General features: G+C 71.6%; 192 protein-coding genes, 10 pseudogenes and 1 riboswitch. Of the genes and pseudogenes, 99 read left to right on the top strand and 103 right to left on the bottom strand.

Features of this window, described 5'->3' with window-relative positions:
- Window positions 1-148: 148 nt before the first annotated feature.
- The 6 genes from ACZ7LT_RS29050 to ACZ7LT_RS29075 all read right to left on the bottom strand — a co-directional run bounded on the left by ACZ7LT_RS29050 (window position 149) and on the right by ACZ7LT_RS29075 (window position 3455).
- Complete coding sequence (locus tag ACZ7LT_RS29050) at window positions 149-502, bottom strand: outer membrane protein assembly factor BamB family protein (protein WP_471239080.1); 354 nt, start codon at window positions 500-502, stop codon at window positions 149-151.
- Between the two features lie 994 nt (window positions 503-1496).
- Window positions 1497-1679: a hypothetical protein gene (locus ACZ7LT_RS29055; RefSeq protein WP_471239081.1), complete on the bottom strand. Its 183-nt coding sequence runs from the start codon at window positions 1677-1679 to the stop codon at window positions 1497-1499.
- A gap of 97 nt (window positions 1680-1776) precedes the next feature.
- On the bottom strand, window positions 1777-1902 hold the full coding sequence (locus tag ACZ7LT_RS29060; RefSeq protein WP_471239082.1) for a hypothetical protein: 126 nt from the start codon (window positions 1900-1902) through the stop codon (window positions 1777-1779).
- 36 nt (window positions 1903-1938) lie between these two features.
- Window positions 1939-2637 carry a hypothetical protein gene (locus tag ACZ7LT_RS29065; protein ID WP_471239083.1) on the bottom strand — a complete coding sequence of 233 codons (699 nt, stop codon included), beginning with the start codon at window positions 2635-2637 and terminating at the stop codon, window positions 1939-1941.
- A 93-nt stretch (window positions 2638-2730) separates the two neighbouring features.
- Window positions 2731-3180, bottom strand: a complete 450-nt coding sequence (locus ACZ7LT_RS29070; protein WP_471239084.1) for a GNAT family N-acetyltransferase — start codon at window positions 3178-3180, stop codon at window positions 2731-2733.
- A gap of 80 nt (window positions 3181-3260) precedes the next feature.
- Window positions 3261-3455, bottom strand: a complete 195-nt coding sequence (locus ACZ7LT_RS29075) for a hypothetical protein (RefSeq protein WP_471239085.1) — start codon at window positions 3453-3455, stop codon at window positions 3261-3263.
- Between the two features lie 115 nt (window positions 3456-3570).
- Between ACZ7LT_RS29075 and ACZ7LT_RS29080 the strand changes: the two genes are divergently transcribed.
- Complete coding sequence (locus ACZ7LT_RS29080; protein WP_471239086.1) at window positions 3571-4719, top strand: sulfite oxidase; 1149 nt, start codon at window positions 3571-3573, stop codon at window positions 4717-4719.
- On the opposite strand, the gene ACZ7LT_RS29085 is transcribed toward ACZ7LT_RS29080, so the two are convergent.
- Window positions 4713-5315, bottom strand: coding sequence for a M20/M25/M40 family metallo-hydrolase (locus ACZ7LT_RS29085; RefSeq protein ID WP_471239087.1), 603 nt, complete (start codon window positions 5313-5315; stop codon window positions 4713-4715). The two genes, ACZ7LT_RS29080 and ACZ7LT_RS29085, sit on opposite strands and share 7 nt — an antisense overlap.
- Before the next feature lie 386 nt (window positions 5316-5701).
- Between ACZ7LT_RS29085 and ACZ7LT_RS29090 the strand changes: the two genes are divergently transcribed.
- Entirely contained in the window at window positions 5702-6631 is a 930-nt protein-coding gene (locus tag ACZ7LT_RS29090) for an ATP-grasp domain-containing protein (RefSeq protein ID WP_471239088.1), read from the top strand.
- Window positions 6628-6834, top strand: a complete 207-nt coding sequence (locus ACZ7LT_RS29095; protein ID WP_471239089.1) for a hypothetical protein — start codon at window positions 6628-6630, stop codon at window positions 6832-6834. Before ACZ7LT_RS29090 ends, ACZ7LT_RS29095 begins: the two co-directional genes overlap by 4 nt.
- Window positions 6835-6939: 105 nt before the next feature.
- On the opposite strand, the gene ACZ7LT_RS29100 is transcribed toward ACZ7LT_RS29095, so the two are convergent.
- A complete protein-coding gene (locus ACZ7LT_RS29100) occupies window positions 6940-7824 on the bottom strand; it encodes an MOSC domain-containing protein (protein ID WP_471239090.1) in 885 nt (294 codons plus the stop codon).
- Between the two features lie 193 nt (window positions 7825-8017).
- Between ACZ7LT_RS29100 and ACZ7LT_RS29105 the strand changes: the two genes are divergently transcribed.
- The 3 genes from ACZ7LT_RS29105 to ACZ7LT_RS29115 are packed head-to-tail and all read left to right on the top strand — an operon-like array spanning window position 8018 to window position 9159.
- Window positions 8018-8431, top strand: coding sequence for a hypothetical protein (locus ACZ7LT_RS29105; RefSeq protein WP_471239091.1), 414 nt, complete (start codon window positions 8018-8020; stop codon window positions 8429-8431).
- A 51-nt stretch (window positions 8432-8482) separates the two neighbouring features.
- Window positions 8483-8776 carry an ArsR/SmtB family transcription factor gene (locus ACZ7LT_RS29110; RefSeq protein ID WP_471239092.1) on the top strand — a complete coding sequence of 98 codons (294 nt, stop codon included), beginning with the start codon at window positions 8483-8485 and terminating at the stop codon, window positions 8774-8776.
- A complete protein-coding gene (locus ACZ7LT_RS29115) occupies window positions 8773-9159 on the top strand; it encodes a VOC family protein (RefSeq protein WP_471239093.1) in 387 nt (128 codons plus the stop codon). The genes ACZ7LT_RS29110 and ACZ7LT_RS29115 overlap by 4 nt, the downstream gene beginning before the upstream one ends.
- A gap of 32 nt (window positions 9160-9191) precedes the next feature.
- Here ACZ7LT_RS29115 and ACZ7LT_RS29120 read toward each other — a convergent pair whose 3' ends face one another.
- On the bottom strand, window positions 9192-10763 hold the full coding sequence (locus ACZ7LT_RS29120; protein ID WP_471239094.1) for an SDR family oxidoreductase: 1572 nt from the start codon (window positions 10761-10763) through the stop codon (window positions 9192-9194).
- A gap of 280 nt (window positions 10764-11043) precedes the next feature.
- On the opposite strand from ACZ7LT_RS29120, the gene ACZ7LT_RS29125 reads away from it, so the two are divergent.
- The 5 genes from ACZ7LT_RS29125 to ACZ7LT_RS29145 are packed head-to-tail and all read left to right on the top strand — an operon-like array spanning window position 11044 to window position 26195.
- Window positions 11044-13392 carry a hypothetical protein gene (locus tag ACZ7LT_RS29125; RefSeq protein ID WP_471239095.1) on the top strand — a complete coding sequence of 783 codons (2349 nt, stop codon included), beginning with the start codon at window positions 11044-11046 and terminating at the stop codon, window positions 13390-13392.
- Window positions 13389-16835 carry a DUF6603 domain-containing protein gene (locus ACZ7LT_RS29130; RefSeq protein WP_471239096.1) on the top strand — a complete coding sequence of 1149 codons (3447 nt, stop codon included), beginning with the start codon at window positions 13389-13391 and terminating at the stop codon, window positions 16833-16835. The genes ACZ7LT_RS29125 and ACZ7LT_RS29130 overlap by 4 nt, the downstream gene beginning before the upstream one ends.
- The gene (locus ACZ7LT_RS29135) at window positions 16832-19930 is read left to right on the top strand and encodes a hypothetical protein (protein WP_471239097.1); all 3099 of its coding nucleotides are present in this window, start codon (window positions 16832-16834) and stop codon (window positions 19928-19930) included. Before ACZ7LT_RS29130 ends, ACZ7LT_RS29135 begins: the two co-directional genes overlap by 4 nt.
- Window positions 19927-24483 carry a hypothetical protein gene (locus ACZ7LT_RS29140; RefSeq protein WP_471239098.1) on the top strand — a complete coding sequence of 1519 codons (4557 nt, stop codon included), beginning with the start codon at window positions 19927-19929 and terminating at the stop codon, window positions 24481-24483. Before ACZ7LT_RS29135 ends, ACZ7LT_RS29140 begins: the two co-directional genes overlap by 4 nt.
- Window positions 24483-26195: a hypothetical protein gene (locus tag ACZ7LT_RS29145; RefSeq protein ID WP_471239099.1), complete on the top strand. Its 1713-nt coding sequence runs from the start codon at window positions 24483-24485 to the stop codon at window positions 26193-26195. Before ACZ7LT_RS29140 ends, ACZ7LT_RS29145 begins: the two co-directional genes overlap by 1 nt.
- A gap of 37 nt (window positions 26196-26232) precedes the next feature.
- On the opposite strand, the gene ACZ7LT_RS29150 is transcribed toward ACZ7LT_RS29145, so the two are convergent.
- The gene (locus tag ACZ7LT_RS29150) at window positions 26233-26622 is read right to left on the bottom strand and encodes a VOC family protein (RefSeq protein WP_471239100.1); all 390 of its coding nucleotides are present in this window, start codon (window positions 26620-26622) and stop codon (window positions 26233-26235) included.
- 198 nt (window positions 26623-26820) lie between these two features.
- Between ACZ7LT_RS29150 and ACZ7LT_RS29155 the strand changes: the two genes are divergently transcribed.
- Together ACZ7LT_RS29155 and ACZ7LT_RS29160 are read left to right on the top strand one after the other, a co-directional pair.
- Window positions 26821-27543 carry a hypothetical protein gene (locus ACZ7LT_RS29155; RefSeq protein ID WP_471239101.1) on the top strand — a complete coding sequence of 241 codons (723 nt, stop codon included), beginning with the start codon at window positions 26821-26823 and terminating at the stop codon, window positions 27541-27543.
- Entirely contained in the window at window positions 27530-28204 is a 675-nt protein-coding gene (locus ACZ7LT_RS29160) for a Fic family protein (protein ID WP_471239102.1), read from the top strand. Before ACZ7LT_RS29155 ends, ACZ7LT_RS29160 begins: the two co-directional genes overlap by 14 nt.
- Window positions 28205-28214: 10 nt before the next feature.
- Here the strand turns inward: ACZ7LT_RS29160 and ACZ7LT_RS29165 are convergent, their stop codons facing one another.
- The 4 genes from ACZ7LT_RS29165 to ACZ7LT_RS29180 all read right to left on the bottom strand — a co-directional run bounded on the left by ACZ7LT_RS29165 (window position 28215) and on the right by ACZ7LT_RS29180 (window position 30734).
- Window positions 28215-28718 carry a hypothetical protein gene (locus ACZ7LT_RS29165; RefSeq protein WP_471239103.1) on the bottom strand — a complete coding sequence of 168 codons (504 nt, stop codon included), beginning with the start codon at window positions 28716-28718 and terminating at the stop codon, window positions 28215-28217.
- Between the two features lie 293 nt (window positions 28719-29011).
- Complete coding sequence (locus ACZ7LT_RS29170) at window positions 29012-29266, bottom strand: NucA/NucB deoxyribonuclease domain-containing protein (RefSeq protein ID WP_471239104.1); 255 nt, start codon at window positions 29264-29266, stop codon at window positions 29012-29014.
- A gap of 87 nt (window positions 29267-29353) precedes the next feature.
- Window positions 29354-29923, bottom strand: a complete 570-nt coding sequence (locus ACZ7LT_RS29175) for a hypothetical protein (protein WP_471239105.1) — start codon at window positions 29921-29923, stop codon at window positions 29354-29356.
- 244 nt (window positions 29924-30167) lie between these two features.
- Window positions 30168-30734, bottom strand: coding sequence for a TetR/AcrR family transcriptional regulator (locus tag ACZ7LT_RS29180; protein WP_471239106.1), 567 nt, complete (start codon window positions 30732-30734; stop codon window positions 30168-30170).
- A 111-nt stretch (window positions 30735-30845) separates the two neighbouring features.
- Here ACZ7LT_RS29180 and ACZ7LT_RS29185 point away from each other — a divergent pair, with 111 nt between their 5' ends.
- Window positions 30846-31298, top strand: coding sequence for a DUF6463 family protein (locus ACZ7LT_RS29185; RefSeq protein WP_471239107.1), 453 nt, complete (start codon window positions 30846-30848; stop codon window positions 31296-31298).
- A 74-nt stretch (window positions 31299-31372) separates the two neighbouring features.
- Here the strand turns inward: ACZ7LT_RS29185 and ACZ7LT_RS29190 are convergent, their stop codons facing one another.
- The 5 genes from ACZ7LT_RS29190 to ACZ7LT_RS29210 form a co-directional block, all read right to left on the bottom strand.
- The gene (locus ACZ7LT_RS29190) at window positions 31373-32170 is read right to left on the bottom strand and encodes a transglycosylase SLT domain-containing protein (protein ID WP_471239108.1); all 798 of its coding nucleotides are present in this window, start codon (window positions 32168-32170) and stop codon (window positions 31373-31375) included.
- Window positions 32171-32174: 4 nt separating this feature from the next.
- Window positions 32175-32329, bottom strand: a riboswitch (cyclic di-AMP (ydaO/yuaA leader).
- A 349-nt stretch (window positions 32330-32678) separates the two neighbouring features.
- Entirely contained in the window at window positions 32679-35642 is a 2964-nt protein-coding gene (locus ACZ7LT_RS29195) for an NHLP bacteriocin export ABC transporter permease/ATPase subunit (protein WP_471239109.1), read from the bottom strand.
- A 1-nt stretch (window position 35643) separates the two neighbouring features.
- Entirely contained in the window at window positions 35644-37758 is a 2115-nt protein-coding gene (locus ACZ7LT_RS29200) for an NHLP family bacteriocin export ABC transporter peptidase/permease/ATPase subunit (RefSeq protein ID WP_471239261.1), read from the bottom strand.
- 140 nt (window positions 37759-37898) lie between these two features.
- Window positions 37899-38702, bottom strand: a complete 804-nt coding sequence (locus ACZ7LT_RS29205) for a biotin/lipoyl-containing protein (protein WP_471239110.1) — start codon at window positions 38700-38702, stop codon at window positions 37899-37901.
- Window positions 38703-38808: 106 nt separating this feature from the next.
- Entirely contained in the window at window positions 38809-39060 is a 252-nt protein-coding gene (locus tag ACZ7LT_RS29210; RefSeq protein WP_471239111.1) for a hypothetical protein, read from the bottom strand.
- Between the two features lie 446 nt (window positions 39061-39506).
- On the opposite strand from ACZ7LT_RS29210, the gene ACZ7LT_RS29215 reads away from it, so the two are divergent.
- The gene (locus ACZ7LT_RS29215) at window positions 39507-39935 is read left to right on the top strand and encodes a nuclear transport factor 2 family protein (protein WP_471239112.1); all 429 of its coding nucleotides are present in this window, start codon (window positions 39507-39509) and stop codon (window positions 39933-39935) included.
- Window positions 39936-39954: 19 nt separating this feature from the next.
- Here the strand turns inward: ACZ7LT_RS29215 and ACZ7LT_RS29220 are convergent, their stop codons facing one another.
- Genes ACZ7LT_RS29220 through ACZ7LT_RS29240 form a run of 5 tightly spaced genes read right to left on the bottom strand, consistent with a single transcriptional unit; the run spans window position 39955 to window position 44832 of the window.
- Window positions 39955-40638, bottom strand: a complete 684-nt coding sequence (locus ACZ7LT_RS29220) for a lysostaphin resistance A-like protein (protein WP_471239113.1) — start codon at window positions 40636-40638, stop codon at window positions 39955-39957.
- Between the two features lie 32 nt (window positions 40639-40670).
- Window positions 40671-41138, bottom strand: a complete 468-nt coding sequence (locus tag ACZ7LT_RS29225) for an SRPBCC family protein (protein ID WP_471239114.1) — start codon at window positions 41136-41138, stop codon at window positions 40671-40673.
- 51 nt (window positions 41139-41189) lie between these two features.
- A complete protein-coding gene (locus tag ACZ7LT_RS29230) occupies window positions 41190-43523 on the bottom strand; it encodes an FtsX-like permease family protein (RefSeq protein WP_471239115.1) in 2334 nt (777 codons plus the stop codon).
- A gap of 2 nt (window positions 43524-43525) precedes the next feature.
- The gene (locus ACZ7LT_RS29235) at window positions 43526-44320 is read right to left on the bottom strand and encodes an ABC transporter ATP-binding protein (protein WP_471239116.1); all 795 of its coding nucleotides are present in this window, start codon (window positions 44318-44320) and stop codon (window positions 43526-43528) included.
- Entirely contained in the window at window positions 44317-44832 is a 516-nt protein-coding gene (locus ACZ7LT_RS29240) for a PadR family transcriptional regulator (protein ID WP_471239117.1), read from the bottom strand. Before ACZ7LT_RS29240 ends, ACZ7LT_RS29235 begins: the two co-directional genes overlap by 4 nt.
- Before the next feature lie 124 nt (window positions 44833-44956).
- Between ACZ7LT_RS29240 and ACZ7LT_RS29245 the strand changes: the two genes are divergently transcribed.
- The 5 genes from ACZ7LT_RS29245 to ACZ7LT_RS29265 all read left to right on the top strand — a co-directional run bounded on the left by ACZ7LT_RS29245 (window position 44957) and on the right by ACZ7LT_RS29265 (window position 51698).
- Window positions 44957-46228: an ABC transporter substrate-binding protein gene (locus tag ACZ7LT_RS29245; RefSeq protein WP_471239118.1), complete on the top strand. Its 1272-nt coding sequence runs from the start codon at window positions 44957-44959 to the stop codon at window positions 46226-46228.
- A gap of 205 nt (window positions 46229-46433) precedes the next feature.
- A complete protein-coding gene (locus ACZ7LT_RS29250) occupies window positions 46434-48107 on the top strand; it encodes a glycoside hydrolase family 13 protein (protein ID WP_471239119.1) in 1674 nt (557 codons plus the stop codon).
- 18 nt (window positions 48108-48125) lie between these two features.
- Window positions 48126-49448, top strand: a complete 1323-nt coding sequence (locus ACZ7LT_RS29255) for an ABC transporter substrate-binding protein (protein WP_471239120.1) — start codon at window positions 48126-48128, stop codon at window positions 49446-49448.
- A 10-nt stretch (window positions 49449-49458) separates the two neighbouring features.
- Window positions 49459-50835, top strand: a complete 1377-nt coding sequence (locus ACZ7LT_RS29260; protein WP_471239121.1) for a carbohydrate ABC transporter permease — start codon at window positions 49459-49461, stop codon at window positions 50833-50835.
- A complete protein-coding gene (locus ACZ7LT_RS29265) occupies window positions 50832-51698 on the top strand; it encodes a carbohydrate ABC transporter permease (RefSeq protein ID WP_471239122.1) in 867 nt (288 codons plus the stop codon). The genes ACZ7LT_RS29260 and ACZ7LT_RS29265 overlap by 4 nt, the downstream gene beginning before the upstream one ends.
- Window positions 51699-51743: 45 nt before the next feature.
- Here ACZ7LT_RS29265 and ACZ7LT_RS29270 read toward each other — a convergent pair whose 3' ends face one another.
- Complete coding sequence (locus ACZ7LT_RS29270; RefSeq protein WP_471239123.1) at window positions 51744-52400, bottom strand: DUF5701 family protein; 657 nt, start codon at window positions 52398-52400, stop codon at window positions 51744-51746.
- A 124-nt stretch (window positions 52401-52524) separates the two neighbouring features.
- A complete protein-coding gene (locus ACZ7LT_RS29275; RefSeq protein WP_471239124.1) occupies window positions 52525-53541 on the bottom strand; it encodes a zinc-dependent alcohol dehydrogenase family protein in 1017 nt (338 codons plus the stop codon).
- A 101-nt stretch (window positions 53542-53642) separates the two neighbouring features.
- On the opposite strand from ACZ7LT_RS29275, the gene ACZ7LT_RS29280 reads away from it, so the two are divergent.
- The 4 genes from ACZ7LT_RS29280 to ACZ7LT_RS29295 all read left to right on the top strand — a co-directional run bounded on the left by ACZ7LT_RS29280 (window position 53643) and on the right by ACZ7LT_RS29295 (window position 56772).
- Entirely contained in the window at window positions 53643-54575 is a 933-nt protein-coding gene (locus tag ACZ7LT_RS29280) for an AraC family transcriptional regulator (RefSeq protein ID WP_471239125.1), read from the top strand.
- 10 nt (window positions 54576-54585) lie between these two features.
- Window positions 54586-55122: a P-loop nucleotide/nucleoside kinase family protein gene (locus tag ACZ7LT_RS29285; RefSeq protein WP_471239126.1), complete on the top strand. Its 537-nt coding sequence runs from the start codon at window positions 54586-54588 to the stop codon at window positions 55120-55122.
- A 125-nt stretch (window positions 55123-55247) separates the two neighbouring features.
- Window positions 55248-55721, top strand: coding sequence for a carboxymuconolactone decarboxylase family protein (locus tag ACZ7LT_RS29290; RefSeq protein WP_471239127.1), 474 nt, complete (start codon window positions 55248-55250; stop codon window positions 55719-55721).
- 127 nt (window positions 55722-55848) lie between these two features.
- The gene (locus ACZ7LT_RS29295; protein ID WP_471239128.1) at window positions 55849-56772 is read left to right on the top strand and encodes an RNA polymerase sigma-70 factor; all 924 of its coding nucleotides are present in this window, start codon (window positions 55849-55851) and stop codon (window positions 56770-56772) included.
- A gap of 78 nt (window positions 56773-56850) precedes the next feature.
- Here the strand turns inward: ACZ7LT_RS29295 and ACZ7LT_RS29300 are convergent, their stop codons facing one another.
- The 5 genes from ACZ7LT_RS29300 to ACZ7LT_RS29320 form a co-directional block, all read right to left on the bottom strand.
- Window positions 56851-57792: an NAD-dependent epimerase/dehydratase family protein gene (locus ACZ7LT_RS29300; protein ID WP_471239129.1), complete on the bottom strand. Its 942-nt coding sequence runs from the start codon at window positions 57790-57792 to the stop codon at window positions 56851-56853.
- A 61-nt stretch (window positions 57793-57853) separates the two neighbouring features.
- Window positions 57854-58459: an isochorismatase family protein gene (locus ACZ7LT_RS29305; protein ID WP_471239130.1), complete on the bottom strand. Its 606-nt coding sequence runs from the start codon at window positions 58457-58459 to the stop codon at window positions 57854-57856.
- Window positions 58460-58536: 77 nt separating this feature from the next.
- Window positions 58537-59532 (bottom strand): GlxA family transcriptional regulator, encoded by a 996-nt coding sequence (locus ACZ7LT_RS29310; RefSeq protein ID WP_471239131.1) that lies wholly within the window; start codon window positions 59530-59532, stop codon window positions 58537-58539.
- Window positions 59533-59697: 165 nt separating this feature from the next.
- A complete protein-coding gene (locus ACZ7LT_RS29315; protein WP_471239132.1) occupies window positions 59698-60201 on the bottom strand; it encodes a nucleoside deaminase in 504 nt (167 codons plus the stop codon).
- Between the two features lie 197 nt (window positions 60202-60398).
- Entirely contained in the window at window positions 60399-61310 is a 912-nt protein-coding gene (locus tag ACZ7LT_RS29320; protein WP_471239133.1) for a CE1 family esterase, read from the bottom strand.
- A gap of 206 nt (window positions 61311-61516) precedes the next feature.
- On the opposite strand from ACZ7LT_RS29320, the gene ACZ7LT_RS29325 reads away from it, so the two are divergent.
- Window positions 61517-61918, top strand: coding sequence for a RidA family protein (locus ACZ7LT_RS29325; protein WP_471239134.1), 402 nt, complete (start codon window positions 61517-61519; stop codon window positions 61916-61918).
- A 9-nt stretch (window positions 61919-61927) separates the two neighbouring features.
- On the top strand, window positions 61928-62521 hold the full coding sequence (locus ACZ7LT_RS29330) for a TetR/AcrR family transcriptional regulator (protein ID WP_471239135.1): 594 nt from the start codon (window positions 61928-61930) through the stop codon (window positions 62519-62521).
- 23 nt (window positions 62522-62544) lie between these two features.
- Here ACZ7LT_RS29330 and ACZ7LT_RS29335 read toward each other — a convergent pair whose 3' ends face one another.
- The 8 genes from ACZ7LT_RS29335 to ACZ7LT_RS29370 form a co-directional block, all read right to left on the bottom strand.
- Entirely contained in the window at window positions 62545-64683 is a 2139-nt protein-coding gene (locus ACZ7LT_RS29335) for a xanthine dehydrogenase family protein molybdopterin-binding subunit (protein ID WP_471239136.1), read from the bottom strand.
- A gap of 64 nt (window positions 64684-64747) precedes the next feature.
- On the bottom strand, window positions 64748-65740 hold the full coding sequence (locus tag ACZ7LT_RS29340) for an FAD binding domain-containing protein (RefSeq protein ID WP_471239137.1): 993 nt from the start codon (window positions 65738-65740) through the stop codon (window positions 64748-64750).
- Complete coding sequence (locus ACZ7LT_RS29345) at window positions 65737-66243, bottom strand: (2Fe-2S)-binding protein (RefSeq protein WP_471239138.1); 507 nt, start codon at window positions 66241-66243, stop codon at window positions 65737-65739. Before ACZ7LT_RS29345 ends, ACZ7LT_RS29340 begins: the two co-directional genes overlap by 4 nt.
- A 149-nt stretch (window positions 66244-66392) precedes the next feature.
- Window positions 66393-66650, bottom strand: coding sequence for a DUF6479 family protein (locus ACZ7LT_RS29350; protein ID WP_471239139.1), 258 nt, complete (start codon window positions 66648-66650; stop codon window positions 66393-66395).
- A 137-nt stretch (window positions 66651-66787) separates the two neighbouring features.
- Entirely contained in the window at window positions 66788-67336 is a 549-nt protein-coding gene (locus ACZ7LT_RS29355) for an SRPBCC family protein (RefSeq protein WP_471239140.1), read from the bottom strand.
- Between the two features lie 207 nt (window positions 67337-67543).
- Window positions 67544-68125 (bottom strand): hypothetical protein, encoded by a 582-nt coding sequence (locus ACZ7LT_RS29360; protein WP_471239141.1) that lies wholly within the window; start codon window positions 68123-68125, stop codon window positions 67544-67546.
- A 204-nt stretch (window positions 68126-68329) separates the two neighbouring features.
- Window positions 68330-71884, bottom strand: a complete 3555-nt coding sequence (locus ACZ7LT_RS29365) for a LamG-like jellyroll fold domain-containing protein (protein ID WP_471239142.1) — start codon at window positions 71882-71884, stop codon at window positions 68330-68332.
- Window positions 71885-72064: 180 nt separating this feature from the next.
- On the bottom strand, window positions 72065-72649 hold the full coding sequence (locus ACZ7LT_RS29370; protein ID WP_471239143.1) for a TetR/AcrR family transcriptional regulator: 585 nt from the start codon (window positions 72647-72649) through the stop codon (window positions 72065-72067).
- 83 nt (window positions 72650-72732) lie between these two features.
- Between ACZ7LT_RS29370 and ACZ7LT_RS29375 the strand changes: the two genes are divergently transcribed.
- Complete coding sequence (locus ACZ7LT_RS29375) at window positions 72733-73596, top strand: class I SAM-dependent methyltransferase (protein ID WP_471239144.1); 864 nt, start codon at window positions 72733-72735, stop codon at window positions 73594-73596.
- A 218-nt stretch (window positions 73597-73814) separates the two neighbouring features.
- Here the strand turns inward: ACZ7LT_RS29375 and ACZ7LT_RS29380 are convergent, their stop codons facing one another.
- A complete protein-coding gene (locus ACZ7LT_RS29380) occupies window positions 73815-74192 on the bottom strand; it encodes a hypothetical protein (RefSeq protein WP_471239145.1) in 378 nt (125 codons plus the stop codon).
- A gap of 157 nt (window positions 74193-74349) precedes the next feature.
- Between ACZ7LT_RS29380 and ACZ7LT_RS29385 the strand changes: the two genes are divergently transcribed.
- The 5 genes from ACZ7LT_RS29385 (at window position 74350) to ACZ7LT_RS29405 (ending at window position 79080) form a co-directional block, all read left to right on the top strand.
- Entirely contained in the window at window positions 74350-74910 is a 561-nt protein-coding gene (locus tag ACZ7LT_RS29385) for a DinB family protein (RefSeq protein ID WP_471239146.1), read from the top strand.
- A gap of 152 nt (window positions 74911-75062) precedes the next feature.
- Entirely contained in the window at window positions 75063-75524 is a 462-nt protein-coding gene (locus ACZ7LT_RS29390; protein ID WP_471239147.1) for a MarR family winged helix-turn-helix transcriptional regulator, read from the top strand.
- Between the two features lie 165 nt (window positions 75525-75689).
- Window positions 75690-76391 (top strand): DUF6882 domain-containing protein, encoded by a 702-nt coding sequence (locus ACZ7LT_RS29395; RefSeq protein ID WP_471239148.1) that lies wholly within the window; start codon window positions 75690-75692, stop codon window positions 76389-76391.
- A 73-nt stretch (window positions 76392-76464) separates the two neighbouring features.
- A complete protein-coding gene (locus ACZ7LT_RS29400; RefSeq protein ID WP_471239149.1) occupies window positions 76465-77628 on the top strand; it encodes a winged helix DNA-binding domain-containing protein in 1164 nt (387 codons plus the stop codon).
- A 150-nt stretch (window positions 77629-77778) separates the two neighbouring features.
- The gene (locus ACZ7LT_RS29405; RefSeq protein ID WP_471239150.1) at window positions 77779-79080 is read left to right on the top strand and encodes a S1 family peptidase; all 1302 of its coding nucleotides are present in this window, start codon (window positions 77779-77781) and stop codon (window positions 79078-79080) included.
- Between the two features lie 74 nt (window positions 79081-79154).
- On the opposite strand, the gene ACZ7LT_RS29410 is transcribed toward ACZ7LT_RS29405, so the two are convergent.
- Window positions 79155-79748 (bottom strand): TetR/AcrR family transcriptional regulator, encoded by a 594-nt coding sequence (locus ACZ7LT_RS29410; protein ID WP_471239151.1) that lies wholly within the window; start codon window positions 79746-79748, stop codon window positions 79155-79157.
- A 90-nt stretch (window positions 79749-79838) separates the two neighbouring features.
- Between ACZ7LT_RS29410 and ACZ7LT_RS29415 the strand changes: the two genes are divergently transcribed.
- Entirely contained in the window at window positions 79839-80255 is a 417-nt protein-coding gene (locus tag ACZ7LT_RS29415; protein WP_471239152.1) for a VOC family protein, read from the top strand.
- A gap of 6 nt (window positions 80256-80261) precedes the next feature.
- Here the strand turns inward: ACZ7LT_RS29415 and ACZ7LT_RS29420 are convergent, their stop codons facing one another.
- Together ACZ7LT_RS29420 and ACZ7LT_RS29425 are read right to left on the bottom strand one after the other, a co-directional pair.
- Window positions 80262-80873 (bottom strand): DUF2867 domain-containing protein, encoded by a 612-nt coding sequence (locus ACZ7LT_RS29420; protein WP_471239153.1) that lies wholly within the window; start codon window positions 80871-80873, stop codon window positions 80262-80264.
- A gap of 25 nt (window positions 80874-80898) precedes the next feature.
- Window positions 80899-81549, bottom strand: a complete 651-nt coding sequence (locus ACZ7LT_RS29425) for a TetR/AcrR family transcriptional regulator (protein WP_471239154.1) — start codon at window positions 81547-81549, stop codon at window positions 80899-80901.
- 94 nt (window positions 81550-81643) lie between these two features.
- Between ACZ7LT_RS29425 and ACZ7LT_RS29430 the strand changes: the two genes are divergently transcribed.
- On the top strand, window positions 81644-82168 hold the full coding sequence (locus ACZ7LT_RS29430; RefSeq protein ID WP_471239155.1) for a hypothetical protein: 525 nt from the start codon (window positions 81644-81646) through the stop codon (window positions 82166-82168).
- Between the two features lie 88 nt (window positions 82169-82256).
- Here the strand turns inward: ACZ7LT_RS29430 and ACZ7LT_RS29435 are convergent, their stop codons facing one another.
- From ACZ7LT_RS29435 to ACZ7LT_RS29445, 3 genes are all read right to left on the bottom strand, one after another.
- Window positions 82257-82514, bottom strand: a complete 258-nt coding sequence (locus ACZ7LT_RS29435; RefSeq protein WP_471239156.1) for a hypothetical protein — start codon at window positions 82512-82514, stop codon at window positions 82257-82259.
- A gap of 70 nt (window positions 82515-82584) precedes the next feature.
- Entirely contained in the window at window positions 82585-83070 is a 486-nt protein-coding gene (locus tag ACZ7LT_RS29440; protein WP_471239157.1) for a hypothetical protein, read from the bottom strand.
- Window positions 83071-83419: 349 nt separating this feature from the next.
- Window positions 83420-83944, bottom strand: a complete 525-nt coding sequence (locus ACZ7LT_RS29445; RefSeq protein ID WP_471239158.1) for a DUF3995 domain-containing protein — start codon at window positions 83942-83944, stop codon at window positions 83420-83422.
- Window positions 83945-84518: 574 nt separating this feature from the next.
- Here ACZ7LT_RS29445 and ACZ7LT_RS29450 point away from each other — a divergent pair.
- Complete coding sequence (locus ACZ7LT_RS29450) at window positions 84519-85673, top strand: oxygenase MpaB family protein (protein WP_471239159.1); 1155 nt, start codon at window positions 84519-84521, stop codon at window positions 85671-85673.
- A 278-nt stretch (window positions 85674-85951) separates the two neighbouring features.
- Here the strand turns inward: ACZ7LT_RS29450 and ACZ7LT_RS29455 are convergent, their stop codons facing one another.
- Entirely contained in the window at window positions 85952-86575 is a 624-nt protein-coding gene (locus ACZ7LT_RS29455) for a ScbR family autoregulator-binding transcription factor (RefSeq protein WP_471239262.1), read from the bottom strand.
- Between the two features lie 240 nt (window positions 86576-86815).
- On the opposite strand from ACZ7LT_RS29455, the gene ACZ7LT_RS29460 reads away from it, so the two are divergent.
- A complete protein-coding gene (locus ACZ7LT_RS29460) occupies window positions 86816-87883 on the top strand; it encodes a ScbA/BarX family gamma-butyrolactone biosynthesis protein (RefSeq protein WP_471239160.1) in 1068 nt (355 codons plus the stop codon).
- Window positions 87884-87969: 86 nt separating this feature from the next.
- Here the strand turns inward: ACZ7LT_RS29460 and ACZ7LT_RS29465 are convergent, their stop codons facing one another.
- Together ACZ7LT_RS29465 and ACZ7LT_RS29470 are read right to left on the bottom strand one after the other, a co-directional pair.
- On the bottom strand, window positions 87970-88995 hold the full coding sequence (locus ACZ7LT_RS29465; protein WP_471239161.1) for a peptidoglycan-binding domain-containing protein: 1026 nt from the start codon (window positions 88993-88995) through the stop codon (window positions 87970-87972).
- A 62-nt stretch (window positions 88996-89057) separates the two neighbouring features.
- The gene (locus ACZ7LT_RS29470; RefSeq protein ID WP_471239162.1) at window positions 89058-89864 is read right to left on the bottom strand and encodes a glycoside hydrolase family 25 protein; all 807 of its coding nucleotides are present in this window, start codon (window positions 89862-89864) and stop codon (window positions 89058-89060) included.
- 261 nt (window positions 89865-90125) lie between these two features.
- On the opposite strand from ACZ7LT_RS29470, the gene ACZ7LT_RS29475 reads away from it, so the two are divergent.
- Window positions 90126-91160 (top strand): peptidoglycan-binding domain-containing protein, encoded by a 1035-nt coding sequence (locus ACZ7LT_RS29475; RefSeq protein ID WP_471239163.1) that lies wholly within the window; start codon window positions 90126-90128, stop codon window positions 91158-91160.
- Window positions 91161-91294: 134 nt separating this feature from the next.
- The gene (locus tag ACZ7LT_RS29480; protein WP_471239164.1) at window positions 91295-92020 is read left to right on the top strand and encodes a hypothetical protein; all 726 of its coding nucleotides are present in this window, start codon (window positions 91295-91297) and stop codon (window positions 92018-92020) included.
- Here the strand turns inward: ACZ7LT_RS29480 and ACZ7LT_RS29485 are convergent.
- Complete coding sequence (locus ACZ7LT_RS29485; RefSeq protein WP_471239165.1) at window positions 92005-92958, bottom strand: LysR family transcriptional regulator; 954 nt, start codon at window positions 92956-92958, stop codon at window positions 92005-92007. The genes ACZ7LT_RS29480 and ACZ7LT_RS29485 overlap by 16 nt on opposite strands.
- 153 nt (window positions 92959-93111) lie before the next feature.
- Here ACZ7LT_RS29485 and ACZ7LT_RS29490 point away from each other — a divergent pair, with 153 nt between their 5' ends.
- The 14 genes from ACZ7LT_RS29490 to ACZ7LT_RS29555 all read left to right on the top strand — a co-directional run bounded on the left by ACZ7LT_RS29490 (window position 93112) and on the right by ACZ7LT_RS29555 (window position 109660).
- Entirely contained in the window at window positions 93112-94413 is a 1302-nt protein-coding gene (locus ACZ7LT_RS29490; RefSeq protein WP_471239166.1) for an MFS transporter, read from the top strand.
- A 69-nt stretch (window positions 94414-94482) separates the two neighbouring features.
- Window positions 94483-95421 (top strand): GntR family transcriptional regulator YhfZ, encoded by a 939-nt coding sequence (yhfZ, locus tag ACZ7LT_RS29495; protein ID WP_471239167.1) that lies wholly within the window; start codon window positions 94483-94485, stop codon window positions 95419-95421.
- 37 nt (window positions 95422-95458) lie between these two features.
- The gene (locus ACZ7LT_RS29500) at window positions 95459-95830 is read left to right on the top strand and encodes a transcriptional antiterminator (protein WP_471239168.1); all 372 of its coding nucleotides are present in this window, start codon (window positions 95459-95461) and stop codon (window positions 95828-95830) included.
- 58 nt (window positions 95831-95888) lie between these two features.
- Entirely contained in the window at window positions 95889-96245 is a 357-nt protein-coding gene (locus tag ACZ7LT_RS29505; protein WP_471239169.1) for a DUF2620 domain-containing protein, read from the top strand.
- Window positions 96246-96266: 21 nt separating this feature from the next.
- The gene (locus tag ACZ7LT_RS29510; RefSeq protein WP_471239170.1) at window positions 96267-97586 is read left to right on the top strand and encodes a YhfT family protein; all 1320 of its coding nucleotides are present in this window, start codon (window positions 96267-96269) and stop codon (window positions 97584-97586) included.
- A gap of 16 nt (window positions 97587-97602) precedes the next feature.
- A complete protein-coding gene (locus tag ACZ7LT_RS29515) occupies window positions 97603-98577 on the top strand; it encodes a phosphotriesterase family protein (protein ID WP_471239171.1) in 975 nt (324 codons plus the stop codon).
- Between the two features lie 65 nt (window positions 98578-98642).
- Window positions 98643-99764 (top strand): aminotransferase class V-fold PLP-dependent enzyme, encoded by a 1122-nt coding sequence (locus ACZ7LT_RS29520; protein ID WP_471239172.1) that lies wholly within the window; start codon window positions 98643-98645, stop codon window positions 99762-99764.
- Between the two features lie 2 nt (window positions 99765-99766).
- The gene (locus ACZ7LT_RS29525) at window positions 99767-100984 is read left to right on the top strand and encodes an alanine racemase (RefSeq protein ID WP_471239173.1); all 1218 of its coding nucleotides are present in this window, start codon (window positions 99767-99769) and stop codon (window positions 100982-100984) included.
- An 82-nt stretch (window positions 100985-101066) separates the two neighbouring features.
- The gene (locus ACZ7LT_RS29530) at window positions 101067-101750 is read left to right on the top strand and encodes a lysophospholipid acyltransferase family protein (protein ID WP_471239174.1); all 684 of its coding nucleotides are present in this window, start codon (window positions 101067-101069) and stop codon (window positions 101748-101750) included.
- A gap of 123 nt (window positions 101751-101873) precedes the next feature.
- The gene (locus ACZ7LT_RS29535) at window positions 101874-103163 is read left to right on the top strand and encodes a hypothetical protein (protein WP_471239175.1); all 1290 of its coding nucleotides are present in this window, start codon (window positions 101874-101876) and stop codon (window positions 103161-103163) included.
- Window positions 103156-107028, top strand: a complete 3873-nt coding sequence (locus ACZ7LT_RS29540; RefSeq protein ID WP_471239176.1) for a CHAT domain-containing protein — start codon at window positions 103156-103158, stop codon at window positions 107026-107028. Before ACZ7LT_RS29535 ends, ACZ7LT_RS29540 begins: the two co-directional genes overlap by 8 nt.
- 160 nt (window positions 107029-107188) lie before the next feature.
- The gene (locus ACZ7LT_RS29545) at window positions 107189-107464 is read left to right on the top strand and encodes a hypothetical protein (RefSeq protein WP_471239177.1); all 276 of its coding nucleotides are present in this window, start codon (window positions 107189-107191) and stop codon (window positions 107462-107464) included.
- Window positions 107458-108072 carry an RNA polymerase sigma factor gene (locus ACZ7LT_RS29550; protein WP_471239178.1) on the top strand — a complete coding sequence of 205 codons (615 nt, stop codon included), beginning with the start codon at window positions 107458-107460 and terminating at the stop codon, window positions 108070-108072. Before ACZ7LT_RS29545 ends, ACZ7LT_RS29550 begins: the two co-directional genes overlap by 7 nt.
- Before the next feature lies 1 nt (window position 108073).
- On the top strand, window positions 108074-109660 hold the full coding sequence (locus ACZ7LT_RS29555; protein WP_471239179.1) for an IclR family transcriptional regulator domain-containing protein: 1587 nt from the start codon (window positions 108074-108076) through the stop codon (window positions 109658-109660).
- A gap of 309 nt (window positions 109661-109969) precedes the next feature.
- Here ACZ7LT_RS29555 and ACZ7LT_RS29560 read toward each other — a convergent pair.
- The 5 genes and pseudogenes from ACZ7LT_RS29560 to ACZ7LT_RS29580 form a co-directional block, all read right to left on the bottom strand.
- A pseudogene (locus ACZ7LT_RS29560) lies at window positions 109970-110820 on the bottom strand (APC family permease); the annotation flags it as partial.
- Entirely contained in the window at window positions 110813-111943 is a 1131-nt protein-coding gene (locus tag ACZ7LT_RS29565) for an aromatic ring-hydroxylating oxygenase subunit alpha (RefSeq protein ID WP_471239180.1), read from the bottom strand. The pseudogene ACZ7LT_RS29560 and the gene ACZ7LT_RS29565, both read right to left, overlap by 8 nt.
- A complete protein-coding gene (solA, locus tag ACZ7LT_RS29570) occupies window positions 111940-113109 on the bottom strand; it encodes an N-methyl-L-tryptophan oxidase (RefSeq protein ID WP_471239181.1) in 1170 nt (389 codons plus the stop codon). Before solA ends, ACZ7LT_RS29565 begins: the two co-directional genes overlap by 4 nt.
- 32 nt (window positions 113110-113141) lie before the next feature.
- Window positions 113142-115601: a GcvT family protein gene (locus ACZ7LT_RS29575; RefSeq protein ID WP_471239182.1), complete on the bottom strand. Its 2460-nt coding sequence runs from the start codon at window positions 115599-115601 to the stop codon at window positions 113142-113144.
- Between the two features lie 204 nt (window positions 115602-115805).
- Window positions 115806-116573, bottom strand: coding sequence for an IclR family transcriptional regulator (locus ACZ7LT_RS29580; RefSeq protein ID WP_471239183.1), 768 nt, complete (start codon window positions 116571-116573; stop codon window positions 115806-115808).
- Window positions 116574-116729: 156 nt separating this feature from the next.
- On the opposite strand from ACZ7LT_RS29580, the gene ACZ7LT_RS29585 reads away from it, so the two are divergent.
- Complete coding sequence (locus ACZ7LT_RS29585; protein WP_471239184.1) at window positions 116730-117050, top strand: bifunctional 3-phenylpropionate/cinnamic acid dioxygenase ferredoxin subunit; 321 nt, start codon at window positions 116730-116732, stop codon at window positions 117048-117050.
- Between the two features lies 1 nt (window position 117051).
- On the opposite strand, the gene ACZ7LT_RS29590 is transcribed toward ACZ7LT_RS29585, so the two are convergent.
- Window positions 117052-118335, bottom strand: a complete 1284-nt coding sequence (locus ACZ7LT_RS29590) for an MFS transporter (RefSeq protein ID WP_471239263.1) — start codon at window positions 118333-118335, stop codon at window positions 117052-117054.
- Window positions 118336-118642: 307 nt separating this feature from the next.
- Here ACZ7LT_RS29590 and ACZ7LT_RS29595 point away from each other — a divergent pair, with 307 nt between their 5' ends.
- Window positions 118643-119008: an SPW repeat protein gene (locus ACZ7LT_RS29595; RefSeq protein WP_471239185.1), complete on the top strand. Its 366-nt coding sequence runs from the start codon at window positions 118643-118645 to the stop codon at window positions 119006-119008.
- Between the two features lie 227 nt (window positions 119009-119235).
- Window positions 119236-119871 carry a LysE family transporter gene (locus ACZ7LT_RS29600; protein WP_471239186.1) on the top strand — a complete coding sequence of 212 codons (636 nt, stop codon included), beginning with the start codon at window positions 119236-119238 and terminating at the stop codon, window positions 119869-119871.
- Here ACZ7LT_RS29600 and ACZ7LT_RS29605 read toward each other — a convergent pair.
- Window positions 119828-120334, bottom strand: coding sequence for a GNAT family N-acetyltransferase (locus ACZ7LT_RS29605; protein ID WP_471239187.1), 507 nt, complete (start codon window positions 120332-120334; stop codon window positions 119828-119830). The two genes, ACZ7LT_RS29600 and ACZ7LT_RS29605, sit on opposite strands and share 44 nt — an antisense overlap.
- Before the next feature lie 54 nt (window positions 120335-120388).
- Between ACZ7LT_RS29605 and ACZ7LT_RS29610 the strand changes: the two genes are divergently transcribed.
- Entirely contained in the window at window positions 120389-120967 is a 579-nt protein-coding gene (locus ACZ7LT_RS29610) for a YdeI/OmpD-associated family protein (RefSeq protein WP_471239188.1), read from the top strand.
- Between the two features lie 117 nt (window positions 120968-121084).
- Here the strand turns inward: ACZ7LT_RS29610 and ACZ7LT_RS29615 are convergent, their stop codons facing one another.
- A complete protein-coding gene (locus ACZ7LT_RS29615) occupies window positions 121085-123466 on the bottom strand; it encodes an LAETG motif-containing sortase-dependent surface protein (RefSeq protein ID WP_471239189.1) in 2382 nt (793 codons plus the stop codon).
- 202 nt (window positions 123467-123668) lie between these two features.
- Between ACZ7LT_RS29615 and ACZ7LT_RS29620 the strand changes: the two genes are divergently transcribed.
- Window positions 123669-124217: a hypothetical protein gene (locus ACZ7LT_RS29620; protein WP_471239190.1), complete on the top strand. Its 549-nt coding sequence runs from the start codon at window positions 123669-123671 to the stop codon at window positions 124215-124217.
- A gap of 33 nt (window positions 124218-124250) precedes the next feature.
- Here ACZ7LT_RS29620 and ACZ7LT_RS29625 read toward each other — a convergent pair whose 3' ends face one another.
- Window positions 124251-125381 carry a hypothetical protein gene (locus ACZ7LT_RS29625; RefSeq protein WP_471239264.1) on the bottom strand — a complete coding sequence of 377 codons (1131 nt, stop codon included), beginning with the start codon at window positions 125379-125381 and terminating at the stop codon, window positions 124251-124253.
- Between the two features lie 269 nt (window positions 125382-125650).
- Here ACZ7LT_RS29625 and ACZ7LT_RS29630 point away from each other — a divergent pair, with 269 nt between their 5' ends.
- Window positions 125651-127105: a PP2C family protein-serine/threonine phosphatase gene (locus ACZ7LT_RS29630; RefSeq protein ID WP_471239191.1), complete on the top strand. Its 1455-nt coding sequence runs from the start codon at window positions 125651-125653 to the stop codon at window positions 127103-127105.
- 142 nt (window positions 127106-127247) lie between these two features.
- Here ACZ7LT_RS29630 and ACZ7LT_RS29635 read toward each other — a convergent pair whose 3' ends face one another.
- Entirely contained in the window at window positions 127248-128729 is a 1482-nt protein-coding gene (locus ACZ7LT_RS29635) for a DNA-binding protein NsdB (protein WP_471239192.1), read from the bottom strand.
- 235 nt (window positions 128730-128964) lie between these two features.
- On the opposite strand from ACZ7LT_RS29635, the gene ACZ7LT_RS29640 reads away from it, so the two are divergent.
- Together ACZ7LT_RS29640 and ACZ7LT_RS29645 are read left to right on the top strand one after the other, a co-directional pair.
- The gene (locus tag ACZ7LT_RS29640) at window positions 128965-130089 is read left to right on the top strand and encodes an aminoglycoside phosphotransferase family protein (protein WP_471239193.1); all 1125 of its coding nucleotides are present in this window, start codon (window positions 128965-128967) and stop codon (window positions 130087-130089) included.
- Window positions 130090-130433: 344 nt separating this feature from the next.
- The gene (locus tag ACZ7LT_RS29645) at window positions 130434-132350 is read left to right on the top strand and encodes an N-acetylmuramoyl-L-alanine amidase (RefSeq protein WP_471239265.1); all 1917 of its coding nucleotides are present in this window, start codon (window positions 130434-130436) and stop codon (window positions 132348-132350) included.
- 4 nt (window positions 132351-132354) lie between these two features.
- Here ACZ7LT_RS29645 and ACZ7LT_RS29650 read toward each other — a convergent pair whose 3' ends face one another.
- Complete coding sequence (locus ACZ7LT_RS29650; protein WP_471239194.1) at window positions 132355-133173, bottom strand: aminotransferase class IV family protein; 819 nt, start codon at window positions 133171-133173, stop codon at window positions 132355-132357.
- A gap of 180 nt (window positions 133174-133353) precedes the next feature.
- Between ACZ7LT_RS29650 and ACZ7LT_RS29655 the strand changes: the two genes are divergently transcribed.
- Entirely contained in the window at window positions 133354-135564 is a 2211-nt protein-coding gene (locus ACZ7LT_RS29655) for a terpene synthase family protein (protein WP_471239195.1), read from the top strand.
- A gap of 10 nt (window positions 135565-135574) precedes the next feature.
- Here the strand turns inward: ACZ7LT_RS29655 and ACZ7LT_RS29660 are convergent, their stop codons facing one another.
- From ACZ7LT_RS29660 to ACZ7LT_RS29670, 3 genes are read right to left on the bottom strand one after another with little or no spacing between them, the layout of a single operon-like run.
- Window positions 135575-135976, bottom strand: a complete 402-nt coding sequence (locus tag ACZ7LT_RS29660; protein ID WP_471239196.1) for an RNA-binding S4 domain-containing protein — start codon at window positions 135974-135976, stop codon at window positions 135575-135577.
- Between the two features lie 17 nt (window positions 135977-135993).
- Window positions 135994-136494: a hypothetical protein gene (locus ACZ7LT_RS29665; protein ID WP_471239197.1), complete on the bottom strand. Its 501-nt coding sequence runs from the start codon at window positions 136492-136494 to the stop codon at window positions 135994-135996.
- Between the two features lie 42 nt (window positions 136495-136536).
- A complete protein-coding gene (locus ACZ7LT_RS29670; protein WP_471239198.1) occupies window positions 136537-136938 on the bottom strand; it encodes an ACT domain-containing protein in 402 nt (133 codons plus the stop codon).
- A 115-nt stretch (window positions 136939-137053) separates the two neighbouring features.
- Here ACZ7LT_RS29670 and ACZ7LT_RS29675 point away from each other — a divergent pair, with 115 nt between their 5' ends.
- Complete coding sequence (locus ACZ7LT_RS29675) at window positions 137054-139276, top strand: alpha-N-acetylglucosaminidase (RefSeq protein WP_471239199.1); 2223 nt, start codon at window positions 137054-137056, stop codon at window positions 139274-139276.
- Window positions 139277-139297: 21 nt separating this feature from the next.
- On the opposite strand, the gene ACZ7LT_RS29680 is transcribed toward ACZ7LT_RS29675, so the two are convergent.
- The 5 genes from ACZ7LT_RS29680 to ACZ7LT_RS29700 form a co-directional block, all read right to left on the bottom strand.
- On the bottom strand, window positions 139298-139540 hold the full coding sequence (locus ACZ7LT_RS29680) for a DUF397 domain-containing protein (RefSeq protein ID WP_471239200.1): 243 nt from the start codon (window positions 139538-139540) through the stop codon (window positions 139298-139300).
- Window positions 139541-139637: 97 nt separating this feature from the next.
- Entirely contained in the window at window positions 139638-140807 is a 1170-nt protein-coding gene (locus ACZ7LT_RS29685) for a thiolase domain-containing protein (protein ID WP_471239201.1), read from the bottom strand.
- The gene (locus tag ACZ7LT_RS29690) at window positions 140797-141858 is read right to left on the bottom strand and encodes a thiolase domain-containing protein (protein ID WP_471239202.1); all 1062 of its coding nucleotides are present in this window, start codon (window positions 141856-141858) and stop codon (window positions 140797-140799) included. Before ACZ7LT_RS29690 ends, ACZ7LT_RS29685 begins: the two co-directional genes overlap by 11 nt.
- On the bottom strand, window positions 141858-142826 hold the full coding sequence (locus tag ACZ7LT_RS29695; RefSeq protein ID WP_471239203.1) for a Zn-ribbon domain-containing OB-fold protein: 969 nt from the start codon (window positions 142824-142826) through the stop codon (window positions 141858-141860). The genes ACZ7LT_RS29690 and ACZ7LT_RS29695 overlap by 1 nt, the downstream gene beginning before the upstream one ends.
- Before the next feature lie 76 nt (window positions 142827-142902).
- Window positions 142903-143703, bottom strand: coding sequence for a crotonase/enoyl-CoA hydratase family protein (locus ACZ7LT_RS29700; RefSeq protein ID WP_471239204.1), 801 nt, complete (start codon window positions 143701-143703; stop codon window positions 142903-142905).
- 163 nt (window positions 143704-143866) lie between these two features.
- Between ACZ7LT_RS29700 and ACZ7LT_RS29705 the strand changes: the two genes are divergently transcribed.
- Complete coding sequence (locus ACZ7LT_RS29705) at window positions 143867-145492, top strand: acyl-CoA synthetase (RefSeq protein ID WP_471239205.1); 1626 nt, start codon at window positions 143867-143869, stop codon at window positions 145490-145492.
- A gap of 36 nt (window positions 145493-145528) precedes the next feature.
- On the opposite strand, the gene ACZ7LT_RS29710 is transcribed toward ACZ7LT_RS29705, so the two are convergent.
- On the bottom strand, window positions 145529-147055 hold the full coding sequence (locus ACZ7LT_RS29710; protein ID WP_471239206.1) for an alpha/beta fold hydrolase: 1527 nt from the start codon (window positions 147053-147055) through the stop codon (window positions 145529-145531).
- 102 nt (window positions 147056-147157) lie between these two features.
- Between ACZ7LT_RS29710 and ACZ7LT_RS29715 the strand changes: the two genes are divergently transcribed.
- Together ACZ7LT_RS29715 and ACZ7LT_RS29720 are read left to right on the top strand one after the other, a co-directional pair.
- Window positions 147158-147985 carry a pentapeptide repeat-containing protein gene (locus ACZ7LT_RS29715; protein WP_471239207.1) on the top strand — a complete coding sequence of 276 codons (828 nt, stop codon included), beginning with the start codon at window positions 147158-147160 and terminating at the stop codon, window positions 147983-147985.
- Between the two features lie 73 nt (window positions 147986-148058).
- Window positions 148059-149062 (top strand): annotated as a pseudogene (locus ACZ7LT_RS29720) (IS5 family transposase).
- 67 nt (window positions 149063-149129) lie between these two features.
- Here ACZ7LT_RS29720 and ACZ7LT_RS29725 read toward each other — a convergent pair.
- A complete protein-coding gene (locus ACZ7LT_RS29725; RefSeq protein ID WP_471239208.1) occupies window positions 149130-151400 on the bottom strand; it encodes an MMPL family transporter in 2271 nt (756 codons plus the stop codon).
- A 175-nt stretch (window positions 151401-151575) separates the two neighbouring features.
- Between ACZ7LT_RS29725 and ACZ7LT_RS29730 the strand changes: the two genes are divergently transcribed.
- Together ACZ7LT_RS29730 and ACZ7LT_RS29735 are read left to right on the top strand one after the other, a co-directional pair.
- Window positions 151576-152748 carry a sensor histidine kinase gene (locus ACZ7LT_RS29730; RefSeq protein ID WP_214923664.1) on the top strand — a complete coding sequence of 391 codons (1173 nt, stop codon included), beginning with the start codon at window positions 151576-151578 and terminating at the stop codon, window positions 152746-152748.
- Window positions 152723-153385, top strand: a complete 663-nt coding sequence (locus ACZ7LT_RS29735; RefSeq protein WP_471239209.1) for a response regulator — start codon at window positions 152723-152725, stop codon at window positions 153383-153385. The genes ACZ7LT_RS29730 and ACZ7LT_RS29735 overlap by 26 nt, the downstream gene beginning before the upstream one ends.
- A gap of 236 nt (window positions 153386-153621) precedes the next feature.
- On the opposite strand, the gene ACZ7LT_RS29740 is transcribed toward ACZ7LT_RS29735, so the two are convergent.
- Entirely contained in the window at window positions 153622-154407 is a 786-nt protein-coding gene (locus tag ACZ7LT_RS29740; RefSeq protein WP_471239210.1) for a GNAT family N-acetyltransferase, read from the bottom strand.
- Between the two features lie 148 nt (window positions 154408-154555).
- On the opposite strand from ACZ7LT_RS29740, the gene paaK reads away from it, so the two are divergent.
- Window positions 154556-155899, top strand: coding sequence for a phenylacetate--CoA ligase PaaK (paaK, locus tag ACZ7LT_RS29745; RefSeq protein ID WP_471239211.1), 1344 nt, complete (start codon window positions 154556-154558; stop codon window positions 155897-155899).
- A 46-nt stretch (window positions 155900-155945) separates the two neighbouring features.
- Here the strand turns inward: paaK and ACZ7LT_RS29750 are convergent, their stop codons facing one another.
- Both ACZ7LT_RS29750 and ACZ7LT_RS29755 read right to left on the bottom strand, forming a co-directional pair.
- Window positions 155946-157460 (bottom strand): fatty acyl-CoA synthetase, encoded by a 1515-nt coding sequence (locus ACZ7LT_RS29750; protein ID WP_471239212.1) that lies wholly within the window; start codon window positions 157458-157460, stop codon window positions 155946-155948.
- Between the two features lie 225 nt (window positions 157461-157685).
- Window positions 157686-158594, bottom strand: a complete 909-nt coding sequence (locus tag ACZ7LT_RS29755) for an oxidoreductase (protein ID WP_471239213.1) — start codon at window positions 158592-158594, stop codon at window positions 157686-157688.
- A 79-nt stretch (window positions 158595-158673) separates the two neighbouring features.
- On the opposite strand from ACZ7LT_RS29755, the gene ACZ7LT_RS29760 reads away from it, so the two are divergent.
- The gene (locus tag ACZ7LT_RS29760) at window positions 158674-159669 is read left to right on the top strand and encodes a DUF5937 family protein (RefSeq protein ID WP_471239214.1); all 996 of its coding nucleotides are present in this window, start codon (window positions 158674-158676) and stop codon (window positions 159667-159669) included.
- Window positions 159670-159676: 7 nt separating this feature from the next.
- On the opposite strand, the gene ACZ7LT_RS29765 is transcribed toward ACZ7LT_RS29760, so the two are convergent.
- Genes ACZ7LT_RS29765 through ACZ7LT_RS29775 form a run of 3 tightly spaced genes read right to left on the bottom strand, consistent with a single transcriptional unit; the run spans window position 159677 to window position 163551 of the window.
- Complete coding sequence (locus ACZ7LT_RS29765; protein ID WP_471239215.1) at window positions 159677-160774, bottom strand: calcium:cation antiporter; 1098 nt, start codon at window positions 160772-160774, stop codon at window positions 159677-159679.
- A gap of 54 nt (window positions 160775-160828) precedes the next feature.
- Window positions 160829-162394 carry an acyl-CoA synthetase gene (locus tag ACZ7LT_RS29770; protein ID WP_471239266.1) on the bottom strand — a complete coding sequence of 522 codons (1566 nt, stop codon included), beginning with the start codon at window positions 162392-162394 and terminating at the stop codon, window positions 160829-160831.
- Between the two features lie 47 nt (window positions 162395-162441).
- Window positions 162442-163551, bottom strand: a complete 1110-nt coding sequence (locus tag ACZ7LT_RS29775; protein WP_471239216.1) for an NAD(P)H-dependent flavin oxidoreductase — start codon at window positions 163549-163551, stop codon at window positions 162442-162444.
- 205 nt (window positions 163552-163756) lie between these two features.
- Here ACZ7LT_RS29775 and ACZ7LT_RS29780 point away from each other — a divergent pair, with 205 nt between their 5' ends.
- A complete protein-coding gene (locus ACZ7LT_RS29780; protein WP_471239217.1) occupies window positions 163757-165565 on the top strand; it encodes a serine hydrolase domain-containing protein in 1809 nt (602 codons plus the stop codon).
- Between the two features lie 15 nt (window positions 165566-165580).
- Here the strand turns inward: ACZ7LT_RS29780 and ACZ7LT_RS29785 are convergent, their stop codons facing one another.
- From ACZ7LT_RS29785 to ACZ7LT_RS29820, 8 genes are all read right to left on the bottom strand, one after another.
- Window positions 165581-166489: a LysR family transcriptional regulator gene (locus tag ACZ7LT_RS29785; RefSeq protein WP_471239218.1), complete on the bottom strand. Its 909-nt coding sequence runs from the start codon at window positions 166487-166489 to the stop codon at window positions 165581-165583.
- 4 nt (window positions 166490-166493) lie between these two features.
- On the bottom strand, window positions 166494-167693 hold the full coding sequence (locus tag ACZ7LT_RS29790; RefSeq protein ID WP_471239219.1) for a glycine C-acetyltransferase: 1200 nt from the start codon (window positions 167691-167693) through the stop codon (window positions 166494-166496).
- Between the two features lie 23 nt (window positions 167694-167716).
- Complete coding sequence (tdh, locus tag ACZ7LT_RS29795) at window positions 167717-168745, bottom strand: L-threonine 3-dehydrogenase (protein WP_471239220.1); 1029 nt, start codon at window positions 168743-168745, stop codon at window positions 167717-167719.
- 167 nt (window positions 168746-168912) lie between these two features.
- Window positions 168913-170463, bottom strand: a complete 1551-nt coding sequence (locus ACZ7LT_RS29800; RefSeq protein WP_471239221.1) for a phytoene desaturase family protein — start codon at window positions 170461-170463, stop codon at window positions 168913-168915.
- A gap of 116 nt (window positions 170464-170579) precedes the next feature.
- Complete coding sequence (locus tag ACZ7LT_RS29805; RefSeq protein ID WP_471239222.1) at window positions 170580-172886, bottom strand: serine/threonine-protein kinase; 2307 nt, start codon at window positions 172884-172886, stop codon at window positions 170580-170582.
- Window positions 172868-173773, bottom strand: coding sequence for an oxygenase MpaB family protein (locus ACZ7LT_RS29810; RefSeq protein WP_471239223.1), 906 nt, complete (start codon window positions 173771-173773; stop codon window positions 172868-172870). Before ACZ7LT_RS29810 ends, ACZ7LT_RS29805 begins: the two co-directional genes overlap by 19 nt.
- 60 nt (window positions 173774-173833) lie before the next feature.
- Window positions 173834-175876 (bottom strand): GTP-binding protein, encoded by a 2043-nt coding sequence (locus tag ACZ7LT_RS29815; RefSeq protein ID WP_471239224.1) that lies wholly within the window; start codon window positions 175874-175876, stop codon window positions 173834-173836.
- A 142-nt stretch (window positions 175877-176018) separates the two neighbouring features.
- Window positions 176019-176939 (bottom strand): helix-turn-helix domain-containing protein, encoded by a 921-nt coding sequence (locus ACZ7LT_RS29820; protein WP_471239225.1) that lies wholly within the window; start codon window positions 176937-176939, stop codon window positions 176019-176021.
- Window positions 176940-177044: 105 nt separating this feature from the next.
- Between ACZ7LT_RS29820 and ACZ7LT_RS29825 the strand changes: the two genes are divergently transcribed.
- Entirely contained in the window at window positions 177045-178076 is a 1032-nt protein-coding gene (locus ACZ7LT_RS29825; protein ID WP_471239226.1) for a saccharopine dehydrogenase family protein, read from the top strand.
- A 198-nt stretch (window positions 178077-178274) separates the two neighbouring features.
- Here ACZ7LT_RS29825 and trxA read toward each other — a convergent pair whose 3' ends face one another.
- The 4 genes and pseudogenes from trxA to ACZ7LT_RS29845 all read right to left on the bottom strand — a co-directional run bounded on the left by trxA (window position 178275) and on the right by ACZ7LT_RS29845 (window position 179532).
- Window positions 178275-178601, bottom strand: a complete 327-nt coding sequence (gene trxA / locus ACZ7LT_RS29830; protein WP_471239227.1) for a thioredoxin — start codon at window positions 178599-178601, stop codon at window positions 178275-178277.
- 30 nt (window positions 178602-178631) lie between these two features.
- Window positions 178632-178766, bottom strand: a pseudogene (locus ACZ7LT_RS29835) (thioredoxin-disulfide reductase); the annotation flags it as partial.
- Between the two features lie 32 nt (window positions 178767-178798).
- Entirely contained in the window at window positions 178799-179218 is a 420-nt protein-coding gene (locus ACZ7LT_RS29840; RefSeq protein WP_471239228.1) for an arsenate reductase ArsC, read from the bottom strand.
- A 47-nt stretch (window positions 179219-179265) separates the two neighbouring features.
- Entirely contained in the window at window positions 179266-179532 is a 267-nt protein-coding gene (locus ACZ7LT_RS29845) for a hypothetical protein (protein ID WP_471239229.1), read from the bottom strand.
- A 76-nt stretch (window positions 179533-179608) separates the two neighbouring features.
- On the opposite strand from ACZ7LT_RS29845, the gene ACZ7LT_RS29850 reads away from it, so the two are divergent.
- From ACZ7LT_RS29850 to ACZ7LT_RS29870, 5 genes are all read left to right on the top strand, one after another.
- A complete protein-coding gene (locus ACZ7LT_RS29850; RefSeq protein WP_471239230.1) occupies window positions 179609-179923 on the top strand; it encodes an ArsR/SmtB family transcription factor in 315 nt (104 codons plus the stop codon).
- A 93-nt stretch (window positions 179924-180016) separates the two neighbouring features.
- A complete protein-coding gene (locus tag ACZ7LT_RS29855) occupies window positions 180017-180799 on the top strand; it encodes an aquaporin (protein WP_471239231.1) in 783 nt (260 codons plus the stop codon).
- Window positions 180796-181854 carry an ArsO family NAD(P)H-dependent flavin-containing monooxygenase gene (locus ACZ7LT_RS29860; RefSeq protein ID WP_471239232.1) on the top strand — a complete coding sequence of 353 codons (1059 nt, stop codon included), beginning with the start codon at window positions 180796-180798 and terminating at the stop codon, window positions 181852-181854. Before ACZ7LT_RS29855 ends, ACZ7LT_RS29860 begins: the two co-directional genes overlap by 4 nt.
- Before the next feature lie 34 nt (window positions 181855-181888).
- Window positions 181889-182674, top strand: coding sequence for a MerR family transcriptional regulator (locus tag ACZ7LT_RS29865; RefSeq protein ID WP_471239233.1), 786 nt, complete (start codon window positions 181889-181891; stop codon window positions 182672-182674).
- Between the two features lie 105 nt (window positions 182675-182779).
- Window positions 182780-183022, top strand: coding sequence for a hypothetical protein (locus ACZ7LT_RS29870; RefSeq protein ID WP_471239234.1), 243 nt, complete (start codon window positions 182780-182782; stop codon window positions 183020-183022).
- A gap of 105 nt (window positions 183023-183127) precedes the next feature.
- Here ACZ7LT_RS29870 and ACZ7LT_RS29875 read toward each other — a convergent pair whose 3' ends face one another.
- Window positions 183128-183496, bottom strand: a complete 369-nt coding sequence (locus ACZ7LT_RS29875) for an ArsR/SmtB family transcription factor (protein ID WP_471239235.1) — start codon at window positions 183494-183496, stop codon at window positions 183128-183130.
- A 213-nt stretch (window positions 183497-183709) separates the two neighbouring features.
- Here ACZ7LT_RS29875 and ACZ7LT_RS29880 point away from each other — a divergent pair, with 213 nt between their 5' ends.
- From ACZ7LT_RS29880 to ACZ7LT_RS29895, 4 genes are all read left to right on the top strand, one after another.
- Window positions 183710-185071, top strand: coding sequence for an NAD(P)-binding domain-containing protein (locus ACZ7LT_RS29880; RefSeq protein ID WP_471239236.1), 1362 nt, complete (start codon window positions 183710-183712; stop codon window positions 185069-185071).
- Between the two features lie 8 nt (window positions 185072-185079).
- Window positions 185080-186339 carry an MFS transporter gene (locus ACZ7LT_RS29885; protein ID WP_471239237.1) on the top strand — a complete coding sequence of 420 codons (1260 nt, stop codon included), beginning with the start codon at window positions 185080-185082 and terminating at the stop codon, window positions 186337-186339.
- Window positions 186340-186698: 359 nt separating this feature from the next.
- Window positions 186699-187235, top strand: a complete 537-nt coding sequence (locus ACZ7LT_RS29890) for an ArsR/SmtB family transcription factor (protein ID WP_471239238.1) — start codon at window positions 186699-186701, stop codon at window positions 187233-187235.
- A gap of 17 nt (window positions 187236-187252) precedes the next feature.
- On the top strand, window positions 187253-188527 hold the full coding sequence (locus ACZ7LT_RS29895; protein ID WP_471239239.1) for an MFS transporter: 1275 nt from the start codon (window positions 187253-187255) through the stop codon (window positions 188525-188527).
- A 173-nt stretch (window positions 188528-188700) separates the two neighbouring features.
- Here the strand turns inward: ACZ7LT_RS29895 and ACZ7LT_RS29900 are convergent.
- Window positions 188701-188955, bottom strand: a pseudogene (locus ACZ7LT_RS29900) (DUF4158 domain-containing protein); the annotation flags it as partial.
- 337 nt (window positions 188956-189292) lie between these two features.
- Here ACZ7LT_RS29900 and ACZ7LT_RS29905 point away from each other — a divergent pair.
- Window positions 189293-190855 (top strand): MFS transporter, encoded by a 1563-nt coding sequence (locus ACZ7LT_RS29905; RefSeq protein ID WP_471239240.1) that lies wholly within the window; start codon window positions 189293-189295, stop codon window positions 190853-190855.
- Between the two features lie 100 nt (window positions 190856-190955).
- On the opposite strand, the gene ACZ7LT_RS29910 is transcribed toward ACZ7LT_RS29905, so the two are convergent.
- Window positions 190956-192134, bottom strand: coding sequence for an acyl-CoA dehydrogenase family protein (locus tag ACZ7LT_RS29910; protein ID WP_471239241.1), 1179 nt, complete (start codon window positions 192132-192134; stop codon window positions 190956-190958).
- A 139-nt stretch (window positions 192135-192273) separates the two neighbouring features.
- Between ACZ7LT_RS29910 and ACZ7LT_RS29915 the strand changes: the two genes are divergently transcribed.
- A complete protein-coding gene (locus tag ACZ7LT_RS29915; RefSeq protein ID WP_471239242.1) occupies window positions 192274-193767 on the top strand; it encodes a HEAT repeat domain-containing protein in 1494 nt (497 codons plus the stop codon).
- A 93-nt stretch (window positions 193768-193860) separates the two neighbouring features.
- On the opposite strand, the gene ACZ7LT_RS29920 is transcribed toward ACZ7LT_RS29915, so the two are convergent.
- Window positions 193861-194061 (bottom strand): hypothetical protein, encoded by a 201-nt coding sequence (locus ACZ7LT_RS29920; RefSeq protein WP_019884044.1) that lies wholly within the window; start codon window positions 194059-194061, stop codon window positions 193861-193863.
- Window positions 194062-194162: 101 nt separating this feature from the next.
- Here ACZ7LT_RS29920 and ACZ7LT_RS29925 point away from each other — a divergent pair, with 101 nt between their 5' ends.
- Window positions 194163-194885 carry a nitroreductase family protein gene (locus ACZ7LT_RS29925; protein WP_471239243.1) on the top strand — a complete coding sequence of 241 codons (723 nt, stop codon included), beginning with the start codon at window positions 194163-194165 and terminating at the stop codon, window positions 194883-194885.
- 596 nt (window positions 194886-195481) lie between these two features.
- Here ACZ7LT_RS29925 and ACZ7LT_RS29930 read toward each other — a convergent pair.
- On the bottom strand, window positions 195482-198727 hold the full coding sequence (locus ACZ7LT_RS29930) for an ATP-binding protein (RefSeq protein WP_471239244.1): 3246 nt from the start codon (window positions 198725-198727) through the stop codon (window positions 195482-195484).
- 50 nt (window positions 198728-198777) lie between these two features.
- Entirely contained in the window at window positions 198778-198984 is a 207-nt protein-coding gene (locus ACZ7LT_RS29935) for a hypothetical protein (RefSeq protein ID WP_471239245.1), read from the bottom strand.
- A gap of 705 nt (window positions 198985-199689) precedes the next feature.
- Between ACZ7LT_RS29935 and ACZ7LT_RS29940 the strand changes: the two genes are divergently transcribed.
- The 4 genes and pseudogenes from ACZ7LT_RS29940 to ACZ7LT_RS29955 all read left to right on the top strand — a co-directional run bounded on the left by ACZ7LT_RS29940 (window position 199690) and on the right by ACZ7LT_RS29955 (window position 203986).
- On the top strand, window positions 199690-201825 hold the full coding sequence (locus tag ACZ7LT_RS29940; protein ID WP_471239246.1) for a SpoIIE family protein phosphatase: 2136 nt from the start codon (window positions 199690-199692) through the stop codon (window positions 201823-201825).
- Window positions 201826-201892: 67 nt separating this feature from the next.
- A complete protein-coding gene (locus tag ACZ7LT_RS29945) occupies window positions 201893-202897 on the top strand; it encodes a PHP domain-containing protein (protein ID WP_471239247.1) in 1005 nt (334 codons plus the stop codon).
- Between the two features lie 58 nt (window positions 202898-202955).
- Window positions 202956-203265, top strand: a pseudogene (locus ACZ7LT_RS29950) (hypothetical protein); the annotation flags it as partial.
- Window positions 203266-203341: 76 nt separating this feature from the next.
- Window positions 203342-203986, top strand: a complete 645-nt coding sequence (locus ACZ7LT_RS29955) for a dihydrofolate reductase family protein (protein WP_471239248.1) — start codon at window positions 203342-203344, stop codon at window positions 203984-203986.
- On the opposite strand, the gene ACZ7LT_RS29960 is transcribed toward ACZ7LT_RS29955, so the two are convergent.
- Complete coding sequence (locus ACZ7LT_RS29960; protein ID WP_471239249.1) at window positions 203911-205098, bottom strand: YncE family protein; 1188 nt, start codon at window positions 205096-205098, stop codon at window positions 203911-203913. The two genes, ACZ7LT_RS29955 and ACZ7LT_RS29960, sit on opposite strands and share 76 nt — an antisense overlap.
- Window positions 205099-205240: 142 nt before the next feature.
- Between ACZ7LT_RS29960 and ACZ7LT_RS29965 the strand changes: the two genes are divergently transcribed.
- Window positions 205241-206164: a LysR family transcriptional regulator gene (locus tag ACZ7LT_RS29965; protein WP_471239250.1), complete on the top strand. Its 924-nt coding sequence runs from the start codon at window positions 205241-205243 to the stop codon at window positions 206162-206164.
- A gap of 654 nt (window positions 206165-206818) precedes the next feature.
- On the opposite strand, the gene ACZ7LT_RS29970 is transcribed toward ACZ7LT_RS29965, so the two are convergent.
- From ACZ7LT_RS29970 to ACZ7LT_RS29980, 3 genes are all read right to left on the bottom strand, one after another.
- Complete coding sequence (locus tag ACZ7LT_RS29970; protein WP_471239251.1) at window positions 206819-208213, bottom strand: NADP-dependent succinic semialdehyde dehydrogenase; 1395 nt, start codon at window positions 208211-208213, stop codon at window positions 206819-206821.
- Window positions 208214-208302: 89 nt separating this feature from the next.
- Window positions 208303-208998 carry a ThuA domain-containing protein gene (locus tag ACZ7LT_RS29975; RefSeq protein WP_471239252.1) on the bottom strand — a complete coding sequence of 232 codons (696 nt, stop codon included), beginning with the start codon at window positions 208996-208998 and terminating at the stop codon, window positions 208303-208305.
- Window positions 208999-209132: 134 nt separating this feature from the next.
- On the bottom strand, window positions 209133-210320 hold the full coding sequence (locus tag ACZ7LT_RS29980) for an amidinotransferase (protein WP_471239253.1): 1188 nt from the start codon (window positions 210318-210320) through the stop codon (window positions 209133-209135).
- 157 nt (window positions 210321-210477) lie between these two features.
- Between ACZ7LT_RS29980 and ACZ7LT_RS29985 the strand changes: the two genes are divergently transcribed.
- The 4 genes and pseudogenes from ACZ7LT_RS29985 to ACZ7LT_RS30000 all read left to right on the top strand — a co-directional run bounded on the left by ACZ7LT_RS29985 (window position 210478) and on the right by ACZ7LT_RS30000 (window position 215644).
- Window positions 210478-212961 (top strand): FHA domain-containing protein, encoded by a 2484-nt coding sequence (locus tag ACZ7LT_RS29985; RefSeq protein WP_471239254.1) that lies wholly within the window; start codon window positions 210478-210480, stop codon window positions 212959-212961.
- A gap of 27 nt (window positions 212962-212988) precedes the next feature.
- Window positions 212989-213726, top strand: a complete 738-nt coding sequence (locus ACZ7LT_RS29990; RefSeq protein ID WP_471239255.1) for a hypothetical protein — start codon at window positions 212989-212991, stop codon at window positions 213724-213726.
- Window positions 213726-214745, top strand: a complete 1020-nt coding sequence (locus tag ACZ7LT_RS29995; RefSeq protein ID WP_471239256.1) for a serine/threonine-protein kinase — start codon at window positions 213726-213728, stop codon at window positions 214743-214745. The genes ACZ7LT_RS29990 and ACZ7LT_RS29995 overlap by 1 nt, the downstream gene beginning before the upstream one ends.
- Window positions 214746-214910: 165 nt before the next feature.
- Window positions 214911-215644 (top strand): annotated as a pseudogene (locus tag ACZ7LT_RS30000) (transposase).
- Between the two features lie 80 nt (window positions 215645-215724).
- Here the strand turns inward: ACZ7LT_RS30000 and ACZ7LT_RS30005 are convergent.
- Window positions 215725-215832, bottom strand: a pseudogene (locus ACZ7LT_RS30005) (IS5/IS1182 family transposase); the annotation flags it as partial.
- Between the two features lie 102 nt (window positions 215833-215934).
- Here ACZ7LT_RS30005 and ACZ7LT_RS30010 point away from each other — a divergent pair.
- A pseudogene (locus tag ACZ7LT_RS30010) lies at window positions 215935-217138 on the top strand (IS110 family RNA-guided transposase).
- A gap of 1 nt (window position 217139) precedes the next feature.
- Here the strand turns inward: ACZ7LT_RS30010 and ACZ7LT_RS30015 are convergent.
- Window positions 217140-217331 (bottom strand): annotated as a pseudogene (locus tag ACZ7LT_RS30015) (transposase); the annotation flags it as partial.
- Between the two features lie 156 nt (window positions 217332-217487).
- On the opposite strand from ACZ7LT_RS30015, the gene ACZ7LT_RS30020 reads away from it, so the two are divergent.
- Window positions 217488-218567, top strand: coding sequence for a hypothetical protein (locus tag ACZ7LT_RS30020; RefSeq protein WP_471239267.1), 1080 nt, complete (start codon window positions 217488-217490; stop codon window positions 218565-218567).
- A gap of 340 nt (window positions 218568-218907) precedes the next feature.
- Here the strand turns inward: ACZ7LT_RS30020 and ACZ7LT_RS30025 are convergent, their stop codons facing one another.
- Window positions 218908-220638 (bottom strand): hypothetical protein, encoded by a 1731-nt coding sequence (locus ACZ7LT_RS30025; RefSeq protein ID WP_471239257.1) that lies wholly within the window; start codon window positions 220636-220638, stop codon window positions 218908-218910.
- Window positions 220639-221108: 470 nt separating this feature from the next.
- Between ACZ7LT_RS30025 and ACZ7LT_RS30030 the strand changes: the two genes are divergently transcribed.
- From ACZ7LT_RS30030 to ACZ7LT_RS30040, 3 genes and pseudogenes are all read left to right on the top strand, one after another.
- Window positions 221109-222248 carry a helix-turn-helix domain-containing protein gene (locus tag ACZ7LT_RS30030; protein WP_471239258.1) on the top strand — a complete coding sequence of 380 codons (1140 nt, stop codon included), beginning with the start codon at window positions 221109-221111 and terminating at the stop codon, window positions 222246-222248.
- 122 nt (window positions 222249-222370) lie between these two features.
- Complete coding sequence (locus tag ACZ7LT_RS30035) at window positions 222371-222592, top strand: hypothetical protein (protein ID WP_471239259.1); 222 nt, start codon at window positions 222371-222373, stop codon at window positions 222590-222592.
- 129 nt (window positions 222593-222721) lie between these two features.
- Window positions 222722-223436, top strand: a pseudogene (locus ACZ7LT_RS30040) (Tn3 family transposase); the annotation flags it as partial.
- Window positions 223437-223452: 16 nt separating this feature from the next.
- On the opposite strand, the gene ACZ7LT_RS30045 reads toward ACZ7LT_RS30040, so the two are convergent.
- Window positions 223453-224196: an AraC family transcriptional regulator gene (locus ACZ7LT_RS30045; RefSeq protein ID WP_362806264.1), complete on the bottom strand. Its 744-nt coding sequence runs from the start codon at window positions 224194-224196 to the stop codon at window positions 223453-223455.
- 54 nt (window positions 224197-224250) lie between these two features.
- Between ACZ7LT_RS30045 and ACZ7LT_RS30050 the strand changes: the two genes are divergently transcribed.
- Together ACZ7LT_RS30050 and ACZ7LT_RS30055 are read left to right on the top strand one after the other, a co-directional pair.
- Complete coding sequence (locus ACZ7LT_RS30050) at window positions 224251-225438, top strand: MFS transporter (protein ID WP_362806266.1); 1188 nt, start codon at window positions 224251-224253, stop codon at window positions 225436-225438.
- 330 nt (window positions 225439-225768) lie between these two features.
- On the top strand, window positions 225769-226740 hold the full coding sequence (locus ACZ7LT_RS30055; RefSeq protein WP_471239260.1) for a quinone oxidoreductase family protein: 972 nt from the start codon (window positions 225769-225771) through the stop codon (window positions 226738-226740).
- Window positions 226741-226835: the final 95 nt, after the last annotated feature.

Here is a 226835-nt window from a genome sequence, read left to right on the forward strand (position 1 = left end):
ACGAGTAGAGATCATGGCTTGAGGCTAGGAACAGCATGCGCCACCAGCCATCAGGGAAGCGCCCCTTCGCGTACGGGTGCCAGCCGGATGGACAGCGGCGGGTGGCGGCGCCGCGTGCAGAGTTCCATCACGTGCGTGCAGAGTTCCATCACGTGGTGGCGGAGCAGAGGGGGATTCGGCCCTCGCGGGTCCCGATGAGTAGGCGACCTGTCCGGGTGACGGTGAGCGCCGTGGGTATCACGGACACGTTTCCGAGCGTGAGGCGGTGTCGCCAGAGCACGGTGCCGTCGTCGAGGCTGAGAGCGACGATCTCGCCGTCGTCGTAGGCGATGAAGACGGTGGTCGCGTCGGCGTCCAGCGCGGTGGCGGAGCAGTCGGTGCGAAAGACCCACCGCGGTGTCCCGTCCGAAGCCTCGCGCCGTACGACGAACGAGTCACCGGGCTGACGTCTCTGCCTGAAGACCGTGCCCGCGTGGATCAGACTCCCGTCGGCAGCTTCCACGCCGGGCCCACCGAGGTGTTCTTCACCGGGGAGCCAGGAGTAGGGGAACAGGCGCCGTACGTCCACTTCCGCCGGCTCGGACGGTCGGCCGGGCCCTCGTCCGGGCTTCAGGTCGGCGGTGGCCACCCACGGAACTCCAGGATTCGAACGCCGAGCCCCCTCCTTTTTCACGTAGGACAAGAACCAGGTGTGGCTGACGTGCCGTATGTGAAAGGGGTATCTGCTGGCGACGGGCACATCCCGGATCCAGTACCCGGAGGGGGCGAGGGCCGGATCGCCGTCCGCCGCACTCGACAGCGACACGTAGCCGGATGGTCGAACTGGTCCACTTGCGCACCGTCCGCCAGGGACAGCCGGACCACAGACCGCGGGCGCCGGTTGTGTCTTTCGGGGCGTACGAGCGAGACCCAGGCTGAACTCTCGTCCCGGGACACGGCGATCTCGCAGCCCCCTTCTTCGCCCGGGACGGCCCATTCCCGTTCCCCCGACGGGAGCCAGCACTCCAACTGCATTCCGCCGAGCGTGGCGAGGATCCGGCCGTCCGAAAGCTCCTCAACTGCCTGAACAGTGAGACGGGGATCCCAGTCCGGGCCCAGGTCGGTCAACAGCTGATACACGGCCGCCCTGCCGTCGGGGCGGGGCGCCGGCACCCTGGGGCCGGCCAGGTCGTAGGGCGTGATGGACCTGGGCGCCACCGAGGTCCAGTCGGGTCGCAGTACCACGGCGGTCTGACCGTGCGTGTGCGCTTCCTTGTCCTGCCAGTCGTCGGGCGGGGCCATGAGCACGCGAAGTCGCTGCTCGTCGAGCCACTCCAGCTCCAGGACCTGACGCCCGTCCCCATGCTCGAAGGCCGAGATGTGCGTTCCCGTCTCCAGGTTGAGCAGGAGCAGGTCACCGGAGAAGACGTACCCGCCGTCGTAGGAGCCGGTTCCGACGGCGAGCAGCGGCAGTGTGGGGTGGAAGGCCATCGCCTGGGCCACGAGGCGAGAGCGGATCAGTGCGCGGCAGGCCAGGGTGGCGGTGTCGTAGACGCCGACCGTCGGGTGATCGGAGAAGCCTGCGTGCCCGCCACAGCGAGCAGGCCCCGCCGTTCGTCAGCCACAGCGTGGGTGGGGTGGCCGATCTCGGCGAAGGAGCGGTCGCCCAGGATCCGGTCGACGGAGAACGAGAAGGTCATGGGAACGATCTTCGCAACGCCCTGTGGAGGAGGAAAGCCACGTCGAGCAGGAAGGGGCCTGCGGAGCGCTTGCCTCTCCCCGGCCGCACCTCGTCCCCTACCGATATTGGTCTCCGTACTCTTCGCCCATGGGGCCGAGGTCCAGCAACGGTGTGGCGCAGAACGCGGCGAGGGTGATCAGGCCGAGGACACCCATGATCAGGGGGTGATCATCGGTCCCCATCGCCCCGTGCCGTCGGCGCGGACCGCCTTGGCGGGATCACGCGGGTCGTAGCTGACCTCGATGCTGAGGCAGCCGCTCGTGTCGAAGTACTTCAGCGTGTTCCCGTCCACGTCCGAGTACAGGTAGAGGCTCGGCTGAGCCGCGTCGTGGGCGTAGTCCGCCGTCACTGTGATGCCGTGCCGGGGCAGCCTCCAGGGTCTGACGACCGCCCGGGGCCGACATCGCGGCCGCGATCGTGATCGGGAAGCCGAGGCCGCCGAAGAGGACGACGAAAATGATGTTGGCTGGGTGCGCGACGAAGGAGACGAGCACGCTCATCGCGACGATCGCGAGTACGGAGCCCGCCGCAAGCCACTTGACCCGTCGGCGGAGCGCCTCAGTCGGGGTCTCGGCCTCTGACTCGCGCTCGGCGGTGCGGGTGGTGACGAGGGTGGAGCCGTCGACCGCGGCGGAACTCTCGGCGGAGGCCGGCGGAAGCACGGCGTTCACTGCCCGGGCGAAGGCGGTGGCGGCGGCCTCGCTGACGTCCTCGATCCGGTAGACGGTCGGCGCGGTCGCGGCGGGTGCCGTGAGCCTGACCTCGACGGCCCGCTGTTCCGCGTGGACGCGCGCGATCGCCGAGAACGGAATGCGGTGCTCCTGGTGCGCTCGGCGCAGGACCAACTCCTCGTCCACGGCGCGGAGATCGGTGTCCTTCCTGCCGCGAAGGATAGGTATTGAAGCATTGATCGACATCGCCGGATCTTATGCATCCACGGCTCGCCCGCAAAGCCCTCACAGTGCCTTCACCCGGAACGAGGATGCCGCTCGCGGCCAGTTCTTCCAGCTCTAGAGCAGCCGCTCGAAGCACAGGGAACTCTCAACACCGGCGTAGGCGCCGAAGTTCGGGATCCGCCGATAGCCGGAGCGCGTGTAGAAGCGCACGGCATCGGGCTGGCCGTCTCCTGTCTCCAGCCGGAGGCTCGACCAACCCTGCGCACTCGCCCAGTCCTCCAGCGTGCGAAGGACGCTCGTGGCGACACCTGAGCCACGCCAGGCTGGGGTTACGTACATGCGCTTGACCTCGCCGACGCCTCCGCCGAGGTGGCGGAGTCCCCCGCACCCCACGGCGGTGCCGTCGTCCTCGCGAGCCACGAAGAATGCGGCGATGTCCACGGCCGAGGGCGCCGTTCCAGGTTCGCTGTCCGGGGTCCCGTATCTGGCGGCTATCTCGGCTCGCTGCTGTTCGCGCAGCGTAATGGCGTCCGGGTCCGTCCAGAGGACCTGTTCGATCTTCATGCCGCGGAGTCTGCCGACAACCTGTTTCGGACAGGTAAACCGTGCCACACAGCCCGTCCGTGACCGGCTCCCCGCGTGGATCAGCCGATGTTCTCCTCGGGGTCGGCCTGGGCCTTCAGGGGCCAGTACTCGCCCAGGCAGAGCGGCGGCAGTGGCGGGAAGCGGTGTCCCTTCACGTCGGTGCTCCAGTGGTGCTCACCGCCGCAGTCGCACTCGTAGATCCCGCTGGACGGGACGATCTCCCCCGGGTGCCATGACGACCTCTCCTCGCTCATGATCCAGCTGTACGTCGCCGTCAGCCAGGCCGCGACCGGGGCGGCCCGGCCGGTCCCGCCGGCAGTGCCCCAGGGCGGGTGGTCGTCCGGGGTGGCGTGGGAGCAGACTGGGTGTATGGGGCAGCGTCTCGGTGATGTCAGTGCGCCCGCGCGGCTGGCCGGCCCGGAGGAAGGGATCAGCCGGGAGGAGCTGGCGCTGGCGGCACGTAATCACGGTCTGCCGCTGGAGGCTCTGCGGTACGACGTCACGCCACCGGGGCTGCACTACGTCCTGACCCACTACGACATCCCCTGGGCGGACGGCGAAGCCTGGGAGCTGGCGGTCGGCGGCCGGGTGCGTCGTCCGCTCACGCTCGGTGTCGCGGAGCTACGGGCGCGTCCCGCCGTCACCCGGCGCGTGACCATGGAGTGTGCGGGTAACGGCCGCGCCCTGCTGTCGCCCCGGCCTGTCAGCCAGCCATGGCTGACGGAAGCCGTCGGGACGGCCGACTGGACGGGGGTGCCTTTGCGCGACCTGCTTGCCGAGGCGGGGGTGGCGTCCGACGCCGTGGAGGTGGTCTTCACCGGCGCGGACCACGGGGTCGAGCGCGGGGTGGAGCAGGACTACGAGCGCGCTCTTCCTTTGGACGTGGCCATGGGCGAAGAGGACGACGACGTGCTCGTCGCCTACGCCATGAACGGTGTACCGCTGCCGCCGCAGCACGGATTCCCGCTGCGGCTCGTCGTGCCGGGCTGGTACGGCATGGCACACGTGAAGTGGCTGCGCGCCATCACCGTCGTCGACACGCCTTTCACCGGCTTCCAGCAGGCGCTCGCCTACCGACTGCGGCAGAGCAAGGACGAGGAGGGCGAGCCGGTCACGCGGATCGCGCCGCGCGCCCTGCTGCTGCCTCCCGGGTTTCCGGACTTCATGTCGCGGGCGCGGATCGTGCGGCCGGGCCCTGTCGAGCTCGAGGGTCGTGCCTGGTCCGGTCGCGGCACGGTCACCGGCGTCGAGGTGAGCACGGACGACGGCGCCACCTGGAACCCCGCGGAGTTGGAGCCCCTGCCCGCCGACGGCACGGGCCGCTGGGCCTGGCGCCGGTGGCGGTTCCGCTGGTCCGCAGAACCGGGCCGGTACCTCCTCTGCGCACGCGCGACGGACTCGCGGGGCAACCGGCAGCCGGTCCGACCGCCATGGAATCGCGGCGGCTTCGCCAACAACCAGCTTCAGCCACAGCCGGTCCTCTGCACGGACGACGGAGACAGGCAGGACGCTCACTGACCCGACGGCCGCCGGTGGGCGGTGGGACGTGGCCACTCACCGGCGTGTATGGGCCCCAGGGCCATGGCGCCGGGGGCGCGTTCGAGGACGTACGAGAAGTCCTCGGCGCCCATCACCGGTTCGGGCAGTTCGCGTACGAACTCGGGGTCCAGCAGCATGGTCGCGGTGGTCAGGACGGCGGCGGTGATGTCCCGGTCGTTGTGCAGGGGCGGGTAGCTCTCGGTCAACGACACGTCCACGTCCGCGCCGTGCGCGGCGCCGACGTGCCGGGACTGCATCAGTACCCGGTTGTTGCTGGAACCGGGCGTCAGGAGGTAGACGTCGGCGCCGGCGTCTTCGTCAGTCGGCTTCAGCGCCCACGTTGCCTGCGGCGCGCGTTGGTGGTGCGCCCACACCTGCTCGTACGAGTTGGACACGAGGGTGGCCGGCCGGTGCCCGGGCGGTACCACCACCGGCAGGTTCGTCTTGTTGCCGAGCATCAGGATGCCGGTGACGTCGTTGACGAACGGCACCCTCAGGTTCAGCTGCCACAGCAGCTGCCATGCCTCCGTCTGGACCGACGGCTGCGGGTAGTTCAGCACCCAGACCGCCTCCATGTCCTCGAGCGACAGCGGGCCCGGGCACGGCCTGTAACCGCTCCCCCGCGGTCAACGGGCCATCGACCCGACCGGCCACCGTGCTGGCCTCCTCCCCCGCGGCGGACAACTGGTTGACCGAGCCGACCCGCACCTCGTGGCCCAGCCGCGCCAGCGTTGTCGCGTACAACGCATGACAGGTGTCCAGTTCCGCCGGAGTCCCGATCAGCAAGGCCACACGCACACGCCACCTCCCGCACCGAGCAACTCGTCCCGCCAGGGCATACCAGCCTGGGACGGTCCGTGAAACGGCGCCGCGCCCGGTCGGCACCCGCCTGCCGGACGGATATGGTGCCCGCGCTCACGTTTGACTGCTCGCCGCCACAGAAAGGGAGACGCGAAGTCTGATGGGACAGATGACGGTGCAACGAGCTGACGTGTGGATGCTGGTCCGGGAACACCCGACCATGCCTCTGGCATCGACGCGCAGGCTGGCTCAGGCCCTGGAGGACGCGTACGGTTCCCGGTTCGCCCTCTGGCGCACCGATGAGCTGGTCCTCGGCGTACGGGACGGACGGCTGGTCCTGTATACCCTGGGTGGTGCGCCCGTGCCGGCACCGACGGTGGTGTGCGTGCGCCAGATGCCCAGCAGCATGCATGACGCTCGTGAAGTCACCCTCCTGCGGCATCTGGAGCGGATGGGGACGGCCCTGCTGAATCCGGCGGACGCGCACCTGGCGTGCCGCAACAAGTTCCAGCAGTTGCAGGAGCTGGCCTTGGCGGGACTGCCGGTGCCCGACACGCTCTCCTACGCGAACGCCCCGTTGGAGGGCGTCCTGCACAGCCCGCAGTTCCGGGCGCCCTGTGTGGTCAAGTCCGTGTGCGGCAGCAAGGGCCGGGAGGTCTTCCTCGCCCCCGACAAACGGATGCTGCACGACGTTCACGGCAACCTCGCGCAGCAGGTGCCTCTGCTCTTCCAGGATTACGTGGACCACTCCCACGGCCGCGACCTGCGCGTGGTCGTGGTCGACGGCAAGCCGGTGGCCGCCGAGGTCCGTACCTCCCGCGACGGCGCTCTGAAGTCCAACCTGGCCAAGGGCGGACAGGCCACGCTCTGCGCGGGCCTCTACCCGCGGGCCGAGGAACTGGCCGTACGCGCCGCACAGGCCCTGGGCCTCACGGTCGCGGGCGTGGACCTGCTCTTCGGACCCGATGACACCTTCGTGATCTGCGAGGTCAACGCCGTTCCCGGATGGCGGCCGGAGATGACGGACGTCATCCCGGCCATCACGGCCCAGATCGCCCGCTCGCTCCGGCCGAGCCGTGACGAGCCGTGACGAGCCGTGAGGAGCCCCGCACCCACCGGGTCCGCACCGGGACGGCATCGACCGCCCGGGGCGGCATCGTCTACGACCAGTGCACCCGCAAGAACCACCGCACCCTGGGCGCGTTCTTGCGGATCCCCGCGGGTGGGGCGCTCCCGCGGCCGTCGGAGTTCAGCGTGTCCCACCGCGACGACGGCGACGGCATGACGTCCTGAGCGCGGGGCCGCTGGTCGTGTGCCCGGCCGACGGGGCGGGCACCGGCCGACGGTGGGGGCGGCGGGGGGCGAACCGTCCGCCGGGGGCGGTCGGCCGCGGCCGTCCTACAGTTCGGCGTCGCCCCACTCGTGGACGGTCACCTCGTCGCCGACCGACAGCTTCCCCGGCCGTGGCACGGAGAACTTCGTGCCGAACACGACGCCCCCGCTCGCCGCCCGCCGGTAGCTTGCGAGCGTACGCAGTGGCTCGGGCCCCTGCCGCGCCCCGAGTTCCTGGTCGACCAGAGTGACCGCGCAGCGCACCGCGAGCTTGGCGTAGCCCAACTCGGCGCCGCCGACGGTGATACGGCGTGCGCGGTCCTCGGCGTGGGGTACGGCTGCCCAGTCGCCGTCTTCGCCGTCATGGTCGATGCCGGGGCCGGGGTGGCTGTCGACGACGATGTTCGGGCGGAAGCGGTCCATCGACAGGGCCGGGGCTCCGCGCTCGGCCATCTGCCGGTTGAGGAGGGTGAGGGAGGAGCGGGACAGCAGGTGCACGGCGCTGCTGTCGGCGTAGCCGGAGGTACCGGGGGTGTGGCCCTCGGTGACCCGGTCGTGCTCCGGCGGCACGCGGACCAGGCGGCTGGGGGTGCCGAGGACCTCCGAGAGCCAGGTGGCGGCGTCGTCGCCCTGGTCGATCCCCTTGAAGGCGGCGCCGAACAGATCGACGTCGCGGCGCGGTGCGGACGTGGTCACGTCGATGCGTAGCGTGCCGTAACGGCCCGTCGTGTCGGCCGAGTCGAGCGTGAGCCGAGTGCCGTCGGGGCTGATGTCGGGTCGGATCAGGGCGAGGCGGGGGTCGCGGCGCTGGGTGCGGTAGACCCCGTCCTCGCTGATGACCATGAAGCTGCGGTCGTGCGCGAGACCTGCCGGCGTGAGGAGCGCGTCGCTCATCGACGTGCCCGCGCAGCCCTTGATGGGGTAGCAGATCAGATCCCTGACATCGGCCATGTGCCGCCTCCTTCGGTCGACGGCCACATTAGAACGTTTGAGCTGATGAGGTGATGTGATCAGTCCCGGAGTGATCGATTCGAGCGCGAGGCGGAGCTTTTCCCTGCCATCGCCGGCATGGGGGCGAGGCAGCTCCGCTACCGCAGACTGGCCACGCGACATGACCGCACCCGGGACCTGGGGGAACCGAGACGTGACTGGCTGGATGCGCCACGCCCCGCGGTGGGCGGTGGCACTGACCCTGGCCACCGCCGCCGGCCTGCTGTTCGTCGGAGCCGTCTCCCACATCGTCGACCTGTTCCACCACGGCTTGCACCCCTACGCATGGGCACCGAGCTGGCTCAACCTCTACTGGTCCTCGCTCGCGCTCTTCGACCCGCTCGCGGCCGTACTCCTGCTCCGCGGCAGGCGCCGAGGCATGGACCTCGCCTGCGTCATCGTGGCGACGGACATCGCCGCCAACTGGTACGCGATCTACGGCATCCAGCACAGCACCTTGCTCGCCCAGCCGGGACTTCAGCGACTCACCGGCTTCGCAGCACTGGTCCTCGGCTCCGCGCCGTTCGTCCGACGGCACCTCACCAAGGGAGACGATCTCTGGGACTGACACACCCGCCCAGCTTGATAGGCAAGCCATCACTTGCCTATCGTGTGAGACATGGCTGAGGATGTCTTCAAGGCACTGGCCGACCCCACCCGGCGGCGCATCCTGGATGAGCTGGTGGAACGGGACGGCCAGACCCTGTTCGAGATATGCACACGGCTGGTGACGAAGCACGGCCTGGGGCTGTCCCGCCAGGCGATCAGCCAGCACCTGGCCGTCCTGGAATCTGCGGGTCTGATCCTCACGCGGCGCCAGGGCCGCTACAAGTTCCACGATCTGAACACCGAACCCCTTGAGCGCATCGTGACCCGGTGGCTCAGGCCCGACACACCGGAGAGCACCCCATGAGGATCCACCTGACCAGCGTCTTCGTCGACGACCAGGACAAGGCCCTGCGCTTCTACACCGACGTGCTCGGCTTCCAGAAGAAGACCGAGGTCCCGCTCGGCGAGGACCGGTGGCTGACCGTGGTCTCACCGGATGACCCCGACGGGACCGAACTGCTACTGGAGCCCTCCGGCCATCCGGCGGTGAAGCCGTACAAGGAGGCGCTGGTCGAGGATGGCATCCCGGCCGCGTCCTTCGCCGTGGACGACGTACATGCGGAGTTCAGCCGGCTGCGCGCGCTCGGGGTGCGCTTCACCCAGGAGCCGCTCGAGATGGGCCCGGTCACCACTGCGGTACTGGACGACACCTGCGGCAACCTGATCCAGATCGTGCACAGTGAGTAAATCGCGCACAGCAGGCGGGGAGGCCCTGGGCCTCAGTGCCGCGACCCCCGTCGGGCGCGGCGGCGCCGAATGTGGCCTGCGGGGGCGACACTCCCCCGAGCGCTCATGCCTTTGGCGGCGGCCTGGGTGATGTTGCGGGCCATACCGCCGAAGACGACGGCATGGAACGGGGAGACCGCCCACCAGTAGACGTGGCCCAGGAGGCCGCGGGGGTGGAACAGCGCGCGTTGCCGGTAGCGGGTACGGCCCTCGGCGTCCGACTCGACGTACATCTCCAGCCACGCCAGGCCCGGCAGCCGCATTTCCGCCCGCAGCCGCAGGAGGCGTACGGGCTCGATCTCCTCCACCCGCCAGAAGTCCAACGAGTCACCTACCCGCAGACGCTCCGCGTCGCGCCGTCCACGGCGCAGACCGACGCCGCCCACGAAGCGGTCCAGCCAGCCGCGGACCGCCCAGGCCAGCGGGAAGGAGTACCAGCCGTTGTCGCCGCCGATGCCCTCGACCACCTTCCACAGCGCTTCCTGCGACGCGTCGACCGGCAGCTCCCGCTCATCCTGGTAGAGGCTCCCGCCCGCCCAGTCCGGATCGGTGGGCAGCGGGTCGCTCGGTGCCCCCGGAACAGCGGCGGACGACCAGCGGGTGACGACCTGCGCCTCCCGCACCCTCCGCAAGGCCAAGGCCAACGTCTCGTCGAAGGGCATCGGCCGGCCCGGCAGGTCGGGCACATACCGGGCAATGTCATGCTCATGGCAGACGACCTCATGTCGCAGCGACTCCGTCAACGGCCGGGCGATGGAGGCGGGCACCGGCGTGACAAGTCCCACCCACAGGCTGGACAGCCCCGGAGTAAGCACCGGCACCGGCACGATCAGCCGCCGTCGCAGTCCACCGACCACGGCATAGCGGCGCATCATCTCCCGGTACGTCAGAACGTCCGGCCCCCCGATGTCGAACGTACGGTCCACGTCGTCCGGCATGCCTGCCGAACCGACCAGATAGCGCAGCACGTCACGCACGCCGATCGGCTGGGTGCGCGTACGCACCCAGCTGGGGGTCACCATCACCGGCAACCTCTCGGTCAGATAGCGCAGCATCTCGAACGACGCCGACCCCGAGCCGATGACAACGGCGGCCCGCAGCACCGTGGCGGGCACCGGCGCCTGGAGGAAGATACGCCCGACCTCGGACCGGGAACGCAAGTGCGGCGACAGCAGGTGCTCCGGAACGCCCCGCGGGGTGAGCCCGCCGAGATAGACGATCCGCCTCACACCGGCAGCCTCCGCCTGCTCGGCGAAGACGCGCGCGGCATCGCGGTCGGTGTCCTCGAAACCGGCGCCGGAGCCCAGAGCGTGCACCAGGTAGTACGCGACGTCGATGCCGTGCATGGCCGCGGCGACCGACTCCGCGTCCGTGACATCCCCCTGGACCGTCTCCACATCCCCGACCCACGGATGATCACGAAGCTTCCCCGGGGAACGGGCCAGGCACCGGACCTGGTGCCCCGCCTCCAGCAACTCCGGCACCAGACGCCCACCGACATACCCGGTCGCGCCAGTGACCAGACACCGCAGCCCCTCCCCAAGCTGCTCTCCGTCCGTATCCACGACCGACCTCCACTCGCCCAGCACGACGCCGACCCCAGCCAGCCAACACCCCGGGGTCCCGCCCCGCCCGGCAGGCTCGCCGTTCCGCTCGCTGAAGCGCCGACAGGACCGTCGGCAGCAGACGGTGCGCGCGGCCGGGAGTGGTGTTGCGGGCGGGAGAGTCGCGTCGCACGATGGAAGTGTCCGGCCCCGCGCGGACGCGCACAGGCGCCGGTGCGATCGGCACCAGGCCTCAGGCCCGGACCTTTTCAGCTGACCTCAACGAGCCCAGTGAGTGGCCATGACGGTCGTCGACCCTTTCTGGCCGGGCACCTCCGCCCAGGACATCCATCTGATCCCGGGTGTCACGGGCCCGAGACTCGACCATCTGCTCTGGATCGAGGACACGGCCGGGAACCGGCGGGCGGACAACCCGCACCCGGGCGTGACGGTCACCTTCACCCCGAATTTCACCCCCGGCCCCGAGACCGCAGGCGTGTCCGTGAGCGCCCAGGGGGAGGTGACGGTCACCGGACCGCTGCCTGGGCCGGACATGCTCCTCGACTTCCTCGTGCAGGCCACGGTGACCGAGGGCGCAACGACGAAAAGCCGATTCAAGCGTTTCCACATCCACACCTCGATCAGCCGGATGTGGCTCACGCCCACCTCACTCACCGTCCACCAGAACGTACGCAGGTGTCGGTTCACTCTGCTCGCCGAGTTCGACGACGGGAGGTACGGGGACCTGACGGCGTGGTGCCCTGAAGAGGCGCCCGCTGGAGGGGAGCTGACTTTCGTGCGGCAGGCCGGGACCGTCACGCCGGCGATCGCGTGGAGCGCAACACCCGCTGGGGGCCCGGTCAGCGTCGCCTCGGACACGGGCCTGCTGACCGGAGTGGCCAACAGCGGCAGCTCGTCGATCACCGCGTCGATCACCACATCGCCCGCCACGCCGGTGCCGGCCTCGCATCCCGGAACGGCCACGGCCACGGCGCCCTGGAACACGCCCATGACCGTGACGCTGATCGGCGACCCCGGTGTCGCCGCCATGCCCATGGCGGACTCCGCCAACATCCTGATCCTGCCGGACGGATTCCGGGCCGCGGACAAATCCGGCTTCGAACGGCTCGCACGGGAACTCGTGAACCGTCTGCGCAAGCGGCGCCGTACGCGACCGTTCGACCTGCTGAAGGAGAAGTTCAACTACTTCATGGTGTGGGTCGAGTCGCCCGAAGCCGGAGTCAGCGTGCTTGAGCTGACTCAGCGTTCGCACGTGTCGGGCGCGCGCGCAGATGCGGAAGAGCGCGACACAGCTGTGGTTCCGGGCAGCGAGCCCGCCGAATGGCATACCGGCCCTCCCCCCGCACCGGCCGCCAACGACCGGTTCCTGCTCAACGAACCCGACACGGCGTTCTCCCTCATCCTGGGCGAGCGCCCAGCGGCGGAGCGGTTCGACGCGATCCGCTCGTCCGGTTTCCACCCGTCGCGCTTCGACGAGCAGGACTTCGACGACTTCCTCGGCGCTCTGCGCGATCCTGGCGGGACCACGGTCGGCGGTGTCTGGGTCAGGGGTGGTACGGACGAGGACCGGATCGTCATGGTCGCCCACTCGCGGCGGAACGGCGGCAGCATGGTATTCCGCGACCCTTCTGGGCGGGTCGTCGCGATGACGACGGATGACGAGGACGAACACCGCATCGAGGACGCCCCCGGAGGGCGCGGCAAGAACCTCCTCCCCGACAGCATTCCGCCCATCCACATCGACTTCTGGACCATGGCGGCGCATGAGCTCGGGCACTCGATGAGCCTTGACGACGAGTACGGCGGCCGTGGACTCCTGCCCTCGACGAGGGAGGCGGCCCTCGCCTCCGTGGCGAACGTACAACCACGGACAGCGCTGCTGACCGGCGGCAACCTTGATGCGGACAAGGTCAAATGGCGCTGGCCGCGACTGCGGGCGGCTGGCGTCCTCGCTGCGGAGCCGCTTGATCTGGGCAGCCCTCTCGTCCGTGTGCTTCTGGAGGCTGGTCACGCCACACGGTTCCAGGCGGGCGACGTCGTCCGCTTCCGGAGACGTCCGCTGGTGGGCTCTCCCCCACCGAGCGACCGGTTCATCGTCACCTCGGTCGCCGATCCTGAGATCGAGCTGGAGGCGCTGACGGCGGCCGTCCTCACTCCCGCCGACTACCCTGCCGGTTCGGTGCTGATCTGTCCCGTACGCGGCAATGACCCGGATTCCGCCAGCCGGGTCTTCGCCGACGACCTCGAACTGATGCACGCGACGGTCCGTACCCAGATCAACGCCACCAGCAACCCGCTCAGCCCGCCCCTGGGGGCTGCCGCCAACCGGCCGTGCCCGGGCGAACTGGACGTCCCGACGCCGGCCGTCAACTTTCCCGGCCCTGCGCCAAAGCCGCCTGAGTACTCCTCCTGGATCGTCGGGCTGTACGAGAACGGCGACGAGCACGACTGCGGCGTGTACCGGCCGACCGGTATCTGCCTGATGCACACCCAGCACTTCCGCCCAAAGGGCCGACGGGCTCAGGCCTACCAGTTCTGTCCTGTCTGCCGCTACGCCATGGTCGATCTCATCGACCCGACCCAGCACGGCGCCATCGACGCCGACTACCACCACCGGTACCCAAAATGAGCGACACCGACCGATCCACCCTCAACGCCGTTGCGCGGCATCTGGCGGCGGCCGTGGAGCCGCTCGACCGGGGATTCCGTGATGCCGAGTCCTTCCGGCGGCTGATGTGGCAGCTGGGCTGGGACGTGCAGGGACTGCCGCCGAGCTATGTGGCCGTCGCCGACGCCGCCGTGCAGGCCGCCGCGGCGGCCGGGGACCTCGCCGACGATGCCGGAGCGGAGGAGGTCGTCGCGCTGATCGAGGCGGTCGGAGACGTGTACACGGCGGTGGACGGACTGGGTGAGGTGCCGCCTGGGGTCGATCCGGCGGCCATGTCCGAGCTGGCCCGGAATCTCTTCGAGTATCTGTTGGCGGAGTATCTGCTCTCCGAACTGCCCAATACCTTCTCGATCCTCGAACTGCTGGGCGTGGTGCGCTTCGAGCCGGTGGACCCCTCCGGGTCCCGTCCCGGCTTCGTCCGTACCCGTTTCGAGTGGGAGCGGCTGCCGGAGGTGGTGGGCGATCCGATGTCGGTCCCGGCGGTCGTCCTGGGCTGGGGAACGGCGGAGTTCGACTTCCGCAAGGCCGCCGAACTGCTGGGTGAGCTGACGCTCGCACTGCGGCTGCCGTCCTCGGTCGGCGCGGTCTCGTCGGCGTATGCGACGGCGATCCAGGACCTGGCGACCGGGACACCCGCGCGGCCGCTCAAGCACGGCCTGACGGTGCCCTTCTTCGACCTGCCGGTCGCCGGGGAGTACTCCGACGTCGGCCTGGAGGTCACCGAGCTGCCGGCGGAGGGTGCGGCGCTGCCGGGCATCGTGATCGGGCCGATGGTGCCGGACGGCATCGCGCAGGACGTCGCCCTCGGCGACCGCTGGACGTTCAGGCTGCGGGCGGGCACCGATCTGGCCGAGCAGCTCGGGATCGTGCTACGGCCCGGTGAGACCTCGGTCCGCTACCCGTTCGCGCCGGGGCACGCGCTACCGTCCGCGGGGCTGGGTTTCTCGCTGGTCTACGCGCCCGAGGGCCCGTCGGTGGTCTTCGGCGAGCCCGACGGCAACCGCATCGAGCTGGCCGGTGCCACGCTGTCGATCGGGGTCGACGTGCGCGGCGGCACTGTGGAGGTCGTGCTCGGCGCGGAGCCGCGCGGGGCGGCCCTGGTGCTGTCGGCCGGTTCGCTCGACGGTTTCCTCGGCTCAATGCTGGGCGGCAAGGACACCCGGGTCGAGATGCCGATGGGGCTGAGGTGGTCGAATCGTACGGGGCTCGACTTCCAGGCGGGGGCGGGCCTGGAGGTGTCGCTCTATCCTCACGCCGGTGTCCGTGCGTTGCGTTTCGACCGGGTCGATCTGGCCGTGCGGGGTACGGCCGGGGCCGGGGTCACCCCGGAGATCGACGTCCGTGCGTCGGCGGCGCTGTCCGGTGCGCTCGGTCCTGTGTCGTACGCGGCCGACCGGGTCGGCGTGCATCTGCCCGTCCGTTTCGAGCCGGGCAACGCGGGACCGTTCGACGTGGGCTTCGGTGTGCTGACGCCGTCCGGTCTCGGTCTGGTGGTCGACGCGGCCGGTGTGGTGACGGGTGGCGGCTTCATCCGGCTCGACCCGGAGGCGGGTCGGTACACGGGCGTCCTCGAACTGGACGTCTTCGACGTCGGCGTCACCGCCATCGGGGTCCTCGACACCAAGGACGCGCAGGGCGATCCGCTGCCGGCGCCGGGATTCTCCCTTCTGATCGCGGTCTCGGCCGAGTTCGCGCCGATCCAGCTGGGGTACGGGTTCACCCTCACCGGTGTCGGCGGGCTCGCGGCGGTCAACCGGCGCCTGGACACGGACGCGTTCCTGTCCGGGGTGCGTACGGGCGCGGTCGACGCGATCCTCTTCCCACAGGACCCTGTGGCCCAGGCGCACACCCTGGTCTCCCATCTCACCACGCTCTTCCCGGTGGCGATGGGCCGCTCGGTGTTCGGGCCGATGGCGATCCTCGGCTGGGGCACGCCGGCGCTGGTCCGTGCCGAGATCGGGGTGCTGCTCGACGTGCCCGACCCGGTGACGCTCGCCCTGGTCGGCCAGGCTTCCGTGGTGCTTCCGGAGGACGCGCCGGTCGTCTCGCTCAACGTCGACGTGGTCGCGGTGCTGGACTCCGCCAAACGGCTGCTGGCCGTGGACGCCTCGCTGCGCGACTCGTACGTGGCGGCCTTCCCGGTCTCCGGCGACATGGCCCTGCGGTTCTCCTGGGCCGACCCGCCGAATGTGGCGCTGGCGGTCGGCGGCATGAACCCGCAGGTCACTCCGCCGCCCGGCTTCCCCGACCTGCGCCGTGTCAGCATCGCGCTGGGTACGGGCGACAACCCGCGGGTGAGTCTGGAGGCGTATCTCGCCATCACATCCAACTCGCGCCAGTTCGGCGCCCGCGCCGAACTCTTCGCGGAGGCAGGCGGCTTCGCCGTCAAGGGCTGGCTGGGCTTCGACGCCCTCCTGGTCGTCGTCCCGCTGTCGTTCCGTGTCGACTTCGACGCCGGGATGGGCCTGTTCCGGGGCTCGGACCGGATCGCGGGAATCTCGGTCGACGGACATCTGACCGGTCCGGCACCGTTCCACGCCTGGGGCAAGGGCTGTCTGTCGCTGCTCTTCTTCGACATCTGTGTACCGTTCGACGCCGAGTTCGGCGAACGGCGCGAGAACACCCTGCCGCCGAGCGACCCCTGGCCCCTGCTGGAGGCGGCGATCCGCCGGGCCGACAACTGGTCGCCAGGTCTGGAGCCGGACCTCGCCGCGGCCGTCGCGCTGCGACCCCCGCCGGACGCCCCGAACACCCCGCTGCTGCACCCGATGGGCGCGGCGACGCTCCGCCAGACCGTGATTCCGTTCAATCGCCCGCTGGAGCGTTTCGGGCAGTACGAGATCCAGGGCCCCGACCGCTTCGATCTGCGCGAGGTGTCCGTCGGCGACTCCCCCGCCGCGCACTGGGACCTGGTGCGCGACCACTTCGCGCCCGGAGACTTCGAGGACCTGTCGGAGACGGAGCAGCTGTCGCGGCCGTCGTTCGAGGAGATGGACGCCGGTGTGACCGTGGGCGGGGACTTCGTGGACGGCCCGCTCACCGCGCTCAAGTCGGCCCGGCTGGAGTACGAGACCCGGATCGTCGACGCCCCGTCGGACGACCAGCCCGCGGCCCGGGCGCCGCTGGATCGTCCGCTGCAGCTCGCCACCGTTTCCCGCGGCAGCCGTGCGCGGTCGGTGTGGGAGGACTCCGGCGCCGGGAAGTTCACCGCCGCCGTCCCGGCCGAGCGGGCAGTCGTCCTGGCCGCGGAGGAGTACGGCGTCGCCTCGCTCGACTCCCTGACCGCGCGCCCGGACCTCGGCATCGCACTCACCAAGGGCGCGGCGTACGGGGCCCGCAAGCGTGCGGACGGCCGGGCGGGCCTCCAGGTGGTACCGGTGCACGAGCTGGCGGGTGCGCCGTGAGCACCCCGGCGTCGTACGCCTTCCTGCCGTGGCTGCGGCGGGGCGTGGCCCGTGAGATCGACCGGCCCGACGGTTCGCTGACGGGAGAGGCCCGGGCCGCGCTGCCGGTGACGCTCGGGATCGACGCGGCCGGCGAAAGTCGCCCGGTGACCGCCGGGTTCGAGCTGTACGGGCCGGGTGAGGTGGTCGCCGTCGATCCGCGCGTGGTGATCCGTATCGTCCCCCGCGCCGACGAGACCGACGCCGAACCCACGTTCTTCCCCGCGGTCGAGTTCGCGCAGCCCGACTTCCCCTGGCGGTTCACCCCCGCCCGGGCAGAGGCGGCACGCGGCCGGCTGCGGCCGTGGCTGGTGCTCGCCGTGCTGCCGGAGAACGCGGTCCTGGAGGAGAGCTCCGCCCTCGGCGACGGCACGCTCGCCGCGATCACCGTCGACGACGCGGGGAGCCTGCCGTTGCTGGCGCAGAGCTGGGCGTGGGCGCACGTGCAGATCGACGGATTCGACGCGGCGTCGGAGACGCTCGACGACGTGGTCCGCCGCCAGCCCCGGCGGGTCCGGTCACGGCTCCTCGCGGCCCGGCGGCTGGCGCCGGGCACCCGGTACCGCGCGTTCCTGGTCCCCGCGTTCGAGCGGGGCAGGCTGGCAGGGCTGCGGGCACCGCTGGACGGGGCGGTCGACGGCCTGGCGCCCGCCTGGGAGCCCGGCGCGACACGGGTGCGACTGCCGGTGTATTACTCGTGGCGCTTCCAGACCGGGGTCCTCGGGGACTTCGAGACGCTGGCGCGCCGGCTGCGGGCACGTCCCGTGGACGCCCGTACGGGGATGCGGGACCTGTTCGTCGGTGCGCCGGACCCGGCGCTGCCGTCGGCCGCCTCCGGGCCGCTCTCCATGGAAGGCGCCCTGATCGCCCCGGATGCGACGAGCCGCCCGTGGGCCGACGAGGAGCGCGCACCGTTCGTGACCGCTCTCGCCGGGCTCCTCAACCGGCCCGCCGACCTCCTGCAGGCCCCCGGTGCCCCGCTGACCGTCGCGCCGCCTCTGTGGGTGCGCTGGCAGGCGGCGACCGACCGGCTGGCGACGGCAGGCGGCCCGCCCCGCTGGTTCCACGAACTGAACGCCGATCCCTGCCTGCGCGCGGCGGCCGGGCTCGGCGCCGAAGTGGTGCGCACCCACGACCAGCAGCTGACTGCCGAGGCATGGAACCAGGTCGAGGGGATTCTCGCCGCCAACGCCGAACTACGCCGGGCGCAGGTGTCGCGTGCGGCATCCGAACGGATCCTGGAACGGCACCTGCTGTCGCTTCCCGTGGAGGACTTCCTCGCGGTCACGGCGCCTCTGCATCCGCGTTTCGTCGCCCCCGGCGCGGGGGGCCCGGCCGGCGCGGCGATCACCGTCCACGAGCGGCTGAGGCGCAGCCCCGTGCCCGAGGGAACCCTCGCCGGTGGTTTGCGGCGGGTGCTGCGCCCGGGTGGTCCGGTAGGCCGCAGGCTGCAACGGCTGCGGGTGGACGGCACGGCGCCGGTGCTGGCCCGGCTCAACACGGCCGAGGTGCGGGCCCGGCCGCCGGTGGCGACGCCCGCCGTGCTGGTGACCCGACTCCGGGTCGTGAAGGCCCTGGAGCGCGAGGGCGTGCTGCCCCCCGCCGGGCGGCGCGCGAGGCAGGGACTTCCCCTCGCACTGGGTCTTGCCGCCGCCGGCGCGGCACGGGGCCGGACCGGGAGAGCGGTCTCGCTGGCTGTGGCGGGGGCGGTGTTCGCTCGGGCGCGGGCACGGCGGAAGGGGGCCCTGGCCCAACGACGGCTCCTCGACCCGGACGCCGGGCCCGAGGACGTCCTGTCGCTGCGGCCGGCCCGTGGCTTCGTCCCCGCGGTCAGCCGGCCGGGGGCGTGGGACGTGGGACCGGTGCCTGTGGACCACGTACCGCCCGCGGAGGCCCTGGCGGCGGCGGTACGCCTCAGGGAGGCGTTCGCCGACGCGGTGAGCGACCTGAACGCCCCTCCGGCGCCCGGGCCCCGGCTGGCGGTCGCCGACCTGGACGCTCTCGCCGACTCGATGTCGGAGCGCATGCAGCCGCGGCTGACCGTCGCCGCCGGTCTGCGCCACCGGCTGACCCTCGCACCCTGGGTGCGCTGGGACTTCGACGACCCGCTGGAGGCTGTCATGGCGGCGCCGTCGATCGAGACGCCGATGTACGAGCCGCTGCGCGACCTGGGCCAGGAATGGCTGCTGCCGGGGGTGGGCCGGATCGCGCCCGACACGGCGACGCTCCTGAAGACCAACCAGCGGTTCATCGAGGCGTACATGGCCGGCCTGAGCCACGAGATGGGGCGCGAACTGCTCTACCACGAGTACCCGACCGACCAGCGCGGCACGTACTTCCGCCAGTTCTGGGACGTGCGCGGAGTCGTGGGGCCGGGCGGCGGACCGGCGGACCCGGCGACGCTGCGCGACATCGACGAGATCCACCGCTGGGGTCCGGCCACCGACCTCGGCGCGCACACCGGCCGCAGCCCGGCGCCGAGCCAGGGCCATGTGGTGTTGCTGATCAAAGGTGAGGTGCTGCGCCGCTATCCCGGCACCCTCGTCTACGCGGTCCGTACCGTCCTGGACGGAGGGCGGCGCGCGCTGGGTGACGAGCGGAAGTTTCCCGTGTTCGAAGGGCGGCTCGATCCCGACATCTCCTTCTACGGCTTCGATCTGCTGTCCGAGGACGTGCGGGGCGACGAGGACCCTCAGCAGGACCAGGGCTGGTACTTCATGCTCCAGGAACAGCCGACCGAGCCGGTGTTCGGTCTCGACCGGGACGACGGGCACTACGCGGCGCCTCCCACGAGCTGGAACGACCTCAACTGGGCGCAGCTCGTGGCCGACGCGGGGGCCATGGAGACGCTCGGGCACATCGATCTGGATGCGGAGCTGCCCGACACGACCCAGGTGATCCCGGCACCTAGCGACCCGCCGTTGGCCTGGCATGCCGAGCACGGGCTCGGGCCGAAGGGCGCCAACGGTTCGGATCTCGCCTTCGTGACGCTGCAACGGCCCTTCCGGGTCGCCATCCACGGCTCGGACCTGCTCCCGGAGGAGACCCCGTCATGAGCGAGAGGCTGGAGCGGCTGCGCGCGGCGCGGGCCAAGGCCCAGAACGATCGCGGCAGCGCGGCGGGGCGGCTCGCCGCCGCACGCACGGCGCTGGCCGCCGCGAGCGAGAAGGACCGGGAGCGGCTCGCCGAGGAGCACGCGCGGGCGGTGGCGGCGCTGCAGAAGGCGAGGGCGGCCGAGAGAAGGGCGCTCGACGGTCTGCGCGTCGAGCTGGAGCGGCTCGTGACGGATCCTGTGGAGCGGATCGGCGGCCTCGACGCCCGGTTCCCCATGGCGCTTTTGCCGGTACGGCTGGAGACCCGCTTCCGGCGGGACGCCGGCGGCAGGGGCGGCCGGCTGCTCGTGCGGATCTACCCGGACGGCCTGCTCGCGCACGGCTTCGAACCACTGCTCACCGAAGCCGAGGCCGTGGCGGGCGAGGCGTACTGGAGGCGGGTGCACGACGGCATGGCCGAGGAGGCGTCGTGGACGCTGCTGGTCGGTGAGGCGACGCCGGAGCGTGCGGCGTGGATCGTGGAGCGCACCGAGCCGACGACGAGCGGCGGCGAGATCGTCTTCCCGTCCCGGGAGTCCCGGCCGCCGGGCTGGCACCGGCCGCCGGAGGCGCCGCTGCTGCCCGACCGCTGGATCGTCACCTGCTTCAGGGGCGGTGCGGTGCTGCACCGGGCGATCGGGAAGCCGGTGCGCGAGGGCCTGGCGCTGACGCTGCGGATGAGCGCCGACGGCGAGGAGGAGGGGCTCGACGACGCTGTCGCGCTCACCCCCGACGGGCTCTCCGTCGAGCCGGGCCTGCGCTGGGCGTACGCCTTCGACGAGGCGGTCGAGGCGGGTATGGCGGTCACGGTCCCGCTCACCGCCGCCGACCTGGTCGCCGGTTTCGACACCGTCCTGGCCACGGGTGTCCGCACGACGGAGGATCCCCTGGGGCAGGCAGGAAAGCTGGCGGGGCTCTTCGACGGGCTGCGGTTCAGCCGCGGCCTGGCGTTCGTGCCGCAAGGCGCCCGGACGAACAACTCGGCCGACGCGCCGTCGGACCATCCGCCGGCCGACCCGGCGGGCGCCGCGAGCTTCGCCGTGGCGCGGGGCGCTCCGCCGGCCGCGCCCGGCACGGACGGGCACCGCTTCATGATCGCGCTGGGCGTCGAGCCGACGACCGCCGACCATGTGCCGGGCGCGGGGCGGGACGAGCAGACTCCCGCGCGGGCGATGTGCGCGGCGTTGTGGCCCACGACCGTAGGCCACTTCCTGGAGCAGATGCTCAGTCCCGACATCGGTGAGGCCACCGCGCGGGCGCTCCGCGACCATGCCGACGCCCACGTCCGGCCGCGCGGGCCGCTGCCCGCGTTTCGCGCCGGAGCGGTGCCGTACGGGCTGCTGCCCGTCAGTTCCCTGGCGCGCTGGGCAGCGGAGCCGAACGCGGCGCGGCCCCTGGGCGAGACGCTGCCGCTGTGGCTGCGCCGACTGCTGCGCGGCTGGCGTACGGCCTCCGGCACTGCCCCGCGTCTGGGGAGGTCCTCGGACCCTGACGCCGATCTGATCGAGGTGTTCGGTCAGGACGCGAGTGCGCAGGGGGCGCAGATCCGTAAGGTCCTGGGACCCGATCTGCACACGAACCTGTTCGGGTTCCTGGGGGTGGACATCGGGCCGTGGCGCGGCCTGGAGCAGACGACGACACGGATCCTCCTCGACGACCTGGGCGACGTCCCCCGCAAGGCTCGGGCTCCGCGGCTGACGTTCGCCGATCTCGCCCATGACTTCGCCGGGCCACTGGTCCAGCGCCAGCCGCTGTCCGAATCGGAGCCGCTGGTCGTCAACTATCTGGCCTGGCTGCGCACCGCTTCTCCCGAGGCGCTGCGCGACCAGACGGCCGCTCCGGCCTTGGACGCGCCGCTGCCGCTGCTCTATCTGATGCTCCGCCACTCACTCCTGCGCGCCTACGACACCGCGGCGCTGGATCTGCTCGTGGGGCGTGGGCTCGCCGCGGCCGACGACCGCTTCGAGGCGGAGCTCATCGACGTGGTCCCCGGCCGGCGGAGCCCGGACCGCACCGCGTGGACCCGGTTCGACGAGCGGGTGGCCGGGTTGACCGGTGACAGAACGCTCGGGGCCTTCCTGGCCGACCCGCGCGCGGTGCTCGGGGCGAACTCGCCCGCGGTGCGTCGTGCGCTGGAGCCTCTGGCCCGCCTGCGCACGGATCTGCGGGTCCTGGAACAGCTGCCCAGCGCCGAGCTGGAACGGCTCTTCACCGAGACCCTGGACACCTGCTCGCACCGGATCGACCCCTGGGTCACCTCGCTGTACACCCAGCGCCTTGAGCGAATGCGGCGGGCTCAGCCGCAGGGCGTCCATGTCGGGTGCTACGGCTGGGTCGAGGACCTGCGGCCCGATCCGGTGCCGGAGTTCGTGCCGGTACGGGTCGGCGCGGAGGGCGAGCTCGCGCAGGCACGGACCGATTCCGGCGGCCATGTCCTCGCCCCGTCGATGGCGCACGCCGCCACCGCGGCGGTGCTGCGCGGTGCCCGGCTCGCGCGCGGCGGCGTGGAGGCGTACGCCGTCGATCTCTCGTCCCGGCGGGTACGGGACGCGCTGACGCTGATCGATGGGGTGCGCGCGGAGCAGCCGCTGGGCGCCGGGCTCGGCTACCGCTTCGAACGCGGGCTGCACGAGGGGCATCCTGGGGTGGAGCTCGACCAGTTCGTCGAGGGCCTGCGCGCCCGCTATCCGCTGGTCGCGAACAAGAGTGAGGACAGCGGGGAGCCCGCGGAGTCGGTAGCGGCGCGGAATGTGGTGGACGGGCTGCGGCTGCGGTCCGCCTGGCGTGCCGGGACCATTCCGTGGGGCAGCCCGGGGCTCACTCCGACCGCCGTTCAACGGGCCGCGATCGAGGCCGAGCTGCGGCGGCTCGACGACGCCGTCGACGCGGTCTCCGATCTGCTGCTCGCCGAGTCGGTGCATCAGACTCTTCGGGGCAGCCCGGGGGCGTCCGGGGCCACGCTCGACAGCCTGGCCAAGGGCCACCGGCCTCCCGAGCCGGAGGTGGCCGGGACACCCCGCGGCGGCGGCGTGCTGCACCAGCGGGTGGCTCTGGTGATGTCCGGAACGGACCTGCCGGCGGAGTGGGGCGCGCTGGGTGCGACGCCCCGGGCGGAGGCCGCCCCCGAGCTCAACGCGTGGCTCGGCCGGCTGCTCGGGTCGCCCGAAGGGCTGGGCTGCGTCGCCACTGCCGAGGGCGGGGCGCCGCGCACGGTCACGGCGGCGGACCTCGGGCTCGCGCCGGCCGATCTGCTGCTGCACGCCGCCCTGCTTCAGGCGGGCGCTTCGTCGGCCGAGCTCGACCGGCGGATCGCCTGGGAGGTGATCGGACCGACCGGGCCGGACACCGCCGTCACCGTCGACCACACGGACGCGGGGAGCGCCCAGCTCTCCTTCGCTGCCGTCCTCGAGCTGCTGTCGGAGGTGGCGCGGGCACTGGGCTATGCGCGGCCGCTCGCACCCGCCCATCTCGTCGCCCCCGAGCAGGAGTCGGCCCTGACCGCGGCCGACGAGATGACCGGGGAGCTCGACGGGCGCGCCGACACGGCCGAGGCCGCGCTCGATGCCGCCGTCCAGGCGCTCACCGACGCCCTCGACGCTGTGCGCGCCACACCGCAGGGCACCGCCCCGGAGCTGTCGGCGCTGCGCGCGGCGCTCGCCGGGGCCACGGCGCTCGGCGTCCCTGACGTCTTTCCGCCCACCCGTCACGACGCTGCGCCCGCGGCGGTGGAGGCGCTGCTGACGCTCGGCGACGCGGCAGCGGCCGAACTCGGCCGCCGGATCGCCGCCCGCGCCGGTGCCTCTGACGCGACCGAGCGGCTGCGCGCGGTGTTCGGACGGGCGCTGCCGGTCCTGCCCCGGTTCCGCCCGGCCACGCCCGAGACGCTCACCACCGCGCTGTCCACCGAGCCGGGCCTCGGCACCGACCCGGCCGGGGCGGTGGAGGGCTGGCTCGCGGGGGTGCTGCGGGTCCGTGCACCCCTCGACGCCTGGCGGCAGGTGCTCGTGTACGCCCGGGCGACGGGCACGGACACGGACCGCCCGCGTATCGTGCAGCTCCCCCCGCAGGACGGCGCGCCCTGGGCAGCGCTGGACCACCCGGACGGGTCCGAGCACCCCTCCGGTCTTGTCTCGCTGGCCCTCTTCGGCGAGGTTCCGGCGGCGGACGAACCCTGGAGCGGACTGCTGCTCGACGTCTGGCCCGAGATCCTGCCGAACCGTGAGGAGGAGACCGGTGTGGCCTTCCACTACGACGCGCCGGTCGCCCAGGCACCGCACTGCGTGCTGCTGGCCGTGCCGCCCACGCACGCCGGGCTGTGGACCTACGACGACCTGGAGGCGACGCTCCTCGAAACCCTGGAGCTGACCCGGGTACGAGCCGTCGACCTCTCCGACCTCGGCCGCTACGGCCAGCTCTTCCCCGCGGCATACCTCGCCGCCAATGTGAAGAACGCGACCGTCACGACCTCGTTCAGGCGCCTGCTGACCGGCCGGCCCACCATCGTGCGGGAGGACTGATGCCGAGCGTCACCTACTGGAACCGGGTGGAGCCCACCCCTCGCTCCGACAGCCTCGTACGGGGCCTCGAAGCCCCGGTGCGCGACCCGCTGTGGTTCCTGGCCCGTCAATGGCAGCTGGGTGAGTTCCGCGGGGAGGACGCGGCCTCGCCCGCGTACGTCACCTACGCCGCGAGCGCCGCCCGGTTCGAAGCCTGGCGCGCCGGGCCCGGGTCCTTCGCCGAGTTGGACGGCAGCGCGCCGCTTGAGGCACTGGCCCAGAGCGAGGAAGCCACGCCCGACTGGCGTACCGCGGTGGAGCTGGGCCACGCCCTGACCCGCGAACTGTCCGCAAGGGACGCCGGCGACGCGGTGATCGCCGCCGTGCGGGCCGCGTTCCCCGTCCCTGGTCCCACGGAAGCGGCCACCGCCGATCCGGCGGACGCGGCACTCGATCGGTTCCTGCGTGTGTGTGGCGGCCGGGCGGTCGACGGGATCGCGGCGCGGGCCGCCGCCGATGCCGCCGCGCCCGACCTTCCGCCGGAGGTGGTCCTTCCGGCGGGCGAGGACCCCGGACCGGTCACGGAGGCGTTCGGCGCGTTTCTGGCCTGGGCGGACCAGGCGTACGGGCCGCTCGGCCGGGGCGACTCCCCCGCCTGGAGGCCCGACCGGCTCGACTACGACGTCGAGGTACGGGCCGCCACGCCCGGCGGCGGACGGCACCGGCTGTCCGCCCACGCGGGCCCGAACGGGGAGTACGACTGGTACAGCTTCGACGTGTCCGCGACCGAGACGCCGGAGCCGGAGCCGGCCGTGACCACGACGCACCACAGCCTCTTCCCGACCCGTCTCGCCTTCCCCGGTCTGCCGAACGGCCGGTGGTGGCGGTTCGAGGACGCACGGTTCAACTGGGCCGGCCTCGACACCGACCGGCGCGAACTGGCCAAGGCGCTGGTCCTGGACGTGATGCTGGCGCAGGGTGACGACTGGTTCGTCCTTCCGATGGGCCGCCCGGTCGGTTCGCTGCTCAGGGTCGACCAGCTTCTTGTCCGGGACGTGTTCGACGAGTGGACGCTGGTGGGCAGGGCCGACGCCGCCGACGACCGCTGGACGATGTTCTCCACCAGCGACACCGCCGCCGGTGTCACCGACTACTGCGCCCTGCCGCCGTCGGCGCTGCGAGCCACCGTCGACGGGCCGGTGATCGAGGAGGTCCGGTTCCTCCGCGACGAACAGGCCAACATGGTGTGGGCGGTGGAGAGCACCACGGAGAACGGGATCGGAAGGCCGTGGGACGGACGTGAGCGCGCCCTGTCGATGACGGACGGGCCGCCCCCGGAGCCGCCGACGGCGGCTCCGCTGCGCTACCGCCTGCAGACCACGGTGCCGGTCAACTGGATTCCCTTCCTGCCGGTCAGGACCGACACCACCCTGCGCTCGGTCGCCCTCCAGCGCGCCGCGATGCAGCGCTTCACGGACGGCGCGCTGGAGAACGTCCCGCCGGTGGGGCGGGTGCTGACACCGGACGGCCTGACGGATCCGGCTGTGTACCGGGTCCGCGAGGAGGAGGTGGAGCGCTCCGGCACACGGATCCAGCGTGCGGTCCGGCGGACCCGCTGGCTCGACGGCCGGACCTGCGTCTGGGTGTCACGGCGTCGCCGGGTCGGCTTCGGCGAGGGGGTGAGCGGGTTGGCCTTCGACCGCGCCGAGGAGACCGGCGGAGAACCGGAGTGACGGCCAGGCTCTACAGCGAGGCGCGTCGTTCTGCCGGTCAGGGCCGGTAGCGCAGGGGGTGTTGCTCGGGGACCTCGACCACCGCGATGCGTACGCCATCCGGGTCGGCGATCCACATCTCGACGAGGCCCCACGGCTCCTCCTTCGGGGGCCTCAGGACCTCCACGCCGCGGGCAAGGAGCTCCTCGTGGGCGGCGCGTACGTCGGCCACCTGGAGCCACAGTCTGATGCCGGGCACCGCGGGGGTGGTGGTGGAGCGGCCGGAGATCTCGAGGAAGCCGCCGCCGAGGAAATACACCGTCCCCCGGTCGGGTCCGGTGCCGAACTCCCGGTACACGGCGAGGCCCAGGACGCCGCCGTAGAAGTCGCGGGAGCGCTGCGGATCGGTGGGCGTCAGCAGGATCCGGCTGGACAGCACATGCACCATGCGCCCGACCCTACGCTCCCGGCGCCGCCGTCTCTCGTCCGGCACCCGACCGCGCCCGATCCGGCAGCGCCCCCGTCGCGAAAATCACTCGCTAACCCGGGCTGCACGAACCGAGACTGATAGCCCATCGTCGCAGACAGAATTGCGAGGCCGGCACTGACGTACAACCAAGACACCCTGCCCTTCCCTGACAACCTGGTGCCCGCCCGCTCCTACGAGACCAGGCTGAGCTGGGAGAATCTCGACCCGGCCCGGCACCCCTTCGCATGGGACGAGGACGAAGAGGCCCAGCTCCGCGCGCTGGTCCGCGAATGGGTGCCACCCGTGCTCTCCGGCATGGACGGTTGGTGGGCGGGCGAGCGCTGGTGCGAACGCCAGGTGGACGCGATCATCCGGGGTCGATACGGCAGTTGGGCCCATGGATGGAACTGGTGCTACCGGCACGGCGGTCCCATAGGAAGCTGGGTCACCGGAGAATCCTCGGTGACGACCCCCGACGAGACCGCGGCCCGTGTCGTAGCCGCGTTGTTGGAGTGGCGGGAGTGGTTGGAGAGGATGGCTCAGCGATTTGCTGAACTGGCTCCGCCGCCAGACGCGTCTCCCGAGGACCGCAGCTGGCATCTGGAACGGGCATCCGTCCGGCTCGTGACACTCGCGCTGGACTCGGGCGCGGAGGGCGGCTGGCACAGGCAGGCCGCGTTGGTCCTGCGCTGGTTCCTCACCACCACCGGCATGGACCGGGCCGACGCCGAGCAGGCGGTGGAGCGCGCGATCGGTGGCCGGTTCGAGAGCTGGGTCGTCCCAGGGCAGGCAGTGATCGATTCGGTCGGTGAGGACCTCGCCGTCGCTCTCACCTGCCGTGTCCCTTATCAGGACCACCGCGAGCGCGCCGCCCTGGAGGAGTTCCATGACCGCCGCTGACAGGCCCGCTGCTGTTGGCAGCCCCGCCGTCACTGACCGCCTCGCCGCTGCCGACAGCCTCGTGACCTGGCTGCGCGTGCGCCGGGAGGCCGACTGGCACCACATACCTGCCCTGCCGCCTCGGACCGGGACGCCGCCGCTGCCCGCGCGCGACGGGTTCCGGGACTGGTGCGCGGGGCCGGTCCGCCGGCGCGACCCCGTCCGTGCCGAGCGCCTGCTCTCCGCCTACGACATGGCCCGCGCCGATGCCGTCCGCCGTGCCCCGCTGGACTTCGCCCTGCTGGCCGGCTGGCAGCGGGCGGTCCTCGGCGTGGCGACGGCGCCGTTCCGTACGGGGGACGCCTTCGCGAAGGGCGGCCGCGAGCGCTACGGCCTGACTCCGCGCACCGAAGCCGACTTCGCCGCCTGCCTGCGCGAGGCGACCGACCCGGGGGTGCCTCTCGCGTCCCGCGCGGCCCGTGTCTACCTCGACGTGGCGTTCTTCCACCCGTTCGCCGACGGCAATGCCCGTGCGGCCCTGTTGGCGCTGGTCCACGTACTGGCCCGCGAGGACGTCGTCCTTCCGGAGGTCGGCCGCCTCCAAACCACCCGCTATGCGGACGACCCGGCGGGCGCGGACGACCTGGCCGTTCTCATCGGCGTACTCAACCGCCGCCGTTGAAGACCACCGTTCAGGTCCGCCAGTAAAGCCCCTTGCTGCTGGTGCCTTTGAGCAGGGCGGGCTTGTCGCGCGGGGCGGTCCACACCTGGATCAGGTACTCCTCCACCGGGTCCTCGTCGTGACGGGGGTCGCCGTCGTCCCGGTGCTTGCCGTGGACGCGGACACGGTAGTCACCGGCGCCCGGCAGCCGCAGTAGGCTACGGCCGGTGTCCTGGGCCCTCGTGGTGGCGAAGTCCATCACGTCCCCCGTCCAGGCGACGGACACTTCGGCGACGTCCTGCCAGTCGTCGGTGTCCAGCGGGGCGGGTCCGTCCCAGAGTTCCGCGGTGACGGTGACAGTGCCGATCTCCTGTCCGCAGAGGATCCTCGCCGCGTCGCCGTCGGGTGCGACGTCGACCAGGCCGTTGGACTCCCATTCCGGTTCGAACTCCGCCACCGTGCTCTCGTCGACCAGGTCGACCGTGGACGCGTCCACGAAGACCTGATCGGTCGTGCGGTGGATCAGCTGGGTCATGGGGTGGGTCCTTCCTCGCGCGGAGCGGGAGCGGGGGTGGAACACCATCATGGCGTTCCACCCCCGCCGGGTGCGACTGGTCGAGTTCCGGCCGGCCGTAGGCCGCGTCAGTCGCTGCCGCAGCCGACCGGCCCGAGGGCCTTGGGCGGTCCTGGGCGGTGCCTGTGGGTTTGATGACCCGCACGTAGAAGTGGTCACCTTCCAGCACCCGCTGTCCGTTCAAGGAAGCCTTGCGCAGGCTGCCCTCGCGGCTGTTGTCACCCTCGTCCAGGAAGTGACAGCTGTAGTCCGGGTTAACGGCTGGCGCCTTGCAGGGTCTGGGCGAAGGGGTACTCATCGCAGGACAGGCCGCTGCCCGGAGGCGGACGGGGTACGTCACGGCCGCACGCGACCTCGCGGTTGTCGCCGATGATCGTGTCGTCGAACGTCCGCTGCAAGGTGTACCGGGTGCCGGGCTTGCCCCACGGCTGCTTGAGGTTCCGCTGCGCCCAGTCGACATGCCAAGCCACCGCGTCGACACGAGGGTTGGCGGTGGACAGCTCCCACACGGCCGGGACGTCGGGATAGACACAGCCGCCGGCCCGTACGGGCGTGATGCGGGGGGTGTTGTCGCACCGGGGGCGGAACGTCTCCCCCTATGACGGCGGAGCCCTCGTCGTGGCGAGGAGCGTCGAGCGTCGCGTACGGTCGGATGCTGTCGCGGACCCGGTCGCGGCCGGCGACGACACGGTGAACTCGTACGTCACCGTGCGGTTGGGGAAGAGGTACTGCTCGCCGGACTCGTCGACGTCGCAGTGGTTGCAGTCGAACCCGACGCGGCCCATCGTGGACCATCCGGCCCAACTGGTGGGGTTGGTCAGCCGCACCTCGACCTTCTGGTTCCAGGCGTAGCGGTTGCGGGGTTGCAGCGTGGCGGTGGCTTTGGCGTGCAGGGTGGCCGTGCCGGTCGGCACCTCGTTGATCGTGTAGATGACGGGGATGCGCCAGTTCGAGCATGACTCCGTGCGGCTGTTGACCGCCTCGCCCTGCGCGCAGTCCAGCGCTTGGGCGCCTACGTCGGCCGCATCCGACGCGTCGGCCGCGCCGGGCGCCTTTGCGGGTGTCACCTTCTCGGGCTTGCCGAGCTGGATGCCCAGTCGGTCGGCCTTGCTCGGCTCGGGGGTGGCGGCGCCTGCCGGGGCGGCGACCGCGAGGGGTAACAGCAAGGCAGACCCGATGGCGGCGACCGCCATACGGAGCCTGCCGGGGTACTCCTCATGATGCTGGGTTCCTTCCGTCGGGACGGAATTGACCCGGCCATGCTCAAACCCCCGGCGGGTACGGGTCAACAGACCGTTGAGCCGCACCAGCCATCCCACACCTCAACCGCCCGAGACGTGCGCAATTCCGGCACCATGGGAATCGCGGCTTCCGGAGCCCGGGCTGCCCGATGGTGCCCGGACCACGCGTTCACGCTTGCGGACGCAGGAGGTACTCCCCTGCAAGGTGGACGGCTTCCCGGTCGGTGTACCCGGGGTGGTCCACGGCCATGAAGTAACGGCCGATCCCGAGCGCGAACGCCAAGGTGCTGCGGGCCTCGATCTCGTCGGGGTCGGTGAGGAAGGCGCCGAACATCCTCCGCAGGAACTCCATGCGCTCGTTGTCGATGCGCCGCAGGCGCGCCGCCACGGCCTCGTCGTGGCGGGCCCATGCCCGGACCGCGAGATCGATCCGGTGGAAGTCTTCCGTGAACGTCCGTTGACCGGCGCGCCGGATCGCATCGGCGGCGTCTCCGCCTTCGGCGTCGATCTGGGCGAGCACTTCCTTGGTACAGCGGCGTTCCCATTCGTCGAGCATCTCCGCGAGCAACGCGGGACGGCCGTCGAAGTAGCCGTAGAACCCGCCCTTGGTGACGCCGAGTTCGGCGGCGAGCGCCTCGATGCGGACCGCGTCGGGGCCTCCTTGGGCGAGGGCTTCGAGGCCCGCCTCAATCCAGCGGGCTCGTGGGGTGCGGGGCAGAGCGGGAATCGGGGCCACCTCCATTCGACGCGGTTCATTTGTACGGTACCGTACACAGCGTTCTGTACGGCCCCGTACAAATGGCGTGGCGGTCACATGGGGCCACGCACGAAGAAGAGGAGAGCCCCGATGAACTCCAGGAAGCGACTGCTCCGTTGGGCGAGCGGGATCATGCTCGTGCTGGGAGTGGGACACCTGTCCTTGCTGGCGCTCACCGCCTGGGACGAGGTCGCCGGCTGGGCCGATCGGGGGGTCTGGGCAGCTGTCCCCCTCAACCTCTCGGAGGGGGCGCCGGAGACTGTGGACTCCCTCAGGAATGTCGCCACCTTCTGGGGTGGTCCGGGGAGCTTCGCCGTGCCCTTGGTGCTGCTGGGGTGCCTGATATGGCACTTCGCCGGCCGCGGGGTGAGCGTGCCGGCCTGGACCGGGTGGGGCCTCGTGGTGTGGTGCGTGGTGGGCGGCGTGCTGCTCGTGCCGTCCCCGTTCTTCGTGGGGGCCGTCTCCGGAGCGCTCATCGTCCTGGCCGCACGGAAGGAAGACCGGTCGGCAGCCGCCCGAGATCGGGCGTTGAACGTGTCGTAAGGCGGGAATGCCGCGGCCGGCACTGCCAACTCGTGGGCAGTGCCGGCCACATGTCACCCGATGGGCACGTCGGCTCAGTAGGGGCCGTTGACGTTGTCGATGGAGCCGTAGCGGGCGGCCGCGTAGTTGCAGGCGGCGGTGATGTTGGCGACCGGGTCGTACTGGCTGTTCTTGGTGCCGGGGACGTGGTAGGCGTCGAAGGTCGGCTTGATGACCTGGAGCAGACCGATCGAGGGGACACCGTTCTGGGCGTTGATGTCCCAGTTGTTGATCGCGTTCGGGTTACCGCTGGACTCCCGCATGATGTTGCGGTGAATGCCCTCGTAGCTGCCGGGGATGCCGTGCTGGGCCATGATGTCGAGGGACTCGCGGATCCAGCCGTCGAGGTTGTTGGCGTACGCCTTCTTCGCCGGCGCCGCCTTGGCGGCGGGGGCGGCCGCGGTCAGGGTGGTGGGGCGCGCCGAGCGGTCCGCGCGCTCCGTGGCGGCGGCCGAGCGCGTGGCGGCCTTCTTGGCGATGGTGAGCTTCATGCCCGGCCGGATGACCGCCGGGTCGTCGCCCACGACGGCTCGGTTGTCCTTGTAGAGCTGCTTCCAGCCGCCCTTCACCGAGTGCTTGTCCGCGATCTTGGAGAGCGAGTCACCCGCGACGACGGAATACGTCACCGTGCCGGACTTCGCCGCCGCCTTGACCGCAGTCGTGACCGCCGCCTTTTCAACTGCGACCGAATGTGCGGCCTGCGGCGTCGCGGCTCCGGCAGCGGTCGCGCCGATCACCGGCAGGACGAGGGCGGCGCCGCCGGTGCCGACGGCGGCGAGACGGCGAGCGAGCGGGTTTTCCTTGGGACGGCGGTGCTTTCCGTGTCCACGCATGGCGAGTTCCTCTCCTTCGCCTGCGAGGTGAGCTGTCGGGTTCGGGCAGGAGATGCCCGGCCGCGGCGCACGCGGCTTCACCCCGAGCCGCTCCGGAGACCGGACCGGCGGCAAACCTGGGTCCCCCGCTCCTGCCGGACGTGTGGGTGGGTTCGATGCCCGGACGGTGGCAGGATTCGGCGGTCCATCCGGATGGAGGTGACCGTAAGCGAAGGAAAGCGACAAGAACAAGGCCGCGATTCATCAATGCAAATGAATCCGCAGAAAGGAAAGAAAAGGATCATCCTTTCGCCCGCCGCCCCTTGGCCCAACTATTCTTCTGGGCTTCATATTTGACTCCGCACCAGCACCACAGGGGGTGGAATTCGAGGTGACCCACATCACTGGCGGCGAGCATCGGTCACTATTTCCCAGAAAAGGGACTCAAGGCCCCCCATCGGGGCATCTCTTCCCTAAGTGCCAATAAAAGGAGATAAACGGACATTTCTTCCGTGTCGCCCTACGGTGATCACCGCCACAGCTGGCGGCGGACCAGTTCGTGGAAGAGGCCGTCCGTGTCCGCGAGCAGATCCGCCGGAGAGCCGAGCTGGACGATCCGGCCGTCCGACATGGCGATCACACGGTCGGCGTCCATGATCGTGGACAGTCTGTGGGCGATCACGATGCGGGTCGCGCGCAGGGCCCGGGTGGATTGGATGACCACGCGCTGGGCTTCGTTGTCCAGTGCGCTGGTGGCCTCGTCGAAGAAGAGGATCCGTGGCCGGCGGATGAGAGCCTGAGCGATCATGAGCCGCTGGCGCTGGCCGCCAGAGATGGTGCCGCCGCCGTCGGAGAGCATGGTGTGCATGCCCATCGGCATGGCCTTGATGTCCTCGGCAAGCCCGGCCATCGCGGCGGCCTCCCACGCCTCCTCCAGCGAGAACGCCTCCGCTCCCCGGATGCAGTCGAGGATCGAGCCGGTGAAGGGCTGGGCGTTCTGCAGGACGACGCCGCACTGTCGGCGTACGGCCGCCTGGTCGAGCGCCGCCAGGTCCTGGCCGTCGAAGAGCACGCTGCCGGTGGTGGGCTTGTCGAAGCCGATGAGCAGCCGCAGCAGGGTCGACTTCCCGCAGCCGCTCGCTCCGACGATCGCGACGAACTCGCCGGGGCGGACCTGGAAGTCCACGTTGTCGAGGACGAGCGGGCCGTCCTCGGTGTAGCGGTAGGACAGCTGCCGGGCTTCCACGGCTCCGCTGAGCACGCCCGGCTGGGTGGCGGCACCGCGTACCTCCGGCTCGGCCCGCAGGATCGGCGCGACCTCCTCGAAGAGAGGCTGCACGGCGGCGGCCGACAGGAGCGCTCCGGTCAGCTGGGTGACCGAGGAGAGCATCATCGTCACGGCGGTGCTGAAGGTGAGGAACTGGGCGGCGGACATCGTGCCGCGGGCCGGCCCGGCCAGCAGCATGAACATCACGAGCGTGCACAGCGGCAGGCAGACGGCGTTGAGGACCGTGACGAGGTTCTGGAGTCGGCCGACGCGCTGCTGCAGCACGCGCGTGCCCGCGAACTCCCGCGCCCAGGCCGCGTAGGCGAAGCTCTCGGCGGCGGCGACGCGCAGCTTGGGCAGACCGCGCAGCGTCTGGAAGGCGCGGTTGTCGAGCCGGTGGCTGATCTTGATCAGACGGCGCTGGTAGCGCAGCTGCCACAGCCCCAGTCCGGTGAAGACCGCCGCGATCACGAGCAGCATGCCGAGCGCGACCAGCGCGAGGGGCACGCTGTAGACCAGCAGCAGCACGAGGTTCATCGTGCCGACCGTGCTCGCCTGGACGCAGACCGTGCCGATGCCGGACAGCGTGCGGCGGATGGAGCTGATGCCCATGGCTGCGCCGGCCAGTTCACCCGTCGAGCGTCCCGCGAAGAAGTTCGTCGGCAGCCGCAGCAGCCGGTCCCACACCGCAGGCTGCAGCGTGGCCTCGATACGGCCCTCCAGGCGAAGGATGGACATGTTCTGGAGCAGCATGAAGGCGGCCGCAACCACGCCCGCCGCGATGAGTGCGACGGCGGTCTGCACGATCAGGCCGCCTTCGCCGGCCGGTACGTACTGGCCGAGCACCTTGCCGGTGGCCACGGGCACCAGCGCCCCCAGCACCACCGCGACCAGCCCGCCGAGGACGATGGCGCGCAGTTCCTGGCGGGTGTCCCGCACGCTGAAGCGGACCAGGGACAGCAGCCCCAGCTTTCCGTCGGGCAGAGGGCGGTAGAACATCACGGCCTGCCGTTCGAGGTCGGCCTCACCGGTCTTGGTGATCCGCTCGCGCGTTCCGTGCGCGGGGTCGACCGCCACGTACCCGCCGCGCCGCCACAGCAGGGCGACCGGCGTCCCGTCCTCCTCGCGCCTGCCCACCAGGGGCCCGCTGTTCTCCCGCCACCAGCGCCCTTCGAGCCGGACCGCGCGCGTACGGAGCCGGGAGGCGAGCGCGACGCGTTCGACGGGGTCCATCCGCTCGGATCCGGCCCCCGCGTCAGCCGGTTCGGACAGGGTGATGCGCGCCTCTTCGGCGACCAGACGGCAGGCGGCGAAGGTCGCGTCCACGCTCGCGGTGGGGCGGGCGCGCCTGCCCGATCGGCCGATGGAGGCCAGCAGCGCCTGGTCGGCCTCGGTACGTGCCGCCCGGCCGGCTTCGAGTCCTGCCGCCGTACGGTCCTCGTGGTCGCGCTCGCGCTGCTCGATCCAGCGGTCCAGCGCGTAGAGCAGCCGGTACTGCTGCTCGACCATGCCCTGCCACATGGCCGGGTCCACAAGGAGGACGCCGGCGGCCTCCGCGTCGTAGGCGGCGCCGTACTGCACGCTGCCGGGGGTGAGCTGCATCCACACGATGTCGTCGTCGGCCGCACCCGGCTCGCTGGCTGCCCGGCCGTCCAGCGGCGCCTGGTACAGCACGCGCAGGCCGCGGCCGACGCCGAGGGCGAAGGCGTTCTCCAGCGGGCTGAGACCGCCGGGGGTCGGGCCGTAACCGCCCTGGGCGGCGTACCCCTGCGCGCCGTACGTCTGGTCGGCGTACCCCTGCCCCGTACTCCACTGCGCGGTGTTCCACTGCCCGGTGTTCCACTGGGTCGCGTCCCACTGGTTCGTGTCCCACACGTCGCCGTGCTCCGGGCGGTACAGCTCCCGCAGCTCGATGCGGCGCAGTACGCAGTCCCGCGACGGCCGGCCGATGAGGGTGTGCTGGGGGCCCTCCGCGGGGCCCAGCAACAGCGCGCCCGCTTCGAGGCGGCCCAGGAAGTGCCAGTGCCCGAGCAGCGCGGCGTCGACGGCGAACAGGTCCAGCGCGCCGTGCACGACGAGCCAGAGTACGGACGGGCCCTCCAGTGCCAGGCTGCGCAGGTCCGTGCAGTCGACCGGTGTGCCCAGTCCGCCCAAGGCGGCCGCGACCGGGTCCGGCGCCCCGGCAGCCTGGGCGGCGGCGACCGTGGCGGGGTGCGGAGAGGTCACCTCAGTGCTCCTTGACCAGTTCGGCGTACGGGCCCCCCGTGGCCAGCAGGTACTCGTGCCGTCCTCGTTCGACGACGGTGCCGCGGTCGAGCACCAGGATCTCGTCGCTGTCGCGCACGGTGCTGAGCCGGTGGGCGATGACCACACAGGCGCAGCCACGGCGCCGCAGATTGTCAATGACGAGCCGTTCGGTCACCGCGTCCAGGGCGCTGGTCACTTCGTCGAGCACCATCACGCTGGGGTTGCGGACGAGCGCCCGGGCGATCTCCAGGCGCTGACGCTGCCCTCCGGAGAAGTTGCGGCCGTCCTGCTCGACACGGCTCCGTATCCCGCCGGGGCGGCGGGAGACCACGTCGAGGACGGCGGCGTCCTCGAGTGCGGCGATGACTGCCTCGTCCGGGATGGAGGGGTCCCACAGCGTCACGTTGTCGCGGACAGTGCCTTCGAAGAGGAAGACGTCCTGGTCGACGAAGGAGACGGAGGCGGACAGCGCGCCGCGCGGGATGTCTTCCAGCCGCATCCCGTCGATGCGGATGGCGCCTTCCCAGGGTGCGTAGAGTCCGGCGATCAGCCGGGAGACGGTGGATTTGCCGCTGCCGGAGCCGCCGACGAGCGCGACCTGCTGTCCCGGGCCGACGGACAGCGAGAAGTCCTTGAGCAGCGGGGCGTCCAGCGGGCTGTAGCCGAAGGTGACGCCCTCCAGCTCCACCCGGCCGGTGAGACGGCGGGCGGTGGCGGGTTCGCGCCGGGTGTGGATCGGGTCGACGGGGAAGTTCTCGACGTCCTTGAGCCGGGCAACGTCGGCGGCGAAGTCCTGGATACGTCCGGCGACGCCGTTGAGACGGGTGATGGGCGCGGTGAAACTGGTCACCAGGGCCTGGAAGGCGACGAGGAGTCCGACGGTGAGATGTCCCTCCACCGCCCGCAACCCGCCGATCATCAGGATCAGGGCGCTGTTGAGCGCGGCCAGGGTGGGCGCGACGATCGCCAGCCACGCACTGGGCACGCCGAGCCGCTGCTGCACGTCGAGGGTGACCGCGTGCTGGCCGGCCCAGCGGCGGAAGAAGCCGTTCTCGCCGCCGGTGGCCTTCATGGTCTCGATGAGCTGGAGGCCGCTGTAGGACGTGTTGGTGAGCCGGGCGCTCTCGGCGCGCAGTTTGCGGGTGCCGGTCGCCCGCACATGGATCACGATCCGCATGGCCACCACGTTGAGCAGCGCGATGCCGATGCCGACGACGGTGAGCTGTGGGTCGTACGTCCACAGCAGGACGGCGTAGAGCACGACGACGACGGCGTCCACGCCCGCGGCGGACAGGTCTCGGGCGAGCGTCTCGGCGACCGCGTCGTTGGACCGCAGCCGCTGGACCAGGTCGGCCGGGCTGCGCTGGGCGTAGAAGGTGACGGGCAGCCTGAGCAGGTGCCGCAGGAACCGGGCGCTTCCCAGGGTGGAGGAGATGATGCGCCCGCGGAGCAGATTGGCCTGCTGGAGCGCGGTGAGCACGGCGGCGAGCACCAATGCGGACGCCATCGCCGTGAAGAGCACACCGAGCAGGGACGTCTGCCCTCCGATGAGGAACATGTCGATGTACGTACGGCTCAGGGCGGGTACGGCGGCGCCGACGGCGACCAGCAGGAGGCTGGAGATCACGGCGGCGGCCATGGTGCCCGAAGTGCCGCGCAGGCGGGCCGGCATGGCGGCGATGACGCCGGGCCTGCGGCCGCTGCGGCGGAACCCTGGGCCGGGCTCGAAGGTCAGCACGATGCCGGTGAAACTGGTGTCGAACTCGTCCATGGGGACGAACCGGCGGCCCTTGCCGGGGTCGTTGACGTACACGCCCATGCGTCCGAAGCGGCGTGCCATTCCGTCGTAGACGACGTAGTGGTTGAACTCCCAGAACAGGATGGCCGGGGCGCTGACCTCGGCGAGTGCGGCCAGGTCCATCTGCATGCCCTTGGCCTGGAGTCCGTAACCGCGGGCCGCCTTGAGGAGGTTGCTGGCGCGTGAGCCGTCGCGGGAGACGCCGCAGGCGATGCGGAGCTCCTCCAGGGGGACGAACCGGCCGTAGTGGCCGAGCACCATGGCGAGGGCGGCGGCGCCGCACTCCACCGCCTCCATCTGCAGCACGGTGGGGGTGCGTACGGCGCGGGGGCGCCGGCCCTTGGGGGCGGGGCGGCGGCGCCTGCGGCCGGCGGGCGGGAGCCGGCGGGAACTCGGCCCCGACCGGGCCTGGGCCCGGTCGGCTTCGTGGGAGGAGGTCACGGGAGCAGCCAGTCGATGGGGCGTTGGGCGGAGAGGTGGACGGCGGCGGTGACCGGTGTCCCGGAGTCGACGGGGTGCGGGGGGCCGTCCGCGGAGGACCAGGTGTAGCCGGACGGGGCTGAGGAACGCTTCAGCTTCACGAGCACCGCGACCGGGTTGCCCTGCCGGGCGAACTGGGCGGCGAGCGCGCTGTCGCCGAGGAAGTTGCCGATCTGCGCCTGCGTCTGGGGCGCGCGGCCCACCGCCGCGACGCGACCGCGCAGCACGCCGAACCGCTCCCGGGGGACGGTCTGGACCGTCAGGTCGACCGAGGCACCCACCTGGATCGTCGAGGCGCTGCCGCCCGGTATGTACACCATGGCCACCAGCGGCTCGTCCGGATCCGTCACGCGTTCGACGGTCGCCACGTCCGCGCCGGTGGTGACGACCGAACCCGTCGTGGCGAAGAGCGTGGTCACGCGGCCGCCTGCTACCGCGCGCACGGGCCGGTCACCCTTGTCCGTCCGGACGACGAGGAGAGGCGTGCCGGAGGGCACCGTCCGGCCTTCTTCGACGAGGACGTCGGTGACTTGTCCGGCGACGGGGCTCTGCAGGAGGTAACTGCCCCCGGCGTGGGTGAGGATGCCGGGCGCGCTGAGCTTGGAGTACACCGTGCCGGCGAAGGCCCAGAAACACGCGGCTGCCATGACGACGACCGTGACCGCCAGGACGAGTCGTCCCTGCGGGCGCGCGAAGCGTACGGGCAGATCGAGTTCTTCGGGGGACTGCAGCTTGGAAAGCGCCTTTTGGCGGAACTGCACGGACTATTCCTTCGGCTGCATTCGTTCGGGTCGGGCGCAGTATCGGGCGCGGTGGTGCACCATGAACCCCGGAACAGGGAAGTTCCGGGGTTCATGGGAAAACCACTCAGAGGCCGGCGAGACCGGTGACGCCGGCGGCGTTGACCGAAACGCCGGTGACGCCCGAGGCCAGGCCGGGGACGCCGGCGGCGAGGGTCTCGACGCCCTGGACGGTCTGGAGCGAGCCGACGGCACCGAGGACGTTGGTGACGTCGCTGGTCGCGGCACCGGCGAGGCCGCCGGAGACGCTTACCAGACCGCCGGACACGGCGTCCAGCTCGGTGTCGGCGATCTCACGGGTCTCAAGGTCGTTACGCATGTGCGCACCCTTCGTTCATTTTCTTGGGGGGGAATCCATATCTGCGGCAGCCAGACGGCCTTACGGGCCCGTATCTCGGCCGTTGTTCGCAACCGCCGCAGCGCGCCTGATCAAAGCACGGGAACGGGTGACGCTGCCAATTGAGTTGACGTGCTCTCAGAGGCGGATGTGTTCCTCGAATGACGCGCGTCAAGCTAGTTTCACCGAATGGCGACACCTTCTCCTCAGAACCGAGTAACACTTACGGCCGCCTTGTCATGCGGGGGGTATGAAAGGGGCAGGGTGCAACATAGCGGCGAGGTCGGCGAGGCGGATCCGGTGACCGGCGACGACGGGAAACTCTCGACACACGCACAATGTGAAGGTTCTCGTCGGGTGTCGTCCACGACCGGCCCTGTAGTCGCCGCCAACAGGCCGTGTGGGCAGGCCGCGGCTACGATCGGGGCATGAGCGGCAGCCTCCACGCACCCGCGCAGGGCCCGGAAGGCGACGCGGTACACGCTCAGCTCACCGCCCTCGCCAAGGACTGGGCAGCCGCGATCGTCTCCAACGACGTCACGCGCATCGCGGGTTTCATGGCGGACGAGTGGACCATCGTCTCCGAGTCGGGCACCGCCACGAGGGAGCAGTTCCTCGGGCTCGTCGGGTCCGGGGATCTGACCCACTCGGCGATGGAAGTCGTCAACCGGCCCAGGATCCGTGTGTACGGCGACACCGCCGTGTTCACCGCGCGGATGACGAACACCGCCCACTACCAAGGCCGTCGATTCGACGCCGACGAGTGGACGACGGATGTGTTCCTACGGCGGGACGGCCGCTGGTTGTGCGTCCTGACCCACATCACGGCAGCCGCTCCGGAGCCGGAGGCCGGGTGAACCGCGGCCTGAGTGAACCTCAGCGACCGACGGCCCAGGCGAGTGCGTAGCCCGTGCTGTTGAGCGCGAAGTGCAGCGCGACGGGCGGGATCAGGCTGCCGGACCTGCGACGCAGCTCGCACAGGAGCACTCCGGCGAGAGCGGTGGCCACGACCGCCGCCGCCACGGACAGCGCGACCGCGGTCCGGCCGGACCCGAAGAACGCCTCGGCGGCCGCGTTCGACCGGGTGAGGCCGCGTGAGGGCGGTACGTGCCACAGTCCGAAGAGCAGCGAGGAAACCGCGGTCGCCCAGCTGGTCCCCCACCGGCGTGCGACGAGCGCCCACAGCACCCCGCGGAAGGCGACCTCCTCCAGCAGCACCGTCCCGAGCGGTACGCGCACCAGTACGCGATAGACGAGTTCCCCGCCGGACAGTCCGGCCGCGCGCTCGTCGGTGAACGCCTCCCGGGTGAACGGCAACGCCAGCCCAACTAGGCACAGCACCACCACGGTGCCGGCCAGGACCAGCCCCCAGCGCACCCCTCGGCGTGCCGACTTCCGTCCGAGGCCGAGCTCCTCCCATGTGAGCCCGGCCAGCCGAGCGATCAGCAGCAGGAGGCCGGTGGTGCCCACGCAGATCGGCACGTACCACTGGGGCACGAGCACGTTGTTGAGCGTGCTTGCGCCCGCGAGCACCACGAGGGTCAGGAACAGCATCGCCATCGCGGCCCGGGATGACCGATCCCCCGCCACCGTCAGCCGGCGGCTTCGACGTACGACGCCAGGTTGGCGAGCGAGGAGGCGATCCCGGCCTCGTGGACCGTCTGGTCGATACCGGGTGGCACGTCCGTGGCGGTGACGGTGACCAGGGTCCCCTCACCGACGGCGGCGAGGTGCCAGGTCATCGTCATGGTGCCCGCGAAGGACGGGTCGTCGGCCTCGAACACCGCCCGCTGTACGACGCGCTCCGGGGGCACGAGGTCGGCGAATGCGATGTCGACGGCGTCCGTCGCGCCCGACGTCTTGCCGGGGCTGCCGGCGGGGTCGAGGTAGGTGAGGACCATCCGGAACCCACCACCGGGCCGGGGATCCCACCGCTCGACCCGCCCGCGCATGCCCTCCGGCGGCAGCCAGGCCTCGAGCGACTCAGGGTCGAGAAGGGCGCCGTAGACAGTCGCTGGTGGTGCCGCGATCAGCCGACTGGCGCGGTCGGTCCTGTCCATGGCCGGATTCTAGGACCGAGGCGATGCCACCAGGCGTCACCACGGCGCGGGTCAGGCGACCGCGCTGAGGGTGTCCGCGAGTCTGCGGCGGGCCGCGCGGGCGGCCGGGACGATCGTCAGGGCCAGGGCTCCGAGGACCGCGGCCGTGGCGAGGGCCAGCAGCTGGAGCAGGGGCGGGGCGTGGGCGATGCCCGCGCCGATGCCACTGGAGTGGCCCTCGCGGTCGATCAGCCAGTTGGCCACGGGGACGCCGAGCGCCGTGCCGGCGATCGCGGCGGCGAGGGATGTGCAGCCGATGGCGGTCACGGTGACCGCGGTGATCTGGCGGGGTGAGAGGCCGATGGCTTTCAGGGCGAGGAGGTCCCGTTCGCCGTCGCGGACGCAGCCGCCGATGGCGGTGGACAGTTCGGTGAGGCCGATGAGGGCGAGGACGGCGATCAGACCGGCCACCACGCCGCGCAGGGCGGAGAGGCGGTCCGCGGGGCTGGAGACCTCGTGGATGTCGAGCCGTCCTTGGGAGGCGTCGGCGAGTTCGGCGCGTACGGTACGCGGGTCCGCGCCGGGGTGGAGCTGGAGCTGGTAGAGGGTGGGGCGCAGGGCGGGGTCGTTCTCGCGGAGGGTGTCCAGCGAGGTGGAGATGACCCGGCCGGCGTTCTCCGGTTCGATGCTGCGGCCGACGATGTGCAGCACCTGCGGGTGGCCGCCGACGGTGATGCGTACCCAGTCGCCCACGCGGACGCCGAGCAGGTCGAGCAGGCCCTGTCCGGCGACCGCCTCGTCGGGGCCGTGGGCCGGGCGGCCCTCGGCGACCGTGTACGGGTAGGGCTTGTCGCGGGTGCCGAGGCCGCGCAAGGCGATGGTGCCGGTCTGGCCGGGGACGAGGGCGGCCACTTCGAGACCGGGGTGGGCGGCCGCGATGTGCGCGTTGCCTTCGAGGAGGGTCTGGGCCTCGCGGTCGCCGAGGCGGTCGCCGAGGCGTTCGTCGGCGCGTGCGGTGAGGGCGGCGGCCAGACCGACCTGTTCGGGCCGGCTGTCGAAGCGTTCGATGGTGGTCCAGGCGCCGAGAGCCACGGTGATCAGCAGCAGGGGCAGCGCGAGACGGACGATGGTGGCCGGCGCGCGGCGGCCGCGCCCGAAGGCCCGGTGCCAGCCCAGGACCAGCGGCACGGGAATCCGCAGCCCGAGCGCCTTCCTGGCCAGGCCGGACAGCCCTCCTCCCCCGGGCCTGGTCCGGGAGGTCCCCCGGCCGGCCGAGGCGGGGGCGAGCGGCACCGGTACGGACTCGACCCGCCCGGCCCGCCAGGCGGCCAGGCAGGTGGTGGCCCCGATGAACAGCACGGCCGCCACGGGCACCGCGAGTAGCGCGGCGGTGTGGCCGGGCAGGCCCTGCCAGACGCCGACGGCCTCGCCGAGCCTGCCGGGCAGACGGCTGCCGAGGAGCTGGATGAGGACGGCGGCGAGGGCCGCGCCGAGCACCGCAAAGGCCAGGTGCTGGACGAGGAAGACGCGGACGACCTGGCCGGGGGTGAAGCCGATCGCCTTCAGTACGGAGATGTCGCGCAGGTGTCCGCGGACTCGGGTGCTGATGGCGCCGAAGACGGCGAGCGCGGCGGCGATCAGCGCGCCGAGGCCGAAGACGCCGAGGACCTGGCCGAGGAGCTTGGTGTCGCCCTGTGCCTCGGCCCGGGCCTGTTCCCAGGTGGAGACGTCGGTGACGGCGCCGGCGCCGAGAGTGGTGACGGCGCGCTGTACGGCGTAGTCAGTGTCGCCCTGGTCGGCCAGGAGCAGTCCGACGACCTGTCCGGAGTGCTCGCCGCCGAGGGCCCGGGGCAGCGCCCAGACGGTGCCGGGGTGTTCGCCGGGGCGGTAGCGGGGCTCGGCGCTGTCGGCGACGCCGAGGACGGTGAGGGTGCGCGGGCTGCCGCCGGGGAGGGTGAGGAGGTCGCCCGGTTCGGCCCACAGCGCGCGGGCGAGGGAGCTTTCGAGGACGACGCCGTCCGGGACGGCGGGGTCGAGCCAGCGGCCGGCGGTGAGGAGGGGGCGGCCGGTCGTGGGCGGCTGCTCGCCGACGGCCCGCAGCTCGACGCCCGCGCGGGCGCCACGGGACTCGACGGTGGCGGATGCCGTGCGGTACGGGCCGGAGACGTCCGTGACGCCGTCGAGTCCGGCGAGCCGGCCGGCGTCGGCGGCGGCCCCGGTGTGGATCCAGACGTGCGCCCCGCGGGACTGGGCGAAGACCCGCTGCCAGGGGTTGGTGGCGTATCCGAACAGCGCCGTCGCGAGCAGCAGGGAGGCGACGATTCCGGCGGTGGCGCAGACGAGGAACAGCCCCTCGCCGCGGTGGGTGCGCAGATCGGCGTGCGCCCAGCGCAGCATGGCCCGCACGGTCAGCCCTTCAGTTCGAGCACGCCGGACAGGCCGGTGCCGCGCCGTGGGGCTCCGTCCAGCTCGGCGTCGTCGGCTATCCGGCCGTCGAAGAAGCTGATCACCCGGTCCGCGGCGCTGGCGAGGCGGGCGTCGTGGGTGACGAGCACGATCGTCTGGCCGCGCTGGTGGAAGCGGGAGAGCAGCCGCATGACCTCACGGGTGCCCTTGCTGTCGAGGCTGCCGGCCGGTTCGTCGGCGAGGAGCAGCCGGGGCTGGTTGACCAGGGCGCGGGCGAGGGCGACGCGCTGCTGTTCGCCGCCGGAGAGCTCGCCGGGCATGCTGCGTGCCTTGTTCTCCAGGCCGAGCTCGGCGAGGAGCGTCTCGCGTTCGGCGCGGGCCTGCCGCGCCGAGGTGCCGGCCAGCAGGGCGGGGAGTTCGACGTTGTCGGCGACGGTGAGGTTGGAGACGAGGTTGAAGAACTGGAAGACGATGCCGATCCGGCGGCGCCGCTCGACCGCCCACCGTGCCTCGCTGTAGGCGTCTGTGCACTCGCCGTCGAGCCACAGGGAGCCGCTGTCGGGGCGTTGGAGGCCGCCGAGCAGATGCAGCAGTGTGGACTTCCCGGCGCCGGAGGGCCCGGTGACGGCGACGAATTCGCCGTGCCGTACGGACAGGTCCACGCCCCGTACGGCGTGGGCGGGGGCGCCTTCGCCATGGTGGGTCTTGACGAGGCCCTCGGCCCGCAGCAGCGGGGTGTCGGCGCCGGGGCGTACGGAGCCCTCGGGGCGTATGGAGTCGTCGGCGGCGTCGCTCATTCCAGCTCCTCCAGTTCCTCCTGGCAGCGCTCCAGCCAGTCGAGGTCGGCCTGCAGATGCAGCATGGCGCCCTCGATGAGCAGCTGTGAGATGCGGTTGTCCCGGTCTTCGGTGGCTGCCAGCTTGGAAAGGTTGCGCATGGTGTTGAGGTACTCGCGTCGCTGTTTGTTGATCAGAGCGATCTGGTCGGCGAGCCCGGTGCGCGGGGCGAGGGCGAGTTTCATGAAGAATTCGTCCCGGACCCTGGGTTCGTCGGCCGTTTCCTCGAACCAGGCACGCAGCGCCTCCTGCCCGGAATCGGTGAGGCGGTAGATCTTTTTGTTGGGCCGGCTCTCCTGGGCGATCTCCTCGCCCTCGATGAGCCCCGACTTCTCCAGCCGGCCGAGGGTGACATAGATCTGGCCGACGTTGGTTGGAGGGTACGCGGCGCCCAGCAGTTGCTCAAGGTCCTGCTTGAGCTCGTAGCCGTGGGCGGGGCCCTTGGCGAGGAGGGCGAGGAGGGGCAGGCGCACTCGTGCTGTCCTCCTCCGTAGGCTGTTGTAACGATGCGGGCTCTAGTATCGCCCATGCCTAACGGGTATACATGCCCCTGTCGCCGGACGCGGGTGTCCGGCGCCGGTGCACTGGGAGGAACCTATGCGGTGGATACGTGCCGCGGGTAGGGGTCTCCTGGTCGCGATGGTCGTTCTGACCGGGTACGTGGCGTCCGGTGCCCCCACGGGCGCGGAGCGCGACGGCGGGCGCGGCCCCATGACGCTCGCCACGGCGGGCGATCTCACCGGCTATCTCGGTCCGGTCCTGGAGGGCTGGAACAGAGATCATCCGGCGGAGAAGGTGACGCTCGTCGAGCTGCCGGATTCCGCCGACGAGACCCGCTCCCAGATGATCACCGACCTGCGGTCGGGCGGGGGCCGCTTCGACGTCCTCAACATCGACGTCGCGTGGACCTCGGAGTTCGCCGCCGCGGGGTGGATCGCGCCGCTGGAGCGGGACCGTTTCGCGCTGGAGAGCTTCCTGCCGCGCGTGGCGGACACCGCGACGTACGACGGCAGGCTGTACGCGGTCCCGTACGTGACCAATGCCGGGATGCTCTTCTACCGCAAGGACGTGCTCGACCGCGAGGGCGAACGGCCGCCACGGACCTGGGCCGAGCTGGAGCGGCAGGCGCGGACGATCGCACCCAAGTACGGCCTGGACGGATACGCGGGCCAGTTCCTGCCGTACGAGGGGCTGACGGTGAACGCCGCGGAGGCGGTGTACTCGGCGGGCGGCACGATCCTCGGCGACGACGGCGAGCGGGTCACGGTCGACTCGGCCGCGGCGCGCTCGGGGATCGGCTTCCTGGCGCGCGGCGTACGGGACGGCTGGATCCCCCGGGAAGCGCTGACCTACAAGGAGGAGGAGTCCCGGCAGGCGTTCCAGGACGGCCGGCTGCTCTTCCTGCGCAACTGGCCGTACGCCTACGCGGGCGCGTCCGGCAAGGACTCCAAGGTCGCGGGGAAGTTCGGGGCGGTGCCCCTGCCGGGGCCCGACGGGCCGGGTACGAGCGTGCTGGGCGGCGCCAATCTGGCGGTGAGCGCCCATGCGCGGCATCCGGAGTCTGCGCGCGATCTGATCGCGTACCTCACCAGTGATCCGGTCCAGCGCCGGGTGCTCACCGAGGGCGCCCTGCCGCCCGTGCGGGCCGCGCTGTACCAGGACCCGGCGCTGGTGCGCCGCTTCCCGTATCTGCCGGCGCTGCGCACGAGCGTGCTGTCGGCCGCGCCACGGCCGAAGAGTCCGCACTACCAGCAGGTCAGTCTGGCCGTGCAGGCCGTGGTCCACGACGCGTTGGCCCAGCATCTGACGCCCGAGGCCGCGGTGCGCCGGCTGGCGGGCGAGCTCGCGGCGATCACCCGCCGCCGCTGACCTCTGCACGCCCCCTCCTAGATACCTGTTAGGTATCGCTTCGGACGCTTCCCTGCCCACGCAAACGGGACATATGCCCCCAATATCCGCTGCTTTCCGCGCAATCGTTGACACCTTCTCGTCACTCCTACTTAACATGCATGCATAACCGCTACCCGCTCTGGGTGGCGTGCACCCCTTCACGAAGAAACAAGGTCAACGGGTGATGCTCACAGCCCCGGCCGACGACGGCCTCTCGCAGCGCACCGACCACCACTGGTGGCGCGACGCGGTGATCTATCAGGTCTACGTCCGCAGCTTCCTGGACAGCACCGGGGACGGAATCGGCGATCTCGCCGGGGTCCGCGCCGGTCTGCCGTACCTCAAGAAGCTCGGCGTGGACGGCATCTGGCTGAGCCCCTTCTACCCGTCACCGCAGGCCGACCACGGCTACGACGTCGCCGACTACCGCGACGTGGACCCCGTCTTCGGCGACCTCGACGAGTTCGGCCGGCTGGTCGCCGACGCGCACCGGCTCGGCATCAAGGTCCTGCTGGACATCGTCCCCAACCACTGCTCCAGCGAGCACCTCTGGTTCCGCGAGGCGCTCGCCGCGGCCCCCGGCAGCGAGGCCCGCTCCCGCTTCCACTTCGCCGAGGGCCGGGGTGAGGGCGGCGAGCTGCCGCCCAACAACTGGCACGCGATGTTCGGCGGTCCCGCCTGGAGCCGGGTCACCGAGCCGGACGGCACGCCCGGCCAGTGGTACCTGCACATGTTCACGCCCGAGCAGCCGGACCTGAACTGGCGCAACCCCGAGGTCGGCGCCCACTTCGACGAGGTGCTGCGGTTCTGGCTGGACCGGGGCGTCGACGGTTTCCGTATCGACGTGGCTGCCGGGCTCTTCAAGCACCCCGAGCTGCCGGACTCCCCCGACCCGGAGGCGGACGCCCGTACCCGCGACTCGGTCAACCCCCTCGCCTGGAACCAGCCCGAGGTGCACGACGTGTGGCGCCACTGGCGCTCGGTCTGCGAGGAGTACACGGCCCGCGACGGCCGCGAGCGGCTGCTGGTCGGCGAGGTGTCCGTACCGACCGCCCGCGAGCACGCCAAGTACGTCCGCCCCGACGAGCTGCACCAGGCGTTCTTCTTCGATCTGCTGGGCGCCCCCTGGGACGCCGACACCTTCCGCAAGGTGATCACCGAGGCGATGCGGGACATCGCCGGCACCGGCTCCACGGTCACCTGGGTGCTCAACAACCACGATCAGGTCCGCACCGTCACCCGCTACGGGGAGTCCGGCACCGAGGGCAGCGGGCTGGGCGCCGCCCGCGCCCGGGCCGCCGCCATGCTGATGCTCGCGCTGCCCGGCGCCGCGTACATCTACCAGGGCGAGGAGCTCGGCCTGCCGGAGGTCGACGACCTGCCGGACGAGGTGCTCACCGACCCGATATTCCGCCGCACGGGAAGCCGGGCCCGCATCCGCGACGGCTGCCGGGTGCCGCTGCCCTGGTCGGGGCACGCCTCGCCGTTCGGCTTCAGCACCGGCGCCGAGAGCGCCAAGCCGTGGCTGCCGCAGCCGGGCTGGTTCGCCGAGCACGCCACCGACCGGGCGCTCGCCGACACCCGCTCGTTCTGGCACCTGTACCGCGAGGGCCTGCAGCTGCGCAAGGGCCTGCCCCAGCTGGGCGAAGGCACCATGCGCTGGCTGGAGTCGCCGCCCGGCGTCCTCGCCTTCGTCCGCGGCGAGGGCCTCGTCTGCGCCGTGAACTTCTCTCCCGTGCCGGTGCCGGCCCCGGTCGCCGGCGCCCCCCTGCTCGCCAGCGGGCCCTGCCCGGCCGGCGTACTGCCCGGATCCACCGCCGCCTGGTGGATCACCGACGACCACACCACCCACCCCTGACCCGGAGGTACGGCAATCATGATGCGACGACGGACAGCAACGGCCTGCTGCGCGGTACTCACCCTGGCGCTCGGTGCGACCGCCTGCGGCGGCGGCCCGGTGGCCGCGGGCGGCGGGCAGAAGGAACTCGGCGGCCAGACCCTCACCATCGCCGGTGTCTGGTCCGGTGCCGAGCAGAAGAACTTCCAGAAGGTGCTGGACGCCTTCACGGAGAAGACCGGGGCCAAGACCCAGTTCGTCTCCACCGGTGACAACGTCTCCACGGTCGTCGGCAGCAAGATCGAGGGCGGCAACGCCCCGGACGTGGTGATGGTCCCCCAGGTCGGCGTGTTGCAGCAGTTCGCGAAGAACAACTGGCTCAAGCCGCTCTCCGACACGACGCGCAAGTCCGTCGACGCCAACTACGCGACCGTCTGGAAGTCCTACGGCACCGTCGACGGATCGCTGTACGGCCTGTACTTCAAGGCCGCCCACAAGTCGACCGTCTGGTACAGCCCCGCGGCCTTCGAGCAGGCGGGCGTCAAGCCGCCGAAGACGTACGAGGAGATGCTCACCACCGGGCAGGCCGTGTCCGACTCGGGCCTGCCGGCCTTCGCGGTCGCCGGTGAGGACGGCTGGACGCTCACCGACTGGTTCGAGAACATCTACCTCTCCCAGGCCGGCCCCACGATGTACGACCGCCTGGCCAAGCACGAGCTCAAGTGGACCGACCCGACCGTGGTCAAGGCCCTCACCACCCTCGGCAAGCTGTTCTCCGACAAGAAGCTGATCGCGGGCGGCCAGAAGGGCGCGCTGGGCACCGACTTCCCCGGCTCGGTCGAGAAGGTCTTCGGCCCCGACCCGGAGGCCGGGATGGTGTACGAGGGTGACTTCGTCGCCGGCATCGCCAAGGACCAGTTCGGCAAGAAGATCGGCGAGGACGCCACGTTCTTCCCCTTCCCCAAGGTCACCGGCGGCCAGGCCCCGGTGGTCAGCGGCGGTGACGCCGCGGTCGTCCTGAAGGACGGCAAGAACCAGAAGGCCGCCATGGCGTTCCTGGAGTACCTGGCGACTCCCGAGGCGGCCGCCGTGTGGGCGAAGGCGGGCGGATTCCTCTCCCCCAACAAGAAGCTGGACCTCGGCTCGTACGGCGACGACACGCTGCGCGAGACCGCCAAGTCGCTGATCAACGCCGGTGACTCGGTCCGCTTCGACATGTCCGACCAGGCTCCGGCCGCCTTCGGCGGCACCAAGGGCACCGGCGAGTGGAAGCTGCTCCAGGACTTCCTGCGCGACCCGTCGAACCCGGCCGGCACCGCGGCGCGGCTGGAGGCCGCCGCGGCCAAGGCGTACAAGAACTGAGGCGGACGTCATGACCACAGTCACCGCTCCCCCACCGTCGCGGCGGGCCGCCGGCCCGCCCGGCGGCCCCGGGACCATCACCCCCCGGGCACGGGCCCGCCGCCGGCGCCGGATCATCGCCGTGGCGTTCGTCCTGCCGGCGCTGCTCCTGCTCGGCGCGCTGGTGGTGTACCCCGTGCTGTTCTCCGTCGGCCGCAGCTTCTTCGACGCGTCCGGTACGCGCTTCGTCGGCGGCGGGAACTACACGGAGATGTTCCGCGACCCGGCCACCCTCAAGGCCATCCGCAACAGCGCGATCTGGGTGGTCGTCGCCCCGACGCTGCTGACCGGGCTCGGTCTCGTCCTCGCCGTCCTGGTCGAGAAGATCCGCTGGGCCACCGCCTTCAAACTCCTGCTGTTCATGCCGATGGCGGTCTCGTTCCTCGCCGCGGGCATCATCTTCCGGCTGGCGTACGAGGAGGACCCCGACAAGGGCGTGCTGAACGCCGCCGTGGTCGGGGTGCACGACACCTTCAAGGAATCGTCCTCCTACCCGGCGGCCCGTGCCCGCGAGGGCCACGGGCCGGCCAGGGCGGCCGACGGGTCGTACGCCACGGCCCAGGCGGTCACCCCGGGCAGCAGCGTGAGCCTCGCGTTCGTCGGCGTCCCCCCGAAGGAGATGCCGGCCGGGGCGAAGCCCGCCGCAGAAGCGGCCGCCGCCGGCGCCGCCGCGCGCGAGATACGCGGTGTCGTCTACCTCGACTTCACCCCCGGGGGCGGTGGCAAGCCCGGCGTGGTCGACCCGGCCGAGCGTGGGCTTCCGGGCATGACGGTGGAGGCGGTGCGGGACGGCAAGGCGGTCGCCACGGCCACCACCGCGGCCGACGGATCGTTCCGCTTCGGTGAACTGGCCGACGGTACGTACACCGTGCGGCTGCCCGCGGCGAACTTCGCGCCGCCGTACGAGGGCGTCTCGTGGCTCGGCCCGGCCCTGGTCACACCGGCGATCATCGGCGCCTATCTGTGGATCTGGACCGGGTTCGCCATGGTCCTGATCGGCGCGGGCCTGTCCGCGCTGCCGCGCGACACCCTGGAGGCGGCGCGGATGGACGGCGCCAACGAGTGGCAGGTGTTCCGCAGGATCACCGTGCCACTGCTGGCGCCCGTCCTGACGGTCGTCTTCGTGACCCTGGTCATCAACGTGATGAAGGTCTTCGACCTGATCTACATCATCGCGCCCGGGCCCGTGCAGGAGGACGCCACCGTGCTGGCCACCCAGATGTGGCTGGTCTCCTTCGGCGGCGGCAACAACCAGGGACTGGGCAGTGCGCTCGGCGTCCTGCTCCTGCTGCTGGTCATCCCCGCGATGGTGTTCAACGTCCGCCGCTTCCGCAGGAGCCAGTCATGAGCACGATGACATCGACGACAGGCGGCGGCCGGCTGCGCCGCTGGCTGGGCAACGGCCTGGTGCAGGCGTTCCTGGTGGTCGTGGGGCTGATCTGGGTCACGCCGGTCGCCGGACTCCTCCTCTCCTCGCTGCGCTCGGCCAACGACAACGCGGCGAGCGGCTGGTGGACCACCCTGGCCGAGCCCGGGCAGCTGTCCCTGGACAACTACACGGCGCTGCTCGGCAATGCGGGAATCACCCAGGCGTTCTGGAACACGGTGCTGATCTCGGTGCCGACGACCATTCTGGTCGTCGTCCTCGCGGCGCTCGCCGGATACGCCTTCGCCTGGCTGGAGTTCCCTGGCCGGGACTGGATCTTCCTGCTGGTGGTGGCGCTGCTGGTGGTGCCCGTACAGGTGGGTCTGCTGCCGGTGGCGAAGCTGTTCGGGCAGCTGGGGCTGTTCGGCACGATCCCGGGCGTGGTGCTGTTCCATGTCGCGTACGGGCTGCCGTTCGCCATCTTCCTGCTGCGGAACTACTTCGCCGAGATGCCGCGCGAGATGCTGGAGGCGGCCCGGATGGACGGCGGCGGCGAGTGGCGGATCTTCACCCGCCTCGTGCTTCCGGTGGGCCGGCCCGCCATCGCCAGTCTCGCCATCTTCCAGTTCCTGTGGGTGTGGAACGACATGCTGGTGGCGCTGCTCTTCGCGGACAGCACCTCGCAGCCGCTGACGGTGGAACTCCAGTCACAGGTCCGGCAGTTCGGCAGCAACATCGATGTGCTGGCGCCCGGCGCCTTCCTCTCGCTGATCGTGCCGGTGGTGGTCTTCTTCGCCTTCCAGCGGCACTTCGTGCAGGGAGTGATGGCGGGCTCGGTCAAGTGAGCCCGCCCGCACCGGTGTCGGCGGTCGACGTGCGCGCCGTGACAGCTAGTGGCCGCGGCCCGTCGCGGAGGCGAAGCCGAGCCAAGTGTGGCGGTTGTTCCACCAGCACCAGCCGACCTTGGGGGCGTTGCGCCGCTCGCGCCCGTCGCGCCCCGTGCCGTTGCTGATCCAGATCGCGGGAGTACGGGCGTCCAGGGCGCCGTTCGCCTTGCGCAGCCGGGAGCCGATGGTCATGAAGCAGTGGTTGCGCTCCAGGGCCGCCGGCTGCTGGAGCACCCAGTGGATGCCTTCGGTGAGGAGCAGCGGGGTGCGGTCCTCCTTGGTGAGGGCGGGCAGTGCCTCGTCCGGGCTCCAGTTGGCCATGTCGTCGCCGCGGTCGACGCCGGTGACGAGGTAGAGGGGGGCGTCCGGCAGCTCGACGGTGCAGGGGGCGAAGAGGTCGACATCGGGCATGTCGGTGACGACGAAGCCGGGCTTGTCGTCACGGCGGAGCAGCGGCGCGAGCGCGGAGGCCGGGGCCCGGTCCGGGTGGACGGCGAGCAGGGCGTCGCCCTGTCCGCCGCCGGCCCCCTCGGCGAAGGTCCGTATCGCGTCGGCGGGCATCCCCGCGAGCTCGTGCACACCCAGTTCGATCAGGCGTTCTGCCTGCGCGGCGAGCGGCGGGAGAGGGGGCACGGTGGCGGTGGCCGTGGTGTCGGGCAAGGTACTCCTCGTTCGCGGGGCTGTGCTGTGCGGTGCGGTCGACGTGTGATCAACGGGGCGGCCTGCGGGAATGTTCCCGGCGCGGCGGCGCCCGGGGAGACGGACGTGCCGTTCGGATGACGGGTCAGTCGCCGCTGGTGCCCTGGAGGGTCACGAGGATCTTGCCGGTGTGCGTGTTTGACTCCATCAGCCGGTGCGCGTCGGCCACGCGCTCAAGGCCGTCGAAGGTCTCGGCGATCACGGGCGCCAGCGTGCCGTCGGCCAGCCCCGAACCGATGTACGCGGCCGCGCGCTGCCGGAGGTCGGCACGGTCCACGAGCGTGCCGTTGTTGTACATGTGCACCGTCTGGGGCCAGTTCAGGCCCAGCTGTGCCGGACGCGGGTCGAGCCAGCCGTACAGCACCGCCGTACCGCCGGGGGCGAGGGCGTCGCCGAGCGCGGCGAAGCCGGGCCCGCCGATCGCGTCGAAGACGATCTCGGCGCCGTTGCCTCCGGTGATCCGGCGGACCTCGGCGACCAGGTCCTCGGAGTCCGTCGCGATCACATGGGCCGCGCCGAGCTCCAGGAGCCGCTGCCGCTTCTGCGGCCCGCGTGTGACGGCGATGGGGATCGCGCCGTGCCGCAGGGCCGTCTGGATCGCGGCCGTGCCGACCCCGCTCGACGCGCCGGTGATCACCACATGGTCGCCGGGGTTCATCCCGGCCGTCTCCACCAGCCCGCCGTACGCCGTCGTGTACGTCAGCCACGCCGCCGCCGAGGTCACGGCGTCGGCGCCGGCGGGACGGCGCACCACCGACTCCTGCGGCAGCACGATCCGTTCGGCGTACACGCCGTGGACCCCGAAGTCGAAGTTGGCCGCGGCCATCACCGGGTCGCCGGGCGCGAAGCCGCTCACGCCCTCGCCGACCGCCTCGACGACACCGGCGGCCTCGTAGCCGAGGCGGGAACCGGGCAGCGTGGGCGGGTAGTAGTAGGTGCCCGCGCGGAAGAGGGCGTCGGCGCGGTTGAGGCCGATCGCGTCCACGCGGAAGAGCACCTCGCCGGGGCCGGGCGGGCCGAGCGGCACGTCCTCGACGCGCAGCACGTCGGGGCCGCCGAGTTCGTGGAAGAGAACTGCCTTGGTGTGCAGGGGAGTCGTCATGGAGACGACGCTATGCATCAGCCGTGCGACGATCCATGCCGCATTGTCTTCCCCTACTGTCCGATCGTCTCGCGGATGGTGGGGTGGCGTACGGTCGGGGCATGGATGTCCTCAGCGACGCTGTCGCGGCCATGCGCACGGGACGGCCGCACTCCTCCCGTACGGCGCAGAACGCCCCGTGGGGCGTGCGGTTCCCCGCCTCGGACGGCGCCGGATTCCACCTCGTGCTCCAGGGCGCGGCCTGGCTTCTGCGCCCGGGGGAAGCAGCCCCGGTGGCGCTTGGCCCCGGTGACGTGGTCTTCCTGGCGCACGGCTACGGGCACGCTCTGGCCGACCATCCCGACAGTCCCCTGGAGGACTTCGCGCTGGCGCCGGACGGGTCCTGGCCGGTGCTGCCGGATCCCGGTCCCGCTCCGGAGGCGCACACGCTGCTGCTCTGCGGCGCCTACCAGTTGAACCGGTCGCGGGCACACCCGCTGCTGTCGGAGCTGCCTCCGGTCGTCCACATCCGAGCCGGGGTCGGCACGCACCACGGCCTCCGGTCGGCCATAGACCTGCTGGGCGCGGAGCTGACGGAGCCGCACCCCGGCTCCGACGCGATCGTCGCGGGCCTCCTGGACACGCTGCTGGTGTACCTGCTGCGCACGTGGTGGCTACGGAAGTCCCCGGAGGGGCGGGAGGCCACCGGCTGGGCGGCCGCCCTGCGGGACCCCGCGGTGAGCGCCGCACTACGGGCGATGCACTCCGACCCGGCCCTGCCCTGGACGGTGGAAGGCCTTGCCTCCCGTGCCGGCCTGTCCAGGGCCGCCTTCGCTCGCCGCTTCACCGCGCTGGTGGGCAGGTCGCCCCTGGCCTACCTGACCTGGCTGCGCATGACGGCGGCGGGCCGCCTGCTGCGCTCAGGCGACACACCGCTGCGTGTCGTGGCGGAATGCGCGGGCTACACCTCGGAGTTCGCCTTCGCCAAGGCGTTCAAGCGCGAGTACGGCATCCCGCCGGGGCAGTACCGCCGGCGTCCTGCGGCCCCGCGCTAGGCTCGCCGATGTGATCATCTGGTTGAACGGAACATTCGGCGTCGGCAAGACCACCACGTCGAAGCAGCTGGCCGCCGCGCTGCCCGATGCGCGGATCTTCGACTCCGAGACGGTCGGCTTCATGCTCCGGCCCGTTCTCACGTCCGTTCCCGTACGAGACTTCCAGGACTGGCGGCCGTGGCGGCATCTCGTGGTCGAGACAGCGGCCCAAATCCTCGGCTACGTCGGCGGGACTCTCGTGATCCCACAATCCGTACTGGTGGAGCAGTACTGGCAAGAGATCACGACCGGCCTCGAGAAGGCCGACATCCCGGTGCACCACTTCGTGCTCCACGCGGACAGCGAGACGCTGATCCAGCGCATCGAGACCGACACGATGGAGCCAGGCGCCCGCCAGTGGCGCCTGGATCACGTCCAGGACTATCAGCAGGCCCTCCCCTGGCTGAGCCGCAAGGGGCAGGTCGTCGACACCACTCGGCGCACCCCGACCGAAGTAACCGCCGTGATCTCAGGCTTCCTCGCCCACGCACAAGCCACCGTTGGGTGACCACGCCGGCCCTCAGTGGGCGTACGAGCTGGGGAGACGCAGGTCACATCCGTCCATGTCACAGGGGGCCGGGCTACCCCGTCTCAGGGTTGTAGCAGCCACTGACGAGCACGGAGGAGCACACCATGGACGCGCGACTGAACCTCTTCGCCAGCCCGACCGCCGGCAAGGCTTTCAAGCACATCATGGCGGCGGGAAAGGTGATCAGGGACTCGGCGGTGCCGGCCGTCACGCAGGAGCTGGTGGCGCTGCGTATAAGCCAGATCAACGGCTGCGCCGTCTGTATCGACATGCACACCAAGGAAGCCGCCGCTGCCGGCGAGACCTCGGTACGGCTGAACCTGGTCGCGGCATGGCGGGAGGCCACCGTCTTCACCGAAGCCGAGCGCGCCGCGCTGGAACTGGCCGAGCAGGGGACCCGCATCGCCGACGCCGCAGGCGGAGTCAGCGACGACGTCTGGGCGCGGGCCGCCAAGCACTACGACGAGGAGCAGCTCACCGCCCTGACGCTCGCGATCTCCCTCATGAACACCGTGAACCGGCTGAACGTCATCACCCAGCAGCCGGCCGGTACCTACGAGGTCGGGCAGTTCCACTGAGCGACATCAGCAACTGGCTCGGGGTCCGGCTGCCGGACTCCGAGCCCCCAGGCTCGGCGCCTGGACGATCACAAGGAGCCGCGTGCGCATCGGCGACGCCGCGGGCTTCAGGGAGAGGAGAGCCGGCGTGAGCAAGGTCGAGGAGTTCGAGGAGCTGCGGCCGCTGCTGTTTTCGATCGCCTACCGGATTCTGGGCAGCGTGAGCGAGGCCGAGGACGCGGTGCAGGAGACGTGGCTGCGCTTTGACGGCTCGTCGACCCGTCCCACGTCGACCAAGGCCTTTCTCTCGGCCGCGGTGACACGGATCTCGATCGATGTGCTGCGCTCCGCACGGGTGCGGCGGGAGCAGTACGTCGGGCCGTGGTTTCCCGAGCCGCTGCTGAGCGATCCGTATGAGGATCCGGAGCGGTCGGCGGAGCTGGCCGACTGGGTGTCGATGGCGGCGCTGCTGCTTCTGGAGCGGCTCAGCCCGCTGGAGCGGGCCGTGTTCGTGCTGCGGGAGGTGTTCGGTTTTGGGTTCGACGAGATCGCCGCGGCGGTGGGGCGGTCGGAGGCGGCGTGCCGGCAGCTGCTGGTACGGGCTCGGGGGCACATGGGGGCCGGACGGCCGCGGTTCGCGGCGGACCGTCAGGAGCGCCAGGAGCTGGCGACGCGGTTCTTCGACGCGCTGAAGAACGGCGATGTGGGCGGGCTGCAGGGTCTGCTGGCCGCCGATGTGCAGCTGGTCGGGGACGGCGGCGGCAAGGCACCGCATCTGGCCAGTGCCGTCATGGGCGCGGACAAGGTGACCCGCCTGCTGGCCGCGGTCTTCCCGTGGCTGATCCGCATCGATGTGACATTCGAGCCGCACGAGGTCAACGGCCAGCCCGGCGCGATCTTCCGCGACCGGGACGGCAGGGTCCTCTACGCCCTGGTCCTCGATGTGCTCGACGGGCAGATCCAGACCATCCGCTCCCTGGTCAATCCCGACAAGCTCGGCCACCTCGGGCCGGTCGCCGACGCCCGGGCCGTCACCCGCGAGCTGAAGCAGGCCCGTCGGCAGCCCAACTGACCTCGCGCTGCCTTTGACGGCTGAGTCCGAAGCCCGCCGGCGGGCTTCGGACTCAGCCGTCGAAGGTCAAGGCGATCGTCACCTCTTGGCGGCCACTCGGTCACGCCACCACTCCACCGTCTGCTTGACCTGCTCGTCGAGCGGGGTGGCTCGTACCGAGAACGCGGCTTCGTAGGCGCTCGCGTCGACGACGAACGGCCGGTCGAACTGATAGCGGATCTCCTTCAGTTCCCGGATCAGCGGGGAGAAGAGCCCCGCCACACCCAGCGCCGCCGGCGAGATCCTGCGCACCGCGACCGGACCCGTGCCCGACTGGGCGGCGAGGTGGGCGACCATCTCCCGGGTGGAGAGCGCCGGTTGGGTCGGCACGTGCCAGGTCTGGCCCCAGGCCCGCTCCTCCCCCGCCACCTCGACCAACGCCCGGGCCACATCGGGCAGATAGCTCCAGCTGTGTGGGGCGTCCGGATCGCCGAGCGTGGAGACCGGCTTGCCGCGCAGCAGCCGTGGCATGAGGCGCGCGGCCAGGTGCCCGCCGTCGGTCACGCCAGGGCCGAAGAAGTCCGAGGCCCGCACCTCGACGGCCTTGATACGACCCTGGTCGTGCAGGTGGCGCGCCTGCTCCCAAGCGGCGGCGCGTACCCGCCCCTTGGGGCCGGTCGCCGCGAGCGGCAGCTGCTCGGTCATGGGGCCGTCCACCGGACCGTAGCCGTAGAGGTTGCCCAGCATCACCAGCACGGCCCCCGTCGCCTCCGCCGCCGCGCAGAGCGACGAGGCCAGCGGCGGCCATTCGCTCACCCAGCGGTGGTAGGGCGGCGCGGCGCAGCTGAAGATCGCGGCCGCGCCCTGCGACGCCTCGATCAGTCGTTCACTGTCTGCCGCGTCCAGCGCGACATGCTCGATACCGGGCTCCGGGGGCCGGCCCGAGCGGGTCACGACCCGTACCAAATGCCCCTTCTCAGCCAGCAGCCGAGCAGTGGCCGCACCGGCGGCCCCGAATCCCACGACGATGTAAAGGCTCACATCCGCACAGTAGCGCGAACGACTGACAGAGCGTCCAGTTCGGGCGCTCGGGAGCGCCAGGTCAGCGGGCCGTGAGGTCCTCCACTCGCGGAGCGACGGGACCGAAGAGGTCGCCGATGGTGGTCAGGGCGGCGCTGTGGAGGGTGCCCGCGGGCAGGACCGTCCCGTCGGGGCCGGCGAGAGAGCGGGTGGCGGTGGCTTCGGCGACGACGGTGGGCCGGTAGCCGAGGTTGAAGGCACCTTGGGCGGTGAAGCTGACGCACATGTGCGTCATGAATCCGGCCAGCACGAGCTCCGGGCCCGCGCCCCGTTCACGCAGCGTCTTCTCCAGGTCCGTGTCGTGGAAGGCGTTGGGGAGTTGTTTGACCACCACCGGCTCCCCGTCGACCGGGGCGACCTCGGCGCTGATGGCGCCGATCTCGGCGCGGATGTCGTACGGGGTGCCCTCGCCGCCGTCGTTGACGATGTGCACCACGTGCGCGCCCTGGGCGCGGGCGGCGGCGAGCAGCCGCGCGCCGGCGGCCAGGGCCTGTTCGGCCCCCTCCAGCGCCATGACGCCGGTGCGATAGGTGTTCTGGAAGTCGATCAGGAGGAGGGTGGTGTCGGCGAGCTTGGGGAGCTGGTTGTCCAGACCGATCACGTCGCGAAGGGCGGGGGAAGCGGGCATGGTTGATCTCCTTTCGGGCCGGTGGGCACCGGCAAGGTGGGTAAGGGGGCGTACGGGACGGCGCGGTCGCCGACCCGTCAGGCCGTGGTGGTACGGAAACGGCGCCGGTAGGCGGCCGGGCTCGTGGCGATCTGCCGCTGGAATGCACGGTGAAGGGTCTCCACCGAGCGGAGCCCGGTGGCCTGGGCGATGTGGTCCAGGGGCTGGTCGGTGCTCTCCAGCAGACGGCGGGCGGCCTCGACCCGCAGGGCCTCCACGTACGCGGCGGGAGTGGTTCCGGTCTCCTGCGTGAAGACGCGGGCGAAGTGCCGCTCGCTCAGGCACATACGTGACGCCAGCGCGGCCGCCGACAGGTCGGCGCCGAGGTGGTCGGCGATGTACAGGCGCAGTTCGTCGATGTCCCTGCGGGAGGCCGGCGGGCGGCTGATCGGCACGCTGAACTGGCTCTGTCCGCCCTGGCGTTTGAGATAGACGACGAGGTGGCGGGCGACCGTCAGGGCGAGGTCCTCACCGTGGTCCTCGGCGACGAGGGCGAGTGCCAGGTCAAGGCAGGCGCTGATGCCCGCTCCGGTCCACACCCGGCCGGAGCGCACGAAGATCGGGTCGGGGTCGACGGTGACGTCGGGGTGGTCGGCGGCGAGCTGGTCGGCGGTGGACCAGTGTGTGGTCGCGGTCCTGCCGTCCAGCAGACCGGCCGCCGCCAGCAGGTGGGCCCCCACGCACACCGAGGCGATCCGTCGGGCGTGGGGCGCGGTGTCCTTGATCCAGTCCACGACGTACGAGTCGATGCGCGGCCGGGGCGCGTCTGCGTACGCGTCGACCGCCCCCGGTACGAGGAGGGTGTCCACCGCGGCGCCGACGTCGGCGAAACCGAGGTCGGTGACCACGCGCACGCCCGCCGAGGTGGCCACAGCCTCCCCCGCCCGCCCGGGCCCGGCCAGCTGGACGCGGTAACGGGCCCGGCCACCGGACTCCCGGTTGGCCAGCGTGAACACCTCGGCCGGCCCGGTGACGTCGAGCAGATCGACGTCGGGGAAGACCGCGATCACGACGCGGTGACTGATCTCGGACATGTCCCCATCGTCGGCCCCCGCCGAGCGCGACGGCAATGACGGGCTTGTGTCACATCCGGACATCCCCCCGGCCCGCTACCGGCCGCCGCGTGGCCGTACCCATGGGCGAGGTGAGGGCGGGGCCCGTCTCCCAGGCGCGACAGACCAGCGGGGCGAACCGGGTTCTCAGTAGTCGATACGGTCGGACTTGGCCAGCCACGCGTCGAACGGCGCCGTACGGTTCGGCAGGTCCAGCCGCTCGACCGACATCGGCCACCTCGACGCGGGCTGCTTCTCGAACAGGTCGTAGAACCTGCGGTCGTCGAAGCCGGCCATGGCGGCATCGTCCCGATCGGCGGCGTAGACAAGCCGGTCGACCCGGGCCCACAGTGCGGAGGAGAGGCACATCGGGCACGGTTCGCACGAGGTGACCAGGACGCAGCCCGCGAGGGAGAAGGTGCCCAGTTGTTTGCAGGCGGCACGCATGGCGCTCACCTCGGCGTGCGCCGTCGGGTCCAGGGCCGCGGTGACCTGGTTGTTCCCCATCGCGACGACCTCGCCGTCCTTGACGACCAGGGCGCCGAACGGACCCCCGCCGCTCGTCACGCTGTTGGTGGCCAGCCTTATCGCCTCGTCCAGCCAGGCGCGCTCCAGCTCCTGGCTGCTCATTTCCTGGGCGTGCGCGGTCATGTTCTCTCCTTTTGAAGATGGTGCGGCAACGTTCGTTGCGATTCGTAGGAGGAGTACACAGCCAAGTGGCTTGAATCGGTGAGGGGTTGAAGGCATGAAACGTCGGCAGACAGAAGCCCGGCTCTTTGGAGGTACCCACAAAGAGCCGGCGCGTCCGGAACATGAGCCGGGCTTCCGCGGGCGAGGCGATCCTGGGTTCAGGATGACACCTTCGGGTGTGCCTCGAAGAACTCCCAGATCAGGTCGGTCGCGTTGACGCCGGTCGCCGGATAGCCCATGGTCTGGTCCTTGCTGCCCGGCCAGTTGTGGCCCATGTCCGGGAGGCGGTACGTCGTGAACTCCGACGCGTCGCGGCATTTCGCCGACGTACGCGTGTTCTTGCCCTCGATCTTCTCGGTACGCCCCGCCTTGCAACCCAGGCGTTCCGACCAGGACGTGATGCCCTGCTCGAAGTCCCTGTAGTACTTGTCGAGGCCGCCGACGAAGGTCACGACGGACACCGGGGTCTTCGGCATGTAGGTGGGTTTCTGCGCGGCCGTGCCGATGTAGCCGCCGCTGACCGGGGCGATCGCGGCCAGCGTGCCCGGCAGCTCGACGGCGAGTTTGAAGGACATGTCCGCGCCGTTGGAAATACCGGTGGCGTAGATGCGCCGGGGGTCGGCCTTCCATGTGTCGACGAGGCGCTTCGTCATCGCGCCGATGAAGCCGACGTCGTCCTCGTGGCCACAGCAGACGAGGGCATTGTACCCCTGATCGATGCCGTTCGGATAGGCGACGAGGAATCGTTCCTTGTCGGCCTTGGCGTTGAAGCCGGTCAGTTTGGCGGCGTACGCGCCGTCGGCCGGGTAGGGGTGCATGACGACGACCAGGGGGAGTTGCTCGGTGGGCGTGTAGCCGGGCGGCGCGTGGACCGTGTAGACGCGCTGCTTGCCCTTCCACGTCATGGTGACCGTCTGATCGCCGGGACGTGGCGTCTCCTTCGCCGGCCTCGGCGTCGGAGACTTCGTGGGCTGATCCCTTCCGGTGCCGTCGTCGTCCGTGTTCGTACCGCAGCTGACCAGGGGGAACAGCACGGCCAGAGCGATGATCCGTAAGAGGGGTGTCCGCATTGGAGCATGGTGGCAGCGGCGCGATGGGCGGTCCAGAGGAATGGATGGTTCTGGGCGCACAGGAGTTCCGACATGACGCGGTGCGGGGGAGATCGCACCGGCTCCCTCCTCACCGCACTCCCGAGTTTTGAATCGAACGCTTCAAAACATGCTAGCGTCCCGTCCGGAGACCGCGACACAGTCAGCCGAGAAGAGGGAACGCCACCATGCCCCAGTCCGCCACCCCCACCCCCACCGGCGTCACCCTCGACCCCAACTGGTACGCCCCGACCCGCATCTCGCTCGGTATGCGCATCGGCGACCTGGTCTTCACCTCGGGTCAGGCACCCGTGGACGAGAACGGAAAGACCGTCGCGCCCGGGGACTTCGCGGCGCAGGCCCGCCAGGCCATGGCCAACGTCGGCACCGTCCTGCGGCACGCCGGCTCCGGCCTCGACCGCCTGGTCAAGGTCACCGTCTTCGTCACGGACATCGCGCACCAAGACCTCTACGCGCAGGTGCGCGAGGAGTCGTACGCCGACCCCTTCCCCGCCGAGTCGTTCGTCCAGGTCGCCGCGCTCGCCGATCCCGCATGGCTGATCGAGATCGAGGCGATCGGCGCCATCTAGAGTGGGCGCATGGCCAGGCCACGACAGTTCGACGAGGACCGTGTCATCGGCGCGGCGATGGAGACCTTCTGGCGTCAGGGGTACGAGGGCACCTCCACCCGCGACCTGTGCGACAGCACCGGCCTCGGGCCGTCCAGCCTCTACAACGCGTTCGGCGGCAAGCGACAGCTCTATCTGCGCGCCTTGGAGCGCTACCACGAGACCGCCACCGCCGACCAAGTGGAGCTCCTCTCCCGTCCCGGAACGGCGGAGGACCGGCTGCGCGCCCTGATGACGCACGCCATCGACACCGACGTGGCCGCGGAAGGCATCGACCTGCGTGGCTGCTTCGCGGTCAATGCGGCGATCGACGTGGCGGCGCTGGACCCGGACGTCAGGAAGGTGGTGCGCCGCACCTTCGACAGCGTCGAGGACGCGATCCACACGGTCGTGGCCGCCGGGCAGGCCGCGGGTGAGATCCGCACGGACCGCGCCCCGCGCGTCCTCGCCCGCCAGGTGCAGAGCGCGTACTACGGCCTGCGCGTGCTGGCCCGGGTGCACGGAGAGCGGAACGTCCTCCTCGCCACCGCGCACGCCACGCTGGACTCGCTCCGCCCGCCGTAGAGTGATCAGGCACCGACAGGGGCTCAGCCGAGAACGGCGAGGACGCGGTCCGGAGTCAGGGGCAGTTCACGCAGGCGGCGGCCCGTCGCATGGCAGAAGGCGTTGCCGACGGCCGCCGCAGTGCCCACGATGCCGATTTCACCGATGCCCTTGCCGCCGGCCGGATTGAGGTGTTTGTCGTCCTCCTCGATCCAGTGCGCCTCGATCTCGCGTACGTCCGCGTGCGCCGGTACGTGATAGGACGCCAGGTCGCTCTCCGGGAAGTCCCCGAAGGCCGGGTCCGTCGTACTGTGTTCCGTCAGGGCCATGCCCAGCCCCATGATCATGCCGCCCACGAACTGTGAGCGTGCCGTCAGGGGATTGAGGATGCGGCCCGCGGCGAACACGCCCAGCAGGCGCCGGGCGCGCACCTCTCCGGTGACCGTGTCGACCTGCACCTCGGCGAATTGGGCGCCGAAGGCGTGCCGAGCGTACGGAGAGCGCTGCTTGGCGTGCGCCGTCGTGTCGGCGGAAGCGGAGAGTCCGCCGTCGGGCACCGGCCCTTCGTGGCGGCCGAGGCGGGCGATCAGGGCCGTACACGCGTCATGGACGGCCCAGCCCCAGGACGCCGTGCCGGAGGAGCCGCCGGCCAGCGGGGCCTCGGGGAGCCTCGTGTGGCCGATCGCCGTGGTGACCTTGGCGAGCGGCACGCCGAGGGCGTCGGCCGCGATCTGCGCCAGGACGGTACGGGCGCCGGTGCCGATGTCGGTGGCGTTGACCTCGACGACGTACGTGCCGTCCGGGAGGGCGTGGGCCCGTGCCGTGGAGGGCGAGACGAGTACGGGGTAGGTCGCGGCCGCCACCCCCGTACCGATAAGCAAAGGCCCCTCCCTGCGGGGCGTGCGGTGCGCGGACCAGCCGAATCGTGCGGCGCCTTCGCGCAGGCAGTCGACCACGTGACGGCTGCTGAAAGGACGGCCGCTTTCGGGTTCGGTGGCAGGCTCGTTGCGGATCCGTAGTTCGACGGGGTCGAGGCCGAGGGCGTCGGCCAGTTCGTCCATGGCCGATTCGAGCGCGTACATGCCGGGGCACTCCCCAGGGGCGCGCATCCAGGAGGGCGTGGGCACGTCGAGCGCGACCACGCGATGGGTGGTGAGGTGGGCGGGGGCGGCGTACATGACACGGGCGGGTACGGCGGCCTGCTCGACGAACTCGCTGATGCGGGAGGTGTACGTCGTCACCTCGTGGGCAAGGGCGGTCAGGACGCCGTCCTCGCGGGCCGCGAGTCTCACGTGGTGCAGGGTCGGGGCGCGGTGGCCGACGACGGTGGCCATGTGGCGTCGCGGCAGGGCGAGTTTGACGGGCCGGCCCGTGTGGCGGGCGGCCATCACGGCCAGGACGACATGCGGCCGCAGGGTGCCTTTGGACCCGAATCCCCCGCCTACGTGCTCGGAGATGACGGTGATGCTGTCCTCCGGCAGGTCGAAGAGGGTGGACAGCGCTGTCCGTACGGGTCCTGCTCCCTGGCTGGAGTCGTGGACGGTGAGCCGGCCGGTGCCGCCGTCCCAGTGGGCGGTGGCGGCGTGCGGTTCCATGGGGTGGTTGTGCAGCGGCGGGACCTTGTACGTGCACTCGACGCGCACGGGCGAGGCGGCGAAGGCGGTGGCGGCATCGCCCTGTTCGCGGTGGGCGGGATCGTCGCCGTTGACCTTCTCCGGCGTGTAGGCGCCGGGGTGGTCGACGGTGAGGACCACGTCGTGCGGGGTGTCGGGGTCGGTCTCGTAGGTGACGCGTACGGCCTGTGCCGCTTCCCGGGCGGTCTCCAGCGTTTCGGCTACGGCCAGGGCGACGTACCAGCCGTGGTGGGGCACCACGGCGTCCTGGAGGACGCGGAGCTCGGGATCGTCGGCGGGGCCCAGTCGAGGCGCGTCGAACGGGGTGAGGACCGCGAGGACTCCGGGCAGGGCCACGGCCTCCGCCGTGTCGACGGCGGTGACCCGCCCCCGGGCGACGGTGGCGGGGACGGGCCAGGCGTGGGCGCATCGCGGCGGAGTGTGCTCGGCGGCGTAGCGGGCGGTGCCGGTGACCTTCTCCCAGCCCTCCCGGCGGGTGACGGGCGTGCCGAGCGCGGAGCCGGGGGCGAGGGCGGTCCCGGTGCCGATGCCGACGGTGGTGGAGTCCATGGTGCCTACTCGTTCGTCCGAGGTCGGATGCGGGGGATCATGGAGGTCGGTGGAGCGGCGGGGATCATCCGGATGCTGAGCGTGCGAGGGTGGTGACCACGTCGCAGGCGAGGTTCCTCGCCAGGCCGATCTTGTAGCCGTTGTCACGCAGCGGCTGGGCCTGGAGGAGTTCGGCCTCCACCGCCTGCCGTACGGCCTCCTCGGTCGGTACGGCGCCGTGCAGGCGTTCCTCGGTGATCGTGGCGCGCCAGGGCCGGTGGGCGAGCCCGCCGAAACAGACTGCGACGTGACGGACGCGCCCCGCGTCGAGGTCGAGCACGGCGGCGACCGAGGCGAGCGCGAAGGTGTACGACGCGCGGTCCCTGACCTTGCGGTAGCGCGACGGGAGCCCGGCCGGGCCCGGCGGGAGGAGGACGGCGGTGACGATGTCGCCGGGGGTCACGACCGTGTCCTGTTCCGGGCTGTCGCCCGGCAGCCGGTGGAACGAGGTGGCGGGCACGGTACGGAGCCCCTGCGGGCCCCGCAGCTCGATCTGGGCGTCGACGGCGGCCAGCGCCACCGCCAGATCCGAGGGCTGGGTGGCGATGCAGTGCACGGAGTGGCCGAGGACGGCGTGGTCGCGGTGGACCCCGTCCCGGGCGCCGCAGCCGCTGCCCGGCTCGCGCTTGTTGCAGGGTTTGGAGATGTCCTGGAAGTACGAGCAGCGGGTGCGCTGCAACAGGTTGCCGCCGGTGGTGGCGACATTGCGCAGCTGCCCCGAGGCGCCTGCCAGCAGGGCCTGCGAGACGACCGGATAGCGGGCGGCGACGAGGGGGTGGGCGGCGAAGTCGCTGTTCCGTACGCCTGAGCCGACCCGCAGCCCGCCGTCCGCGGTCTCCTCGATCGCGTCGAGGGGCAGCCGGGTGAGGTCGACGAGCGTGTCGGGGCGTTCGACGCCGAGTTTCATGAGGTCCACGAGGTTGGTGCCGCCGCCGAGATAGCGGGAGCCTGGTCGACCTCCATGGGCGTCGACGGCTTCGGCCAGGCTCGTGGCGGCCACGTAGGCGAAAGGCTTCACGCGATCACGTCCATGACGGCGTCCACGATGCGCGGATAGGCGCCACAGCGGCAGAGATTCCCGCTCATGAGCTCGGCGATCTCGTCGCGGGTGAGGTCGGAGGGCGGCTCGGGACCGGCCTCCCCCGCGACTTCGACGAACATGCCCAGGGCGGAGCAGAGCTGGCCGGGGGTGCAGTACCCGCACTGGTAGGCGTCCCGTTCCAGGAAGGCCGTCTGGAGGGGATGCAGCCCCGCGGCGTCGCCGAGACCTTCCACCGTGGTCACCGAGGCGCCGTTCTGTGCGACGGCGAACAGCAGACAGCTGTTGACGCGCCGGCCGTCGAGCAGAACGGTGCAGGCGCCGCACTGCCCGTGGTCGCATCCCTTCTTGGCACCGACCAGATCGAGGTGCTCGCGCAGGGCGTCGAGGAGAGTGACTCTGTGGTCCAAGGTGAGCGTGTACTCCTCGCCGTTCACCTGCAACGTGATGCGGGAGCTGGTCCCCTCGGAATGGTTCGCCACGGCTGCCCCTCCTGTCGGCGATGTGCCCGTCGCCAGGACACCTACCGTGGCCGCGCCGCACGGGACGCCGGACGGGCACGGCTGTCCCTCGGACGGCGGTGGCCGCTCCCCCGGCCGGGGGCGGAACGAACCCCCTCCGGTCTCGCTCCTCAGCTCACGGACGGGGGTCCCTCCTTGCCCGCGGGGTCCTCGGGGGTTGTCCAGCTCTCACGCCTGGCCTGCGCGGCGGGTGGCTGAGGCATGTCGGCGGCGCGCCGGCGGCGGGCGACGCGCCGGCTTCCCCACCAGATCGCGAAGATCAGCATCCCGGCCACCACCACGCCGACCAGGATCAGCAGGAGAGAAGGCGAGCCGGAGGCGGCGAGGGCGGGCATCGTGACGGCGGGGGAGGAAAGCGTGGAAAGCATGGACGCCCTTCTTCTCAAGGGGGACTGCGCGGAGTCGCACGGTGGAGGAGCGGAAAAGGCCCCGGCGGCGGGCTGACATCCTCAAGCCCGCCGCCGGGGCCGTACGCCTTCTCCGGCACGTAAGTCCGGCCGGTGGCTCACAGCATTCCGGAGCCCGGCGCCTCCCGCCTCGGCGCATCCGTGGGGGTCATGCCGGTCTGGCCGCCGGGCGGCATGGCGCCGCCTTCCGCGTCCGTAGGGGCGATCCGGCCACGCCAGCCGCGGCTCTCACCGCTCTCTTCGATGAAGCCCTTGAAGCGCTTCAGGTCTCCCTTGACGCGCCGGTCGAGGACGCCGAGGGCGTCACCCATCTTCTCGGGGATCCCCTCGGGCTCGAAGTCCATGGCGAGGCTCACGCGCGTGTGGGCCTCGTCGAGGGGCTGGAACGTGACGACGCCCTTCTGCTTGACCTCCCCGCCCACGGTCCGCCAGGAGATGCGCTCGTCGGGCAGCTGGTCGACGATCTCGGTGTCGAACTCCCGCTCGACCCCGGCGACCTTGGTCCGCCAGTGGCAGTGCTGGTCGTCGAGTTGCTGGACGTCCTCCACTCCCTCCATGAACCTCGGGAACTCCTCGAACTGAGTCCACTGGTTGTAGGCCATGCGCAGCGGAACATCCACGTCGATGGACTGCTTCACCATGCTCACGGTTTTTCCCTCCGTCCATCAGGACAATTGGGTTCATTCCACCGCGTACCCCACCCTGACCGACTCATTCCCTCGACCTGTACGCCGCCGGGCCCTGCCCCGCGCCTGCCCAGGCTCAGCAGAATCGTGCCTCCGGATGTGCGTCCGGTCGGGCCTCGGAGCGTAGGCGTTCGGTCGCGGTCCGTACTGGCCCCCGGGCTTTTGGGGTCAGCAGAGTTCGTAGATGCAGTAGTGCTCACTGCTCTCCACGAAGCAGTAGGTCGTGCCGTCCTCTTCCACTTCGATGTCGGTGCATCCAGGATCGGCGCGCAGCTGCGGTGACATGTGGCCGCCGCAAGGCCCGCACGGTCCGCCCGGTCCGCCGGCGCGCCTGGGGCCGGAGGAAGTGCGGTGCGGGGCGCCCTGGCGACGGCGGATGATGAACGGCGGGGCTCCCGTGCCGCGGGCGTGGGTCGGCTTCGTGGCGCCCGCGAGTTCGGATGCTTTGACGCTGCGGAAGGATTCGATGACCACCGGCGCGTCGGCGTCGATCGCGAATTCGCGGATTTCGTCGCCGGCAGTTGTCCGCCGGCCTGTTCCGGGGCGGTCGCGCACAGCCTCCTCGCCCACCCAGATGATCGGGCCGTCGGCGCACGGGCAGGGGTCGGTCACGCACACGCACAGCTGGAATGGCTGATTGCCGGCCCGCCGGAGCGGATGGTCGTCGGAAACGTCGAGCGACACGCCGGTGACGGTCGTGGTCGTGGCTTTGGCGAACTTGTTCGCTCTCGCCTCTTCATAGGTGGCCATGGCAACTCCGTACCTGAATCCATGAGACGGAAATTACTCGTCAAAGTATTGATCCGGGCCGGTCAAGCCGCGCCTCGACACGCTGCCGGGTAACTCGGTACGGAAATTGAGTTCCGGAAATTCGGCGCGGAAAGCGGAAAGGGGGCGGGGGCCGTACCGGCTGCCGGTACGGCCCCCTGGGGCACATGCGGCCCCGTCCCCTGGTCACATGCGGGCGAAGGTTCCCGTCTTCGTGACGGTGTCGAACGGCAGACGGACCACCGTGGCGCTGGAGGTCGCCGCCGGAGCCTGCGCCGCGCGCAGAGCGCCCAGTTCGGTGTCCGACAAGAATCGGCGGTCGAGGCGGAACTCGTCCATCGCGCCCTTGAACCGGTCGGCCGCCCCGCCGTTCGGGCGGGCGCCGAGCTGGATGCCGCGGACCTCGAAGGAGTCCCCGTACGTGAGCGAGCCGGACTGGCCCGTCTTCTCGGTGGACCAGCCGTCCACGGACAGGACCAGCCGGTCACCGTCACGGCGCAGCGACACCAGCCGCCAGCTGTCGTCGCCGAAGTCGACGCCCGCCGGGGCGACGACTTCGAGGCTGGTGGTGGCGGTGTCGGTCTGGAAGTGGGCGACGACCTTGTTCTGCTCCGGCACGGCCCTGATCCAGAGCTGGCGCTCGGCCGGACCGTAGCCGTACGCCCAGACCAGCGCCGGGGTGGTGTTGTCGGCGCTCCGGTAGCGCACCCAGGTGGACAGGGTGAAGTCGCCGTCACCCAGCGCCCTGGCGTCGCCGTGCGGCAGCTCGACGAGGTCGTCCGTGCCGTCGAAGCCGATACCGCGCTCGTACTTCCCGGCGGCTTCCGTCGGGATGGCGCCGCCGCGGACGTACGCGTGGCCGCAGTGCTTCGAGGTGCCGGGGGTGGCTCGCGTACTGGCGTCGATCGTGGGCCGCATGACCAGGTGCTGTTCGGTGTTGCCGCCCTCCATGGTCCACCACAGGGCGGGGTCCATCGGGGGGCTCCACTTCCCCTCGGCGATCTTCAGGATGTTCGTGTTCAGCTCGAGGTCGGTCAGGGCCCGCCGGTAGAAGCGGAAGTCGTCGAGCGCGCCGGTGAGGACGTCCTCCCCGCCGGGCTTCGAGCCGATCCTGATGCCCTCCGGCGTGGCGCTGCCCTTGGTGAACGATCCGGTCAGCTCCGTCGCGGAGGTGGTGGAGTGGGCGTCGTCGATGCCGTCGACGCCGAGGGTCAGTCTGCCGTCGCGCCGCATGAGGGTGAGCAGGTGCCAGACGTCGTCGCCGAAGGCGGCGCGATCGGCCTGATCGTCCTTCAGGTCGATCGCGAGGGACGTGGTGGTGTCGGTCGTGGCCCGCGCGGTCAGCATGTCGCGGCCGGGGCGGACCCGGACCCAGAGCGACTGCCCGTTGAACTCTGAGCCGTACGCCCACAGCAGGACGGCCTCGTCGGTCACGTCGGCGGCGCGGTAGCGGAACCAGAGGGTGAAGGTGAAGTCCTTGCCGTCCGTGTCCGCGGCGGGCGTGTACGGGACCTCCACGCCCGGCAGGTCGCTCCCGACGGCCAGGGCGCCGCCGCTGATCCGGCCCTTCACCTGGATCGGCTTCGGCTCCTTCGCCTCCGGGTCGGCCGTTCCGAGGAGGGTGCCGTCGAGGCAGTTGCCGGAGGCGTCGTCCTGGATGCGGACGGTGGTGAGGGCGGCCTGGGTCGCGGTGTCGACGACCTCGAAGGGCAGGTGGGCGGCGAGGCCGCCGCCAACGGCCTGTGCGGTCGCGGCGCTCTGGAGGTTCTTCGCCTCCTGGGCTGTCAGACCGCGCCGGTAGAGTCGGAACTCGTCCAGGACACCGGTGAAACCGTCGAGCGCGTCGGTGCCGGGCTTGTCGCCGAGGCGGATGCCCAGGGGGTCGGCCGTGCGCGGGACGGCCAGTCGGCCCACGTCGCCGGGCCGGTCGACGACGTTGCCGTTCGTGTCGAGCTTGTCCTTGACCTCGGTGGTCTTGTCGTCCACGCGCAGGGTGAGGGTGGTTCCGCTGCGCGTGAGCGTCAGGTGGTGCCATGTGCCGTCGCCGAAGCCCGGCTTGGCCGTTTCCGGCGCCTCCACCGCCAGTGCGGCGTGGCGCTTGTCGCCTTCCACCCAGGCCGTGATCCGGTTCTGGGCGGGCTGGGCGCGGATCCACACCTGGGGCCGGTTGCTGCCGACGCCGTACGCCCACATCAGGGTCTGCTGCGGGGTCGTGGAGGTCGCGCTGTACTTGAAGGACAGCGCGTATGTGACGTCACCCGTGACCGGGTCGAGGGACGGGGTGTACGGCAGGTCGGCGTGGGAGCCCTTGCCGTCGAGTACGAGTCCCTGGCCGATGTGCCCCTCGGGCTTGGCGGGCGGCCGGGCGGCTTCGCCGCCGAGCTGTGCCTGACCGGCCAGGTAGGCGTCGTTGGCCTCGGCGGTCGTGTCCGGTGTGGTGCGGCCGGGGGCGGGGCTGGTCTGCGGCAGGACAGTGGCCGGGACCGTGATCGCCGTCGGGAGCTTCAGCGCCGCCGGATTGAACCTGTTGAAGTAGATGTGCTGGGCGGAGAAGGACGTACCGCCTTCGTGGACGACGCCGATCTCGCCCTCGGAGAGCTCGGCCATGTCGGAGTAACTGGCCCGGTTCGGACGGCCGGTGCCATCCACCTGGCTGAGCTGTCCGCCGGGCGCGTCGGTCCAGGAGGCGCCGTCGTCCAGGGAGTAGCGGATCCACATCCCCTCGCGGTTGGTCGCGTGCGTGGGGGTGGACATCAGGAGCACGTCGCCGGGCGTCTTCTCGTACGTCTTCCGCGGGGCGAGCAGGCCGACCTGGACGTCGGGACCGACCCAGCCGACGGTGTGCCCGAACTTCGGGACCGTCGGGCCGTCGGCGCCCTCGCCGCTGACGGCGTGCATGCGGTGGCCGGTGCTGTACGGGGAGCGGGCGCTGACGTAGACCTTGCCGCCGGGCAGCTCGGCGACGACCGGCTCGCCGGGCTTCGCCTGGTCCTTGACGAAGGAGTTCTCGGTACCACCGGCCTTCCAGTTCGCGCCGTGGTCGTCGCTGTAGAGGATGCCGGCGCGCTGGTCGGTGTCGCTCACGCTCTGGTACGCGCCCACGACGAGGCGGCCCTTGTGCTCCCCCTCGGTGATCTGGATGCCGTGGGAGGGGCCGGTACCGAACCAGACCGAGCCGTCGTCCGACAGAAGCGGCGCCGGCTCGGGCTCACCGAAGGTGAGGCCGTCGTCGGTGCTCGTCTGCACCCATGACTGGCGCTTGCTGCCGCCGGGTACGGGCGCCTCGCCGTTGGAGAGGAGGAAGACGTGGCCCTGTCCGTCCTCGCTGATGTCGGCGACGGGGGAGGCGTTGCCGCGGGTGTACGGGGCGTGCGGGTCGCCGGGCTTGCCGGACAGGACGACCCGGATGGGGCTCCAGGTGCGGCCGTCGTTGGTGGAGCGGCGGACGACGGTGTCGATAGGGCCGCGGTCCGCACAGGACGGGGAGGTCCGGGCCTCGGCGAAGGCGAGGAGCGCGCCGCTCTTCGTACGCACGAGGGTGGGTATACGGAAGCAGCCGTAGCCGGCGGTGCCGGACTCGAAGAGGACCTGCTGGACGCCCAGTTGGGGCGTCGGGTGCAGTTCGGTGCCGCTGGCGGCGGCGGGCGGCGCGGCGGTGAGGCCCAGGAGGGCGGCGGTACTGGCGAGCGAGGTCACGAGGGCGACCGCGCGCCCTCCCCCGCCCGTTCTTGAACGTTTCATGGTGACGAGGTCACGCCTTTCGCTGTGGAGTGGATGGGCGGCGCTTCCCATCCCCCCGCTCACTTGAACTAAGTGCAATTCGGAGCGTAGATCACCTTTGACGCGCCACGCAAGCTTCCGGCGCACTTGCCCCATGGGAGCGGCGGCGCCGTTCTGCGGACCCCCCGGGGCATCCCCGACTCAGGCGCCGACCAGGAGGGCGACCAGTTTCTCCGCCAGCTCGCGGGGCTCCTGACCGCCCGGAACGCGCGTCATGAGCAGGTGGTGGACCGTCCCCACCAGGGCGAGAGCCATCGTCGCGGTGTCGGCGCCGGAAGGGATCCGGCCGAGGCGGCTCTCGGCATCGAGATAGGCGGCGACCGCGTCCTGGACGGCCGAGAACGCCGGTGCCCCCGCCTCCAACCCCTGACGCGCGTGCACCGAGGCCGCGGGGCGGGTCATCGCCAGAGCGACCACGGCCGGATCCACGGAGGTCAGCAGCGCCAGCGCGACGGTGACGAGGTTGCCGGCCACGGTCTCCCTGCCCACCAGTGACGGAAGCTCAGCGGCTTGGCGGGCCGTACGGGCGAACCGGTCGAGGATCAGCTCGGCGACGAACTCGTCCAGCCCCGCGAAGTGGGCGTGCAGAGCACCTTTGGCAACGCCCGCCTCCGTAGTCACCGCCCTGCTCGTCAGGGCGGCGGGCCCCTCGCGGATGACCACGCGCTCCGCGGCCGCGAACAGCCGGTCACGTACGTCGGGAATCGCCACGCCACGCGGTGACATGCCACCTCTTTCCGAAAGCCGATTGCAAGTATGGGCGAGCGCCCATACTGTTTGGGCACTCGCCCATACTAGTGAGGTCTCGCATGGAACACATCGTCAACACCGAGCAGTCCCAGGCCTGGAACGGATACGAGGGCCACCACTGGGCCCGCCACCAGGATCGCTGGGACGCCGTCAACGACGGCTTCAACGACACCCTCCTCGACGCCGCCGACGTCGCCGACGCCGGCCAGATCCTGGACATCGGCTGCGGCGCCGGCCGAACCACCCGCCTCGCCGCCGGCAGGATCCCGGCCGGCCGGGCCGTCGGTCTCGACCTCTCGGCCCCCATGCTCGAACGCGCTCGCGCCACTGCCCGCGAAGAGCACGTGGCCAACGCGGAGTTCCTCCAAGGCGACGCCCAGACGCACGGGTTCCCGCCCGGCGCCTTCGACGTCGCCATCAGCCGCTACGGCGTGATGTTCTTCGCCGATCCCGTCGCCGCCTTCACCAACATCGGACGCGCCCTTCGACCGGGCGGACGCCTGGCGTTCGTCTGCGCCGCCGAGGCGGAGAGCAACGAGTGGCTCACGGCCCTGACTTCCCTGCGCGGGATCCTCCCGGTCGGCGAGTTCGGCTCGCCCGGCTCCCCAGGCATGTTCTCCCTCGCGGACCCCGCCCGCACCACCGAGATCCTCTCCGCGGCCGGATTCACGGACATCCGCACCGAGCGGGTGGCGGCGTACGGCACGTGGGGAGTTGACGCCCAGGACGCCGCCGACTTCCTCCTGGACTCGGGCCCGGGCCGCCACCTGCTCGCCCAGGTGGACCCGGCCACAGGAACCCGGGCCCGTAGCGCTCTGCGGGACGCGCTACTCCCCCACGAAAAGGACCACGCGGTCCGGCTCCGTAGCACCGCCTGGCTGGTGACGGCCCGCCGCATCGAGACGGAACCGGCCCCGCGGTAGCGCCCTACCGCATCCGGACCCGGCGTACTCCGTCCCTGGAAAACGTCAGCACGAAGCCCCTTGGCGCGCGGACGCTCGCAGGAGCGGTGACCATCCGGCATTCCCGGGTCCGCCGGTCCCTGCCGGTGCCCCCGTGCCGGGCAGGATGGCTGCCATGGCCGCGCCCTCTGCCCTTCGTTCGACAACGGGCTGCCGAGGTGAAGCCGCGGGTGCCTGGGTTAGCTCGTTGCCCAGGGGCCGATGATCAGGATGAGCGTGGGGAGAAGGGTGGCCGCGACGCTGAGCGGCCAGTACGTGCTGCGGGCCAGCGAGCTCCTGCGCCGGAGGGGCTGGTTGGCCAGCCACCAGAGCAACCCGTATGCCCCGACGATCGGGGCGATGATCAGCAGCCAGCCCAGCAGGCCGTCGTTCTCCGTCGGTTCCCGTTCGGTCAGACCAAGGTCCGCCAGCGGCCCGTTGGCCGCGACGTACCACAGCAACCAAATCGGCACCACACCGGGAATGCCGAGCAGAACGTTCACACCGAGCGGTGCCTGCCGACGCCAGCGCATTGCGATCATCCCCCGCCTCTTCAGCGCCGCCAGGCCGGTGGTCATCGGGCTAGGCGGCTCCCCTGCGACATGCTACGCGTACAGCGATCAGCCGAGGACGAGCGGGACTCAGCGCGGCCTTGCGTCTATGGAAGGACTACGTCCACCGTTCCGAAGCGAAAACGGGTGGCGAACTCGGGCCACCACCGACGATCATGCGCACATGAGTGACCAGCCCGCGCGATGGACCCAGGCAACCGTCTACCCCGACATGTGGGCCGACCCGGACAACGACCCCCGAGAGAAGGACGGTGCAAGTCCGGAGGGCGAGCTTGCGACGCTGCAGGACTTCCTGGCGGGCTACCGCTTGACCCTGCGGATGAAGTGCGACGGCCTGGACGCGGAGCAGCTTGCCCGTCGGTCGGTTCCGCCGTCGACGATGTCGCTGCTCGGCCTGCTTCGGCACCTCGCCGAGGTGGAACGGGACTGGCACAACTGGATCAGCGACGGTGACCCGCTGCCGAAGCTGTACGGGAAGCGTGACGCGGACTTCGACGAAGCCGTCGCCGACCAGGCCGTGGTCGACGCCGCGTATGTCGATCTGGAGCGCGAACAGGCCGCGACCGACGCCGCGCTGGCCGAGCACGAGGACTTGGGCGAGCGTGTGGGTAGGAAGGGGATCCCGGTTCGGGAGCTGATGGTGCACAGGATCGAGGAGTACGCCCGCCACTGCGGCCACGCCGACCTGCTGCGCGAGTGCGTCGACGGCCGGGTGGGCCAGTAACGCGGGCGGCCCCGCCCTGGGTCCGCGTCCCGGACGCGGACCCAGCAGGCCGAGTTCATCCCGGGCTGACAGAACACGACCCCTTGACCTCAAGTGAACTTGAGATTTTACGGTGATCTTGTTCAGCCGATCACCAGCTCAGGGGGCACATCATGGAGACCGCGACGTACTCGGACCAGGAGCTCGCTGCTCAGCCGGTCGCCTACTGGACCGGAATGGCCTATGAGGAGATCATCGGGTTCATTCGTGGCCGGCAGGCCGAACTCGGCTTCACCCAGCCGCAGTACTGGATCCTCAGGCACCTTTCGAAGAACGACATCTCGGTGGACGGGCACGGAATGACCGTCGCCGAACTCGTCGAAGCCATGAGAACGTACCTGCGGTTCGAGGACGATCTCGCCGCGGAAGCCGTGACCATGCTGGACCGCGGATGGGTGACACAGGACAGTGAGGGGCGGCTGTGGATCACCGACGCCGGGGACGCCGCGCGGGCGGACCTCAAGGCCCACGCACCCGCCTGGCGTGAGCAGATACACGCGGGCATCGACGACGCGGACTACGTGACGACGCTGAGGGTGCTCCAGCGCATGATGCGCAACGTGGCGGCGAGTTGAGCCGAGGGGAGCGGCGCGGCGGCGCAGACTTGGTGCGGTTCGAGCTGAAGGGGCCGCCGACGGTCGCGGCGGCGCCGCTCCTGCTCCCCTCACCCTCACCCTCACCCTCACGTTGCCGCGTACCGGCGGCCGATCGCCCCCGCCACCTGTCATAGGGTCATGCGCATGATCACGACCTTCAGCGCCCCGTTCCTCCGCCTCACCGAGCGACACTCCGCCTGGGGTGCCGAACAGCTCGAGACCTTCAACGAGTTCATACCCATGGGCGAGTGGAGTGCCGACCTCGGGCAGTGCCTGTACCGCCAGTCCGGGCGTGAGCTGCGCATCTCCCTGCTCGGCACCTTCGACACCGACGATCAGTCATGGCTGTGGGCCTGGGCCAACCCCGGCTTCGAGGGGTCGCCGGTGGTCGACGCCGCGGAGAAGCTACGGCGGTACGGGCAGGAGCACGGTCTGCCGGAGTTCGCGAACGAACTGATCCACCTCGCCGGCCACGACGACCCCCGGCGGGCCGCCGAGACCCTGGCCTTCACGGCGATGGGCGTTCTCGGCGCCGCCGGTTACATCGGCGTCCAGGCGAACCCGAGCGCCCGCGCGTACATGGTCCCCGACGACCCGCAGGTGCCCCGCGCCGAGCCGAACGCGATCACTCTCCCTCGCGTGCTGATGTCCGGCGCCGCCCTGCTCGGCGGCTCCGCCCGGGAGGTCGTGGACGGCTACTTCGCCCACCATGAACTCCCCCGCCGCGCCGGGGCCGACCGCATCAGTGCGGGCCTCCCGGACGGCGGCACGGTGGACGTGCTCTTCGACGACCTGGACCGCATCGCGTCGGTTCATGTCAACACCGGTTCCCCGTCGGCCGTCTGACGTGCTGATGTGACCTCCCCGCAGCGACCGGGCACTGGCGGGCTCGGGGCGGTCCACGGCACAATCCTCGGCCGTGGAGATCACCGCGCGCGCACTCAACCGGGCAACGCTCAGCCGCCAGCTGCTGCTACGGCGGGAGTCGCTCGACGTCGTCGACGCGGTCCGTCGCCTGGTCGCGCTGCAGGCGCAGCACGCGGCTTCGCCGTATCTGGCGCTGTGGAACCGGCTCGACGGCTTCGCTCCGGCCGATCTGGACGCCGCCTTCACCGAGCGTACGGTCGTCAAGGCAACCTTGATGCGGATCACGCTGCACGCGATTCACGCCGACGACTACCAGGTCTTCCGTGCGGCGATGGGGCCGACGCTGTACGCCTCCCGCCTCGGTCACCGTTTCGCCGCCGCGGGCCTCACGCCCGCGGACGCGGAGGAGTTGGTGCCGGGGCTGCTGGCGTTCGCCGACCGGCCGCGGACGATCGCAGAGATGGAGGCGTGGCTCGAGGAACGGCTCGGTACAGAGAAGAAGGCCGGAGCGTGGTGGGGCCTACGGGCGTACGCGCCGCTGCTCCACGTCCCCACGGGCGGACCGTGGTCGTTCGGGTTCCGTCCGTCGTACGTCGCCGTGGGGGCGGGGACGGGCGCGGGGGCGGAGCAGGCACCTGTGCCGGGGGTCGTTTGGGATGCCTCGGAGGCGCTTCAGGCCCTCGTACTGCGCTATCTGGAAGGGTACGGTCCCGCGTCGGTGGCGGACGTGGCGCAGTTCGCGATGGCGCAGCGGAGCCGCGTCCGCCAGGCGTTGCGCGCGCTCGACGGTGCTGTGGAGCAGATCGACGGACCTGACGGCGTTGCCTTGTTCGACCTTCCCGGTGCCGCGCGTCCACCGGCCGACACGCCGGCACCGCCCCGGCTGATGGCGATGTGGGACAGCGTCCTGCTGGCCTACGCCGACCGCAGCCGCCTGATCCCGCCGGCCTACCGCCCGCTGGTGATCCGTATCAACGGAGACGTACTGCCCACGCTGCTGGTCGACGGCTACGTCGCCGGCGTCTGGCGCCCGGTCGACGGCGGGATCGAGGCGACGGCGTTCCACGATCTCCCCCGCGGGGTGTGGGACGGGCTGGCGGAGGAGGCCGCTTCCCTGACGGCGCTGCTGGCCGACCGCGACCCCCGGGTCTACAGCCGCCACCACCACTGGTGGGCCAAGCTCCCTGATGCGCAGGTACGAACGCTGCCGGGCTGAGGGGTTTCTCCTCGCAGGCCGGGCGGTGGATCAGTTCTTTGCGCAGGCGATGAACAGAACCCCTCCCGTCATACGTATGAGAGGCCGGACGCGTCCCCCCAGGTCGCCCTCTCGGCGGCCGCAGTCCGTACCCTCGCAGGAGGCGAAGAGTTGAGTCACAGGCGAATACCCAGGCGGAAGGCGATTTTCGCGGGGGCCGGGGCGGTGGGCATTGCCGCGGCGGCGATCCTGCTGCCGCAGGCCAATGCCTCGCAGGACGGGGCGGGCGAGCAGGCGGGCTCGCCGAGAAAGATGAGTGCCGCCTCGGCCGCGGACGTCCTTCAGCAGCTGGGCAAGCAGCTCGGCGACTCCTACGGCGGCGCGTACTACGACGCGGACAAGCAGCAGCTCGTCGTCAACGTCGTGGGCGGCAACGACAAGGCCGACGTCGAGGTCGAGAAGGCCGGCGCCGTCGCGCGCAGCGTGCGGAACAGCTTCTCGGCGCTCACCTCCGCCATGGGCTCGCTGAGCGACAAGGCGTCGGTACCCGGCACCGCGTGGGCCGTCGACCCGAGGACGAACCAGATCCTGGTCACCGCCGACCGTACGGTCACCGGTGAGCGTTGGGACAAGGTGGAGAGCGCGGTCCGTTCGCTGGGCGACGGCGTTGCCCGCATCCAGAAGTCCAAGGGTGAGTTCAAGCCCTTCATCGAGGGCGGCGACGCCATCTTCGGGGGCGGCGCGCGCTGTTCGCTCGGCTTCAACGTCACCACCCAGGACGGTCAGGCCGGCTTCCTCACGGCGGGGCACTGCGGTGTCGCCACCGAGCGCTGGTCGGAGCAGCAGAACGGCCAGCCGATCGGAACCGTGCAGGAGGCCGTCTTCCCCGGTGAGGGCGACTTCGCGCTCGTGACGTACGACGACCCGAACATCGAGGCTCCGAGCGCCGTGGACACCGGCGACGGTCGGACCTTGGAGATCAAGCAGGCGGTCGACGCGGCGGTCGGCCAGCAGGTGTTCCGGATGGGCAGCACGACCGGTCTGCGGGACGGCCAGGTGACCGGGCTCAACGCCACCGTGAACTACCCCGAGGGCACGGTCTCGGGGCTCATCCAGACCAATGTCTGCGCGGAGCCCGGTGACAGTGGCGGCGCCCTGTTCACCCGGGACGGAGACGCCGTCGGCCTCACCTCGGGCGGCAGCGGCGACTGCACCTCGGGCGGTGAGACGTTCTTCCAGCCGGTGACCACGGCCCTGGACGCTGTCGGCGCCCAGATCGGCGGGGGCGGTCCCGGCGCCGGTGAAGGTGACGGCAATGATGACGGTGGCACCGAGACCGGCGGCGCACAGGACGGTGACGCAGGCGACGGCGGTGACGGCGGCGCGCAGGATGGCGACGCAGGCGACGGCGGTGACGGCGGCGCCCACAGCGGTGGCATCGACGACGGCGGCCGAGGAAACGGCATCGGCTGACGCCTAGGCACGAAAGCGGCCCTGGACATCGACCATGTCCAGGGCCGCAGCCGTGTCGAGTTCACTGTCGGCGGTCAGTCGGTGCGCAACGCCTCGAGCAATTTCCTCAACGCCTCCCAGGTATGTGCCAGGTCCCTGGGGTCGCCGGAGGCCGCCAGCCAGAGTGCTGCCTCGTTCATCGCCCCCGACAGCAGATGGACCAAGGGCGCGACTGGCTGGTCCGCGATGATTCCCGCCTCGACGAGGGAGGTCAGCGCATCGGCGAGGTGTCGGGCCGATGCCGCCTCGTCCATCGCGCGCCACTCGCCCCACCCCAGCACCGCGGGCCCGTCGATGAGCATGATCCGCTGGATGTCCGGATCGGTGGCCGCGGCGAGGAACTCCTGGCAGCCTGCGGTGAATTGGTCCCATGGATCGCCCTGGCCGTCGGCGGCCTTGGCGACGCGCCGCCCCACCTCCTGCTGCACTTCCTCCAAGACGGCATGGAAGAGCTCCGGTTTACCGGCGAAATGGTGGTACAGCGCCCCCTTGGTCACCCCGGCGGCGCCGACGATCTCGGCCAGGCTGACGGTGGCGTACCCGCGGTCGGCGAACAGGCGCCTGCCCTCCCGCAGCAGCGCCTGCCTGGTCTGTTCCCGCTGCTGCACCCGGACGCCGTGCTGCGGCATCGCGTTCCTCTCCTCGAACACACTCTTTGACATACCAACGGTACGCGAATACTTTTCGCATACCAACGGTACGCGAAAGAGGTCTCCGTCATGCAAACGACCAGCTTCTATCCGGTGATCGGCACGGCACAGCTGGAGGAGTCCCACGACTTCTACACGCGGCTGCTGGGGTTCAAGACGACCTTCGCGACGGACTGGTACGTCAGCCTGCGCCACGACGGGGACCCCGGCTACGAACTCGCCCTCCTCGACCACACCCACCCCACCATCCCCGAAGGCCACCGCGTCCCCGCCCAGGGGCTGCTCCTCAACTTCGAGGTGGCGGACGTCGACGCGGAGTGGGACCGGCTCGTCGTGCGCGAAGGACTGCGGCCCCTCCTTGAGTTGCGCAGCGAAGACTTCGGGCAGCGTCACTTCATCGTGGCCGACCCGAACAACGTCCTGATCGACGTCATCACGCCCATCCCACCCTCGCCGGAGTACGCCGCGCAGTATGCCGACCGGTGAAACTCGCTACGCCTTCCTCGTGTCGCCGGCGCGCGCCGCCCAGTCACGTTCGATGGAGCGCATGAGCGCCGGTAGCACGAACAGCGAGCGGAACGGCTTGATCGCGGCCATGTACGCGGCGCCGAGCGGCCCGTTCGGCTTGACCAGGACCGTCATCTGGCCGCGGTGACCGCCGGATTCGTCTTTGACCCAGGCGACGTGCATGACGCTGTGGACAGTCCGGTTGGCCATCTCCGACGCCCATTCGTCGGCGAGCAGGTAGACCGAGGTGAGGGGTACGTCCGTGAAGTCCGGGCCCCGGGGCGCCTCGCGCAGGTCGCTCGGCAGGCGGTCCCGCAGTGAGGTCACCCGGGAGCCGACGCCGGCGTTCTTGGCGTCCAGACCGAGCAGGGCGCCCACCTTCTCCCGGGTCTTCCAGAGGAACCGGACGACGACATTGGCGCCGTCCGGAAAGCTGCCGCCCGAGCCCGAGTCCGAGATCATGGTCGACACCAGCCGGGGGAAGTCGTCGGGGCCGCCCGGCGTCGGCAGCGCCCAGACGTCCTCTATCTGGAAGCCAGGGGCGACCTCATGGATGCGCCAGGGACGCGCGGTGTGGGCTGAGTTGGGGAGCTTCATTTCTGGTCCTCCATAACAGGGATCCTCATGTGGTCCGGGGAGTGCGCGGCCCATCGGGCGTGACGGGTGGCAGGCCGAGCAGGCCTCGGACGGCGCGGACGGCGAGTTCGGTGTCGTGGGGTGCGTGGCCGGCGAGCTCGATGCCGACCGCCTCGACGACGCCGAGGTAGGCCGACGCCATGACCGCCGGTGGCGGCCCGGGCGGGATGGCGCCGCTGTCACGCGCGGCGGTGATGAGGGCGGCGCAGTCGGCTTCGAGCCGGTCGACGATCTCCGTGATCGCCCGGCCGACCGGATGGTCCTGGCCGGCGAACTCGACTCTCAGGGTCATCATCACGTTGGCCACGTCCCGGCGGCAGTAGACCGCATGGCCCCGCGCCATCTCGATCAGCGCGTCGACCGGGTCGGCCTGCGCGGCGGCGAGATGACCGACCTCGGCGTCCCAGGTCTCCTCGACCCATCGCACCACCGCCAGCGCCAGGTCTTCCTTGTTGGCGAACAGGTGGTACAGCGCGCCGCGCGTATAGCCCGCCTCGCCTGCGACGCGCTCCAACACCAAGTTGGCGTACCCGTACGTGGACAGCCCGCGCGCCGCTGCCTCCAGCAGAGCGTTTCTGGTCCGGGCCCGCCGGTCCGCCTGCGACTCCCGAGGAGCGCGCTTCCCGTTCCCCGCCATCGTCACCACCCCCACCTACATACATACATGTATGTAGGTTACCGTGCCTGTGACAGGTCGTCACGCAGACCGACCTCAACGGGAGAGACGACGTATGAACGTCGAATCAGAATCGGAATCAGAATCAGAATCAGGAAAGGCTGAAGCTTTCCTGCCGCCCGTCCGCCAGGAGCAGCCGGTTCCCGGGCAGATCCGCGCCCTCAGCACCATGACGGATCCGGACTACGTCGATGCGTTCACCCTGGCCGGCGGGGTGCCGGGACGGTCGCCGGAGCAGTGGGCCAGGATCCTGTTCGAGGATGTGGCGGGCCTCGCGGGACAGTTCATCTGGCGGTGCCTGCTGGGGCTGCGGCTCACGGCATCGCCGGACCGGGTCGCCGGATGGGAGATCGCCGACCGTGGTGACGACTGGATCAGGCTCGAGGCCGCCTCGTGGTTCCTGACCGGACATCTCGTCGTCCAGGCCGATGACGACCACGTGTCGCTCGCGACGTTCGTACGCTACGACCGCTCGCCGGCCGCCCGCATCTGGCTGTCGCTGTCCAGGAAGCATCGCAAGGAAGCGCCGGGGCTACTGCGCGAGGCGTACGCGGCCCCGGCGCCGGCCCCGGCCCTGTAGCCGAGCCCGGGCACTTCCGCCCGTAACACGGCCGGAGACAGCGCGGGCGGCTAGGGGTGCCGCCCGCGCGTCAGCCGGTGCGGGTACGTCAACCAGCCTGCGGGGTGACGACCGCGCGGTCGTCGGCGCCCTCGGTCGCGAGGTCGCCTCCCATGTCGACCCATTGGTCGTTCCAGGCGTGGCCGTGTTCGGGGCCGTGCTGCCAGGTGTGGGTGACGCGGCCGGCCGGATCACGCCCGAACACCGAGAGCGATCCATGGGGTTTGAGGACGACCGACGGGTCGGCGGACAGCCGCCCGCCGAGGGGCTCCAGGCCGACCACGGGCCGCCCGTGCCCGACTGCCACCGATGATGCAGCCCGTCATCCACACCACGAGCGAACAACACCATCCCCCCGTCCCGACCGATCAGTACACTCAACCGGCCCTGAACCGCACCCTCCACGTATCGACGGCGGTGGGCACGCCGATGCCGACCCGCGGCGCCCATCGGTGGCCCGGTCCGACCGCCCGCGCCGCCTCGTCCAGCAGGGCCCGGGCCTTGGCCTCGGCCTGGTCGTAGCGGTCGGGGAAGGCGGAGCGCTGCACCTTCTGCGCCGTCTGACCTGCGGTCAGCTGGGGCGACTGCTGCTCGACCCGGACAGCCCGGGTGAAGAACTGCTCGGCCGCGTACGGCACGTGCCGGATCTGCTCCGGTGTGCCCCACCCCTGGCTGGGGCGCTGCTGGAAGACCCCGAGGGAGTCGCGGTCGCCGCAGTCGAGGTTGTTCATGTGCGACTCGCCCCAGCCGGCCTCGAAGCCGGCGAGCATCACTTTGTCGGACCCACCGAGGTCACGGCCGACGAGGTAGACGGCTTTGGTGACTTCGAGGTCGCGGTCCGGAGGGACGTGGCAGGGGGCCATGGGCGTTCCCGTCTGTGCGTGGCGGCCCGGAGTTCGGCCCTCGGGACACGTGCCCCGAGGCTCCCGGCCGGTGATCGGTTCGGGCGCGGGCCTCGGGGAACGGCGCATCCCACAGCCGTACGTGAACCCCTGGCCCGGACGCTACGTGACCGTCGGCCACGCAGCGTCGCTGATCCGAGAGTCCCGGCCGGACGGCCCGCCGGGCAAGGGGTGCCTGTCGTCCGGCGGGACGAGCAACGGGAAACACCGTGTGAGCAGGGCTCGTCCACGCCCGCGGGCGGCCGCGCGTCGGCGACGCGCGGCCGCCCGGGGGTGTCTCAGGGGGTGCGAGTGACGGGTCGCCCGCTTCTCAGGCCTGGCCGCAGCGCTCGCACCGCGGGCGACGGGCACGCAGGCGCTGCCACGCCGCCGCGCCGAGGGTGATGCCCCAGATCAGGAAGAGGCCGTACCAGAAGAGGCCCCAGGCGGCTTGCGGGTGGGCGTCCTTGGCGGCGAAGGCCGGGGAGGAGACCACGCGCTCGGCGGTGAGGAGGTACTGCATCGCGAAGTAGGTGAAGCCCCAGAGGGTCATGCCGACGGCGGCGATCCCGGCCGGCACCGCGATGAGACGGTCGGGGACGCGCCGGCCCCACGGGCGGACGAGGGCGAGGGCGATCAGCGCCCCGAAGACGGACACGCCGCCCATCACCCAGTAGCCGATCGCCGCCTCCATGGTGCCGTGCGGGGCGCTGGCGAAGTCCCCGGGGAAGGTCGCCCCGACGCCGGCGCCCCACCAGAAGTGCGGCGCCGCGTAGGCCAGTGCTGCCGCGGCGGCCGTGTAGGCGGCCCAGGTGGACTGCCGAGTCGGCAGAGCGGTCGCGGTCGCGGCGGCCATGAGGTCCTCCAGAAGTCATGAATGAATCGGATCGGTGGATTCAGCAGATTCAGCGGGGCGGTTCCGTCGTGGTTCCGTGGTCCGTCCGCCTGAGATCAACTCTCTCCGAACGGGCCCCGCGACGGATCGAGCAGCCGGACGATCCCGTTCTCCCCCGTCCGGGGGAGAACGCTCCACCACGGGTGCGGGTGTTCGCGGGCGAGGACCTGGTGGACCGTGACGGCGTCGACGCCGGGAGGAGGCCAGGGCCTTCTGGTCGGCGTCGAAGCGGCCGGAGCCTGTGCGCCCCTGTCACGCTCGGGGCGCACTCCGACGTGCTCGATCGGGGGATCGCCGAGACCGTCCGTCGGCGGGCAAGATCCGGAGGGACGGACGACGACCTCGCCCGGGGCCCATCGTGGCGGCCACACCCCGCACGACACGGGCGTGCCCCGCGGATGAGCGCGTGCTGCCGCACACCCACGCGGCCGCGCATCGCGGAGTGTGGAGCGGCCCGGGCCGGGACTCGTCCGCCGCCCCGCCTGTCCTGGGGCGGGGCGGTCGGCATCCCATCTCGAAGGAATGGAGCCCAGCCGTGCCAATCACCGCTGAGAACGTCTCGCAAGAGCTTGAGGCCGCGAGCAAGGTCGGCGACCCCAAGGCCGACGCGCTCGTGTCGGACCTGATCGACAATCGGGAGATCGACGGGGTCAACGCCCTGTTCCGCACCATCGGCACCCTCAAGCCCGGACAAGACCTCTCGCAGCTTCCCGAGCGGCTGGCCGAGTTCATGCGGGAGGCGGCCGCCGAGCCGCCGGGCTGGAGCGAGGCGGACGTCAAGGCCGCGGAGGGGTTCTTCGCCCATCACCACGGCGAAGTGTCCATGCTTCAGGGCACCGTCGGGCTCATCGGTACGTACCTCTCCCCGACCGGAGCCTTCACCCTGCGTTCCACGGGACGCCTGGGCGGCGTGGGGGGTCCGGGGCGGCGGCTGTCGCAGTCCTCGCGGCTGTTCGTCGACATGGGCGACAAGGACGCCATGCGCAACGGCACTCTGGCCGCGAACGTCACCAAGGTGCGGCTGGTCCACGCCTCGGTGCGGCAGCTGCACAAGAAGAGCGGCGAGTGGGACTACGCCAAGTGGGGCGAGCCCGTCTCCCAGAAGTACACCACCGGCGCCGCCTGCGTCTTCAGCACCCAGATCCTCCAGGCCATGAAGAACCTCGGCATCCACGTCTCGAAGGACGACGCCCACGGCTTCATGTGCGCCTGGCACTACGTCAACCACTACCTCGGCACGCCGGAGAAGTGGCTGCTACCGAAGGACGCCGCCGAGGTCGAGCGGCTGTGGAACGCCGAGCGTGACAAGGAGTGGAAGAAGACGGACGACGGCGTCTTCATGACGAAGCAGGCCGTCGATTTCTACAAGAAGTTCCTGCCGCCCGGCGCCCACGACGCGTACATCGCGATGGTCCGCGTGGCCCTCACCGACAAGTACGCCGACATGGCCGGTCTCCCCAAGAACGTCCTGTCCGAGGCCGGCAAGCCCCTCGCCGGAGGGCACAAGATCGTCAGCGACGTGGGTGGCGGGTTCCTCGGCGACACCGCCAAGAAGACCGTCGGCGTCAACCCGTACAAGGACATCCTCGGCCTCGCTTCCGAGGCCTTCAACAAGGTCGAACGCCACGCCCTGACCCACGACCAGGACGACCAGCCCCAGATGCACCAGGAGCTCGACGACAACCGCTGACGCCTCCGACGTCGTCGAGGAGCGTGCGCCGCTCGCCGCTGTGCCGTACGTCAGCCTCATCCGGTGAGGTGGACGGAGTGACCCTCCTCCGGCGTATGCGAGCGAATCAACTTTGCCTGGGTGTCTGCACGTTCCGCGATCGACCCGGACGGCCCGCCGGGCCTGACGTGTCCTTGTCCGCGCTCCCCGTGGTCGTCGAGGAGCGCGGACCGTTGCGACCGGTCAGGAGAGGTGTCAGAGCCCTCGACGGTACCCAGGCACGGCATGGCGGTACGTCGTCATTCCACCCGTCCCCGGGCCAGATCCAGCTTGATCCCGGACGCCGCCTGCGGCGTCGCGATTCCTGGCAGCAGAAAGCGCCACATCCGCAGCACCCGGTCCGGCAAATCGGTCCGGCCCGAAGCCAGCTGTGAATGCAACTGCGTTCCCGTGCACGCGCCGACGACGAATTCCGCGACCTCTCCCGCGTCCACCGAATCCAGGAGATCTCCCGCCGTGCGCGCCTCGGCCAGGCACTCCTCCATGATGCGCGCCCATTCGCGGAAGGAGGTGTCGTCCTGCAGGCCGAAGGCCCCTTGCTCCACGGCCAACCGGACGCCCGCCCGCAGCAACGGGTCCCGCTGGAGCCGCCAGCACCACACCAGCGTGATGTCCACCAATCGTTGCAGACCCCCGGAGGAAAGCCGCGGGACAATGGTCGACGGCTGCGCCCGCATGACCGCGAGGGCGATTCCCTCCTTCGACTTGAAATGGAAATACAGCGCGCCCGTCGTCGAACCGGCCCGCTCCGCGATCTTCGTAATGCTCGCGCCCGCAAAGCCGTTCTCGTCGAACACCTCAGCGGCCGCCTGGAGAATCGCTTCCCGCGTCCGTACCGCGCGCTCCTGCTTCACCCGCGCCACCCTCGTCACCGCCACCACCTGATCCCCTCAGTCAACACAGACGCTCAAAGCTCACCAACCACACATGCACCGTTCACCTTCCCCCGCAACCAGCCCCAACCCCGCCCCGTGACACGCCCACCCGTACCCCCTCGACAAACAAAAAGAACACTCTCTATTTTATGCAGGCGGCCGACGATCGATCCGTCCGGCGTCCGCCGCGGCACGCCCCCTCAACCATCCATGAGAGGAAGGCACCCCATGACGTTAACCACGCACCAGCCCGCGACCAGCCCCACCAGCAGCTCGATGCCCGTCGGTGGCCCCACCGCCGATCACGGTTCCAAGGGCCGTACGCACATACCCACGGCCACGCCCCTATCCGACGGCCTGATACCCGCCGGCCCCACGACCCCCCTCACCCACACCGTGCCCCGGGAGTACGTCCACCGGCTCGCGCACTCCGAGGTGTTCCTCACCTCGATCCGCACGACGGCCCCCGACACCTACGCCCTCACGGCTCAGTGGCCTCGCCAGCACACCTTCTACTCCACGTACCCCCACCATCACGACCCCCTCATCCTCTGCGAAACGCTGCGGCAGGCCCTCCCCCTCATTGCCCACACCGCCTATGACCTGCCGCTGAGCCACAAGCTCAGCTGGGAACACCTCCACTACACCCTCAACCCCGGCGCCCTCCTCAAGACCAACACCCCAGCCGACATCCACATTTCCGCCGTCTGCACCGACATCAAGCTCCGCCGGGGCCAACTCACCTCCCTCACCATCCACTTCACGATCACGCACAACGGTGCGCACCTTGCCACGGCTCACACCCGGTACCACTGCCACCACCCGAGCCTCTACACCCGCCTGCGTCAGGGCCGTACCAACCCGACCCAGACGACCCTTACCGCCCCGCCGCCCACCCCTCCGATCAACCCGCGGGCCATCCACCGCACCCTCCCCCAGGACGTCACGCTCACCTCCACGTCCAACCCGAATCAGCATCAGCTCCGTATCGACCCGACCCACCCGATCCTCTTCGACCACCCCCTCGACCACGCGCCGGGGATGCTGTTGATCGAGGCCACCCGCCAGGCCACGCAGACCCATCACATCCACCCCCAGCTCCCCACGTCCCTCACCATCAACTTCCACCGCTATGTCGAGTACGACTCCCCCACGATCCTCACCACCCACACCACACCGGACTCCCTCATCAGCCCCCTCGATCCCCCCACTCACACCACCACCCTCACGGCGACGCAGAACGACGCCACCGCCTACAGCGCCGTCCTCACCACCCAGACGCTTGCGGACCGCTGATCGCCCGCAACACGGGAAGCCGGCCGCCCCGTAGCGGGGCGGCCGGCGGCGAAGAGCGGCGGAAGACCGGGAAATGAGCGGGAAGGTCAGCGGGGCCAGCCGCAGTGGACGTGAGTGTCATGGTCCCGCGTGCCGGGGCCGAGGACCTGGGTGGCTCCCAGCGCCTTACAGGCCTTCATGAGCGCCTTGTGCGGGGCACCCGAGCCGACGTGCTTGCCGTTGATGTAGTTGATGTCGAAGGCGAGGCCTTGGTAGTGCTTCGAGGTGCGGCTGTGGTCGCCGCCGACGATCTCGGAGACGGAGATCCGGTAGCCGTACTGCGTGCGCAGCTTCAGCAGGCCGTTGAGCATGCGGGTGTCGAGGGCGATCCGGCGGTGGGGCACATCGCTCCACGGGCTGGTCTGGGCGCCCTTGCCGTTGGCCGTGTCGACGACGTTCTGCTTGGCTGAGGAGCCCGCGTGCCGGCCCCCGACGTGGACGGTGGCCAGGGTGATGCCGCTGGTGCGCAGGATCTGCCGGGCGAGGGCGGCGCGGTTGCCGGGGGCCTTGGTGGTGCCGTTGAGCAGCGCCGCCCAGGTCCGGGTGCCGATGACGCCGTCCGCGGTGAGCCCTGCGGACTTCTGGAACGCCTTCACCTTGGCGGCGACGGCGGCGGTGAACCGGCCGTCCACGGCGACCGAGTGGCCCCGTGCGGAGAGCAGGCCCTGCGCGGCCTTGACGGCGGGGCCGGTCGCCCCGCTCTTCAGCGGGACGACGAGCCGCGTCCAGGTGGCGGCTCCGACGATTCCGTCGGCGGTGAGTCGCTGGGCACGCTGGAAGGCCTTGACCTTCGCGGTCGTCGTCGGGCCGAAGGCCCCGTCGACGGTGAGCGCCTGGCCCCGGGCGGTCAGCAGCCGCTGCAAGGCCGTGACCTGTACGCCCCTGCTGCCGGCCTTGAGGGTCGGCCAGCTCACGGCCGGTGCGAGGACCGCGGCGACGGGGGCCGTGTTCGGCGTGGCCTGTGCGGTGGCGGTGCCCGCGGCTCCGCAGCCGAGTGCGGCGGCGAGGGCGAGGGCGACGATCCGGCGCGTACGGATGGTCGTGACCGCGGTAGGCGTGTTCATGGCGGACATGGGTGACTCCTGTTCAGAAGAGTTGTACATGTGGGTGATTCGGGTGAGGTCGGGGCGCGGGATCAGTGGGCCGGCCGGCCGCCGCCCGCCAGGGCACGCAGCTCCGCCTGGGTGCCGTGGAAGACGTTGCGGTCACCGCGGCCGGGAATCCCGGGGGTCGCGCCGGTGTCGGTGTGCTGCCAGAACGTCCAGGTGCGGTCCGCGCCGGGGACCGGCTGGGGTTCCTTGGAGCCGCTGCCGTAACGGGCGAGCCACAGCGGATGCCCGGCGAACACCTGGCCCTTGCCTCCCATGCACTCCTTCACGAAGGAGGCGCGGGTGTAGACGATCGGTGTGACCTTGAAGGCCTTCTTCACTTCCTGGAGGAAGATGCGGATCTGCTGCGTGCGAAGGGCGGAGGGGCAGACCTCCTTGCGGTTGCGGACGACCTTCTCCACGTCCAGTACCGGCGGCAGTTCGTTCGCCCGGTCGCCGCGGTAGCCGGCCGCGCGGGCGGTGGCGACGAAGTGGCGTGCCTGGTGGGCACCGTCGCTCGCACTGCGGGGGTCGAAGAAGTGGTACGGGGCGTGCAGCAGGTTCGTACGGTCCGCGGCCGCGAAGTCCCGCTGGAACCATGGGTCCTGATAGCGCGTGCCCTGGGACGCCTTGTGGAAGGCGAAGTTGTGGGCCCGGGCGGCCCGCGGCCAGTCGATGGGGGTCTTCTCTCCCCGCCCGTGGTTGTGGTGGCTCGTATCGACGCCGTTGACGCGGTAGGTGGACGGCGGCGCCGCGTGGGCGGGGGGTGTGAGCAGGGCGGGGGTCGCCACCGCCGTGACCAGGGCCGCTGTGGCACATGCCAGACGCACTCGTACGGGTGATGATGACAGCATCGTCGGATTCCCTTGATTCATGGCCGTCGGTCGCTCGGACGGGCCTCGGGCGCGGCATCCGCGCAGGCAGAGGCACCCGAGGAACGGGTTGTGGGTGAGAGGGGGTTCGCGGGGCTCGGTCGCCGGCCGCGTTCTCACCTTGCCGCACGATCGACGGCTCTCACTACGATCTGCCGGGCGGTGGGGGATGCATCGATGCACGGACTCGTATGCACGGCTCCCACCTGCGGTTATGCAGACGTACGAGTGGGGCGCGAGGCAATGGGAACGACACACGGCGGCGGGGACCGGGACGGCGGCGGCGGAGGTCGGGGAGGCGGGCGGCCGCCGGGGATGGAGCTCGCGGAGATGCTGCGGGCGTGGTGGGAGGCGTCGGCGCGCGACGGACGCTTCAAACCCACCCAGCAGTCCCTGGCCTTACGGCTCGGCATCGATCAGACGACGCTCTCCCGCTATCTCAATCCCCGGCATCCTTCGACGGCGCCGTTACGGGTGGTCGAAGGCCTGCACGCGCAGTTACGGGCACCGGAAGGCGAGTTGGCACGGGCGCGGGTGCTCGCCGAGGCAGCGGCGGCGGTGCCGGTGCGCAGCCGTACGGTCCGTCCGGAGGGGAGCGCTGACGAGAACGCCGCCGAGTACGGCGACGAGGGCGATGACGTGACGGCCGCGGCCGCAGACGGAGACCCCGAGCCCGCACGCCTCGCCCGGGGCCTGACGGCGTTGGTCGTCGTCGCCTGCACGGTCCTCGTGGGGGTCGGGGTGTGGTGGTTCACCGCCCCGCGCGGGGCGGGCGGTGGCGCCGAGGGGGCGGTGTCGTCATCGGCGGGTCTGGCCGTGCGCGCGGTGCCGAAGGACGCGCAGTGGCCGCTCGTGCAGGAGGGCGACCGCTTCGTGAAGGTCACCGCGCTGCAGTACTTGCTGGTCGCGCACGGACACCGGCTGCACGTCGACGGGATCTTCGGCAAGGAGACACTCGCCGCGGTGAAGGCGTTCCAGACACGTCACCATCTCCAGCCGGACGGCAAGGTGGGCCCGCGGACGTGGCCGGTGCTCGTCCTTGTCGTCGATTCCCGGTCCAAGGGGCCGGAGGTCGCCTGTCTGCAGTACCTGCTCACGAACGCCGGTCTGCCGGCCGACGTCACGGGCGCCTTCAGTGCGGTGACGGGCGAGTCCCTTCAGCGGTTCCAGGAGTCGGCCGGCCTGCCGTCGACCCGCACCGCCGACCCCGACACATGGCGCCTGCTGCTCGCGGCGCAGCCCCCGCCGCTGCGGACGCAGCCCTCGCCGACGGTGTAGGACGGTAGGAGGACAGCGAGACGCACTCTGGCCCGCGCGTCGTCGACATTTTTGGACAAATGCGGCGTAGTACGCTCGGGCGCCCGGCGCGCGTGCCGTTGTCAACCTGGAAAACCGACGGCAAGGAGGGTGGCATGAGTGGGGTGAAGAACATGAGCAGGGACCCCGCACCTGACCCGACATCCGAAATGATCCAGGCCAGCATCGGAAAGCGCTTGGATGACGTTGCCAAAATCCTCGCCGGCGCCCTCGTCGCCGTCACGGGAGTCATGACCGCGCTCGGGCTCCGCAGCGAGTTTGTCTTCGTTGCTCTCAACAACGAGTCGTGGCCGATTTATGTGGCCTCGCTCTGCGCCATCGTCGCCATCGTGTGCAGCATCGTGGCCCTGCTCATTCATCCCACACGGCGGGGCAATCTGTGGGAGACCGCTGTGCTTATTCTCGGGGTGATCTTCTACATGGTGGCGCTGAGCGTGGCGGTCATCGGCGCGGCCAAGGCCGCCGGGGGCAACGGGTGGCCGAGCATCACGGATGTCAGGGTCGACGGTTCTCGGCCCTCGTTGCGTCTGAGCTTCGACATTCACGCCGACGGTGTCGAAACGTGGTCGAGTATCGAAGTCTACGTAGCCGCCGAGACAGCTGAGGGCGAGTCGGTCGACGAGAACGTCGACCTCTACTCAAGCTCCCTCAGGCCGAACGACGAGGGCGTGGTCGAGCAGCGGGTCAGCGTTCCCCTTTCCCCCCCGCCTCAGGCGGGCGCCATCCACATCATCGCCCTCAACGCTGGTGACGGGACCGAGGACGAGTGTGAAACTCGCACACAGCGGGGGCCGGCCTGTACGACCTACTTGCTCCCATAGCCGGCGTCTTCAACCGGGCTGGAGCGCGTCTCTTTGGTGTGTCGGTCCGCCTGCTGGACCGTCGCGCGGACCGTCCGCACGAAGGCGCGCAGCAGCGCGTTGTCGGCGGCGGAGGGCCAGATCAGGCCGTCCTCGATGGGCGGGGCGTCATGGAAGGGGACGTAGGTGATGCCGGGGCGCGGGTGGTAGCGGGCGCCGCGGGCTGCGCCCGGGGAGACTCCGCGACCCGCCCCGACGTGGGAGAGCACCTCCTGCCAGGACGCGGCGGCCGGGCCGGGCGGGATGGCACGGCCCGACGGCGTACGCCGGGGGTAGTGGACGTCGAGCCAGTAGCGCGGGGCGGAGCCCGTGGGGGTCACCAGCGGGACGCCGGCGAGGTCTTCGAGTCCGACCGACGAGCGGCGGGCGAGCGGGTGGGCCGCCGGGACGAGGAGGACGCGGGGTTCGCTGTGGAGGACGGGGCCGGTGGTGAGGCCTGGTTCGCGTACGGGGAAGGTGGTGAGATGGAGATCGAGCTCGCCCTCGTGGAGGGGGTGGAAGGCGCCGTCGAGCGGGACCTCCTGGATCCGGACCTCGGCCGAGGGATGGTCGGCGGCGAACGCGTCGGCGGCCCGGGCCATCAGCTCTCCGCCCCACGGCGTGGCGAAGCCGACGCGCAGCGTGCCCTGGACGCTGCGCCCCGCTGTGGTGGCGCGTTCCAGAGCGGCGAGGATCTGGCGGTGTGCGGGCAGCAGATCGTCGCGGAGGCGGGTCCCCACGGCGGTCAGCCGGACGGTGCGGCTGGTGCGGGTGAAAAGGGGTGTGCCGAAACGGCGTTCCAGCTTCTTGACGGTCTGGCTGACGCGGCCGGTGGTGACGCCGAGGCGTTCGGCGGTCCGGCCGAAGTGGAGTTCCTCGGCGAGGGTGAGGAACGCCTCCAGTTCGATCCGTTCCAGCATGTCTCTCCGTTCGACGACACCACCCTCATCGTTGAGTGTGGCTAAACGACCGTTCCATTGTCGCGCCTTGATGGGGCGGAGCGGCGCACGGAGTCTGGTGGAGGCCCCCCGGGGCTCCCCGGCCCCCGTTCTCCCCCAGGAGGAAGCTCCCTCGTGCCCACCGCCCCCCGCACCCCCGTGCCGGTCCTGGTTCTGGCCGTCGCCGGTGCCGTCACCGTCGGCAATCTCTACTTCCCCCAGCCGCTCCTGGAGGCCGTGGCCCGCGGCATGGACGTGTCCGCGAACACGGCCGGGTTCATCGCGTCGTCGGCGCAGATCGGCTACGCGCTCGGCATCCTGCTGCTCGTCCCCCTCGCGGACAGCGTGAACCTGCGGCGGCTGACCACCGTCCTGCTGGCGCTCACGAGCGCCGGTCTACTGGTGGCGGCGGCCGCGCCGGGCGCGCTCACGCTGGCCGTGGCCACCCTCGCCCTGTCCACGACGACGGTCCTTCCGCAGGTGCTCACGCCGGTCGGGGCCGCGCTGGCGGGGCCGGGGCGGCGCGGTCAGGTCGTCGGGCTGATCGGACTCGGTCTGACCCTTGGGTCGACCGCGTCCCGTTCGGTCTCGGGCGCGGTCTCCGGCCTCAGCGGGAGCTGGCGTACGGCCTATGTGGTGGCCGCGGTGATGACGACGGCCCTGCTGTTCGTGCTGCCGCGCCGGCTGCCTCGGTACGTCGGCCCGCGCGGCGCCCGGCTGCCGTACGGCCGGCTGCTCGGCACGCTGCCCCGGCTCCTGGCCGCTCATCGTGAGGTGCGGTTCGCGGCGGCGGGCGGAGCGGCCGTCTTCGCCGCGTTCAGCGTGTTCTGGGCGACGCTCCCCTTCCATCTGGCGGCGCCGCCACTGGAGCTCGGGGCGGCCTTCGCCGGGCTGTTCGGGCTGCTGACGCTCCCTGGGGCGCTGCTCTCGGCGGGGGCCGGACGGTTCACCGACCGGTACGGGCCTCGCGTGGTGTGCGGCTGGTCGCTCGGCTGCGTCGCCGTGGCGTTCGTCGTGTTCGGGGTGTGGGGGGACTCGGCCGTCGCGCTCGTCCTCGGCGCCAATCTGCTGGTTCTGGGCACGAGTGGCAGCCAAGTCGCTAACCAGGCACGGCTGTTCACGCTTGGCGACGCCATCGCCGCGCGCGTGAACACCCTCTTCATGCTGGCGTCCTTCGGCGGCGGTGCGCTGGGCACGCTGACAGCCACCTGGCTGTACGGGGCGTACGGCTGGTCGGCGACGGTCCTGGCCGCCGGGGCCTTCGTGGCCGGGGCCTTCGCGGTGCTCGCGGCGGCGGGGGTACGGGGGGTGGTGGCGCCGGGCGGGACGGGCGAGATCCCGGAGGCGGACGTACGCCGCTCCGGTATCGGCGTCGGCACCGATGTCAGCACCAGTGCCGACGTCGGTCACATTCCCGAGGCCAGGCAGGGTACGTGACGGAGCGTCACTACTCGACAAGCGAATCGATCTTGCTGATTCCGGCCTCCCTCGTCGTACTGTTCGACCGTGAACGGTTTCGACGATCGGTTTCTCACCCGCAACGGTCTGGTCGCGCGGCGGCTCGCCGCCCTGCTGCTGCTCCACGAGCCGGGCGTACGGCTGCCGCGCGTCCGTGACTTCGCGGTCACGCTCGGCGTGGGCAACGGAACCGCGCAGGCGGCGCTGCGGCTGTTGGAGGAGTCGGGCGCGATCGAGACCGCGGCACGGGGGCACCTCGGCACGTTTCTGATCCGCTCGGACCGGGCCGCCCTGTGGCGGCTCTCGGGCCTCGGCACGCTGCTCGCGGCGATGCCGCTGCCGTACTCGCGGCGGTACGAGGGGCTGGCGACCGGCTTGCGGGCGGCGTTCGACCGGGCGGGCACGCCGTTCGCCATCACGTTCATGTGCGGCGCCGCGGCGCGCGTACGGGCGCTGCTCGACGGCAAGGCCGATCTGGTCGTCCTCTCCCGGCTCGCCGCCGACCGCTATCTCGCCGAGCATCCGGTCGAGCTGGTCGCCGACCTCGGCCCGGGCACCTATGTCGGCGCGCACGGGGTGCTCGTGCGCCAAGGCGCCGATCTCGGCGCGCCGGGGCTGCGCGTGGCGGTGGACCGTACCTCCGAGGACCAGTGCCTGCTCGCCGAGCGGGCGTTCGCGGGGCGTACGGACATCGAGTGGGTGGAGGGGTCGTACATGCAACTGGGCGGCCTCTTCGCGCAGAAGCGGGCGGACGCCACCGTCTGGAACCTCGACGAGGCCAAGGGGTGGCTCGGCACGGCCGTGGACGTCCTGCCCTTCGGGGACGCGATCACGAGGGAGCTGGCGGCGCACAATTCGAGTGCGGCCGTGATCGGGCGCCGGGACTGCCCCCACGCCCTGGCGGCGGTGCGGGCCGCGCTCGATCTCCGTACGGTGACCGCGCTGCAGGGCGAGGTGCTCCGGGGCGAACGCATCCCCTCCTACTGATGTCCCTCAGACCACCGCCGCCCCCAGGAGGGAACCCGTGGACGATCAGCTCGCCCTGCGTATCCGGCTCTTCCGTGAGAGCGGCCAGGTCCAGCCCGAGGTGGCCGACTTCGTCGCCGCCGAGCTGGAGCTGCTGTCCGCCGCCGGGCGGACCGTGACGGAAGCGTCCGCGGGCATGCTCACCAGTCATCTGATGGGGGCCCTCACCCGGCTCCTGGACGGCGCGTCCGTCGAGGAGTCCGCCACGGACGCGCTGGTCGGCGCCGAGCTCGCCGGCCATCCGGAGGCCGTGGCCCTTGCCCGGGCCGTCTCCCACCGCGCCGAGCGGGCGCTCGGCGCGCCGCTCCCCGACTCCGAGATCCACTTCCTCGGTCTGCATCTGGCCGTCCTCGGCCGGCCCGGTGCGTGAGCACACAGCACCAGCCCGGCAACCATGCGGGAAAACACACGGGAAAGAAGGAAACAGCATGGCGAAGATCCTCACCGGCGGTGTCGCCAAGATCGAGACCGCCGACGCCGTCGGAAGACTCGCCCTGGACGGCGTGGAGGTCATCGTCTCCTCCGACCTCGACGCCGCGACCCGACTGCGCGCGGGCCTGGCCGACTACTACTTCGGCACCTGCCACACCGGCGCCGGCGCCTCCCTCGGCGTGCTCGTCGGCCTCGTCGGGCAGGCGGCGTGTCACACCTTCGGGCGTTCGGTGCCCGACCGGGCCACCGTGGAGAGCCTGCTCGACCAGGGCAAGAAGGTCTTCGGTTTCTCCCTGGACCAGATCGACACGGTCGTGCCGCTGCTCGCGGACGCCGTCGCGGCGCGCGGCTGACCTCCCGACGGGCCGCCACCCGTGAGTGCTCCGCTCGCCGCCGGGCTCGCCCTGAGCCCGCCGCAACAGCTCGGTGTCATCGCCCTGTGCGCGCTGACCGCCTTCGTGTCCCACCGCGCTCTGGCCGTCTTCAACGACGGTGTCAGGCCGTTCCTCCTCGACTTCGTCCAGGGCCGCGCGGAGCGCGGTGCCGTCACCGCCGTGTCCTTCGGGCTCTCCGCGGGCTTCGTCTTCGGTCTGGGCGCGCCGATGGCGCTGTCCACCGGCGTCCTCAATCCCTGGCTGCTGTTCCTGCCCACCGACGTCCTCGGCCTGCTTTCGCCGCGGCGATGGCTGGCACCGGTCCTGGGCGGCGCCTGGGGGGCGGTGGTCGTGTTCGGCCTGGACGGTGCCAACGAGGTGGCGCACCGACTGCCGGTGGACATCCTCACCTTCCTCCAGGAGATGTCGACGCCGATCCTCCATCTCTTCACGCTCTTCCCGGTGCTGGCCGTCGCCCGGCAGTTCGGGCGGCGGTGGGGGTGCGTGGCGGCGGTCGCGGAGCTCGTCCTCGTCGTCGCGACCATGAAGCTCTGGCCGGGGGTGTTCGCGGGCGCCCCCGCCATGGCCGCCGGTGTGCTGCTGCTGATCGGCCTGGCGGTCGTCCGGGACATGAAGGAGCGCCGGGCGGGCGGGTCCGCGGCCCCCGGGGAGGGCGACGACGCGGTGGTCTCGCTGTTCAGCGCGGGCGCGGCGCGGCTGCGCCGGCACCTGCCGCTGTTCATGGTGCTCGGCGCCGGGATCTGTGTGCTCGCGCAGACGCATGCCTTCGGCGGCGGGGAGGCGACCAGTTTCCTCATCGCCAAGGGGCAGTACGCGGAGGCCGCCCAGGTCGACCTGTACCGGGCGTTCGGGTTCCTGCCGCTGGTCGCGACGACGGCGCTGGCCTCGGGGGCGTACGGGGTGGCGGGCTTCACCCTGGTCTATCCGCTGGGCTATCTGCTGCCGAACCCGTACCTCGCGGCGGTGGCCGGTGCGCTGGTGTTCGCGGCCGAGATCCTGGCGCTGTCCGCGATCGGCCGGATCCTGGGCCGGCTGCCCAGCGTCCGTGACTCCTCCGATCATCTGCGCGCCGCGATCGGCGACACGCTCCATCTGGCGATCCTCTTCGGCTCCCTGATGGCCGCCCATGCCATGGGCGGTGGGCTCGGCATCCTGCTGGTCGGCGGGCTGTACCTGCTGAACGAGACGATGGGGCGGCCGGTCGTACGGATGGCGGCGGCGCCGACCGCGGTGGTGGCCGGAGGCGTCGCGCTCAACGTGCTGTACTGGCTGGACCTGTTCACGCCGGTCAAGGGCTGAGCCCGTGCGACCAGCCATGCGACCAGCCCTCCCTCCAACCGTCCGTCCGGCCGTGCGTACGGTCACCGGTCCGCTCGATCCGGGCACGGTACGGGGGCCGGTCCTGGCCCATGAGCATCTGGTGCTCGACCTGGACCGGCACGGCGACCGGGCCGCCGTCCTGGACCCCCGGCTCCACGCCCCGGCGGTGATCGGTGAACTCACTGCACTCCGCGAGGAGTTCGGGCTCGCGCTCGTCGTCGAGCTGACCTGCCGGGGCATGGGCCGCGACGCGCGCGCCCTGGCCCGGATCTCCCGGGACTCCGGGGTCGCGGTGGTCGCGGGCACCGGCTGGTACTACGCGCCGTTCCATCCTCCCGAGGTGCGGCAGGGTGGCGGAGTCGACGTGGGCGCACTGACCGAGATCCTCGTCCGGGAGATCCGTCACGGCATCGGCTCCACCGGCATCCGGCCCGGTGTGCTGGGCGAGATCGGCAGCCACGGCGACCGCCCGACCGGCGCGGAGCACCGCACACTGCGGGCGGCCGCGCGGGCCGCCCTCGCCACCGGCCTCTCCGTCGCCACCCACGCCCACATGGGCCGGGGCGGCCTCGCCCAACTGGAGCTGCTCACCGGCGAAGGACTCCCCCCACACCGGATCTGTGTAGGGCATCAGGACCTCCTGGACGATCCGGTCACCCACAAGGAGATGGCGTCGAGCGGCGCGTACGTCTCCTTCGACACCATCGGCAAGGAGAGCTACCAGAGCGACGCGGTACGGCTGCGGCTGCTGCTGGCCCTGATCGACGCGGGCCATGCCGACCGGGCGCTGCTCAGCTGCGACATCTCCCGCCACGCGTATCTCCGGGCCGAGGGCGGGCAGGGGTACGGGCATCTGTTCGGCTCGTTCCTGCCGCGGCTGCGCGGGGCGGGCGTCGAGGAGGAGACGATCGACCTGCTGACCCGCCGCAACCCCCTCCGGTTCCTGACCGGGGCCCACTCCGATTCCTGACCGCGCACGACTGCCCGCGGGCCGGTTTGCTTTCCGTATGGCGTGTCCGTGGAAGGGATCCCGGCATGACCACGCATCCCCGCCTGCCCCGTACGTCTCCGCTCCCGACCGTGCCGCTCGCCGACGCGGCCGCCCGGCAGTTCCGGCTCCTTGAGTGCACGGCCGCGCACTTCGAGGGTGACCAGCTGTTCACCGCCGACTCGGGCCTGGTGCCCGGGCTCGGACGGCCGCGGACGACGGCGCGGGTGGAGGCCGTACTCGCCGACTTCTTCGGGGGCGAGGACGCCGCGCTGGTGCAGGGGGCGGGGACGGGGGCGATCCGGGCCGCGCTCGGCGCGGTGCTGGGGGCGGGCGACGCGCTGCTCGTGCACCGCGCGCCGGTCTACCGCACGACCGCGGTCACCTTACGCGGCCTCGGCGTCGAGGCGGTCGAGGCCGACTTCAACGACCTGGGTGCGCTGCGCGCGGCACTTCACGGCGGCCGGTTCCGCTGGGCGTACGTCCAGCACACCCGCCAGCGTCTCGCCGACGCGTACGACCCCGGGGAGGTCCTCGCGGCCTGCCGGGCCGCCGGAGTCCGTACCGTCGTCGACGACAACTACGCCGCGCTGCGCGTGCCCGCCTGCGGGGTCGAACTGGGCGCGGACGCCTCCTGTTTCTCGCTGTTCAAACTGCACGGGCCGGAAGGGGTGGGGGTGGTCGTCGGCGCCCGTGACCTGGTCGCGAAGGTGCGGGCGGACAACTACTCCGGCGGCGGTCAGGTCCAGGGCCATCAGGCGCTGGAGGTGCTGCGGGCCCTCACCCACGTGCCGGTGATGTGGTCGCTGCAGTCCCAGGTGGGGGCGGAGGTGGCGCGGCGACTGGCGGCGGGCGAGGTGCCCGGGGTCGCCGAGGTGGCCCTCGCCAACGCCCAGGACCGCTGTCTGCTCGTGCGGCTCAGGGAGCCGGTCGCGCGCGAACTTCCCCTAGTCGCAGCGAGGTTCGGCGCGGCGCCGTACCCGGTGGGGTCCGCGTCGCGTTATGAGATCGCTCCCCTCTTCTACCGCATGTCGAGCTCATCGCTGGACGACGCGCCGGAGCTGGCCGACTGGACCGTGCGCGTCAACCCGATGCGGGCGGGTGCGGACCTGGTCATCGGCATCCTGCGGCGCTCGCTGGACGAGCTCATGACCCCATCGAAGGACTGACGGTGTTCCTCGACAGCCTGCTCATCCGCAATCCCGAGCTCGTCGACGCGGCGGCCGGGCTCCATCGGCGCGGTGAGATCCCGGCCGACACATACGTCCTGGATCTGGACGCGATCGAGGCGAACAGCGCGCTGCTGGCCGCCGAGGCGCGACGGCTTGGGCTCACGCTGTGGTTCGTGGTCAAACAGCTGGGCCGCACCCCGGAGGTGATCAGGGCGGTGGCCCGGCATCTGCCGGCGTTCGCGGCGATCGATCTCGCCGAGGCCCGGATCGCGCACGCGGCCGGCGCGCGGCCGGGCAATGTGGGCCATCTCGTCCCGATCCCCCGGCGCGCCCTGCCTCGGGTGCTGTCCTGGCGTCCGGAGGCGGTCACGGTCTACGACCTCGCGGGCGCCCGGGCCGTCGCCGACGCGGCCCGGGGCCTCGGCTTCGTGCAGGACGTGCTCGTACGGCTCGAAGGGGCGGCGGGGGCGGTCTATCCGGGGCAGGAGGGCGGGGTGCCGTTCGGCGCGCTCGACGCGTTCGCCGAGGCCGCCGAGGGGCTGGCGGGGGTGCGGCTCGCGGGCGTCACCGGCTTTCCGTGCCTGCTGTGCGACCCGGCCTCCGGCGTCCCGGAGCCCACGCCGACCTTCCGTACCGTCCTGAAGGCGCGGGAGTCGCTGGAGTCGAGGGGGCACACGGACCTCAAGGTCAGCGCGCCCAGCGTCACGTGCGCAGCCACGCTGCCGCTCCTTGCGGAGCTCGGTGCCACGCACGGCGAGCCGGGCCATGCGCTGACCGGTACGACTCCGCTGCACGGGCACGACCTCGACCAGCCGGAGAAGCCCGCCGTGGTCTATGTGACCGAGGTCGCCCACACCCTCGCCGACGGGCGGCCCGCGCTGTTCGGCGGCGGCTTCTACCCGCGTGCCCGGATCAGGAGCGCGCTGCTGCCCCGTACCGGTCTGCGGCTCGGCGTCCAGGACGCGCCGCCCGAGCACATCGACTACCAGCGTCTCCTGGACGCCCCGGAGCCGGGCGGTGACGTACGGGCCGGGGACACGGCACTGCTCGGCTTCCGTACCCAGATCTTCGTGACCCGCTCGACGGTGGCGGTGGTGGAGGGCCTGTCGGCGGGGCGGCCGCGGCTGGCGGGTCTGTACGAGGCACGGCACACGCCCGCTCCCGGGACCGGGTACGGAAGCGGGGGCGAGGGAGGGGTTTCGGCGGAGGGGAGATGAGTACGGGCGCTCAGGCCGGCGGCCCCGGGGCGGGGCGACGATGGGCGCGACGCATCGTCAGACACCCGACGGGAGCCCCTTCGTGCTGAGCCGTATCTCTTCGTCCCTCGTTCCCGCGCTGGGCCGGCTGACCGTCAGCCACGACGACGACGCGGCCGCCTTGCCGGCCGGCTGTCTCATCGTCGCCAACCACACTTCCCTGATCGATCCGGGTGTCGTGCTGGCCGCGCTGCGCCGGCTGGGTGTCGAGCCGGTGGTCCTCGCGGCCGCGGGGCTGTGGCGGATCCCGGTGTTCGGCCGGTTGCTGGAGCGCGAGGGGCACATTCCGGTCCATCGCGGCACCGCGCATGCCGCCGACGCGCTGCGGGTGGCCGCCGACGCGCTGCGCGACGGGCGGCGGGTGCTGGTCTACGGGGAGGGGCGGCTGCCGTACCGGAAGGACGCCGCCGAGGCCGCGCCGGAGCTGTTCCGTACCGGCCCGGCGCGGCTCGCCCTGGCCACCGGCGCGCCGGTCGTGCCGCTGGGCCAGGCCGGTGCCCGCCGGATCACCTCGGGCAGCACGCCCAAGCAGCTCGCGGGGTTCGTGACCTCCCCCGTCCGCCGGCCGCGGGTCCACGTCCATCTCGCGGCGCCGGTGCGGCTGCCCGGCGACGTCGCCGCCGCCACGGCCGCCGCCCATGCGGCGGTGACCGGGGCCTGGCGGGTCGCCGCGGGCCGCCTGGGCGAGCCCGCGGCACTCGCCGCCCCCGCCACGCTGGCAGCCTGAATCCGAGGAGGGCCCGGTCCGCGGAGTGCCGACTGTCAGGCGTCCGGCAGGGGCAGAATGCGCGGGTGAGTTGCTGACCGAGCGGGGCGCGGGGCCGGGGAGGCCGCTGTCGCCGGGGGTGTGATGACGGGTACGGAGACCGGGGCGGCGGGCACGGCGCGGGAGGCCGCCGAGGTGGAGCCCGTGGCCGAGGTGGCGCTGTCGCTCGTGGAGGACGTGCGCTCGAAGGGGGTTCAGGCCACCGACGTCAGCGTGGGGCACATCCGCTTCCACAGCTGGCAGGTGGAGTTGGCGAAGGCGGCGGCGCACGACGAGCCCCGCCTCGACGCGTATCTCGTCCGGGCGCACTACGACGTGGACTGCGAGCCGGAGGTCCCGCCGCCGCTCTGGGCCGAGGTGGAGTTCGGGTTCGACACCGGCCGCCCCGGCGGCCCGCTGGTGTCCGCGGCGCTGCCGGGCGGCGTGACGGCCCCCGAACCGGCCCGCACCCATGTGCTCACCTCCCGGCTCGACTTCGCCGCGGCCGACGAGGCCGTTGACGAGCCGCTCGTACGGATTCCGTTTCCGGCCCTGGCGCCCGACATCGCCGTCTTCGGGGTCGGCAGTCGCGCCGTGCGCTGGCGTCACACGGGCGTGGCGGGCGGGTCGGTGCGGCTCGGCTCGCACCTGGGGTGCTTCGTGCTGCTCGTACCGGCCGGGCGGCGGGAGATCGACGTGCGTGCGCGGGCCGGGTACGCGCTCTCGGACGCCGACGCGATGGGGATGACGCCGACCGCGGGCAGCGAGGTCTTCACCGTCCGCCTTCCGCAGCACGGCGCCCCGGCCGCGAGCGATGCCGCCGCGACCTCCATGCGGCTGGGCTTCACCCTCGACATCGTCGGATACAGCAAGCGCCTCGTCGTGCGGGACCGGCGCGCCCTGCATACGCGACTCGACCGGATCGTGCGCGACGCGCTGGACGACATCGGCCACGACCTGGACGATCTGGACCGCCAGCCGACCGGCGACGGGATCCATGTCGCGCTGCCCGTCGACGCCGATCCGCTGCACGATCTGCCCGGGCTCATCGGCGCTCTGCATGCCCGTCTCACAGCGGACAACCACCGCCACACGGACCGTATGCGGCTGCGGATGGCGGCCGACTTCGGCTCGTTCCTCTGGGCGGAGCTGGGCTTCGAGGGCGATCTCGTGCTCAGCTTCAGTCGCCTGGTGGACAGCGCGCCGGTCCGCGACGCCGTGGTGGAGAATCCCGGCGCGGATCTCGTCCTGCTCGTCAGCGAGTTCGTGCACCAGCAGGTCGTACGGGCCCATCCCGTCCTGAGTACCCGGAAGTTCACCCGGGTCGAGGCCCATGTGAAGGGGTATCAGGCACCGGCCTGGCTGTACGTGCCGGGGGTGGACGGCCATGGATGAGGAGGAGCGGCGCGCGCTGCGGGAGCTGAGCGCGGCGCTGGCCGAGGAGCGGCCCTTTGACGACGAACAACTGACGCATACGGCGCGGCTGTTCCGGAAGGGAGTCCTCTCCGCGGCGGAGGCGGACGACCCGGTCCGGCCCGCGATCCTGTCCAACCTCGCGATCGTGCTGCACATGCTGTACGACCGCACCGGCGACCTCGCCGTGCTGGACGAGGCCGTGGAGGCGGGCCGGGAGGCCGTCGCCACCACCCGCGAGGGCGACCCCGGCCTGGCCCCGTCCCGGGCGGCCCTCACGAGCGTCCTGCACGAGCGGAGCATCGCGCAGACGGAGCGCTTCCGCCGGTCCCGCTCAGCGGAAGACCTCCATTCTCTGGTCGCGCTCCTGCGGGAGACCGCCGCTACCGCGGCGCCCGGCCACACCGAACGTGTCGAGGTGCTGGCCCGGCTGATGCTCGCGCTGTGGTGGCTGTTCCAGCTGAGCTCCGACCGGGCGGCGCTGGACGCGTCCGCCGAGACCGGCCGGCTGCTCCTGGCCGAGGCCCCGGCGGACCACCCGCAACTGCTGCCCGCGATGGGCAACCTCGCGACGGTCCTGTCCGCCCGGCACCGCCACACCGGCAGCCTCGACGACCTGTGCGAGTCGGTGGCGATCAGCCGGCGCGCCGTCGCCATGCTCCCGCCGGAGCGCCCCGAGCTCCCCAACCACCTCACCAATCTGGCGTCCCAGTTACGCGATCTCTACCAGGCGGCCGGTGACGTCGAGGTCCTGGAGGAGAGCATCGAGACGGCCGAGCGGGCCGTCGCTCTCCTGCCCCAGGACCGTCCGGCGCCGCTCCCCCATCTGACCAACCTCGCGGTGTCCCTCACCGCCAGGTTCGAGCGGGACTCCTCGACGGACTCCCTGCTGCGGGCGGTCGAGCTCCATCGCGAGGTGGTGCGCAGAGCGCGGGACCTGCCAGCCGATCCGGGTCTCGCGCTGCGGCTCTCCAACCTCTGCGGGGTGCTGCTCCTCCTCGATCTGACGGTCCCGGACCCGGACGCGGTTCGTGAGGCCGTCGATCTCGCCCGCGAGGCGGTGGCCCTCACCCCTCCCGAGCACTCGGCGTTCCCGCTGCGTGCGGGCCAGCTCGCCTCCGCCTTGCGCCGCCGGCACGAGTCCCTCCCCGGCGCCGCGACCCACCAGGACGCGGCCCGGGAGGCCGAGGCAGCCGTCCGTAAGGCCCTGGACGCCCTGGCCCGCGACCATCGGGCCGGGGCCGGTGTACTCACCAACTTCTGCGGAATCCTGCTCGCGAACTACCGGCAGACCGGCGAGCCCGCCAAACTCGACGCGGCAGTGGAAGCCGGGCGGGAGGCGGTCGGCAGGGCATCGGCCGACGACCCGGACCGGCCTCTGTGCGTCCTCAACCTGTCCATCGCGCTGCGCACGCTGCACGAGCACACCGGAGATCCGGAGCCGCTGGCGGAGGCGGTCGGCCTCGCCCGCACCGTGCTGGACGACGACCGGCTGCCGCACCGCCATCCCCAGCGGGCCCCGCTGCTGATGCAGCTGAGCCTCGGCCTGCGGGCCGAGTACCAGCGCACCGGCGAACTGCGGGTGCTCACCGACGCGATCCGGGCCGGACGGGCCGGGGTCGCCGCCTGCCCCGCGGACCACAGCACCCTCTTCCAGCACCAGTCCAATCTGGCCGCCGCCCTGATGCTGCTGCACCAGCGCGGCGACACCGCCTCCCCAGCTGTCATCGAGGAGGCGGTCGGGGCCGCGCGGTCGGCGGTGGACGCCATCGCGCCGACCCACCCCAGGCGCCCGGCGCTCCTCTCCCACCTGTGCATGGCGCTGATCTTCCAGTACGAGGTCACCCGTGCGCCCCAGACGATCGCCCTGGCCGTCGGGACCGGCCGGGAAGCCGTACGGGAATCGCCGCCCGGACACCCGGAGCTGACCGACCGGCTCGCCAACCTGACCACGGCGCTGCGACTCCTGCACCGTCTCGACAGCTCGCCGGACACGCTGGACGAGCTCGTGTCCACCGCGCGCCGCGCCGTCGCCTCTCTGCCCGACGGCCACCCGGCCGAGGCGGGCGTCCTGGCCACGGGCGCCGCCGCGCTGAGGGCCGCGTACCGCGCCGGCGGCGACCCGGAGGTCCTCGGGGAAGCCCTGCGGTATCTGGACCGCGCGACCCGCTCCCGCATCTCGCCCGTCCACGTCCGGATCAAGGCAGCGCGGTCCCACGGCCGTTACGCGATGCAGGCCGGCGACCCCGAGCGCGCCCTCGGGGCCTACGAGACCGCCGTGGACCTGCTCGAACAGCTCACGCCCTGGCGGCTCGCGCGCGGCGACCGAGAGTTCGGGCTCGGCGAGATGAGCGGTCTGGGCAGTGAGGCGGCCGCGGTCGCGGTGGCGTGCGGGCGGCCGGGACGAGCGGTAGAACTGCTCGAACAGTCCCGTGGCGTCCTGCTCCACCAGTCCATGGACATGCGGGGCGGTCTCGACGATCTGCGGGAGGCCGCGCCCGGGCTCGCCGACGAGTTCGACGCGCTACGCGTGCGCAGGGACGCGGCCGACCACGCCGATCTCGCGGACCGGCCCGCCGACGACGGCGCCTGGGACCAGCGCGTCGCCACGGAGCGGGCCGAGCTGGACGCCGCCTGGCAGGAGCTGCTCGGCCGGATCCGGAAGGTGCCCGGCCACGCGGAGTTCCTCGGGCGACCGCGGCTGTCCGTGCTCCAGGAACAGGCCGCCGCCGGTCCGGTGATCCTGCTCTACACGAGCCTGCACGGCGGCGGCGCGCTCGTCCTCACCGCGGACCCGGCCACGCCGGTCCGGTCGGTGGAGCTGCCGGAGGTGACCGAGAGCGAGGCGATCCGCCGCGCCGAGGCGCTGCTGACCTCCCGGGCTCCGGCCGGGGAGACCACGATCCCGTACGGGGAGGCCAGGCGCCGGCACCGCGTGGTGACCGAGGTGCTGGCCTGGCAGTGGGACACCGTGGCCGGGCCCGTGCTCGACGCCCTTGGGCTCGGGCCGCCCCCCGACGCCGAGGACTCCGACTGGCCGCGTGTGTGGTGGTGTCCGGCCGGTGTGATGGCGTTCCTGCCGTGGCACGCCTCGGGCCACCACGGCGAGGCCTCGTCCGGCGCGGCGTCGTCCGGCGCGGCGGTGCTGGACCGTGCCGTCTCCTCCTGGACACCGACCGTACGGGCGCTGGCCCATGCGCGGAGGGCCCGGGAGGAATCCCCGGCAGGTGTACGCGACAGCGCCCTCGTCGTCGCCACGCCCGACGCGCCCGGGCTGACCCGTGCCGCCGAGGAGTCCGCGCGGGTCGGCACGCTGCTGTCCCGTACGGCCCTCGCCTCGCTCTCCGGGCCGTCCGCCACCGGCACCGGCGTCCTGGGGGCGCTGGCGAGCCATCCCGTGGCCCATTTCGTCTGCCACGGCGTCAGCGAGTGGGCGGACCCGGGCTCCAGCGGTCTGCTGCTCACCGACGAGGAGGACCCGCTGCGGCTGCGCAGGCTCACCGTGGACGCGGTGCGGCGGCTGCGGCTGGCCGATGCCGCGCTCGCCTATCTGTCGGCGTGCAGCACCACGGTGGGCAACCAGCTCCTCGCGGACGAGTCGGTGCACATCACCGCCGGGTTCCTGCTGGCCGGGTACCGCCATGTCATCGGGACGCTCTGGCCCGTCAACGACGCGGAGGCCATGCGGATCGCGGTCGACTTCTACGGCGCCCTCACGGATGCCGGAACCGGCCCGCCCGGCACGGACCGCTCCGCGCACGCCCTGCACCGCGCGGTGCGTGCGGCCCGTGACCGCCACCGCGCCACCCCGGCCCTCTGGTCCGCGCATATGCACGCGGGTGCCTGACCCAACTCGCCTGCCTGAAGGGAGACTTACGGTCACCGTCCGGTGACGTCCCATCAACTCCGATCAGTTCTGGTCCCGAGGAAATTCCGCGCGGCTCCCGCCGTAAGAGGTGCGTGACGCGCACTGCGTCCTCGCGGACCGAGGAAGATCTGGAGCTTGCATGACCCCCTCCGATGTGGCCGGGCTGGTCCCGGCCGTGGCCGGTGCGGTCCCGGTGCTGATCGCCGCCTGGCGGCTGGCCCGCGCCGGGGACCCGCGCAGATGGTGGGGCCGCGCCTCCCGTCGTGGGACCGGCGCTCCTCCGGCGGCCCCGGAGCGCTGTACGGCACGGGTGATGATCCGCTACGAGCCTCCGGACGGCGGCCGGCTGACGGTGTGGGCCTCAGGGGCCGCGCCCGCCTGCGGCAAACGGCGGGAGGAGTGCGGCCCATGGTAGATACCGGCACGCCCGGCGAGGACCCACGGCACACGCAGGAGGTGAGCCGGCTCTTCCAGGAGCACTACCAGGAGTACGTCCGGCAGGTGACCGCCCGGCTGCGCCACCGCTTCCCCGGGCTGCGGGACTGGGGCGAGGACATCGCCAACGAGGCGCTGCTGCGGACCCTGGACACCTGGCTGCGCCGCCGGAACCGGGCGGGCAGCTCCCCGTTGCCGTACATGCACCGGGTCGCGCACCACCTCGCCGTCGACGCGACGGCCAGGTCCAAGGAGCAACCGGTCGACGACACCTCGCTGTTCCAGCTGGTCGACCGGGGGGAGGGGTGCCGCCATGAGGCCGTGACGCCGGTCGATCCCCTGGAGGAGGTCGCCAGACCGGCGGTCGCCGAGATGAAGGCGACACAGCGCAAGCAGGTCGCGGACCGGCAGCTGCGCGGCATGGAGGAGGCGGAGATCGCGCAGGACCTGAAGATGCCGCGCCAGCAGGTCCGTGTGCTGAGCAGCAAGGCGGCCAGGGAGCTGCGCGCCATGGAACAGGTCCGGCTCCACACCCGCGACCGACATCTCACACAGCGCAGGCGCGTGGAAGAGGGCACAGGTGAGTGAAGTGAGCAGGAACGACAGCGGCCGAGGCGCCGGCCCGGGGCCGGTCGTCCCGGCCGGGCTCGCCGCCTTGCTGTCCGGGCTGAAGGGACCTTCCGACTTCTGGGACCGGCCCGAGGGTGACTGGGAGCGGGGCGCGGACCGGCCGCGGTCGGGCCGCGCGGAGCGCCGCCGGCACGCGAACTCGTGCTACCGGCTGGGCTCGAAGGCGCTGCGCGCGGGCGATCTGGACCCGGCCGGGAAGTGGCTGCGGCGTGCGTGGGTGCAGCGGCATCCGGGGGCGGCCTTCCGGCTGGCCGTCGTACTGCACCGGGCGGCGGCCCCGGGGCCGCCGGACGCCACGGAGGTTCTGGCCGTGGTGCGGGACGCGGCCCGCTGGGGCCATGGGGACGCGTGGCGGCTGCTGAGCGCCCTGGGTCTGGCGGAGCCGGGGGTTCCCGGTCCCGCGGCGGAGGGGGCGGGCGAGGAGGACCCGGAGTTCGCGCCGGAGGTACGGGGGGCGCTGGCCGCCCTCGGGCCGCCGGACGTGGACGGCGCGGCGGACACCTCGTGCGGTGTGCCGGTGCCGGGCGGTGTATCCGTACCGGACAGCGCGTCCGTGCCGGAGGGTGGTTCGCTCTGGTCGCCTGCGCCTCTGCGGCCCGCGTCCGTGACCGATCTGGCGCAGCAGATGCCGGACGAGACCGGAGCGCCGCAGCGGTGGGAGGCGGTGCAGCGGGTCCTGGACGTGCTGGATCTCATCGGCGGCGCGGGCCGTCCGGTGGGGGCGGAGCGGATCTCACGGGCGACGGGGCTGCCGCACCAGATCCTGGAGCAGTTGTTGTACTGGCTCTGCGAGCAGGGGCTCGCGGCCGCCACGGACGACGGCGGTTACCGGGCGGGCCCGGTGATGCTCATGATGTCCGGGCAGTTGGGCGTCCAGCCCGAGGAGGTGCTGCAGCAGACCCTCACGGGGCTGCGGGACGCGGCCGGTGCGGCCGTCTACGTCAGCAGCTACACCGACGGGGAGGTGAAGATCTCCCGGTACGCGGACGGGCCGAGCACGCCGAAGGTGCACGAGTGGGTCGACTTCCGTGCCTCCGCGCACGCCAGCGCGGTCGGCAAGAGCCTGCTGGCGCAGCTCGACTTCGACGGGCGGATGGATCATCTGTCGCGGCGCCAGCCGGTGCGACTCACTCCGCGGACCATCACCGACCATCGGGCGCTGTTCCGGGCGCTGGACGGACACGGCCCCGCGGCGGCCCAGTTCGACCTGCTGGAGTACTCGACCAACGAGGTGTGTGCGGCGGTGCCGCTCGGTGTGGCGCGGGAGGCGGGGTGTGTCGCGCTGTCGCTGCCGGTGGCGCAGCGGCACCGGCTCGTGGCGGCGGCCCGGACGCTCAGCGGCCGTTCGGCGGGGCTGCTGCTGTCCCTGCTGCTCGCCGGCAGCCCGTGCGCGGGCCGGGTGGCGCCGACGGGCCCGCGGACGCCGGCGCAGAGGTCGGTGATGGACCTGCTGGGGGCCGCCCTGCTGCGGCCCGGGCTCCCGGTGCCGCCGTTGGTGGGTGTGTGGTCTCCGCCGGCCCGTCATCTGGCGGGCAGCGGCCGCTGACGGAGCCCGAGGCGGGCCTCGCGGTCCTCCCTGAGCAGGTCCGACGAGGTCCGGCATCACCGAGCCGTCGGCGACCCGCGGCCCGACGACTCCCTTGACGCGCGGGCGGGCGTCGAGCGGGCCGGCGGGTCGTCGGCGCCTATCTTCACCGTGCGGGAGGGGCTTTCGGGGCGGCGGCGTGTTCGGCGAGGATGCCGGTGCGGTGGCGCTGGACGAACCAGTAGTAGGCGAAGCCGCCGCCCGCGATGACGGCGACGAACAGGACCGCGCCCCAGCGCAGGTACCAGTGGTGGGGGGCGGCGGCGTTGTCAGGGCGAGCAGCAGGACGAGTCCGCCGAGGACGAAGGAGGCGAGGAGCGCGCGGAGGATGGCGCGGGGGGCGTTGCGTGCGGGGTCGAGGGGCTCTTCCCCGGGGGAGGCGGCGGTGTCGAAGCCGTACATGACGTACGCGGAGGCGAGCGAGGCGATCAGGAACGCGCCGAGGTAGCCGTACGGCTGGCCGCTGCCGGTTCCAGCGGTGTCCAGGACGACCTGGGGGCCGCGTACGGCGTGGACGGCGAGGAGCACGATCAGGACGACCGTGGCGGCCAGCTCCAGGAAGACGCCCGCGGTGTTGATACGGGCCATCAGCCGCACGCCGAAGGCGTTGACGACGGTGGTGAAGAGGATGAGGACGGCGGCGAGCAGGACGGCGTTGGGGTGGCGATGTCGTGGGCGCCGGTGCCGTCGCCGACGAACTGGAACACCGCCGATATCTGGGGCAGCGTGAGCTGGTAGGCGAGGGCGACGGCGGCGATCGACACGACGGAGGCGACGAGCATCATCCAGCCCGCGAACCAGCCGATGTGCGGATTGCCCAGTTTCTTGGCCCAGTTGCAGATGGATCCGGCGACGGGGTGGCGGGCGGCGAGTTCCGCGAAGCAGAGCGCCACCATGAACTGCCCGGCGAACACCAGCGGCCAGGACCACCAGTAGGCGGGGCCGCCGCTGGCGTAGCCGAATCAGAAGAGCTGGAACGTGCCGGTGAGGATGGAGATGTAGGAGATTCCGGCGGCGAAGGTGTGGAAGCTGCCGAGGGTACGGGTGAGTTCGGGCCGGTAGCCGAAGGCGGCGACCGCGGCGTCGTCGTCACGGGCCGGGTCGCTGGCGGGGTCAGGCATCGGTGGCCGCCAGGTGGTCGAGGACCCAGCGGTGGAAGTGCTGGATGTGGTGTTCGGAGGGGACGAGGACTCCGCCGTCGCGGTAGGCGCGAGAGGCCATGGCGGGCTGGGTGCGTTCGCAGGCGTCGAAGTCCTGGACGTTGACGCGGTGGAACAGTTCGACCGACGCGGACACGTCCTGGCCGTCGGCGACGACCTCGGGGGCGTAGAGCCAGTCGCATTCGACGAGGGTGCGGTCCTCGGCGAGGGGGAACATCCGGTGCAGGATCACATGGTCGGGGACGAGGTTGATGAAGACGGTCGGCTTGACGGTGATGGCGTAGTAGCGGCGGTCCTGTTCGGCGGCGAGGCCGGGCAGCGGGGCGAAGCCTTCGCCGCCGTCGACGGTGAATCCCTTGATGCCTGGGCCGAAGGCGGCGCCGTGGCCGACGTAGTACTGGGCGGCGTAGCCGTCGGCGAACTCCGGGAGCACATCGGTGAGTTCGGGGTGGATCGTGGCGCAGTGGTAGCACTCCATGAAGTTCTCGACGAGGAGTTTCCAGTTGGCGCGGACGTCGTAGCGGTGGCGCCGCCCGAGCGCGAGATCCTCGGTGTGATAGCGGTCGATGGCGGACGCGTCGCCGAGGCGTTCGACGGCGGCGCCGACGACGGTCTCCTCGAAGGAGGGGGGTCTCTCGGCCAGGCACACCCAGGCGTAGCCGAGCCATTCGCGCAGGTGGACGGTTACCAGGCCGTAGGCGACGCGGTCGATGTCGGGCATCTTTCCGAGGTTGGGCGCGGCGATGAGGGCGCCGTCGAGGTCGTACGTCCAGGCGTGGTACGGGCATTGGAGGGCGCGTCTGACGCGGCCGCTCTCCTCGGTGCACAGTCGGGCGCCGCGGTGGCGGCAGATGTTGAGGAAGGCGCGCAGCAGGCCGGTGCGGTCGCGGACGACGACGACGCTCTCACGGCCGATCTGGACGGTACGGAAGGCTCCGGGGTGGTCGAGGTCGGCGGCGCGGACGGCGCACATCCACACCGTTTCGAAGAGGCGTTCCTGTTCGCGCCGGAAGATCTCGGGGTCGGTGTAGTGGCCGCCGGGGAGGGTGGCGCGCAGGCTGGAGGGGAGCGGTGCGGTGGTCACGGGCGGGCTCCTGAGGCGTCGGTGGTGGAGAGCCGGTGCGGGTCGAACAGCTCGATGGGGTGTGCGGTGGTGCCGGTGAGGGCGAGGTCGGCGAGGATCTCGCCGACGACCGGGACGAATTTGAAGCCGTGTCCGGAGAAGCCGCACGCGACCGTGACGGAGCCGGGGTGGGCGGGGTGCCGGGCGATGACGAAGTGCTCGTCCGGGGTGTTGGAGTACATGCAGGTGGCGGCCTTGAGGAAGCGGCCGGGCAGGGCGGGGACGTGCCGGGCGACATGGCTGCCCATGGCGGCCACCTCGTGGTCGTGCACGGTCCGTTCGATGGTGTCGGGGGCGCAGACGGTGCCTTTGCGGAAGAAGGCGACCTTGACGCCCTGGTCCGGGCGGTCGAGAGCGGGAAAGCCGTAGCTCTGGACACCCTCGGCGGTCTCCCAGATCCAGATCGGGTGGTTCTGGGGCTGGAAGGGGCCGGTGCCGCCGTCGGGCTGGAACCAGTACATGACCTGGCGTTCGATGGTGAACGGCACGCCGACGTCCGCCAGGAGCTCGGGCGCCCATGCGCCGGGGCAGATGACCAGCTGTCCGGCGGTGTAGGTGTCCTCGGCGGTGTGGACGCGTACACCGTCGCGGTACGGCTCCCAGCGCAGCAGCGGCTCCTCGAAGTGGAGGTCGGCGCCGCCGCGGGTGGCGAGCTGGAGGTGGGCGGCGACGGTGTTCTCCGGGCGCAGGAATCCGGCCCGGGTCTCGTGGAGCGCCACATCGTCGTCCTCGGGGGTGAGGGTGGGGAAGCGGCGGCGGATCTCCTTGGCGTCGAGGATCTCGTGCGGCAGGTCCCACGTCCGGGCCGACAGGAGGGAGCCGGCGACGGTACGGGAGTCGGGGCGGCCGGCCATCAGTCCGCCGCAGAGGGTGGCGATGTCGCGGCCGGTGGCGCGCTCCAGGGTTTCGTACAGCTCGTAGGCGCGCAGCAGCAGCGGCACGTACGCGGGGTCCTCGAAGTAGGACTGGCGGGTGATACGGGAGCCGCCGTGGCTGGAGCCGCGCTGGTGGACGGGTCCGTACCGCTCCAGGCCGAGGACGCGGGCCCCGCGTGCGGACAGGTGGTGGGCGGCGGCGGAACCCATCCCGCCGAGGCCGATGACGATCACGTCGTACGTAGGGGACATGGCAGGCCTCCCTGGCGGCCACCGGCTGGCGGCTAGCGGCGGATACGGCTCATCTCGGGGTCGAACAGCGGCTCGGTGGCGACGTGCGCCGGGACCTTCCCGCCGAAGTACTCGATGTGCACGGGCGTGCCGGTGGTCAGCGGCGGCAGCCAGGCGTAGGCGATGCACCGGCCGAGGGTGTAGCCGTAGGAGGCGCTGGTGACGTACCCGGCGGGCGTGCCGCCGACGTGGACGGGTTCGCTGCCGAGGACGACGGCGGCCGGGTCGTCGAGGAGCAGCGGGGTCAGGATGCGCCCGGGCGCCTCGGCCTTCTCCAGGGCGGCGCGGCCCACGAAGTCACCCTTGTCCATGCGGACCGCGAAGCCGAGTCCGGCTTCGTACGGGGTGTGTTCGGTGGTGATGTCCTGGCCCCAGGAGCGGTAGCCCTTCTCCAGGCGCAGGCTGTTGAAGGCGGAGCGGCCGGCGGCGACGGCGCCGTGGGCGCGGCCCGCCTCCCAGAGGGTGTCCCACAGGCGAAGGCCCAGGTCGGCGGTGGTGTAGAGCTCCCAGCCCAGTTCGCCGACGTAGCTCAGGCGCAGGGCGGTGACCGGGACGTGGCCGATGTAGGTCTGCCGGGCGCGGAAGTAGCCGAAGGCCTCGTGGGAGAAGTCGTCGCGGGTCAGGGGCTGGACGAGGGCGCGGGCGAGGGGGCCCCAGACGCCGATGCAGCAGGTGCCGGAGGTGATGTCGCGGATGTGTACGTCGGCGGGGGCGTGCCGCAGCAGCCAGTCCTCGTCGGCGGGTGAGTTGGCGCCGATCTGGAAGTGGTCGGGAGCCAGGCGGGCCACGGTGAGGTCGGAGCGGATGCCGCCGTGTTCGTCGAGGAGGAGGGTGTAGGTGACGGCGCCGGGTTTCTTGGCGAGGTTGTTGGTGGTCACGTGCTGGAGGAAGGCGAGGGCGCCGGGGCCGGTGACCTCCAGTCTGCGCAGCGGGGTCATGTCGTAGAGGGCGACCCGTTCGCGGGTGGCGTGCGCCTCGGCGGCGGCGATGGGTGACCAGTGGCGGGCCGACCAGGCGTCGCGGGGCGGCACGTCGAGGCGGTCGGTGAGGGGTGCGTTGGCCTCGTACCAGTGGGGGCGTTCCCAGCCGCCGCCTTCGAGGAAGTGGGCGCCGAGGGCGCGTTGGCGTTCATGGAAGGGGCTGACACGCAGGGGTCGCGGGTGCTCCGGGGGCTGGAGCGGATGGATGATGTCGTAGACCTCGATGAACTGCTGGGCGGCGCGTTCGACGATGTACGCGGGGGAACGCTGGGCGGCCTCGAAGCGGGCCGGGTCGCAGTCGTGGAGGTCGAGACCCGGCCGGCCCTCGGTCATCCATGCGGCGAGGGCCTTGGCGACGCCTGCGGAGTGGGTGATCCAGACGGCTTCGGCGAGCCAGAAGCCCCGCAGGGCGCGGGTCTCGCCGATCAGGGGCATGCCGTCGGGGGTGAAGGAGAAGACGCCGTTGAAGCCGTCGTCGACGGTGCTCGTCCGCAGGGCGGGCAGCAGGTCCTGGCAGTCGCGCCAGCTGGGGGCGAAGTCGTCGGGGGTGAAGGGCAGCGAGGACGGCATGCGGGGTGCGTCGTCGTAGGCAGGGAGGGTGAACGGATCGACGGGCAGCGGCCGGTGGGCGTAGCTGCCGATGCCGAGCCGGTCGGTGTGTTCGCGCAGGTACAGGTCGCGTTCCTGGAGGCGCAGGATGGGCCGGGTCGCCTCGTGGACGGCGCCGGCCAGCTCGGGCAGCGGCGCGGTTGTGGCGTACTGGTGCGCGAGGGGCAGCAGGGGTACGTCGACACCGGCCATGCGGCCGATCACGGGTCCCCAGAATCCGGCGGCGGACACCACATGGTCGGCGGGGAAGGTGCCGTGGTCGGTGTCGACGGCGGTGATCCGGCCCGCGTGCTGCCGGATGCCGGTGACGGTGTGGCGGCCGAGGAACCGGGCTCCGCCGGCCTCGGCGCGGGCGGTCAGGGCGCGGCAGGCGTCGACGGCGTGGGCGAGTCCGTCGTCGGGAGTGTGGAATCCGCCGAGGAGCCGGGACTCGTCGAGCAGGGGCCACAGTTCCTTGCAGCGGCCCGGGGTGACGAGTGCGCCGCGGACGCCCCAGGAGGTGGCGAGCGCGGCGCGGCGGTGCAGGTCGGCCCAGCGTTCGGGGGTGGTGGCGAGCTCCAGTCCGCCGACGCGCCGGAAGCAGGGTCTGCCGTCGACGGTGAGGGTGGTGAAGGTGTCGATGGTGTGGCCGGCGAGGGTGCTGAGGGTACGGGAGGGGCTGGTCCGGAAGACGAGACCGGGGGCGTGCGAGGTGGAGCCGCCGGGCTCGGGTAACGGACCTTGGTCGAGGACGGTGATGTCGCTCCAGCCCCGGGCGGCGAGTTCGGCGGCGAGGGAGCAGCCGACGATGCCCGCGCCGATGACGACGACGCGGGGGCCCCTGGCTGCTCCCCCGGCGGCGGTGGCATGGATCTCACGGGGCACGATGAGACTCCTCTGCTGTTGCGCAGTGCACGACGGGTTGCGCGGTGGGGAACATACTGGGAAGGCGGTCGAGGGGCCGTCAAGGGGGTGGGACGGACAGTGGCCGGATCGCCCGGCTGTCCGCCGTGACACGGCCGTACGGGTCCGTTCGGCACGGCGCGGTCTTGGCGAAATCGCTGGCACAGCCAAGCTATTGACGCTACGTCAGATGCCGTGGCCCATCCGGCGGGAGAGGAGGTCGGCGGCGGCGGCGGTACGGAGGGCGAGGTCCGGCAGGCGGTCCGGTTCCAGCCGGTAGGCGGGGCCCGACACGCTGATGGCGCCGATCACCCTTCCGTCGTGGGCGCGGACCGGGGCCGCGACCGCGTTGAGGCCGATCTCCAGCTCCTCGACGACGATGGCATAGCCGCGCTGGAGCACGGTGTCGAGCTCCGCGCGCAGCACGCCGGCTCCGGTGACGGTGTGCTCGGTGAAGCGGGGCAGGGTGCGGGCCAGCAGCCCTTCCCGCAGGGCGTGCGGGAGATGGGCGAGGAGCACCTTGCCGCTGGAGGTGGCGTGCAGCGGGGTGCGCCGTCCGAGCCAGTTCTGGGCGGTGACCGAGGCGGAGCCGCGGGCCTGCATGATGTTGACGGCCGCGTCGTCGTCGACGACGGCGATGTTGACGGTCTCCCCTAGTTCGTCGGCGAGTTCACGACAGACCGGCGCGGCTTCCTGGGAGATGTCCAGCCGTACGGCCGCGGCGCCCGCGAGACGCAGGATGCCGGCCCCGAGGTAGTACTTGCCACGGCCCTCGGCCTGGGTCACCAGGCCCCGGTTCTCCAGAACTCCCAGGATCCGGAAGGCTGTCGACTTGTGCACCTCCAGCTCGTCGGCGATGTCGGTGACCCCCGCCTCGCCGTGCCGCGCGAGGATCTCCAAGACGCTGACCGCACGGTCGACGGACTGGATGGCGCCCGCACTCCGCTGGCCCATGACTCAACTCCCGTGGCGTGTCGGCCGGTTCGGGCCGCATCTGCGGGCAGCCCTTGACGGCGTGGGCGGCCCGCCGGATTCTGTTGCGCACAGCGCCCCGGCGTGCGCCATACGAAACATGATGCTACCCAACCTCCTGGACCGAGTGGGGGCCCCGTGATTCCCGTCTGCCGTCTCGAAGACCTGCCCGCGGGCTCCAGCGTCCGCCTCGACACCACGCCGCCCATCGCGGTGTTCAACGCCGACGGCGAGCTGTACGCCATCGACGACACCTGCACGCATCAGGACGCCTCCCTGTCGGAGGGCTGGCTCGAAGGCCGGCTGATCGAATGCCCGCTGCACGCCGCCGCGTTCGACCTGCGCACCGGCCGCCCGGTCTGTCTGCCCGCCCGCCGCGCCGTGCGTACGCACCAGGTGACCGTCACCGACGGCGTGATCCATGTGCGGCCGACCGCCGGGGAGGGCAGCGCCGCGTGAATCAGCGGGGGTCGCGGGGAGCCTCGGCCTTTTCGGTGGTCTCCTGCTCCGTACCGGCGGATCCTTCCGACGCGGATTCGGTCGCGGGAACGGCCGTCCGGCCACGGCCGCCCAGGAGGCAGGCGCCCGCGGTGGTGGCCGCCACGGCCGCGGCCCCGAGGAGCAGGACGCGGTGATCGACCAGGGCCACCAGGCCCGCACCGGCTGCCAGGGTCACGGCGTTGGGGGCGAAGAGGAGGGTGTTGGCGGTGGCCGCGACCCGGCCGAGGAGCTCGCTCGGGGTCGCGCGCTGGACGGCGGTCATGGCCGCGATCAGTACGCAGGGCAGCCCCGCGCCGATCACCGCGCTGGCCAGCAGGGCGACGGGTACCGAGGGGAGGGTGCGCAGCGCGAGGCCCAGGGCGAACAGCGTGATTCCCGCAGCCGCGAAGACCCGTTCGGGCATCCTCCGCAGCAGGGCGCCGGCGAAGAGCCCACTGAGGACGGAGCCAGTGCCCTGCACGGCGTACAGCACCCCGGCGAAGGCGGGCGAGCGGTGCAAGCCGGCGTCGACCACGGCATAGATCACCGCGCCGTTCAGCCCCGCCATGCCCATGGTCGCCGCCCCGGCCAGTACCAGTCGCCGCAGAACCGGGTGGTGGCGCAGATGGCGGATTCCCTCGGCGGTCTCGGCGGCCCACCGGTGGGCCTTGGCCGGGCGGGGCGCGGGCTCGGCGACGCGCATGAGGGCGAAGGCGGCGGCGGCGAGCAGGAAGGTGGCGGCGTCAAGCAGGGCCACGCCCGCGCCGCCGAACTGGACGAACAGGCCCGCCCCCAGGAGCGGGGCGACGAGTTTCATGCCTTCGTTCGCCGTCATCCGCAGGCCGTTGAAGTCCCCGCGCAGCGTTTCCGGTACGGCGGCGGCCACGAGTGCGGCCTCTGCCGCGTCCAGCAGCACGCCGCTGACGCCGTACACGGTCAACACCGCGAACAGTACCCAGATGTGCTCGCCGGAGTGGACGGCGAGCAGCGGCAGCAGGACGGCGGCCATGGCGAGATTGGTCCAGATCAGCAGCGACCGCCGTCGCGTACGGTCGGCCAACGTGCCGATCAGGGGGCCGAGCAGCGTGGGTGCCCATACGCAGAAGGTCGTCAGGCCGGCCAGACTGTCCGATCCGGTGAGGGACTTGGCCCACACACCGGCCGCCAGGGCCATGGCCGAGGTGCCGAAGCCCGAGACGACGACGCCGCTCAGGTAGAACACCACATTGCGGTCCCTCAGGACGCGCCGCCCGCCCCAGCCCATCCCCCGCGCCCCCTTCCGGCCGTGCACGCGAGGATACGGCCGGCGCGGCGGTACGAGGGCGGCGGGACCGGCGCCGGCGGGCTCTGCCGTCGCCGTGCGTGACCGCTGGTGACGGTAAGGCGTCGAGTGCCTCCGCCAGAAACCCTTGAGCCCAGAACTACACATAAAGGGCATATAAGAGCACAATGGGAACGCGGCATCTTGCACACGCTAGAAGGAGGCGAGTGGAATGGCCGACGTCTCTCACCGTCGCGGCGACATCGCGGGGCACCCCGACGCATCGGAAATGCGCGAACGCTACCAGAGGATGCTTGGAACCCGAGGCGTGGCGGCGGTCGAGGAGCTGGTGCTCCTGGCCGGTATCTACGCTGCGATCTCCGCATGGACGGTCCACTTCGCAGCCGCCAAGCCGGAGCTGGCCCTCTCCAACCTGATCTGCGGCATTGCCCTCGCGGTCCTCGGACTCGCGATGTCCATGGCGCCCGAAAGGTCCCAGGACCTCAACTTCGTCGTCCTGCTGCTGGGCGTCTGGCTGATCGTCTCCCCGTGGGTGGTGTCGCGTGACGCCGGCACCGGAGCGATCCTCAGCAACGTGATCACGGGAGCCTGTGTCTGTCTGTTCGCACTCGTTGCGGGCGGCCTCCTCATGAGCAAGGGCAGAAGGACAACCTGACCCACGACCGACGGTGCTGCACCTCCTGGAACCGACCGGGGTGCAGCACCGTTTCCTTGCGCCCCGGTCGGTTCCCCGTCCTCAAATGAGTTGCCCGTGGCCGTCAGGCGTCGCCAGAATCCGGGCATGACACACACCTTCGCCTTCCTGCCGCTGATGCCCGCCGTCCTACCGACGCGCGGCCAGCAGCAGCCCGGCCCCCGACGGAGGCCTACGCCGCCCGTCGCATGACCGCCGCGCTCGTCGCGGGGCTCCTCGCCGGATACGGCATCGCCCTGCCGGTCGGAGCGGTCGCGGCCTATCTGGTGGCGCTCACGGCGCGTACGTCCTTGCGGATCGGCGCCGCGGCGGCACTGGGAGTGGCGACCGCCGACGGACTGTACGCACTGGTCGCCGTCGTCGGCGGCTCCTCGCTCGCCCCGCTGCTCGCCCCCGCCGCGACGCCCTTGCGCCTGGTGTCGGCCCTGGTCCTGATCGCCCTCGCCGCCCACGGCACCCTCACCGCTCTACGCCGCCACCGCCGCCCGCAGGCGCCCGAAGGGACCGTGAGCACTCCGCCCGGACCGCTCCGGGCCTATCTCGGGCTCGTCGGGATCACGCTGCTCAACCCCCTCACCGTGATCTACTTCGCGGCGCTGGTCCTCGGCACCCGGGCCACAGAGGCCCCTGGCGTCCTCGAACAGACCGTCTTCGTGCTGGCCGCGCTCACCGCGTCCGCCAGCTGGCAGCTGCTGCTCGCCGGGGGCGGAGCGCTCCTGGGCCGCGCCCTGACCGGCCCCCGCGGGCGGCTGGGCACGGCGCTGGCGGCCGGCGCGCTGATCACGGCCTTCGCGATCGACCTGCTCGTGCGGGGAGGTCCCTGACCGGAGCGCAGTCGATCACCAGCTCGGGCCGGTCCCACATCACCGCGGGCGGCCGGGCCTCGACCGTGCCCACGCGGCGCGCCCCCACCCCCAGGTAGAACCCCTCGGCGGGCGGGTGCGAGACGATCCGCACCTCGGTCAGCCCGGCCTCCCGCGCCTCACCCTTCATGTGCTCCATGAGGAGCCGGCCCACCCCAAGACCCTGGGCCGCGTCGGCGACGAAGAGCAGATCGAGCTCGGGCGGATCCAGCACCAGCGCGTAGAAACCGAGCACCGCTCCGTCCGGCCCGGCAGCCACGAACACGCGGTGGGTCTCTATGTAGTCGGGGCCCACGCGGTAGCCGGCGACCATCGACGCGTACGGCCCCTCGTAGGATCGCGAGGTACGCACCAGGGCCGTCAGCCGCCTCGCGTCACGCGCGGTGGCGCGCCGGATCCGTATCTCTGTGTCGTTCCCGCTCATACCGAGATCATCGCTCATCCCCCATCGGGCGGGTCGGGCGGGCACTCTGGGATCATGAACTCACTCGACGGACTTGAGGTGCTCGTTCCCACGGACACGGGCGTGCTGGAGGCCTGGCTGGCCGGGAATCACGCGACGGCGTCCGGTGTCTGGCTCAAGCTCGCCAAGAAGGGCACGGGCGTCACGTCGATCACCTCGGAGGAGGTCATCGACGTCGCCCTGTGCTTCGGCTGGATCGACGGGCAGCGCAGGGCGTACGACACCGTCCACTTCCTGCAGAAGATCACCCCGCGCCGCCCGCGCAGCCTCTGGTCCCTGGTGAACGTCCGCAAGGTCGATGCCCTGACCGCCGCCGGACGGATGCGCGAGCCCGGTCTCGCGGAGGTCCGGGCCGCCCAGGAGGACGGGCGGTGGGCGGCCGCGTACCCGTCGCAGAAGGAGGCGACGGTCCCGCCCGACCTCGAAGCGGCGCTGGCCGGTTCCCCGGCGGCCAAGGACTTCTACGACAGCCTCGGCAAGACGGACCGCTATCTGGTTATCCTGCGGCTGGTGACGGCCCGCACGCCCGAGAACAGGGCGGAGCGGCTGACTCGGATGATCGCGAAGCTGGCGGCGGGCGAGAAGATCCGCTGACCTGGCTGGCCTGCCCGCCCTGGGAAGCACCAGCGGCACCCAGCTCACATCGGCGAATCGGGCCGCGAGGGGGCCTCCCCGAACGGGAGACCCCCTCTTCCTGCGGTGCTGTTCCGGTCAGCCCATGGCGTTCCGGCGCCGCTTCCACCACACGAGGCCCGCACCGGCGGCCACCGCGGCGGCGGCGATGCCGGCAATCAGGCCGACGGGGGTGTCGCTGCCGGTGTGGGCGAGGTCGCCGTCCGGGTCGGGCTTGTTGCCGCCGGTCTCACCCGGGTCGGGGCGGTTGGTGACGGTCGGGTCGGGCGCGCCCGGGCCGGTCGGCGTCGGAGTGGGCTTGCCCGGGTCGGTGGGCGTCGGGGTGGGGGCGGGGGTGCCGCCGTTGTCACTGTCGCCCGCGCCGTTGCCCCCCAGGTAGGACGTGTCGCTCTCGCGGGCGGAGATCTCCGCGCGGACGGACGTCTTGGTGGTGGCGGGCAGGCGCGGGTGTTCGACCTGGAAACGTGTCTGGGTGATGTTCCGCTTGGGCGACTTGGAGAAGTCGACGCCGCCGACGCCCTGGTTGTAGACCTTGCCGCCGTAGCGGAGTTCGAACCACTCGACGCCTTCGCGGTAGGACTTCATGTACCGCTGCCAGGTCTCGGTCTTGGACCACTTCTCGTTGGGCGCGCGCAGCGTCCACCGGTCGACGACATTGCTGTTGATGATCTTGCGGAAGTCGGTCGGGGTCTTGGCGTCCTGCTGGCGGATCCACTCGGCGGCGACCCGGGACGCGTAGACGCGGCGCAGGTCGGCGTAGGTGGCGGTGGTGTTGACGCGCTTCTCGACCTCAGGGATGACGTTGGCCCGCAGCAGGGTCTCGCTGGCGCGCTTCTCGGGGTCGGTGAGCTTGCAGATACGGGCGCCGGGGTTCTCGTACTTGACGTCCATCCACTCGGTGGACACCTTCAGCGGCGCGTCGAGGATGTAGATGCCGCCGTCCTGCTCACGGACCTTGGCGGTCTGGGGCTCGATCCACATGCGGACCATGGGGAAGCAGGGCATCCCGTCACGGCGCGGTGCGGTGTCCCAGAACCGGCGGGCGCCGGCGTGCTTTTCGGGGTTGATCGCGTTGGCGAAGTCGTGCTTCATCGCCAGGTCGGCTTCGAGGAGGACCCGGCCGGCGTCGGTCTTCGCGAAGGCCGAGTCCATGATCCGGTCGGGCTGGTCGGGGTTGAGGTTGACCCAGAACTTGTCCGGCGTCAGTGCGAGCCAGGTGAACAGGGCGTCGGAGGCGAGCTGGAGCTTGGCCTGGCCGCCGTAGCCGGGGTTCTCGTCCTCGTCGGGCATGTAGTCGGCCTTGAAGGAGTAGTCCAGGCCCTTGCCCTTGACGGGGTTGCCGACGTACTGGAGCTGAAGGGTGGAGAAGTCGATGCCGCCGGGGCCGCGTCCGAGGCCGCTGCGGGTGTTGACCTGCTGGTACTGGCGCTGGAGCGCCTTGGCTTCCTTCGGGGTCTTGCCCGAGTCGAACGCGGCGTCGTTGAGGGGGCCTCGGGACCCCTTCGACGGGTCGGGGTTCATGACCGGGTAGGACTTGGAGTACTTCGTGGTCGGGAAGACACCCTTGCCGGTCGCGCGCCGCTCGTAGATACGGACCGGGTTGCCCGTGGTGTTCCGCTCGCCCTGGAGGGCCTTGTTCAGGGCGCCGTACTGGTTCGTCGTCCCCCGGGTGGCCTTCTCCCCGGCGTACATGACCAGCTTGTTCTTGGTGAAGTCGAACTTGGCGTCCTTGTGCCGCATGATGATCTTGTCGGCCTTGAGCTGGTTCGAGCGGTACTTGCCGTTGGACTTGAACTCGCCGAACTGGTTCAGCTTCTCGTTGTAGGAGTCGTACTTACGACGCGCCACGAGCTTGCCGTCCTTGTCGCGGATCTCGATGGTGACTTCACACAGCCAGTCCGGGCCGATCATCTTGAAGTCACGCACCGTCTTGCGCTCGAAGGCGCCACCCTTGTGGTTGTTGATCTCGTTGTTGATCAGGTAGCGCTTCATCCACTTCCCGAACGGCAGGTTCGGGTTCTGCGCGGTGTCCTTGAACCGGTTGTAGCGGGCGTAGATCCCATTCCGCATGTCGTCCGGGTCCTTCGACGCCGCGTACTTCTTGTCCCACGCGTCGATGTCGTCGTCCGTGCGGCCGACCTGCCCGAGCTGCTGCGGCGTCGGGGCGGGAAGGTTGTCGAACCCCTTGAAGAGGTTGTCGAAGAAGTACTGCTCGTCCAGCCCGGGGAAGACGTCGTGGTGACCGCTGCCCGGCGCGCCGGAGTTCGCGGGCGTCCGCGGGTACGTCTTGCCGAGGTGGAGCTGGTCGCAGCGCTTTCCAGTAGTGATCTTCGCGGTGTCGCCGGGCGCGGCCTGCGCCGGTGCGGCCGGGAGGCCGACCAGCATCATCCCGGCCGCGGAAGCGATCGCGAGGCACGAGGCCAGGCGCCGCTTCAGGCGCGTCGTTATCGGAGTGCTCACTGAGGTCCCTGATAGGGGGCTCGTGGGACAGGGAGGGCGGGCGGGGTGGGGCCCCCGTGACATGTCCCCGTCCGCCAGCGGCTCAGACTAGGGCCTCCCACGCTTGCTGATGCAACGGTTTACCGGCGGGACATCGCTCAACTACAAAACATCCACAGGTGGTTGAATGCCGCGCCGGACCGGTTCGCTACGGTGGGCCGCTATGACCGACCACGCGGAACACGGCACCGACCCGGCCCGGCACCCCGAGCTCCTGGCCTGGCTGACCGAACGACAGGCCGCCTTCCCCCGCTGGGCCGAGGACGCCGGCGGCCCGGAACGGTTCGACTTCAGCCCCTCCTCCCTCGACGTCCTCGACGACCTCCTGCGGGACACGTTCGACACCGACGCGGAGATCGCCGCACAGCGACGGGGCCCGTTCGTCCAGGGCGCCGTCTGGTACCTCGGCGAAGTCGTCTGCCGCGAGCGCGGGACGGTGTGGAAGTACGAGCCGGACACCACGGCGGACCAGGCGCCGGCCCCGCTCTTCGACCCGGCCGACCGGCCCGGCGTCCTCGACACCCCCTGCGTGAGCCTCCCCTCGGACGGCCCGGAGCGCGGCCTCTACCCGCTGAACGTGCTGCGCCGCATGCTGATGGAGAAGGACGCCCTCGGCAACCCGATCGACGAGCGCCTGGTCGACGCCCTCAATGACGACTACCTCGACGACGGCTTCGACGACGACTTCGAGGATGACGAGGACGACGCGTAGGACTCGGGCCGATCGGCTCGAGGGGCTGAGCCGTCAGCCCAGTCTGCGCCGGAGCGCCTCCAGCGCACCCGGCTGACGGCCGGGGACCCGCTCGCGCAGCGTGACGAGCGCGGGGGCCAGGGCGTGGGCGCGGGCCGGGTCGGTCAGGCGCTCCCACTGGTGGTGGGCGCGGTCGACGGCGCCCTCGACGTCCTGGTCGGCCGGGGAGCCGCCCGCGTCGAGCCGGGCCTGTGCGGCGGCGAGCCACAACTCACAGCTGCGGGCGGGGTCCTGGGCCAGTCGGGCGAGGTCGGCGCGTACCTCCATCCAGTGAATCGCCTGCGGGGAGCGGGGGCCGTGGACACGCAGGGCGTCCTGCTCCCAGGCGGCCGCGGCGGCCGCCGCCTCTCCGTGGCGCCCGGCCTGCGCGGCGGCGAGGATCGCCGGATGCGGGTCGGGCGCGAGTGCGGGCGGGGCCACGTGAGTGGCCGGTGGCGCCGCCATGGTGACCAGCGACGCGGGCGGCGCGTGCATCGGCGCCGTGCCGTCCGTCGCGAGCAGTACGGCTCCGTCCTCCGTCCCCGTACGCGCCGCGGCCTGCTCGTGCAGCAGGGGCAGTGGCGGACGGGCGCCACTGCGCCAGATCGACGCATACGCCTTCAGGTAGGCGGGGAGCACCACCGTGCGACGGGGTGGCGGCGGGGCCACGCGGCCGTACAGACTCGTGCCCTGACCCAGCGACAGGAGGGTGCCGTGGCCGGCCCATCGCTCCCATACCTCGGCGTCCGCGACCAGGTCGACGACGACACGCGTGGTGCCCGGTCTGCGGATCTTCAGCTCGCCCGCCAGCCAGTGCCAGGGCAGCGCGGTGTACCGCAGGGTCGCGGTGGCCGTGCGGGCCAGGGCGAGATGCGGCAGGCCCTGGCGGCGGTCGAGGTGGAGCTGTCCCGCGATGTAGACGGAGAGCGGGCCGGGCGCCGCGGCGGCGGCCCGCAGCCGGGTCAGGACGGTCTGGGGGTCGAGCGGGTCGGCCAGCTCGACCACGGTGGCCGCGCCGGTCCCGGTCAGGGCGCTGGGCGGTACGGCCGCGAGGGCAGGCAGGGCGGACGCCGCGTCGATGACGCGGCCCTTGCCCGCCGGAGCCGCGGCGAGCAGCAGCGCGGTCCCCGCGGTGTCCTCGCTCATGGGCCTTGCCGCGCCCCCGTTCCCGGCCTGGGCCGTATCGTCGATCACCGTGCCGACCACGTCGTTCATCACCACATGAGCACCGTAGCCCTCCGGCGGGCCGTCCATGGCCCGGTTCGGTGGCCGATAACCGTCGGGCCGTTGGCATATACCAGAAGCACCACCGTATCGAGTGTTGCCAAATCACTTACAGGCCGTCGCCGCCTGTGCAACAGTCGTAACTGGCCCACCCTTTCAGACATGGCCGCGCGCTTGCATCGGAGTACGACATGCCGTCCCATCTGTTCGCGGACCGTCCCGCCCAGCAGCCGCCCGAGCGCGGAACGGTGGACGCACTGATCTCGCAGACCCGGCGGCTGCGTGGCGACGTGGACGCGGTGCGCCGGGACGCCGTGACGGACGAGGACGACCCGCAGGGCCGCTGGCAGCGCGCCCTGTGCGAGCTGGCCATGCACCAGCTCGACGATCTCGGCGCCCACCTCGGCCAGTTGCGCGCCGGGGTCCCGGACGAGATGGCCGAGCCGATCATGGACGGGCCGTCCGGTCCGCTTGCCGGGCCCGTCTACGAAGAGATGTCGGCGCAGCGCACCGGTTCGCTGCTCAGCCGGGTCGGCAGCGCCGAGTGGAACCTCCTCACCGACGAGGTGAGCTGGTCCGAGGAGCTGTACCAAATCTTCGGGCGGCCGCGGGAGCGCGGTCCGATGACGCTCGACGAGATGCCGGCGATGGTTTTCGCCGAAGATCAGGGTCTACTTCAAGCCATGGTGACGGACTGCCTGATCGACGGGAAGCCGATCGACGGAGAGTTCCGGATCGTGCGCAGCGACGGCCGGGTGCGGACCGTGCACATGATGGGCGAGCCGGTGCTGGACTCCGATGGATGCACCGCGTCGATGTGGGCCGTTTTACGAGACGTCAGCGAGCTGCGCCGGAGCGAGCGGGCGGTCCGCGAGTCCAGCGACTCGCTCCAGCGCATGCAGCACATCGAGCAGACCGAGCGCAGGGTCGCGGTCGAGCTCCAGGAGGCCGTGCTGCCGCCCTGGCGCGGCTCGTTGCGGTTCGCGACCGGTGGTCCCGAACCGCTGGATCTGGCCGGGCACTACCTTCCCTCCGGCAGCTCCGGGCTGATCGGCGGGGACTGGTACGACGCGCTGGCGCTGCCCGGCGGAGACGCGCTGCTCACCGTCGGCGATCTGACCGGCCACGGGGTCATGGCGACCTCGTCCATGGCGATGCTACTGGGCGCGCTGCGCGGAATGGCCGTGGCGGGTATCGCCCCCGGCGCCCTGATGGGCCATCTCAACCAGCTGCTGGAAGCGTCCGCGCAGCCCGCGCTGGGTAGTGCGCTGTGCTGCCGGTACAACCCGGTGACCCAGACACTCAGCTGGGCACAGGCAGGACACCCCTCCCCGCTGCTGTTCCGCGGTGGGAAGGGGTGTGCGCTGAAGCGGCCCGAAGGGATGCTGCTCGGTGCCACGTACGGGGCCGTCTACGAACAGTGCGAGGTGCGGCTGCGCCCCGGTGACGTGCTGGTGCTGCACACGGACGGGCTGACACGCGGCACTGGTGGCGACGATTTCGGTACGGACCGCCTGCTGTCCCTCGCGCCGCGGTTCGCCGGGGCCCGCGACGCGCAGGAAGTCGTACGGTCGGTGGTCGAGGAGTTCGGTCAGGGACCGCGCGAGGACGACGCCTGCGTGCTGGTGGTCCGGGTGGGCGGCTAGGAGGAAGGTCCGGGCCCCGGGTGGTCGACGGGGCTCCTGGACGATCGGCCGGTGACGAGGGCGCGCTCGGCGCGCCCTCGTTCTTTCTGTGCGGGGGTTCTTTCCGTGCCGGGCGGGATCCGTGCGGGAGGGACGGGGTGGCTCAGGCCCCTGCCGTCCGGGACTGCTTGGGCAGGGCGAGCGCGATCTCCTCGCGGAGGTCCTCGATCTTCGCGTACCCGGCGTACTGCGCGGTGAGCCGGTACATCTCCCGCAGCCGGTCCCAGGTGCGGTGCGAGGAATTGTCCCCCATCGACACCAGGGCCAGCCGGGCGTAACGGTCGGCCTGTTCGGGGTCGTCGGCGATGAAGCACGCCGAGGCCAGGGAGATGTAGTCGAAGATCTTGGAGCGCTGGCGGCCGTTGATCCGCAGCTCCAGGGCCTGCTTGGCGTGGCGCTGGGCGGTGAGCGCGGCGGTGGGCTCATGGTCGGCCAGGGTGCGGTAGGCGAGGGCCTGCATGCCGTGCATGTCCGCCTCGTCGAACATCTGCATCCAACTGGGCGGTGGCACATCGCCCTTGTCCGAGACGAAGAGGTCCTCGGCCTCGCCGAGGGTGCGCCGCATGGCCTGGCCCCGGCCCATGGAGGCCTGCGCCCAGGCCTCGATGGTGTGCAGCATGGCCTGGGTCCGGGGCAGTACCTCGTCGCCCGAGCCCGACTTGGCGAGCTTCATCAGGTCCAGGGCGTCGTCGGGACGCCCGAGGTGGACCATCTGACGCGCGGCGCGGGACAGGGCCTCGCCGGCGCGTGGCCGGTCGCCGCCCTCGCGGGCCGCGTGGGCGGCGATGACGAAGTACTTCTGGGCGGTGGGTTCGAGGCCGACGTCGTGGGACATCCAGCCGGCGAGGACCGCCAGGTTGGCGGCGACGCCCCAGAGCCGGCGCTGGAGGTGTTCGGGGTGGCGGTAGGCGAGCATGCCGCCCACCTCGTTGAGCTGGCCCACCACGGCCTTGCGCTGAAGTCCTCCGCCGCGGGCCGCGTCCCAGGCGCGGAACACTTCGACGGAACGTTCCAGTGCCTCGATCTCCTGCGACCCGATGGGGGCGGCTTCGTAGCGGTCGAACCCAGCGGGGTCGGCGTGCAGGGGATCGGTGGCGCGGGGGGCGTCGGTTGCTGGTGCGGGGTTGGTGTGGAGCCAGTCGTGCATGGCGCTGCTGAGTGCGGAGCCTGCGGCGAGCGCGGCGCCCGCGCCCACCAGGCCGCGTCGGTTGAGCATGAGGTCCATTCCCGTGAATTCGGTGAGGACCGCCGCCGTACGCTCGGGTGCCCAGGGGAGCCCGTCAGGGTTGTCACCTTTCCTGACGTTCTGCCGCTTGCCGGCGCGCCCGTGTCGTACGAACCCGAGGTCCTCGATGGTCACGACACGGCCGAGTCGCTCGGTGAACAGGGCTGCCAGCACTCTGGGCACGGGATCGCGCGGGGTCTCCCCCATGTCGATCCACCGCCGCACCCGCGAGGTGTCGGTCGCCAGCTGGGGGTGGCCCATGGCCGCCGCCTGCCGGTTCACGAGCCGCGCGAGCTCTCCCTTGGACCAGCCGGTGAGGCCGAACAGGTCTGCCAGGCGGGTGTTGGAATCTCCGGTCACGTCAAGCCCCCAGGTTCTCGGCTGAGTTGACAGTAACCCCCTGTCATAGGGCTGGCGACTATTCGCCAGGGTTCGCCAGGGTGCGCCCGATGTTCCGCCACCCGCGCCTGGGTGTCAGGTAGGAAAGCGCCACCCCGCCCCGGAAACCGGCCCGCATTCCCCAGGGTGTCGACCGGGGAACGGGACGGGGCAGGCGTACGCAACTCGTCGGCACACGAAGGGATCTGTCTCGCCCATGTACACAGCATCGTCCTCCGTGTCCGCCCCGCCCCGGCCGCAGCGCACCGTCCCGGCCCAGGCCGGGAGCGGACCGTTCCTCGACCCCACGCACGCGGGTCGGGCCCGACGCTGGGCAGGGAACGTGACCCAGCCGCTGAGCGGGAGAATCGACTTGTCCGGCCCCCAGGGCGCGCAGCTGCGCAAGGCGATCGCCTCCGTGCACCGCATCTGCCCCGAGTTCCATCCGGTGCAGGTACTGCGCCGCAGCGGCCGGTCCGTGCTGATCGTGGGGACCACGGGACGGATGACTGCGGTCGCGAAGTGTTTACTGGATCACTCGCCGGTCTGGACCGAGCGGTTCCGGCACGAAATAGGGGCATACCGTGCGTTCGTCCGGCACCGTCCGCCTGTGCGGGCGCCGCGGCTCATCGCCGCGGATCCGGAGAACTGCACGCTGGTGATCGAGCGGATGCCGGGACGTCCGGCGGCGCTGACGCGGCACCCGATGGAGGCCCCGCCGCGGGCGGACGTACGGGCCGCGCTGGGGGCGATCGCCCGGCTCAACGCCTGGCGGCCGCCGGCCGGCACGTTCGACGCGCCGCTGGACTACGCGTCCCGCATCGCCCGCTACCACGAGCTCGGGCTCTTCACCGACCGGGACCGGGACGACCTGCAGAAGCTGCTGCACGGCCTGGCCCACGCGGGTGGCCGCCAGGGCATGGGCCAGTTCTGTCACGGCGACGCGCTGCTGTCGAACATCCTGCTGTCGCCGACGGGACCGGTGCTGGTCGACTGGGAGCACGCGGGCTGGTACCTGCCCGGGTACGACCTGGCGACCCTCTGGTCGGTTCTCGGTGACGCCCCGCTGGCGCGGCGGCAGATCAGTGGTCTGGCGCAGTCGGCGGGTCCGGCGTCGCGGGACGCGTTCCTGGTGAATCTGATGATGGTGCTGACCCGGGAGATCCGGACGTACGAGACGGCGGTGCAGCGCACGATCCGGGAGGCTCCGCCGGCCGGTTCGGTGCAGCTGCCGTCCGGTGCGGTCTCCCCCGGGGAGGAACAGCGGCTGCTGCTGAGGCGGCTGCATGATGACTGCGCGCTGGCACGGCGGGCCGTGCGCGCTGCGGTCGGGACGCGCTGAGGCGCGCCGACCGACGACGAGGGGGAAGTGCGCTGTGCGCCCGGTGCCGACACGCCGGGCGCGCAGCGCGCTGTCGTTTCCGGCCTCCTCGGGGTGGCGCTCGGGCGGCACAGGTCCACTCCACTGACGCGCCGCAGGCCCGTGCGCCGTCGCCGCGAAACTCCCCCGAACGGCTCTGATCTGGGAACTCTCCGGTGTCGTGGGGTCATTGACGGGCCGTCGGGAAGCGGCTACCCCTGTACGGGTCCGGCACTGTACGCCCCGTCGTCACCCCGGTCCCCCAGGAGGCTGCCTTGCCCCGTCTTCTCTTCCTCAGGCGCGCCCGCGGACGCGCCGGTGGAGCCTTGGGCGCCGTCGCGTCCGTGGCGCTGCTGCTGCCCCTGCTGTCGGCGGGTCCGTCCGCCACCGCCGATCAGCCGGCGACCGGATCGCTCCAGGCCGAGTTCGCGGCGGCCGCCGAGCGGTACGACGTACCCCCGGGTGTGCTGCTCGCCGTGGCGTACCTGCAGTCCCGGTGGGACGGGCACGGCGGCGCGCCGAGTGTGAGCGGTGGGTACGGTCCGATGCATCTGACGGATGCCCGAACCGCGCTGGCGCGGGCCCCGCACCACTCGCATGGAGCGGAGGACGCCCGCGGTGACGACGCGCGCGGGCCGAAGTACGGTACGGAGGCCCGGCTGCCGGAGGTGTCGGAGCTGCCGCCGCGGCTGCGGACCCTGGAGCGGGCGGCGGCGGTCTCTGGGATCGCGGCCGAGGAGCTGCGGACGAGCCGTGCGGCGAACATCCGGGGCGGCGCGGCGCTGCTGGCCGCCGCGCAGCGGGAGCTGGGCCGGCCGGCGAGCGCCGATCCGGCGGCGTGGTTCGGTGCGGTGGCGCGGTACTCGGGCGCCGATGACACGGCGACCGCGACGGCCTACGCGAACGACGTCTTCGACGTGATCCGTACGGGTCAGCGGCGGGTCACGGACAGCGGGCAGGTGGTGTCGCTGCCGCCGGACGCGGATGTGGTCGCCGACCCCGGTCAGGTCGCGGCGCTGGGGCTGCGGACGGCCGACCGGGGACTGTCGGAGTGCCCGGTGTCGGTGCCGTGCGAGTGGATCCCGGCGCCGTACGAGGAGTTCGGCGACGGTGACTACGGCAACCACGACAAGGCGAACCGGCCGGTGTCCCAGTCGATCAGGTACATCGTGGTGCACGACACCGAGGCGAGCTGGGAGATGACCCTGAAGCTCGTGCAGGACCCGCGGTACGTGTCCTGGCAGTACTCGCTGCGCTCCTCCGACGGGCACGTCGCCCAGCATCTGCCGCTGAAGGACGTGGGCTGGCACGCCGGGAACTGGTTCGTGAACGCCAAGTCGGTGGGGCTGGAGCACGAGGGGTTCCTGGTGTCTCCGGACGCGTGGTACACGGAGGCGATGTACCGGGCCTCGGCGCGTCTGGTGCGGTATCTGGCCAAGCGGTACGACATCCCGCTGGACCGGCAGCACATCCTGGGGCACGACAACGTGCCGGGGACGGTCCCGGCGACGATCCGGGGCATGCACACCGACCCGGGGCCGTTCTGGGACTGGGACCACTACTTCACGCTGCTGGGCCGGCCGTTCACGCCGACCGCCGGGCCGCACAGCGCCGTGGTGACGATCCGCCCCGACTACGTCCGGCACCGGCCGGTGTACACGAGCTGTCTGAAGCCCGGTGACACCTGCGCTCCGCACGGCAGCGGCGCGGTGCGGCTGCACAGCGCTCCGGACGCGGACAGCCCGCTGGTGAAGGACATCGGGCTGAGCCCGGGCGGGAGCCCCGCGACGACCGGGGTCAACGACACGGGTGCCCGGGCCTCGACGGGCCAGCAGTACGCGGTGGCCGAGCGTCGCGGGGACTGGACGGCGATCTGGTACCTGGGGCAGAAGGCGTGGTTCCACAATCCGCGCTCGGCGCCGACGGCGGTGGGCGCGCGGGGCTGGGTGCTGACCCCGAAGGAGGGCCCGGCCGGGGTTCCGGTGTACGGGCGGGCCTATCCGGAGGCGGCCGCGTATCCGTCGGGGGTGCCGGTGCAGTCGGTGGTTCCGCTGCCGTACACGCTGGCGGCAGGCCAGTCCTATGTGGTGGGTGACCGTACACCCGGCGAGTATTTCTACGCGCCGGTGTACGACACGACCGGTCACACCGTGGTGCGCGGCAAGGAGCTGTACTACGAGATCCAGTTCGGCCATCGGGTCGCCTTCGTGAAGGCGTCGGACGTGCGGGTCTCCCGCGTCTGACCGCTCAGGGGGCGGTGAGGGGTTCGGCCTGGTAGGCGCGGTGGAGGAGGTCGAGGAAGTCCGGGACTTCGGGCAGGGCGGCGGTGCCGATGCGGTGCACCGCCACTCCCGGTGTCCAGGAGTTCATGACCGCGGCTCCGGCGAGCGTCGGCAGGTCGGCGGGTGTGACCTCCTGGACGCGCTGGGGGACGCCGAGCCTGTCGAGCTGCCGGCGGACGATGCCCATCGTGGTGCCTTCCAGTATGTCGGCCAGCGGCCAGAGGACCGCCGAGCCGTCCCAGAAAGCGAGGTTCCAGATCGTCGCCTCGCTGAGGCGGCCCTGGCGGTCGACGAAGGCCGCGTCGTCGAAGCCCTGGGCGACGGCGTCACGGAGGAAGTAGGTCTTGGCCACCTCCCCGACGTGCTTCACGGCCGGCAGGACCCGTTCGTATCCGACGGTGGCCAGCGTCAGCGGTCCTTGGGGTCCTGTCGCGGGCGGTCCGGTACGGACGAGCAGCTCGGGCTCCACCTCGGGGCTTGCGACGGTGAATTCGCCCGCCGGTGAGTAGACCGTGGCCGTCAGCGAGAGGTCTTCGGGGCCGTCCTGGAGGGCCTGTCGCAGGTGGGTGAGGACCAGTTCGTCGGGGAGTGCCCGGCCGAAGAGTTCGATCGAGGCGCGGCGCAGCCGCTGAAGGTGGAGGTCGAGGCCGCGGACCCGGCCGTCGCGGATCTGCATCGCGGTGAAGTGGGCGTAGCCGGCGAAGGCGAGCGGGGCGAGGTCGTCGGCAGTAGCGGGGTGGCCGTTGCGGTGGACGAGAGAGGAGGTCGGGGAATGTGCGCTCATGGGAGGGGACGCTAAGGCTTCATACCGGTGTGAAGGTCAAGCGCGCTCTGGCGCAGTCCGGGGCCCGCGAGCCGGAGCGTGGAGTTCATATGACTAATCCGGAGAGCGGAGTGGAGCGCCCGGGGCAGGGGTAGGGCACGGCCCGGAAGTGACGATCGCTCACCGGAAGGCCTCGCACGCATGGCACAGCCCTTCGTACTGCCGGATTTCTATGTCCCGTATCCGGCACGGCTCAACCCCCATGTGAAGGAGGCCCGGGCGCACACCAAGGAGTGGGCGCGCCGCATGGGGATGCTCGAAGGCTCGGGCATCTGGGAGGAGCACGACCTCGACTCCCATGACTACGCCCTGCTGTGCTCCTACACCCACCCCGACTGCGACGCCGAGGCCCTGTCGCTGGTCACCGACTGGTACGTCTGGGTCTTCTTCTTCGACGACCACTTCCTCGACGTCTTCAAACGGACCCAGGACCGGGCGGGCGGCAAGGCCTATCTGGACCGGCTGCCGCTGTTCATGCCGCTGGACCCCGCCACCCCGATGCCGGAGCCGACCAATCCGGTGGAGGCCGGGCTCGCGGATCTGTGGATGCGTACGGTCCCGTCGATGTCCCCCGGCTGGCGGTCCCGGTTCGCGCTGGCGACGGAGAACCTCCTCAACGAGTCGATGTGGGAGCTGTCCAACATCAACGAGGGCCGGATCGCCAATCCGGTGGAGTACATCGAGATGCGCCGCAAGGTCGGCGGCGCCCCCTGGTCGGCCGGTCTGATCGAGTACGCGGCGGGCGCGGAGATCCCCGCGCAGGTGGCCGGGGCCCGGCCGCTGCGCGTGCTCACCGACGCCTTCGCCGACGCGGTGCACCTGCGCAACGACCTCTTCTCGTACCAGCGGGAGGTCGAGGACGAGGGCGAGAACAGCAACGGCGTCCTCGTGCTGGAGAAGTTCCTCGACTGCACCACGCAGCAGGCCGCCGAGGCCGTCAACGACCTGCTCACCTCCCGGCTCCAGCAGTTCGAGAACACCGCGCTGACCGAGGTTCCCGCGCTGTGCGTGGAGAAGGGGCTCAGCCCCGAGGAGTGCGCGGCGGTCGCCCTCTACACCAAGGGGCTCCAGGACTGGCAGTCCGGCGGCCACGAGTGGCATCTGCGCTCCAGCCGCTACATGAACGAGGGTGCGCTGACGGGCAGTTCGTGGACCGGCGGGGTGCTCGGCACGTCGGCCCTGGACATCCGGACCCTGTTCGGCCGTCCGGCCGCCGCGCGGCTGCGCAGCTTCACGCATGTGCCGCACCAGCGCGTGGGGCCGTCGCTGCTGCCCGACTTCGACATGCCCTTCGAGCTGTCGCTCAGCCCGCACCACCAGGAGGCCCTTGCCCGGTCGGTGGAGTGGGCGCGCCGGATGGGGATGCTGGAGGACCTGTGGGACGAGGAGATGCTGGTCGGCTTCGACTTCGCGCTCTGCTCGGCGGGTCTTGACCCGGACGCGACGCTGGAGGAGCTGGAGCTCAGCGCGGAGTGGCTGACCTGGGGCACGTACGGCGACGACTACTACCCGCAGGTCTTCGGGCGGACCCGCAATCTCGTGGGCGCGAAGGACGCCACCGAGCGGCTGAAGGCGTGCATGTCCGTGGAGGACCCCGGCGCGGGCGCCGCACTGGCCGTGGGCCCCCTGGAGCGGTCGCTCGCCGACCTGTGGGCCCGTACGACCGAGCCCATGGACGCGGCCGCGCGGGCCGAACTGCGCTGCGCGATGGACACGATGCTGGACAGCTGGATGTGGGAGCTGCACAACCAGGCGCAGCACCGGATCCCGGACCCGGTGGACTATCTGGAGATGCGCCGGCACACCTTCGGCTCCGAGCTGACGATGCTGCTGTGCCGGCTGCGGCACACGAATGAGCTGGGGCCGGAGATCTACCGCAGCGGTACGGTGCGCAGTCTGGAGAGCTCGGCGGCCGACTACGGGATGCTCATCAACGACCTCTTCTCGTACCAGAAGGAGATCGAGGTCGAGGGTGAGGTGCACAACGGCGTGCTGGTGGTGCAGAAGTTCTTCGACTGCGACTACCCGACCGGTATGGCGATCATCGACGATCTGATGAAGGGCCGCATGCGCCAGTTCCTCCACGTGAAGCAGCATGAACTGCCGCTGCTGTACGAGGACTTCGAGGTGAGCGAGGCCGGGCGGGCCGCGCTGGAGTCCTACGTACGGGAGCTGGAGGACTGGATGGTGGGCATCCTCAACTGGCACCGCGGGATCCGCCGGTACGGCGCGCAGGACGTGCACCGCGGCAGCGGTACGCCGCTGGCGCGGAGGCTCGCGCAGGGCCTGCCGTCCGGGCCGACGGGGCTGGGAACGTCGGCGGCCCGGGTGCCGGCGCTGCTCGCGCCGTAGCGGCGGGCGGTCAGCGGCCTTCGCGGGCGCCGCGGAGCTGGTCCAGCTCGCGGCGCTCGCGCTTGGTCGGACGGCCCGCGCCCCGGTCGCGGACACCGGCCAGGGCGACATGCTCGCGCGGCGGCGGGGGCGGGCTGTTGTCGACGTAGGCCTCGGCGGCGACCGGCGGTCCGACCCGCTTGGTCAGCACCCGCCGTACCTCGACGATCCGCTCCCGCCCGGCGTGGAAGAGCCGGACCTCGTCGCCGGCCTTCACGGGCTGGGCGGGCTTGGCGCGCTCCCCGTTGACGCGGACGTGCCCGGCCCGGCAGGCCGTGGCGGCCTGGGAGCGGGTCTTGGTGAGGCGTACCGCCCAGATCCAGCTGTCGACCCGTGCGGTCCCGCCGGTCGCGTTGCCCTCGTCGGAAGCCATGGTGCGACTCTACAAGTTCAGCCCTGCTGGAACAGCTCTGCGGGCAGCGGCTTGAGCAGCGCGTACAGGTCGTCCGTGATGGGCCGGTCCCAACTGGCGATGGTCACGAGGACGTTGTCGCTGCGGTCGAACTGGACGCAGGAGATACGGCTCTCGGAGAGCTTGAGGCGGCGCACGATCAGGAGGTTGTCGCCCTGCATGACGGGGACGTCCTCGGTGCCGACGACCTCGACCGGCTCGTCGTTCTCCAGGGCCGCGAGGAGCTGGGCCACCTCGAAGGGGATCTGGCCCTCGGCGAGCTCGCGGGCGGGCGATCCCTCGGGCAGATTGCCGATGATCATCGCGGGGCCGCGGCCGCCGAAGAGGTCGTAGCGCAGGAAGACGCCCTGGCAGCTGCCGTCGGGCGCGGGCAGCAGGCCGGCGCCGAGATTTCCGGGCCAGTCCCCCGGGTCCATGGCCAGGACGTCGAAGTCCGGGCCCGCGGGTGTGGCGGCGCTGCGGCGGCGGAGGAAGGACATGCCGCCATGGTACGTGTCCGGGCGCGTCCCGCGTCGCCGGGCTTAGGCCGCCCGCTCGGCCAGCTCACGCAGCACGGTCAGGGCGTCACCCGCACGGCCCTGGTCCACGAAGAGATGGTCGTGGTGGAAGCCCGCGACGACGTTGCAGCTGATCCCGGCGTCGGCGAGCGCGGTCGCGACGGCGGCGGTGAGGCCGACGGCGTCGAGCGCCGAGTGGACACGGAGCGTGATCCAGGCCGCCACGTAGTCGTACGGCAGGGAGGCGGCGTCGGCCTCTGCCTGGCGGACGACGAGGGTGAGGGCCTCGGTCTCGGCGACGGTGACGACGGGGTTGACGCCGGGGGGTACGGCGGGGCCCGGGACGGTGGTGAAGACGTAGGGCCCGGGGTTGAGCCGGGGCCGCATGCCGGTCAGGAGCCTGGTCAGATCATGTTCACCGCTCATGATCACCACGATAGGCGGGTGACGGTGCCGGTGGGTCGTCCGGGCCCGGGGCCCTCGGGCCGGGATCATGAGCACGCTCCGTGGCCCGTTGCCCGCGGAGCGGAGGAGGTACCCGTTGAGCATCCTCGGTTCCCGGGCCGTCCGCGCGGCCACCGTCCTCGCCGCCTGCGCGCTCGTCGGCTGCGCCACCGCCGTGACGGCCCCCGTCTCCCAGGCGGGTCCCCCGCCGGGCACCCGGCCCGGTTTCTCGGCCGATCCGGCCCGCGCGGCACTCGTACGGCTGCTGCCGCGCCATGCCCGTCAGTTCGCGCTGGAGCCGGTGGCCCGCCCGGCCTCCGGAGACTACTTCGCCGTGTCGGGCCGGGCCGGGGCCGTACGGGTCCGGGGCACCAGCCCGGCCGTGCTGCTGACCGGCGTGAACTGGTACCTCAAACACACCGCGAAGGTCGACATCGGCTGGCCCGGCACGAGCACCGAACGGCTCCCCGCGACGCTCCCCGCCCCGCGCGCCGAGCGCAGGGCCGCGGCGGTGCCGCACCGCTTCGCCCTCAACGACACCGACGACGGCTACTCCGGCGCGTACCGCGGCTGGGCGGCGTACGAGCGGCAGATCGACCTGCTCGCGCTGCACGGCGTCAACGAGGTGTTCGTGCAGATGGGAGCGGACGCGGTGTACGCGCGGGCGCTACGCGAGTTCGGATACTCCGGGCAGGAGCTGCGTGCCTGGATTCCGGGGCCGGCGCACCAGCCGTGGTGGCTGATGCAGAACCTGTCGTCGTTCGGCGGCCCGGTCTCCGAGCGGCTCCTCGACGACCGGGCCAGGCTCGGGCGGCGGATCGCCGACCGGCTGCGGCAGCTGGGGATGACGCCGGTCCTGCCGGGGTACTTCGGGACGGTCCCGCCGGGGTTCGCCGAGCGCCGGCCGGGCGGGCGCACCGTGCCGCAGGGCACCTGGGCCGCCTTCGCCCGGCCGGACTGGCTGGACCCGCGCGGCCCCCTCTTCGGCCAGGTCGCCGAGGCGTTCTACCGCCACCAGAAGCGGATCTTCGGCACGTCGACGCTGTACAAGATGGATCTGCTGCACGAAGGCGGCAGCGCGGGCGACGTCCCGGTCGGGGCCGCGGCCGCCGCGGTCATGAAGGCGCTGCAGACCGCGCGGCCCGGCGCCGTGTGGGTGCTCCTGGGCTGGCAGAAGAACCCGTCCGTCGAGGTGATCGACGCGGTGGACAAGAGCCGGCTACTGATCGTGGACGGCTACTCCGACCGTCGGGACGGGCTCGACCGGGAGACGTCGTGGCACGGCGCCCCGTACGCGTTCGGCACGATCCCGAACTTCGGCGGGCACACGACCCTGGGCGCCAACACCGCCGTGTGGACGGAGCGGTTCGAGCGGTGGCGGACCAAGCCGGACAGCGCGCTGCGCGGAATCGCGTATCTACCGGAGGCCACCGGCGGCAACCCGGCCGCGTACGAACTGTTCACCGAACTGGCCTGGCGGACCGGACCGTTCGACCAGGCAGGCTGGTTCGCGTCGTACGCCGCGCGCCGCTACGGCGCGGCCGATCCGCACGCGGTCGCGGCGTGGGAGCTGCTGCGGCGCGGCCCGTACAGCACCCCGGCCGGGAAGTGGAGCGAGCCGCAGGACAGCCTCTTCACCGCCCGGCCGAGTCTGACGGCGGGCCAGGCGGCCCGCTGGAGCCCCGGGGAGATGCGCTACGACGCCACGACCGTGACGCGGGCGCTGAGCGAGCTGCTGAAGGTCGCGCCCGCGCTGCGGGGCACCGACGCCTACCGGTTCGATCTGGTGGACGTGGCCCGGCAGGCCCTGGCCAACCGCAGCCGGGCGCTGCTGCCGCTGATCAAGGGCGCGTACGAGGCAAAGGACCTGGCAGGGTTCCGGAAGCTGACGGACCGGTGGCTGGGGCATCTGACGCTGCTGGACGAGCTGCTCGCCGCCGACGAGCGGTTCCTGCTCGGGCCGTGGCTCGAGGCGGCGAGGGCATGGGGCACCACCGACGAGGAGCGGGCCCGGTGGGAGTTCGACGCCCGGTCGATCCTCACCACCTGGGGGCCGCGCGCGGGCAGCGAGCTGGGCCATCTGCACGACTACGCGAACCGGGAGTGGGCGGGGCTCGTCTCGGGCTTCTACGCGCCGCGCTGGTCGGCGTATTTCGACAGCCTGGAGACGGCGCTGGTGACGGGCCGGGCCCCGGTGGCGATCGACTGGTTCGCCATGGAGAACGCCTGGAACCTGAAGCGGGACGCCTATCCCGTACGGGCCGAGGGCGATCCGTACGTACAGGCGTCCCGGGTCCGCGACGTGCTGGCGGCGGGCTGACGCTGTGTCAGAGCGACGGTGTCAGGTCAGGTCGAATTCTCCGTCACGCGCGTTGAGGACGAAGGCCCGCCACTCGGCGGGGCTGAAGATCAGCGACGGGACCTCGGGCCGGCCCGCGTTGCGCATCGCGACGAAGCCCTCGACGAAGGCGATCTGGACGTCCCCCGCGCCCTGGCTGCCCGATTGCCAGTCGGCGTTGCTGAGGTCGAGTTCCGGCTTCTCCCAGCCCGCGAAGGTGTGCTGGGTGGTGGTGCTCTCCGCCACGTCCGTGCTCCTCCCGCATCGTCGCCTTGGGGGGCCAGCCTAGCGATCAGCACGGGCGCCGCACAGGCCGCGGACCGAGGTCCGCGGCCGGTGCGCGTCAGGTGGTGGGCGGCTCGGCGCCGACCAGCCACATCGAGAAGAACTGGGCACCGCCGCCGTAGGCGTGGCCCAGGGCCCGGCGGGCCCCCTCGACCTGGTGCTCGCCGGCCTGTCCGCGGACCTGGAGGGCGGCCTCGGCGAACCGGATCATGCCGGAGGCGCCGATGGGGTTGGTGGACAGGACCCCGCCGGAGGGGTTGACGGGCAGGTCGCCGTCGAGTTCGGTGACGCCCGACTCGGTGAGCTTCCAGCCCTCGCCCTCGTCGGCGAAACCGAGGTTCTCCAGCCACATCGGCTCGTACCAGGAGAAGGGGACGTACATCTCGACGGCGTCGATCTCCCGGCGCGGGTCGGTGATGCCCGCCTGGCGGTAGACGTCGGCGGCGCAGTCCTTGCCGGCCTGCGGGGAGACGAAGTCCTTGCCGGCGAAGAGGGTGGGCTCGCTGCGCATGGCGCCGCCGTGCAGCCAGGCGGGAGGGTGCGGGGCGCGGGCCGCTCCGGCGCGGTCGGTGAGGACCATGGCGCAGGCCCCGTCGGAGGACGGGCAGGTCTCCGAGTAGCGGATCGGGTCCCACAGCATCGGGGAGGCCTGCACCTTGGCGAGGGTGATGTCGTGTTCGTGGAGGTGGGCGTAGGGGTTCCTCAGGGCGTTGCGGCGGTCCTTGTACGCGACGAGGGAGCCGACGGTGTCGGGGGCGCCGGTGCGCCGCATGTAGGCGCGTACGTGCGGGGCGAAGAAGCCGCCCGCTCCGGCGAGCAGCGGCTGCTGGAACGGGATGGGCAGGGACAGGCCCCACATGGCGTTGGACTCGGACTGCTTCTCGAAGGCGAGGGTGAGGACGGTGCCGTGGACGCGGGCGGCGACGAGCTGGGCGGCGACGAGGGCGGTGGAGCCGCCGACGGATCCGGCGGTGTGGACGCGGAGCATCGGTTTGCCGACGGCGCCGAGCGCGTCGGCGAGGTAGAGCTCCGGCATCATCACGCCCTCGAAGAAGTCGGGGGCCTTGCCGATGACGACGGCGTCGATGTCCGCCCAGGTGAGGGCGGCGTCGTCGAGGGCGCGCCGGGCGGCTTCGCGGACGAGTCCGGCGAGGGAGACGTCCCGGCGGGCGGCGACGTGTTTGGTCTGGCCGATGCCGACGACGGCCACGGGCTCCTTACCGGACATGCGACTCCCCTTCGAGTACGGCGACCAGGTTCTGCTGGAGGCAGGGGCCGGAGGTGGCGTGGGCGAGGGCGCGGTCGCTGTCGCCGCGGTGGATGCGGGCGGCGGCCTCGCCGAGGCGGATCAGTCCGGCGGCCATGACGGGGTTGGCCGCGAGCGCTCCGCCGGACGGGTTGACCCTCACGCTCTCGTCGAGGTCGAGGGCTTTGCGCAGGACCACTTCCTGGGAGGTGAAGGGGGCGTGGAGTTCGGCGGTGTCGACGGGCCGGTCGAAGGCGCCCGCCCGGCGGGCGGCGAGCCGGGTGGAGGGTGAGTCGGTGAGGTCACGAACGCCGAGTGCGTGGGCTTCGACGCGGTGGTCCATGCCGCGGATCCAGGCGGGGCGTTCGCACAGCTCACGGGCCTTGTCGCCGGCGGCGAGGACGACGGCGGCGGCGCCGTCGCCGATGGGCGGGCAGTCGCCGGTGCGCAGGGGGGCGACGACGTGGTCGCCGTGTGGCCGGGCGCCGGGGAGCTGGGCGTGCGGGTTGGTGGTGGCGGCGTCCCGGCTGCGGGCTGCGATCGCGGCGAGTTCGCCTTCGGTGGTGTCGCCCGCGTCGATCAGGGCCTGGGCCTGGAGGGCGGCGAGGGCGACCGAGTCGGGCCACAGCGGCGCGAGGTAGTAGGGGTCGAGCTGGCGGGAGAGGACGTCGCGCACGGAGCCGGGTGAGGACTTGCCGTAGGAGTAGACGAGCGCGGTGTCGCATTCGCCGGTGAGCAGCTTCACCCAGGCCTCGTAGAGCGCCCAGGCGCCGTCGGTCTCGACGTGGGACTCGGAGATCGGGGGCCAGGCTCCGACGCCGTCGAGGGCCATGGTGAAGGAGAAGGCGCGGCCGGCGAGGTAGTCGCTCGATCCCGAGCAGGTGAACCCGATGTCGGCGGTCTTGAGTCCGGTCCGCCCGAGCACCTCGTGCAGGACGGGCATGACCATCTCGACCTCGGAGAGCTCGTCGGTGCGCCGCCGGTGGTCGCCTTGGGCGAAGGCGACGATCGCGACGTCCCGGGAAGGTGCCATCAGAGCAGCTCCTTGTACGTGTCGTAGTCGGCGTCGGGTTCGCCGGTGGGCCGGTAGTGGTCGGGGTGGCGGGCGCCGTCGGTCCAGACGGGTTCGACGCGCAGGCCCATGCGGACCTGGTCGTAGGGGATGCCGCCGATCCGGCCGTGCAGGGCGAGGTCGGCGCCGTCGAGCGCGATGTGCGCGTAGACGTACGGCACCTCGATGTCGAGATTCGCCGTATGCGCAGCTTTGATGTTGACGATGCAGAAGGTGGTGACGGTGCCGCGGGGGCCGACCTCGACCTGGTCGGTGGTGGCGACGCCGCAGGTGGGGCAGGCGCCGCGGGGCGGGACGTAGACCTTGTGGCAGGAGGGGCAGCGCTCGCCGACGATCCGGCGGTCGGTGAGGGCAGTGAGGTGGTCGCTCTGGGCGCGGCCCGGGGTGTACGTGTAGTCGAGGCGGGCCGGGGCGGCGATGCCGGTGACGGGGTTGTCGAACCGGCCGTCGTGGGCGGCGGGTTCGGCGTCCGGGGCGCTGTCGTGGGGCTCGAAGCAGGCGATGTCGGTGATGGCGCCGGTGCGTTCGGCGGCCCAGCGGACGCGGACCCGCAGGCCGGTGCGGACGGCGTCGGGGCCGGGGGCGTCGAGGGCGTGCAGCAAGGCGGTGTCGGCGCCGTCGAGGCGGACCAGGACCCAGGCGAAGGGGGTGGCCAGGGGCTGGCCGCGGCGGGGTTCGGGGTTCCAGGCCCAGGTGGTGACGGTGCCGGTCTCGGCGACCTGGACGAGGTCGCGGAGTTCGTCGGCGGTCTCGGGGTCGTATTCGACGGGGGGTACGAGGATCTTCCCGGCGGTGGTGCGCACGCCGAGGACGGTGCGTTCGCGCAGTCCGGTGAGGAAGGCGGACTGGACGGGGCCCAGGGAGCGGGTGAAGGGGAACTCGAGGACGAGGGGGGCGCGGAGTGCCTGCGGCGCGGGGGCGGGTGACATGGGCGGGCTCCTTGTCGGTGGGGCTGCTGCGTGGGGCGGAGCCCCAGTTCGGGAGGGGGGCGGGGTGGGGGGGACGTCACTCCCTCCGGTACACCGGCGTGCGCTTCTCCGCGAATGCGCGCGCGCCCTCCTTCGCGTCCGCCGTGTCGAAGATCGGCCAGCCGCGTTTGAGCTCCGCCGCCAGGCCTTCCGTCTCCGTCAGCTCCGCCGTCTCGTACACCGACGCCTTCACGGCTTCCACGGCGAGCGGGCCGCAGGCGTTGATGCGTTCCGCGATCTCCAGGGCATTGGTGAGCGCCGTGCCGTCCGGGACGACGTGGCCGACGAGTCCGATCCGGGCGGCTTCCTCGGCGTCGTAGGGGCGGCCGGTGAGGAGCATCTCCAGGGCGTGGGTGCGCGGGATCTGGCGCGGGAGGCGTACGGTCGAGCCGCCGATGGGGAACAGGCCGCGGGCGACCTCGAAGAGTCCGAAGGTGGCGCCTGCGGCGGCGACCCGGATGTCGGTGCCCTGGAGGATCTCCGTGCCGCCCGCGACGCAGTGGCCCTCGACGGCGGCGATGACGGGTTTGCGGGGCCGGTGGTGGCGGAGCATCGCCTTCCAGTGCAGGTCCGGGTCGGCCCGCATCCTCTCGCGGTACCGCTCGCCCTCCATGCCCTTGCCGGCGAGTGCCTTGAGGTCCATGCCGGCGCAGAACGTGCCGCCCGCGCCGGTGAGCACGATCGAGCGCACGGTGTCGTCGGCGTCGGCCTCCAGCCACCCGTCGTGCAGGCCCACCAGCATCGGCAGCGAGAGCGCGTTCTTCGCCTCGGGCCGGTTGAGCGTGAGTATCAGTGTGGCGCCTTCGCGCCGCACGGTGAGGTGTTCGGTACCACCCATGGCCGTCCTCCCGTCTCAGACCTAGAACAGGTTGCAGGAGGTGGGGGTCCAGTTCAATAGTTTTCTGACACCCAGTCAGATTCTTCTGCGGGGCCCCTTCCCTCCTCCGCCGCACGGCGCTCTAATGACCGCCAGCCAGTTGGGGCCGCGGTCAGGAGGAACGGTGGAGTACAACCTTGCCGACCTGTTCGAATCGGTCGTCGACGCGGTCCCGGGCCGTGAGGCGCTCGTGTACCTCGACCATCCCGGCACCGGGACGGAACGCCGGCTGACGTACGCCGCGCTCGACGCGGCCGCCAACCGGCTCGCCCACCATCTGATCGACTCCGGCCTCCGGCCCGGCGAGCATCTGGGCCTGCACCTCTACAACGGCGTCGAGTATCTGCAGACGGTCCTGGCCTGCCTGAAGGCGCGGATCGTCCCGGTCAACGTCAACTACCGCTACGTGGAAGAGGAGCTGGTCTATCTCTACCGGGACGCCGATCTGGCCGCGCTCGTCTTCGACGCCGAGTTCACCGGGCGGGTCGCCGCCGCGCTGCCGCGGACGGAGAACCTGCGGCACCTCGTGCGGGTGGGGACCCCGCCCGAGGGCGCGCCCGGTCTCGACTGCGTGGCCTTCGCCGACGCGGAGGCGGCGGGGTCGCCGGCGCGGGGCTTCGCGCCCCGCTCGGCCGACGACCTCTTCATCATCTACACCGGCGGGACGACGGGGATGCCCAAGGGCGTCATGTGGCGCCAGGAGGACCTGTTCTTCGCCGGCCTCGGCGGCGGGGCGCCCACCGGCGAGCCGGTGAAGAGCCCTGAGGAGCTGGCCGAACGGGTGGCGGCGGGGGGCGAGGGCATCACCTTCTTCCCCACTCCCCCGCTCATGCACGGCACCTCCACGCTCACCGCCTTCATCGGCTTCAACTTCGGGCAGCGGGTGGTGCTGCACCGCAAGTACGTGCCCGAGGAGGTCCTGCGGACCATCGGGCGGGAGAAGGTCACCAGCATCTCCCTGGTGGGCGACGCCATGCTGCGCCCGCTGATCGACGCGCTGACCGGTCCGCTGAAGGGCGCCGACCTCTCCTCGCTGTTCAGCGTCTCCTCGTCCGGCGCGATCATGTCCGAGACCGTACGGCGCGAGTTCGCGGAGCGCGCGCCGCATGTGATGCTGCTGAACAACTTCGGCTCCTCCGAGTCCGGTTTCAACGGCACCGCCACCGACGACTCGGGCCCCGAGCGGGGCTTCCGGCTGCGGGTCAACGCCCGTACGCAGGTGGTGGATCCGGCGACGTACGAACCGGTCGCGCCCGGTGAGCCGGGGCGGATCGCCCAGCGCGGCCATGTCCCGCTGGGCTACTACAACGACCCGGTCAAGACCGCCGAGACCTTCTTCCAGCGGGGCACGGAGCGGTGGGTGCTGCTCGGGGACATGGCCACCGTCGACGAGGACGGCATCGTGACCGTCCTCGGCCGCGGTTCGCAGTGCATCAACACCGGCGGCGAGAAGGTCTATCCGGAGGAGGTCGAGCAGGCGCTCAAGTCCCATCCGGACGTCTACGACGCCTTGGTGGCCGGGGTGCCGGACGCGACCTGGGGCAATCACGTGGCCGCGGTGGTCCAGCTGCGGGCCGGCGCCCGGGCCCTGGACCTGGCGGCCGTGCAGGCGCACTGCCGTACCCGGCTCGCCGGGTACAAGGTCCCCCGCCAGCTGGTGCTCACCGACCACATCCAGCGCTCGCCCAGCGGCAAGGCCGACTACCGCTGGGCGCGGTCGGTGGCTGCGGCCGAGGACACCGCCGGCTAGCCGCCGGCCGGGCGTCCCGGGCACCCCGGGCACGGGTCAGGCGCCGACACCGAAGTCCCGTACGGCGGCGAGGAAGGCGTCGGGCTCCGACTCGTGGATCATGTGGCCGGTTTCGATGGTGACCAGGCGGCCGTCGGGGAGCTGTCCGGCCATCCACGCCAGCTGTTCCTGCGGGAGGTGGCTGTTCTCGCCGCCGCCGATCAGCAGGGTCGGTGTGGTGAGCCCGGTGAGGTCGTCGCGCCACCCCGGATCGGGGGCGTTCAGCTGCGCGTTGGTGGCCGCGACCACCTCCCAGTCGAAGCCGGGGTCCTCCTCCGGCTTCGGGGCGGGTCCGCGCGGCGGGTCGAGCGGGAAGAACACCGGCGCGTCTTCCAGGACCAGTCGGCCGATGAGGCCGGGCTCCCGCGCGGCCAGGAGGTAGGCGGCGGCGCCGCCCATCGAGTGGCCGATCACCTCGGCCCCGGTGAGGCCGAGCGCCGTGAGGAGGCCGCCGAGCTCGTCGCGGAAGACGTCGAAGCCGTAGCGGCCCGGCCGCTCGCTCAGGCCGTGGCCGCGCAGATCGGGGGCGTACACCCGGCGGGTCGCGGCCAGCTCGCGGGCGATCGGGGCCCAGTCGGCGCCGCTGCCGCCCCGGCCGTGCACGAGCACGAGCGGCGGCGCGTCCGGCTCGCCCCACGTGCGGTAGGCGAGGCGGACCCCGTCGACCGTGACCGTGGAGACCTCCGGGTCGAGGAAGGCGGCGACGGTGCGGGCGAAGGCGGCCGGGTCGTCGACCCAGGGGTAGTGCCCGGCGCCGGGCTGGACGGCGAGCTCGGCGTGCGGGAACAGCGCGGCGAGCTCGGCGGCCCGGGCGGGGGTGGGGCTGCCGTCCCAGGCGCCGGCCAGGACAAGGACGGGCGCGGTGACGGCGGCGAGCGCGGCCCGGGTGGCCTCGGGGTCGAAGGCGCCCTCGCCGTAGTAGCGGTCCATGGCCTCCCAGTTGACCTCCTCGTCGATGGTGGCGGCGTGGGCCTGGGCGGCCTCGTCCCAGCGTCCGTATGCGAGCGGGGCGACCAGCTCGTGCAGGGCCCGCATCGTGATGTCGGCCGGCAGCGCGTCCAGGGCGGCGCGGATCTCGGGGTACCACGGCTGGTGGGCGTGGACCTCGACGGCCTTGTCCCACTCCTCGTCGCTGATCTCGATGCCGACCGCGCGGACACCGGGGGTGACCAGGGTGAGCGAGCGCACGCGCTCGGGGTGCGCCGCCGCGTAGAGGGTGGCGAGGTTTCCGGTCGCGGAGTGGCCGAGGAGGTCCATCCGGTCGAGGCCGAGGTGGGCGCGGAGAGCCTCGACATCGGCGACCAGCCGGTCGCAGCGGTACGACGCTAGGTCGGCGGGGGTTTCCGAGTCGCCGGTGCCGCGGTGGTCGAGCAGGACGAGGGTGCGGTGGGCGGTCAGTCCGCCGAGGTCTCCGAGGTAGGCGGAGGCCCGCATCGGCCCGCCGGGCAGGCAGACCAGCGGCTCTCCCTCCCCTCGTATGTGGTAGGCGAGTTCGGTTCCGTCGTACGTCGTGAACATCGGCATGACGCCGATCCTCACGGGCCGCGATGATCACGGCAACCGAGTTCGCCGACAGCGCGATACGGTGGAAGGCCACCACCCCTCATGTGAAGGAAGCGCACCGCTGTGCCCGTAACTCCTGAGAACGCGGCCGCCCCCGCCCTGACCGGCGACTGCGCGAACTGCTTCGGGCTGTGCTGTGTCGCGCTCCCCTTCGCGAAGTCCGCGGACTTCGCGGTGAACAAGCCGTCCGGGACGCCCTGCCGGAACCTCCAGGAGGACTTCCGCTGCGACATCCACACCGAGCTGCGGACGCGGGGCTTCTCCGGCTGCACGGTCTACGACTGCTTCGGCGCCGGCCAGAAGGTGTCGCAGGTCACCTTCGGCGGCCAGGACTGGCGCACGGCCCCGGGCACGGCGCGGCAGATGTACGACGTGTTCCCGGTGATGCGCCAGCTCCATGAGCTGCTGCGCTATCTGACCGAGGCGCTGTCGCTGCGCGCCACCCGCTCGATCCACGCCGATCTGCGCCGCGCGCTGGAGAAGGTGGAGCGGCTGACCGAGGGCGGGCCCGAGGAGCTGGCGGCGCTCGACGTGGCGGCCGAGCGGGCCGAGGTGAACGTCCTGCTGCTGAAGACGAGCTCGCTGGTACGGGCCACGGCGGGCCGCAAGGCGAAGAGCCGGCGCGGAGCGGACCTGATGGGGGCGAAGCTGCGCGGCGCGGACCTGCGGGGGGCGGACCTGCGGGGCGCCCTGCTGATCGCCGCCGACCTGAAGGGCGCCGATCTCACGCTCGCGGACCTGATCGGCGTGGACTTCCGGGACGCGGATCTGTCGGGCGCCGATCTGACCGGGAGCCTCTTCCTCACCCAGCCGCAGGTCAACGCGGCGAAGGGGGACGCGGCGACGCGGCTGCCGCAGGGGCTCACCCGTCCCGCGCACTGGACGCGCTAGGGCGCGTATCGAGTCGTGATCAATTTGCGGGATGTGCCTTCGTGGCACGGTCCGGTCCGATAGACGGTCTTACGTGACGCGAGTTCAACTGACCGATCCGGATGGGGAGTTCATCGAGCCGTACCTGCCGATCGGCGAGTACGGCCCGTACCCCGAGCGACTGCGGCAGCAGTTCGAGGGCGTGATCTGGCGGTTCAAGACGGGCGGGCAGTGGCGGGAGATGCCGACGGAGTTCGGCGCCTGGTCGACCGTCCACAACCGCTTCCGGCAGTGGCGTGACGCCGGCGTCTTCGAGGCCCTGCTGGAGGGCCTGATCCCGGAAGCCGCGAAGCGGGGTGAGGTGGACCTGTCCCTGGTCAGTATCGACTCCACCACCGCCCGAGCCCACCACGACGCGGCCGGGATGCACCTCGACGAGGACGTCGTCACCGCCCTGGAGAAAGCCGCGGCCGAGGAGGAGAAGGCCAGGTCAAAGGGGGCGGCCTCGAAGAGCAAAACGGGCAAGAGACCGAAAGTGATCCCGCGCTGGAAGAACGACGACGCATCCGGCGTCGGCGGAAACTCCGGCTGAAGGCCGCCCTCCTCGGACGTTCCAGAGGCGGGCAGACCAGCAAGGTCCACCTCGCCGCCGACCGCAAGTGCCGCCCGCTGGCGTTCATCCTGACCACAGGCCAGGCAGCGGACAGCCCGCAGTTCATCCCCGTCCTGAAGAAGGTACGGGTACGCGGGCCCGTCGGCCGACCCCGCATCCGGCCGGACGCGGTCGCCGGGGACAAGGCGTACTCGTCCCGCGGAAACCGCGCCCACCTGCGCAAACGCCGTATCAAGGCGGTCATCCCGGAGAAGAAGGACCAGGCCGCCAACCGGAAGAAGAAGAGCTCCAGAGGTGGCCGACCCGTCAGCCACGACGCCGATCTCTACAAGGAGCGGAACACCGTCGAACGCCTGATCAACAAGCTCAAAGCATGGCGAGGCATCGCCACTCGATACGACAAGACTCCCGACAGCTACCTCGCCGGTCTCCACCTGCGCGCCTCGATGATCTGGATCAAGGACCTCACCAGGACCACCCGATGATCACGACTCGATACGCCCCTAGGTGACGCGCTGAGGTGCCGGACGCCAAGCGCGGGCAGGAGTTGAGTCAACGGTCAACCAGCCGTGGACGCGGGGCCTCACCCGTGGATTCCGCGTCGGTGTCGTCGGTGCCGACCGGGCCGCGGGGAAGTATCCAGTCCAGCCACTTCGGCAGCCACCAGTTGGTCCGGCCGAGGAGTGTCATGGTCGCCGGTACCAGCACCATGCGTACGACTGTGGCGTCGATGAAGATCGCGGTGGCCAGGCCGAGCCCGAACATTTTGGTGGAGGGGTCCTCGGCGACGGCGAAGGACAGGAAGACCGCCACCATGATGAGGGCGGCCGAGGTGATGATCCGGGCCGTGCGCGAGACGCCCTCCACGATCGCCGTGCCGTTGTCGCCGGTGCGCAGGTACTCCTCGCGTACGCGGGAGAGGAGGAACACCTCGTAGTCCATCGACAGGCCGAACAGGATGGCGAAGAGGAACATCGGGATGAACGACACGATCGGAACCGTCGCTTCCAGCCCGATGAGTGCGCCTCCCCAGCCCCACTGGAAGACCGCGACCATGATGCCGTAGGCCGCGCCGATGCTCAGCAGGTTCAGCAGTACCGCCTTGAGCGGTACGAGTATCGAGCGGAAGACCAGCATCAGCAGCAGGAACGAGAGCGCCAGCACGGCGGCGACGAACACCGGCAGGCGTTGGCTGGTGCGTTGGCCCACATCGGACAGGCTCGCGGCGGCGCCGCCGACGTGGGCCCTGGCCGGGCCGTGCCCGATCGCCGTGGGCAGCACGTCGGTGCGCAGCCGGGAGAGGGTGTCGGCCGTGGCCTTGTCCTGAGGGCTGGTGGTCGGGAACACCACGAGGGTCGCGATGCCGGTGGCCCGATCGATGTGCGTCGGCGCGACGGATGCGATGCCCGGATCCGCCGCGACCGCCTCGACGAGTCGGTCCAGCACTCCCGGATCACCGGCGGGGTCCGCGGCGATGACGAGGGGACCGTTGGTGCCCGGGCCGAACCCCTCGGCGACGAGGTCGTAGGCCCGGCGCTCGGTACGGCTGTGGGGCAGTGAGCCGTCGTCGGGCAGGCCGACGCGCAGGCCGAGCACGGGCAGCGTCACGGTCAGCAGCAGCCCCGCCGCGCCGACCGCGTACAGCACCGGGTGCTGGCTGACGTGCCCGATCCAGCGACGCCACCCGGCGGCGTGGGCGGCGCCTGCCGCCGGGTCCCGCCGCCGTGCGAGTCGGCCCAGCTTCCTGGTCTGCAGAGCCCGGCCGATCCGGCCGGCCCGGGCCAGGCGCGGGCCCGCCGCGCCGAGGAAGGCCGGCAGCAGCGTCACCGACGCGAGCACCATCGTCAGGACGACGATCGAGACGGCAACCCCGCCCACCGTCATGAACGGCACGTTCGCGACCGCCAGGCCGAGGATCGACACGACGACGGTGCCGCCGGCGAAGACCACCGGCCGCCCCGCCGTTGCCACCGCTCGTCCGGCCGCCGCCTGCGGATCGAGCCCGCACGCGAGGTACTCCCGGTGCCTGGCGAGCACGAACAGCGCGTAGTCGATGCCCACTCCGAGCCCGACCATGCTGCCCAGGACCGGTGCGAAGGTGGGGACCTCTGTCACCCCCGCCAGTACCGTCATCGTGGCGACCCCGACGGTCAGTCCGAAGACCGCCATGCCGATCGGCAGCGCGGCGGCGACGAGCGAACCGAACGCCAGGAACAGGATCGCGGCCGCGGCGAGGAGGCCGATCAGCTCGCTCGCGCCGCCGTCGGGGTCGGAGAAGACGTAGAAGAGGTTCCCGCCCATCTCGATGCGCAGCGGCAGCTCGGCGCGCAGCCGGTCGCCGAGATCGACGAGGGCGTCGAGGTCTTCGGCCGACAGCTGGCTCTGGTCGGGGTACTGCACCCGGACGACCGCGATCCGCCCGTCGGCCGAAACGAGGCCGCCGCGCACGGCGGTGTCCCCGCCCGCGTCGAGCGCCCCCGCCGGGTCGCTCGTGCCGAGCACGTGCGGCAGCCGCTTCACCTCGGCCCGCAGCCGCGTGAGAGCGGTGCGCGCGCCGTCGTCGTCGAAGAACGTCGCACCGTCGTCGAGGGGGGTGACGACCACTTGGGCGGTCATCCCCTCCTCGCCGGTGCCTGCACGCTCGATCAGTTCCGCGGCCCGTCGGGAGTCCAGTCCCGGAGCGGTCATCGAGTCCGCGGTCCGCCCGCCGAAGGCGACGGCGGCGAGGACGGCGAGCGTGGCGGCGATCAGCCATGCCGCGATCACCCGCCAGGGATGGCGGGCGGCGCTTGCGCCCAGGCGCAACAGGGCTTTCGAGAGCATCGGGTCCTCCAACCACCTCGTCGGCCGTCCTTGTACGGCCGCCGATGCCGAGGCTCGTCGCTACGGCGCTCTGCGGCATCGGCCCGCGGGCCGCGGATCCGTCGGCCCCGGGGCGGAGTGACGACCCGTCCTTTCGGCCGATGCGCGGCACGCCGCGGTCCCTAGGCTGAGAACCGTGCTCCGAGACGACCTGCGAACCCTGTGGACCGAACCCCGGCCGCCCGACGCGCCCGCCCGGGTGCGGCGGGACTGGGCGCTGCTCGCCGCGGGCCTAGCCGGTGTGGCGCTGGAGGCCACCCTGCGCGAGAACGTCGTGTGGCGGCCGGTGGCGGTGGTGTTCGCCGTATGGCTGTGCCTGCTGCCCCTGTGGCGCCGGACCCGCCCGCTGGCGATGGTGACGCTGGCGTTCGGCTCGGTGATCCTGCTTCCGGTGGCCTCGCTCGTCGCCGCACCGCGCGAGCCCGTCGGCCTGTACACCGGCGCGGTCGTGCTCGTGCTGGTGTACGCGCTGCCCCGGTGGGGATCGGGACGCGAGATCGTGCTGGGCGGCGCGGTGATCCTCGCGGCCGGCGCGCTGTGTGTCGTCACGGACGAGACCCCGGTCGTCGAAAAGGTCGTGGGCTTCGTCTTCCTGCTGCTGCCCGGCGTGGTCGGGGCTGCCGTGCGGTTCCGGGTGACCGCTCGCGAGCGGCAGTTGGAGCAGGTGCGCTCCCGCGAGCGCGAGCAGCTCGCCCGGGAACTGCACGACACGGTGGCCCACCACGTGTCGGCCATGGTGATCATCGCCCAGGCGGGCCGGGTGCTCGCGGGCACCGACCCGTCCGCCGCCGTCGAGGCGCTGGAGGGGGTCGAGGAGGAAGGGGCGCGCACGCTGGAGGAAATGCGCGCCATGGTCGCCGCGCTGCGCGACCGCGGGGTCGGCGCCGAGCTGGCGCCCCCTGCCGGAGTCGCGGATCTGGAGCGCCTGGTGCGCACCCCGGGTGGTCGCCTCAGGGTCGACCTGGGGCTCGACGGCGAACTGGACGCGCTGCCCCCGGCCGTGGACGCGGCCGTCTACCGGATCGTGCAGGAGTCGGTGACCAACGCGCTGCGCCATGCGGTCGACGCGACCGAGCTCGTCGTTCGGGTCGCCGCGGAACGGCACACGGTACGGGTGAGCGTGCGCGACAACGGCCGGCGCACCGGCCGGGGTCGCGACGGATACGGACTTACCGGACTGCGCGAGCGCGCGACCCTGCTCGGCGGCACACTACGAGCCGGCCCGGGTACCGACCGGGGCTGGCATGTCGAAGCCGAACTGCCGAGAGCGAGGAGCGAGAGCGGTGTCCATTCGCGTCCTCGTCGCTGACGACCAGACGATCATCCGCACCGGGTTGCGGATCATGCTGAACGCCCAGCCCGGCATCGAGGTGGTCGGCGAGGCCGCCGACGGGCGGGAAGCGGTACGTCTGGCCCGCGAACTACGCCCCGACGTCTGCCTGTTCGACATCCGCATGCCCGTACTCGACGGGCTCGAGGCCACCCGGCTGGTCGCCGGCCCGGGCGTCGCCGAGCCGCTGGCCGTGGTCGTCATCACCACGTTCGACCTCGACGAGTACGTCTACGGCTCACTGCGTGCCGGCGCCCGCGGATTCCTCCTCAAGGACACGGGACCGGACCTTCTGGCGCAGGCCGTACGGTCGGCGTCCGACGGTGAGGCGCTCATCGCGCCCAGCGTCACCGTCCGTCTGCTCCAGGCATTCGCGGACCTGCCCGCCGGCCGGCCCGTGGCCCAGCCGGTCTCCCCCGTCACCGCCCGCGAGGAGCAGGTGCTCCTCGCCGTCGCTCGCGGGCTGACCAACACCGAGATCGCCGATGCACTGCACATCAGCCTCAGCACGGTGAAGACGCATCTGGCCAGCCTGATGGCCAAACTCGGCGCCCGCAACCGGGTCGAGATCGCGATGTGGGCCTACGAAACGCGCCGTATCCTCCCCGGAACCTGAGCCGGGTGCCGGGCCATGTCCCATGAGTCCCCGCCCGGGCATCAGTGCACCGGTCGGCTCCACGTGCCTCACCCGCCCCAGAGCGTGACGTACCAGGAGGCCGGAACTGGGACGGTGAGACACCCGATACGACAAGACTCCCGACAGCTACCTCGCCAGTCTCCACCTGCACGCCTCGATGATCTGGAGCAAAGACCTCACCAGGACCACCCGATGATCACCACTCGATACGCGCCCTAGCGCGCCGAGGGCGTGTACACGTACGGCGTCGTGGTGGTCAGGGGCGTGAAGCCGAGGCGTTCGAGGACGGGGCGGCTCTGGTCGGAGGCGTCGACCTGGAGGTAGCGGTAGCCGCGGTCCGCGGCGATCTTGGCCCGGTGGGCGATGAGCGCCCGGTAGATGCCCTTGCCGCGCCAGCCCTCGACGGTGCCGCCGCCCCACAGTCCTCCGAAGCCGGTGCCGGGGCTGAGCTCAAGGCGTGCACCGCTGACAGGTGTGTCGCCGGCCATGGCGACCACGGCGACGACCTCGTCCGGCGTCTCCGTCAGCCGGTCGAGGAGCCGGCGGCCGATGTGCGAGCCGTCCGTGCCGAACGCCTGGTCATGGACCTCGGTCAGCAGCCGGACGCCCGCGGCGTCGGTGACCGGGCGCAGGGTGACACCGTCGGGCGGCGGGGTGTCCAGGGGCAGGTCGTCGATGTCGGCGACCATGAGGGTCTCCGACGGTTCGGCGGTGAACCCGGCGGCGAGGAGCCGGTCGGGGAGGTCGGCCGGGCCGTCGTGTCCGTAGGCCTTCCATTCGAAAGCGAGGCCGCGGCCGGTGAAGTACCGGATCTGTTCGGCGATGGCCGCGTCGGCGTCGAGCGCGCCGAGGCCTGACCAGAGGATGCCGTTCCAGGCGTGGGCGGGGCCCGTCTGCCGGACGACTGGACCGTCTCGTTCGACGCGGACTCCGGGGCCGTCGGCCCGGGCGCCCTGCCGCATCTGCCGGTCGTACCGTGCCAACACCGCTTCATGATCCATAAGTCCCACTCCAGCACCGGCGCGCGCGGGGACGCAATCGGTTTTCGGCCCAGGGGGATCTTGGGGAATCGGGCCACCGCCTCTTGCCATCGAACCGACCTGACCGAATGATCGGTAGGGAGCTGTCGGACGGACGGGAGAGCGGCGCATGACGGAGCGAACGGATCGCACGGGTCGGGTGGATCTGACGGAGCGCACGGATCGGGCGGAGCTGCTGGACGACGGGGAGCGGCTCGGCCGCGCGGAGCTGGAGGCCCTGCAGCTGGAGCGGCTGCGGGCGACCCTGCGCCACGCGTACGAGAACGTCGGCTTCTACCGCGCGTCCTTCGACGCGGCGGGGGTCAAGCCCGACGACTGCCGTACGCTCGCCGATCTCGCCCGCTTCCCCTTCACGGCCAAGACGGACCTGCGCGACCACTACCCCTTCGGGATGTTCGCGGTGGACCAGTCCCAGGTGCGCCGCATCCACGCCTCCAGCGGGACGACCGGCCGGCCCACCGTGGTGGGTTACACCGAGCGCGACATCGAGACCTGGGCCGACGTGGTGGCCCGCTCGATCCGCGCGGCGGGCGGCCGGCCCGGTCACAAGGTCCATGTGGCGTACGGCTACGGCCTGTTCACCGGCGGGCTCGGCGCGCACTACGGGGCCGAGCGGCTCGGCTGCACGGTCATCCCCGCGTCCGGCGGCATGACGGCACGTCAGGTGCAGCTGATCCAGGACTTCGGGCCCGAGATCATCATGGTGACGCCGTCGTACATGCTGACGCTGCTGGACGAGTTCGAGCGCCAGGGGGTCGATCCCCGGTCCACCTCTCTGCAGGTGGGCATCTTCGGCGCCGAGCCGTGGACCGAGGAGATGCGCCGCGAGATCGAGGAACGGTTCGCGATCGACGCGGTCGACATCTACGGGCTCTCGGAGGTGATGGGCCCCGGTGTCGCGCAGGAGTGTGTCGAGACCAAGGACGGGCTGCACATCTGGGAGGACCACTTCTATCCCGAGGTCGTCGACCCGTTCACCGGCGAGGTGCTGCCCGACGGGGAGCAGGGGGAGCTGGTGTTCACCTCGCTGACCAAGGAGGCGATGCCGGTGATCCGCTACCGCACCCGGGATCTGACCCGGCTGCTGCCGGGCACGGCGCGGGTCTTCCGGCGGATGGAGAAGGTGACCGGGCGCAGCGACGACATGGTGATCGTGCGCGGTGTGAATCTCTTCCCCACGCAGATCGAGGAGATCGTGCTGCGGACACCGTCGCTGGCCCCGCACTTCCAGCTGCGGCTGACCCGGGAGGGCCGGCTGGACGTGCTGACCGTACGTGCCGAGGCGCGGGCGGAGGCGACGCCAGGGCAGCGTGCGGAGGCGGCCCGGGCGGTGGCGGCGGCGGTCAAGGACCGTATCGGGGTGTCGGCCCTGGTCGAGGTGGTGGACCCGGAGACGCTGGAGCGGTCGGTCGGCAAGATCAGGCGGATCGTGGACCTCAGGAACCCCCGCTAGGCGGGGCGCCGGGTGGGCTGTGGTCCGGGGGCCCGGGCGCGGGCCGTCAGGCGGTGGTGAACCGGTCCCGCAGCTCCCGCTTGAGGATCTTTCCGCTGGCGTTGCGGGGCAGTTCGGTGACGAAGAGGACCCGTTTCGGGGCCTTGAAGGGGGCGAGCGCTCCCTTTACGTGGTCGATGAGTTCGGCCTCGGTGACCTCGCCGCGGGGGACGACGACGGCGGTCACGGCCTCGATCCAGCGTGGGTCGGGCAGGCCCACAACCGCCGTCTCGGCCACCGCGGGGTGGGTGTAGAGGGCGTCCTCGACCTGGCGGGAGGCGATGAGGACACCGCCGGAGTTGATGACGTCCTTCACCCGGTCGACGACGGTGAGATAGCCCTCGCCGTCGCGGACGACGAGGTCGCCGGAGCGGAACCAGCCGTCGCGGAAGGCCTGTTGGGTCTCGGCGGGCTTGTCCCAGTAGCCCAGGCACAGCTGCGGGGAGCGGTAGACGACCTCGCCTGGCGTGCCGTCGGGCACGTCGTCGCCGTCCTCGTCGACGACCCTCGCCTCGACGTGCCGGACGGGCCGGCCGCAGGAGGCCGGCCGGCCGTCGTGCTCGTCGGGGCCGAGCACGGTGGCGAGCGGTCCGATCTCGCTCTGCCCGAAACAGTTGTAGAAGCGCAGCCCGGGCAGCCGCGTCCGCAGCCGCTCCAGGACGGGGACCGGCATGATCGAGGCGCCGTAGTACGCCTTGGTGAGGGCGCCGAGGTCGCGGCCGGTGAAGTCCGGGTGGTTGGCGAGGCCGATCCACACGGTCGGCGGGGCGAAGAGGCTGTCCGTGCGGCCCGCCTCGATCAGGTCGAAGAGGACAGCCGGGTCGGGCGCGTCGATGAGGGTGTTCTCCGCGCCGACGGCGAGGTAGGGCAGGAGGAAGACGTGCATCTGCGCGGAGTGGTAGAGCGGCAGGGAGTGGACCGGCTTGTCGTCCTCGTGTAGATCGAGCGCCTCGATGGCGCTGGCGTACTCGTGGACCAGGGCGCGGTGGGTCATCATCGCGCCCTTGGGCAGGGCGGTGGTGCCGGAGGTGTAGAGGAGCTGTACGAGGCTGCCGGGGTCACCGTCCGGAGATCCGGACTCGTACGGCCGCGCGGTGGCGAGGGCCGTGAGCAGGGAGTCGTCGTTGTCTCGCAGGGCACGGACCGCGAAGCCGGCGGGCACGCGGGCGGCGAGGTCCGGGTCGGCGAGGACGAGGGAGCTGCCGGACTGGCCGAGGAGGTAGGCGAGGTCGTCGCCGGTGAGGTGGTGGTTGACCGGGACGTGGACGAGTCCGGCGCGGGAGCAGGCGAGGAAGGCGATCAGGTAGGCGTCGGAGTTGTGGCCGTAGGTGGCGACCCGGTCGCCGGGCCGGAGTCCTTCGCCGTTCAGCACGGCGGCCGCGGCGGACACGGCGGCGTCGAGTTCGGTGTAGGTCCAGACCCGGTCGGCGTAGTGCAGCGCGATCCGGTCGGGGACGCGGGCCGCGCTGTCGTGCAGGAGGCCGTCGACGGTACGGCTGAGGAGTCGCTCCAAGGCTGCCATGGCTGGATCCTGAGCGGCGGGCCGGGGCAGGTCAAGAGCGCGCAGCGGCACGGCGCGTCGGCCTGGAGGTGGGGGACGGCGGTCCGGGGCTGGGCCCGGAGGGGCACGCCCGGCTCGGGCGCCGGCCCGAAGACGGAGGCTTGACCCCGCGGTCGGGCCCGGGTCGCTGAAGCCGGCACGCCCGTACGGCCCCCGTCCCCGTACGGGCGTGATCGAGCCCTCCGGCTACGCGTCGCGTCGGTGGAGGGCGTCCAGGGTGGCCAGTTCGTCCGCGGAGAGGCGCAACGCGCCCGCCGCTACGTTGGCCGTCAGGTGTTCCGGGTCGCCGGTGCCGGGGATGGCGAGCACGTGCGGGCCGCGGTGGAGGGTCCAGGCCAGCCGCACCTGCGCGGTGGTGACGCCGTGTGCCCGGGCGACGGTGAGCAGTTCGTCGCTCTCGCCGCCGGTCGCGCCCGCCTCGCGTCCGGCGCCGGCGATGGAGTAGAACGGCACGAACGCGATGCCCCGCGCGCCGCAGTCCTGTACGAAGTCGTCGTGTTCGGGCCGGATGCCGATGCCGTACTGGTTCTGCACGCAGACCACCGGCGCGATGGCCTGGGCCTCGGCCACATGGTGTGGCTGGACGTTGGAGATGCCGAGGTGGCGGATGAGTCCGGCGTCGCGGAGCTCGGCCAGGGCGCCGAACCGCTCGGCTATCGAATCGCCGCCGACGACGCGCAGGTTCACCACGTCGAGGTGGTCGCGGCCGAGCTGGCGGAGGTTCTCCTCGACCTGGCCGCGCAGCTGACGTGCGGTGGCGTGGGGCAGCCACTCGCCGGCGGGGTCACGGCCAGGACCGACCTTGGTGGTGATGACCAGGTCGTCCGGGTAGGGGGCGAGGGCGCGGTTGATGAGTTCGTTGGCGGAGCGTGACGGCGAGAAGTAGAAGGCGGCGGTGTCGAGGTGGTTCACACCGAGCTCCACCGCGCGGCGCAGTACGCGGATCGCCTGGTCGCGGTCGCGTGGCACCGCGTCCGGTATCAGCGCCTCGCCGGTCTGAGGGAGGCGCATCGTGCCGAAGCCGATCCGGTTGACCGTCAGGTCGCCGAGTTTCCAGGTACCGGAGGCCGCCGCGGTGATCGTCTCTGAGGTCATGCCGATCAGGGTGCCCTCAACAGTAGGCTGACCGCCATTGATTCAGACATACGCGAATCCTGGCGGCGGGGGGCATGCGGTGCCGGCTGAGCTGGCGTTCTCGGCGAGCGATCTGGCGCAGGTGCGCTTCGCCGTCTCTCCGATGTGGGAGGTCGGGCCCAGCGCCCGGCTGCTGCGCACCGCCTCGCCGCCCCCGGTGCACAGACCCTGGGCGCGGCAGGTGTGGCCCCGGGTGGCGGCCGCCGGGCTCGACCGGGGGTGGCTCGCCGAGCTCGTCCCGGCCTCGGGCTATGTTCCGGACTTCCTCAACCCCGCGCCCTGCGGGGCGTCGCCCACGCTCGCCGAGGAGCTGGCCAGGATGCTGGCCACACCGCCGGAGCAGGTACGCAAGGACCTCGACCGGCTCGCGCGGGAGCAGGGCCGTCCCGGTCCCCGGGCACGGGCCCTGTACGCGGATCCGGAGGGCCGCCTGCCCCGGCTCGCGGAGGAGATCGAGGCGTACTGGCAGCTGGCGCTCGCCCCGTACTGGGCGCGGATCCGTGCCGTGCTCGACGCCGACGTGCTCTACCGTGCCCGCCGGGTCGCCGAACACGGCACCGGGCGTCTCTTCAACGACCTGCACCCGTCGGTGAGCTGGCACGATCAGGCGCTGCGGCTGTCGCGCCGCCGGCAGGCGCTGTCCCGGACGTCTGCCGGTGCCGGGCTGGTGCTGATCCCCTCGGTCTTCACCGGGCCTGATCTGTTCACCCGGGTGACCCCGCCGGAGCCGCCGCAACTGGCCTACCCGGCGCGCGGCGTCGGATCTCTGTGGGCCCCTCGGCGTGGCACGAGCGGCGGCGCCCTCGCCGCCGTACTGGGCCGGTCGCGGGCGCTGCTGCTGACCGAGTTGGAGAGTCCGGCCTCGACCACGGATTTGGCCGGGCGTACGGGTCTGTCCCCGGCCGGGGTGTCCCAGAATCTCACCGCGCTGCGTGACGCGGGCCTGGTGAGCGCCCACCGGGCGGGGCGTTCGGTGCTGTACGCCCGTACGGCCCTCGGCGAGTCCCTCGTCGCTCAGGGAGAGCCCGGAGGGTGACGGGTCCTCAGGGGCTGAAGGAGAGGAAGACGAAGGCGGCAAAGATCGCGAGGTGGACGCCGCCCTGGAGGAGGGTGGCCCGGCCGGGGACGACGGTCAGGGCGCTCACCACCGCCGTGAGGACGAGGAGCACCATGTGGACGGGGCCGAGGCCCAGGACCAGGGGGCCGGAGAGCCAGATGGTGGCGAGTGCGATCGCCGGGATCGTCAGTCCGATGCTGGCGATCGCCGAGCCGTAGGCGAGGTTGAGGCTGGTCTGCATCCGGTCGCGGCGTGCGGCGCGGACCGCCGCGAGGGTCTCGGGCAGCAGCACCATCAGGGCGATGACGACACCGACGACGGCGTTGGGCAGGCCCGCCGACTCGACCTCGTCCTCGATGGTCGGCGAGACCAGTTTGGCGTTGCCGACGACCGCGACGAGGGCCAGGAGGAGGAGCCCGACGCTCCACCAGGTCTGGGGGACGGTCGGCGGCGGGGCGTGCTCGTCCTCGGAGTCGTGTCCTTCGCGGGGCACGGGCAGGAAGTAGTCACGGTGCCGCACGGTCTGTACGGCGACGAAGACCCCGTACAGGCAGAGGGAGGCGACGGCGGCGAAGGCGAGTTGGTCGGTGGAGAACTCGGGGCCGGGCCGGCTGGTGGTGAACGTCGGCAGGACCAGCGTCATGGTGGCGAGCGTGCAGACGGTGGCGAGGGCGCCGCCCGAGCCTTCGGCGTGGAAGACGGCGACGCGGTTGCGCAGCGCGGCGACGAGGACGGACAGGCCGACGATGCCGTTGCAGGTGATCATCACGGCGGCGAAGACGGTGTCCCGGGCGTAGGTGGAGACCTTGTCCCCGCCGCCCGCCATCAGGGTGACGATGAGTCCGACCTCGATGACGGTGACGGCGACGGCGAGGACGAGGGAGCCGAAGGGTTCCCCGACGCGGTGGGCGACGACCTCGGCGTGGTGCACGGCGGACAGGACCGCGCCCAGCAGACACAGTCCCACGACGGCGGCGGCGAGTCCGGGCAGATCGCGGCCCCAGGCGAGCGCGAGCGCGACCGCCGCGACCACCGGGACCCAGGTGGTCCACTGCCGTGCCAGTCCTGCCACGCTCGAACTCATGATCACGATAGTGCCATATGTCGGGCATCTGGCCACCGTCGGGCCGGTGCGGCGCTACAGCGGGCGGGTGTGGCCCTCCCAGTAGGGATCGCGCAGCCGTCGCTTGTACAGCTTGCCGTTGGGGTCGCGGGGCATGGTGTCGATGAACTCGACGGACCTGGGGCGTTTGTAGCCGGCGAGCTGTCCGGCGACGTGGTCGAGGATCTCGGCGGCGAGCCTCTGGCTCGGGATGTGCCCGTCGGCGGGTTCGACGACGGCCTTGACCTCCTCGCCCCAGTCGGTGTGCGGGACGCCGAAGGCGGCGGCGTCCGCGACGGCGGGGTGGCTGAGGAGCGCGGCCTCGATCTCGGCCGGGTAGATGTTGACCCCGCCCGAGATGATCATGTCGATCTTGCGGTCGCGGAGGAAGAGATAGCCGTCCTCGTCGAGGACACCGAGGTCGCCGACGGTGAAGTAGTCGCCGATGCGGTTCTTCGCGGTCTTGGTCGCGTCCTTGTGGTACGAGAATCCGCCGGTGGACATCTTCATGTAGACGGTGCCGAGCTCACCGGGCGGCAGTTGGTGGCCGTCGTCGTCGAAGACGGCGAGTTCACTGATGGGCCAGGCCTTGCCGACGGTGCCGGGCTTCTTCAGCCAGTCCTCGGCGGTGGCGAAGGCACCGCCGCCCTCACTGGCCGCGTAGTACTCCTCGACGCACCGGCCCCACCAGTCGATCATGGCGCGTTTGACGTGGTCGGGGCAGGGCGCGGCGCCGTGGATGGCGTGGCGCAGGGAGGAGACGTCGTAGCGGTCCTTGACGGTCTGCGGCAGGGCGAGCAGCCGGTGGAACTGCGTGGGGACCATGTGGGTGTGGGTGCACACGTGGGCGTCGATGAGCCGCAGCATCTCCTCGGGCGTCCATTTGTCCATGAGGACGAGCGGATGGCCGATGTGCAGGGCGGCGGCCGCGAATTGGAGCACGGCGGTGTGGTAGAGCGGCGAGCAGACCAGGTGGACGTTGTCGTCGAACGGCCTGATGCCGAAGATACCGAGGAATCCGCCGAGATGGGTCTCCTCCGGCAGTCTGCCGGGCAGGGGGCGGCGGATGCCGCGCGGCCTGCCGGTGGTGCCCGAGGTGTAGTTCATCACCCAGCCGAGGGTCCGGTCGGCGGGCGGTGTGGGGGGCTGTCCGTCGAGCAGTGCGGCGTACGGCCGGAAGCCTTCGACGGCGCCCACGGCGAAGCGGTGGGTGGCGGGCAGGCCGGCCTCGACGGCGGCGGCCGTGGCGGCCTGGGCGAAGCGTTCGTGGGCGATGAGGACCTTGGCGCCGGAGTCGGAGACGATCCAGGCGATCTCGGGTCCGACGAGGTGGTGGTTGACGGGGACGAGGTAGAAACCGGCCTGGGTGGCGGCGAGGTGGGCGGTGAAGAACTCAGCGCCGTTGGGCAGGACGACGGCGAAGGCGTCGCCGCGGCGCAGGCCGGCGGCGCGCAGACCGTGCACAAGCTGGTTGGCGGCGGCGTGCAGACGGCCGGCGGTCCACTCCACGCCGTCGGGCGCCGTCAGCACCGTACGGCCGGGGTCGGCGGCCGCCTGGGCCCAGAAGCCGCTGGGAGCGGGACGCGCACCCTGCTCACCCATGTTCCGCTCGCGCTCGCTCGTCTCCCGCTCGCTCATGTCGCCCTCGCTCATGTCCCGCTCCTTCCGGCGATGCGCTGGATGCGGTCGACGGCCCGTTCGAAGCCGCGGGTGAGGTCGTCGAAGACCTCGCGCACGCTGCGTTCGGCGTTCATCCGGCCGACGATCTGCCCGACCGGGGTGCCGAGCAGCGGCTCCACCTCGTACTTCTGGATCCGGGAGACGGCCTCGGCGACCAGCAGCCCCTGGAGCGGCATGGGGAGCGGTCCCGGCCCGGCCGGGTCGTCCCACGCGTCGGTCCATTCGGTGCGCAGCTGGCGGGCGGGCTTGCCGGTCAGGGCACGGGAGCGGACGGTGTCGCCGGAGCCCGCGGCGAGGAGCTTGGCGGTCAGGGCGCGGGAGTGGAGCTCGGCCTCGGTGGTGGTGAGCCAGAGGGAGCCGAGCCAGACGCCCTGGGCGCCGAGGGCGAGTCCGGCGGCGATCTGCTCGCCGCTGCCGATGCCGCCGGCGGCGAGGACGGGCAGCGGGCCGACGGCGTCGACGACTTCGGGGGTGAGGACCATGGAGGCGATCTCGCCGGTGTGGCCGCCCGCCTCGTAGCCCTGGGCGACGACGATGTCGATGCCGGCGTCGGCGTGGTGGCGGGCGTGGCGGGCGCTGCCCGCGAGGGCGGCGACGAGGACTCCCTGGTCGTGGGCGCGGCGTACGACGTCCGGGGGCGGGGAGCCGAGGGCGTTGGCGAGGAGTTTGATGGGGTAGTCGAAGGCGACGTCGAGCTGGCTGCGGGCGACCTGCTCCATCCAGCCGGTGATGCGCCAGCCGGAGGCCTCGCCTTCGGCGAGTTCGGGGACGCCGTGCTTGGCGAGGGTGGTGCGGACGAACTCCCGGTGCCCTTCGGGGATCATCGCCTCGACGTCGGACTCGGTCACCCCCTCGACCTTCTTGGCGGGCATGACGACGTCGAGTCCGTAGGGCAGCCCGTCGGTGTGCTCCTGCATCCAGTCGAGGTCGCGGGCGAGGTCCTCGGGGGCGGCGTAGCGCACCGCGCCGAGGACGCCGAAGCCGCCGGCGCGGGTGATCGCGGCGGCCACCGCGGGAAAGGGCGTGAAGCCGAAGATGGCGTGCTCGATGCCCAGTCTCTTGCTCAGCTCCGTCTCCATGGGGCGCAGGATGCCGCAGCGGCCGGGACGAGGGAAGAGATTTTCTGATGCGGTGTCAGATTCTTTGGGGCATGCTCGCGGTCCGGCGCCGCGGCTCCCTGGCCCCTGTGGCGTCCTTGACGGCAGGTCACCTCGGTATGAAAGTTTCCTCTGTTGCGGACGTGACCGAAGGAATCTTTCAGCTGGGCTGGGACCGGGAGGCACGATGGCAGAGGGCTCCACGCCGGGAACGACGGGCGAGGCCATCAGCAGGCGACGACTGGGCGGCGGGGTCCTGGCCCTGGGAGGTTCCTTGGTGATCGGTCCGATGCCACCGGCGGCGGCCTGGGCCGCGGACGACCGCGGCGACGCGGCCGGGGGTACGCCTGTGCTGCGGCGCGGCTCGGCCGAACGCGCCGGACTGCTGCCGGAGCATCTGGATCGGCTGGTCGCCGACGCCGAGCGGTATCTCGGCCCCTCCCCCAAGCACCCGTGGTACGCGGGCGCGGTCCTGCTCGCGGGCCGGGGCTCCACGGTGGCACTGCACCGGCCGATCGGGCAGGCGCTACGGTACGCGGCCTACGACGAGACGACCGACACCGGCGTCGAGCTGCCGGTGGAGCGGCAGATCCCGATGGCCGAGGACACGGTCTTCGACCTGGCGTCGGTATCGAAGCTGTTCACCGCGATCCTGGCCGTGCAGCAGATCGAGCGGGGCGCGCTGGAGCTGGAGGGCAAGGTCACCGCGTACCTGCCGGAGTTCGGGGGCGGCGGCAAGCAGGAGGTGACGGTACGCCAGCTGCTCACCCACACCTCGGGCCTGCGGGCCTGGCTGCCGCTCTACAAGGAGCCCACGCGGGAGGGGAAGCTGCGGCTGCTGTGGAACGAGATGCCGGTGAGCCCGCCCGGCTCCCGGTATCTCTACTCCGACCTCAATCTGATCACTCTTCAGCTGATCCTGGAGGAGATCACCGGTCACCCTCTGGATGCACTGCTCCGCGACGAGATCACCGCTCCGCTCAGGATGCGCCGCACGCGTTTCAATCCCCCGCCCTCCTGGCGGCCCAAGATCGCCGCCACCGAGGATGCCCGGCTGCCGTGGTCGGGCCTGGAGCGGGGGCTGGTGTGGGGCGAGGTCCACGACGAGAACGCGTACAGCCTGGGCGGGGTCGCGGGCCATGCCGGCGTCTTCTCCTGCGCCTGGGACCTGGCGGTCCTCGCCCGTACGCTCCTGAACGGCGGTGCGTACGGCCAGGCCCGCATCCTGCGCCGCGACTCGGTCGCGCTGCTGTTCACCGACTTCAACACCGCGTTCCCCGGCGACGAGCACGGGCTCGGTTTCGAGCTCTACCAGCACTGGTACATGGGCGCGATGGCCACTCCGAGCAGCGCCGGGCACACCGGCTTCACCGGCACCAGTCTGGTGCTCGACCCGAGCACCGACACCTTCCTGATCCTGCTCGGCAACTCCGTCCATCCCGTACGCGGCTGGCGCTCCGGCTCGGCGCCCCGGGTGGCCGCCGCCACCCATCTCGCCCGCGCGGTGCCGGTGCGCCCCCGGCGGGGACGTACCGCCTGGTTCTCCGGAATGGCAGGCAGCACCACCGCCACGCTCACCCTGCCCGAGCTGACCCCCGGCGCAGGCCCGCTGCGGCTCGACTGTTCCCTGTGGTGGGACACCGAGCCCGGCTCGGACGCCGTCCACCTGGAGGCATCGAGCGACGCGGGCGCCACATGGCAGCCGGTGCCGTTCACCACCGTCCGGCCGGGCGAGGAGCCTCAAGCCCACCCGAAGGGATCGGCGACCGGCTGGTCGGGCCGCCGCCCGCACGACCTGGCGGCCGATCTGACGGCCTGGCGCACGGCGCCGTTCCGGCTGCGCTGGCGGTACACCACCGACCAGCTGTACGTGGGACGCGGGGTGTACGTCGACGAGCTGCGGGTCCGCAGCGGGCGCCGCACCCTCTTCGACGAGACCCGGCCGTCCGACGCGGCCCGGATCGAGGCCCAGGGCTGGACCCCCTCGGCGGACTGAGGCCGGTCCGCCTCGTCAGACGCTGGGGGCCGCCGCCGTCTCCAGCGCCTTCAGGACGGGCCGGATCAGGGGGTGCTCCTCCGCGCCGCGGCGGACCGCCGCGAAGACGCGGCGGGTGGGGGCCACTCCGTCGACGGGACGGATCACCACATCGGTGAGGTCCATGCCGCGCAGCGCCGAGCGCGGCACGAGGGCGACGCCCGCGGCGGCGGAGGCCAGCGAGACCACGGCCCGGAAGTCGTCGGACGAATGCTCGAGACGGGGTTCGAACCCGGCGTACTCGCAGGCCAGGACGACCACGTCATGGCAGGGGTTGCCGGGGTAGGGGCCGATCCACGGGTCCTTGGCGAGGGCCCCGAGCGCGATCTGCTCGTCGCCGGCGAGGGGGTGGCCGACCGGCAGAACCGCGTCGAACGGCTCGGCGTACAGCGCCAGCCTGGTCAGCCGCGCGTCGTCCTCGCCGGGCGCGCCGCGGTACTCGACGGCGACCGCCACGTCGACCTGCCGGTCCAGGACCATGAGGAGGCTCGCGTCGCCCTCGGCGTCCCGTACCCGGACCCGGATGCCGGGCGAGGAGCGGGCGAGCTCGGTGATGGCGGGCGCCACGACCAGGCCGATGCCGGTGGCGAAGGCCGCCACGGTGACCGTGCCGGCCTCACCGGAGCCGTAGGCCGCGAGCTCGGACTCGGCCCGCTCCAGCTGGGCCAGGACCGCGTTGGCGTGGCTGAGCAGGATCTCCCCGGCCGGGGTCAGCCGGGCGCCGCGGGCGCTGCGGTCGACGAGCCGGTGCCCGGTCTCCTGCTCCAGGGCGGCCAGCTGCTGGCTGACCGCGGAGGGGGTGAGATAGAGCGCGGCGGCAGCCGCGGTGACCGTACGGTGGTCGGCCACCGCTCGGAGGATGTGCAGCCGCCGCGCTTCGATCATGCCCCTAGTCTCGCAGGGCGGCCCTGGCATCGACGAACGCGTCCACCGCGCGGTTGACGTCATCGGGCGAGTGCGCCGCGGACAGCTGGACGCGGATCCGGGCCTGGCCCTGCGGGACGACCGGGTACGAGAAGCCGATCACGTACACGCCGCGCTCCAGGAGCAGGTCGGCCATGCGGGCCGCCTCCGCCGCGTCGCCGATCATCACCGGCGCGATGGCGTGGTCGCCGGGGAGAATGTCGAAGCCCTCCTCGGTCATCCGGGTGCGGAAGAGCTTGGTGTTCTCGTTCAGCCGCTCGCGCAGGTCACCGGCCGACTCCAGCAGGTCGAGGACCTTCAGCGAGGCGGCGGCGATGACCGGGGCGAGGGTGTTGGAGAAGAGGTACGGGCGGGAACGCTGGCGCAGCAGGGCGACGATCTCGGCGCGGGCGGCGACATAGCCGCCGGAGGCGCCGCCGAGGGCCTTGCCGAGGGTGCCGGTGATGATGTCGACGCGGTCCATCACGCCGTGCAGCTCGGGGGTGCCCCGGCCGCCGGGGCCGACGAAGCCGACGGCGTGCGAGTCGTCGACCATGACCATCGCGCCGTAGCGCTCGGCCAGGTCGCAGATCTCGCCGAGCGGGGCGACGTAGCCGTCCATGGAGAACACGCCGTCGGTGACGACCAGGGTGCGGCGGGCGCCGCCCTCGGTGGCCTCCTTGAGCTGCTGCTCCAGGTCGGCCATGTCGCGGTTGGCGTAGCGGAAGCGGCGGGCCTTGGACAGGCGGATCCCGTCGATGATCGAGGCGTGGTTGAGGGCGTCGGAGATGACGGCGTCCTCGGCGCCGAGGAGGGTCTCGAAGACGCCGCCGTTGGCGTCGAAGCAGGAGGAGTAGAGGATCGTGTCCTCCTGCCCGAGGAAGGCGGAGAGCCGCTGCTCCAGCTCCTTGTGCACCTCCTGGGTGCCGCAGATGAAGCGGACGGAGGCCATGCCGTAGCCCCACCGGTCGAGCGCGCTGTGGGCGGCGCCGATCACGGCGGGGTGGTCGGCGAGGCCGAGGTAGTTGTTGGCGCAGAAGTTGAGCACGTCACCGGGGCGGCCGCCGGCGGTGACGGCGACGGTGGCGGACTGGGGCGTTCCGATGACGCGCTCGGGCTTGTGCAGCCCGGCGGCGCGGATCTCGTCGAGGGTGGTGCGCAGCTCGTCGCGTACGGAGTCGAACATCAGTGATTCTCCAGAGGGAAAGCTCAGGCGGTCCAGTCGAGGATGATCTTGCCGCCCTGGCCGCTCGCGGCGTCGTCGAAGGCGGTTTCGTACTCCTGGTAGGAGTAGCGGCCGGTGATCACGGGGCTGAGGTCGAGGCCCGCTTCCAGCAGGACGGACATGGCGTACCAGGTCTCGAACATCTCGCGGCCGTAGATGCCCTTGATCGTGATCATGGAGGTGACGATCCGGGACCAGTCGACCGGGAACTCCTGCGCGGGCAGGCCCAGCATGGCGATCCGGCCGCCGTTGGTCATGTTGGCGATCATGTCGCGCATGGCCTCGGGGCGGCCGGACATCTCCAGGCCGATGTCGAAGCCCTCACGCATCCCCATCTGGCGCTGGCCGTCCGCGATGGTGGTCTCGGCGACGTTGAGGGCAAGGCTGACGCCGACCTTGCGGGCGATCGCGAGGCGGGCCTCGCTGACGTCGGTGATGACGACGTTGCGGGCGCCGGCGTGCTTGGCGACGGCCGCGGCCATGATGCCGATCGGTCCGGCGCCGGTGATGAGGACGTCCTCACCGACCAGCGGGAACGACAGCGCGGTGTGCACGGCGTTGCCGAACGGGTCGAAGACGGCGGCGATGTCCAGGTCGACGGGGACGCGGTGCACCCACACGTTGGACGCGGGCAGGGCCACGTACTCGGCGAAGGCGCCGTCGCGGCCGACGCCGAGGCCGACGGTGGCGCGGCACAGGTGGCGCCGGCCGGCGAGGCAGTTGCGGCACTTTCCGCAGACCAGGTGGCCTTCACCGCTCACCAGGTCGCCGCTCTTGACGTCGGCCACGTCACGGCCGACCTCGACGACCTCGCCGACGAACTCATGGCCGACGGTCAGCGGGGTGGCGATGGTCTTCTGTGCCCAGCCGTCCCAGGAGCGGATGTGCAGATCCGTGCCGCAGATGCCGGTGCGGAGCACCTTGATCAGTACGTCTCCGGGGCCGATCGCCGGCTCCGGCACGTCCGTGAGCCAGAGTCCGGGCTCAGCCTTCAGCTTGACCAGCGCCTTCAATGCAACGGCTCCTGACGTACGAATCCTGCGAGGGGAAGGGGGAGGGCCGGTTTCCCGGCCAAGATCCCTGGCAGAAATCTTCCTTACGTCGGCGGTGCGGTCCATCGAGGTTTTCTTAACCGCGGCCACAGCTGGGCTTCACGCCGCAGGCGGGAGCCTGCCGCCGGTCAACGTCCGAGCACCGCCATCGCCGCATTGTGGCCGGGGATCCCGCTGACCCCGCCGCCCCGGACGGCGCCCGCCCCGCAGAGCAGGACGTTGGCGTGCGCGGTCTCCACCCCCCAGCGGCCGGTCGAGTCGTCGGCGTAGGGGAAGGAGAGGTCGCGGTGGAAGATGTGGCCGCCGGGCAGCCGCAGTTCGCGTTCGAGGTCGAGGGGGGTCTTCGCCTCGATGCAGGGGCGGCCGTCGGCGTCCACGGCCAGGCAGTCGGCGAGCGGCTCGGCGAGGTGGGTGTCGAGCTCGGCGAGGGTGGCCTTGAGGAGGGCGGCGCGGGCCGCGTCGTTGTCGTCGGTGAACAGCCGTGCGGGGGTGTGGAGTCCGAAGAGGGTGAGGGTCTGGTAGCCCTGGGCGGCGAGTTCGGGGCTGAGGATCGAGCGGTCGGTGAGCGAGTGGCAGTAGATCTCGCTGGGCGGGGTGCTCGGCAGCCGGCCGGCGGCCGCTTCCCGGTGGGCGGTGCCCAACTGCCCGTATCCCTCGGCGATGTGGAAGGTGCCGGAAAACGCCTCGCGGGGGTCGACGGCGGTGTCGCGGAGCCTGGGGAGCCGGGTCAGCAGCATGTTGACCTTGAGCTGGGCGCCCTCGGCGGGCTGTGGCTCGCTCTCGCCGAGCAGACCGGCGAGGGCCTGGGGTGAGGCGTTGACCAGGACGTGGCGGGCGGCGACGGTTCCGTTGCTGCCGGCCGAGCGGTAGGTGATCTCGGCGGAGCGGCCGTCGGTCTCGATCCGGGTGACGTCGTGTTCGGTGGCGATCTCGGCGCCGGCCCGGCGGGCCGCGTCCGCGAGGGCGTCGGTGAGGGCGCCCATGCCGCCGACGGGGACGTCCCAGTCGCCCGTACCGCCGCCGATGACGTGGTAGAGGAAGCAGCGGTTCTGGAGCAGGGAGGGGTCGTGGGCGTCGGCGAAGGTGCCGATCAGGGCGTCGGTGAGGACGACGCCGCGGACCAGGTCGTCGGTGAAGTGCTCCTCGATCGCGACGCCGATGGGTTCCTCGAAGAGCATCCGCCAGGTCGTCTCGTCGTCGACGCGGGCGCGCAGCTCCTCGCGGGTGGGGAGCGGGTCGGTGAGGGTGGGGAAGATGCGCTCGGCGGCGCGGCGGGTGCGCTCGTAGAAGTGCAGCCAGCTCTCGTAGGCGTCGTCGGAGCCGGTGAGCGCGGCGAAGGACGCCCGGGTGCGGTCGGCGCCGCCGCCGACGAGGAGGCCGGTGGCGCGGCCGTCGCGCTCGACCGGGGTGTAGGAGGAGATCGTGCGCTTGCGGACGGCGAACACGAGGTCGAGGTCGTTGACGATCTTCGCGGGGAGCAGGGACACCAGGTACGAGTAGCGGGAGAGGCGGGCGTCGATCCCGGCGAAGGGGCGGGTGGAGATCGCCGCGCCGCCGGTGGTGTCGAGCCGTTCGAGGAGGAGGACGGAGCGGCCTGCGCGGGCGAGGTAGGCGGCGGCGACGAGTCCGTTGTGGCCGCCGCCGACGATGACGGCGTCGTACGAGCGCTGTGCTGGCATGGCTCTTGGTAGCACGTGTGCGGCGGCGCCGGAACCCTGCCGGGTGAACGGCCGCCCAGGGGCCGTCCGCGCAGGCGCAGGCCCGGCCCGGACGGCGTGGGCCGGGCCCGGCCGGATCAGGCGCGGGTGCCGGTGCGCATGCGGAGGGTCGCGACCCGGCGGTAGAGCTCGACGGCCTCGGCGTGGTGGCCGAGCTGTTCCAGGCAGTGCGCCTCGTCGTTGCGGCTGGCGAGGGTGTCGGGGTGGTCGGCGCCCAGGACCCGTTCGCGGGCGCCCGCGACCTCGCGGTAGACGGCGAGGGCTTCGCTCCAGCGGCCGAGCCAGCCCAGGGAGACGGCGACCTCCCGGCGGCTGACCAGGGTGTCGGGGTGGTCCGGGCCGAGGACCCGTTCCCGGAGCGCGCACACCTCGCGGGCCTCGGCGAGCGCCTCCTCCCAGCGGGCGAGCCGGCCGAGGTTGACGCCGAGACCGTGGCGGGCGCGCAGGGTCTCGGGGTCGGCGGGGCCGTGCACGCGCGTACGGGTGGTGACGAGGTCCTGGTAGAGCTCCAGGGCTTCGGCGCTGCGGCCGAGGCGGCCGAGGCTGATGCCGATCTCGTAGCGGGCGGCGAGGGTGTCGGGGTGGTCGGCGCCGAGGACGCCCGCGCGGGCGGCGGCGACCTCGCGGTAGGCGGCGAGCGCGGCCGGCCAGCGGCCCAACTGGCCCAGGGTGTAGGCGACTTCGTAGCGGGTGACCAGGGTGTCGGGATGGTCGGGGCCGAGCAGCCGGGCGCGGGCCTCGGCCACGTCGTGCGCCATCCGGTACGACTCCTCCAGACGGCCGAGCCGGCTCAGGTTGAAGGCGAGGTTGTGGCGGCAGCGCAGGGTGTCGGGGTGGTCGGGGCCCGTGGTGCGCTCCCGGGAGGCCAGCACCGCCGCGTAGACCTGGTGGGCCTCGACATGGCGGCCGAGCTGGCCCAGGACGTACGCCATCTCCTGGCGGGCGGCGAGGGTGTCGGGGTGGTCGGGTCCAAGGGCGCGGGCGCGGCCCTCGGCGACTGCGTCGAATTCGCGCAGGGCGTCGGTGGCGCGGCCGGTGCGGCCGAGGGTGAAACCGAGCTCGTAGCGGCTGGCGAGGGTGTCGGGGTGGTCCGGGCCGAGCAGCTCGGCCCGTTCGGCGGCGACGGCGCGGTGCACCTCGCCGGCCTCGGCCCAGCGGCCGAGCCGGCCGAGGCTGAGTCCGGCGTCGTGGCGGCTGCGCAGGACGGCGACCTGTTCCGGCGAAGGCGTCGGCCGCCCGTGGCCTCCGGATCCGGCGGGTCCGGCGGGGGGCTGTTGCGCGGGGCGGGAGAGGCCCGCGGCGGGCCCGACGGGGACGCAGAGATCGGTGGGGACACCGGGCACGATGGGGCCGATCGGGGCGGGAGAGGTCCACTCCCCCGTCAGTCCGGCCGACGGGTCGTGCGGTGTCGTACGGAGCACGGCGGCGCCGGCCGCCTTGTGACCCGTGGTCATGCCCCGGGTCCAGGACGGCAGCCGCGCCGGGCGGGTGGGTGGAGGGCCGGACCGTACGGGCCGGGTGAGAGCGACCGGGCCGGTACGGGCGGACACGATCCGGCGCCGCAGGTCGGCCGCGTCGTCCGGGCGGCCCTCGGGTGTCTTGGCGAGCAGGTCGAGGACGATCCGCTCGAAGGCGGGGGGCAGTTCGGAGCGGTGGGTGCGCAGCGGCGCGGGCGGGGTGTCGCGGTGGCCGACGAGGACGGCCCAGGCGTCGTCGAGGTCGAACGGCGGGGCGCCGGTGGCGATCTCGTAGAGCACACAGCCCAGCGAGTACAGATCGCTGCGGTGGTCGACGTGGCCGCCGCTGATCTGCTCGGGGCTCATGTAGTGCGGGGTGCCCATGGCGATACCGGTGCCGGTGAGGCGGGAGGTGAAGCCGATGTCGGCGCCGAGGCGGGCGATCCCGAAGTCGCAGATCTTCACGGCGCCGTCGGCGAGGCGCATGATGTTGGCCGGTTTGAGGTCGCGGTGCACGATCCCCTGGCGGTGGGTGTAGGCGAGGGCGTCGGCGACCTGTTCGGCGATGTCGACGACGTCGTCGACGGGCAGCGGATGCTGCCGGTTCTCCTCCAGGAGCTGGCTGAGGTTGCGTCCGTCGAGCAGCTCCATCACGAGGAAGAGGACACCGTCGTCCTCCCCGAAGTCATGCACGACGGTGACTCCGCGGTGCTGGAGGGAGGCCGCGACGCGCGCCTCGCGGCGGAAGCGCTCGCGCAGGACCCGGATGAAGTGCTTGTCCTGCTGCGGTCCCAGCGGTTTGAGGCATTTGACCGCGACGCGGCGGCCGAGGGATTCGTCGGTGGCGCTCCACACCTCGCCCATGCCCCCGCGCCCGATCTGTTCGAGCAGCCGGTACCGGCCCTGGATCAGCCTGCTGTCCCCCATCGCGTGCTGTCGCCCCCGTCGATTCGCTGCGCCCTCCCCGGCCCGTCCAGTATGGCCGCCTGTCTGCGGAGTTTGTACGGTGCGGGACGGGTGTCGGGGCCGAGTCGTGCCATGGCCGTCAGGATGTGTTTGGGCGGCAGTTGCCAGCGGAGACGTGCGGGAACGCAGCGCAGCGCGTTGCCTGCCGCGGTGAGGCGGAAGTCGACGGCCTGTGGGGACGGGGCGGGACGCCCGTAGAGCTGATGGGCGTAAGGGGGCAGGGAGTCGTAGGCGAGTGCGGCCACGCGCCGCCAGATCAGTTCGCGCGCCGGGACGAGCAAGGCATGGACGGGGGGCCGGCGCAGAAAGGCGTCGACGGTCCGGGCGTCCTCGCCGGCGGCGAGTTCGGGCCGGATCCGTTCGAAGTAGGCGGCGAGTGTGGCGGTCGTCGCGGGGACGTGCGCGGGGTCGAGGCCGACGAGCCGGGCGCTTTCGCGGTGTTCGTCGACGTAGCGGTCGGCCTGGGCGTCGGTGAGCGGGATGCCGGAGCGGCGCACGACGGTGAGGTAGGAGTCGACCTCGGCGCAGTGCACCCACAGCAGCAGCTCGGGGTCGTCGACGCCGAGCAGCCGGTGGATCCTGCGGACCCGGGCTCCGGCGGCCTCGGCGGCCCGGGTGGTGCCGTAGCTGAGTGTGCCGACGAAGTTCGCGGTGCGCAGCAACCTGCCCCAGGGGTCCCGGGCGAAATCGCTGTTGATCATGACGCCGCGGACGGCCCGGGGGTGCAGGGCCTGGAGGTAGAGGGCGCGCACCCCGGCGATCCACATGACGGGATCGCCGTGGAGCTGCCAGGTGACGGACGTCGGGCCGAAGAGTCCGGGGTCGGTGTCTCTCGCGCCGGGAGCCATGCCTTCATTGGGCCCCCGGCGGCTCGGCGCCGTCAACCTGGCGGGCAGTGCGCGTCGGTGTCACACCCGGCGCAGGACGTGCAGGAGGTACTCCTTCCGGTTCAGCGGGTTGTGGTCCGTACGGGGCCGGCGCGGCGTCTCGCCGGTGACCGGCCGGTAGTGGGCGAAGGCGCTTTCCAGGACTCCTTCTCCCTGGGTGAGCGAGGGCAGCCGCTGCTGGAGTTCGTGGACGCGGGCCGCCGGGATGTCTCCTTCCAGGACCAGGTTCCGGCCGCGCTGCGCGGTCGCGCCGGGCAGGGCCCGTAGCCGCGCCAGCACGGGCAGGACCGCGTCGAGGGTGTCCTCGGGGAGTTCCAGCCGGAAGCGGTGGACCGGCTCGTGGACCCGCGTTCCCGCGTCGCGCAGGGCGCTCATCAGCACGAGGGGGGTCAGATGGCGGAAGTCCCCCGCAGTGCTCGACATGGTCTTGTCGAAGGTGGCGTGCGCGTGGCTCTGGCGGGCCAGATAGCCCGAGTGCGTCAGGGTGACCGCGCAGTCGGGGATCCGCCAGCCGTACACGCCCTGCTGGAGCGTGACGTCGACGGTCTCCTGGATCGCCTTGAGGAACGCGGGTGGCAGCGAGCCGAGTTCGATGCCCACCTGGAACCGTACGCCGCTGCCGGGCGGGGCGGGTTCGACGCGCAGCCCGACGGTGGCGAGGAACGGATTGCCGTCCTGTTTGATCGCCTCGTACGCCGTGCCCGTGCCGACCGGCCGCTCGACGCAGAGCGTCGTGGTCCCCCGGAAGGTGACGCCGATGCCGTACTCGTCGGCGAGGGTCGCCTGGATGACTTCCTTCTGCACCTCGCCGTAGAGCGAGAGGTGGGTCTCCTGCCGTGTGTCGTCGTGGCGCAGGCCGATCAGCGGGTCCTGCTCGGCGAGTTGGGTGAGTGCGGTGTGCAGGGCACCCCGCTGGCCGGCGCGGTCGGGCACGATCACGGTCTCCAGGGTCGGCGGCGCGAAGTGCCCTTGTGCGCCGGCGCGTTGGGGCGCGGTGCCGGGGAGGGTGAGCGTGTCCGAAACGCGGATGCCGTCCAGGCCCCGGACCCGGCCGATCTGCCCGGCGGACACCGAGGCCCGCTCGGGCGCGCCGCCCCGGTCGAAGACCTGGATGCCGGTGATCCTGCCCTCGGCGGCCGGACCTTCCGGCCGTTCCGGTCCGCCGGCGCCGAACTCCACGGCGTCCCGGGTCCGTACGGTCCCGGAGAGCATCCGTACGTACGCGATCTTCTCCCCGGCGGCTCCGCGTTCGATCTTGAAGACGGTGCCGTGGGCGGGGCCGTCGCCGTCGCCCGGGGACGGGGGCAGCAGTTCCTGGATTCCGGCCGTCAGCGCGTCCACGCCGGCACCGGTGATCGCGGAGCCGAAGAAGACGGGATGCGTCCGGACGTGTGCCGTCTGGCGGGCGAGCTCCGCGCGCAGCGCGGCGTGGGTGATGCGGTCGGGGTCGTCCAGACAGGCCGCGAGGAAGGTGTCGTCGTGCGCGCTCAGCCGGTCGAGCAGCGCGGCGGTGAACGACGTGTCGCCCTCTTCGTACGGGACGACGCGCGCCGCGCTCGTACCGAGGCCGGCGGTGGCCCCCATCGGGACGACGGCGTCGGTGAGCTTGTCACGGATGCCCTGGAGAGTGGCCTCCCGGTCGGCGCCCCGGCGGTCGATCTTGTTGACGAAGATCAGCGTCGGAATGCGCAGCCGGCGCAGGGTCCGCAGCAGCACACGGGTCTGGGCCTGCACGCCCTCGACGGCGGAGACGACGAGCACCGCGCCGTCGAGCACGCCAAGGACGCGCTCCACCTCGGCGATGAAGTCGGGGTGGCCGGGGGTGTCGATCAGATTGACCGTCACCGAGTCGAGCGGGAAGGAGACGACGGCGGATTTGATGGTGATGCCGCGCTGTCGTTCCAGGGCCAGGGAATCGGTGCGGGTGGTGCCGGCGTCGACGCTGCCGATGCCGTCGATGACTCCGGCGGCGTACAGCAGCCGTTCGGTCAGGCTGGTCTTTCCCGCGTCAATGTGCGCGAGGATGCCCAGGTTCAGGGTGTGCGGTACGAGCGTTGAGCTCATCAAGCCTCAGGTCCTCTTCGTGGATGGTGGTTCCTTCCTCGGGGAGGGGCTTGGCGGGGATGCGCATGAGGCTGCTCCTTGGCTCGGTCGTCGTCGCCCTCGTAGGGCGTGGCGCGACGTTAGCGCGGGCCGGGACCGGCGGTCACCGCATTTTCCGGAAGGTGCGGCGGTAGGTGTCCGGGGGCACGCCGATGGTGCGGTTGAAGTGCCGGCGCAGCGTCGTGGCGGTGCCCATGCCGGTGGCCGCCGCGATGGCGTCGACGCTGTCGCCGGTGGTCTCAAGCAGCTCCTGGGCGCGCCGGATCCGCTGGGTCAGCAGCCATTGCAGCGGGGTGGTGCCGGTCGCCGACCGGAAGTGGCGGCCCAGGTTGCGCGAGCTCATGTTGGCCCGGCGGGCCATGTCCTCCACGGTCAGCGAACGGTCGAGCCGTTCGATCGCCCAAGGGAGCAGCTCGGCGAGCGGGTGGTCGTCCTGGGCGGGCACCGGGGCGGTGACGAACTGGGCCTGCCCGCCGGCCCGGTGCGGGGGTACGACCAGGCGGCGGGCGACCGTGTTGGCGACCGCCGAGCCGTGGTCGAGGCGGACCAGATGGAGGCACAGGTCCATCGCGGCGGCCTTGCCGGCGGAGGTGAGGACGCTGCCGTTGTCCACGTAGAGCACGTCCGGATCGACCTCCACCAGGGGGTGGCGGGCGGCCAGGGCGTCGGTGTGCGCCCAGTGGGTGGTCGCGCGCCGGCCGTCCAGCAGACCGGCGGCGGCCAGCACGAACGCGCCGGTGCACAGGGAGGCCACCCGCGCTCCGGCCTCGTGGGCGGCGCGCACCGCGTCGACCAGGTCGGTGGGCGGGTCCACGTCGACGTCGGCCCAGCCGGGGACGATGACCGTGTCGGCGTACGGGAGTTGGTCGAGCCCCCGGTCGGGCTCCAGCCGGAACCGGCCGACGCGCACCGGGTCGGGCCCGCACATGGTGAGGCGGTACAGCGGGTCGCTGAACACCTCGTATGCCACGGAGAGTTCTAAGTGCAGCATTCCGTCGGTGACGGCCAGTGCGACAGTGCCCATGTCCGAAAGTGTACGGGCCACGTCGTTCCGGACACTCACGTCGGGTCGGCCACCACCGCCAGGATGTTCAGCGTTGAACGTTCGAGTACGGGCACGGGAGAAGACATGGAATCGGGTCAGGCGGTGGCGGTGTTCGGTGCCTACGGGCACACCGGGCGCTTCGTGGTGGCGGAGTTGCTGAGCCGGGGGTTCGTCCCGCTGCTCTCCGGACGCGACGCCGACAAGCTGGGGGCGCTGGCGGCGGCCCACCCGGGGCTTGAGGCACGGCCGGCCACGGTCGACGACCCGGCCTCGCTCGACCGGGCGCTGGCCGGCGCGGCCGCCGTGATCAACTGCGCCGGGCCGTTCGCCACGACGGCGGCGCCGGTGATCGAGGCGGCGCTGCGCGCCGGGATCCCGTACGTGGACGTGGCGGCCGAGATCGAGGCCAACGCCGACACGTTCGCGCACTTCGCCGACCGCGCCCGCGCCGCGGGCACCCTCGTGGTCCCCGCGATGGCCTTCTTCGGCGGCCTCGGCGATCTGCTGGTCTCGGCGGCGATGGGCGACTGGACGGCGGCCGACGAGGCGCACATCGCCTACGGCTTGGACAGTTGGCACCCCACGGCCGGGACCCGCGTCGCCGGCGCGGTTTCCGGGCGCCGCAGGGAGGGCCGCCGCGTCCGCCACCGCGAGGGGCGGCTGGAGTACCACGACGACGCCCTGCCGACCCTGAAGTGGCCCTTCCCCGAGCCGATGGGAGCCCGGGAGGTGATCGGCGAGTTCACCATGGCCGACGTCGTCACCGTCCCCAGCCACCTCGCCGTCCCGGAGGTGCGCACGTACATGACGGTCGAGGCGGCCGGAGACCTCGCGGCCCCGGACACCCCGGCACCGACCGCGGTCGACGACCACGGACGGTCCGCGCAGACCTTCCTCGTGGACGCCGTCGTCCGCGCGGGCGGCGAGGAGCGGCGCGCGGTGGCGAGCGGCCGGGACATCTACGCCGTCAGCGCACCGCTGGCGGTGGAGGCGGTCCATCGCATCCTCACGGACCGGACCCGCACGACCGGTGTCGCCTCCGCCGGCGCGGCCTTCGACGCGCCGGACTTCCTGCGATCGCTGTCCGCGCACATGTCGTTCAAACTGCGGCGGTGACGACAGGGGGCTCTCGGCGCCGGGTGGTGGAGGCCGGGCGTCTACGGCTCATCCCATCGGCCGCTCGGGCGGCGCGAGACGATCTCGTAGCTTCGCCACCCCCGGCGGGTCGGTGCCGGCGGCGCAAGGCGTACGGCCTGGACATGACCACCAACTCCTGCGGTCGGACCCGGCGCAGGGGGCATCGAGGGAGTCGCGTCAGCCTGCCAGGAAGGCGCCGAGCTCACGCTGGAGGACGGCCTTGGGCTTGGCGCCCACGATGGTCTTGGCGACCCTGCCGCCGACGAACACGTTCATCGTCGGGATGGACATGACGCCGTACGCGGCGGCCGTCTCCGGATTCTCGTCGATGTTCAGCTTGACGATTTCGATCTTCTCGCCGTGTTCGGCGGCGATGGCCTCCAGCGACGGGGTCAGCTGACGGCAGGGGCCGCACCATGCCGCCCAGAAGTCGACGAGTACCGGCTTGTCGCTCTGGAGGACGTCCTCGATGAAGGATGCGTCGGTCACGCTCTTGAGGGCCACGATGCGGCCTCCTCTCGTGTGTGGTGGTGGTTACCGCGCGTCGGCGAGGGCGGCGAGGTAGCGCTCCGCGTCGAGCGCTGCCCGGCAGCCCGTGCCGGCGGCAGGGATGGCCTGGCGGTAGGTGTGGTCGACGACGTCACCTGCGGCGGAGACACCGGGGAGGAGATCTTGTCGTCGGGGCGCTTCGGTCACGGCGGTCACGCCTTCGGCTTGGCGTCGATCTCCGCGATCAGGCCCTCGATGAGGCCCTTGATCTCGTCGCGGATGGGGCGTACGGCCTCGACGCCCTGGCCGGCCGGGTCCTCCAACTGCCAGTCGAGGTAGGTCTTGCCGGGGAAGTACGGGCAGGCGTCGCCGCAGCCCATGGTGATGATGTAGTCGGACGCCTGCGCGGCCTCGGGAGTGAGGACCTTCGGCTTCTGGTCGGAGATGTCGATGCCCAGCTCCGCCATGGCGGCGACGGCGGAGGGGTTGATCTGCTCACCGGGCATGGAGCCGGCGGAGCGCACCTCGACGCGGTCACCGGCGAGGTGGCGCAGGAACCCGGCCGCCATCTGGGAGCGGCCCGCGTTGTGGATGCAGACGAACAGGACGGAGGCGGCAGAAGCGGAGGACATCTGTTCTTCCTTGGGGTGAGGCGACTGCAGTGGGTGTGCGTGGGGCGTCAGGGGGCGAGCTGGGAGAGTAGCTCGCTGATGTGGGCGTCGATGGCGTCGCGAATGTCGCGCACGACGGCAATCGGTGCGCCGTCCGGGTCGGCGACGTCGGCCAGGTCCACGCCCGCCTCGGCGAGGGCCTGCATGATGTGCGGTTCCACCTCGTCGCCGAGCACGGTTTCGGGCGCGAAGCGACCGGCGTACTGGGAGGCGAGACGGGCGGCCCCGGCCGCCAGGCGTTCGTCCGGCAGGAGGGGCGAGGAGGGCGTGGGCATGGCGATCCCGTTCAAAGGAGCCAGTAAGGTCAGCTCAGGCTGGTGTCAGCCCCAGCTGATGTGACAGTATCAGCCCATGATGACGTCAGTCGACACTGATCTGATGCGGGTGCTGGCCGACCCGCTCAGGCTCCACATCGTGACCCTGCTCGCGCGCGAGACGCTCTGCACCACCCACCTCGTGGAGGAGACGGGCGCCAAGCAGACCAACCTCTCCAACCACCTGAAGGTGCTGCGCGAGGCCGGGGTCGTGGACACGGAGCCCTGTGGACGGTTCACCTACTACCGCCTGCGCCCGGACGTCGTCGAATCGCTCGCCGGTCAGTTCGCCGACCTCGCCCGGACCGCGCGCGCCACCGCCGAGGCGAACCTCAAGCGGTCCTGCCCCTAGCCCGCGCGGCCTGTACGCCCTGCCCGCGCGGCCTGTACGCCCTGCCCGCGCGGCCTGTACGCCCTGCCTCACCCCGCCCGAGGAGACCCCGCCTTGACCGCCACCGAGCCCGCCGCGACCGACGCCATAGCCGCCGACGCGGCGCCGCGGCCCGCGCCCGGCGCCACCCCGCCCCGTACCCCGCTGATCGCCCGCGCCGCCGCCGAGCTCGTCGGCACCGCCGCCCTGGTGGCGATCGTGGTCGGCTCCGGCATCCAGGCCACGCGGCTCACCGACGACGTGGCCCTTCAGCTGCTGGCCAACTCCACCGCCACCGTCTTCGGCCTCGGCGTCCTGATCGCCCTCCTCGGCCCGGTGTCCGGCGCCCACTTCAACCCGGCCGTCACCCTGGCCGAGTGGTGGACCGCCCGGCGAGGAGGCGGCGGCGTCGACCCCCGCGAGCTGGCCGTGTACGTGCCCTCGCAGGTCGCCGGCGCGATCGCGGGCGCGATCCTGGCGGACGCGATGTTCGGCGAGCCCCTCGTGAGGTGGTCCACCCACGACCGTTCCGCCGGGAACCTCCTCCTCGGCGAAGTCGTCGCCACCGCCGGCCTGATCCTGCTGATCTTCGGCCTGGAGCGCACCGACCGCCTCCGCTTCGCCCCGGTCGCCGTCGCCTCGTACATCGGCGCCGCGTACTGGTTCACCTCGTCGACCTCGTTCGCCAACCCGGCCGTCACGATCGGCCGCGCCTTCACCGACACCTTCGCGGGCATCGCCCCGGCCTCGGTCGCCGGATTCATCGGCATGCAGCTGATCGGCATGGTGGTGGGCCTGGCCCTGGTCGCGATCATCTTCATGCGCGGCACGACGGACAGCGGACAGCCCGCCGCATGACACGACGCACGGATGTGGTCGTGATCGGCGGCGGCCAGTCCGGGCTCGCCGCCGGATACCACCTGCGCCGCCTGGGCATCGAGTTCGCCATCCTCGACGCCCAGGAGGCGTCCGGCGGGGCCTGGCAGCACACCTGGGGCTCGCTGCGCCTCTTCTCACCGGCCGCCTACTCCTCCCTGCCCGGCCGCCTCATGCCGCCCCAGCCCGGGGAGGTCTACCCCGACGCGCAGCACGTGGTCTCGTACCTCGCCGACTACGAGAAGTGGTACGAGCTACCGGTCGAACGCGGTGTGTGGGTGGAGGCGGTCCACCGCGACGGCGCATTCCTGCGCGTCGAGACCGACTGCGGCGACTGGCAGGCCCGCGCGGTCATCAGCGCGACCGGCACGTGGACACGCCCGTTCCTTCCCGCCGTCCCCGGACGACGCGAGTTCCAAGGCCGCCAGCTCCACACCGTCCAGTACCGCAGCCCCGGAGACTTCGCCGGACAGCGCGTGATCGTGGTCGGCGGAGGCAATTCCGGCGCCCAGATCGCGGCCGACCTCGCGGACGCGGCAGACCTGACCTGGGTCACCCAGCGCCCGCCCCGCTACCTCGCCGACGACATCGACGGCCGCGCCCTCTTCGACCACGCGACCGCGCGCCGCCGCGCCCTCGACGAAGGCCGCACCGACACCGGCGGCGTCGCCTCCCTCGGCGACATCGTCGCCGTACCCCCGGTCCGCGAAGCCCGCGACGCCGGACTCCTGACCACGAAGCCGATGTTCACCCACCTCACGGAGGACGGCGTCGCCTGGGCCGATGGCACGAGCACGCCGACCGACGCGATCATCTGGTGCACCGGTTTCCGCCCCGCCCTCGCACACTTCGCCTCCCTCCGCCTGCGGGGGATCCGCGGCCACATCGCCACGGTCGGCACCCGCTCGGTGGACGAGCCGCGCCTGCACCTGCTGGGTTACGGCGACTGGACCGGCCCGGCGTCGGCCACCCTCATCGGCGTCGGACGTCCCGCCCGGGACGCGGCGCGTGAGATTGCGGAGCTGCTGCGGACTTGACCTTCAAGTCGACTTGAAGGTTTACGTTCGGTGTATGAGCACCCTGCGGATATCCCAGCTGGCCGAACGCTCCGGCGTTCGCCCGTCCACGCTGCGGTTCTACGAGACGGCAGGACTGCTGCCCGCCGAGCGCACCGCGTCCGGCTACCGCGTCTACGACGAGGAGTCGGCGGAGCGCCTGGCCTTCATCTCCTCCGCCAAGCTGATGGGTCTGGCACTGGAGGAGATCCGCGACCTCCTCGACGTGCGCGACGAGGGGGTGTGCGCGAAGGTGCGGGCCCGGATGGTGCCGCTGGTCGCCGACCGGATCGCGGACGCCGACCGGCGCTCGGGCGAGCTGGCGGCGTTCTCCGCCCACCTGGCCGCAGTCCACGAAAAGCTGGCCGGTCCGGCCCCGGCGGGCGCCTGCGGTCCGGACTGCGGCTGCACCGGCGAGAGCCGGGCGCCGGGCCCCGTACTCGTGGAGCCGTCACCCACCCGCCCGCCGGTCCCGGATTCCGCCGATGCCCCGGAGCCGTGGCGGGAGGCGCCTGTGGCCTGCACCCTGGGCGGCGACGAGGTCGGGGAGCGCACCGCACAGTGGCAGGCCCTGGTCAGCCGGGCCACCGGGCGCGAGGAGATTCGGGACGGGGTACGCCTGACCTTCCCCAGCAGCCCGGAGCTGGCCGCCGAGCTCGCTGCGCTGGCGACGGCCGAGCAGGGCTGCTGCGCCTTCTTCGACTTCACCCTGCACCTGACCCCCGCCTCGCTGGCACTGACTGTGCGCGCCCCGGAGGCCGCCGGATCCTTGCTGACTGACCTTTTCGGAGCCGCCTCGTGACCGCCCAGTCCTCCTCCGGCAAGCCCGTCCTGGGCGTCGGCCGCTCACGGTGGCCGCCTGCGCGGTGCGCTGCGCGGGACCGCTGCTCGCCGTGCTGGGCCGGGCTTGCCGTACGTCCCCGTCGTACGGGATCGGGTCACTGCCGCGCTCGCCGGCCAGCTCGTCGAGGTGGAGCTCGTCCAGGTTCGCGAGGAGACCGAGGCCGCTCATGCGGGCAGGACTGCCGCTGACGTGCTCGTAGAACTGGACCCCGGGGACTTCCCGACCCTCGACGAAGCGGGGCGGATCCGGGCGGCGTATCCGTTCTCGGCGGTCGAGACACGACACCTTGTCCACGGGCCTGCGTAGTTGATCAGATCGAACCACTTCGACTTCCACCACCGCCAGCTCACGCTCGACAAGGGCGGGAACGAGATCAGCTGATCCGCAGGCTGCGGGTGATCGGTACTCGAGTCACGCTCCCTTGGCCGCACCCCCCAGAACGGCGCCCATGGCCGCGACAACGGACGGTTCCACGCGGTAGTACACCCAGGTGCCGCGCCGCTCGGAGGAGAGCAGCCCGGCCTCTTTGAGCTTCTTCAGATGGTGAGAGACGGTCGGCTGGGAGACACCGACATCGGAAATGTCGCAGACGCACGCCTCGCCGCCTTCGTGGGAGGCGACGGCCGAGAAGAGCCGCAGCCGTACCGGATCCCCCAGGGCCTTGAACATCGTGGCCGTGCGATCAGCCTCGTCGGCGGTCAGCGGGCGCTCGGTCAGCGGCGGGCAGCACGGGACGACGCCATCCGGCTCCAGCAGCGGCAGCACCTTCGTATTCGACATGCATCTATGTTGACACATGTCGAACTAGCCCGAGAGGCCCCTCGGCAGCCAAAGCCCGCGGCAGCGTGAGCTGCCATAGCCCTGCGGCCACGACCCCGCCGACTCCATCAACGATCTCCCGTTTCGATGAATGTCTATGTTGACGCTCATCGAATCAGGTGCCATCCTGAGGACGCAAGCATCGACGGATGTCGAAACACCGAGGAGTCGACCGTGAACGCGCCTGCCAACACCGATCTGCCCGTCGTCGTCATCGGAGCGGGCCCCATCGGCCTGGCCGCCGCCGCCCACCTTGTCGACCAGGGCCTCGAGCCCTTGGTCCTGGAGGCCGGTGCGCGCGCCGGAAGGGCAGTGGGCGAGTGGAGCCACGTACGGCTGTTCTCCACCTGGGGCGAAGTGGTCGACCCCGCCGCCGAGAAGCTGCTCGCCCCCACGGGCTGGGTCAAGCCGAACGCGGACACCTACCCGACCGGCGGCGACTGGACCGAGCGCTACCTCCGGCCGCTCGCCGACGTACTGGGCGGGGAGCGGGTCCGCTTCGGGGCCCGCGTCACGGGTGTCTCCCGCCTGGGCCGCGACCGGGTCGTCGACGCCGGCCGCGAGCAGCAGCCCTTCACCATCCACATCACCCATGCCGACGGAACCGAGGAGCGGCTCACCGCCCGCGCCGTCATCGACGCCTCCGGCACCTGGTCCACCCCCAGCCCCATCGGCGGCGACGGCCTGCACGCACTCGGCGAGCGCTCCGCCACCGACCGGATCTCCTACCGCGTCCCCGACCTCAAGGACCCGGCCGCCCGCGCCCGCTACGCCGGCAAGCGCACCGCCGTCATCGGCTCCGGCGCCTCCGCCTTCACCGCACTCGCCTATCTGGCGGACCTGGCGAAGGAGGAAGCGGGCACGCACACCACGTGGGTCCTGCGCCGCGGGATCAGCGGCTCCACCTTCGGCGGCGGGGAAGCCGACCAGCTGCCCGCCCGCGGAGCCCTCGGTCTCGCCGCCAAGGCTGCCGTCGACAACGGCTACGCCGACGCGGTGACCGGCTTCCGTACGAACACCGTCGAGCGCAACGGCGAGCAGCTGGTCCTGGTCGCCGAGGACGGCCGCCGTCTCGACCCGGTCGACGAGGTCATCGTCCTGACCGGCTTCCGCCCCGACCTCTCCTTCCTCGCCGAGCTGCGCCTCGGCCTGGACGAGCGCCTCCAGGCTCCGACCGAGCTCGCCCCGCTGATCGACCCCAACCAGCACTCCTGCGGCACCGTTTACCCCCACGGCGTCAACGAGCTCTCCCACCCGGAGAAGGACGTCTACCTCGTCGGCATGAAGTCGTACGGTCGCGCCCCCACCTTCCTCGCCATGACCGGCTACGAGCAGGTCCGCTCCATCGCCGCCGCCCTCGCCGGCGACCAAGAGTCCGCCGAACGTGTCGAGCTGGTCCTTCCCGAGACCGGGGTCTGCGGCGGTGCGGGCCTGTTCGACGCGCCCGAGGCCGCCGAGAACAGCGGTGGCGGCTGCTGCGCGGCCCCGGCCACCCTCACCATCGGCGCCCCCGCCACCGTCTCCGGCGGCTGCTGACCCTCGAAGTGGCCGATCTGCACGACGGTGTGGCCGGGGCCGGGACGAGGGTCCGGTCGCGGCCACGCGCCGTCCTGCCTGCGCTCTGCGCCACCCAGATCACCAGCTGGGGCATCCTCTACTACGCCTTCCCGGTCCTGCTCCCACGCCTGACGGCCGACACCGGCTGGTCCGCGAACGCGGCCACGGCCGCCTTCTCCCTCGCCCTGCTCGTCTCCGGCGCCGTCGGGATCCCGGTCGGCCGCATCCTCGACCGCCGAGGGCCCAGGGCCGTGATGACCGCAGGCTCCGTCCTCGGGGCACTCGCGATCGTGCTCATCGCCGCCGCCCCCAACCTGGCGGTCTTCACGCTCGGTTGGCTACTCGCCGGAGTCACGATGGCGGCCACCTTCTACCCGCCCGCGTTCGCCGCCATCACCCGGTGGTGGGGACCCGACCGCGTCCGGGCCCTGACGATCGTCACCCTCGCCGGGGGCCTCGCCTCCACCGCCTTCGCCCCGCTCACCGCCGCCCTTGCCGAGCACCTCACCTGGCGCCAGACCTACGTCGTACTGGCCGTGATCCTCGCCGCCATCACCATTCCCGCCCACGCCCTCGCCCTACGGGCTCCCTGGCCGGCAGCCCCACCCACCCCATCGACGAACGATCGCACCCCGATCCCCCGCAGCCGCCCCTTCCTCCTGCTGGCCGCAGCCTTCACCCTGTCCAGCTTCGCCATGTACGCCGTCGTGATGGGTCTGATCCCACTCCTCACCGAACGGGGGGCCAGTCCGTCCACGGCAGCCTGGGCTCTGGGACTCGGCGGCGCGGGTCAGACCCTCGGCCGCAGTTTGTACGGAAGCCTGTCCGCCCGCACGTCCGTCACGACCCGCACGGCCACGCTCATTGGCCTTGGCGGCGCCACGACGGCAGCCCTGGCCCTCATCCCGGGCCCCATTCCACTGCTGGTCATCGTCGCGATCCTGGCAGGGGTCGTCCGAGGAAACCTCACCCTCCTCCAGGCCACTGCGGTCACCGACCGCTGGGGCACCACCCACTACGGCCGTCTCTCCGCCCTCCTCGGCGCCCCCGCCCACATCGCCGCAGCCCTCGCCCCTTGGGCCGGAGCCGCCCTCGCCGGACCGCTCGGCGGCTACGGGCATCTCTTCGCCGGCCTTGCCGCGCTTTCACTCATCGCGACGATTCTTGCGGTCATACGCCCAACGAAGGGGCAAACAGCGCCTGTTCATCCCCAACATGGAGACCGCCGAGAAGTGGGACCGGGCTGACCCGATCACACGCACCACGATGGTGCTGGATGCCATCGAGAAGACGGAGAACACGTTCGCCCGGGGGAAGCCGCCCGGCTCCGCAGGGACGCGGTCGCCACCGGGAGCGCAGCGTCCGGACTGCGGCTCTTGGTTCCCGCCGTTAGCCGCACCCGGGCCTGGGCTCCGTAGGTAATGGGTGGGCCCCACTCGAACGGGAAGCACGGCGTCGCTTCGGCGAAGGCCGATTGACCTACAGCTCCCCGGATCGGCAGCGGGGTGGGGGCTTTGACGGAAGGTCTCGCGCGCCGACAGCAGGTTCTGGAAGTCCGCGCGAAATCCCCTTGCTCAATGGTCAAGAATCGTTGACCATTGCTCGCATGCCTACCGATGATCTTCCCGAGACGTTTCACGTCACCACTGACGAGCAGCTGCGCGCCGTCTCCAATCTCACGCGCCACCGGATCATGGCCGCGCTCCGCTTCGAGCCCGCGACGATCACGCAGATCGCCGAGCGGGTGGGCCTTGCGAAGGGGAGTTCCAGCTATCACGTACGGCTGCTGGAGCGGGCCGGCCTGGTGAAGGTGGTACGGACGCGGAAGGTGCGGGGTGTCACCGAGCGGTACTACGCGATGGCCGCGCGGGCGATCGCGCTGCCGGATCCGGGCGAGGGAGGGCCGGATGTGCTGATGCGCCATGCGGTGGCGGACCTGGAGGCGTCGCCGGTGGATGAGCGGCACGTACGGATGGCGCACCTGCGGCTCACCGAGGAGCAGTTCGCACAGCTGGGAGCGCGGTTGCAGGCTCTGGCGGACGAGTACCAGGAGCTGTCCGATCCGTCGCTGCCGGACGCGTCACTCGTCTTCGCACTGTTCCACCCGGCACCGCGCGAGCAGGCCGAGGGGGGCGCCAAGTGACCTCAGACGTTCGGAAGTTGCCAGCCGGGTTCGGACGGCTGTGGACCGCGCAGACGGTGTCCTCGCTCGGTGACGGGGTGTCGCATGCCGCGCTGCCGCTGCTCGCGTTGACGTTGACGCGGGATCCGATGGCGCTCGCCGTCGTCACGGCCGCCGGGACGCTGCCGTGGCTGCTCTTCGGGGTGCTCGGCGGTGCGCTGGTGGACCGCTGGGACCGCCGGCGCACGATGTGGGGCATGGACGCGGCGCGTGCGGTGCTGCTCGCGATACCGGCGGCAGCGGCCGCGCTCGACGTGCTGAGCATTCCGCTGCTCGCGGCCGTCGCCTTCCTGCTTGGCCTCGGCGGACTCTTCTTCGATACGGCCGCCACGGCCTATCTCCCGGATCTACTCGGCCGCGACCCCGCACTCTTGGAGCGCGCCAACTCTCGCTTGCGCGGCGCCCAGACCGCCATGTCCGGCTTCGCGGGGCCGCCTGCGGGCAGTGCGCTGCTCGTGCTCGGGCGGGCGGTTCCGCTGCTAGCCGACGCGGTGTCGTTCATGCTCTCCGCACTGCTCGTACGTACGCTGCCCGCCATGCCCCGGCCCGTGCCGGAGGTCCGCGAGTCGCTGCTTCGGCAGGCGCGGACGGGGGCCTCGTACGTCTTCCGGGACCGGTTGCTGCTCGGGCTCGCGCTGCGTCCGGCGGTCGGGAACGTCGCCTTCCTCGCCGTGGAGACCGTCCTCGCCCTCTTCGCGCACGATCGCCTCGGCATCGACACCTTCGGCTTCGGCCTGCTCCTCACGGCGGAGGCCACCGGCGGTCTGCTCGGTGCGGGCATCGCCTCCTACCTTGGCCGACGACTCGGTACCGGCACCGCACTGACCTGCACGGCCGCAGTCGAAGGGCTTGCCATCCTGGGCCTGGCCGCTGCCCCCAACCCGTACGTGGCCGGGCTGGCGCTCGCCGTCTGCGGGGCCGGCATGGGCGCCACGATGGTGCTCGGGCCCTCCCTCCGGCAGGCGATCGTCCCGGCCCACCTCATGGGCCGGGTCGCCTCCACCTCCCGCATGCTGGCCATGTGCGCCGCCCCCATCGGGGCCTTCCTCGGCGGCTGGCTGGCCACCACCTACGACATCCGCTCCCCGCTCTACGCCGCCGCCGTCCTCCTCCTGGCGATGACGGCCGTCACGGCATCCATGACCAGCAACCGCCGGGTCGAAGCGGCGCTGCGTGCGGCCGCCCCGGCCGGCGGTCCAGATCGCCTGGCATCCAAGGATCCCGCCCAGGAGAGTGCACCCGACTTGTTGTGACGCCTGCCGCGAAGGCGTCACAACAAGCCGGATGCCAGGCCCCGCGGGGCGCAACGAGTGGCCAGGTCACTCGTTGCGCCGACCGTCAATCCTCGTCGTCCTCCGCGGCCTCCGGGTCCCGGAAGGGGCGCGCAGGTCCTGGCCGGGGCCGCTGGCTCCGCCTGAGCCGGCGCGAGCGCGGGATCGGCCCGGTGCGCGGCACGGGCCACCGCCTCGTACAGCCGGCGCTCGGCCGCCGTACGGGCCTCCGGCACCTGCCGGGCCAGCACCGACACCCCCGGCAGCAGCACCCGGTTCTTGCGCAGCCACGTCACCGCGTGGTTGAACAGCGCCACCGGCCCCTCCGCGTGCGTCCACGCCCGCCCGTACAGGAACCCGCGGAACTCCCGCCCCCACCGCCTGTCGGTGAAGTCGCGGTACTTGAACACACCGAAGCTCACCCGATCGACTACCGGCGACGCCGCCAGGCGCTGCAAGGCTGGTCGTTGGCCAGCGAGACATGGGGCTCGATCATCGCTCAAGAATGGTGCTCGGTAACTGGAGGGCATTAAATCCGCCCAGTCGCAACCCTCCGGAAGCCATGAAATCCTTCAACTCGCAAATCACCAGAGGGCACAAAATTGTTCAGTCTGCAAATCCGGCAGAGGGCATATAGTGCGTTCAGCCGCAACAGTATTGACAAGAAACTCCAAACTTGACGGCGTCGTGGGGTTTGCTTATGGTCCAGTCGTTCAGGTTCCCGCCGATCGATATCTGAAGGTATTCATGACCGCGCCTCCAACGTTGCCGAAGTTCAGGCAGCAGTTGATTCTTGCCGTTCTCATGTTGTGTTCGCTGCTGATTTGGCTGGACAATACCGTCCTGAGTACTACGCTGGAGACCCTTGCAGACCCGATCCATGGACTGGGGGCCAATCCCGGTCAGCTGCAATGGGCGACCGGTTCGTACACTCTGGCCTTCGCCACATTAATGTTCACTGCAGGCGCATTGGGCGATCGGTTCGGTCACCGGACTGTGTTTTCCAGTGGGTTGGTGATCTTCGCCGGGTCCTCGCTGTGGGCGGCGTGCGCAAGCGATGCGGGCCAGCTGATTGCGGCTCGAGCCGCGATGGGGGTGGGCAGCGCGCTGATCACGCCCGCCATGTTGGCCATCCTTATGTGGACCTTTACCGGCCCAGCGCGGGCTGCCGCGATCGGCATTTTCTCGACGTCGGCCGGTGTCGGAATGGCTGCCGGCCCGGTGCTGGCGGGGTTCCTGCTCGATCATTTCTGGTGGGGCTCGGTCTTTCTGATCAATGTCCCGGTCGCGGTATTGGCGTTGGTCGGGCTCGCCGTGCTGGTTCCGAATTTCCGCAGCCCCACTCTGCGGCCACTGGACCCCGCTGGAATGTTGCTGTCGATCAGTGGGCTCGTGGCGTTGGCCTACGGGCTGATCCGGGCGGGGCAAGTGGCTGTATGGAGTCGTACCGACGTCTGGGCGCCGATCGTTGCCGGTCTGGTTCTGCTGGCCGTTTTCGTACTCGTCGAACTGCGTGTCAAGGTGCCCAGCTTTGATCCGCGCCTGCTCGCGCAACGCACATTCGGTGGCGGCAATGTGGCGCTCGGATTACTGCTCTTTGCTGTGGCCGCCATCACCTTCTACAACGCGTTCTACCTGCAAGGCGCGCTCGGATTTTCGCCGATGAAGGCGGGTTTGGCCAATATCCCGACCGCATTCGGCGCGCTCGCGGGGGCGCCCCTCGCCACGCGCCTGGTTCGCCGCCTGTCGCTACGCCTTGTCACCGTGCCGGCGCTAACCGTGGCTGCGCTGACCATGGGCGGGTACGGGTTCCTCGGACTCCACACTCCACTCGTCTGGATCGAGATCCTGTTGTTGATACAGGGCCTCTCGATCGGCATGGTGATCGGCCCCGTTACGGCCGCATTGATCAGCAACCTGCCGTTGGACCAGGCCGGTGCAGGATCGGCCGTCACCAATACCGTGCGGCAAACCGGCAGTGTGATCGGAATCGCAGTAGGCGGCACGATCATGTCGATCACGTACCGACGTGCGATCGAACCTTCGCTGGAGGGTGCACCCGGTCCGGTGCAGGATCAGGCGCGAGTCTCCGCCGAACAGGCCCGCCACGTCGCCACCGCTATCCACCGGCCCGCTCTCGCCCAGGCTGCTGATGATGCGTTCATCCATGCTATGCACGTCGGCGCGGGCTGGATCGCGGTCATCGCACTCCTCGGAGCAGCTGTGCTGCTGATTACCTTGCCTGCTGGCGGAAAGAAGAAGGGCCCGATACCAGAGCCGGACTTCGAAGAGGCCCGCAGCTCCGTCTGAGCCTCCACACGAGCTCGGCAGCGACGCCAGGCTGACCAGTGTCGATTTCGGCGAACACTAGCCTCGGTAGGTGCCAACCATCGTCTGTCGTCACAGCGTCTCAGCGGCGTACGCGCGGCATGCCCAAGCCGATCCAGGAGATGATTTCGCGCTGGATCTCGTTGTTGCCGCCGCCGAAGGTGAAGATGACGGCCGAGCGGTAGCCGCGTTCCAGTTCGCCGTGGAGGACCGCGCCCGCCGAGCCCTCCTTGAGGGCGCCGGCCGCCGCGACGATCTCCATCAGCCAGGCGTAGGCGTCGCGGCGGGCCTCGGAGCCGTACACCTTGACGGCGGAGGCGTCCTGGGGGGTGAGCGTGCCGGTCTGGACGGCGTTCACCATCTGCCAGTTGAGGAGCTTCATGGCGTCGAGGCGGGTGTGGGTCTGCGCGAGGCGCCTTCTGACCCAGGCGAGGTCGACGACGCGGCGGCCGTCGGCGAGTTTGGTGTCGGCGGCCCAGCGCTGGACGTCGTGGAGGGCACGGATGGCCATCGTGCCGTGGGCGGCGAGGGTGACGCGCTCGTGGTTGAGCTGGTTGGTGATCAGCCGCCAGCCCTGGTTCTCTTCGCCGACGCGGCGGGTGACGGGGACACGGATGTTCTCGTAGTAGCTGGCGGTGGTGTCGTGCGAGGCGAGGGTGTTGATGAGGGTGCAGGAGTAGCCCGGGTCGGACGTCGGCACCAGCAGCATCGTGATGCCCCTGTGGGGCGGGGCGTCGGGGTCGGTGCGGACGGCGAGCCAGACCCAGTCGGCGGTGTCGCCGTTGGTGGTCCAGATCTTCTGGCCGTCGACGACGTACTCGTCGCCGTCCCGGACGGCCCGGGTCTTGAGCGCGGCGAGGTCCGTGCCCGCGTCGGGTTCGCTGTAACCGATCGCGAAGTCGATCTCTCCGGAGAGGATCTTCGGCAGGAAGTACGCCTTCTGCTCGGCCGTGCCGAACCGCATGATCGTGGGGCCGACGGTGTTGAGCGCCATCAGCGGCAGGGGTACGCCGGCCTGGGCGGCCTCGTCGAAGAAGATGAACTGTTCCATCGGGGTCAGTCCGCGTCCGCCGTACTCCTTCGGCCAGCCGACCCCGAGCCAGCCGTCCGCGCCGAGACGGCGGATGGTCTCGCGGTAGAAGCGCTTCTGGGCGGCGGGGTCGGCGTAGCGGGCGTAGACGTTGTCGGGGACCAGTACGTCGAAGTAGGCGCGCAGTTCGGTGCGCAACCGCTGCTGTTCAGGCGTGTATTCGAGGTGCACGGCCCCTCCAGGCGTCGTCTCGCGCTCATGTCCGCCGTCCGCGCCGGTTCACCGCGGCGGGCGCAAGAGTAGAACCTGTTTCAGCAATCCGGAAGGGGGGTGCGGGGCGCGTCCCGGGGAGGCTGAGAGGATCACGCTCATGGGAGATCAGCTGATGCGGACGGCGTTCGCGGACCCGGACGCGACGGAACCCGAACGGGCCGCGGCACTCGACGAGTTGCGCGGGAGGACGGCGCTGCACGCGGCGTGGATCCTGGGGCTCGCCGTGAACAAGGCGGCCCCGGCGTCCGTCGCCCGGCGGGTCTTCACCGTGGACCCCCTGCCCGGGGAGGGGCGCTGGCTGAGTTGGAGCCGGCTGACTCCGGCGGCTGCGCGGGCCGCCGCGGCCCACCCCGACCCGAAGGCCCGCCGGATGCTCGCCGAGAACCCGGACCCGGTGGTGCTCAGGCTGCTGGCCGCGGACCCACAACCCCGGGTCCGGGCCGGCGTCGTGCTCACGGCGGATCACTACGGTGTCGAGCTGGGCCTCGACACCGTACGGAAGCTCGCCCATGACCCGGAGCCGAGGGTGCGCCACTGGGCCGTGGGGCTCCCCGGGCTGCCCGAGGACGAGGCACTGGCTCTGGCCGAGGACTCCGACCCGCGGGTACGGGCCGCCGCGCTCTCCGCCTGGAGCTGGCCCCGGCTGCGGCCGGAGGTGCGCGCCGCCGCCGAGGCCGACCCCGATCCGGGGGTGCGCAAGGCGGTCGAGCGGGCCACCCGGGTCGAGGCTCCGCTGCCGACGACGGTCGAGGCGTTCGAGGCGTTCGAGGCGTTCGAGGCTGAGGAGGACGGGCGGCGCCGCCGGGACGCCGCGTACGAGGCCGCCGCCGACGAGGACCTCGCCCGGCTGCTCGTGACGCACGAGGATGCCGGGATACGCGCCGGGGCGGCCCGTAATCCGCACGTGCCCAGGGACCTGGCCCTCTCGCTCGCCGCCGACCCCGACGACTGGGTCCGGCTGAGCCTCTCGCTCCGCGCCGACCTGGCCGAGGAGCAGCGCGCCGCGATCGACTACACCGTGCCCGAGGGCCGGCATCGCGTGCCGGACTGGATCAAGGAGCGGTACGGGGACCCGGAGGCGCTGCGGGAGCTGGCCGCCTCCTCGCACGTACTGCTGCGCCGGGCCGTCGCCGAGGCACCCGAACTCCCCGACGACGTAGTCGAGTTGCTGGCGTCGGACGAGGACTTCTTCGTCCGGCTGACGCTGTGCGAGGGCAAGCAGGCCCCGCACGAGCTGCTCGTGGACATGCTCAGGAGCTGGAACGGGCTGAGCAAAGGCTCCCTCGTCCACCGCCCCCACTTCGCCCGCCCGGGCCTCGCACGGTTCGCGGACGACCCGGACGAGTGCTTGCGGTACGCGGCGTTCTTCGACCCGGAGGGGGGTCCCGAGCTGATCGAGCGCCTGTCGCACGACCCGGCACGCTGGGTCCGCGCCCATGCCGCGCGCGATCCGCGGCTGCCGTACGGGCGGCTGGTCGAGCTGCTCGACGAGGACGGGGAGCCCGAGGCGGCCGCGTTCAATCCCTCCCTGCCGGTGGAGCTGATGCACCGGTTGCTGGACCTGGCGGGGGTGGCCCCGGCGGCCTCCTGATCAGGCGCGGGCGGGCCGGGACAGAGGTGTGCGCCGCCGCCCGGGGCGGCGGCGCCCTGCGGATCGATCGGGTCTACAGCGGCGGCGCCGCTGTCAGGGCAACAGCTCGTCGAGGGATGCCCGGCCTCTTTCGGCCATACGCCGCTCGGCCCAGGCGAGGTTCTCGGGTGTGATGTCCCGGCCCGACGCCAGCACCAGATCCTCGGCGGCGAATTCGCCCTCCGAGCCGGTGTGCAGGATGCTGTCGGGGGTCGGGCCCTGCCGCTTCGAGGTCGAATCGGACTCAGCGTTCATGCCGCCTCCTCGTTCGTCCGGATGACGTCATTCTCGTTTCCTGCCACCGGTCCCGCATCCGGGCGCGGCGGTGGCCCCCTGCGGTCCTATGCTCCGCGGTCATGAGCGATGATCAACGCCTGGCCGCCGACGACGATCCCGGTCTCTTCGACATCATGTCCACCACGCGCGCGATGCGGCGGCTGCGGCCCGATCCGGTGCCCGAGGAGCTCCTCGACCGGCTGATCCAGGCGGCGGTCTGGGGCCCGAGCGGGTCGAACGCGCAGCGTTACCAGTACGTCGTGGTCACCGACCGGGCCGTGATGGCGCGGCTCGCCCCGCTGTGGCAGCGATGTGTGGACGCCTACCTGGCGACGGCGGGCAAGCACCCGCCGCGGGGCATGGACGAGACGTCGTATGAGCGGCTGGTGGCGGCCGTCCGCTACCAGCGCGACCGGTTCGCCGACACCCCGGCCCTGATCATCCCTTGCTACCGCTATCCGGCCCCGCGGCCCGATCTCGCCGGCGCGAAGGCGTCGGCGGCGGCGCTGGGGCCGGGCGGCCTGGCCCGGCTGATGCGCGGGCAGGCCCGTTTCTCGGTGCTCGCGGAGGCGTCGAGCGTGTATCCGGGCGTGCAGAATCTGCTCCTCGCGGCCCGGGGCCTAGGCCTCGCGGCCACGCTGACCATCTGGCATCTGATGCTGGAGCGGGAGTGGAAGCGGGAGCTGGGGATCCCCAGGGACGTGCGGACGTTCGCGGTGATACCGGTGGGCTGGCCGGTCGGCCGGTTCGGTCCGGTGAGCCGCAAGCCGGTACGGAGCGTGGTGCACCGGGACGGGTGGTGACCGCGTGTCGAAGTGGCCCTCGGCGGGCCGCTACCCCGGGAGCCCCCGGGGCCCATGTGGCCAGCGGGCCGGCACTACCCCCGGGAGCCTCCGGGCCCCCTGTGGCCGGCCGGGCCGCGGTGCGGTGCACCGGGACCCAGGACGCCGGGGAAGCCTGCTGGCGGCTGTGACCCGGCCGGCTTCCTGCCCGGGCGCGGGGTCGCGCGTGGCTCGCGGGCGAGGCCGGGACGGTACGGGAGCTACGGCGGCATCGGGCCGCGCCGAGCGAGGACGGCTGAGGCCCACACCAGCGGCTGCCCCCGGGCGAGGAGGGCCGACGTCCACGCCAAGGCGGCCCCCACCGGGCAGGAGCTCAGGCGCACAGCAGGCGGCTACCTCCAACCGGGCAGGCGCCCAGGCTCACACCAGGCGGCAGCCCCAACCGCGCAGGGCTGAGGCTCACACCGGCGCTACCCCCACCGGGCAGGGCGAGCCTCACACCCGGCGGCAGCCCCCAACCGGGCAAGGCCGACGCCCACACCAAAGCGGCAGCCCCCAGCCGCGCAGGAGCTCAGGCTCACCCCCGGCAGCAACCCCCAGCCGCGCAGGGCTGAGCCTTACACCAGGGCCGCCGCCTCCCGGATTTCCAGGGCGCGGCCCTCCTCGTAGGCGTGGGCGTAGTCCGCCGCGGGGAGCGCGGCGCGCGCGGCGGATTCGGCGTGGGAGCGGATGGCGCGCTCGGTCGCCTCGGCGAAGGGGCGGAAGCCGGGGCCCCCTGGGGTGCCGCTGTGGCGGTCGTACGCGCCGAGGAGGCGGGCGCCGTCGTCCGCCGGGCCGACGGCCGCCTTGGCCCAGGCGGCCGCGGGGAACTGGCCGACCACGATGTACGGCGCGACGACGTAGGCGAGCGGCTCCAGCGCCCGGACGGCGCGGGTGAGGTGCGCGGCGGCCCGCTCGTAGGCGCCGTCGAGGCAGTCCAGCCAGCCGTGGAGGCCGAGGGCCATACCGCGGAACATGCCGGGGGTGTGGTCGCCGAACCCGTCCTCGATGCGGCGCAGTTGTTCGCGGGCGAGGCCGCGGCGGTCCGTCCGGGCGTAGTGGTGCAGGAGCAGCAGCCGGGCCGTGGAGACGCCCTCCGGGCTGAACTCCTCGGCCTCGTCGGCGGCCTCGACGAGCATTCGTTCGGCCCGCTCGCGCTCATGGGTGTCGCTCGCCGTGGTGAGGCGCAGGCCGGCGAGGCGGGCCTTGAAGACGGGGACCTGGGTGCGGGCGCCGATGTCCGCGGCGGCGCGCATGGCCGCGGCGAAGTCCGCGGCCGCCTCCCGGTCGCGGCCGGCCCGTTCGTTGGCCTCGCCACGCGCGCAGAGCGACTCGGCGATGCCCCACGCGTCCTGGGCGGCCTGGAAGAGCGCCAGCGCCTCGTCGGCGTCGCCGGAGGCGTCGTTGAGGAGTTTGGCCCGCATGAGGAGGAGGGAGCCGAGCTCCCAGCCGAGTTTCTCGGCGCGGCAGGCGGCGACGGCCGCGTCCAGGGTGGTGGTGAGGTCGGGGTACTCGCCGACCATGAGCCGGGCGAAGAACCACACGGAGCCGGGCTGGCGGCAGTTCTGCGGCAGTCCCGGCCGGTAGGCGTCGATGACGGCGGTCAGCCGGGCGACCGTCTCCGGCCGCTGGAGGGCGGTGGCGCCGTCGCCGCCCTCGGAGGCGAGCACGAGGAGCCGCCCGCCCCTGCGGGCCTCCCACAGCTGTTCCTCGTCCCACGGCGGCGGTGTGTCGGTCACGCGCGCGGTGAGGGCGACCGCGGGCCGTACGGGCGGTGCGAAGGGGTCGGGGCCGAGGGCGGCCGCCGCGGCGGACCAGACCCGTGCGTCGTTCTGGTGGTTGCGCAGCTGCCAGAACCAGCTCATGGACAGGACCAGGCACAGCGCATCCTGCTCCTCGCCGAGTTCGGTGGCGGTGCGCAGCGCGGCCCGTACGTTGTCGTGCTCGGTTTCGAAGCGGCGCAGCCAGACGGCCTGGCCGGGCCCGCGCAGCTCCGGCTCGCCGGTGCGGACCAGCTCGCGCAGGGCCCGCAGATGGCGGCGTGCGGTCTCCTCCCCCTCGCCGGCCTCCGCCAGCCTCAGGGCGGCGTATTCGGCGACGGTCTCCAGCAGGTGGTAGCGCATGTCGCCGTCCGGGGTGGGGCGGGCGACGACGAGCGACTTGTCGACGAGAGAGCCGATCAGTTCGAGGGTGCCCGGCTCGGCGCAGACGGCTTCGGCCTCGGCCAGGGCGCAGCCGCCGGCGAAGACGGACAGGCGGCGCAGGACGGCCCGTTCGGCGTCGTCGAGGAGGTCCCAGGACCAGTCGACGACCGCGCGCAGCGTCTGCTGGCGGGGCAGGACGGTACGGGCGCCGCTGCTGAGGAGCTTGAAGCGGTCGTCGAGCCGGTCGGCGATCTGGCGCGGGCTGAGGGCGCGCAGCCGGGCGGCGGCGAGTTCGATGGCGAGGGGCAGTCCGTCGAGGCCGCGGCAGATCTCGGCGCAGGCGTCGGGGTCGTCGTCGGCGCGGAAGCCGGGGCGGGCGGCGGCGCCGCGGTCGGCGAGGAGCCTCAGGGCCACGTGCGGCGGGAGGGGTTCGACGGGGCGTACGGTCTCGCCCGGGACGCCGAGCGGTTCGCGGCTGGTGGCGAGGATGGTGACGCCGGGGCAGCGGGTGAGGACGGTCTCGGCGAGCCGGGCGGCGGCGTCCACGACGTGCTCGCAGTTGTCCAGGACGAGGAGCAGCCTGCGGCGTCCGCAGTGCTCGACGATCCGGCTCACCGGGTCGGGGCCCTGCGGTTCGGGCGACCCGCCGCCCCACATGTGGGTCTCGCGGGCGCCAAGTGCGGTGAGGACGGCCTCCGGGACGCCGTCGGCGTCACGTACGGGGGCGAGTTCGGCGACGTACGGGCCGTCCGTCCAGACGTTGGGGCGGGCGGCCAGGGCGGCCTCGGCAGCCTCCAGGGAGAGCCGGGTCTTGCCGACACCGCCCGTGCCCAGCAGGGTGATCAGACGGTGGGTGACCAACTCCTCGGCGAGGTCGGTGAGTTCGGCGTCGCGGCCGACGAAGGAGGTGAGCCGGGCCCGCGGGGCGGGGCGGGGCCTGGGGGATGTGATGAGCAGTTCGGCGTGGAGGGCGCGCAGTTCGGGGCCGGGGTCGGTGCCGAGCCGGTCCGCGAGGGCGGTACGGACGTCCTCGTACGCCTGCAGGGCCTCGGCCTGCCGTCCGGCCGCCCGCAGGGCGCGGATCCGCAGGGCCTGGAGGGGCTCGTCCAGGGGCTGTTCGGCGGCGAGGGCGGCGAGCGGTACGAGGGTGTGGGCGGCGCGGCCGAGTGCCACGTCGGCGGCGAGGCGGTCGCGGCGGGCATCGGTGTGGCGGCGTTCGGCGCGGACGACGAGGGGGTCGCCGGCGCGGCCGGGCAGGTCGGCGAGGGCCGGGCCGCGCCACAGGGCGAGGGCGTGGTCGAGGAGCCGGGCGGCCGTGGCGGGGTCGCCCGCGGCGAGGGCGTCGGAGCCTTCGGCGGCGAGGCGTTCGAAGCGGAAGAGGTCGACGGCGTCCGGGGCGGCGGCGAGGCGGTAGCCGCCGGGCGCGGAGGCGACGGCGTCCCGGCCCAGGGCCCGCCGCAACCGCCCGACCAGGGCCTGGAGCGCCGCGTGAGTGTCGGCGGGCGGGTCCTCGTCCTCCCCCCAGATCCACTCCGTCAGCGCGGCGGCACCGACCACGCGCCCGCCGGCCGCGGCCAGCGCGGCGAGCAGCGCCCGCAGCCGGGGCCCGCTGAGCGGCACCTCGCCGCCGTCCGACCGATGGGCTCGGGTGGGCCCGAGTACGCGGTAGTCCGTGATCACCGGTCCATTCTCCACCGGGGCACCGACAGTCCCTGGGGCCGTGGCGGGCCCTACTCCCCTACCGCCGGGTGGCGCAGTGTGCTGAGGGCGCCGCCGAGGGCGTCCGCGAAGCGGACGGTGACGCCGGGGACGGCCGCCTGGGCGGGGACGATCGTCGGGTCCGGGCCGTGGCCGCGCGGGGCCGCGAGGACGCCGGGGTCGTCGAAGCCGCGCAGCCTTCGCCATCGGCACGCGGCCGCGAAGCGCCGAGAGGCCACCGCGCGGCCGGTCGTTGGCGTCGCGGTCGGGGCAGCGGTGTCGAGCCATGGCCCCATGCCCGCGGCGGGGCAAGCGCCCAAGCCATGAGGCTGGTCCGTCCGGACAGTAGCGCCGCGGGCGGGTCAGCAGCGTCGCGGCCATGACCCCACGCCGCCGGGCTCATCCGTCCGCACGGTTGCGCCGCGCGCAGGTCAGCAGCGTCCCGGCCGCCGGGCTCGGCCGCCCGGACAGTAGCGCCGCGCCGCAGGTCGACAGCGTCCCGGCCACGACCCCACGCCGCCGGGCTCGGCCATCCGGACAGTAGCGCCGCACGCGGGTCGACAGCGTCCCGGCCACGACCCCACGCCGCCGGGCTCGGCCGCCCGGACAGTAGCGCCGCGCGCGGGACAGCAGCGTCGCGGCCATGACCCCACGCGGCCGCCGCGCGGCCCGAGCGGCAGCCTCGCCGGCGGGTCGGCGGCGTCGCGGCCATCACCCACGCCGGCTGCCGACCCGCGCCGTGAGGCTCCTGCGTTCGGGCAGTTGTGCCGTGCGCGGGTCCGCGGGTCCGGGCCATGGTCCGGGCACCCGCGGCGAGGTGGGCCGCCCGCGCCGTCGGGCTCGGCCGTCTGGGCGGTTCCCGTGGCGGAAACAGCCTTTCGTGTCGATGGTTTGCCGTGTCGTCGCCATGGCATTCCGGGTCACCGGGTTCGACAATGGGGGGGATGACCGACGACGACCGACGACAGCGCATCGGGTCGCCGCCGCGCCCGGCACCGGACGGGCAGCACGGCGGCGAGATCGGGCCCATGGAGCGGCTCGCCATGAACCGCACCGGCAGCTTCGACTGGGACCTGGACTCCGCGACGATCGACGTCGACGAGGCGGGCCTGCTGGTCTTCGGGCTGGACCCGGAGACGTTCGACTCCCGCCCGGTCTCGCTGGTGCACCGGCTCGAGCCGGACGAGCGCGCCCGGCTGGACGCGGTCATCCGCGAGGCCCTCTCCAGCGGCCGATCCTCGTACACCGCGCATTTCCGCATTCCGCGCGAGGACGGCGGCGAGCAGTGGACCCATGTGCAGGCCCGCATCCTGCGCGACGCCACGGGACAGGCGCACCGCATCGTGGGGATCGTGCGGGACACGACGGCCGAGGTCACCCATTCGGCCTTCGTCCTCGAACTGGAAAAGCGGCGGCAGGTGCAGACGAGCATCGTCGAGCGCACCACGCACGCCCTCTCGCGCGCCGTGACCGTGGACGACGTCACGGCGGCGCTGACCGGACCGGGCGGTCTGGCCCGGCTCGGTGCCGACGGTCTGGCGCTCGGCCTGATCGAGAACGGGTCGGTGAACGTCATCGCGCTGAGCGGTGAGTCGCTGGAGATCCTGGACGACTTCCGCACGCGACGGCTGGAGCACGGGACGCCGCTGGCCGAGACGGTCCTCGGCGGGCGGCCCTTGTTCGTCAGCAACTTCGCCGGCCTGGGCCGGGACTATCCGGCGCTCGCGCCGTACGTGGGGCGGTTGAAGTTCCGAGCCGCCGCGTATCTGCCGCTGGTCGCGCAGGCCCGTTCGCTCGGCGGCATGGCGCTCTTCTACCGGGCCCGTACGGCCTTCAACGCAGACGAGCGCAATCTCTGCCTGGGTCTGGCCGCCATCGTCGCGCAGTCCCTCCAGCGGGCGATCCTCTTCGACGAGGAGCGGGAGCTGGCCACGGGGCTCCAGGCGACGATGCTGCCGCGCCGGATCCCGGAGATCGCCGGCGGGGAGATCGCGGTCCGCTACCACGCGGCGTGGAGCGGCCGTCAGGTCGGCGGGGACTGGTACGACGTCGTTCCCCTGCCGCGCGGCCGGGTCGGAATCGTCGTCGGCGACGTCCAGGGCCATGACACGCACGCCGCCGCGATCATGGGGCAGTTGCGGATCGCGCTGCGGGCGTACGCGGGCGAGGGACACGCGCCCTCGACGGTGCTGGCGCGGGCCTCGCGTTTCCTCGCCGAGCTGGACACGGCCCGGTTCGCGACCTGTACGTACGCGCAGGTGGATCTGTCGAGCGGGACGGTACGGGCGGTGCGGGCCGGGCATCTGGGCCCGCTGATCCGGCACACGGACGGCCGGGTCGGCATTCCGAAGCTGCGCGGCGGGCTGCCGCTGGGCGTGGCGTCGGTCTTCGGCGACGAGGAGTTCCCCGAGACCCGGCTCGATCTCGTTCCGGGCGAGACGCTGGTGCTGTGCACGGACGGTCTGGTCGAGCAGCCGGGATCCGACATCGACGAGGGTTTCCAGGCCCTGTCGGACGCCATCAGCAGCGGGCCGCCGCAGGCGGAGGCGCTCGCCGACCATCTCTCCGAACAACTGTGGGAGCGCTGGGGTTCGGGCGACGACGTGGCGCTGCTGGTGCTGCGGCGCAGCCCCGACCCGGGGACGCCGCGCGCGCCCCGCATCCACCAGTACATCCACCAGGCCGATCCGCAGGGCCTGTCGGACGCGCGCGCGGCCGTCTCGCAGGCACTGCGGGACTGGGACATGGGCGCGCTCGCCGATGACGCGGAGCTGATCACGGGCGAGCTGCTGGTGAACGTCCTGCTGCACACCGAGGGCGGCGCGGTGCTGACGCTGGAGGTGCTGCCGGAGCCGGTACGGCGGGTGCGCCTGTCGGTGCAGGACCGCTCCAGCGCCTGGCCCCGGCGCCGTACGCCCGGCGAGGCGGCGACCTCCGGGCGCGGCCTGCTGCTCCTGGACGCGCTGGCCACGCGCTGGGGCGTGGAGCCGCGCGGCGAGGGCAAGGCGGTGTGGTGCGAGATCGGGCCGGAGCGGGGTGGCCGGGGCAACGGCGGGTCCGGGCACAGCGGCCTCCGCTGACGTACTGATTTCCGCTGACATGCCGACGAGCTGACGAGCTGACGAGCTGACGTAAGGAGACGCGGCGATGGACCCGGTGACGGCGCTGGACCGGATCGCGTTCCTGCTGGAGCGGTCCCAAGAACCCACGTACCGCGTCCGCGCGTTCCGCAACGCGGCGGAGGCGGTCGCGGCGATGGCGCCGGGCGAGGCCGAGCGCCGGGCCGTGGCCGGGACGCTGGAGGAGGTCAAGGGCATCGGCCCGAAGACGGCCAAGGTGGTACGGGAGGCGCTGGCCGGTGAAGTTCCGTCCTACCTGGTCCGTTTGGAGGAGGAGGCCCCGCTGCCCCGGACGGAGAGCGGTGAACGGCTGCGGGCCGCGCTGCGCGGGGACTGCCATCTGCACTCCGACTGGTCGGACGGCGGCTCCTCGATCGAGGCGATGGGGCGGGCCGCGGCAGCGCTCGGCCATGAGTGGGCGGTACTGACCGACCACTCACCGCGGCTGACCGTCGCCCGCGGGCTGTCGCCCGAGCGGCTGCGTGAGCAGCTGGAGGTGGTGGCGGAGCTCAACGAACGGTGGGCGCCGTTCCGGCTGTTGACGGGCATCGAATGCGACATCCTGCTGGACGGCTCCCTGGACCAGGAGCCGGAGCTGCTCGAACAGCTCGACCTGGTGGTGGCCTCGGTCCACTCCAAACTGCGGATGGACGCGCCCGCGATGACCCGGCGGATGGTGAAGGCCGTCCGCAACCCGCTGATGGACGTGCTCGGCCACTGCACGGGCCGGCTGATCACCGGCCGGGGCCGGCCCGAGTCCACGTTCGACGCGGACCGGGTCTTCGAGGCGTGCGCGGAGTCCGGCACAGCGGTCGAGATCAACAGCCGCCCGGAACGCCTGGACCCCCCGCGCCGCCTGATCCACCGCGCCCTGGAGGCGGGCACGCTCTTCGCCGTCGACACGGACGCGCACGCCCCGGGCCAGCTGGACTGGCAGATCTTCGGCTGCGCCCGCGCGGAGGAGTGCGGGGTCCCGCCCGAACGGGTGATCAACACCTGGCCGGCGGACCAGCTGCTGGAGTGGGCGGGCTAGTGGAGTGGGCGGGCTAGTGGACGCGTGAGCAGGAGGAGGCCCGCAAAAGGGGGCGGTCGGGCAGGACGCTGACAGTCCGCAATTCATCCCCGTGCTCAGCAGGGTGCGGGCCAGTCTGCCCGTCGGCGTCCCCGCACCAGGCCCAGCCCGGCGCGGTTGCCGCGGACAAGTCCCACTCGTCCCGCGGTAACCGCACCTACCTGCGCAAACGCAAGATTGAGGCGGCCATCCCGGAGAAGAGGGACCAGGACACCAACCGCAAGAAGAAGGGCGCAAGGGGCGGCCTGCCCGTCAGCCACGATGTCTGGATCGACGACCTCCTGAAGGCCGCCAACCGATCACAGCAGTGGTCGAGCCGGGTTCCGGCGCGGCAATGAGTCTGCGGGCTGCTGCGGGTTTATCTCTTGACGGAGACAGAGACAACCGACTCATCGGGAGTGTGCCGTGGGCCTCATCCACATCGAGCTGTTCGCGACCCTCGACCTCGTCGGGCAGGCTCCCGGCGGCCCCGACGAGGACCCGGCGGGGTTCCCGTTCGGCGGCTGGCAGGCGCCCCTGCTGGACGAGGTCGCCGGGGCGCAGGTCGGTGCCGCGTACGAGGGCACGGACGCCCTCCTGCTCGGCCGGCGGACGTACGACATCTTCGCCGCCTATTGGCCTCATCAGGAGGGCGGCGAGGACAACGAGATCGCCACGCTCTTCAACAGCGTCCCGAAGTACGTGGCCTCCCGCGGCAGGCCCGACCTGTCGTGGGCCGGGTCCAGGCAGCTCGGCCCGGACCTTGGCGGCGCGGTGCGCGAGATCCGTGACCGGCACGAGCACGTGAAGGTCGTCGGGAGCCTGAACCTCGTGCAGACCCTGCTGCGCGAGAAGCTCTTCGACCGTCTCGACCTGTGGCTGTACCCGATCGTGCTCGGCGTCGGGAAGAAGGTGTTCGAGGGCGGCGCGGTGCCCACCAACCTCACGCTCCTCGAGCCCCCGGCGGCCGGCCCGAAGGGCGCTGTGTACCTGCGCTACGGGCTCGCCGACGGCACTCCCGCCACGGGAGACATGAGCGCACCCGATCGCGGTGCCGGAAGGGCCGACTGAAGCGGCGACCGTAGCGACGACTGGACCCACCCCCCGTGCCTGGTGGGTCCGGGCGGCGGACAGGCCGGACGCGGGACGTACGTGAGGCCGTGCGCGCCGGGCTCGCCGAGCCTGGCGATGTCCAGCCGGGCCAGGCGCTCCAGCGTCTCCAGGTCGACGATGTCGACGGTGGACGAGACGACGCAGGCCACATAGGCGAGCCGGCCGTCGGGGGACGAGGTGATGGTCAGCGGGAAGAGGCCGACCTCGAGGTCACCCAGCTGCTTGCGGGTGTCGGCGCAGAACACGGTGAGGCGGCCTGGTGCGTGGCGTCCGAGTCGGGAGACCGCATCGGGCGCCATGCGCATTTCGCCCGCGAGCAGCCTGCCCGTCGAGGTCAAGTGCACCGGCAGGACGATGTCCTCTGTGGGCAGGGTGTCGACGACGGCCGCTGTCCGGGGGTCGATGACACGGATTCCGGTGGGCGGCCGTTCCTCGGCGGTGCCGGAGAAGTTGCCGTAGGGCGCGGCGACGAAGGCGTGCGTGCCGTCGGCGGAGACGGCGAGGCCCTCACTGCCCGGTACCTCGACCTTCGCGGTGAGGATGCCCCGTTCGAGGTCTACGACCGACACGAACGGCGCTTCCTTGTTGGTGGCGTAGCCCGTCCGCCCCGCCGGATCGATGGCGAACCAGTGCGGGCCGGGCGCGTCCGTGTCGATCCTGCCCAGGGGCCGGCGGGTCTCCGTGTCGATCACCACGACCCCGCCGGGCCGGTCGTCCGTACTCTCCACACTGACGTACAGGCGCCCGCGCACCGGGTCCAGTGCCAGCCCGTGCGGCCCGTGTTCCGGGGCGAGGTCGACGACCTCGACGACGCGGCGGGTGTCGGGGTCGATGACGGCCAGTTCGGTGCGCCGGCCGCCGTTCGCGTGGTAGTAGCCCGAGTGGTACGTCAGGGTGCACCACAGCAGTCGCCGCGTCGGGTCGAAGCACAACTCGTGGGGCTCCGCGGGGACTTGCACATCGCCGAGGTGCCGGTCGGAGGCGGCGTCGAAGAACGAGACCGTCGGTCCGCTCTGACTGACGACGGCCAGGACGTCGCCGTCCCGACCGGCACGGGGGGACTGCTGCACAGCCACTCCTTGAAAGGGGGGAAGGGAATGCCGCGCGTCTTCGCGGGCATCTCCACTCTCCGCACCGCAGGATGCCGCAGCAATGCAAGGATTGGCACGCAATCATTGACTCAGGCGTAAAAGTGCAGCTCAGGAGGCATCGATGGATCTCAACCTGCTGCGAGCCCTGGACGCCCTGCTCCAGGAGAACAGCGTGACCCGCGCAGCGGAGCGCCTGGGCACCTCGCCCGCGGCGGTCAGCCGTACCCTGGCCCGGCTCCGCCGTGCCGTCGGCGACCCGCTGCTGGTCCGGGCCGGCCAGGGGATGGTCCCGACCCCGCGCGCCATGGAACTCCGGGAGGAGGTCGGCGCGTTGCTGCGCGGCTGCGACAACGTCCTGCGGCCCGGTCCCGGTTTCGATTCCGCGCACCTCCAGCGCACCTTCACGGTGCAGGCCACCGACCTGCTGCTGGTGGGACTGGCCGGGAGCCTGACCGATCGGATCCACGCGGAGGCCCCGCAGGTTGACGTCGTCTTCCTGCCGGAGGCAGTGGAGGGCGGCCCTGGGCTGCGGCAGGGCTGGGTGGACGTCGAACTGGGCGTCTTGGGGCACCTGGACCCGGAGATCCGAACCCGGCAGCTCACCCGGAAGCCGCTGGTCGGCATCGCCCGCAGCGGTCATCCCCTCTTCGACGGGCGGATCGACGCCCGCCGTTTCGCCGCGGCCGACCACATCGGCATCTCCCGGCTCGGTAAGCGCCTCGGGCCCATCGACAGCGCGCTCGCGGAACTCGGGCTGCGGCGCCGGACCGCGGTCGTGGTGCCCAGCCACACGAGCGCGATGATGCTCGCCCGGGACACCGACCTCGTCGCGCTCAGCCTGGCCGACTGGCTCCCCGACACCATTTCCGCCATGGGACTGCGGACGTTCCCCGTCCCCCTCGACCTTGAGCCCCTGGACCTCGGGATGGCCTGGCACCCCCGCAACTCGGCCGACCCGGGGCACCGCTGGTTCCGCGAGCACCTGGCGGCCGTCGTCCTGGCCCCGGCGGGGCCGCGGGCAGCCGCCGCCCGTACTCCCGTCTGACGTCGCCCTGCCCGACCGGTGGCACCTGCTACAGAACCCGTCCATTGTGGTACGCCGCGAGCGTCCGGTAGAGCGCGCACGGGCGAAGCGGCCGCTCGGGCACGCTCGGATCCTCGAAGTCGTCGGCCGGGTCCCAAGTCATGCCGATCGGGCGCATCTCTGCTTGGGAGCGAAGGTTGTTCATGGTCGTCGACGCCACCACTTCCGGCAGCCCGAGGGCCTCGAAGCCGAAGCCAGGCAGACCAGGCCGGCCAGGCAGGCCTCGGTCCCGTAACCGGGACCCCACGCCGAACGCGTCGGACGCCGGCCGACGTCCACCCCCGTGAACGGCATGCCCTCGCCCACCTCGTTGCGTGCGGCCGCCGCCCTCGCGTCGGCACCCAAGGGGGGACACGGGCGGCCAGCGTCGCCTGCACGTGTTGGCCGCCGCCGGGCGGCTGCGGGCACGGCCACCGGCCCCAGCCAGGCACGAGGGCTGACAGTCAACCTGACGTGCCCGCCCGCGCACGGCTGCCCGGCGCCCGACCGGCCGAGTGCGACGACCTCCTGAAGGCCGCCGACTGATCACAACATCACATAGGCCTAGTGGGGTGGGCAGGCTCCGCGGCCGGCCCTTGACGGTCGGGGCGGCAGCGAACGCCTCGCGGGTCGCGGCTACTCGGCTCCGTGCCACACCGTCGTGACGTTGCAGAACTCACGGATGCCGTGGCCCGACAGCTCACGGCCGTAGCCCGAGCGTTTGACGCCGCCGAAGGGGAAGGCCGGGTGGGAGGCGGTCATGCCGTTGAAGAAGATGCCGCCGGCCTGGAGGTCGCGGACGAAGCGGGTGATCTCGGTGTCGTCGCGGGTCCACACGTTGGAACTGAGGCCGAACGGCGTGTGGTTGGCCCGGTGGATGGCCTCATCGAGGTTCGCGACGCGGTAGAGCGTGGCGACCGGCCCGAAGGCCTCCTCCTGGTCGATGCGCATCGCGGGGCCGACGTCGGTGAGGACCGTGGGCTCGTAGAACCATCCGCGCTGGTGCTCGGGCGGGCGCCGGCCGCCGCACAGCACCGTGGCGCCCTTGCGGACCGCGTCATCGACGAGTGCCTCCACGTCGCCGCGGCCCTGCTCGGTGGCGAGGGGCCCGACGTCGGTGGAGGAGAGCAGCGGGTCGCCGACGGCGAGGCCGGCCATGCCCGCGGTGAACCGTTCGGCGAACTCGTCGTACACGTCGGTGTGGACGATGAAGCGTTTGGCGGCGATGCAGGACTGGCCGTTGTTCTGAACGCGCGCGGTGACGGCGGTCTTGGCGGCCTTGGGGATGTCGGCCGACGGCATCACCACGTACGGGTCGCTGCCGCCCAGTTCCAGGACCGTCTTCTTCACCTCGTCGCCGGCGACGGAGGCGACCGCGCGGCCGGCCGGTTCACTGCCGGTGAGGGTGGCGGCGGCCACCCGGGGGTCGCGCAGGACCGTTTCGACGGCTCCCGAGCCGATCAGCAGGGTCTGGAAGCAGCCTCGGGGGTAGCCGGCGCGGTGGAAGAGTTCGCCGAGGTAGAGCGCGGTCTGCGGCACGTTGGAGGCGTGTTTGAGGAGACCGACGTTGCCCGCCATCAGGGCGGGGGCGGCGAACCGTACGACCTGCCAGAGCGGGAAGTTCCAGGGCATGACGGCGAGGATCACGCCCATGGGCCGGTAGTGGGCCCGGGCCGCGGAGGCGCCCGAGTCGCGTACGTCGGAGTCGGCGGGGTGCTCGTCGGCGAGGAGGGACTCGGCGTTGGCGGCGTACCACCGCATGGCCTTGACGCACTTGGCCGCCTCGGCGCGGGCCGCGACGAGGGGTTTGCCCATCTCGGTGGTCATGGTGCGCGCGATGTCTTCCTGGTCCTCCTCCAGGAGGGCGGCGGCGCGCGTGAGGAGTTCGGCGCGCTCGGCGAATCCGGTGGTGCGGTACGCCCGGAAGGCGGCCTCGGCGTCGGCGAGGCACCGTTCGACGGCGTCGGGGCCGAGGGCCTCGTACGTGCGCAGGGTCTCGCCGGTCGCGGGATTCACCGTGGCGATGGGCATGGGTCCTCCTCGTCGCTGGGCAGGGGGCCTCGTCGTGGGGCGGTCGCCTCTTCGACCCTGCCGCCTGGGGCGCCCGCCCGCAACGCGGGTCAGTGCGGGCCCGCGCGCCCGGCGCCGCGGTCCGTCCCGGTCACCCAGCGCAGCGCGCCGGAGAGGTGGGCGCGGAAGTCGGGGTGGGCGTACGCCTCCGTGGCGTGGCCGAGTGCGGTGAACAGGGCGCGTCCGCGGCCGACCGGGTGGCACCAGGCGAGCGGATGGTCGGTGCCGAGGGTGCCTCCGCGGTAGGTGGATTCGTCCACCCGGGCCAGCACATGGACACCTGCGTCGCGGGGGTGCGCGGTGAAGTTGTACCACTCGTCGGTCCAGCGCCAGCGGGCCGGGAGATGGGCGGTGGCGGGGTGGTGCGGATCGTCCACGCTGATCTCCGCGGGCTGGATCTCCGGGTGCCCGTCGAAGCGGGTTCCGAGCAGGGTGCGGTAGAAGGGCCAGTCCGGTTCGGCGTTGGCGGCGGCGTGGACGGCGAGGAAGCCGCCGCCCGCGTCGCGTACGTACGACTCCAGGGCGGCGCGCCCGGGATCGTCGAGGACCGGCCCCGTGGTGGAGAGGAATGCGACGGCGACGCAGCGCGCGAGCCGAGCGGCGGTGAAGACCCCGGGCTCCTCGGTCACCTCCGCGCGCAGGCCCAGTTCGGCGGCGAGTTCGGCGAGCGCCTGGGCGCCGGCCGGGATGGAGTCGTGGCGGTAGCCGAGTGTGCGGGTGTAGACGATCACGTCGGTGCGCGGCAACGCCGACCTCCGGGCACGGTGGGAGAGCGCTTTCTACGGGCTCCGAACCTAGTGGTGGCGATGGTCGCGGGACAAGGGACGGCGGGACCCGGGGCAGCGAGGCGCGTGGCGGTGAGGACTCCGTCAGGACTCGGTCAGGACCCGTCGGGGAAATAGGATTCGAGCGTGCCTCGGCGGCGGATGTCGAGGGTCGCGCAGTGGAACGATCCGCCGAACGGCGCGTAGTGCAGCAGGTCGCAGGGGATCGGCTCGAAGCCCCAGCTCTCCAGCGCGCGCAGCATGTTGGTGTGGTGCCGCTCGGCGATGACCCGCGTCTCGTCGACCATGAGGACGTTCATGCTGAGCCACTTGCCGCAGATCGAGGTGAGCTTCAGGAGGCGCTCGTCGATCGGGTTGGGCTCGGGGGCGATCAGGATGTCCCACGAGCTCAGCATGGGCGGAAGGCGGTCGACGTCGATGTATTCGGGGTTGACCAGGAGCTTGCCGGGCGCGAGAGGCAGGAACGTCGTGTCGATGTGCATGGGTGTCCGGCAGCGGCTCTCGATCTCGTGGATGCGATAGCCGGGTCCCAGATGGCGGCGCAGCCAGTCGATGCCCATCTGGTTGGTGACGTTGCTGCGGGTGACGAACAGGTCGCGTCCCACGCGGACGAAATCCGCGGCGTCGAACACCGGCTCGAACTCGGTGAGGATGTAGCGCATGGGCTCGCCGGCCTGCGGGATCCGGAAGTCCGGGTCGAAGAGCTCGTCGGTCAACTGCGGCTTCGGGGCGGACGTCCAGCGCGCACCGCGCCGGAAGTAGTCCTTGACGATCCCGCGATAGGCGTGGGTCTCGAAGTACCGGCAGGGCCAGGCCATGGGGGTCTCGATGATCTCGTCGCCGATCACGAGCATGCTGTCGCGGGGGCAGGTGTTGGAGAAGCCGCGCGAGGACCAGTCGGGGGTGCCGAAGCGCTGCTTGTGGTCGAAGGGGTCCGGGCGGGTGACCGTGATACCGAGGGACCGCAGGAGGGCGACGAACTGGTCAAGCTCCTCCTGCGCCGGGTCGATCAGCCGGTGCGGATACTCGAAGCCGGCGGCGAGCCCCTGCAACCGCGCCGCCCAGGGGGGAATGTTGCAGGTCACGACCGGGTGGTCGGAGGGGATCGTCGCGCCTTCGAGGCGCCCGACGAGGACCTCCTCCAGCGGATCCCATTCGTTGTGCGAACTGACCGGGGAGACGAGGGCTTCCGCGGCCGGGCCGGTCCTGGCCGATGGCCCGTACGGCACACCGTCCACCGCCGTCGTCGTCGAAGTACCGGGCCGCCTCTGTTCCACCGCCATGGTCAACCGCTTTCGATCAAGGACGTCGGAAACTCGCTCTGTCCCATGCTGACACCCAGGTCGGTGGAATGGGACCTGACGCGGGGCGAATGGTTCCTCACCGCATCCGGCACCGCTCGCAGGGCGCACATCAGGACGAAAAGCTAGAATTTTCCGCATGGGAGAGCGGCCCGTCGTGCCCGCCGCACCGGAGTTGGTCCTCGACATCGACGGGGACTCCACCGTGATGAGCCCGAGCCGGGTTTACCGCATCGGGCGCGACCCCCTGAGCGACATCGTGCTGGCCGATGCCCGGATTTCCTGGCATCACGCCGTGCTGCGGGCGGAGGGCGACCACTGGACGCTGACCGACGAGGACAGCACCAACGGCACCTTCACCGAGGGGCACCGGATCCACGACTGGGGGGTGGGCCCCGGCAGCGTCATCCGGTTCGGCCACCCCGCCGACGGCCCTCGCGCTGTCCTCACCGGTCATGTCCAACCCCCGCCCGAGCCTCCCCCGGCCCCTCCCCCACCTGAGGCCGAGGCCGAGGTCCCACCGGAGCCCGAGCCGGTAGCCGCACCCGAATTCGAAGGCGCGCCCGAGTACGACGCCGGGCCCGCGCCGGTGCCGCTCGCGCCGCCACCCCGCCCCTCGTCCGTCTCGCACCCGGACGCCACCGGCACCTTCCGGCAGCCGACCTCCGTCCGGCCACTGCCCACGCGGACCGTACGGATCGGGCGCGGCACCGACAACGACCTCGTCATCGACGATCTCGTCGTCTCACGGCACCACGCCGAGCTGCGCGCCCACCCGGACGGCACGTACTGGATCGACGACCTCGGCAGCCACAACGGCACCTTCCTCAACGGCGCCCGGGTCACCCACGCCCTCGTCACCCCCGACGACATCGTGGGCATCGGCCACCGCGCGCTCTGCCTCATCGGCGACAATCTGGTCGAGTTCACCGACACCGGCGAGGTCTGCCTCGACGTCCAGGACCTGGCGGTCACCGTCGACCGGGGCCGTAAGACCCTCCTCGACCAGGTGTCGTTCCCGGTCGGGCAGAAGTGCCTGCTGGCGGTCGTCGGACCGAGCGGCGCCGGCAAGTCCACCCTGCTCAACGCGCTGACCGGGCTGCGGCCCGCCGACCACGGCTCGGTGCTGTACGACGGCCGCGACCTCTACCGGGACTACGCCGAGCTGCGCCAGCGCATCGGGCTGGTCCCGCAGGACGACATCCTGCACCACCAGCTCACCGTCCGGCGCGCCCTCGGATACGCCGCCGAGCTGCGCTTCCCCGAGGACACGGCGAAGGCGGAACGGCGGGCCCGGGTCGAGGAGGTCATGCGCGAGCTCGGCCTGGAGCAGCGCGCGGACCAGCCGATCCACTCCCTCTCCGGCGGCCAGCGCAAACGGGTGAGTGTGGCGCTCGAACTGCTCACGAAGCCGTCGCTGCTCTTCCTGGACGAGCCCACCTCCGGGCTCGACCCGGGCATGGACCGTTCCGTGATGCACATGCTGCGCGGGCTCGCCGACGACGGCCGTACGGTCGTGGTCGTCACCCACAGCGTGCTCAGCCTGGACGTCTGCGACCGGCTCCTCGTCCTCGCGCCGGGCGGCCGGATCGCCTTCTACGGGCCGCCGGACGAAACCCTCGGCTTCTTCGGCTTCGCGCAGTGGCCCGAGGCGTTCGAGGCGTTCGAGAACGACCGGGAGCGGGACTGGTCCGGGCAGTACCGCCACTCCCCCTTCCACCAGCGGTACATCGCGAGCGCCATGCGGCGTCCGTCGCTGCCGGGCGCCGCCCGGCCGGACGTCTCTCCGCCCGCGCCGCCACCGAAGGCGCAGAGCTGGGGCGCGCAGCTCCGTACGCTCGTACGGCGGTACGCGGCCGCGCTCAGCGCCGACCGGACCTTCCTGGCGATCATGATCGCGCTGCCGTTCGTGATGGGCGCGATGGCCCGTGCCCTGTCCGAGGGCTCGTTCGGCCCCGAGTCGACGATGAACGTGCTGCTCATCCTCTGTGTGGGCGGTGTGCTCACGGGCGCCGCCAACGCGGTGCGGGAGCTGGTCAAGGAGCGGACGATCTACCGCCGGGAGAGAGCCGTCGGCCTGTCCAGATCCGCGTATCTGATGTCCAAGATCGTCGTGCTCGGCACGGTCACGGTCGTGCAGGCCGTGGTGCTGACGCTGGTCGGCCTCATCGGCGTCCCCCTCAACGTCCCGGACGGCAAGGGTGTGCTGATGCCGCCGCTGGTGGAGCTGACCCTCGCGGTGGCGCTGCTGTCGTTCACGGCGATGATGCTGGGCCTGTTCGTCTCGGCGCTGGTGCGCAAGGAGGAGGTCACGATGCCCCTCCTGGTGCTGCTCGCCATCGTGCAGGTGGTGTTCTGCGGCGGGCTGCTCACCGTCCAGGGCTCGCCGGTCGTCGAGCAGCTGGCCTGGCTGGTGCCGTCGCGGTGGGCGTTCGGTGCGATGGGCGCCACCATCGACATCGGGAAGATCGCCCCCAACGAGAAGACGAGCGATCCGCTGTTCGAGCACACCGTGGGAGCGTGGCTGCTCGACATGGGGATGCTGGTGGTGCTGTCCGTGGTGCTCGGCTTCGTCGTGGCGAGGCTGCTGCGCCGGCACGAGCCCGTGATCATGCGTAAATAGCGAAGGTAGCGAAAGTAGGCGCTGCTCATGGCGTTTCCCGTCAGCTCCGTCGGTCCCGTGGTGCCGGACTTCCGGCCGACCCATGTCGTACCGCGTGACGGCCTGCCCGCCTGGGAGGCCCCGGACCCCGAGCTGCCGACCGAGCCGCTCGATCCGTTCCTGCCGGTGCAGTTGGTGGACCGGGTGGGTGACTGGGGGCGGATCGTGTGCGCCAACGGCTGGTCCGCCTGGGTCGACGGACGGCTCCTGGTCCCCGTACCGATGGAACCGCCCGCCGCCGGGCAGCCGCTGGGCAGGACCGCCGATCCGCGGCCGCTGATCGGCCGGGCGGAGGAGTCGATCGGCCGCTACCGGCGGGCCGCCGAGGACCTGGTCGCCGGGAAGGCGGACCGGGAGGCGTTCCGGCGGCGGACGCGCGGGCTGCGTGTCGGGATGGTCGTCGACGGCGAGGCGGTGTGGCTGTACGACGCCGAGCACGAGCGCTGGGTGTACTGCGACGGCACCCATCTGACGACGTACGCGGCCTCGTCGGGGCCGTCCGCCGCCGCTCCCCCGCCCCCCGCCGCGCCCGCGCCCGCGCCCGCCTCCGTGCCCTTCGAGGTCCCGCCACGGCCCGACACGGCCCCCGCGGGGGTGGTGGGGCATGAGCCGACGCAGGTGGTCACGCAGATGCCGGAGGTGCCGGACGCCGGGGGCGAGCCGCAGCCGACGCGGGAGGTGGACCCGGGGGACCGGGACGTGCGGCCCGGGGCGGGTGAGGGGTGATGGCGGAGCCGGGTACGACCGACCCCGACCCCGATCTGCCCGCCGGCCGGCCGTCCGGGCTGCTGGGGAAGCAGATCGCGGGCTACCGCGTGGAGGGCGAGATCGGCCGCGGCGGCATGGCGGTGGTCTACCGGGCGCGGGATCTGCGGCTGGACCGGACGGTCGCGCTGAAGCTGCTCGCGCCGGAGCTGGCCCGCAACGACACCTTCCGCAAGCGGTTCGCCCACGAGTCGCGGGTGGCCGCCGCCATCGACCATCCGCACATCGTGCCGGTCTTCGAGGCCGGTGAGACGGAGGGGCTGCTGTACATCGCCATGCGGTACGTCGCCGGACAGGACCTGCGGGCGCTGCTGGACCGGGAGGGCCCGCTGCCGCCCGACAAGGCGGCGCGGATCGCCCTGCAGGTGGCCTCGGCGCTGGACGCGGCGCATGCGCACGATCTGGTGCACCGCGATGTGAAGCCGGGCAACATCCTGGTCGCCGCGGGCATCGACAGTGACCGTCCGGAGCATGTGTACCTCACCGACTTCGGGCTGACGAAGAAGTCGCTGTCGCTGACCGGGTTCACGAGCGTGGGCCAGTTCGTGGGGACCCTCGACTATGTGGCTCCGGAGCAGATCTCCGGCAAGCCGGTGGACGGGCGCTGCGATGTGTACAGCCTCGCGTGTGTCGTCTACGAGACCCTGGCGGGGGTTCCGCCGTTCCGCCGCGACGACGACATGGCGCTGCTCTGGGCGCATCAGTACGATCCCCCGCCGCCGCTGACCGGGGAGCGTCCGGGCCTGCCGGCCGGCCTCGACGACGTCCTCGCGAAGGCGCTGGCCAAGGCCCCGGAGGAGCGGTACGGCACCTGCCTGGAGTTCGTCTCCGAGGTGCGGGCGGCGGTACGGGACGCGGAGACGGGCCGGGACCGGGGGCGTGACCGGCGCAGGTCCGTCCCTGGCGTCCCGCCGGCGCCGCCCGGGCCGCCGCCGGAGCCGCCGCGGTGGGCGATGCCGGTGTTCCGCGGGCGGCTGTGACGCGATCCCGTAGGTGGGGCCGCGGTGATGCGGAACGTCTCGGGCCTAGGTGTATTGATCACGAGCGTTGTTGACAGTCGCGGGTCTTGATCATGGCGAAGACCTCCGGTGTGGTGGAGGTGTCTAAGACCGGGTCCTATGTGGTGGGGCGTCGTTGGGCTTCGTATGGGGCGGGGTACGTGGAGTTGGATTGTTCCGGACGGGTTGTGGGAGATCGCGGAGCCGTTGATCCCGCCGTCGAAGGTGCGTCCGCAGGGCGGCGGGGCACAGGACACGCCTGATGAGACGCTGTTCGCGGCGATCATCTACGTGCTGGTATCGGGGTGTGCCTGGCGGGCACCGCCGCCGTGCTTCGGGATATCGAAGTCCACCGCACACCGCCGGTTCCTGATCTGGTCCAGAGCCGGCGTCTGGGGCCGCCTGCACGAGGAGATCCTGTACCGGCTCGACGACGCCGGCCTGCTCGACCTCTCCCGCGTGGTCCTCGACTCCGCCCACGTCCGGGCTAAAAAGGGGGCGAACTCACAGGTCCGAGCCCCGTGGACCGGGGCAAGGCGGGTTCCAAGATGCACGTCCTGTACATCCATGACAGTGAAGCCCTGAAGCCCATGGTGCTCGGTCACCAAACGAGACACGACCCCGACAAGGCTTACGACATTCCCGACCTGCGGAAATGGGTGCGCGGCAAACGCATCGGCGTCCGGATCGCCCGCAAAGGCATCGAGTCGAGCGAGCGATTAGGGCGTCGGCGGTGAGTGATCGAGCGGACGATGTCCTGGCTGACCGGCTACCGCCGCCTCAACCACCGCTACGAACGCCACCCCCGCAACTACCTGGCCTTCCTCGGCCTCGCAGCCGCCCTCTGCTGCTACAAACGCCTCATCCGACTGACCACATAGGACACGGTCTAAGGGCTGTCCCGTAAATGATCTTCTGGTTGCCTCGGGCGCGGTTGGCCGCCACGTGGCGGCCCGCTTGCCTATCCGGCGAGGGCGAGGTTGTGCATCCGGGCGATGCCGAGCATGGCGTGGTGGACGCCGTCGCCCTTGAGCCGGCAGTCGCGGAGGATCTTCCACGTCTTGGGACGCTCCGGCCACTGATTGAGAGCTGCGGACATCGCTGGTTAAGGACCCGTCGGCGGAGTGTTCCTTGGGCCATGAAGGTGCTGGCACAGGAACGGAGTGATGAGTTGAGTTCATCCGGCAAGCGCATATGGGTCGGCATTGATGCCGGCAAGGGGCACCATTGGGCAGTTGCCGTCGACGGAGATGGCCAGGCGCTCTTCTCCCGCAAGGTGGTCAACGACGAGAATGAGATCCTCCAGCTCATCGCCGCCGCCTGCGAAACGGGTATCGAGGTGTGCTGGGCTGTTGACATCTCCGGCCGGGCTTCCACGCTCCTTCTGGCTCTGCTCATCGCTCATGGTCAGCAAGTCGTCTACGTTCCCGGCCGCACGGTGAACCGGATGTCCGGCGCCTACCGCGGCGAGGGCAAAACGGACGCGAAGGATGCCCTGGTCATTGCCGATCAAGCCCGCATGCGCCGTGACTTCGACACATTGAGTACGCCGCCCGAGCTGGTCTCCACACTCCAGTTGCTGACCAACCACCGGGCCGACCTGATCGCCGACCGAGTGCGGCTGATCAACCGCCTGCGGGACCTCCTCGTGGGCATCTGCCCCGCTCTGGAACGCGCCTTCGACTACTCCGGAGCCAAGGGGGCCATCATCCTGCTGACGGAATACCAGACGCCTGCGGCGATCCGCAGGACTGGCGAGAAGCGGCTGGCAGCCCGGCTCGAGCGGCGTGGGGTTTACGGTTCTGCCGCCGTCGCGGCCAAGGCAGTGGCGGCCGCCCGGTCCCAGCACACCGAGCTCCCCGGTGAGAAACGTGCAGCTCGGCTGGTTCGCGACCTCGCCCCTCAGCTTCTATCCCTTGACGAGCGCATCAAGGAGAACGACCGGGAGATCCGCGAGGCATTCCGCACGGACGACCGTGCTGAGATCATCGAGTCTCTGCCCGGCATGGGTCCGATCCTGGGCGCCGAGTTCGTATCCATTGTCGGCGACCTGTCTGGCGACAAAGACGCCGGCCGCCTTGCCTCCCACGCCGGCTTGGCCCCCTTCCCTCGCGATTCCGGCCGCAGAACACGCAATTTCCACCGGCCCAAGCGCTACCACCGCCGTCTGCGGTGGCTGTTCTACATGTCCGCGCAGACCGCCATGATGCGGCCGGGAACCGTCCCGGGACTACTACCTCAAGAAGCGTGCTGAAGGGCTGATCCACACGCAAGCGCTTCTCGCTCTGGCCCGTCGCCGCGTCGATGTCCTATGGGCAATGCTCCGAGACGGAAGGCAGTTCACGACCGTCCCACCGCTCACGCAAGCGAGTTGACACGGTCATTGAGACTCTTCCAGCTGCCAAACCGCTCGGGAAGGTCCCGCCACGGTATGCCCGTTCGCGCCCGGAACAAGATCCCGTTGAGCACCCTCCGGTGATCGCTCCACCGTCCGCCACGCCGTCCCGACACCGGCAGGTGTGGCTCCAGCCGGACCCGCTCGGCATTCGTCAGATCACCCCGCCCCATGCCGGGAACAACGAGCCGCTGATCCGACAGTCACATGATCCGCCGGACAGGCCCTAAGCTTCCGGGCACGATGTCCGAATCGCAGACTGAAGACATGGGGGGAGCGTGGACGATAGAGGGCCTCAGCCCCAAGTGGCGGAGGACGCCATCCAGTTTGTGGCGTTGATGCGGCAGTTACGAATATGGGCGAATCTGAGTTTCCGTGAGCTGGAACGCCGGGCGGAGACGGCGGGCGATGTGCTTCCCCGGGCCACGCTGGCCGGCGTACTGAAAAGGAGTGACCTCCCCCGGGAGGAGCTGCTGGCGGCCTTTGTCCGGGCCTGTGGCGGAGATCGGTCCGAGGTTGATGCATGGGTCGCTGTCCGTAAGCGTCTGGCCGTCGAGGCCGAGCAGCGCTCCAGTGCCCACGTGCCGGCCGAAAAACATGCGGCAGCCGGAGCTTTGACAGTCCCGATTCCGCCAGACGACAACGACCCGCAGAGCGGACTGCGGCACGCTCTGCAGGACGACGCCGTCAAAAGACCGCGTGAAGCCGGTGACTCCAGCGCCGACGTTTCGGCGACGCAAGGCACGTCTCATGGCGTACCGGGCGGACCGGTGGAGCCGGACAGGGACCCGCCAGCCGCTGCGGAGGCATATGTGGTGGCCCAAAGGGAGGCGGACACCGGCGCGGCCGCTGCTGAACCGGCCGTGCAGGAGGAATCGTCCACGACAGGCCCGGAGGCGCGCACCCCGCCGGCAGGACCGGAAACTGCTGTGTCGCGCCGTTCCGGCTTCGCCGGTCTGCCGGGCAGGGCGCTCGTGGCAGGGGTCGTGGCCGCGCTACTGTCGGCCGGTGTCACCGGGATCGTCCTGGCGCCCGACGACCATCCCGGCGAGCCACCCGCGCACCGGATACGCCCGCCTGCCACCGTGACGTTCTCCCCGCCGGTCACGCACAGCCGGACACCCCGCACCCCCGCCTTCTCCAGCCCCGCGGCAGAGCCCGGAGCCACGAACGTTCCCGTACCGGGAGCCACACGGCAGCTGCCGCGGTCAGCGTCGCCCTCCAAGAGCACGGCTCGTCCCGGCGAGCCGGGGCCGCAGCGGACTTCGAGGGCACCGGAATCGACACCGCCAGCCTACGAACCTCCACCCTACGAGCCGCCGCCGTTCTCCCCAGCACCCTCGCCCACGTCCGGTGGCGGTGACCCATTCCCCGAGGAGACCTGCTGGGACGCCAACGACTGCGCCTGACCCGGGCGATCAGGATCCGGTGTGCGGCAAGGCGGCGGAGGGCGGAGACGTGCGAGGCGGCGGCAGCGTGGCGAGGCTGAGCGTGCTGCTGTGGCGGGGGCGCGGAGATCGTTCCGTCGCCGATCGACGGCTGGAGGTGATCGCTGCCCGCCGACCGGACGACAACAGTGCCGCCCAGCTGTGGGCGCCTCGACGTCCGCCTGCTCATAGCAGCCTCCGTCTCTTGCGTGTCCACGCCTCTCACCTCCTGCGCCAGGCGGAACTTGCGAACTGCACCGTCGTGGACGGGTTCCGGCGCCGACGGGTGATCCCGGGCTGGGCGAGCGGCCGCCTTGTGGGTTCAGACTGCCCTGTTCTCGTACTTGCTCTTCGAGGGGCCGGCCTTGGCGTCCTTGTGCTGTCCCCGGTCGCTCCGGTCGCCGCGGCTGCTGGTGGTGTCCGTGTCCTTGCCGTTCGACGTCTTGCCGGAGTACTGCGCCCGGCTGTCGTCCCGGTCCCGCTTGCCCTTGCCGGCGCGGTCCTTGGCGGTGTCCTTCGCCTGCTCGGCCCTCAGCTTGCGGGTGCGTTCCTTTACGCAGGTGTCGTAGCCGCCGCACTCGGTGCGCGCCTGCCGGTAGGCCGGGTCAGCGTTGGACTTGCGTGCCTTGCGGGTGGATTCGGCGATGTCCTTGGTGTTCTTGTCCCGGAGGGTGCGGGTGCGTTCCTTTACGCAGGTGTCGTAGCCGCCGCACTCGGTACGGGCCTGCCGGTAGAGCGGGTCGGCGTTGGACCGGTCGGCCTTCTTCTTCACCGCGTCGAGGGTCTTCTCGACCTTGATCAGCTTGGGGCCGTTCTCCCTCATCTCACCGGGGGTGAACTCCTTCCCGCTGAAGGGCCGCGCGAGCTGCTGGAACGGCCCCTGCGCCTTGTACTCCCGGTGCTCGGCGATCAGGCGAGCCCGCATCTCAGGGTCGCTCAGCGCCTTGTCCAGCACCTTCTGGTTCTTACGGCTCAAGTGCTCGTCGGTTGCCTGTCCGACCAAGTCACCGACGGCCTCCGCGGCCACAGAGCCACGGACCCCGCGTACTCCCACGGGCGTCCTCACGCTCGGCACGACGGCCTGCTGCGGTTTCACCGCGGTGATCGTCGGCGTCTTCGGCGGAGTTTTCACGTTGATGGCCGGCGGGCTCTTCGTCGTGTTGCTGACCAGCGGCGTCGGCGGAGTCTTCGCGTTAGTGCTTCCCGGCCCCTGCGACGGAGACTTCGGGCCGCGCTTGGCTGGACGGCTCCCACCCGCGTCGTCGTTGTCGTCGGGCGGGTTAGGGAACTTCTTGCGGGCTTCCTCGGCCTTGGTCTTCTCTTCGTGTGCGGCGGCGAGGTCTTCATGCACCTGGGGGGTGGCCCCGGGGAGCTTGGCGCGCCATTCGAGTTTGCGAACCTTGTCGTTCGCCGCACGCAGGCGCTTGTCGGCCTGCGCGACCCTTGTCGGGATGTCCACGGGCAGGCCGGCCTCGACAGCCCGGACATTGGCCTTCAAGCCCTTCACCTTTCGGTCTTCCCGCTCAACAGCCTGCTTGGCCTTGCGCTTCGCCTTGGGTGTCTTGGCCTGGGAGAGCTTGACCTGGGCCTTGTGTAGGCGCTTCTCCGCCCGGGCGAGCTTCTTTTGTACACGGGCGACGTTGTTCTTCTGGGCCTTCTTGAACGCGTCGTAGTCTTCCGCGATGGCTTCCAGGGCTTTACCCCAGGAGGAGGGGATGCCAGAGGTGTAGAGCCGCTTGACACCGATACGCGCCCCAGCCTTCACGGTGTGCCAGGGGTCGTAGGGGTTCAGAGCGTGCCCCGTGTTGAAGAGTTCGTGTCCTGCGGAGTAAGCCCGGTCGCGCCAGCTGGGCTTGCCCGAGGAATCGCCTGACGCCTGGGGCGGGGGTGGAGGAGCGGCCGAGGCGGTGGCGGCGGGGCCGGCCAGCACGAAGCTCAGCGCGGCCACGAGAGCCACGAAGGCCAGGCGCCAGGCGGTGGGCCAGCGGCGCTGTGCCTGGGGCAGCCACGGAAGGGCTGCCCGCTGCTGGTACTGGTGGGACGGAACGCTCATCGACAATCTCCTTGATCGACTTTCAGGTGGCCGCCGGCCGGTGGCAGGCGGCAGTAGCGGCGCTGGCACGGGAGTGAGGCGCCGGGTGTGGTGCGGGGATGGGAGAAGCGTTGCGGGTCGTCGCAGGCCCAGGCAACGGATGTGGCGTCCGGGACGGTCCGGGCCTGTCCGGCCTGGTCAGTGGCCATGTCCGGGCCGTTCGTGACGGCAGGACGGCCACGTCCGATCCCATCGACGTGGTTACGCACCCTGCCGCGGACGCCCTCATAGAAGGGGCGAAACACCGGGTGTGGGCGGGGCGGCCACCGTGCATCTCACTGGATACCGACCTGTGCCGGCGCTAGCCAGGAGAGCCGCCGATATCCCGGGGGCAGCGTCCGGCGTCATGCGGAGCTGGTGAATCCGGTGTGCCGGGCGCCCGAAGATCGCCAGACTGAGCTCGTCCGCCTCATGAATGGACAGGAGTGGTCATGGAACCGGCACCCGAGCCGCAGTCGGTCACGACGTCAGCCGAGTTCATTGCGATGCTGCGACGACTGCGGAGGTGGGCGGGCCTGAGCCTGCGGGATCTGGAACGGCGTGCTGCCGCCGACGGCGGGGCTCTGCCCCGTGCCACCGTCTCCGGGGTCCTCAACCGTACGGAGTTGCCCCGGGAGGAGTTTGTCGCCTCCTACGTCCGCGCCTGCGGGGGTGACGCGGACAGCGTCGAGATCTGGCTTGCCGCACGCAGGCGCCTGGCCGTCGCCTCCGAACCCCTGCCCGCCCCGCCCAGGCCCCACGAGCGATCAACGGACTGGGAGACGGCGCAAAAGATCTCCGACAACAGCGGCTCGCTGATCTCGTCCGCCGAAGATGCCGCCGACGAGCCCGCGAACCCCCTCACCCCGAACCAGGTACAGCCTCCCGTCACAGCACGCCCAGCGTGGCTCGGGCGTGCCTTACTGATCGCAGGCGCGGTCACCGCCGTCGCCGCCCTCACGCTCGGCACGCTCACGGTGTGGGTGAACAGCGATGACAACAGCGGAAAGCACTCGCCGTCGGCAACGGAGGCCCGGACGACGCCGCCGCTCCCGACGTCCGCCTCCCCATCCCCCTCTTCTCCAGTTCCGTCTCCCCGGCCGCTGCTTGAGTCGGGCACATACCGCATGCGCACAGCGGACGGCCGATGTGTCGTCGAGCGACGAGAAGAATCAGAGGAAGTAGAAGGGATCGGCCTCTTCCTGACGCCGTGCACCACGAGACAGAGCGACAACGTGACCGTGAAAGCAACGAGCAACGGCACCTACAGGATCATCTTCCCCGGCAGACAACACGAAGATCAGCGATGCCTGGGAGTTTATGGCGCATCGATACAAGAGGGAATGGCAGCGGTCATCGAGTACTGCGGCACCCAAGAGCTCATAGAGGCCGAGCAGTTCCGTCTTGAGAAAGTCAACCTCCATGGAGGCGGGTTCCGCCTCCAACCGGACCACCTCCGCTTCGTACCGAAAGACCAAAGACAAAACCTCTGCCTCGGAGTACCGGAAGCCGACCACAAGGAGTGGGCATTCGTCTCGCAACTGCAATGCGTCACTGACTCGCCCCGACAGGTCTTCCGCTTCCTCAAGTAGCCCGCCTCGCAGGCACGGACCTCTTCGGTATTCAGCCCTCACTGCAAGTCGCTGGGCACAGATGGTCAAGCGGGACGCGATATGGCCGGGGCGCCCCCGCATGGACGGGGTAGTCCAGCACGGTGTTGTCGTTCGAGGTGGTCGTCCGGCTCAAGCCCGGCGTCCCGGCCGTCCCCGGTGAGTGGAGCAGCGGTGAGACGGCCGTCCGGAAGTTCCGTTCCTTCGTCGGCCTCGACGGCGACCACACCGCCGCGGTCCTCACCCTCACCCGGACGAGCCCCGGTCAGCTGCAGGTGCTGAGGACCTGGACGCGGGAGCACGGCGAGACGGTCTTCGCATCATGAGCGACGGCCGTGGCGAGGTGTCGCCCGAGGACTTCACTCCTGTCCCGGTCTGGGCCGTCCTCCCCGACCGCCAGGAGCTCGTCTCCCGCCTGTACGAGGCCGTTTTGTTTGGATCTAGACTTCGCAGCTGGCTGCCGTTTCAGCCCGCGGTTCCGCGACCTGGACGACCAGCGGTTCTGGCGGGCCACGATGCCCGGCGTCGAGGCGGGAACATACGGCGCGGTGGAGGACCTGGCGCGCAACCGCGTGAACCTGAACAAGGTGATCACGCAGTGGCCGGACATGCTGAAGGTCGCGGGTTCCCTGGTCACCAACCAGGTCCGCGCCTACGACCTGCTGCGCATGTTCGGGCGTGAGGGGCGCCCGACTCCGCTGGGTGCGGCGTTCGCGGAGTACGGGCGGATCGCGAAGACCGAGCACCTGCTGCGGGTGATCGACCCGGTGGACGACACCTACCGCCGTCAGATGAACCGGCAGCTCACCGTGCAGGAGTCCCGCCACAAGCTGGCCCGGGACGTGTGCCACGGTAAGCGCGGCACCATCCACCAGGCATACCGAGACGGGATGGAGGACCAGCTCGGCGCGCTCGGTCTGGGCTTCAACGCGATTGTCCTGTGGACGACGAAGTACATCGACGCAGCCGTCGCTCAGCTCCGGGCCGAGGGCCACGAGATCCGCGACGAGGACGTCGCCCGGCTGTCCCCGCTCAAGCACCGCAACTATGAATCTGCTCGGCCGCTACAGCTTCACCGCCAGCGTCCCGGACGCCGGCGCCCTGCGCCCGCTGCGCGACCCAGACGCACTGGAGCTGGACGAGGACGACGACGGAGGCGGGCAGGACTAGGAGACCTGGTCCTGTGTCAGGTGGCGGGGCGGGCGCCGGGAGTGTGGCCGAAGGTACGGCGGAAGACGTCGATGAAGGTGCTGGCGGAAGACCAGCCGCAGCGGTGGGCGACCGCGGTGACGGGGATGTCGTCCGCCAGGAGGATCAGCGCGTGGTGGAGCCTGATCTGAGTGCGCCACTGTAGGTAGGTGAGGCCGAGGTCGTCGCGGAGGCGGCGGGAGAGGGTGCGGGCGCTGGCGCCGATCTGGCGTCCGAGGTCGTCGAGTGAGCGGTTGTCGGCCGCGTCGGCGCGCAGGATGTCGTGCAGTTCGCGGAGCAGAGGGTCGGTGGGGACCGGCAGGTGTAGCGGCTGTTCGGGGGAGAGGGCGAGCTGGTCGAGCATGACCGCGCGCAGGCGCAGGTGGGGTGGGCTGTCGTTGTCGGGGTCGCGGGTGTACGCGACGATGAGTTCGCGCAAAAGGGGGCTGACGGCGAGGACGGCGGGTTTGTCCAGGCCGAGGGGGTTGTCGGTGGCGGGCAGGCCAACGAGGTGGAGGTCGAGTTCGCCGTGTGCCTGATGCTGGTGGACGGTGCCAGCGGGGATCCAGAGCGCGCGGGTGGCGGGGGCAACCCAGGAACCGGCGTCGGTGGTCACCGCGATGGTGCCCCGGCCGGCGTAGACGATCTGGTGATCGTCATGTCGGTGCGCATCGATCTCGCCGCCGGAGGCCAGGCGCTGGGTCCGGGTCGGCGCAACGGATTCGTGGCGGACTTTCTGCATCACCTGTCAATCTACCGAAAGCGCGACACCGTGTGCTTCTCCCAGCATGGGAGGGTGCGAAGGAATACATCGATCTCCCTGCTGGCCGTGGGACACGCCTGCGTCGACATCTACCAGGGCGCCGTCGCGGCGCTGATCCCGTTCTTCGTGGCCGAACGGGACTACACCTACGCGGTCGCCTCCGGCATCGTGCTGGCCGCGTCCCTGCTGTCGTCGGTGGCCCAGCCGGTGTTCGGGGCGCTCACCGACCGGTGGGCGATGCCGTGGCTGCTGCCGGTCAGCACTCTGCTGGGCGGGGTGGGCATCGCGCTCAGCGGCCTGAGCGGCTCCTACGAGCTCACCCTGTTCTTCGTCGCTGTCTCCGGGATCGGGGTGGCCGCCTACCACCCGGAGTCGGCCCGCGTGGCCCGGCTGGCCAGCGAAGGCAGTCACAGCGCGATGGGCTGGTTCTCCCTGGGCGGCAACATCGGCTTCGCACTTGCCCCGCTCATGGTGTCGGCCGTGATCGGACACGGCTCCCTGCGCTGGACGCCCGTCCTGGTCCTGCCCGCGCTCGCCGGCGCCGCTCTGTGTGTGCCCGTGCTCCGGATGCTCGCCCGGCCCGAGGCCGGCGCGTCCAAGACGGAGGCACCGCGGGGCGCCGATGATGTGGCCTCGTTCGTGAAGCTGTCCCTGGCGGTCGTCTTCCGCTCCATCGTCTTCACCGGCCTAAGCACCTTCATCTCCCTCTACGCCCAGCAGCGCATGCAGGGCAGCACCACCGCGGGCACCATCGCCCTGTTCCTGCTGTTCCTGGGCGGCGCAGTCGGCTCGGTCCTGGGAGGGTCCCTGGCCAACCGCTACGACCGCGTCCATGTCTCCCGCTGGTCCTACCTGCTCTCCGTCGCCGCCGTGACCGGAGTGATCTACGCACCCGGCCCGGCCATGTTCCTCTTCGTGGCCCTCACCTCCGTCGGCCTGTACGTCCCCTTCTCCCTCCAGGTCACCCTGGGCCAGGATTACCTGCCCTCCCGTATCGGTACTGCCAGCGGCGTCACCCTCGGCCTCACCGTCAGCATCGGCGGCCTCATCAGCCCCCTGCTGGGACACCTGGCCGACTCCACCTCCCTGAAGACAGCCCTCACCCCCCTGATCGCCATGCCTGCCCTGAGCTGGCTCCTCTTCCGCGCCCTGCCCGAACCCACCGCCCCCAAGCCTCAAGCCGACGCACCCGCGCCCGCATCCGCGCGGCAGGACGCGTAGAGCTGCACGGATCAATGTGCATGAACAAGGGCCACCGACGGAATTGACTGACCTGCAGGAACGTGGCTTCCGCCAGGCGTCGATCCCGCGCAGCTGTGTCCGCGATCCCGGGTGATGACCGCCAACGGGAGCCAGCTGCGGTGCGAGCGCAGGCAGAGCCGTGATGCCCGGCCGACCGTCGACCGCGTTTCGTCACCTGGGCAAGCCCATTCCGTCGGTGGCACCCTTCTCCCACGTGGGCACGAGACGGCTACGACACCTCACCGCGAGCGGGAATCGGATCGCCACGACCGGAGTTGGTGAGGGAAGTTAGCCGTTTCAGGAGGGGTCATGCGAGCGATTCAGGTTTCCGAAGTGGGCGGTCCCGAGGTGCTGCGACTGGTCGACATTGATCAACCGATGCCGGGCCCGGGCCAGGCGGTCGTGGAGGTCGCCGCGTCCGGCGTCAACTTCCTCGACGTATACCACCGCCAGGGCCGGTACACCCTCCCGCTGCCCTTCACCCCGGGCACTGAGGGCGCGGGCACGGTCCTCGAGGTTGGACCCGGCGTCACCCACGTCGCTGTGGGAGACCGGGTCGGCTGGGTGGAGATTCCCGGCACCTATGCCGAGCAGGCCGTCGTGGACTCCTCCCGGCTCGTGCCCCTGCCCGACGGCGTCGACTTCGAGGCCGCCGCCGCCGTGCTGCTGCAGGGCATGACGGCGCACTACCTCGTCAAGGACGCCTACCCGGTCCAGCCAGGCGACACGGTGCTCGTGCACGCTGCTGCCGGCGGCATGGGGCTTGTGCTGACCCAGCTCATCACCCATCTCGGCGGCAGAGTGATCGGCACAACCTCGACACCGGAGAAGGCCCAGCTGGCGCGGCGCGCCGGGGCCGCCGAGGTGATCCTCTACTCTGCAGTGGACGATCTCGCGGCCGAGGTGAAGCGGCTCCATGGCGGCCAGGGCCTGCCTGTCGTCTTCGACGGCGTCGGCAGGGACACCTTCGATGCGAGCCTCGCCAGCCTGCGAACCCGCGGCCACCTGGTGCTCTTCGGCGCCGCGAGTGGTGCAGTGCCGCCCTTCGACCCCATCCGGCTCGCCCAAGGCGGTTCGCTGACCCTGATCCGGCCAAGCCTCGATCACTTCATCGCCGATCGGTCCGAGCTGCTCCGGCGCGCCACCGACGTGCTTGAATTGGTGCGCACCAAGGCGCTTGAGACCACCGTGACGGCCCGCTACCCGCTCGCCGAGGTCGCCCAAGCTCACCGCGATCTGGAGGCTCGGCGTACCACCGGCAAGCTACTCGTCATCCCCTAGCTTGATCTTTAACGTGCGCCGTCGAACGGTGCGTCGTACTTGATCACTCGGTTCGGTGTCCGCCGTACACGGAAGCGGCCTTCGTCTGAACATGT

The sequence above is a fragment of the Streptomyces sp. NPDC039465 genome (assembly GCF_055639315.1).

Bases quoted from the DNA above. Each gene is read 5' to 3' on its own strand.
- ACZ7LT_RS29055 (WP_471239081.1), bottom strand. From the start codon at position 1,679: ATGACCTTCTCGTTCTCCGTCGACCGGATCCTGGGCGACCGCTCCTTC.
- ACZ7LT_RS29060 (WP_471239082.1), bottom strand. From the start codon at position 1,902: ATGGGGACCGATGATCACCCCCTGATCATGGGTGTCCTCGGCCTGATC.
- ACZ7LT_RS29065 (WP_471239083.1), bottom strand. From the start codon at position 2,637: ATGTCGATCAATGCTTCAATACCTATCCTTCGCGGCAGGAAGGACACC.
- ACZ7LT_RS29070 (WP_471239084.1), bottom strand. From the start codon at position 3,180: ATGAAGATCGAACAGGTCCTCTGGACGGACCCGGACGCCATTACGCTG.
- ACZ7LT_RS29075 (WP_471239085.1), bottom strand. From the start codon at position 3,455: ATGAGCGAGGAGAGGTCGTCATGGCACCCGGGGGAGATCGTCCCGTCC.
- ACZ7LT_RS29080 (WP_471239086.1), top strand. From the start codon at position 3,571: ATGGGGCAGCGTCTCGGTGATGTCAGTGCGCCCGCGCGGCTGGCCGGC.
- ACZ7LT_RS29085 (WP_471239087.1), bottom strand. From the start codon at position 5,315: ATGGAGGCGGTCTGGGTGCTGAACTACCCGCAGCCGTCGGTCCAGACG.
- ACZ7LT_RS29090 (WP_471239088.1), top strand. From the start codon at position 5,702: ATGGGACAGATGACGGTGCAACGAGCTGACGTGTGGATGCTGGTCCGG.
- ACZ7LT_RS29100 (WP_471239090.1), bottom strand. From the start codon at position 7,824: ATGGCCGATGTCAGGGATCTGATCTGCTACCCCATCAAGGGCTGCGCG.
- ACZ7LT_RS29110 (WP_471239092.1), top strand. From the start codon at position 8,483: ATGGCTGAGGATGTCTTCAAGGCACTGGCCGACCCCACCCGGCGGCGC.
- ACZ7LT_RS29115 (WP_471239093.1), top strand. From the start codon at position 8,773: ATGAGGATCCACCTGACCAGCGTCTTCGTCGACGACCAGGACAAGGCC.
- ACZ7LT_RS29125 (WP_471239095.1), top strand. From the start codon at position 11,044: ATGACGGTCGTCGACCCTTTCTGGCCGGGCACCTCCGCCCAGGACATC.
- ACZ7LT_RS29130 (WP_471239096.1), top strand. From the start codon at position 13,389: ATGAGCGACACCGACCGATCCACCCTCAACGCCGTTGCGCGGCATCTG.
- ACZ7LT_RS29140 (WP_471239098.1), top strand. From the start codon at position 19,927: ATGAGCGAGAGGCTGGAGCGGCTGCGCGCGGCGCGGGCCAAGGCCCAG.
- ACZ7LT_RS29145 (WP_471239099.1), top strand. From the start codon at position 24,483: ATGCCGAGCGTCACCTACTGGAACCGGGTGGAGCCCACCCCTCGCTCC.
- ACZ7LT_RS29150 (WP_471239100.1), bottom strand. From the start codon at position 26,622: ATGGTGCATGTGCTGTCCAGCCGGATCCTGCTGACGCCCACCGATCCG.
- ACZ7LT_RS29160 (WP_471239102.1), top strand. From the start codon at position 27,530: ATGACCGCCGCTGACAGGCCCGCTGCTGTTGGCAGCCCCGCCGTCACT.
- ACZ7LT_RS29165 (WP_471239103.1), bottom strand. From the start codon at position 28,718: ATGACCCAGCTGATCCACCGCACGACCGATCAGGTCTTCGTGGACGCG.
- ACZ7LT_RS29185 (WP_471239107.1), top strand. From the start codon at position 30,846: ATGAACTCCAGGAAGCGACTGCTCCGTTGGGCGAGCGGGATCATGCTC.
- ACZ7LT_RS29190 (WP_471239108.1), bottom strand. From the start codon at position 32,170: ATGCGTGGACACGGAAAGCACCGCCGTCCCAAGGAAAACCCGCTCGCT.
- ACZ7LT_RS29200 (WP_471239261.1), bottom strand. From the start codon at position 37,758: ATGGAGGCGGTGGAGTGCGGCGCCGCCGCCCTCGCCATGGTGCTCGGC.
- ACZ7LT_RS29210 (WP_471239111.1), bottom strand. From the start codon at position 39,060: ATGCGTAACGACCTTGAGACCCGTGAGATCGCCGACACCGAGCTGGAC.
- ACZ7LT_RS29215 (WP_471239112.1), top strand. From the start codon at position 39,507: ATGAGCGGCAGCCTCCACGCACCCGCGCAGGGCCCGGAAGGCGACGCG.
- ACZ7LT_RS29220 (WP_471239113.1), bottom strand. From the start codon at position 40,638: ATGGCGATGCTGTTCCTGACCCTCGTGGTGCTCGCGGGCGCAAGCACG.
- ACZ7LT_RS29225 (WP_471239114.1), bottom strand. From the start codon at position 41,138: ATGGACAGGACCGACCGCGCCAGTCGGCTGATCGCGGCACCACCAGCG.
- ACZ7LT_RS29235 (WP_471239116.1), bottom strand. From the start codon at position 44,320: ATGAGCGACGCCGCCGACGACTCCATACGCCCCGAGGGCTCCGTACGC.
- ACZ7LT_RS29245 (WP_471239118.1), top strand. From the start codon at position 44,957: ATGCGGTGGATACGTGCCGCGGGTAGGGGTCTCCTGGTCGCGATGGTC.
- ACZ7LT_RS29250 (WP_471239119.1), top strand. From the start codon at position 46,434: ATGCTCACAGCCCCGGCCGACGACGGCCTCTCGCAGCGCACCGACCAC.
- ACZ7LT_RS29255 (WP_471239120.1), top strand. From the start codon at position 48,126: ATGATGCGACGACGGACAGCAACGGCCTGCTGCGCGGTACTCACCCTG.
- ACZ7LT_RS29260 (WP_471239121.1), top strand. From the start codon at position 49,459: ATGACCACAGTCACCGCTCCCCCACCGTCGCGGCGGGCCGCCGGCCCG.
- ACZ7LT_RS29265 (WP_471239122.1), top strand. From the start codon at position 50,832: ATGAGCACGATGACATCGACGACAGGCGGCGGCCGGCTGCGCCGCTGG.
- ACZ7LT_RS29275 (WP_471239124.1), bottom strand. From the start codon at position 53,541: ATGACGACTCCCCTGCACACCAAGGCAGTTCTCTTCCACGAACTCGGC.
- ACZ7LT_RS29280 (WP_471239125.1), top strand. From the start codon at position 53,643: ATGGATGTCCTCAGCGACGCTGTCGCGGCCATGCGCACGGGACGGCCG.
- ACZ7LT_RS29290 (WP_471239127.1), top strand. From the start codon at position 55,248: ATGGACGCGCGACTGAACCTCTTCGCCAGCCCGACCGCCGGCAAGGCT.
- ACZ7LT_RS29305 (WP_471239130.1), bottom strand. From the start codon at position 58,459: ATGCCCGCTTCCCCCGCCCTTCGCGACGTGATCGGTCTGGACAACCAG.
- ACZ7LT_RS29310 (WP_471239131.1), bottom strand. From the start codon at position 59,532: ATGTCCGAGATCAGTCACCGCGTCGTGATCGCGGTCTTCCCCGACGTC.
- ACZ7LT_RS29315 (WP_471239132.1), bottom strand. From the start codon at position 60,201: ATGACCGCGCACGCCCAGGAAATGAGCAGCCAGGAGCTGGAGCGCGCC.
- ACZ7LT_RS29320 (WP_471239133.1), bottom strand. From the start codon at position 61,310: ATGCGGACACCCCTCTTACGGATCATCGCTCTGGCCGTGCTGTTCCCC.
- ACZ7LT_RS29325 (WP_471239134.1), top strand. From the start codon at position 61,517: ATGCCCCAGTCCGCCACCCCCACCCCCACCGGCGTCACCCTCGACCCC.
- ACZ7LT_RS29330 (WP_471239135.1), top strand. From the start codon at position 61,928: ATGGCCAGGCCACGACAGTTCGACGAGGACCGTGTCATCGGCGCGGCG.
- ACZ7LT_RS29335 (WP_471239136.1), bottom strand. From the start codon at position 64,683: ATGGACTCCACCACCGTCGGCATCGGCACCGGGACCGCCCTCGCCCCC.
- ACZ7LT_RS29350 (WP_471239139.1), bottom strand. From the start codon at position 66,650: ATGCTTTCCACGCTTTCCTCCCCCGCCGTCACGATGCCCGCCCTCGCC.
- ACZ7LT_RS29360 (WP_471239141.1), bottom strand. From the start codon at position 68,125: ATGGCCACCTATGAAGAGGCGAGAGCGAACAAGTTCGCCAAAGCCACG.
- ACZ7LT_RS29365 (WP_471239142.1), bottom strand. From the start codon at position 71,884: ATGAAACGTTCAAGAACGGGCGGGGGAGGGCGCGCGGTCGCCCTCGTG.
- ACZ7LT_RS29370 (WP_471239143.1), bottom strand. From the start codon at position 72,649: ATGTCACCGCGTGGCGTGGCGATTCCCGACGTACGTGACCGGCTGTTC.
- ACZ7LT_RS29375 (WP_471239144.1), top strand. From the start codon at position 72,733: ATGGAACACATCGTCAACACCGAGCAGTCCCAGGCCTGGAACGGATAC.
- ACZ7LT_RS29380 (WP_471239145.1), bottom strand. From the start codon at position 74,192: ATGACCACCGGCCTGGCGGCGCTGAAGAGGCGGGGGATGATCGCAATG.
- ACZ7LT_RS29385 (WP_471239146.1), top strand. From the start codon at position 74,350: ATGAGTGACCAGCCCGCGCGATGGACCCAGGCAACCGTCTACCCCGAC.
- ACZ7LT_RS29390 (WP_471239147.1), top strand. From the start codon at position 75,063: ATGGAGACCGCGACGTACTCGGACCAGGAGCTCGCTGCTCAGCCGGTC.
- ACZ7LT_RS29395 (WP_471239148.1), top strand. From the start codon at position 75,690: ATGATCACGACCTTCAGCGCCCCGTTCCTCCGCCTCACCGAGCGACAC.
- ACZ7LT_RS29410 (WP_471239151.1), bottom strand. From the start codon at position 79,748: ATGCCGCAGCACGGCGTCCGGGTGCAGCAGCGGGAACAGACCAGGCAG.
- ACZ7LT_RS29415 (WP_471239152.1), top strand. From the start codon at position 79,839: ATGCAAACGACCAGCTTCTATCCGGTGATCGGCACGGCACAGCTGGAG.
- ACZ7LT_RS29420 (WP_471239153.1), bottom strand. From the start codon at position 80,873: ATGAAGCTCCCCAACTCAGCCCACACCGCGCGTCCCTGGCGCATCCAT.
- ACZ7LT_RS29425 (WP_471239154.1), bottom strand. From the start codon at position 81,549: ATGGCGGGGAACGGGAAGCGCGCTCCTCGGGAGTCGCAGGCGGACCGG.
- ACZ7LT_RS29430 (WP_471239155.1), top strand. From the start codon at position 81,644: ATGAACGTCGAATCAGAATCGGAATCAGAATCAGAATCAGGAAAGGCT.
- ACZ7LT_RS29440 (WP_471239157.1), bottom strand. From the start codon at position 83,070: ATGGCCCCCTGCCACGTCCCTCCGGACCGCGACCTCGAAGTCACCAAA.
- ACZ7LT_RS29445 (WP_471239158.1), bottom strand. From the start codon at position 83,944: ATGGCCGCCGCGACCGCGACCGCTCTGCCGACTCGGCAGTCCACCTGG.
- ACZ7LT_RS29460 (WP_471239160.1), top strand. From the start codon at position 86,816: ATGACGTTAACCACGCACCAGCCCGCGACCAGCCCCACCAGCAGCTCG.
- ACZ7LT_RS29465 (WP_471239161.1), bottom strand. From the start codon at position 88,995: ATGTCCGCCATGAACACGCCTACCGCGGTCACGACCATCCGTACGCGC.
- ACZ7LT_RS29470 (WP_471239162.1), bottom strand. From the start codon at position 89,864: ATGCTGTCATCATCACCCGTACGAGTGCGTCTGGCATGTGCCACAGCG.
- ACZ7LT_RS29475 (WP_471239163.1), top strand. From the start codon at position 90,126: ATGGGAACGACACACGGCGGCGGGGACCGGGACGGCGGCGGCGGAGGT.
- ACZ7LT_RS29480 (WP_471239164.1), top strand. From the start codon at position 91,295: ATGAGTGGGGTGAAGAACATGAGCAGGGACCCCGCACCTGACCCGACA.
- ACZ7LT_RS29485 (WP_471239165.1), bottom strand. From the start codon at position 92,958: ATGCTGGAACGGATCGAACTGGAGGCGTTCCTCACCCTCGCCGAGGAA.
- ACZ7LT_RS29505 (WP_471239169.1), top strand. From the start codon at position 95,889: ATGGCGAAGATCCTCACCGGCGGTGTCGCCAAGATCGAGACCGCCGAC.
- ACZ7LT_RS29515 (WP_471239171.1), top strand. From the start codon at position 97,603: ATGCGACCAGCCCTCCCTCCAACCGTCCGTCCGGCCGTGCGTACGGTC.
- ACZ7LT_RS29520 (WP_471239172.1), top strand. From the start codon at position 98,643: ATGACCACGCATCCCCGCCTGCCCCGTACGTCTCCGCTCCCGACCGTG.
- ACZ7LT_RS29535 (WP_471239175.1), top strand. From the start codon at position 101,874: ATGACGGGTACGGAGACCGGGGCGGCGGGCACGGCGCGGGAGGCCGCC.
- ACZ7LT_RS29540 (WP_471239176.1), top strand. From the start codon at position 103,156: ATGGATGAGGAGGAGCGGCGCGCGCTGCGGGAGCTGAGCGCGGCGCTG.
- ACZ7LT_RS29545 (WP_471239177.1), top strand. From the start codon at position 107,189: ATGACCCCCTCCGATGTGGCCGGGCTGGTCCCGGCCGTGGCCGGTGCG.
- ACZ7LT_RS29550 (WP_471239178.1), top strand. From the start codon at position 107,458: ATGGTAGATACCGGCACGCCCGGCGAGGACCCACGGCACACGCAGGAG.
- solA (WP_471239181.1), bottom strand. From the start codon at position 113,109: ATGTCCCCTACGTACGACGTGATCGTCATCGGCCTCGGCGGGATGGGT.
- ACZ7LT_RS29580 (WP_471239183.1), bottom strand. From the start codon at position 116,573: ATGGGCCAGCGGAGTGCGGGCGCCATCCAGTCCGTCGACCGTGCGGTC.
- ACZ7LT_RS29590 (WP_471239263.1), bottom strand. From the start codon at position 118,335: ATGGGCTGGGGCGGGCGGCGCGTCCTGAGGGACCGCAATGTGGTGTTC.
- ACZ7LT_RS29595 (WP_471239185.1), top strand. From the start codon at position 118,643: ATGCTTGGAACCCGAGGCGTGGCGGCGGTCGAGGAGCTGGTGCTCCTG.
- ACZ7LT_RS29600 (WP_471239186.1), top strand. From the start codon at position 119,236: ATGACCGCCGCGCTCGTCGCGGGGCTCCTCGCCGGATACGGCATCGCC.
- ACZ7LT_RS29605 (WP_471239187.1), bottom strand. From the start codon at position 120,334: ATGAGCGGGAACGACACAGAGATACGGATCCGGCGCGCCACCGCGCGT.
- ACZ7LT_RS29610 (WP_471239188.1), top strand. From the start codon at position 120,389: ATGAACTCACTCGACGGACTTGAGGTGCTCGTTCCCACGGACACGGGC.
- ACZ7LT_RS29620 (WP_471239190.1), top strand. From the start codon at position 123,669: ATGACCGACCACGCGGAACACGGCACCGACCCGGCCCGGCACCCCGAG.
- ACZ7LT_RS29625 (WP_471239264.1), bottom strand. From the start codon at position 125,381: ATGAGCGAGGACACCGCGGGGACCGCGCTGCTGCTCGCCGCGGCTCCG.
- ACZ7LT_RS29630 (WP_471239191.1), top strand. From the start codon at position 125,651: ATGCCGTCCCATCTGTTCGCGGACCGTCCCGCCCAGCAGCCGCCCGAG.
- ACZ7LT_RS29640 (WP_471239193.1), top strand. From the start codon at position 128,965: ATGTACACAGCATCGTCCTCCGTGTCCGCCCCGCCCCGGCCGCAGCGC.
- ACZ7LT_RS29650 (WP_471239194.1), bottom strand. From the start codon at position 133,173: ATGAGCGCACATTCCCCGACCTCCTCTCTCGTCCACCGCAACGGCCAC.
- ACZ7LT_RS29655 (WP_471239195.1), top strand. From the start codon at position 133,354: ATGGCACAGCCCTTCGTACTGCCGGATTTCTATGTCCCGTATCCGGCA.
- ACZ7LT_RS29660 (WP_471239196.1), bottom strand. From the start codon at position 135,976: ATGGCTTCCGACGAGGGCAACGCGACCGGCGGGACCGCACGGGTCGAC.
- ACZ7LT_RS29665 (WP_471239197.1), bottom strand. From the start codon at position 136,494: ATGTCCTTCCTCCGCCGCCGCAGCGCCGCCACACCCGCGGGCCCGGAC.
- ACZ7LT_RS29670 (WP_471239198.1), bottom strand. From the start codon at position 136,938: ATGAGCGGTGAACATGATCTGACCAGGCTCCTGACCGGCATGCGGCCC.
- ACZ7LT_RS29685 (WP_471239201.1), bottom strand. From the start codon at position 140,807: ATGTCCGGTAAGGAGCCCGTGGCCGTCGTCGGCATCGGCCAGACCAAA.
- ACZ7LT_RS29690 (WP_471239202.1), bottom strand. From the start codon at position 141,858: ATGGCACCTTCCCGGGACGTCGCGATCGTCGCCTTCGCCCAAGGCGAC.
- ACZ7LT_RS29695 (WP_471239203.1), bottom strand. From the start codon at position 142,826: ATGTCACCCGCCCCCGCGCCGCAGGCACTCCGCGCCCCCCTCGTCCTC.
- ACZ7LT_RS29700 (WP_471239204.1), bottom strand. From the start codon at position 143,703: ATGGGTGGTACCGAACACCTCACCGTGCGGCGCGAAGGCGCCACACTG.
- ACZ7LT_RS29710 (WP_471239206.1), bottom strand. From the start codon at position 147,055: ATGCCGATGTTCACGACGTACGACGGAACCGAACTCGCCTACCACATA.
- ACZ7LT_RS29725 (WP_471239208.1), bottom strand. From the start codon at position 151,400: ATGCTCTCGAAAGCCCTGTTGCGCCTGGGCGCAAGCGCCGCCCGCCAT.
- ACZ7LT_RS29740 (WP_471239210.1), bottom strand. From the start codon at position 154,407: ATGGATCATGAAGCGGTGTTGGCACGGTACGACCGGCAGATGCGGCAG.
- paaK (WP_471239211.1), top strand. From the start codon at position 154,556: ATGACGGAGCGAACGGATCGCACGGGTCGGGTGGATCTGACGGAGCGC.
- ACZ7LT_RS29750 (WP_471239212.1), bottom strand. From the start codon at position 157,460: ATGGCAGCCTTGGAGCGACTCCTCAGCCGTACCGTCGACGGCCTCCTG.
- ACZ7LT_RS29755 (WP_471239213.1), bottom strand. From the start codon at position 158,594: ATGACCTCAGAGACGATCACCGCGGCGGCCTCCGGTACCTGGAAACTC.
- ACZ7LT_RS29765 (WP_471239215.1), bottom strand. From the start codon at position 160,774: ATGAGTTCGAGCGTGGCAGGACTGGCACGGCAGTGGACCACCTGGGTC.
- ACZ7LT_RS29770 (WP_471239266.1), bottom strand. From the start codon at position 162,394: ATGGGTGAGCAGGGTGCGCGTCCCGCTCCCAGCGGCTTCTGGGCCCAG.
- ACZ7LT_RS29775 (WP_471239216.1), bottom strand. From the start codon at position 163,551: ATGGAGACGGAGCTGAGCAAGAGACTGGGCATCGAGCACGCCATCTTC.
- ACZ7LT_RS29780 (WP_471239217.1), top strand. From the start codon at position 163,757: ATGGCAGAGGGCTCCACGCCGGGAACGACGGGCGAGGCCATCAGCAGG.
- ACZ7LT_RS29785 (WP_471239218.1), bottom strand. From the start codon at position 166,489: ATGATCGAAGCGCGGCGGCTGCACATCCTCCGAGCGGTGGCCGACCAC.
- ACZ7LT_RS29790 (WP_471239219.1), bottom strand. From the start codon at position 167,693: ATGTTCGACTCCGTACGCGACGAGCTGCGCACCACCCTCGACGAGATC.
- ACZ7LT_RS29800 (WP_471239221.1), bottom strand. From the start codon at position 170,463: ATGCCAGCACAGCGCTCGTACGACGCCGTCATCGTCGGCGGCGGCCAC.
- ACZ7LT_RS29805 (WP_471239222.1), bottom strand. From the start codon at position 172,886: ATGGGGGACAGCAGGCTGATCCAGGGCCGGTACCGGCTGCTCGAACAG.
- ACZ7LT_RS29810 (WP_471239223.1), bottom strand. From the start codon at position 173,773: ATGGCTCCCGGCGCGAGAGACACCGACCCCGGACTCTTCGGCCCGACG.
- ACZ7LT_RS29815 (WP_471239224.1), bottom strand. From the start codon at position 175,876: ATGAGCTCAACGCTCGTACCGCACACCCTGAACCTGGGCATCCTCGCG.
- ACZ7LT_RS29820 (WP_471239225.1), bottom strand. From the start codon at position 176,939: ATGGGCACTGTCGCACTGGCCGTCACCGACGGAATGCTGCACTTAGAA.
- ACZ7LT_RS29825 (WP_471239226.1), top strand. From the start codon at position 177,045: ATGGAATCGGGTCAGGCGGTGGCGGTGTTCGGTGCCTACGGGCACACC.
- ACZ7LT_RS29840 (WP_471239228.1), bottom strand. From the start codon at position 179,218: ATGTCCTCCGCTTCTGCCGCCTCCGTCCTGTTCGTCTGCATCCACAAC.
- ACZ7LT_RS29845 (WP_471239229.1), bottom strand. From the start codon at position 179,532: ATGCCCACGCCCTCCTCGCCCCTCCTGCCGGACGAACGCCTGGCGGCC.
- ACZ7LT_RS29850 (WP_471239230.1), top strand. From the start codon at position 179,609: ATGATGACGTCAGTCGACACTGATCTGATGCGGGTGCTGGCCGACCCG.
- ACZ7LT_RS29860 (WP_471239232.1), top strand. From the start codon at position 180,796: ATGACACGACGCACGGATGTGGTCGTGATCGGCGGCGGCCAGTCCGGG.
- ACZ7LT_RS29865 (WP_471239233.1), top strand. From the start codon at position 181,889: ATGAGCACCCTGCGGATATCCCAGCTGGCCGAACGCTCCGGCGTTCGC.
- ACZ7LT_RS29875 (WP_471239235.1), bottom strand. From the start codon at position 183,496: ATGTCGAATACGAAGGTGCTGCCGCTGCTGGAGCCGGATGGCGTCGTC.
- ACZ7LT_RS29890 (WP_471239238.1), top strand. From the start codon at position 186,699: ATGCCTACCGATGATCTTCCCGAGACGTTTCACGTCACCACTGACGAG.
- ACZ7LT_RS29905 (WP_471239240.1), top strand. From the start codon at position 189,293: ATGACCGCGCCTCCAACGTTGCCGAAGTTCAGGCAGCAGTTGATTCTT.
- ACZ7LT_RS29915 (WP_471239242.1), top strand. From the start codon at position 192,274: ATGGGAGATCAGCTGATGCGGACGGCGTTCGCGGACCCGGACGCGACG.
- ACZ7LT_RS29920 (WP_019884044.1), bottom strand. From the start codon at position 194,061: ATGAACGCTGAGTCCGATTCGACCTCGAAGCGGCAGGGCCCGACCCCC.
- ACZ7LT_RS29925 (WP_471239243.1), top strand. From the start codon at position 194,163: ATGAGCGATGATCAACGCCTGGCCGCCGACGACGATCCCGGTCTCTTC.
- ACZ7LT_RS29940 (WP_471239246.1), top strand. From the start codon at position 199,690: ATGACCGACGACGACCGACGACAGCGCATCGGGTCGCCGCCGCGCCCG.
- ACZ7LT_RS29945 (WP_471239247.1), top strand. From the start codon at position 201,893: ATGGACCCGGTGACGGCGCTGGACCGGATCGCGTTCCTGCTGGAGCGG.
- ACZ7LT_RS29965 (WP_471239250.1), top strand. From the start codon at position 205,241: ATGGATCTCAACCTGCTGCGAGCCCTGGACGCCCTGCTCCAGGAGAAC.
- ACZ7LT_RS29970 (WP_471239251.1), bottom strand. From the start codon at position 208,213: ATGCCCATCGCCACGGTGAATCCCGCGACCGGCGAGACCCTGCGCACG.
- ACZ7LT_RS29980 (WP_471239253.1), bottom strand. From the start codon at position 210,320: ATGGCGGTGGAACAGAGGCGGCCCGGTACTTCGACGACGACGGCGGTG.
- ACZ7LT_RS29985 (WP_471239254.1), top strand. From the start codon at position 210,478: ATGGGAGAGCGGCCCGTCGTGCCCGCCGCACCGGAGTTGGTCCTCGAC.
- ACZ7LT_RS29990 (WP_471239255.1), top strand. From the start codon at position 212,989: ATGGCGTTTCCCGTCAGCTCCGTCGGTCCCGTGGTGCCGGACTTCCGG.
- ACZ7LT_RS29995 (WP_471239256.1), top strand. From the start codon at position 213,726: ATGGCGGAGCCGGGTACGACCGACCCCGACCCCGATCTGCCCGCCGGC.
- ACZ7LT_RS30025 (WP_471239257.1), bottom strand. From the start codon at position 220,638: ATGAGCGTTCCGTCCCACCAGTACCAGCAGCGGGCAGCCCTTCCGTGG.
- ACZ7LT_RS30030 (WP_471239258.1), top strand. From the start codon at position 221,109: ATGGAACCGGCACCCGAGCCGCAGTCGGTCACGACGTCAGCCGAGTTC.
- ACZ7LT_RS30045 (WP_362806264.1), bottom strand. From the start codon at position 224,196: ATGCAGAAAGTCCGCCACGAATCCGTTGCGCCGACCCGGACCCAGCGC.
- ACZ7LT_RS30055 (WP_471239260.1), top strand. From the start codon at position 225,769: ATGCGAGCGATTCAGGTTTCCGAAGTGGGCGGTCCCGAGGTGCTGCGA.